The organism is Vibrio cyclitrophicus, from assembly GCF_024347435.1.
GTDB classification, from domain to species: domain Bacteria; phylum Pseudomonadota; class Gammaproteobacteria; order Enterobacterales; family Vibrionaceae; genus Vibrio; species Vibrio cyclitrophicus.
Genome location: NZ_AP025480.1, coordinates 2,359,695 through 2,590,380, shown reverse-complemented (window position 1 = coordinate 2,590,380; position 230,686 = coordinate 2,359,695). Strand labels below are relative to the sequence as shown.

The 230,686-nt window shown below is 44.0% G+C and carries 205 protein-coding genes, 20 tRNA genes, 2 pseudogenes and 1 riboswitch (1 of these 228 running past the window's edge); of the genes and pseudogenes, 126 read left to right on the top strand and 101 right to left on the bottom strand.

Translation table 11 applies throughout. From position 1 onward, the window contains the following. The 4 genes from OCW38_RS11455 to OCW38_RS11440 all read left to right on the top strand — a co-directional run. On the top strand, positions 1-703 hold the 3' portion of the coding sequence (locus OCW38_RS11455; protein WP_010438927.1) for a polysaccharide lyase family 7 protein. The gene continues 335 nt to the left of window position 1, outside the view; 703 of the gene's 1,038 nt are visible here — the last part of the coding sequence; its start codon lies beyond the left edge, outside the window; the stop codon is at positions 701-703. 371 nt (positions 704-1,074) lie between these two features. Then, on the top strand, positions 1,075-2,988 hold the full coding sequence (dnaK, locus tag OCW38_RS11450) for a molecular chaperone DnaK (protein WP_010438931.1): 1,914 nt from the start codon (positions 1,075-1,077) through the stop codon (positions 2,986-2,988). A 306-nt stretch (positions 2,989-3,294) separates the two neighbouring features. Beyond that, positions 3,295-4,443, top strand: a complete 1,149-nt coding sequence (dnaJ, locus tag OCW38_RS11445; protein ID WP_010438932.1) for a molecular chaperone DnaJ — start codon at positions 3,295-3,297, stop codon at positions 4,441-4,443. Between the two features lie 143 nt (positions 4,444-4,586). Next, the gene (locus OCW38_RS11440; RefSeq protein WP_261894103.1) at positions 4,587-5,963 is read left to right on the top strand and encodes an IS4 family transposase; all 1,377 of its coding nucleotides are present in this window, start codon (positions 4,587-4,589) and stop codon (positions 5,961-5,963) included. A 122-nt stretch (positions 5,964-6,085) separates the two neighbouring features. Here OCW38_RS11440 and OCW38_RS11435 read toward each other — a convergent pair whose 3' ends face one another. Next, complete coding sequence (locus OCW38_RS11435; protein WP_016792167.1) at positions 6,086-6,517, bottom strand: type IV pilin protein; 432 nt, start codon at positions 6,515-6,517, stop codon at positions 6,086-6,088. Between the two features lie 102 nt (positions 6,518-6,619). On the opposite strand from OCW38_RS11435, the gene OCW38_RS11430 reads away from it, so the two are divergent. The 7 genes from OCW38_RS11430 (at position 6,620) to tadA (ending at position 13,384) form a co-directional block, all read left to right on the top strand. Then, on the top strand, positions 6,620-7,120 hold the full coding sequence (locus OCW38_RS11430; RefSeq protein ID WP_010438937.1) for a GspH/FimT family pseudopilin: 501 nt from the start codon (positions 6,620-6,622) through the stop codon (positions 7,118-7,120). Then, entirely contained in the window at positions 7,098-7,700 is a 603-nt protein-coding gene (locus tag OCW38_RS11425; RefSeq protein WP_016790348.1) for a PilW family protein, read from the top strand. The genes OCW38_RS11430 and OCW38_RS11425 overlap by 23 nt, the downstream gene beginning before the upstream one ends. Further along, a complete protein-coding gene (locus OCW38_RS11420; protein ID WP_010438941.1) occupies positions 7,697-8,992 on the top strand; it encodes a hypothetical protein in 1,296 nt (431 codons plus the stop codon). The genes OCW38_RS11425 and OCW38_RS11420 overlap by 4 nt, the downstream gene beginning before the upstream one ends. Beyond that, positions 8,982-9,392 carry a type IV pilus modification PilV family protein gene (locus OCW38_RS11415; protein WP_016768353.1) on the top strand — a complete coding sequence of 137 codons (411 nt, stop codon included), beginning with the start codon at positions 8,982-8,984 and terminating at the stop codon, positions 9,390-9,392. Before OCW38_RS11420 ends, OCW38_RS11415 begins: the two co-directional genes overlap by 11 nt. Before the next feature lie 270 nt (positions 9,393-9,662). Beyond that, positions 9,663-11,225, top strand: a complete 1,563-nt coding sequence (locus tag OCW38_RS11410) for an AbgT family transporter (RefSeq protein WP_010438945.1) — start codon at positions 9,663-9,665, stop codon at positions 11,223-11,225. Between the two features lie 209 nt (positions 11,226-11,434). Continuing rightward, entirely contained in the window at positions 11,435-12,724 is a 1,290-nt protein-coding gene (locus OCW38_RS11405) for a hemolysin family protein (RefSeq protein WP_016784803.1), read from the top strand. 87 nt (positions 12,725-12,811) lie between these two features. Next, positions 12,812-13,384 (top strand): tRNA adenosine(34) deaminase TadA, encoded by a 573-nt coding sequence (gene tadA, locus OCW38_RS11400; RefSeq protein ID WP_080659637.1) that lies wholly within the window; start codon positions 12,812-12,814, stop codon positions 13,382-13,384. A 67-nt stretch (positions 13,385-13,451) separates the two neighbouring features. Here tadA and OCW38_RS11395 read toward each other — a convergent pair whose 3' ends face one another. Together OCW38_RS11395 and mltF are read right to left on the bottom strand one after the other, a co-directional pair. Next, positions 13,452-13,586 (bottom strand): hypothetical protein, encoded by a 135-nt coding sequence (locus OCW38_RS11395; protein ID WP_010438952.1) that lies wholly within the window; start codon positions 13,584-13,586, stop codon positions 13,452-13,454. Positions 13,587-13,962: 376 nt separating this feature from the next. Continuing rightward, positions 13,963-15,531 carry a membrane-bound lytic murein transglycosylase MltF gene (gene mltF, locus OCW38_RS11390; protein ID WP_261894098.1) on the bottom strand — a complete coding sequence of 523 codons (1,569 nt, stop codon included), beginning with the start codon at positions 15,529-15,531 and terminating at the stop codon, positions 13,963-13,965. A gap of 329 nt (positions 15,532-15,860) precedes the next feature. On the opposite strand from mltF, the gene purL reads away from it, so the two are divergent. Both purL and OCW38_RS11380 read left to right on the top strand, forming a co-directional pair. Continuing rightward, a complete protein-coding gene (gene purL, locus OCW38_RS11385) occupies positions 15,861-19,772 on the top strand; it encodes a phosphoribosylformylglycinamidine synthase (RefSeq protein WP_102424104.1) in 3,912 nt (1,303 codons plus the stop codon). 264 nt (positions 19,773-20,036) lie between these two features. After that, positions 20,037-20,570 (top strand): DUF3332 domain-containing protein, encoded by a 534-nt coding sequence (locus OCW38_RS11380; RefSeq protein WP_016791404.1) that lies wholly within the window; start codon positions 20,037-20,039, stop codon positions 20,568-20,570. Between the two features lie 98 nt (positions 20,571-20,668). Here the strand turns inward: OCW38_RS11380 and dapD are convergent, their stop codons facing one another. Beyond that, entirely contained in the window at positions 20,669-21,700 is a 1,032-nt protein-coding gene (dapD, locus tag OCW38_RS11375; RefSeq protein WP_016785980.1) for a 2,3,4,5-tetrahydropyridine-2,6-dicarboxylate N-succinyltransferase, read from the bottom strand. A gap of 505 nt (positions 21,701-22,205) precedes the next feature. Between dapD and OCW38_RS11370 the strand changes: the two genes are divergently transcribed. Beyond that, the gene (locus OCW38_RS11370; protein WP_261894093.1) at positions 22,206-24,200 is read left to right on the top strand and encodes a bifunctional metallophosphatase/5'-nucleotidase; all 1,995 of its coding nucleotides are present in this window, start codon (positions 22,206-22,208) and stop codon (positions 24,198-24,200) included. A 133-nt stretch (positions 24,201-24,333) separates the two neighbouring features. Here OCW38_RS11370 and OCW38_RS11365 read toward each other — a convergent pair whose 3' ends face one another. From OCW38_RS11365 to OCW38_RS11345, 5 genes are all read right to left on the bottom strand, one after another. Next, a complete protein-coding gene (locus tag OCW38_RS11365) occupies positions 24,334-24,975 on the bottom strand; it encodes a MarC family protein (RefSeq protein WP_010438967.1) in 642 nt (213 codons plus the stop codon). 232 nt (positions 24,976-25,207) lie between these two features. Further along, a complete protein-coding gene (locus OCW38_RS11360; RefSeq protein ID WP_016790314.1) occupies positions 25,208-26,197 on the bottom strand; it encodes a GGGtGRT protein in 990 nt (329 codons plus the stop codon). 24 nt (positions 26,198-26,221) lie between these two features. After that, positions 26,222-26,914 carry an iron-sulfur cluster assembly scaffold protein gene (locus OCW38_RS11355; RefSeq protein WP_016768344.1) on the bottom strand — a complete coding sequence of 231 codons (693 nt, stop codon included), beginning with the start codon at positions 26,912-26,914 and terminating at the stop codon, positions 26,222-26,224. 194 nt (positions 26,915-27,108) lie between these two features. Next, positions 27,109-27,192: riboswitch (Fluoride riboswitch) on the bottom strand. A gap of 156 nt (positions 27,193-27,348) precedes the next feature. Next, the gene (locus tag OCW38_RS11350; RefSeq protein WP_010438976.1) at positions 27,349-27,642 is read right to left on the bottom strand and encodes a YebG family protein; all 294 of its coding nucleotides are present in this window, start codon (positions 27,640-27,642) and stop codon (positions 27,349-27,351) included. 88 nt (positions 27,643-27,730) lie between these two features. Further along, on the bottom strand, positions 27,731-28,627 hold the full coding sequence (locus tag OCW38_RS11345; protein ID WP_261894089.1) for a LysR family transcriptional regulator: 897 nt from the start codon (positions 28,625-28,627) through the stop codon (positions 27,731-27,733). A gap of 162 nt (positions 28,628-28,789) precedes the next feature. On the opposite strand from OCW38_RS11345, the gene OCW38_RS11340 reads away from it, so the two are divergent. The 4 genes from OCW38_RS11340 to recD all read left to right on the top strand — a co-directional run bounded on the left by OCW38_RS11340 (position 28,790) and on the right by recD (position 39,728). After that, a complete protein-coding gene (locus OCW38_RS11340; protein WP_032544873.1) occupies positions 28,790-29,785 on the top strand; it encodes a TDT family transporter in 996 nt (331 codons plus the stop codon). A 127-nt stretch (positions 29,786-29,912) separates the two neighbouring features. After that, entirely contained in the window at positions 29,913-33,389 is a 3,477-nt protein-coding gene (recC, locus tag OCW38_RS11335) for an exodeoxyribonuclease V subunit gamma (RefSeq protein ID WP_261894087.1), read from the top strand. Positions 33,390-33,816: 427 nt separating this feature from the next. Continuing rightward, positions 33,817-37,491, top strand: coding sequence for an exodeoxyribonuclease V subunit beta (recB, locus tag OCW38_RS11330; protein ID WP_261894085.1), 3,675 nt, complete (start codon positions 33,817-33,819; stop codon positions 37,489-37,491). Next, positions 37,488-39,728: an exodeoxyribonuclease V subunit alpha gene (recD, locus tag OCW38_RS11325; RefSeq protein ID WP_029189321.1), complete on the top strand. Its 2,241-nt coding sequence runs from the start codon at positions 37,488-37,490 to the stop codon at positions 39,726-39,728. Before recB ends, recD begins: the two co-directional genes overlap by 4 nt. Positions 39,729-39,845: 117 nt before the next feature. Here the strand turns inward: recD and OCW38_RS11320 are convergent, their stop codons facing one another. Then, positions 39,846-40,037: a hypothetical protein gene (locus OCW38_RS11320; protein ID WP_008223046.1), complete on the bottom strand. Its 192-nt coding sequence runs from the start codon at positions 40,035-40,037 to the stop codon at positions 39,846-39,848. A 279-nt stretch (positions 40,038-40,316) separates the two neighbouring features. After that, entirely contained in the window at positions 40,317-41,654 is a 1,338-nt protein-coding gene (argA, locus tag OCW38_RS11315; RefSeq protein ID WP_016787620.1) for an amino-acid N-acetyltransferase, read from the bottom strand. Positions 41,655-41,815: 161 nt separating this feature from the next. On the opposite strand from argA, the gene OCW38_RS11310 reads away from it, so the two are divergent. From OCW38_RS11310 to csdE, 4 genes are all read left to right on the top strand, one after another. Continuing rightward, positions 41,816-42,289, top strand: a complete 474-nt coding sequence (locus OCW38_RS11310) for a DUF2850 domain-containing protein (RefSeq protein ID WP_010438996.1) — start codon at positions 41,816-41,818, stop codon at positions 42,287-42,289. 81 nt (positions 42,290-42,370) lie between these two features. Then, entirely contained in the window at positions 42,371-43,483 is a 1,113-nt protein-coding gene (gene mltA, locus OCW38_RS11305; protein WP_261894082.1) for a murein transglycosylase A, read from the top strand. A gap of 113 nt (positions 43,484-43,596) precedes the next feature. Next, positions 43,597-44,406, top strand: coding sequence for a tRNA cyclic N6-threonylcarbamoyladenosine(37) synthase TcdA (tcdA, locus tag OCW38_RS11300; protein ID WP_016768337.1), 810 nt, complete (start codon positions 43,597-43,599; stop codon positions 44,404-44,406). Positions 44,407-44,447: 41 nt separating this feature from the next. Next, on the top strand, positions 44,448-44,876 hold the full coding sequence (gene csdE, locus OCW38_RS11295; protein ID WP_261894080.1) for a cysteine desulfurase sulfur acceptor subunit CsdE: 429 nt from the start codon (positions 44,448-44,450) through the stop codon (positions 44,874-44,876). An 83-nt stretch (positions 44,877-44,959) separates the two neighbouring features. Here the strand turns inward: csdE and csdA are convergent, their stop codons facing one another. From csdA to OCW38_RS11280, 3 genes are all read right to left on the bottom strand, one after another. After that, positions 44,960-46,171: a cysteine desulfurase CsdA gene (gene csdA / locus OCW38_RS11290; protein ID WP_016790317.1), complete on the bottom strand. Its 1,212-nt coding sequence runs from the start codon at positions 46,169-46,171 to the stop codon at positions 44,960-44,962. An 87-nt stretch (positions 46,172-46,258) separates the two neighbouring features. Beyond that, entirely contained in the window at positions 46,259-47,152 is an 894-nt protein-coding gene (panE, locus tag OCW38_RS11285; protein ID WP_016768334.1) for a 2-dehydropantoate 2-reductase, read from the bottom strand. A 110-nt stretch (positions 47,153-47,262) separates the two neighbouring features. Continuing rightward, positions 47,263-48,054, bottom strand: coding sequence for a nucleoside-specific channel-forming Tsx family protein (locus OCW38_RS11280; RefSeq protein WP_010439030.1), 792 nt, complete (start codon positions 48,052-48,054; stop codon positions 47,263-47,265). Positions 48,055-48,426: 372 nt separating this feature from the next. On the opposite strand from OCW38_RS11280, the pseudogene OCW38_RS11275 reads away from it, so the two are divergent. Continuing rightward, positions 48,427-48,687, top strand: a pseudogene (locus tag OCW38_RS11275) (DUF4397 domain-containing protein); the annotation flags it as partial. A gap of 68 nt (positions 48,688-48,755) precedes the next feature. On the opposite strand, the gene OCW38_RS11270 reads toward OCW38_RS11275, so the two are convergent. From OCW38_RS11270 to OCW38_RS11255, 4 genes are read right to left on the bottom strand one after another with little or no spacing between them, the layout of a single operon-like run. Continuing rightward, the gene (locus tag OCW38_RS11270; protein ID WP_016790319.1) at positions 48,756-50,114 is read right to left on the bottom strand and encodes an AmpG family muropeptide MFS transporter; all 1,359 of its coding nucleotides are present in this window, start codon (positions 50,112-50,114) and stop codon (positions 48,756-48,758) included. Positions 50,115-50,167: 53 nt separating this feature from the next. Further along, complete coding sequence (locus tag OCW38_RS11265; protein WP_261894076.1) at positions 50,168-50,716, bottom strand: peptidylprolyl isomerase; 549 nt, start codon at positions 50,714-50,716, stop codon at positions 50,168-50,170. Continuing rightward, on the bottom strand, positions 50,716-51,285 hold the full coding sequence (locus tag OCW38_RS11260; protein WP_010439040.1) for a YajG family lipoprotein: 570 nt from the start codon (positions 51,283-51,285) through the stop codon (positions 50,716-50,718). The genes OCW38_RS11265 and OCW38_RS11260 overlap by 1 nt, the downstream gene beginning before the upstream one ends. A 57-nt stretch (positions 51,286-51,342) precedes the next feature. Then, the gene (locus tag OCW38_RS11255; RefSeq protein WP_010439042.1) at positions 51,343-52,494 is read right to left on the bottom strand and encodes a methyltransferase; all 1,152 of its coding nucleotides are present in this window, start codon (positions 52,492-52,494) and stop codon (positions 51,343-51,345) included. A gap of 173 nt (positions 52,495-52,667) precedes the next feature. Between OCW38_RS11255 and bolA the strand changes: the two genes are divergently transcribed. From bolA to nqrM, 9 genes are all read left to right on the top strand, one after another. Further along, entirely contained in the window at positions 52,668-52,976 is a 309-nt protein-coding gene (gene bolA / locus OCW38_RS11250) for a transcriptional regulator BolA (protein WP_010439043.1), read from the top strand. Positions 52,977-53,495: 519 nt separating this feature from the next. Beyond that, a complete protein-coding gene (locus OCW38_RS11245) occupies positions 53,496-54,836 on the top strand; it encodes a Na(+)-translocating NADH-quinone reductase subunit A (protein WP_010439044.1) in 1,341 nt (446 codons plus the stop codon). Between the two features lie 5 nt (positions 54,837-54,841). Further along, positions 54,842-56,086 (top strand): NADH:ubiquinone reductase (Na(+)-transporting) subunit B, encoded by a 1,245-nt coding sequence (locus OCW38_RS11240; RefSeq protein WP_010439046.1) that lies wholly within the window; start codon positions 54,842-54,844, stop codon positions 56,084-56,086. Next, positions 56,076-56,843 carry a Na(+)-translocating NADH-quinone reductase subunit C gene (locus tag OCW38_RS11235; protein WP_010439050.1) on the top strand — a complete coding sequence of 256 codons (768 nt, stop codon included), beginning with the start codon at positions 56,076-56,078 and terminating at the stop codon, positions 56,841-56,843. The genes OCW38_RS11240 and OCW38_RS11235 overlap by 11 nt, the downstream gene beginning before the upstream one ends. After that, positions 56,843-57,475, top strand: a complete 633-nt coding sequence (locus tag OCW38_RS11230; protein WP_010439052.1) for an NADH:ubiquinone reductase (Na(+)-transporting) subunit D — start codon at positions 56,843-56,845, stop codon at positions 57,473-57,475. Before OCW38_RS11235 ends, OCW38_RS11230 begins: the two co-directional genes overlap by 1 nt. 7 nt (positions 57,476-57,482) lie before the next feature. Then, on the top strand, positions 57,483-58,079 hold the full coding sequence (gene nqrE, locus OCW38_RS11225; protein ID WP_009848375.1) for an NADH:ubiquinone reductase (Na(+)-transporting) subunit E: 597 nt from the start codon (positions 57,483-57,485) through the stop codon (positions 58,077-58,079). 29 nt (positions 58,080-58,108) lie between these two features. After that, positions 58,109-59,335, top strand: a complete 1,227-nt coding sequence (gene nqrF, locus OCW38_RS11220) for an NADH:ubiquinone reductase (Na(+)-transporting) subunit F (protein WP_010439056.1) — start codon at positions 58,109-58,111, stop codon at positions 59,333-59,335. A gap of 173 nt (positions 59,336-59,508) precedes the next feature. Next, positions 59,509-60,513 carry an FAD:protein FMN transferase gene (locus OCW38_RS11215; protein WP_010439058.1) on the top strand — a complete coding sequence of 335 codons (1,005 nt, stop codon included), beginning with the start codon at positions 59,509-59,511 and terminating at the stop codon, positions 60,511-60,513. A 16-nt stretch (positions 60,514-60,529) separates the two neighbouring features. Next, complete coding sequence (gene nqrM, locus OCW38_RS11210; RefSeq protein ID WP_010439061.1) at positions 60,530-60,784, top strand: (Na+)-NQR maturation NqrM; 255 nt, start codon at positions 60,530-60,532, stop codon at positions 60,782-60,784. A gap of 94 nt (positions 60,785-60,878) precedes the next feature. On the opposite strand, the gene OCW38_RS11205 is transcribed toward nqrM, so the two are convergent. Further along, positions 60,879-62,129 (bottom strand): GGDEF domain-containing response regulator, encoded by a 1,251-nt coding sequence (locus OCW38_RS11205; RefSeq protein WP_010439062.1) that lies wholly within the window; start codon positions 62,127-62,129, stop codon positions 60,879-60,881. 163 nt (positions 62,130-62,292) lie between these two features. On the opposite strand from OCW38_RS11205, the gene dinB reads away from it, so the two are divergent. Beyond that, a complete protein-coding gene (dinB, locus tag OCW38_RS11200; protein ID WP_010439064.1) occupies positions 62,293-63,369 on the top strand; it encodes a DNA polymerase IV in 1,077 nt (358 codons plus the stop codon). Positions 63,370-63,464: 95 nt separating this feature from the next. Here the strand turns inward: dinB and OCW38_RS11195 are convergent, their stop codons facing one another. Next, on the bottom strand, positions 63,465-65,399 hold the full coding sequence (locus OCW38_RS11195; RefSeq protein ID WP_010439066.1) for a RecQ family ATP-dependent DNA helicase: 1,935 nt from the start codon (positions 65,397-65,399) through the stop codon (positions 63,465-63,467). Between the two features lie 145 nt (positions 65,400-65,544). On the opposite strand from OCW38_RS11195, the gene OCW38_RS11190 reads away from it, so the two are divergent. The 3 genes from OCW38_RS11190 to OCW38_RS11180 all read left to right on the top strand — a co-directional run bounded on the left by OCW38_RS11190 (position 65,545) and on the right by OCW38_RS11180 (position 68,575). Beyond that, positions 65,545-66,018, top strand: coding sequence for a GreA/GreB family elongation factor (locus OCW38_RS11190; RefSeq protein WP_016784781.1), 474 nt, complete (start codon positions 65,545-65,547; stop codon positions 66,016-66,018). 87 nt (positions 66,019-66,105) lie between these two features. Further along, positions 66,106-66,900: a YggN family protein gene (locus OCW38_RS11185; RefSeq protein WP_016787615.1), complete on the top strand. Its 795-nt coding sequence runs from the start codon at positions 66,106-66,108 to the stop codon at positions 66,898-66,900. Between the two features lie 313 nt (positions 66,901-67,213). Continuing rightward, complete coding sequence (locus OCW38_RS11180) at positions 67,214-68,575, top strand: sodium-dependent transporter (protein WP_016768331.1); 1,362 nt, start codon at positions 67,214-67,216, stop codon at positions 68,573-68,575. Positions 68,576-68,747: 172 nt separating this feature from the next. On the opposite strand, the gene lipA is transcribed toward OCW38_RS11180, so the two are convergent. The 12 genes from lipA to leuS all read right to left on the bottom strand — a co-directional run bounded on the left by lipA (position 68,748) and on the right by leuS (position 81,531). After that, entirely contained in the window at positions 68,748-69,713 is a 966-nt protein-coding gene (gene lipA / locus OCW38_RS11175) for a lipoyl synthase (RefSeq protein ID WP_010439078.1), read from the bottom strand. 4 nt (positions 69,714-69,717) lie between these two features. Then, a complete protein-coding gene (gene lipB / locus OCW38_RS11170; protein WP_010439081.1) occupies positions 69,718-70,377 on the bottom strand; it encodes a lipoyl(octanoyl) transferase LipB in 660 nt (219 codons plus the stop codon). A gap of 194 nt (positions 70,378-70,571) precedes the next feature. Continuing rightward, positions 70,572-70,850 (bottom strand): DUF493 family protein YbeD, encoded by a 279-nt coding sequence (gene ybeD, locus OCW38_RS11165; protein WP_026084358.1) that lies wholly within the window; start codon positions 70,848-70,850, stop codon positions 70,572-70,574. A gap of 231 nt (positions 70,851-71,081) precedes the next feature. Then, on the bottom strand, positions 71,082-72,263 hold the full coding sequence (locus tag OCW38_RS11160) for a serine hydrolase (RefSeq protein WP_010439089.1): 1,182 nt from the start codon (positions 72,261-72,263) through the stop codon (positions 71,082-71,084). A gap of 93 nt (positions 72,264-72,356) precedes the next feature. Next, complete coding sequence (locus OCW38_RS11155; RefSeq protein WP_016785976.1) at positions 72,357-73,199, bottom strand: septal ring lytic transglycosylase RlpA family protein; 843 nt, start codon at positions 73,197-73,199, stop codon at positions 72,357-72,359. A gap of 3 nt (positions 73,200-73,202) precedes the next feature. Continuing rightward, positions 73,203-74,324: a rod shape-determining protein RodA gene (gene rodA / locus OCW38_RS11150; RefSeq protein WP_010439095.1), complete on the bottom strand. Its 1,122-nt coding sequence runs from the start codon at positions 74,322-74,324 to the stop codon at positions 73,203-73,205. Beyond that, positions 74,324-76,216, bottom strand: coding sequence for a penicillin-binding protein 2 (gene mrdA / locus OCW38_RS11145; RefSeq protein WP_016785975.1), 1,893 nt, complete (start codon positions 76,214-76,216; stop codon positions 74,324-74,326). The genes rodA and mrdA overlap by 1 nt, the downstream gene beginning before the upstream one ends. A 6-nt stretch (positions 76,217-76,222) precedes the next feature. Beyond that, on the bottom strand, positions 76,223-76,693 hold the full coding sequence (gene rlmH, locus OCW38_RS11140; RefSeq protein ID WP_004735246.1) for a 23S rRNA (pseudouridine(1915)-N(3))-methyltransferase RlmH: 471 nt from the start codon (positions 76,691-76,693) through the stop codon (positions 76,223-76,225). 3 nt (positions 76,694-76,696) lie between these two features. After that, entirely contained in the window at positions 76,697-77,014 is a 318-nt protein-coding gene (gene rsfS / locus OCW38_RS11135; RefSeq protein ID WP_004735247.1) for a ribosome silencing factor, read from the bottom strand. Between the two features lie 66 nt (positions 77,015-77,080). Further along, positions 77,081-78,106, bottom strand: coding sequence for a DNA polymerase III subunit delta (gene holA / locus OCW38_RS11130; RefSeq protein WP_016768326.1), 1,026 nt, complete (start codon positions 78,104-78,106; stop codon positions 77,081-77,083). Positions 78,107-78,115: 9 nt separating this feature from the next. Next, positions 78,116-78,772: an LPS-assembly lipoprotein LptE gene (locus OCW38_RS11125; protein WP_010439119.1), complete on the bottom strand. Its 657-nt coding sequence runs from the start codon at positions 78,770-78,772 to the stop codon at positions 78,116-78,118. Positions 78,773-78,954: 182 nt separating this feature from the next. Further along, a complete protein-coding gene (gene leuS / locus OCW38_RS11120) occupies positions 78,955-81,531 on the bottom strand; it encodes a leucine--tRNA ligase (RefSeq protein ID WP_010439121.1) in 2,577 nt (858 codons plus the stop codon). A 266-nt stretch (positions 81,532-81,797) separates the two neighbouring features. Between leuS and OCW38_RS11115 the strand changes: the two genes are divergently transcribed. Then, on the top strand, positions 81,798-82,268 hold the full coding sequence (locus tag OCW38_RS11115) for a zinc ribbon-containing protein (protein ID WP_010439124.1): 471 nt from the start codon (positions 81,798-81,800) through the stop codon (positions 82,266-82,268). Positions 82,269-82,386: 118 nt separating this feature from the next. Here OCW38_RS11115 and lnt read toward each other — a convergent pair whose 3' ends face one another. The 5 genes from lnt to miaB all read right to left on the bottom strand — a co-directional run bounded on the left by lnt (position 82,387) and on the right by miaB (position 88,118). Beyond that, positions 82,387-83,901, bottom strand: coding sequence for an apolipoprotein N-acyltransferase (gene lnt, locus OCW38_RS11110; protein ID WP_016784770.1), 1,515 nt, complete (start codon positions 83,899-83,901; stop codon positions 82,387-82,389). 32 nt (positions 83,902-83,933) lie between these two features. Continuing rightward, the gene (gene corC / locus OCW38_RS11105) at positions 83,934-84,824 is read right to left on the bottom strand and encodes a CNNM family magnesium/cobalt transport protein CorC (RefSeq protein ID WP_010439130.1); all 891 of its coding nucleotides are present in this window, start codon (positions 84,822-84,824) and stop codon (positions 83,934-83,936) included. 120 nt (positions 84,825-84,944) lie between these two features. Further along, on the bottom strand, positions 84,945-85,406 hold the full coding sequence (ybeY, locus tag OCW38_RS11100; RefSeq protein WP_016768321.1) for an rRNA maturation RNase YbeY: 462 nt from the start codon (positions 85,404-85,406) through the stop codon (positions 84,945-84,947). Beyond that, the gene (locus OCW38_RS11095; protein WP_010439135.1) at positions 85,407-86,528 is read right to left on the bottom strand and encodes a PhoH family protein; all 1,122 of its coding nucleotides are present in this window, start codon (positions 86,526-86,528) and stop codon (positions 85,407-85,409) included. It abuts the gene before it with no gap. A 165-nt stretch (positions 86,529-86,693) separates the two neighbouring features. Next, positions 86,694-88,118, bottom strand: a complete 1,425-nt coding sequence (gene miaB / locus OCW38_RS11090; protein WP_102269969.1) for a tRNA (N6-isopentenyl adenosine(37)-C2)-methylthiotransferase MiaB — start codon at positions 88,116-88,118, stop codon at positions 86,694-86,696. Positions 88,119-88,426: 308 nt separating this feature from the next. Here miaB and OCW38_RS11085 point away from each other — a divergent pair, with 308 nt between their 5' ends. After that, the gene (locus OCW38_RS11085) at positions 88,427-89,602 is read left to right on the top strand and encodes a 2-octaprenyl-3-methyl-6-methoxy-1,4-benzoquinol hydroxylase (protein WP_010439139.1); all 1,176 of its coding nucleotides are present in this window, start codon (positions 88,427-88,429) and stop codon (positions 89,600-89,602) included. A 68-nt stretch (positions 89,603-89,670) separates the two neighbouring features. Here the strand turns inward: OCW38_RS11085 and OCW38_RS11080 are convergent, their stop codons facing one another. The 25 genes from OCW38_RS11080 to lolB form a co-directional block, all read right to left on the bottom strand. Continuing rightward, on the bottom strand, positions 89,671-90,717 hold the full coding sequence (locus tag OCW38_RS11080; protein ID WP_016784763.1) for a lactonase family protein: 1,047 nt from the start codon (positions 90,715-90,717) through the stop codon (positions 89,671-89,673). A gap of 158 nt (positions 90,718-90,875) precedes the next feature. After that, positions 90,876-90,960: transfer RNA gene (locus OCW38_RS11075), tRNA-Leu, on the bottom strand. Between the two features lie 55 nt (positions 90,961-91,015). Continuing rightward, positions 91,016-91,092 (bottom strand) — tRNA-Met (locus OCW38_RS11070). A gap of 32 nt (positions 91,093-91,124) precedes the next feature. Then, positions 91,125-91,209, bottom strand: a tRNA-Leu gene (locus OCW38_RS11065). 55 nt (positions 91,210-91,264) lie between these two features. Then, positions 91,265-91,341: transfer RNA gene (locus OCW38_RS11060), tRNA-Met, on the bottom strand. 32 nt (positions 91,342-91,373) lie between these two features. Beyond that, a tRNA-Leu gene (locus OCW38_RS11055) sits at positions 91,374-91,458 on the bottom strand. A gap of 68 nt (positions 91,459-91,526) precedes the next feature. Continuing rightward, positions 91,527-91,601, bottom strand: a tRNA-Gln gene (locus OCW38_RS11050). 29 nt (positions 91,602-91,630) lie between these two features. Further along, positions 91,631-91,715: transfer RNA gene (locus OCW38_RS11045), tRNA-Leu, on the bottom strand. Positions 91,716-91,839: 124 nt separating this feature from the next. After that, a tRNA-Gln gene (locus OCW38_RS11040) sits at positions 91,840-91,914 on the bottom strand. Positions 91,915-91,943: 29 nt separating this feature from the next. Continuing rightward, a tRNA-Leu gene (locus OCW38_RS11035) sits at positions 91,944-92,028 on the bottom strand. 124 nt (positions 92,029-92,152) lie between these two features. Further along, positions 92,153-92,227 (bottom strand) — tRNA-Gln (locus tag OCW38_RS11030). Between the two features lie 30 nt (positions 92,228-92,257). Then, positions 92,258-92,342, bottom strand: a tRNA-Leu gene (locus OCW38_RS11025). Positions 92,343-92,410: 68 nt separating this feature from the next. After that, positions 92,411-92,485: transfer RNA gene (locus OCW38_RS11020), tRNA-Gln, on the bottom strand. Positions 92,486-92,514: 29 nt separating this feature from the next. Next, a tRNA-Leu gene (locus OCW38_RS11015) sits at positions 92,515-92,599 on the bottom strand. A 108-nt stretch (positions 92,600-92,707) separates the two neighbouring features. Continuing rightward, positions 92,708-92,782 (bottom strand) — tRNA-Gln (locus OCW38_RS11010). A gap of 29 nt (positions 92,783-92,811) precedes the next feature. After that, positions 92,812-92,896: transfer RNA gene (locus OCW38_RS11005), tRNA-Leu, on the bottom strand. A gap of 90 nt (positions 92,897-92,986) precedes the next feature. Continuing rightward, positions 92,987-93,063, bottom strand: a tRNA-Met gene (locus tag OCW38_RS11000). 77 nt (positions 93,064-93,140) lie between these two features. Next, positions 93,141-93,215 (bottom strand) — tRNA-Gln (locus OCW38_RS10995). Positions 93,216-93,244: 29 nt separating this feature from the next. Then, positions 93,245-93,329: transfer RNA gene (locus tag OCW38_RS10990), tRNA-Leu, on the bottom strand. A 66-nt stretch (positions 93,330-93,395) separates the two neighbouring features. Continuing rightward, positions 93,396-93,472, bottom strand: a tRNA-Met gene (locus OCW38_RS10985). Positions 93,473-93,751: 279 nt separating this feature from the next. Next, complete coding sequence (ychF, locus tag OCW38_RS10980) at positions 93,752-94,843, bottom strand: redox-regulated ATPase YchF (RefSeq protein WP_010439159.1); 1,092 nt, start codon at positions 94,841-94,843, stop codon at positions 93,752-93,754. A gap of 10 nt (positions 94,844-94,853) precedes the next feature. Continuing rightward, positions 94,854-95,444, bottom strand: a complete 591-nt coding sequence (pth, locus tag OCW38_RS10975) for an aminoacyl-tRNA hydrolase (RefSeq protein WP_010439162.1) — start codon at positions 95,442-95,444, stop codon at positions 94,854-94,856. A gap of 212 nt (positions 95,445-95,656) precedes the next feature. After that, on the bottom strand, positions 95,657-96,601 hold the full coding sequence (locus OCW38_RS10970; RefSeq protein WP_004739814.1) for a ribose-phosphate pyrophosphokinase: 945 nt from the start codon (positions 96,599-96,601) through the stop codon (positions 95,657-95,659). A 27-nt stretch (positions 96,602-96,628) separates the two neighbouring features. Beyond that, positions 96,629-97,504 carry a 4-(cytidine 5'-diphospho)-2-C-methyl-D-erythritol kinase gene (gene ispE, locus OCW38_RS10965; RefSeq protein ID WP_016767029.1) on the bottom strand — a complete coding sequence of 292 codons (876 nt, stop codon included), beginning with the start codon at positions 97,502-97,504 and terminating at the stop codon, positions 96,629-96,631. Next, a complete protein-coding gene (gene lolB / locus OCW38_RS10960; RefSeq protein WP_016767030.1) occupies positions 97,501-98,148 on the bottom strand; it encodes a lipoprotein insertase outer membrane protein LolB in 648 nt (215 codons plus the stop codon). The genes ispE and lolB overlap by 4 nt, the downstream gene beginning before the upstream one ends. Before the next feature lie 160 nt (positions 98,149-98,308). On the opposite strand from lolB, the gene hemA reads away from it, so the two are divergent. The 8 genes from hemA (at position 98,309) to ybaK (ending at position 106,590) form a co-directional block, all read left to right on the top strand. After that, on the top strand, positions 98,309-99,568 hold the full coding sequence (hemA, locus tag OCW38_RS10955; RefSeq protein WP_010439173.1) for a glutamyl-tRNA reductase: 1,260 nt from the start codon (positions 98,309-98,311) through the stop codon (positions 99,566-99,568). A 28-nt stretch (positions 99,569-99,596) separates the two neighbouring features. Continuing rightward, complete coding sequence (prfA, locus tag OCW38_RS10950) at positions 99,597-100,685, top strand: peptide chain release factor 1 (protein WP_010439174.1); 1,089 nt, start codon at positions 99,597-99,599, stop codon at positions 100,683-100,685. 5 nt (positions 100,686-100,690) lie between these two features. Further along, entirely contained in the window at positions 100,691-101,563 is an 873-nt protein-coding gene (prmC, locus tag OCW38_RS10945) for a peptide chain release factor N(5)-glutamine methyltransferase (protein ID WP_010439175.1), read from the top strand. Between the two features lie 206 nt (positions 101,564-101,769). Then, on the top strand, positions 101,770-102,153 hold the full coding sequence (locus OCW38_RS10940) for a SirB2 family protein (RefSeq protein WP_009848726.1): 384 nt from the start codon (positions 101,770-101,772) through the stop codon (positions 102,151-102,153). Between the two features lie 6 nt (positions 102,154-102,159). After that, entirely contained in the window at positions 102,160-102,969 is an 810-nt protein-coding gene (locus tag OCW38_RS10935) for a SirB1 family protein (protein ID WP_016791949.1), read from the top strand. 22 nt (positions 102,970-102,991) lie between these two features. Further along, positions 102,992-103,846: a 3-deoxy-8-phosphooctulonate synthase gene (gene kdsA, locus OCW38_RS10930; RefSeq protein ID WP_022570845.1), complete on the top strand. Its 855-nt coding sequence runs from the start codon at positions 102,992-102,994 to the stop codon at positions 103,844-103,846. A 490-nt stretch (positions 103,847-104,336) separates the two neighbouring features. Further along, on the top strand, positions 104,337-105,998 hold the full coding sequence (ushA, locus tag OCW38_RS10925) for a bifunctional UDP-sugar hydrolase/5'-nucleotidase UshA (protein ID WP_016790386.1): 1,662 nt from the start codon (positions 104,337-104,339) through the stop codon (positions 105,996-105,998). A gap of 118 nt (positions 105,999-106,116) precedes the next feature. After that, the gene (ybaK, locus tag OCW38_RS10920; RefSeq protein WP_010439186.1) at positions 106,117-106,590 is read left to right on the top strand and encodes a Cys-tRNA(Pro) deacylase; all 474 of its coding nucleotides are present in this window, start codon (positions 106,117-106,119) and stop codon (positions 106,588-106,590) included. Between the two features lie 106 nt (positions 106,591-106,696). Here ybaK and rluF read toward each other — a convergent pair whose 3' ends face one another. From rluF to OCW38_RS10905, 3 genes are all read right to left on the bottom strand, one after another. Beyond that, positions 106,697-107,836, bottom strand: a complete 1,140-nt coding sequence (gene rluF / locus OCW38_RS10915) for a 23S rRNA pseudouridine(2604) synthase RluF (RefSeq protein ID WP_261894035.1) — start codon at positions 107,834-107,836, stop codon at positions 106,697-106,699. A 176-nt stretch (positions 107,837-108,012) separates the two neighbouring features. Then, positions 108,013-108,594, bottom strand: coding sequence for a DNA endonuclease SmrA (gene smrA / locus OCW38_RS10910; protein ID WP_010439191.1), 582 nt, complete (start codon positions 108,592-108,594; stop codon positions 108,013-108,015). A gap of 171 nt (positions 108,595-108,765) precedes the next feature. Beyond that, positions 108,766-108,906: a DUF3149 domain-containing protein gene (locus OCW38_RS10905; protein WP_004736246.1), complete on the bottom strand. Its 141-nt coding sequence runs from the start codon at positions 108,904-108,906 to the stop codon at positions 108,766-108,768. 255 nt (positions 108,907-109,161) lie between these two features. Here OCW38_RS10905 and OCW38_RS10900 point away from each other — a divergent pair. Continuing rightward, a tRNA-Pro gene (locus tag OCW38_RS10900) sits at positions 109,162-109,238 on the top strand. Positions 109,239-109,811: 573 nt separating this feature from the next. On the opposite strand, the gene OCW38_RS10895 is transcribed toward OCW38_RS10900, so the two are convergent. The 3 genes from OCW38_RS10895 to OCW38_RS10885 all read right to left on the bottom strand — a co-directional run bounded on the left by OCW38_RS10895 (position 109,812) and on the right by OCW38_RS10885 (position 112,550). Continuing rightward, entirely contained in the window at positions 109,812-110,480 is a 669-nt protein-coding gene (locus OCW38_RS10895) for a LuxR C-terminal-related transcriptional regulator (protein ID WP_261894031.1), read from the bottom strand. A 503-nt stretch (positions 110,481-110,983) separates the two neighbouring features. After that, positions 110,984-111,856 carry a curlin gene (locus OCW38_RS10890; protein WP_261894027.1) on the bottom strand — a complete coding sequence of 291 codons (873 nt, stop codon included), beginning with the start codon at positions 111,854-111,856 and terminating at the stop codon, positions 110,984-110,986. Between the two features lie 82 nt (positions 111,857-111,938). Continuing rightward, a complete protein-coding gene (locus tag OCW38_RS10885) occupies positions 111,939-112,550 on the bottom strand; it encodes a curlin subunit CsgB (RefSeq protein ID WP_261894025.1) in 612 nt (203 codons plus the stop codon). Between the two features lie 314 nt (positions 112,551-112,864). On the opposite strand from OCW38_RS10885, the gene OCW38_RS10880 reads away from it, so the two are divergent. The 3 genes from OCW38_RS10880 to OCW38_RS10870 are packed head-to-tail and all read left to right on the top strand — an operon-like array spanning position 112,865 to position 114,615. Continuing rightward, positions 112,865-113,341 (top strand): curli production assembly/transport protein CsgE, encoded by a 477-nt coding sequence (locus OCW38_RS10880; protein WP_261894023.1) that lies wholly within the window; start codon positions 112,865-112,867, stop codon positions 113,339-113,341. A gap of 10 nt (positions 113,342-113,351) precedes the next feature. Continuing rightward, entirely contained in the window at positions 113,352-113,762 is a 411-nt protein-coding gene (locus tag OCW38_RS10875) for a curli assembly protein CsgF (protein WP_261894021.1), read from the top strand. Between the two features lie 16 nt (positions 113,763-113,778). Further along, complete coding sequence (locus OCW38_RS10870; RefSeq protein ID WP_261894019.1) at positions 113,779-114,615, top strand: CsgG/HfaB family protein; 837 nt, start codon at positions 113,779-113,781, stop codon at positions 114,613-114,615. Between the two features lie 82 nt (positions 114,616-114,697). Here OCW38_RS10870 and OCW38_RS10865 read toward each other — a convergent pair. Both OCW38_RS10865 and OCW38_RS10860 read right to left on the bottom strand, forming a co-directional pair. After that, positions 114,698-115,118, bottom strand: a pseudogene (locus OCW38_RS10865) (hypothetical protein). 117 nt (positions 115,119-115,235) lie between these two features. After that, entirely contained in the window at positions 115,236-116,123 is an 888-nt protein-coding gene (locus OCW38_RS10860) for a TraB/GumN family protein (protein ID WP_261894017.1), read from the bottom strand. Positions 116,124-116,528: 405 nt separating this feature from the next. Here OCW38_RS10860 and OCW38_RS10855 point away from each other — a divergent pair, with 405 nt between their 5' ends. Further along, positions 116,529-119,180 (top strand): beta-N-acetylhexosaminidase, encoded by a 2,652-nt coding sequence (locus OCW38_RS10855; protein ID WP_261894014.1) that lies wholly within the window; start codon positions 116,529-116,531, stop codon positions 119,178-119,180. A gap of 535 nt (positions 119,181-119,715) precedes the next feature. Continuing rightward, the gene (locus OCW38_RS10850) at positions 119,716-120,408 is read left to right on the top strand and encodes an oligogalacturonate-specific porin KdgM family protein (protein WP_010439198.1); all 693 of its coding nucleotides are present in this window, start codon (positions 119,716-119,718) and stop codon (positions 120,406-120,408) included. Positions 120,409-120,669: 261 nt separating this feature from the next. Here OCW38_RS10850 and OCW38_RS10845 read toward each other — a convergent pair whose 3' ends face one another. Both OCW38_RS10845 and OCW38_RS10840 read right to left on the bottom strand, forming a co-directional pair. After that, positions 120,670-121,110, bottom strand: coding sequence for a DUF411 domain-containing protein (locus OCW38_RS10845; protein WP_102282693.1), 441 nt, complete (start codon positions 121,108-121,110; stop codon positions 120,670-120,672). Then, positions 121,100-123,883: a copper-translocating P-type ATPase gene (locus tag OCW38_RS10840; RefSeq protein WP_261894011.1), complete on the bottom strand. Its 2,784-nt coding sequence runs from the start codon at positions 123,881-123,883 to the stop codon at positions 121,100-121,102. The genes OCW38_RS10845 and OCW38_RS10840 overlap by 11 nt, the downstream gene beginning before the upstream one ends. 331 nt (positions 123,884-124,214) lie before the next feature. Between OCW38_RS10840 and gltX the strand changes: the two genes are divergently transcribed. After that, positions 124,215-125,642 carry a glutamate--tRNA ligase gene (gltX, locus tag OCW38_RS10835; RefSeq protein ID WP_016767036.1) on the top strand — a complete coding sequence of 476 codons (1,428 nt, stop codon included), beginning with the start codon at positions 124,215-124,217 and terminating at the stop codon, positions 125,640-125,642. 120 nt (positions 125,643-125,762) lie between these two features. Here the strand turns inward: gltX and OCW38_RS10830 are convergent, their stop codons facing one another. The 18 genes from OCW38_RS10830 to OCW38_RS10745 form a co-directional block, all read right to left on the bottom strand. After that, a complete protein-coding gene (locus OCW38_RS10830) occupies positions 125,763-126,227 on the bottom strand; it encodes an Sbal_3080 family lipoprotein (RefSeq protein WP_010439209.1) in 465 nt (154 codons plus the stop codon). Between the two features lie 8 nt (positions 126,228-126,235). Beyond that, the gene (locus OCW38_RS10825) at positions 126,236-127,459 is read right to left on the bottom strand and encodes a beta-ketoacyl-ACP synthase (protein ID WP_010439211.1); all 1,224 of its coding nucleotides are present in this window, start codon (positions 127,457-127,459) and stop codon (positions 126,236-126,238) included. Beyond that, positions 127,456-128,181: a 3-ketoacyl-ACP reductase FabG2 gene (locus tag OCW38_RS10820; protein ID WP_261894008.1), complete on the bottom strand. Its 726-nt coding sequence runs from the start codon at positions 128,179-128,181 to the stop codon at positions 127,456-127,458. Before OCW38_RS10820 ends, OCW38_RS10825 begins: the two co-directional genes overlap by 4 nt. Then, positions 128,178-128,642 (bottom strand): hotdog family protein, encoded by a 465-nt coding sequence (locus OCW38_RS10815; protein ID WP_010439216.1) that lies wholly within the window; start codon positions 128,640-128,642, stop codon positions 128,178-128,180. The genes OCW38_RS10820 and OCW38_RS10815 overlap by 4 nt, the downstream gene beginning before the upstream one ends. After that, a complete protein-coding gene (locus OCW38_RS10810; RefSeq protein WP_010439219.1) occupies positions 128,635-129,834 on the bottom strand; it encodes a beta-ketoacyl-[acyl-carrier-protein] synthase family protein in 1,200 nt (399 codons plus the stop codon). Before OCW38_RS10810 ends, OCW38_RS10815 begins: the two co-directional genes overlap by 8 nt. Positions 129,835-129,839: 5 nt before the next feature. Beyond that, positions 129,840-130,463, bottom strand: coding sequence for a DUF3261 domain-containing protein (locus OCW38_RS10805; RefSeq protein ID WP_010439222.1), 624 nt, complete (start codon positions 130,461-130,463; stop codon positions 129,840-129,842). Beyond that, positions 130,460-132,832 carry an MMPL family transporter gene (locus OCW38_RS10800; protein ID WP_261894005.1) on the bottom strand — a complete coding sequence of 791 codons (2,373 nt, stop codon included), beginning with the start codon at positions 132,830-132,832 and terminating at the stop codon, positions 130,460-130,462. The genes OCW38_RS10805 and OCW38_RS10800 overlap by 4 nt, the downstream gene beginning before the upstream one ends. Beyond that, complete coding sequence (locus OCW38_RS10795) at positions 132,804-133,502, bottom strand: LolA family protein (RefSeq protein ID WP_010439226.1); 699 nt, start codon at positions 133,500-133,502, stop codon at positions 132,804-132,806. The genes OCW38_RS10800 and OCW38_RS10795 overlap by 29 nt, the downstream gene beginning before the upstream one ends. Then, positions 133,489-133,992, bottom strand: a complete 504-nt coding sequence (locus tag OCW38_RS10790; protein WP_010439228.1) for an acyl-CoA thioesterase — start codon at positions 133,990-133,992, stop codon at positions 133,489-133,491. The genes OCW38_RS10795 and OCW38_RS10790 overlap by 14 nt, the downstream gene beginning before the upstream one ends. Before the next feature lie 73 nt (positions 133,993-134,065). Further along, positions 134,066-135,613, bottom strand: coding sequence for an HAL/PAL/TAL family ammonia-lyase (locus OCW38_RS10785; RefSeq protein WP_016791306.1), 1,548 nt, complete (start codon positions 135,611-135,613; stop codon positions 134,066-134,068). Then, positions 135,591-137,423 (bottom strand): glycosyltransferase family 2 protein, encoded by a 1,833-nt coding sequence (locus OCW38_RS10780; RefSeq protein ID WP_261894001.1) that lies wholly within the window; start codon positions 137,421-137,423, stop codon positions 135,591-135,593. Before OCW38_RS10780 ends, OCW38_RS10785 begins: the two co-directional genes overlap by 23 nt. Next, complete coding sequence (locus OCW38_RS10775; protein WP_102308813.1) at positions 137,416-137,778, bottom strand: ApeI family dehydratase; 363 nt, start codon at positions 137,776-137,778, stop codon at positions 137,416-137,418. The genes OCW38_RS10780 and OCW38_RS10775 overlap by 8 nt, the downstream gene beginning before the upstream one ends. 89 nt (positions 137,779-137,867) lie before the next feature. Further along, positions 137,868-139,250 (bottom strand): AMP-binding protein, encoded by a 1,383-nt coding sequence (locus tag OCW38_RS10770; RefSeq protein ID WP_261893999.1) that lies wholly within the window; start codon positions 139,248-139,250, stop codon positions 137,868-137,870. A gap of 6 nt (positions 139,251-139,256) precedes the next feature. Then, positions 139,257-139,814: a COG4648 family protein gene (locus OCW38_RS10765; RefSeq protein ID WP_016767044.1), complete on the bottom strand. Its 558-nt coding sequence runs from the start codon at positions 139,812-139,814 to the stop codon at positions 139,257-139,259. Next, positions 139,814-140,071, bottom strand: a complete 258-nt coding sequence (locus OCW38_RS10760; protein ID WP_004739745.1) for an acyl carrier protein — start codon at positions 140,069-140,071, stop codon at positions 139,814-139,816. The genes OCW38_RS10765 and OCW38_RS10760 overlap by 1 nt, the downstream gene beginning before the upstream one ends. A 10-nt stretch (positions 140,072-140,081) precedes the next feature. Beyond that, positions 140,082-140,342: a phosphopantetheine-binding protein gene (locus OCW38_RS10755; RefSeq protein ID WP_004736154.1), complete on the bottom strand. Its 261-nt coding sequence runs from the start codon at positions 140,340-140,342 to the stop codon at positions 140,082-140,084. A 105-nt stretch (positions 140,343-140,447) separates the two neighbouring features. Beyond that, positions 140,448-141,218, bottom strand: a complete 771-nt coding sequence (locus OCW38_RS10750; RefSeq protein WP_016767045.1) for a lysophospholipid acyltransferase family protein — start codon at positions 141,216-141,218, stop codon at positions 140,448-140,450. Then, a complete protein-coding gene (locus OCW38_RS10745; protein ID WP_016784739.1) occupies positions 141,215-141,943 on the bottom strand; it encodes a beta-ketoacyl synthase chain length factor in 729 nt (242 codons plus the stop codon). Before OCW38_RS10745 ends, OCW38_RS10750 begins: the two co-directional genes overlap by 4 nt. Positions 141,944-142,036: 93 nt before the next feature. Here OCW38_RS10745 and OCW38_RS10740 point away from each other — a divergent pair, with 93 nt between their 5' ends. Genes OCW38_RS10740 through OCW38_RS10730 form a run of 3 tightly spaced genes read left to right on the top strand, consistent with a single transcriptional unit; the run spans position 142,037 to position 144,794 of the window. Continuing rightward, positions 142,037-142,426 carry a hypothetical protein gene (locus tag OCW38_RS10740; RefSeq protein WP_010439254.1) on the top strand — a complete coding sequence of 130 codons (390 nt, stop codon included), beginning with the start codon at positions 142,037-142,039 and terminating at the stop codon, positions 142,424-142,426. A gap of 28 nt (positions 142,427-142,454) precedes the next feature. Further along, positions 142,455-143,528, top strand: coding sequence for a methyltransferase (locus OCW38_RS10735; protein WP_016767047.1), 1,074 nt, complete (start codon positions 142,455-142,457; stop codon positions 143,526-143,528). A gap of 24 nt (positions 143,529-143,552) precedes the next feature. Then, positions 143,553-144,794, top strand: a complete 1,242-nt coding sequence (locus OCW38_RS10730; RefSeq protein ID WP_010439260.1) for an NAD(P)/FAD-dependent oxidoreductase — start codon at positions 143,553-143,555, stop codon at positions 144,792-144,794. A 125-nt stretch (positions 144,795-144,919) separates the two neighbouring features. Here OCW38_RS10730 and OCW38_RS10725 read toward each other — a convergent pair whose 3' ends face one another. Continuing rightward, on the bottom strand, positions 144,920-145,426 hold the full coding sequence (locus tag OCW38_RS10725; RefSeq protein WP_102308814.1) for a Fe3+-citrate ABC transporter substrate-binding protein: 507 nt from the start codon (positions 145,424-145,426) through the stop codon (positions 144,920-144,922). Positions 145,427-145,565: 139 nt separating this feature from the next. After that, on the bottom strand, positions 145,566-146,699 hold the full coding sequence (locus OCW38_RS10720; RefSeq protein ID WP_016767048.1) for a flagellar assembly protein FlgT: 1,134 nt from the start codon (positions 146,697-146,699) through the stop codon (positions 145,566-145,568). A 192-nt stretch (positions 146,700-146,891) separates the two neighbouring features. On the opposite strand from OCW38_RS10720, the gene OCW38_RS10715 reads away from it, so the two are divergent. Together OCW38_RS10715 and flgP are read left to right on the top strand one after the other, a co-directional pair. Further along, positions 146,892-147,527: a FlgO family outer membrane protein gene (locus OCW38_RS10715; RefSeq protein ID WP_010439267.1), complete on the top strand. Its 636-nt coding sequence runs from the start codon at positions 146,892-146,894 to the stop codon at positions 147,525-147,527. A 9-nt stretch (positions 147,528-147,536) separates the two neighbouring features. Then, complete coding sequence (gene flgP / locus OCW38_RS10710) at positions 147,537-147,968, top strand: flagellar assembly lipoprotein FlgP (RefSeq protein ID WP_010439270.1); 432 nt, start codon at positions 147,537-147,539, stop codon at positions 147,966-147,968. Between the two features lie 296 nt (positions 147,969-148,264). On the opposite strand, the gene OCW38_RS10705 is transcribed toward flgP, so the two are convergent. From OCW38_RS10705 to flgA, 3 genes are all read right to left on the bottom strand, one after another. Beyond that, entirely contained in the window at positions 148,265-148,690 is a 426-nt protein-coding gene (locus OCW38_RS10705) for a flagella synthesis protein FlgN (protein ID WP_016784737.1), read from the bottom strand. 66 nt (positions 148,691-148,756) lie between these two features. Next, positions 148,757-149,074 (bottom strand): flagellar biosynthesis anti-sigma factor FlgM, encoded by a 318-nt coding sequence (flgM, locus tag OCW38_RS10700; RefSeq protein WP_010439274.1) that lies wholly within the window; start codon positions 149,072-149,074, stop codon positions 148,757-148,759. A gap of 179 nt (positions 149,075-149,253) precedes the next feature. Next, positions 149,254-150,000: a flagellar basal body P-ring formation chaperone FlgA gene (gene flgA / locus OCW38_RS10695; protein ID WP_029189138.1), complete on the bottom strand. Its 747-nt coding sequence runs from the start codon at positions 149,998-150,000 to the stop codon at positions 149,254-149,256. Between the two features lie 77 nt (positions 150,001-150,077). On the opposite strand from flgA, the gene OCW38_RS10690 reads away from it, so the two are divergent. The 60 genes from OCW38_RS10690 to OCW38_RS10395 all read left to right on the top strand — a co-directional run bounded on the left by OCW38_RS10690 (position 150,078) and on the right by OCW38_RS10395 (position 211,353). Further along, positions 150,078-151,004: a chemotaxis protein CheV gene (locus tag OCW38_RS10690; protein WP_010439280.1), complete on the top strand. Its 927-nt coding sequence runs from the start codon at positions 150,078-150,080 to the stop codon at positions 151,002-151,004. Between the two features lie 11 nt (positions 151,005-151,015). Continuing rightward, complete coding sequence (locus OCW38_RS10685; protein ID WP_004736174.1) at positions 151,016-151,843, top strand: protein-glutamate O-methyltransferase; 828 nt, start codon at positions 151,016-151,018, stop codon at positions 151,841-151,843. 254 nt (positions 151,844-152,097) lie between these two features. Beyond that, the gene (gene flgB, locus OCW38_RS10680) at positions 152,098-152,493 is read left to right on the top strand and encodes a flagellar basal body rod protein FlgB (protein ID WP_004736175.1); all 396 of its coding nucleotides are present in this window, start codon (positions 152,098-152,100) and stop codon (positions 152,491-152,493) included. A 4-nt stretch (positions 152,494-152,497) separates the two neighbouring features. Then, positions 152,498-152,911 (top strand): flagellar basal body rod protein FlgC, encoded by a 414-nt coding sequence (gene flgC, locus OCW38_RS10675; RefSeq protein WP_004736176.1) that lies wholly within the window; start codon positions 152,498-152,500, stop codon positions 152,909-152,911. A 17-nt stretch (positions 152,912-152,928) separates the two neighbouring features. Continuing rightward, a complete protein-coding gene (flgD, locus tag OCW38_RS10670; RefSeq protein WP_010439286.1) occupies positions 152,929-153,642 on the top strand; it encodes a flagellar hook assembly protein FlgD in 714 nt (237 codons plus the stop codon). 50 nt (positions 153,643-153,692) lie between these two features. Continuing rightward, positions 153,693-154,997, top strand: a complete 1,305-nt coding sequence (gene flgE, locus OCW38_RS10665) for a flagellar hook protein FlgE (RefSeq protein ID WP_010439292.1) — start codon at positions 153,693-153,695, stop codon at positions 154,995-154,997. A 272-nt stretch (positions 154,998-155,269) separates the two neighbouring features. Continuing rightward, complete coding sequence (locus OCW38_RS10660; protein ID WP_004736179.1) at positions 155,270-156,019, top strand: flagellar basal body rod protein FlgF; 750 nt, start codon at positions 155,270-155,272, stop codon at positions 156,017-156,019. Positions 156,020-156,040: 21 nt separating this feature from the next. Continuing rightward, positions 156,041-156,829, top strand: coding sequence for a flagellar basal-body rod protein FlgG (flgG, locus tag OCW38_RS10655; protein WP_010439295.1), 789 nt, complete (start codon positions 156,041-156,043; stop codon positions 156,827-156,829). A 94-nt stretch (positions 156,830-156,923) separates the two neighbouring features. Then, the gene (flgH, locus tag OCW38_RS10650; RefSeq protein ID WP_010439297.1) at positions 156,924-157,700 is read left to right on the top strand and encodes a flagellar basal body L-ring protein FlgH; all 777 of its coding nucleotides are present in this window, start codon (positions 156,924-156,926) and stop codon (positions 157,698-157,700) included. A gap of 127 nt (positions 157,701-157,827) precedes the next feature. Continuing rightward, the gene (locus OCW38_RS10645) at positions 157,828-158,919 is read left to right on the top strand and encodes a flagellar basal body P-ring protein FlgI (RefSeq protein ID WP_010439299.1); all 1,092 of its coding nucleotides are present in this window, start codon (positions 157,828-157,830) and stop codon (positions 158,917-158,919) included. A gap of 10 nt (positions 158,920-158,929) precedes the next feature. After that, on the top strand, positions 158,930-159,847 hold the full coding sequence (gene flgJ, locus OCW38_RS10640) for a flagellar assembly peptidoglycan hydrolase FlgJ (RefSeq protein WP_010439301.1): 918 nt from the start codon (positions 158,930-158,932) through the stop codon (positions 159,845-159,847). Between the two features lie 221 nt (positions 159,848-160,068). Next, on the top strand, positions 160,069-161,949 hold the full coding sequence (flgK, locus tag OCW38_RS10635) for a flagellar hook-associated protein FlgK (RefSeq protein WP_010439302.1): 1,881 nt from the start codon (positions 160,069-160,071) through the stop codon (positions 161,947-161,949). 9 nt (positions 161,950-161,958) lie between these two features. Then, the gene (gene flgL, locus OCW38_RS10630) at positions 161,959-163,149 is read left to right on the top strand and encodes a flagellar hook-associated protein FlgL (protein WP_010439304.1); all 1,191 of its coding nucleotides are present in this window, start codon (positions 161,959-161,961) and stop codon (positions 163,147-163,149) included. 438 nt (positions 163,150-163,587) lie between these two features. Beyond that, positions 163,588-164,724, top strand: coding sequence for a flagellin (locus OCW38_RS10625; protein WP_010439307.1), 1,137 nt, complete (start codon positions 163,588-163,590; stop codon positions 164,722-164,724). A 633-nt stretch (positions 164,725-165,357) separates the two neighbouring features. Next, the gene (locus tag OCW38_RS10620) at positions 165,358-166,491 is read left to right on the top strand and encodes a flagellin (RefSeq protein ID WP_010436625.1); all 1,134 of its coding nucleotides are present in this window, start codon (positions 165,358-165,360) and stop codon (positions 166,489-166,491) included. 751 nt (positions 166,492-167,242) lie between these two features. Further along, complete coding sequence (locus tag OCW38_RS10615) at positions 167,243-168,373, top strand: flagellin (RefSeq protein ID WP_010439310.1); 1,131 nt, start codon at positions 167,243-167,245, stop codon at positions 168,371-168,373. A gap of 80 nt (positions 168,374-168,453) precedes the next feature. Next, on the top strand, positions 168,454-168,879 hold the full coding sequence (flaG, locus tag OCW38_RS10610) for a flagellar protein FlaG (RefSeq protein WP_010439312.1): 426 nt from the start codon (positions 168,454-168,456) through the stop codon (positions 168,877-168,879). A gap of 22 nt (positions 168,880-168,901) precedes the next feature. After that, the gene (gene fliD / locus OCW38_RS10605) at positions 168,902-170,929 is read left to right on the top strand and encodes a flagellar filament capping protein FliD (protein WP_016767053.1); all 2,028 of its coding nucleotides are present in this window, start codon (positions 168,902-168,904) and stop codon (positions 170,927-170,929) included. 3 nt (positions 170,930-170,932) lie between these two features. Beyond that, entirely contained in the window at positions 170,933-171,238 is a 306-nt protein-coding gene (locus tag OCW38_RS10600) for a flagellar protein FliT (protein ID WP_010439316.1), read from the top strand. Positions 171,239-171,250: 12 nt separating this feature from the next. After that, complete coding sequence (gene fliS / locus OCW38_RS10595; RefSeq protein ID WP_004736194.1) at positions 171,251-171,661, top strand: flagellar export chaperone FliS; 411 nt, start codon at positions 171,251-171,253, stop codon at positions 171,659-171,661. A gap of 227 nt (positions 171,662-171,888) precedes the next feature. Continuing rightward, a complete protein-coding gene (locus OCW38_RS10590; protein WP_010439319.1) occupies positions 171,889-173,355 on the top strand; it encodes a sigma-54 dependent transcriptional regulator in 1,467 nt (488 codons plus the stop codon). 184 nt (positions 173,356-173,539) lie between these two features. Then, positions 173,540-174,580 (top strand): sensor histidine kinase, encoded by a 1,041-nt coding sequence (locus OCW38_RS10585; protein ID WP_010439321.1) that lies wholly within the window; start codon positions 173,540-173,542, stop codon positions 174,578-174,580. A gap of 33 nt (positions 174,581-174,613) precedes the next feature. After that, entirely contained in the window at positions 174,614-176,023 is a 1,410-nt protein-coding gene (locus tag OCW38_RS10580) for a sigma-54-dependent transcriptional regulator (RefSeq protein WP_010439324.1), read from the top strand. Positions 176,024-176,155: 132 nt separating this feature from the next. Next, a complete protein-coding gene (gene fliE / locus OCW38_RS10575) occupies positions 176,156-176,467 on the top strand; it encodes a flagellar hook-basal body complex protein FliE (protein WP_010439327.1) in 312 nt (103 codons plus the stop codon). A gap of 16 nt (positions 176,468-176,483) precedes the next feature. Beyond that, on the top strand, positions 176,484-178,226 hold the full coding sequence (gene fliF, locus OCW38_RS10570; RefSeq protein ID WP_016784728.1) for a flagellar basal-body MS-ring/collar protein FliF: 1,743 nt from the start codon (positions 176,484-176,486) through the stop codon (positions 178,224-178,226). Further along, positions 178,219-179,280, top strand: a complete 1,062-nt coding sequence (gene fliG / locus OCW38_RS10565; RefSeq protein ID WP_016767055.1) for a flagellar motor switch protein FliG — start codon at positions 178,219-178,221, stop codon at positions 179,278-179,280. Before fliF ends, fliG begins: the two co-directional genes overlap by 8 nt. 124 nt (positions 179,281-179,404) lie before the next feature. Beyond that, positions 179,405-180,205: a flagellar assembly protein FliH gene (gene fliH / locus OCW38_RS10560; RefSeq protein ID WP_016767056.1), complete on the top strand. Its 801-nt coding sequence runs from the start codon at positions 179,405-179,407 to the stop codon at positions 180,203-180,205. Continuing rightward, entirely contained in the window at positions 180,205-181,524 is a 1,320-nt protein-coding gene (gene fliI / locus OCW38_RS10555) for a flagellar protein export ATPase FliI (RefSeq protein ID WP_010439337.1), read from the top strand. Before fliH ends, fliI begins: the two co-directional genes overlap by 1 nt. A 19-nt stretch (positions 181,525-181,543) precedes the next feature. Next, positions 181,544-181,981, top strand: a complete 438-nt coding sequence (gene fliJ / locus OCW38_RS10550) for a flagellar export protein FliJ (RefSeq protein WP_010439339.1) — start codon at positions 181,544-181,546, stop codon at positions 181,979-181,981. Positions 181,982-182,163: 182 nt separating this feature from the next. After that, the gene (locus OCW38_RS10545; protein ID WP_065100454.1) at positions 182,164-184,368 is read left to right on the top strand and encodes a flagellar hook-length control protein FliK; all 2,205 of its coding nucleotides are present in this window, start codon (positions 182,164-182,166) and stop codon (positions 184,366-184,368) included. 70 nt (positions 184,369-184,438) lie between these two features. After that, positions 184,439-184,927: a flagellar basal body-associated protein FliL gene (gene fliL / locus OCW38_RS10540; RefSeq protein ID WP_010439358.1), complete on the top strand. Its 489-nt coding sequence runs from the start codon at positions 184,439-184,441 to the stop codon at positions 184,925-184,927. 7 nt (positions 184,928-184,934) lie between these two features. Further along, positions 184,935-185,978 carry a flagellar motor switch protein FliM gene (gene fliM / locus OCW38_RS10535; protein WP_010439360.1) on the top strand — a complete coding sequence of 348 codons (1,044 nt, stop codon included), beginning with the start codon at positions 184,935-184,937 and terminating at the stop codon, positions 185,976-185,978. Between the two features lie 29 nt (positions 185,979-186,007). Then, positions 186,008-186,418 (top strand): flagellar motor switch protein FliN, encoded by a 411-nt coding sequence (gene fliN / locus OCW38_RS10530; RefSeq protein WP_004739851.1) that lies wholly within the window; start codon positions 186,008-186,010, stop codon positions 186,416-186,418. Continuing rightward, positions 186,418-186,876, top strand: a complete 459-nt coding sequence (fliO, locus tag OCW38_RS10525; protein WP_010439365.1) for a flagellar biosynthetic protein FliO — start codon at positions 186,418-186,420, stop codon at positions 186,874-186,876. The genes fliN and fliO overlap by 1 nt, the downstream gene beginning before the upstream one ends. Then, positions 186,863-187,792, top strand: a complete 930-nt coding sequence (gene fliP, locus OCW38_RS10520) for a flagellar type III secretion system pore protein FliP (protein WP_010439367.1) — start codon at positions 186,863-186,865, stop codon at positions 187,790-187,792. The genes fliO and fliP overlap by 14 nt, the downstream gene beginning before the upstream one ends. Positions 187,793-187,803: 11 nt before the next feature. Then, complete coding sequence (fliQ, locus tag OCW38_RS10515) at positions 187,804-188,073, top strand: flagellar biosynthesis protein FliQ (protein ID WP_004736211.1); 270 nt, start codon at positions 187,804-187,806, stop codon at positions 188,071-188,073. Positions 188,074-188,079: 6 nt separating this feature from the next. Then, a complete protein-coding gene (gene fliR, locus OCW38_RS10510) occupies positions 188,080-188,862 on the top strand; it encodes a flagellar biosynthetic protein FliR (protein ID WP_010439369.1) in 783 nt (260 codons plus the stop codon). A 9-nt stretch (positions 188,863-188,871) separates the two neighbouring features. Further along, positions 188,872-190,002: a flagellar biosynthesis protein FlhB gene (gene flhB, locus OCW38_RS10505; protein WP_261893980.1), complete on the top strand. Its 1,131-nt coding sequence runs from the start codon at positions 188,872-188,874 to the stop codon at positions 190,000-190,002. Between the two features lie 241 nt (positions 190,003-190,243). Further along, positions 190,244-192,343 carry a flagellar biosynthesis protein FlhA gene (flhA, locus tag OCW38_RS10500; protein WP_261893978.1) on the top strand — a complete coding sequence of 700 codons (2,100 nt, stop codon included), beginning with the start codon at positions 190,244-190,246 and terminating at the stop codon, positions 192,341-192,343. A 27-nt stretch (positions 192,344-192,370) separates the two neighbouring features. Further along, entirely contained in the window at positions 192,371-193,891 is a 1,521-nt protein-coding gene (flhF, locus tag OCW38_RS10495; RefSeq protein ID WP_010439374.1) for a flagellar biosynthesis protein FlhF, read from the top strand. 13 nt (positions 193,892-193,904) lie between these two features. Beyond that, positions 193,905-194,792, top strand: a complete 888-nt coding sequence (locus OCW38_RS10490) for a MinD/ParA family protein (protein ID WP_016767061.1) — start codon at positions 193,905-193,907, stop codon at positions 194,790-194,792. Further along, positions 194,785-195,519, top strand: coding sequence for an RNA polymerase sigma factor FliA (locus OCW38_RS10485; RefSeq protein ID WP_010439379.1), 735 nt, complete (start codon positions 194,785-194,787; stop codon positions 195,517-195,519). The genes OCW38_RS10490 and OCW38_RS10485 overlap by 8 nt, the downstream gene beginning before the upstream one ends. A gap of 42 nt (positions 195,520-195,561) precedes the next feature. Further along, positions 195,562-195,930, top strand: coding sequence for a chemotaxis response regulator CheY (cheY, locus tag OCW38_RS10480; protein ID WP_016767062.1), 369 nt, complete (start codon positions 195,562-195,564; stop codon positions 195,928-195,930). 106 nt (positions 195,931-196,036) lie between these two features. Beyond that, the gene (locus OCW38_RS10475; RefSeq protein ID WP_010439383.1) at positions 196,037-196,768 is read left to right on the top strand and encodes a protein phosphatase CheZ; all 732 of its coding nucleotides are present in this window, start codon (positions 196,037-196,039) and stop codon (positions 196,766-196,768) included. 9 nt (positions 196,769-196,777) lie between these two features. Continuing rightward, positions 196,778-198,955, top strand: coding sequence for a chemotaxis protein CheA (locus OCW38_RS10470; RefSeq protein ID WP_016784725.1), 2,178 nt, complete (start codon positions 196,778-196,780; stop codon positions 198,953-198,955). Positions 198,956-198,968: 13 nt separating this feature from the next. Beyond that, positions 198,969-200,090, top strand: coding sequence for a protein-glutamate methylesterase/protein-glutamine glutaminase (locus tag OCW38_RS10465; RefSeq protein ID WP_010439388.1), 1,122 nt, complete (start codon positions 198,969-198,971; stop codon positions 200,088-200,090). Between the two features lie 10 nt (positions 200,091-200,100). After that, positions 200,101-200,883, top strand: a complete 783-nt coding sequence (locus OCW38_RS10460; RefSeq protein ID WP_010439391.1) for a ParA family protein — start codon at positions 200,101-200,103, stop codon at positions 200,881-200,883. Next, entirely contained in the window at positions 200,870-202,006 is a 1,137-nt protein-coding gene (locus OCW38_RS10455) for a chemotaxis protein CheW (RefSeq protein ID WP_065101235.1), read from the top strand. Before OCW38_RS10460 ends, OCW38_RS10455 begins: the two co-directional genes overlap by 14 nt. A gap of 54 nt (positions 202,007-202,060) precedes the next feature. Continuing rightward, positions 202,061-202,555, top strand: a complete 495-nt coding sequence (locus OCW38_RS10450; RefSeq protein WP_009848530.1) for a chemotaxis protein CheW — start codon at positions 202,061-202,063, stop codon at positions 202,553-202,555. After that, positions 202,555-203,067 carry a DUF2802 domain-containing protein gene (locus tag OCW38_RS10445; protein ID WP_010439397.1) on the top strand — a complete coding sequence of 171 codons (513 nt, stop codon included), beginning with the start codon at positions 202,555-202,557 and terminating at the stop codon, positions 203,065-203,067. Before OCW38_RS10450 ends, OCW38_RS10445 begins: the two co-directional genes overlap by 1 nt. A 278-nt stretch (positions 203,068-203,345) precedes the next feature. After that, complete coding sequence (gene ccmA / locus OCW38_RS10440) at positions 203,346-203,963, top strand: cytochrome c biogenesis heme-transporting ATPase CcmA (protein WP_010439401.1); 618 nt, start codon at positions 203,346-203,348, stop codon at positions 203,961-203,963. Between the two features lies 1 nt (position 203,964). Further along, a complete protein-coding gene (ccmB, locus tag OCW38_RS10435; protein ID WP_261893973.1) occupies positions 203,965-204,633 on the top strand; it encodes a heme exporter protein CcmB in 669 nt (222 codons plus the stop codon). A 146-nt stretch (positions 204,634-204,779) separates the two neighbouring features. After that, a complete protein-coding gene (locus tag OCW38_RS10430) occupies positions 204,780-205,520 on the top strand; it encodes a heme ABC transporter permease (RefSeq protein WP_010439410.1) in 741 nt (246 codons plus the stop codon). A 14-nt stretch (positions 205,521-205,534) separates the two neighbouring features. Next, positions 205,535-205,741, top strand: a complete 207-nt coding sequence (ccmD, locus tag OCW38_RS10425) for a heme exporter protein CcmD (RefSeq protein ID WP_065100451.1) — start codon at positions 205,535-205,537, stop codon at positions 205,739-205,741. Beyond that, positions 205,738-206,220, top strand: a complete 483-nt coding sequence (ccmE, locus tag OCW38_RS10420; protein WP_009848524.1) for a cytochrome c maturation protein CcmE — start codon at positions 205,738-205,740, stop codon at positions 206,218-206,220. Before ccmD ends, ccmE begins: the two co-directional genes overlap by 4 nt. Then, positions 206,217-208,187 (top strand): heme lyase CcmF/NrfE family subunit, encoded by a 1,971-nt coding sequence (locus tag OCW38_RS10415; protein WP_010439414.1) that lies wholly within the window; start codon positions 206,217-206,219, stop codon positions 208,185-208,187. Before ccmE ends, OCW38_RS10415 begins: the two co-directional genes overlap by 4 nt. Positions 208,188-208,192: 5 nt before the next feature. Then, a complete protein-coding gene (locus OCW38_RS10410) occupies positions 208,193-208,744 on the top strand; it encodes a DsbE family thiol:disulfide interchange protein (protein WP_010439416.1) in 552 nt (183 codons plus the stop codon). Next, a complete protein-coding gene (locus OCW38_RS10405; RefSeq protein WP_010439418.1) occupies positions 208,741-209,229 on the top strand; it encodes a cytochrome c-type biogenesis protein in 489 nt (162 codons plus the stop codon). The genes OCW38_RS10410 and OCW38_RS10405 overlap by 4 nt, the downstream gene beginning before the upstream one ends. Further along, entirely contained in the window at positions 209,229-210,449 is a 1,221-nt protein-coding gene (ccmI, locus tag OCW38_RS10400; RefSeq protein ID WP_065100450.1) for a c-type cytochrome biogenesis protein CcmI, read from the top strand. Before OCW38_RS10405 ends, ccmI begins: the two co-directional genes overlap by 1 nt. A 118-nt stretch (positions 210,450-210,567) precedes the next feature. Continuing rightward, positions 210,568-211,353, top strand: a complete 786-nt coding sequence (locus tag OCW38_RS10395) for an MlaA family lipoprotein (protein ID WP_010439421.1) — start codon at positions 210,568-210,570, stop codon at positions 211,351-211,353. A gap of 94 nt (positions 211,354-211,447) precedes the next feature. Here the strand turns inward: OCW38_RS10395 and OCW38_RS10390 are convergent, their stop codons facing one another. The 4 genes from OCW38_RS10390 to OCW38_RS10375 form a co-directional block, all read right to left on the bottom strand. Continuing rightward, positions 211,448-212,770 (bottom strand): outer membrane protein transport protein, encoded by a 1,323-nt coding sequence (locus tag OCW38_RS10390; protein WP_065100449.1) that lies wholly within the window; start codon positions 212,768-212,770, stop codon positions 211,448-211,450. 296 nt (positions 212,771-213,066) lie between these two features. Continuing rightward, on the bottom strand, positions 213,067-214,290 hold the full coding sequence (locus OCW38_RS10385; RefSeq protein ID WP_016796969.1) for an outer membrane protein transport protein: 1,224 nt from the start codon (positions 214,288-214,290) through the stop codon (positions 213,067-213,069). A gap of 298 nt (positions 214,291-214,588) precedes the next feature. After that, positions 214,589-215,317, bottom strand: a complete 729-nt coding sequence (locus OCW38_RS10380; protein WP_065100448.1) for a DUF3379 domain-containing protein — start codon at positions 215,315-215,317, stop codon at positions 214,589-214,591. After that, entirely contained in the window at positions 215,310-215,858 is a 549-nt protein-coding gene (locus OCW38_RS10375) for a sigma-70 family RNA polymerase sigma factor (protein WP_010439430.1), read from the bottom strand. Before OCW38_RS10375 ends, OCW38_RS10380 begins: the two co-directional genes overlap by 8 nt. Before the next feature lie 564 nt (positions 215,859-216,422). On the opposite strand from OCW38_RS10375, the gene fadI reads away from it, so the two are divergent. Together fadI and fadJ are read left to right on the top strand one after the other, a co-directional pair. Further along, the gene (fadI, locus tag OCW38_RS10370) at positions 216,423-217,730 is read left to right on the top strand and encodes an acetyl-CoA C-acyltransferase FadI (protein ID WP_010439432.1); all 1,308 of its coding nucleotides are present in this window, start codon (positions 216,423-216,425) and stop codon (positions 217,728-217,730) included. Next, positions 217,730-219,958 (top strand): fatty acid oxidation complex subunit alpha FadJ, encoded by a 2,229-nt coding sequence (gene fadJ, locus OCW38_RS10365; RefSeq protein WP_065100447.1) that lies wholly within the window; start codon positions 217,730-217,732, stop codon positions 219,956-219,958. The genes fadI and fadJ overlap by 1 nt, the downstream gene beginning before the upstream one ends. 295 nt (positions 219,959-220,253) lie before the next feature. Here the strand turns inward: fadJ and OCW38_RS10360 are convergent, their stop codons facing one another. Beyond that, positions 220,254-223,031, bottom strand: coding sequence for an insulinase family protein (locus tag OCW38_RS10360; protein WP_261893964.1), 2,778 nt, complete (start codon positions 223,029-223,031; stop codon positions 220,254-220,256). A gap of 304 nt (positions 223,032-223,335) precedes the next feature. On the opposite strand from OCW38_RS10360, the gene sixA reads away from it, so the two are divergent. Beyond that, the gene (gene sixA, locus OCW38_RS10355) at positions 223,336-223,800 is read left to right on the top strand and encodes a phosphohistidine phosphatase SixA (protein ID WP_065100446.1); all 465 of its coding nucleotides are present in this window, start codon (positions 223,336-223,338) and stop codon (positions 223,798-223,800) included. A gap of 148 nt (positions 223,801-223,948) precedes the next feature. Here the strand turns inward: sixA and smrB are convergent, their stop codons facing one another. Next, complete coding sequence (gene smrB, locus OCW38_RS10350) at positions 223,949-224,479, bottom strand: endonuclease SmrB (RefSeq protein WP_010439442.1); 531 nt, start codon at positions 224,477-224,479, stop codon at positions 223,949-223,951. A gap of 62 nt (positions 224,480-224,541) precedes the next feature. On the opposite strand from smrB, the gene prmB reads away from it, so the two are divergent. From prmB to OCW38_RS10325, 5 genes are all read left to right on the top strand, one after another. Next, positions 224,542-225,474, top strand: coding sequence for a 50S ribosomal protein L3 N(5)-glutamine methyltransferase (gene prmB / locus OCW38_RS10345; protein WP_065100445.1), 933 nt, complete (start codon positions 224,542-224,544; stop codon positions 225,472-225,474). A gap of 223 nt (positions 225,475-225,697) precedes the next feature. After that, positions 225,698-226,339 carry a LysE family translocator gene (locus OCW38_RS10340; RefSeq protein ID WP_010439447.1) on the top strand — a complete coding sequence of 214 codons (642 nt, stop codon included), beginning with the start codon at positions 225,698-225,700 and terminating at the stop codon, positions 226,337-226,339. A gap of 479 nt (positions 226,340-226,818) precedes the next feature. Continuing rightward, complete coding sequence (locus OCW38_RS10335) at positions 226,819-228,276, top strand: protein adenylyltransferase SelO (RefSeq protein WP_065099479.1); 1,458 nt, start codon at positions 226,819-226,821, stop codon at positions 228,274-228,276. 159 nt (positions 228,277-228,435) lie between these two features. Next, positions 228,436-229,164 carry a response regulator gene (locus OCW38_RS10330; RefSeq protein ID WP_010439451.1) on the top strand — a complete coding sequence of 243 codons (729 nt, stop codon included), beginning with the start codon at positions 228,436-228,438 and terminating at the stop codon, positions 229,162-229,164. 73 nt (positions 229,165-229,237) lie between these two features. Then, entirely contained in the window at positions 229,238-230,683 is a 1,446-nt protein-coding gene (locus tag OCW38_RS10325) for an ATP-binding protein (RefSeq protein ID WP_046209530.1), read from the top strand. The last annotated feature ends 3 nt before the right edge of the window (positions 230,684-230,686 follow it).

The following is a 230,686-nucleotide window of genomic DNA, read 5'->3' as shown; positions in this document are numbered from 1 at the left end:
TGAGCTAAGAGCAATGCTGGCGGATAGTTACTCAGCTCCGAGTAACAACTTTGCTATTTCGAGCCATAAGAATGCAGAAGAGTTTGGCTCTATTGGCGGCCAAATGACGGCGACGCTTTCTGTCGATCAGGTGAGTACCAGTGGTAACTACAATAAAACAGGCGCATTTTCAGTCGTCATCGGGCAAATTCACGGCTCGGACAATGAACCTCTTAAAATTGTTTACCGTAAACTACCAGAGCATGAGCATGGTTCATTAACATGGAACTACGAGCTCAACCCGCCGAAAGAATTGAAAAACGCGAAAGATGAAAATGGAAAGAAACTTCGTAAAGACATTCGCCATGATGTATTTGGTCAATACAATTTGAAAAAGGGCAGTTCTGACCCTAGCGATGGCATTAAGTTAGGTGAAGTTTTTTCATATGATGTAAATATTAAAGATAACATCATGCACTTGACGTTTACTAAGAATCCAAACTCGTCGGATCCAATTGTGAAGACATATGATGTTGATCTGGCGAAAGGTAAATATCAAGGACACGACGTTGATCTTGGCTATGGTCAAGATTGGATGTACTTCAAAGCGGGTGCATACAATCAATGTAACACTAAGAAGTCGAGTTCGGCATGTGAGTGGCGTGGTATGGAAGCGGGTGACTACACACAAGCGAGCTTCTACCAGTTAATTCTCAATCAATAATATTGCGAATCCTTAACTAACTGAACAAGCGTTATTTGAAAAAGACCTTCCTAGTGAAGGTCTTTTTTTATGTGAAATAGAATAGGGCGACTATTTTATTGCTGAAGGTGAACGCATGAATGTGTCAACTTTGGCGCCTTAAACCGTAAGGGATGAGCTACTTTTTCTTCTTAAGCAGAAAGATAGGGAAAAAATCAGATTTTTTTTACTTTTTCCCTTGAAAACCAGTTTGCAGCCCTTATCTATGGTGCATACGAAAGCAAATTACATTTGCACTTTAATTTTGTGTATTAGGGTTGATTCCCTGATTACCACCCCCACATATGTGGGTATAGCAAAAAACTAAATAATATATATTCGGAGATGGCCTGATGGGTAAAATCATTGGTATTGATTTAGGTACTACTAACTCTTGTGTTGCTGTTCTTGACGGCGACAAACCACGCGTACTAGAGAATGCTGAAGGCGAACGCACAACAGCATCGGTAATCGCATACACTGAAGGCGAGACGCTAGTTGGTCAACCTGCAAAACGTCAAGCTGTTACTAACCCTCAAAACACACTGTTCGCTATTAAGCGTCTAATCGGTCGTCGTTTTGAAGATGAAGAAGTTCAACGCGATATCGAAATCATGCCTTTCAACATTGTTAAGGCTGACAACGGTGATGCATGGGTTGAAGCGCAAGGCCAAAAAATGGCTGCTCCTCAAGTATCTGCTGAAGTTCTTAAGAAAATGAAGAAAACAGCTGAAGACTTCCTAGGTGAAGAAGTAACTGGTGCAGTTGTAACTGTTCCTGCTTACTTCAACGATGCTCAACGTCAAGCAACGAAAGATGCTGGTCGTATCGCTGGTCTAGATGTTAAACGTATTATCAACGAACCTACTGCTGCTGCTCTGGCTTACGGCCTAGACAAGCAAGGTGGTGATCGCACTATCGCTGTATACGACCTTGGTGGTGGTACATTCGATATCTCTATCATCGAAATCGATGAAGTAGAAGGCGAGAAGACTTTCGAAGTTCTTTCAACTAACGGTGATACTCACCTTGGTGGTGAAGATTTCGATAACCGCATGATCAACTACCTAGTAGATGAGTTCAAGAAAGAGCAAGGTATCGACCTTAAAGCTGATCCACTAGCAATGCAGCGTGTTAAAGAAGCAGCAGAAAAAGCGAAAATCGAGCTTTCTTCTACTACTCAAACTGACGTAAACCTACCTTACGTTACTGCTGATGCGACTGGTCCTAAGCACATGAACATCAAAGTGACTCGTGCGAAGCTTGAGTCTCTAGTTGAAGACCTAGTTCAACGTTCTCTAGAGCCACTAAAAGTAGCTCTAGCAGATGCTGACCTATCTGTAGGCGAAATCACTGACGTTATCCTAGTTGGTGGTCAGACTCGTATGCCTATGGTTCAAGCTAAAGTAACTGAATTCTTCGGTAAAGAGCCACGTAAAGACGTGAACCCTGACGAAGCTGTTGCAATGGGTGCTGCTGTTCAAGGTGGTGTACTAGCTGGTGACGTTAAAGACGTTCTACTACTAGACGTTACTCCTCTATCTTTCGGTATCGAAACGATGGGTGGCGTAATGACTAAGCTTATCGAGAAAAACACAACTATCCCTACTAAAGCGGATCAAGTGTTCTCTACAGCTGAAGACAACCAAAACGCAGTAACTATTCACGTTCTTCAAGGTGAGCGTAAACAAGCGACTTACAACAAGTCTCTTGGTCAGTTCAACCTAGAAGGTATCCAACCAGCACCACGTGGCATGCCACAAATCGAAGTAACATTCGACCTAGATGCTGATGGTATCCTGAACGTATCTGCTAAAGATAAAGCAACAGGTAAAGAGCAAAAGATCACTATCCAAGCATCAGGCGGTTTGTCTGAGGAAGAGATCGAAGCGATGGTACAAGAAGCAGAAGCTAACAAAGAAGCGGACAAAAAGTTCGAAGAGTTAGTTACTACACGTAACCAAGCTGACCAAATGATCCACGGCACTAAGAAGCAAGTAGAAGAAGCTGGTGAAGCTCTACCTGCTGACGAGAAAGAGAAGATCGAAGCGGCTATCACGGCACTAGAAGAAGTTAAGTCTGGTAACGACAAAGAAGCTATCGACGCTAAAGTTCAAGAACTTATGCAAGCTGCTCAAAAGCTAATGGAAATTGCTCAACAGAAAGCTCAAGCTGAACAAGCAGGTGCTGACGCTGGTGAACAATCTAAGCAAGACGACGATGTTGTTGACGCGGAGTTTGAAGAAGTTAAAGACGACAAAAAATAATTTTTCGTCGCTATAACACGTGATTTCTGCGTCGAAGGTACTCACTTACACTTACCTTTTGGTTGGTTAAGAAAGTCCGTGCCTTCTCCTTGAACTAACGTGTTTTAGCTTAGAAAAAGTCGTTTTTCGATTTCTAAATATACGGGCGTCAGAGGTAACTCTAACGCCCGTAAATTTGTATTTAGACTTGTCTATCTAGATAATAGCTTTATTCGGTATTTCAGCCGACAGAACTTTTATCTAGATTGATACACAGACTACTGAAGTGATCATTCGGTAGTAGCAATTATTTTGGTGACCTAGAACATGTCAAAACGTGATTTTTACGAAGTATTAGGCGTAAGCCGCGATGCATCAGAGCGCGATATTAAAAAAGCGTACAAACGCTTAGCGATGAAGTTTCACCCGGATCGTAACCAAGGTGACGATACTGCGCCAGAGAAGTTTAAAGAAGTAAAAGTAGCGTACGAGATCCTGACCGATCCACAAAAGAAAGCAGCTTATGACCAATACGGTCATGCCGCTTTTGAACAAGGCGGTATGGGCGGCGGCGGCGGTTTCGGCGGCGGTGGTCAAGGTGATTTCGGCGATATTTTCGGTGACGTATTTGGCGATATCTTCGGCGGTGGTCGTCGTGGTGGTGGTCAAGCGCGAGCACAACGTGGTTCAGATTTACGTTACAACATGGAGCTTTCTCTAGAAGAAGCGGTTCGTGGTGTTTCTAAAGAAATCGAAGTACCAACACTTGTTGAGTGTGATATTTGTGATGGTAGTGGCGCTAAAGCGGGCTCTTCAGCACAAACATGTGGCACTTGTCATGGCCATGGCCAAGTACAAATGCGTCAAGGCTTCTTTGCGGTTCAACAGACTTGTCCTACTTGTAATGGTAAAGGCAAGATCATCAAGGATCCATGTAACTCATGTCATGGCCAAGGTCGCAAACAGAAGACTAAAACGCTTAACGTTAAGATCCCTGCTGGTGTTGATACTGGCGACCGTATTCGTCTATCTGGCGAAGGTGAAGCGGGAGAGCAGGGCGCTCCAGCTGGCGACCTGTACGTACAAGTTCACGTAAAAGAGCACAACATCTTTGAGCGTGACGGCAACAACCTTTACTGCGAAGTACCAGTTAGTTTCACCATGGCAGCATTAGGTGGTGAAGTTGAAGTTCCGACATTGGATGGCCGTGTAAACCTTAAGGTGCCAGAAGAGACACAAACGGGCCGTATGTTCCGTATGCGTGGCAAAGGCGTTAAAGGCGTTCGTGGCGGCGGTGTGGGTGATCTAATCGTTAAGCTAGTGGTTGAAACACCGGTTAAGCTAAGCTCTCGTCAAAAAGAACTACTGCGTGAGTTCGAAGAAACATGCTGTGGCGAAGCAGCAAGCAAACATAAGCCAAAGTCTGAAGGTTTCTTCAGCGGTGTTAAAAACTTCTTCGATGACCTTACTAAGTAATTAGATCGTGGTTTGAAAATTTTAAAGCCTGCCTATGTGCCTGTCTCTTATACACAAATCCCTAAGCTATGCTTAGGGATTTTTTTTGAACTATTTTGAGGTTCTATGATCTGATCATCTAAGCAATGACAAGGATGATTATCATGACCTATATAGAGCCAACCCTTTGGGCACAAAAACAGTTCGGTCAAGCCCACCTTAATGACCCAAGACGTACTCAAAGACTCGTTGCTCTCGCAGCTTCACTGGCCGAGCAACCTGGCGTACCTGTCTCGAAACTCATTATCTCACCGGCTGAAATGGAAGGGGCTTATCGCTTCATCCGTAATGAGAAAATCAAAGCAGAAGATATCGCAGAGGCAGGGTTTTATGTCACTGCGCAAGAAGCGTTAAAGCAACAAACACTTCTTGCCTTAGAAGACACGACTTCTCTGAGTTACGCCCATCGCAGTATTCGAGATGAACTCGGACACTCCAATCAAGGCAATCGACATCGAGCGATGTTCGTACACTCTACCTTACTTTTTGCGCCCGACACTCAATCTGTGATTGGTTTAATTGAACAACAGCGCTGGACTCGTGATATAGAAAAGCGAGGTCAAAGACACCAGCATGCGACTCGACCATACAAAGAGAAAGAAAGTTATAAGTGGGAACAAGCCTCTCGCTATGTCGCTGAGCGACTTGGCGATAAAATGTCGGATGTCATTTCGGTGTGCGATAGAGAAGCCGACCTCTTTGAATACCTCACTTACAAGCGAGAGCAACAACAAAGATTCCTCGTTCGTTCCATGCAAAGCCGCTGTATTGAAGAGCATGATAATCGTCTTTATAGCTATGCATCTACTCTGTCATCAGCCGGGGAGAAAGTGCTCGAAATACCGCAAAAAGGCGGTCGCAAAGCTCGCAAGGCTCATTTAGATATTAAATATGCCCCCGTGACACTCAAGTCTCCTGCAAACAAGAAAGAGTTCGATAACATTCCGCTTTACTACGTGGGATGTATAGAACAAGGAGAGAATAACGATAAGCTAGCCTGGCACTTACTGACTTCGGAGCCGATAACGAGCAAAGAAGAGGCCCTCAAAATGGTCAGTTATTATGAGCGGCGCTGGCTAATAGAAGATTTTCATAAAGTCTGGAAAAGTGAAGGGACTGAAGTTGAGCAACTGAGAATGCAGAGTAAAGATAACTTAGAAAGGCTCAGCGTCATTTTAGCTTTTATCGCGACTCGCTTACTCCAGTTGAGGTTCATGAATGAGTCCGATGAGTTATCTAAGACCAGTTGTGAGCAGGTATTAAAAGGCAAAGCATGGAAGTTAATGTGGCTAAAGTTGGAGAAAAAGCAGCTGCCGAAGGAAGCGCCCAATATATCATGGGCTTACAATGGTATTGCTCGGTTAGGTGGCTGGAAGAATACCAAGCGAACGGGTCGCGCTTCCATAAAGACGTTATGGCAAGGATGGTTCAGGTTACAAACCATCCTTGAAGGGTATGAACTCGCTAAGTCTCTTGATTAACCAGACTTGTGATCAAGAGACAGGCCTATGTGCAGGCTTTTTTGATCTTCTCGTTTAGTTAAAAAATGCAGCTATGTATATGCTTAGTCATTCATTACTCATACCAAGGATATTAACTTCTATTAGTTCCAGCAATTTACAGGGGATTCTTCACCTGAAGATTTGAGTGTCATTGTTTTGGGAGTGCTTAGGCAAGAGTCACCACTTTGCCCCTTAGTTGACTGTGCCGTGGCGGTTATTGTATATGCCATGCTGCTTGAACTTGCGACAGAAAATACATAGCGATCACTTGGTGATTCACATATAGCACAAGCCCCTCCTGAAATAATACTGCCCCAGTTATAGACACCGTTGTATGACTGCTCAAGTGTGAGTTGTATTTTTGCCATATCAGCTAATGCTGCTGTTCTATGCGATTTAATGACATGTTCGGTATAGCTTGGGTAGGCGATAGCGGTTAGCACTCCAATAATAGCCACTGCGACCAATAGTTCGATCAATGTCATCCCTTTGCAACTTAAGTTGTTGTTGTTGCATTTATTTTTTCGAATCATCACGAGTAGTTCCTTCTCTATATTCAGCCTATTTTTCTTCGGTGGTAGCATCCTTGCAAGATTAAATACGGTTACGTATCGGTTTACATAGGAATTTGGGAAATGTCTCGCGGGTTTACCTTCTTAGAGCTACTCATAACCATATCAGTGCTCTCTATATTATTGGCTGTTGCCGCTCCAAGTTTTAGTTCTGTCTCGGAAACAGTGAAGATGCAACGGTTAGCTACTGAGTTGAATGGTTTTATGATGCAGGCAAAATCTGAGGCAGTTATGAGAAATACTGATCTTTGGGCTCATTTTTTAATGAATGGTAATTCAAATGACACCGGTGATTGGAAAATTGAATTGACCGAATTCGATATTCCGAATACTGGTACGACAATTCTTACACTGGAAGGTGCTTCATTTCGAAACGTAGATTTCACCGTTAACTACAGTTCTGAACAAATTAAATTTAGTGGAGTAAACGGTAAAGCTAAAGATGGCCATCTCTTATTTGATATGAACTCTAAGCCTTTAAAGCTTATAACATATCGTACTTCAGGAAGAATGAGAATTTGTGGTGTAGAAGGAGACTTTTATGGTTATCAGATCTGCACTTAGGAGGCAGCAGTTCGGTGCAACATTAGTCGAATTTATGATCTCTTCCATTTTGGGAATTGTCGTTATTGGAAGTGTGGGGTCGGTATTTATATCCGGACAAAACATCGCATCCGAGAGAAGTAAAGAATTATTACTATTACAACAAGTTTCAGGAGCTCTTCAATACTTTAAAGAAGATATCCAGCGTGCGGGCTACGATGGAGGGACAGGTGTATCTCTAAAATTATCAGGCTCCACCGATACTTTATATATTTCTCCTGATTCAAAAACGGTTGCATATGCTTACACTCATCAATCAGAGATTCGAAATGTCGCTTTTGTATTTGATTCAGGTTTGGTCAAGGTGTGTGATAGCCCCTCCAGTATCGTAAAAACAGTATCAGCGGCGATTAGTGGGTGCTCTTCTATCTTTGAGCCGAATCAAATTAGAGTCGTTGATTTTCATGCGAATCAGTCAAGTATTGAATCTCAAGGGGTTAGTTCAGGTATTACAGCCATTATGATTTCTGCTGAATTAGTAGGAGATACGTCCGTTAATTATTCATCAAGTGTGATTGTAAAAAATAGGAATTGGCGATGAATAAAAATCAACAAGGTGCGGTTGTTTTACTTACAACAAGTGTATTACTAGTTACTGCGTTAATGTTGACTTTTGGTAGTTATCGCTCTGTTTTTTATCAAATAAAAAGATCTCAGAATGAAGTAGAAGCGCGCAAGCAACATTGGGAAGCAGAGGGAGGTCTAGAGTGTGGTTTTACATATATTGTTAATCAAAAATTGCAATCAATACCCAATAATTTAGCGACAGTTTGTAACTCGTATAGTTTTTCTTCCTTAAATGCTGACTTTACAAACCCTGAAATTTTGCTTTCTCAAGTTGGTCATAGCAGTGTTAATAAAAAAATAATCTTTTCATCTTCAGTTGGTTATGGAGCTATGAAGTCGACTTCTGATGTTATTTCTTTTGGCTCAGCACTTTTTTCACCACCAGACCCTGGTGAATTTGACTCGGCTGCTGAAGCTTATGAGTGTATCGGGGCAGTGGTTAAATATAGGTTTATTGCGACTGGTATTACCAATCATGGCGTAAGTAGTTCTATTGAATCTCCAGGAGCCGGGCATGATCCCACTAAGGATTGTAAGCCTTCTCATAAGACATCGACAGCTGTTAAATCAGGGATATGGGAGAACTCCTTTGGAGTGATAAGTTCTCATAATGTTGGGTTAGATATTCAGCGAGATGACACTATCGACCCTTTTAAAGATTTTTTCGGAGTCGATAAAAGTAAGTGGCAAGAGGTTCGTGATGATGTAGATAACGAATTTATTAAAGTTTCAATGCCTTCTAGTAGTGTTGATTGCTATAGCCAATTTTCTGATTCAATAGTGAATGGACAGCCCAATAAAGTTTGGATTGATGGCTCTTGCCAACTAGCGCCAGTTGATGTGACGAATATTGTAAATTTACAGGCTGCACACCCGGGAACCGATTTGTTTTTACTTGTTCATGACGGTGTTTTTGGGGTCACTGGTTCTGGCGATATTAGCGGTGTATTTTTTCATTTTAATAATACTTACTCTCCCACTCCTTCTCAATGGGACTCGATGACGGAAGTGAAACCTTTTGTAAATTCAGTATTTAGTGACCTAATTAATACTATGTATGGTTCTTCAAGTACTCTTACGCCATATCATGCAACTTATGCGCAAGCTGGCGCATTCAGTTTCACGGGGGGACAATTTTTTGATACAGAAGGGCAAATGGCGCTATTTAATAACTCTCTGAATTTTTCATTCAATTCAGATGTTATTGATGAGTTCGAATTTTCACCTAAGCCAAGATGGCAAAAAGGTTCATGGAATGATTTATAAGCAAAAAGGTTTTAGCCTAATTGAAGTACTCATTTCATTTTTATTGATAGGAGTCGGTTCGCTAGGGCTAATTAAGTTACAAACATATGTTGAGCAAAAGTCTGACTTTGCTATTCATAGTGTAGAAGCTTTGAATTTGGCTGAAAATAAGCTGGAATGGTTTAGAACTCGAGGCGCATCTGCCGCTTTATCGAGTATAACGCCTGCGGATTTTGCTACGGATATTGTTGATGGCATGGATCACTCGCATTTTAAATATCAACTTGATTGGACAGTGACGAACAGTTTATCCGGAGCGCTGAAGACCGTTCAGATAACAAGCTCATGGGAAGACCGGTTTGGTAATAATCAAGAGATCGAATTACATACCATGATTTCTAAATACAGCGAGTTCGATTGATTGGGTTTATAACTTCAATGTCGTGATAGTTTGCTCTTCTCGGACATTCTTTATGTGCCAGTTAAAACTCTGTATATGGAATGGTATGTTTTGTGTTTTTATATTGTTGCTGTTGTATGGTATTTTTGCAAAATATGTCTCCATTTATGGAAAATAAGATGGAATCTTGTGCTTTTTAATGACGACTTTAATAGAATATGTGCTGCACCAATAGGCCATGGTCCAAACTTATATTAGGCCTAAACAAACAACATCACATATGGAGTTACCATGAGTAACCAAGCCGTAAAAAAAGCACCATCGACTGAGAAGATCAGTGGAATGGACCGCTTTCTAAACTTCATTGAACGCGCCGGCAACAAAATTCCAGATCCAGCAATTCTGTTCTTCTGGGCTCTAGTTATTGTATGGGTAGCATCTGCACTTTTGTCGAATCTTTCATTCGATCTAATCAACCCTCAAACGGGTGCTGCTCTAGAAGTTAACAACCTACTCACTGGTGAAGCGCTTGCTAGCTTCCTCGCGAATATGGTTACCACGTTCACAGGTTTCGCACCTCTAGGCATCGTACTTGTTGCTATGCTAGGTGTTGGCGTTGCTGACTCTTCAGGCTTCATTACGACTGGCCTTAAGAAGATGCTTAATTTCACGCCAGCTAAGCTATTAACGCCAATGCTAATCTTGGTTGCTATCGTGTCTCACACAGCAGCAGATGCAGGTTACGTTCTAGTCATTCCTCTTGGCGGTATCATCTTCCACGCAGCGGGTCGTCACCCTCTAGCGGGTATTGCAGCAGCGTTTGCTGGTGTATCAGGTGGTTTCTCAGCGAATTTCATTCCTTCAGGTATTGATCCGCTACTAGCAGGTTTCACTCAAACCGCGGCAAACGTTCTTGACCCTGCATACGTGGTTAACCCTCTAGCGAACATCTTCTTTACTGGCCTATCTTCAGTTCTAATCGTTGGTATCGGTTGGTACGTAACAGAGAAGGTTATTGAGCCTCGTCTTGCTAACACACCTGTTGATGAAGATGCAGAACAGGCACCTGACCTAGGTACATTCACAGCGATTGAATCTAAAGCATTCAAATTTGCTGGTTGGGCAATGGTTGCGGGTATTGGTCTACTTATCGCAGCTTTGGTTCCTGAAAACTCAGCACTTCGTTCGCCTGAAGGTGAACTAACAGCGTTCTCAGCGCCAGTAATGAAGTCTATTGTTCCTCTGATCTTCATCCTGTTTATTATTCCAGGTATCGTCTACGGCCGTGTAGCGGGTACTTTCAAGAATAGTAATGATGTTATCAAAGCAATGTCTGAGACAATGGCAACGATGGGCGCGTACATTGTAATGTCGTTCTTCTGTGCTCAGTTCCTATCTGCATTCGCTCAATCAAACATCGGTACTATGCTGGCACTTTATGGTGCAGAAGGCTTGAAAGCGATGGACCTTCCAGGTGAAGCAACGGTTGTTGGTATGATTCTACTAACGGCTGCAGTTAACCTTCTTGTGGGTTCAGCTTCAGCTAAGTGGGCTCTTATTGGTCCTATCTTAGTTCCTATGCTAATGGTTGTGGGTATCTCTCCAGAGCTATCTCAAGCGGCTTACCGTGTTGGTGATTCAGTGTCTAACATCATCTCTCCATTGATGGTGTTCTTCCCACTGGTTGTTGTTTACTGTCAACGTTACGTTAAGTCGACAGGTATCGGTACTCTAGCTTCTCTAATGATGCCATTCTCGATTGCTATGCTAATCGGTTGGTCAATCTTCTTGCTAGCTTACTGGGCTCTTGGTATCCCACTAGGTATCCAAGCTCCTTACACTTACACAATGTAAGCTAAGTAAGAAAAGCAAAAAGTTAGTAAGATAAAATCATCGAAGCCTGCACCAAAATGTGCGGGCTTTTTTTTTCGCTATTTTTGTCTATTTTTTTATATCTAAGACTTTTTATATCCACAACTTTTTATATTCAAAATCAAGGCACTCAGCTTATACTCCGGATTACGGCTAATTGTTGGCCGGTAAAATTAGGAAATCCAAGCTACATGAAGATTCTGCTTTTAGTGGGGTTAATTGTTTTAAATGGTCTGTTTGCTATGTCAGAGATTGCACTGGTAGCAGCAAAGAATAGTCGGTTGAAACGCTTAGCCGAAAAACATCGCTCCGCTCAGGTTGCTCTCGAGCTCAAAGAAAATCCTACTCGTTTCCTTTCAACCATTCAGATTGGTATTACAGTGATAGGCCTACTCAGCGGTATTGTGGGTGAGGCGACCCTATCTGCGCCACTGGCCGTTCAACTTGAACTCTGGGAATTCGACCCTGCACAAGCAAATATCCTGTCTACTGCGATCGTCGTTGTTGGTATTACTTATTTCGCGATTGTTGTGGGTGAGTTGGTGCCAAAGCGTTTTGCTCAATCCCAAGCTGAAAACATCGCCGTGTTAGTCGCATTGCCTATCTTCTGGTTATCTAAAATCGCGACACCATTTGTGTTTGCGTTGTCTGCTTCAACCGAAGGTATTCTCAAATTAATGGGACGTGGTAGTGAAGAAGATAGTGTCACTGAAGATGACATTCATGCCCTAGTGAAAGAAGGCTCTGAATCTGGTGTGATAGAACGTGGCGAGCAAGAGATGATTCGTAATATCTTGCAGCTTGATGATCGTCTTGTGAGCTCGTTGATGACCCCACGGCGAGACGTCGATTTTCTGGATATTGACCAACCTGTTGAGCAGTTGCTGAAGAAGCTGCGTTTATCAAAGCACAGCGTATTTCCACTTTGCCAAGACCACCTTAATCAAGTCGTCGGTACGGTGTCAGCCAAAGCTTTGCTGAATCAGGCGGGCAATTTAAGTATTCAAGTTATTATGGGGCTCTCTAAATCCCCAATCTATGTTCCAGAGTCGATGAAGGCGTTGCGCTTACTGAGCTACTTTAAAGGTTCAGGTGCTGAGATGGTCTTTATTGTTGATGAATATGGCGATGTGCAAGGCCTTGTGACGCACTATGACATTCTTGAAGCGATTGCCGGTGAGCTGTCTAATAACCCTCAAGACCTGTGGACTGAGGAGGTCGAAGACGGTTTACTGGTGGATGGATTGATCCCGCTCAGTGAACTAAAGAATCGCTTAGAGCTATCAGAGCTAGAAGTTGAGAAAGAAGGTTTCCAGACGTTGAACGGCTTAATCTCTTGGTTAATTGGTCGCTTACCTGAGGTTGGCGAGGTTGTCGAATATCAGCAATGGCAGTTTGAAATTACCTCGGTTGAAAACAATCGAATTGTCAGCGTCAAAGCGACTCCGATAACCAACGACTTTAGCGACGCTAGTCGTTAGTGACTCAATGAACAGGCCTGCCGTTAATATCTTTAATCTCGCTATTGTTCGTTGTCTCGCTATTGTTCATTATTACTAAGATTAGGTATGCTTCACCGCATACCTATTTTTTGCTTTACCTTTTTGGAGTTCCCTTTGTCAGACCATCAATTTAGCCCTCAAGATGAAATCTTCATGCGACGCGCCATCGAGGTAGCGAAGCAAGCTGAGAAAGAGGGAGAGGTTCCCGTTGGTGCGATACTGGTTAAAGGTGGAGAGATTATCGCTGAAGGGTGGAACCGTTCGATTGGCAGCCACGATGCGACAGCACATGCTGAAATCGAAACCTTACGCAAAGCGGGCCAAGCTTTGGAAAATTATCGCTTACTTGATACTACGTTATACGTCACTTTAGAACCATGCCCTATGTGCGCAGGTGCTTTGTTACACAGCCGCGTAAAACGAATTGTCTTTGGAGCGCCAGACTTAAAGGCGGGAGCTGCAGGTACAGTACTTAATTTGTTTGAAAGCCAAGCCTCATACCACTATGCCGACGTTGAACATGGCTTGCTAGAAGCTGAGTGTCGTGAGCAATTGCAGGCGTTTTTCAAGCGTCGTAGAAAAGAGATCAAAGAGAAAAGAAAGCAAGAGCGCTCAGAGGAAGAATCGAGACAGAAATAAGGCCCATCTAAATAGGCACTCTATCTTTTAAGAGTGCCTAAGCAAACTTACTTGGTCATCATGGCATTTACTCAGCAATCATCTGCATGAAAGCACGGTTGCGCCAAATGATCTTTTTCTTATTATTTGAAAGCATACGCTTACGACGGTTTGCAGCAACAGTCTTATCAAGGCGTTTCGATTTCAGCTTGTTCTTCATCATTTCAATGACTTCCTATTTGTCGTCTGACTTTTTAATTTGGACTAACGATTTAATTATAGTGTTATTCGTTTATTTGGCCTGTCGTACGCTTGGCTTACTTAGAAGAGCAGTTCTAGTCTAAAGCCAGCATCGAAGTTCAACAGAGCATAATCTTGATTGTGGTGTGCCGTTATAAGGTTCGATTGTTACTGCAATATGACATTCCTAATTTCACAACACAGTTTTATGGTGAGAATCCCCAGTTGCTTAGTTGCTTAGTTGCTTAGTTGCTTAGTTGCTAGTTACTTAGTTACTCAGTCAGAGATTCTGCTATTTTGCTTCTTATCTTGCAGGCAATAAAAAAGAGCAATGCTAATTGGCATTGCTCTTTTGGATTTTACTGCAAGGATTCTGAACTGCTGACTGTCGGCTGAGCTGCGCTGATAGTCGATTCAGCACCTGAGATTTCTAGAGGTGGGATCACCACCAAATCTTCAAGGTTAGCCTCTTGTTCTTTATTTCGCTTATTTACATGGCCAATAATGCTTTGGTAATAACGGCGAATGTTCTCTACGTAGTTCCTAGCTTCATCACCACGTGCATACCCGTACCGAGTTTGGCTGTAATATTTCTTTTGTCTTAGCAGAGGTAACCTATCTTTTACATCACCCCAAGCGTCAGGATCGCCACCTTGCGCTTTGGTTAAGCGACGTGCATCCATCATATGTCCGTAACCGACGTTATATGAGGCTAGGGCAAACCAGATTTTTTCGTGTTGGGTGATTGAGTCTGGAACTCGGTTAACGATACGACGCAAGTATTCAACACCACCTTGTACCGACTGTTTAGGGTCAAGACGGTTAGTCACGCCAACGCTTTTCGCTGTGGGTAGCGTCAGCATCATCATGCCACGTACACCGGTTGGTGAGCGAGCAACAGGATTCCAGTGTGACTCTTGGTATGCCAAAGCGGCAATCAAGCGCCAGTCAAACTCTTGAGAGTATTCCTGAAAGAGTGGCGACCATTTTGGCAGTTTGCTATCCAGTGCACGGATAAAGGCGCGAGTATCAACGTAATCAAAGGTACCAATGTGACCTATGTACTTCTCTTCGAGTGATGCGAGCTCACCAGATTGTTTTAGGTTGCCGAAGAATTCAATCAGTAAAGCATACAGGCTTTCGTCTTCAGATTTCTGTAAGTACCAAGAGATAGGTTGGTCTTCTGTTAGCTCAAAAGCGAGAGCGACCTCTGGATACAAACGTTGCGCCAATGAAAGCTCAATTGAATCTGCAACGGTAAACAGTCGCTCTCCTGTCGAGACTTCTTTTAGTAGGTCGTTGACGTCCGCATTACCGACCGCATCGTAGGTAAAGTCATCATGTGTGTTCTGTAGCTGTTTTAGTGTTGGCTCGAAGTGTGAGTCTTTTACTACAACTAAAGAGGGGGTCAGTGTTTCGCTTGATGACGCCTCTTCTGATTCAGTTTGTGCTTTTTCAAACTCAGCCTGACGTTCATTTTCAAACTTGATCAGTTGCTCAAGGTTTCTTGGTCGCCACTGGCCTTTTTTGTACACGACTTGTTGGCTTACATAATAATAAGCTGGCGCAGCGCGATAAGCGCGTGTCAGGTTACTATTTTGCGTTAACCCAGTTGCGATAAGATCGATTTCGCCTTTCTGTAACGCTGGGAATAGGCCGGATAAACGGTAAGCGGGTTTAACCTCAAGCTTTACACCAAGCTCTTGCGCAAACTCACGAGCTAATTCGTAATCCAAGCCTGCTGGGCCATCTGGACCGATGTAATAAGAGAGTTGGTTATTCAAGGTGCCGACACGAAGAACGCCACGGTCTCGTATCTGCTCAAGAACACTTTTAGGTTCAGATTCAATCTGGCATCCCGCTAACCCAAACAGAGCGATAGCGACCAGAAGGAATTTAGACGAAAAGATGAGCGTAAATTTAGGCATCAAAATGAAATCTCAAAAAGTAGAAGCTCCTTTATACCAAACCCCGCAAGACTGGCAAAGCTGCTTTAATTAAACAGTTGTAAAAGTGCTGATAAATGCAGCAAAAGTTCCATTTGAGCAGAAAGATAAAAAAAATAACGCAAACGGTTGCTTTTGGTGTTACGTCACAAAAAGAAATGCTTTATAATGCGCTCGCATTGAAGAGGTGGGATCGGCATAGGTTTGGCAACCTTCGGGAATAGCTTCGAAGAAAACAGTTAGGTTGTTCCTATAACCCACTGAATTTATTCCAATACTACCTTAATCAACTGCATAAGAGACCTAAGCACATGAGAATTTTGCGTGGCTCCCCAGCTCTATCTGAGTTTCGTGTTAACAAGCTTTTAGAGCTTTGTCGTGAATTAAGCTTACCTGTAACAGGTATTTACGCTGAGTTTGCCCACTTTGCTGATCTAACGGCAGACCTAGACGAGTCTGAAGTTGAGAAGCTAGAAAAGCTACTGACTTACGGTCCAACGATTGAAGAGCATGAGCCTGAAGGTTTATTGCTGCTTGCAACGCCACGCCCAGGCACTATCTCGCCTTGGTCTTCAAAATCAACAGATATCGCACATAACTGCGGACTGGCTAAAGTGTCACGTCTAGAGCGCGGTACTGCTTTCTACATTGAAACCTCTTCTGAACTTTCTGAGCTTCAACTTGTTGAGCTGAAAGCAATCCTGCACGACCGTATGATGGAAGTGGTTTTCACTGACTTCGAATCAGCGGCTGCACTATTTACAGTTGCTGAGCCTGCTCCATATGCGGAAGTTGACCTATTAACTGGTGGGCGTAAAGCGCTTGAAGAAGCAAACGTTACCCTAGGTCTAGCACTTGCAGAAGATGAGATTGATTACCTTCTTGAAAGCTTTACTGAAAAGCTAGGTCGTAACCCGACTGACATCGAGCTAATGATGTTTGCACAAGCGAACTCAGAGCACTGTCGTCACAAGATCTTTAACGCTGATTGGACTATCGATGGCGTTAAGCAAGAAAAATCATTGTTCAAGATGATTAAGAACACCTTTGAAACGACACCAGAACACGTTCTGTCTGCTTATAAAGATAACGCAGCGGTAATGACCGGTTCTGAAGTAGGTCGTTTCTTCCCAGATCCAGAAACTCGCCAATACAACTACCACCAAGAAAAAACACACATCTTGATGAAAGTTGAAACGCATAACCACCCAACGGCAATCTCTCCATGGCCGGGCGCATCAACAGGTTCAGGCGGCGAAATCCGTGATGAAGGCGCAACCGGTATTGGTGGTAAGCCAAAAGCTGGCCTTGTTGCTTTCTCTGTATCTAACCTTAAGATCCCGAACTTCGTTCAACCTTGGGAAACTGACTTTGGTAAGCCGAGCCGTATCGTTACTGCTTTGGATATCATGCTTGAAGGTCCTCTTGGTGGCGCAGCATTCAACAACGAATTTGGTCGTCCAAACCTATTAGGTTACTTCCGTACATACGAAGAGAAAGTAAATTCTCACGCAGGCGAAGAAGTGCGTGGGTACCATAAACCAATCATGCTTGCTGGTGGTCTAGGCAACATTCGTGATGATCATGTTCAGAAGAAAGAGATCCCAGTAGGTGCAAGCCTAATCGTTCTTGGTGGGCCAGCAATGAACATCGGCCTTGGTGGCGGTGCTGCATCTTCAATGGATTCGGGTTCATCTTCTGAAGACCTAGATTTCGCTTCTGTACAACGTGAAAACCCAGAGATGGAACGTCGTTGTCAGGAAGTTATCGACCGTTGTTGGCAGCTTGGTGATGCGAACCCAATCGCATTCATCCACGATGTGGGCGCGGGCGGTATCTCGAATGCTCTTCCTGAGCTAGTCGACGACGGCGAGCGTGGCGGTATCTTTAATCTACGTGACGTACCAAACGATGAGCCGGGCATGAGCCCACTTGAGATCTGGTGTAACGAATCTCAAGAGCGTTACGTTATGGCGGTTGCTGATAAAGACATGGCAACGTTCGACGCGATTTGTAAACGTGAACGCGCACCATATGCAGTGGTTGGTAAGGCAACAGAAGAGCGTGATCTGAAACTAGAAGATTCACACTTCGACAACACGCCAATCGACATGCCTATGGACATCCTATTAGGTAAAACACCTAAGATGCACCGTGACGCGAAGACGCTAAAAGCAAACAATCCTGCGATTGACCGTTCTGGTATCGAACTAAACGAAGCGGTTGACCGTATTCTTCGCCTACCAACAGTGGCAGAGAAAACATTCCTAATCACTATCGGTGACCGCTCGGTAACGGGTCTTGTAGCTCGTGACCAAATGGTTGGCCCATGGCAGGTTCCAGTTGCTAACTGTGCGGTAACGGCAGCAAGTTACGACTCTTACCACGGTGAGGCGATGTCTCTTGGTGAGCGTACGCCAGTTGCACTACTTGATTTCGGCGCGTCAGCTCGTCTAGCGGTTGGTGAAGCAATCACTAACATTGCAGCGACCAACATCGGCGATATCAAACACATTAAACTGTCGGCTAACTGGATGTCTCCAGCAGGTCACCCTGGTGAAGATGCAGGCCTTTATGAAGCGGTTAAAGCCGTGGGTGAAGAGCTATGTCCGGCACTGGGTCTAACTATCCCTGTGGGTAAAGACTCAATGTCGATGAAGACTAAGTGGGAAGAGAACGGCGAGCAGAAAGAAGTCACGTCTCCGCTATCTCTTGTTATCACTGCGTTTGCACGTGTTGAAGATGTTCGTAAAACGATTACTCCTCAATTACGTACCCCTGATAACCTTGAAGGACTAGGTAATACAAGTCTAGTTCTTATCGATTTAGGTAACGGCAAAAACCGCATGGGTGCAACAGCACTTGCTCAGGTTTACAAGCAGCTTGGTGATAAGCCAGCAGACGTAGACAACGCGGCACAGCTAAAAGGCTTCTACGAAGGCGTTCAAGCACTTGTAGCGAACGACCAAGTTGTCGCTTACCACGATAAAGGCGATGGCGGTCTATTCGTAACGCTAGCTGAAATGGCGTTCGCAGGTCACTGTGGTGTTAATGCTGATATTGCAGCGCTAGGCGAAGATGCTCTAGCAGCACTATTCAACGAAGAACTGGGTGCGGTAATCCAAGTTCGTAACGACGACCTAGACACAGTACTTTCAACTCTTGCAACAAATGGCCTAGAAGCGTGTTCACACGTAATCGGCTCTGTTGAAGCCTCTGATGAGCTAGTGATTAAGTCTGGCGAGTCTGTAGTGATTGAACGTAACCGCACTGAATTACGTACTATCTGGGCTGAAACCACGCACAAGATGCAAGGTCTACGTGATAACCCAATCTGTGCAGACCAAGAGCACGAAGCGAAGAAAGACAACTCTGACCCAGGTCTGAACGTTAAACTAAGCTTCGACGTAAATGAAGACATTGCAGCACCATTCATCAACACGGGTGCTAAGCCTAAGATGGCGATTCTGCGTGAGCAGGGTGTTAACTCTCACGTTGAAATGGCAGCAGCATTTGACCGTGCAGGCTTCGAAGCAACGGATATTCACATGAGCGACATCCTAACGGGTCAAGCGGTATTAGAAGAGTACAACGGCCTTGTGGCTTGTGGTGGCTTTTCTTACGGTGACGTACTAGGCGCAGGTGAAGGTTGGGCTAAGTCGGTTCTATTTAACGACTCGACTCGTGATCAATTTGAAAACTTCTTCAAACGTGAAGATACCTTCTCTCTAGGTGTGTGTAACGGTTGTCAGATGTTGTCTAACCTACGTGAACTTATTCCGGGTGCAGAGTACTGGCCACGTTTCGTTCGTAACGAATCAGAGCGTTTTGAAGCTCGTTTCAGCCTAGTTGAAGTTCAGAAGTCTGATTCTGTATTCTTCAACGGTATGGAAGGTTCTCGTATGCCTATCGCTGTTTCTCACGGTGAAGGCCGCGTAGAAGTGCGTGACAACGACCACCTAAACGCGATTGAAAACTCAGGTACGGTTGCTCTACGCTACGTTGATAACAACGGTAACCAAACGCAGCAATACCCGAACAACCCGAATGGTTCACCAAACGCTATCACAGGTCTAACAACGACGGATGGCCGTGTGACTATCATGATGCCTCACCCAGAGCGTGTATTCCGTACGGTTGCTAACTCTTGGTCTCCAGAAGGTTGGGGCGAGAATGGTGCTTGGATGCGTATGTTCCAAAACGCACGTAAGAATGTGGGTTAATCACTTTCTTACAGGCCGCATTAATCTAGGCTAGGTTATGCAAAACTGAAAAGCGCAGATCGAAAGGTCTGCGCTTTTTTATTACACAAATTTTAAGAACCAACGCGAAATAAATTAGGTTTGCAGTTTGCTGTTCTAAAAAATTCCACTACGCTAAATGTTATGGAATCAATTTGTTAGGCGGATAATATCTGTAATAAAACAGGGAGAGTTCTGTTCGACCATGCAAAAACTGAATCGATCATTGTGGCATAAGAGGGAACTATGAAAACAACAATTACAAAAGCCGTTGCAGTAGCAGCGATTGTCATGTCGTTAGCTGGGTGTGTTGGTAGTAATGCGGTTACTGGGAAACTAATGAAGTTTAACGTTGAGGTTGTAGATAACCGTTACGCTCGTGCCGGGGTCAACTTTTTGCTTGCTCCAGTTTACGCTTTAACATTCGCAGCCGATTATATCGTATTCAACTCGATCGAATTCTGGGTAGGAAAAAACCCACTCACTGGAGCGCCTCACATCTTTGATAGCAAAGTCGACACCATGATTGATGTGAACGACAGCCTAGATGATTCGCTGAAAGAAGCCCCACTTGGTTTCAACAATCGTCATATCGAGCAAGGTGAAATGCAACAAATTGATGAAAATACCATACGTATGGACATCACTTACAATGATGGACAAAAAGCAGTCTTGTTGGGGGTTCGTGATGGTGACAAAGTCAGTTACTACATGGATGGTACATTGGTTTCAGAAACTTCTATTCAGGCTCTTGAGCAGCTGGCAGCCGAAAAAGCATAATCTAGTTTGTTTATTCTTATAAAAGAAAAGCCGCTGGATTAAACCCCCAGCGGCTTTGTAGTTTTTAGTATCTAGTAATTTAGCGTCTAACGTTTAGATTAGTTGTTGCTGTGTAGCTCGCTGTTTAGTTCAACAGCAGACTTGTTCGCTAGGCACTCAATTTGACCTGTGATCGAGTTGCGACGGAACAGCAGATCAGAAACGCCAGCAAGGTCACGAGCTTTAATGATTTCTACTTCGTTGCCTTCTTTATCTAGCATGCGAACTTTAGTTCCCGCAGTCACGTAAAGACCCGATTCAACCGTACAACGGTCGCCCATTGGGAAGCCAAGACCTGCATTTGCACCTAGTAGACAGTTTTCGCCGATAGAGATAACCATAGTACCGCCACCTGACAGAGTACCCATGATAGAAGCGCCGCCGCCGATATCAGAACCGTTACCCACAACAACACCAGCAGAGATACGACCTTCAACCATGCTCACACCAGTTGTACCTGCATTGAAGTTGATGAAACCTTCGTGCATTACTGTTGTGCCTTCACCTACGTGTGCGCCAAGACGAACACGAGAAGTATCAGCGATACGAATACCTGTTGGTACCACGTAATCCACCATTTTAGGAAATTTGTCTACGCAATCTACAGTCAGAGCACGACCAGCTAGACGAGCTTCAATTTGACGCTCCGCTAGTTCAGGAAGGTCGATAGGGCCTTCGTTTGTCCATGCGATGTTGTGCAGTAAACCGAAGATACCGTCTAGTACCGTACCGTGCGGTTGTACTAAGCGGTTAGAGATAAGTTGTAGCTTTAGGAAGCCTTCAGCAACAGATGCAGGCTTCTCGTCAGTAGCAAGAATAACAAGAACAAGTGGCTGTTCAGACGCTGCAGCTTTTTCTGCGAAAGATGCGTTTGCTGCCTCGTCGTTTGCTGCGAATGCTTTCGCTAGTTCTGCGCTTTGTGCAGCAGAGATTTCGATAGCTTGGTTGCCTTCAGAGTAACCTGATACTTCAGCCACTGCGGCCACAAGAGCGTCGCTTGGATTTAGAAGTGGATTAGGGAAGAACGCTTCAATAATTTTATTGTCGCGATTTGTGGTTGCCGTACCGAAGGCTAGTGAAAAGTAAGCCATGTTGAATCTCCATGTGTTGAGTCTTGATTTTGCTATTCAATAACAGAAGCTCGAATAACAAGCGCTGCCGTTAGCAAAGTTAATTTAATTGCGTTCATCATAAAGAGAGCGCCCTCGTTATGAAAGGGCGTATCGGGATAAAGTCTGTAAAATGATATTGCTTGTCTTTTTAGCGATAGTTTTCATTATCCGGATATTATACCTCGCTCTTAAACAGGGGCGTGCTTGCTTAAGTAGCGCTGTGCCATTTCATTTCCACACCTGACACTTATCTTTAGCCCATCCTCTTGTTAGCAGTATCAATAGAGTGAGTCACACTTTCTTTATAAATTCATGTTTATTATCAGAATTATTCGACTTCTGTTGATTAATCGCTTGTGCCTACAGTTAGGGTAAATACTCAATTTTCCAGAAGTGTAATTAAGAGAACGATCACTAAAACCCTGCAAGATGTCAGTATATTGCCTGCCATAACGACATTAAAACGATTAATAAAGGATCTTCTATGAATTTTACTAAGTCTTTACTGGTGCTCTCTATCGGCGTAGCGATGGTTGGTTGTGGCTCGGACAATGACGACAATATTATTGCCCCCAATATGACATTGCGCATAGCACATGTGAATGACACCCACTCAAATTTTGATCCTGTAAAATCCAGTTTTACTATGGGTGCTGATGGCAAGAAGGTTTATAACGAATTTGGCGGTTATCCTCGCCTATTGAAAGCCGCTGACGATATCAAAGCGGGGGCTAAAGCAGACAAAGAACCTTTGTTATTCTTGCATGGTGGTGATGCATGGCAAGGTACCGCTTACTTTAAGCTAAATGAAGGTGCTGCAAACGCAGACTTATTGTCCCAGATGGGGTTAGATGCAATGGTACTTGGGAACCATGAATTCGACTTAGATACCGACAAGCTCGCATCGTTCATCAATACAGTTAGTTTTCCTGTATTAGCAAATAATATGGATGCATCAAAAGATCAGTCTTTAAGTAATGTAGATAATTTATATCCGTATCAACTGTTTGCATTTGAAGGCTCAGAAAAAAGAGCAATTACCTCTGTTTCTGATGCAAGTGATGATGAGAAAGTTGTTGCGGTAATAGGTGTTGTCTTGGGTGATATGCCAACGATAGCTACCGGAACTGGTGATGTGACATTTAGTGACCAAATTACAGCAACTCAAGCCACTATAAATGATTTAAAAACCAAGGGTGTGAATAAAATCATTGTTCTATCACACATAGGAAATGCTGCCGATAAGGATCTGGCTGCCAATACAACGGGTATCGATATCATTGTTGGCGGTCACTCTCATACTTTACTTGGTGATTTTACCGATCTTGATCAAGGTAATAATGGTATTTACGCGGAAATGATCCCACAAAAAGACAAGGTACAAAATACTTGTGTGGTTCAAGCTGGCCAATATGCGGAAGCTATCGGGGACGTTGATGTATCATTTGACGTAGACGGCAATCTCATCTCATGTGTTGGGAACAATACTCTATTATCAAATGATGAGTTTTATCACGATTCTCATCGAGAACATCAAATGATTAGTACTGATAAAGATGATGTAACGTCGTTTATTGATAATAATGAAAAAATCACGATAAAAGATGAAGATATTGATTTAAGAACCCGTATCGACGCAACTTATAAGCCAGCTCTCGATGCTGCGTATGGTGATGTTGTTGCAGCTGCACCGACTGAAATCAGTCATGAGCGCCGTCCTGGTGATGCTGGAACTGATAAGCATGGTTCAGATGTTGCTCCTATGATTGCTCAAGGTATGATTTATTGGGCAAATCAACCGTCGGTAACAACGGTTACCGGTAAAAATGTTCAGATTGGTTTGGTGGGAGCTGGTGGTGTTCGAACGGATATTACGTCTGGTGATTTCAGGGAAGGCAATGCTACGTTAGAACTATTACCATTCTCGAACTACTTGTCGATTTTAACCGTTAAAGGCGAAGTGATTCGAAACCTTATTGACAGCACAATTGAGCCGACGCTTGCGGAAGGTGCTCATGCTGGCAAGTTCCCTTACGTATCAGGCATGCGTTACACGTTTACAGAAGATGTGAAAGGTGTATCAGGTACAGTGACAACTCTTGAGGTAAATACTGGAACAGAAGACAATCCAGTGTGGGCGACAATGAACGATGTTGATAACTACACTGTTATCGTTAATAACTATAATGCAAGTGGTAGTGATGGTTGGAATGTATTAGGCGATGCTCAATTAATATCTACAGATCGTCAAGACATTGTCATTTCAGGCAATGGTTTTAAAACTTATAAAGTTAATAACCTGACATACGATGGAAGTACCGAGAAATATAGCGTCAACTATGACGGTGGTATTAAACCATGCGCGGAAGGTTCAGGTGACGTATGTAATACTGATGCAGAATCATTTATTTCTTGGGTTGAGCATAAGAAAGTATTAGAACCACTAGGCTTTGAAACAACAACGATGGAATACAAATAATACTGATATCGCTCTTATCGGAGCGTTATGTATTGTTAATGAATGTCTTAAAATACAAGGCTATAGATTAACCTTGAAAGAAAATAGCCAGCAAATTGCTGGCTATTTTTGTATTGGAATTTTGAGGTATTAACTAGATAAACAGCGCCTTGTAAGCCTGTTCTATCCCTTCAATCAACATCTGCATACCAATAACTGCAAGTATCAAACCCATCATTCGAGTAATTACGTTCAACGCACTTGGTCCGACAGCTTTAACAAAGCGCTCCCCGAATACAAACAGTATGTAGGTTAGGGTGCATAGGAGGCCAAACGCCACAATGGTAATGATGGTCTCGTAAATCCCCTCTGTGCTGGCAAAGTTCATCGCAGTTGCAATGGTGCCGGGACCCGCTAGTATTGGCATGGCTAAAGGTGATACCGCGATACTCAATGCTGCATCTTGCTGCGCGTCTGAATTGACCTTCTCTTTTGCTTTGGCATGCGTCGAGTCACCTTGTAGCATGTGAAAACCAATCAGAAATACAAGAATACCGCCGGTTATGCGCAGTGCGTAAAGCGTGATACCAAACAGGTCAAAGATGAGCTTGCCGGAAATAGCAAAGGTACTCACGATGATAAAGGCGATGAACACTGAGCGGAAAGCGATCGACTTAACCATCTCTCTATTGCTATCAGCCGTTAAACCCAAAAATATTGGGGTATTGGCGATGGGATTCATGATGGCAAAAAAGCCCATGAATACGGTGATGGTATGAATGATCAACTCTTTCATATTATTCCTTTAAAAATATAAGGTTAAATACCTAGCGATAGGTGCATTTAATCTTATAGATAAATAACGATTAGGAATAGATAGTAGAGCAAATATGGATGAAAAACAGCCAGCTTCAAACTGGCTGTTTAGATTTAGTGATAGATGTCGAGGTTCATTTGCGCGTTATTGTCGGTTTATCAATTAACGGATTTCTTATGGAGCCTCTAATTAGATTTACTAAGTTCAGTCGTTAGGCGTTTTGAGCTTCACTAACAGCAACCGCGAGAGCGACTGTCGCGCCTACCATTGGGTTGTTACCCATACCGATGAAGCCCATCATTGCCACGTGAGCCGGAACAGAAGAGCTACCAGCGAACTGAGCGTCAGCGTGCATTCTGCCCATGGTATCTGTCATGCCGTAAGACGCAGGGCCTGCTGCCACGTTATCTGGGTGTAATGTTCGACCTGTACCGCCGCCTGAAGCAACTGAGAAGTAAGGTAAACCTTGGCGAGTACGCTCTGCTTTGTAGATACCTGCAACAGGGTGTTGGAAGCGCGTTGGGTTAGTTGAGTTACCTGTAATACTTACATCTACTTCTTCTCTGTGCATGATTGCCACGCCTTCACGTACATCATCAGCGCCGTAACACAAGATCTCTCCGCGAGGGCCTTGTGAGAAGCGGCGACGTTCTGTTTCAACAAGCTCACCCGTTTGGTAATCGTATTGAGTGCGCACGTAGGTAAAACCATTGATGCGAGAAATTAAGTAAGCCGCATCTTTACCTAGACCATTGAGTATTACCTTTAATGGGTTGTGACGTGATTTGTTGACGTTGAGTGCAATTTTAATCGCACCTTCTGCAGCAGCAAAAGATTCATGGCCCGCAAGGAAAGCAAAACAGTGGCTTTCTTCATTTAGAAGACGCGCAGCTAGCGCACCGTGGCCGATCCCCACTTGGCGTTGCTCAGCAACGCTGCCAGGTTTGGTGAATGCTTGAAGGCCTTCACCAATGATATTCGCAGCTTGTTCAGCGTTGCTTGCTTTGCGGAATAGAGCTAGTGCTGAACCAAGGATATAAGCATCGGCAGCGCTTTCAAAAGCAATAGGTTGGGTGTCCATCACCATGGCTTTTGGATCAACGTTGTGGGCTTTACAGTATTGGTTCGCTTGCTCTAAAGAGTCGAAGTTCATTTCTGCCAATACGCGAGTTACTGATTCATTAAATTGAGTGTTCATCATATCTTTCCTCTAAATTGGCAAAAATTATTGTTGGCGTGGATTAATGGTGGTTACAGCTTCATCGAAGCGACCGTAGGTTCCCATAGCAAGGTCTGCTGCTTCATTGGCTGACATACCTTGATTCATCGCCTTCATCATTTTGCCGAGGTTGAGATATTCGTAGCCAATTACTTCGCTATGGTCATCAAGTGCAAGCTTGGTCACGTAACCTTCGGCTAGCTCTAGGTAACGAACGCCTTTCGCTGAAGTTGAATAGCTAGTACCTACTTGACTACGTTGTGTTTGACCTAGGTCTTCTAATGCCGCGCCAATTTCTAGGCCGCCTTCAGAGAATGCAGATTGAGTTCGACCGTAAACAAATTGCAGAAAGATTTCGCGCATGGCTACGTTAATCGCGTCACACACTAAGTCAGTATTCAGGGCCTCAAGAATGGTTCTTCCTGTGAGGATTTCGGCTGCCATCGCGGCTGATTGAGTCATGCCTGAACAACCAATCGTTTCGATTAGTGCTTCTTCGATGATGCCGTTTTTTACGTTGAGCGTCAGTTTGGCTGCACCTTGTTGTGGTGCACAAGTGCCTACGCCATGGCTTAAGCCAGAAATAGCGATGACATCTTTTGGGCTAACCATGGCGCCTTCAACTGGAATTGGAGCTGAAGTGTGAAGATCACCCCTTTGAATAGGGCACATTGATTGAATTTCTGAAGAGTAGTGCATAATGTTTTCTCATTGATAGAGCCATTTAAGACCTAGGGCGTTGAGAAAACAGGACGTGTTGGAAGAGGTGCGGCTAATTCACTACAGATCTTGAGTATCGATAATCCAAAGGTGTCATGAAGCTTGGTCTTGATAGACTAAGTCCATTTCAAAATGGAGGAGTAGCGATACGTCCAACAGTATTACCTGTTTTCGATTCTGTAGGAGTCATTAGCACTGCTCGAAAGAACGGGCGGTTGAAGCAAAAGCTTAGGTGGAACCCCATCACCTGATGGCTATAGATTAGATCTTTATCACACTTTTGTGCAAGCGAATGTTTAGAGCGATTTCGACTATAAACAAGCTTTATTATATTTCAATAAGTATAAAAAAAACGCCAATAACGGACTCTTGTTAGAGGTGTTATTGACGTTTTTTAGAAAGGGAACAGCTAGTTATGCTGCATCTTCTTCTGCATCTTCAACAGCTTCAAGCTTCTTCGCTTTCTTTGGTACTGGTTTGCGCTTAGCGCCCAATGCGTAAAGAACTTCTTCTTTATTCTTCGCTAGGTACATTGCAAGTTCTTCTTGCTTGCCTTCATCTTCAACTAAATCGCTTTTGCCTAACAGTTCAAAAAGCTCATCAGCCATATCCAGCATTTTGTCGTATGCGTCAGCTTCGGCTTTAGAGGTAAAAGTCATTTTCTCTTCTCCGTTGCGTTCCACCACGTACTTGACGATAACAGCCATGGTTAATCCTCTAAGTTTGATAAATTTTACTGGCTTTTTATACAGTTTCTGGTGCAAAAAGTCCAGTTGAGGGCCTAACTATGCGGCCTCAATCTTGATGTGTAGCCCAGTCTTCACAATAACCCATGAAAGATTTCAGCAGTGGGCTTTGATATTTGTCTTTATGGACCAGTATCCAAAATCGGCGTTTCATGTCGAGTGGTACATCAAGTGCTTTCACTCGGCCTGAATCAATCGCGCGTTGTGCCGCTAAACGCGATAAACAGGCAAAGCCAAGACCTGCAGAAACAGAGTTGATGATCGCTTCCGTGGTATTTAGCTCAAATGACTCATACCAATGCTCTATACGAGGAGCAACGGTACGCAGGAAGAACTCACGAGTTCCTGAACCTGATTCCCTAAGTATCCAGTGGCTGCCTTCTAAATCTCTCAAATTAACTTTGTCTTTTGCCACTAAAGAGTGTTGATTACTAACAATAATACACATTTCATCGCTACTGAATTGGCTTGAGAGCAGTTCTGGATGAAGTGTTTTCCCTTCAATTAGCGCAATATCCAGTTCATAATCCACCAACTTTTGACAGATCAGGGCACTGTTTGAAATGAACAAGCTTTGATCTTGATGCTGAGTTCGCTCACGGAAGCCTGACAAAATAAAGGGTGCCACTTGATTACCAATCGTGTCACTCGCACCGACCTTTAGATTGCCACTTAATGGTTGGTCATCACGGAACAACACATCGATGCCTGCCGCTCGGTGAAGTATTTCATCAGCTAAGGGAAGCAACTTTTGTCCTTCCTGATTGAGAATTAATCGGTTGTTGACCCGGTCAAATAGAGAGTGACCCAGTTGTTTTTCCATTTCACCTAGCGCCATGCTCACAGCTGCCTTTGATAAAAACAGGGCTTCTGACGCTGAGGTAAGCGTTAAGTGTTGGGTAATGGTGACAAACACTTTGAGTTGTTTGATTGAAATATTAGCCATCAGATTCCTATTTCTACACTGTTGGTGAAATAAATTTCGTTCAGAATTAATGAACGCTTGTTATATATAATTGGATATTGTTAAACGAAGCGCAAGCGTATTATGGCTTCAACAAGCTGATGAGTTCACAAATTGAGTGAATTAAGTTTAAGAGAGGCTGACATGATTCAACGTATTAAATATAGATTAACAGGAGCTCCAACACCCATGGCAGGGTTGGCACTAGCAATTGCAAGCTTGGGCTGGTGTTGGGATGGTGTTTTAGTCGCGCAAGGTATCTTATCAACTCCGGGTTTGGTGCAGTGGATCAGTGCTGGTATTGCTGCGGTATTACTTCTTGTTTTAGCCGTGAAATTTTTAATTCATGGTCACCTTTTGCGTGAAGATCTTGCTCATCCTGTTGTCGGCAGTGTTGTTCCTACATTCGCGATGGGTTGTATGGTGGTTTCAGCTTCGTTGGCCCCACTCTCTCAGTTTCTGCAAGAAGCAATGTGGTTAGCTTCAGTGGCTTTGCATGTTGTTTTCTTAGTGAGCTTTTTGTACCACAGAGCTAAAAACTTTGAGATACACCACATGGTACCGAGTTGGTTTGTCCCACCGATCGGTATTATCGTGGCAGACGTTTCTTTCTCTGGGAACCCTATTTTAGAACCAGTGGCACACGCAACTTTAGTGTTTGGCTTGTTGGTTTATGCTGTAATGCTACCGCTCATGATCTACCGTTTGATCTTTTCTCATGAAGTGCCAGATGCAGCAAAACCAACCATTGCAATTATGGCGGCACCAGCGAGTTTATCTTTAGCGGGTTACTTAACGGTTACTGCAACACCTTCACCAGTGATCATTGGTCTGTTATTTGGTATAGCGGTGTTAATGACGTTCATTATTTACGTGGCGTTCTTCAAACTACTTCGCCTGCCATTTAGCCCAGGTTACGCAGCGTTTACCTTCCCAATTGTAATCGGTGCAACAGCTTTGTTTAAATTGGCGGCTTGGATGCAAGTACAAGGTGTTGAAGCACACTACATTAGCCAAGTGTTCAATCTAGCGTACCTAGAACTGATTGTGGCAACCTTAGTGGTCGGTTATGTCGCTGTTCGTTACTACATGAACTACAAACCTCATCGTGTTTTAGGTGCGGTAGCGGGTCGACTGTAAGAAGCAATAGTTCAAAAGGTAAACAGAGCTTAAGCTTTCGGTATTTCATCAGCTTATATTCCTAATCCAAACTCGGCACTTATGCTAATCTGGCTTTATATTGTGGCAAGATTAGCGTGAGTGCACTTTGTTTACTGTTTACCATTCCAATAAAGTCGATACTTTAAAAATCCTTCTCGTTCACTTAATCAAAAGTGACCCTTTAGCCAACCCTTTCGAAAAAGAGCAGATCTTGGTTCAGAGCCCAGGCATGTCTCAATGGCTTAAGATGGAACTCGCCAAAGAGTTTGGTGTAGCAGCAAATATAGACTTTCCACTTCCAGCAACCTTCACTTGGGATATGTTTACCCAAGTGCTTCCAGATGTGCCTAAACGCAGTGCTTTCAACAAAGAAGCGATGACTTGGAAGCTGATGAGTTTGCTGCCCGCTAAACTTGACCACCCTGATTTTTTACCCTTGCAACGCTATCTTGAAAACGACGAGGATGATTCGAAGCTGTATCAATTGGCAGAGAAAATTGCCGACATCTTCGATGGTTACTTGGTGTATCGACCTGAGTGGATGGCGATGTGGGAAGCGGGAGAGCCCGTTGCAGAATTAATTGATGAAGAAGGGCTGCAAGATCACCCCTGGCAGCCGATTTTGTGGCAAGCTCTTTATGAGCAAACTCTCTCTCAAGGGCAATCAAAATACCACCGTGGCAACTTGTATCACGACTTCATTGAAGCGTTAGCCAAGCAACAAGGTCAGCTGCAGCATCTGCCTAAGCGCCTGTTCGTGTTTGGCATATCATCTCTGCCTCCTCGCTACATGGATGCACTGAAAGCGTTAGGTGAGCAGATTGATGTGCATTTGATGTTTACTAACCCTTGCCAACATTACTGGGGCGATATTCGCGATCGTAAATACTTGGCAAGAGTCGAAGCTCAGCGCCGTAAGCAGTTTGCGTTAGTTGATGGTTTACCTCAGCTAGAAGGTGAAGTATCACCATTGAAAGATGGTATTGAAGCCAACGTTGAAGATGAACTGCACACCAGCCAAGCCGTGGGTAATAGCTTGTTGGCGTCTATGGGTAAATTGGGCAGAGATAACCTGTTTTTGCTATCTCAATCAGATAGCGAAGAGCACGAGTTCTTTATTGATGTTGATAGGGATAACCTGCTGCATCAACTGCAAGCCGATATTCTCCAGTTAGAAGAGCATCAAGACGACCACATCTTAGATTCCAGCAACCATAAACAGGTGGTTGAGCTTGGCGATCGCTCTCTAACCGTGCACGCTTGTCACAGCCCTATGCGCGAGGTTGAAGTCCTTCATGATCAGCTGTTGGCGATGTTTGATGCCAATCCGACACTGAAACCACGCGATATCATCGTGATGGTGTCTGACATTAATGCTTATAGTCCAGCGATTCAGGCGGTATTTGGTAATGCTCCGGGTGAGCGTTATATCCCTTACTCGATCTCTGATAGAACCGCCGATCAAGAAAGCCCAATACTAACTGCCTTCATGCAGTTGGTCGCGCTACCGAACACGCGTTGTTTAGCCTCTGAGTTGTTAGAGCTATTAGAAATCCCTGCAATGATGACACGCTTTGGTATTGACGAGTTTCAGTTCGAGCAAGCCAAGCAATGGGTTGAAGAAGCGGGTATCCGTTGGGGTGTTGATGCTTCAACGGCGACAGAATTTGATCTACCTGCGACCGAGCAAAATACTTGGCTATTCGGCATTCAGCGCATGTTATTAGGCTATGCGATGTCGGACTCTGCAGGTTTATTTGAAACTGAACACTCTCCGATTGCCGCTTATAACGAAGTTCAAGGCATTAACGCCGAACTTGCTGGTAAGTTAGCGCACTTTATCGATCGTATTGCCCATTACCGTCAACGCTTAACTGAAACACAATCTATCGATATGTGGCGTGAAACCTTGCTGCAAATGATTGATGATTTCTTTGCGGTTGAGCTAGAAGGCGAGGTGGTACTCAAATCGATTCGTGATGCACTTTCGCAACTGAATGAACAACTTGACGATGCCTTGTATGAACAAGAATTGTCGCCAAGCATTATCTACCAGTACCTCAATAATAAGCTATCTGGCGCTCGTATTAGCCAACGTTTCTTAGCGGGCCAAGTTAACTTTTGTACCTTGATGCCGATGCGTTCTATTCCGTTCAAAACCGTCTGTTTGTTAGGTATGAATGATGGTGTTTACCCTCGCTCAATGCCGCCAGAAGGTTTTGATCTAATGAACGGACGCACACGACCGGGCGATCGTTCTCGTCGTGATGATGACCGCTATCTATTCTTAGAGGCGATGTTGTCGGCGCAAGAGTGCTTATACATCAGCTATGTCGGCCGTTCAATTCAAGATAATACCGAGCGAGTGCCGTCGGTATTGGTTTCAGAGTTAATTGAGTACTGCCAACAGAACTACTGCTTAAGTGAAGACCAATCCCTACCAAGTGATGATTCAGGTATCAAGCTGACTCAAGCGATCAGCTTTGAACATACCATGACACCATTTAGCCCTGCAGCCTTTACTCAAGGTGACGCAAACCATGTGCTGAGTTACGCCAAAGAATGGCTTCCTGCGGCTAACCGTTCCGGTGAACGTAGTGGTGAATTCAATCGTGCCTTGGATGACTATTTGTTGGGTGCAACGTACCCGTTGGAACTCGACTTGGTTGAGTTACAGCGTTTTTGGCGTTTGCCAGTGCAGTACTTCTTTAATCGCCGTCTAAAAGTGGTGTTTGAACCGCCACTTCCTGTGATGGAAGACGATGAGCCGTTCGTACTCAATGGACTAGAGAGCTTCCAGCTTAAAGATGCGCTGCTGCAAGTGTTGCTGGACCATCCTGAAGGTGCAGATGAAGCGGTGCGCCTGTTTGTCTCTGAGCAAAAAGCACAGGGTCGATTACCGGTCGGCGCCTTTGGTGATATCGAATTTGAAACCAACCGTGTTCAAGCGGAAGACTTAGCCAAAGAAATTCGATTTGTGAGCGGATCACCGCAGCAAGATCTCGAAGTGAATATCGAATTTGATGTGTTAGGCGAAGGCAAACCTGTTCGTTTGATGGGTTGGTTAACTAAAAACTATCAATCGGGTCTAGTTCGTTTCCGTAGCGGTAAAATACGCTCTCAAGATTATTTGGCAGCGTGGATTGATCATCTATGTTGTGCAGTGATGGGACATGGAAAAACGACCCATATTATTGGCTACGACAGAAAAGAAGGCGTGGTTCACCAAACGCTACAACCTATTGGCGATGCGCTTCAGGCGAAGAGTTTGCTGGCTGAGTTAGTACGACTGTTTTATCAAGGCATGACAGCACCACTGCCTTACTTCCCGAAAACCGCGTTAGCTGGTGTTGAAGCGGGCTTTAGCCGCGGTAAATGGGTTGATGACGAAGAAAAGTCCCTAAAGAAAATGGCTGATACCTTTAATGACAGCTTCGCCTTTACTGGCGAGGGTCGAGATACTTACATCTCACGTATTTGGTCTAAGTGGGATGATGCTCTGGCTGCTGAGTCGCGAATGTATTCAACGCTTGTGCTGCAGGCCGCAAGACTCGCCGCTGCCGATCTTGAAGATCAGGAATAATCGGCAGTGATCAGCAAGATCACCAACAATATGCTTATCAAAGAGATGCGTTTGAATAAAAGCATGGGAAATAAAGAGTTAGATGTAAACTTGGTGTGCAGGGCTTATAAAATGACGAGAGGAAGTCGTTTATGAGGAATCAAGGTACAGGAAATAAAGTGGCCGCCAGTAAATCATTATTAGTGTAGGGCGTTCGCTGTACGGCCACAGGTCAGAGGGACCATTATTCAGTGGTTCAAAGTAACGCATGAGTATAAAACTCGTAGGCGGTCCTGAACTCGTGGGCGCATAGTAGCGAGGCGATCTGAATTGATCCGTGAGAGAGATCGCACTAACTATTAACAAATTGGCGTAGGACGTAAATTGAATGACATTTTCTACGCTAGGTCACATTTGTAACAACACATTTATCAGAAGGCAGTAAGGCATGACGACTACAAGCAGTGCTCAGGTAATCGTTCCACAAACACTTGATACCATGACGTTTCCACTTCATGGCGCGCGTTTAATTGAAGCATCAGCGGGTACGGGTAAAACATTTACTATTGCTGGCTTGTATTTACGTTTACTGCTCGGGCACGGTACTGCTGCGCCGCAAGGTGATCTGACGGAAGCTACTCGACACCATGAGCCGCTGACCGTAGACCAAATTCTGGTTGTGACTTTTACTGAAGCGGCAACCGCAGAGCTACGCGATCGTATTCGTGCGCGAATCCATGATGCACGTATTGCGTTTGCTCGTGGTCAAAGTGACGACCCAGTGATTGCTCCTCTCTTACAAGCCATCGATGATCATGCTGGTGCGGCGAAAACTCTGCTCAATGCTGAAAGGCAAATGGATGAAGCGGCGGTATACACCATTCACGGTTTCTGTCAGAGAATGTTGACTCAGAATGCCTTCGAGTCTGGAAGCCGCTTTGATAATGAATTTGTGACCGATGAAAGCCATCTGAAAGCACAAGTGGTTGCCGACTATTGGCGTAAACAGTTTTATCCGTTACCCATTCAACTTGCAGGTGAGGTGCGAAATATTTGGGGTTCTCCCGCTTCGTTACTTGCCGATGTAAATCGCTATCTGACGGGCTCTCCGCTGAAATTGACGGTAGATGCGATGTCGGGAGACCTGCAAACTCTGCACAATCAAAACTTAGATAAAGTGAAGCAACTTAAGGCGTTGTGGTGTGAATCCGAAGCGGACTTTTTGGCTTTGATTTCTGGATCGGATGTGAATAAGCGCAGCTACACTAAGAAGTCTTTGCCGACTTGGTTAGAAGCCGTCACAGCATGGGCGCAAAGCGACACTCATGATTACCAGTTTCCAGATAAACTAGAGAAGTTCTCACAAGCAACGTTAATTGAAAAAACACCAAAAGGCACTGCACCTCAACACGCAGTTTTCGAAGCGATTGAAGACTTCTTAAATTCTCCAGCAGATCTAAAAGCTCCTTTGCTGGCACATGCGATTACTCATTGTCGAACTATGTTGGCTAAGGCTAAGCAGCAGAAGCAGTGGTTATCGTTTGATGATTTGCTGACTCAGTTATCCGCGTCAATCGATGTGGATGAGCAATCACTGCTGGTGGAGAGAATTCGCACCTTATACCCAGTAGCGATGATTGATGAATTCCAAGATACCGATCCGTTGCAATACAGTATTTTTAGCCGAATCTATTTAGATAATCCGCAATGCGGTTTGTTTATGATCGGTGATCCGAAGCAGGCAATTTACGGCTTCCGTGGCGCGGATATCTTTACCTACATTAAGGCGAGAAACCAAGTTAGTGCTCACTACACGCTGGGGACTAACTGGCGTTCGAGTGCTGACATGGTCAGTGCGGTAAACCAAGTGTTTATGAATTCGGATAGCCCGTTTATCTATGATCAAGATATTCCATTCTTACCTGTCGCAGCCAGCCCATCGGCTGACAAACGCCAGTGGGTGATGAATGGTGAAACTCAGCATGCATTGACCTTTTGGCTACAAGAAGCGGAAGATAAGCCATTACCGAAAGGCGAATATCACAAAGCCATGGCTGAGGCGACGGCGAGTCAAATTCAAACCATTCTGACCACTTCTCAAAATCAACAAGCCTATTTTGATAACGGCAAAAAACAACATGCTGTGAATGCGGGTGATATTGCAGTCTTGGTTCGTACTGGTAGTGAAGGTCGCCTGATTAAGAACGCGTTGTCTGAACAAGGCATTGCAAGCGTGTATTTGTCTAACCGAGATAGCGTTTTCACCAGCTTGGTCGCACAAGATATTCAGCGTTTACTACAGGCGGTGCTGACACCTGAAAATGACCGTGCATTACGCGCCAGTTTAGCGTCGGAGTTGTTTGCTCTGGATGCCGCCTCATTGGATGAACTCAACAACGATGAAGTGGTTTGGGAAAACGTCGTTAACGAATTTCGAGAATATCGTAAGTTGTGGCTGCAACGTGGTGTGTTACCAATGCTTCGCAGTGTGATCAGTAAACGACATCTCGCGGAACGTTTACTGGAAGAAGAAAATGGTGAGCGCTCACTCACTGATTTAATGCACATTGGCGAATTGTTGCAACAAGCAAGGCAGGAACTCGACAGTGATTATGGCTTGCTGCGCTGGTTAGCAGAAGCGATTTCCGATGCTCAAAATGGTTTAGGTGGCAGTGAAGACGACATTCAACGCCTTGAATCAGAAAGAAACTTAGTTCAAATTGTTACTATTCATAAGTCGAAAGGCTTGGAATATGACCTCGTATTTTTGCCGTTCGTGGCGAGCTACCGAGAAGCGAGTGAAGGTAAATTCTACGACCATGACTCAGATACCACGGTACTTGATATTACGGGCAGTGATAGTGCTCTAGCACAAGCGGATAAAGAGCGATTGGCAGAAGATCTACGTTTGATTTACGTGGCGCTTACTCGTGCGGTTTATGGCTGTTTTATTGGTATGGCTCCTTTACGTAAAGGGCGCTCAACCAAAGAGCCGACCGGTGTTCACTTAAGTGCTATGGGCTATTTGGTTCAAAATGGACAGGAGCAAGGTATTGCCGAGTTGCATCAAGCTTTGTTAGTGATTGAGAGTAAGAATTCAAGCGTACTATTGTCTGAAACGCCTACCGCTCACGAACAAGTTTTTGTGCAAACAGAGCAAGTGAGTGACGACTTACAGGCCAGTGAACTCAAGGCTTCAATTGACCGATCTTGGCGTATTACCAGTTACTCAGGCTTAGTCAAACAGGGCAGTCACGGCGCGAGCCATGATGCGACCATTGAGGTGTCTGGTTTCGATATCGACTCAGCGGATGAACAAGACGAGTCGGAATTGATTGAACCGGAACGTTCTATATTCTCGTTCCCTCGCGGTGCTCGCCCAGGTACCTTCTTACATACCTTGTTTGAGGATGTTGAATTTACCGAGCCAGCAACCAGCGAACATAACACGCAAGTAATCACTCACTTATTAGAATCAGAGCAATACGAAATAGAGTGGTTACCTGTACTTCAACAACTGGTCGATACGGTGCTGAACACCGCGTTAGATGGTAAGGACTTAAAGCTAAGCAAGAAAGACTCAACGCAACGATTGGTCGAGATGGAGTTCTTGTTGCCGATAGAAGTGTTGGCCGCATCTGAGCTCAATCAAACCATTCAGTATCATGATCCCTTGTCGGCCAAGGCGGGCGACCTAGGTTTCCAAACCGTGCAAGGCATGCTGAAAGGCTTCATCGATTTGGTGTTTGAGCATCAAGGTAAATACTACGTGCTCGATTGGAAATCGAACCATTTAGGTGATGATGTTGCCGTCTACCATGGTGAAGCATTGAAATCGGCGATGGCCGCCCACCGCTATGACCTGCAATATCAAATCTATGCATTGGCGCTGCATCGTTTCTTACGTAGTCGTGTTGCCAATTACAGTTACGAACAGCATTTTGGTGGGGTTTATTACTTGTTCTTAAGAGGAATGGACGGACAATCTCAACAAGGTATTTTCTCGGCTAAACCAACCTTGGGTTTGCTCGATGAAATGGATCAATTGATTGACGGTAAAGTGATAGACAGACGTTCAGCACAATTGAATGACGATGAAACTGGACAGATGGGGCTTTTATAATGACAACGACCACTAATACCAGCATAGAGACAGCGAACTCAGTTAAGCCAGTTTCACTTATCCCTGAGCAACTCATGGATGTATTAAAGTTCCTCGCTGATAAGGGCTCAATTCGTCAGTTGGATTATCAATTTGCCCGTTTTATTGCTCAGCAAGCAGCGGCTCACTCTCAAGAAGTCGGTTTTCTCGCAGGGGTGGTGAGCCATGAATTAGGCAAGGGGCATATCTGTACTCAGCTTATACAGCAGTATACGGTAGGCCCTGAACAAACGGCGGATCTTGCTCAGTTACTTGGGTTGTACGGTGAAACGGCACTGCAACTGAATCAAAAGTTATTAGGTATTGATTGGGTGGCGGTACTTCAATCGTCAAACCTAGTTGGTACAACTAATGATTGCGTTAAGCCGCTGATGTTTGATGGACAGCGAGTTTATTTACAGCGCTATTGGAACTACGAAGTTGTGTTGGCTGAAACGTTAAACCGTCTAAGTAATCCAGTCGAGTTCAATATTGAACAGAAGAAGGCGCTCACTGAAACGCTGAATCAGTTATTCGCACGCAGTTATCACTTTTTGTTTAACGCATTAGCCAAGGCTGGTTCGAGTCAACAAACCTCTCAGGTGTTACGCCAACAGTTGCTGTGTGACCATCTCGATATCGTTGATGAACAGGCTCTAGATTGGGGCGCGATCGACCAAGTGATTGTTCAAGCCAAGCAAGTAATGGATCTAGAGGTGTTGGATAGCCTAGTGCCGTTATCCGTCTGTTTGAACTGGCAAAAGGTCGCAGCAGCAGTGGCGTTAAGTCGTCGTTTTGCTGTGATTTCTGGTGGGCCGGGTACTGGTAAAACGACCACGGTAACCAAATTACTGTCGGCTATGGTCGAGCAATCGTTAAGCCAAGGTAAAACACCGACGATCAAGCTGGTGGCACCGACAGGTAAGGCGGCGGCACGTTTAACAGAGTCGATTGGCAAAGCGATTGAGCAGCTGCCTTTAGCGCCTGAAGTAAAAGCCAACATACCAACGGAATCGAGTACTTTACACAGATTACTCGGCGCGATCCCTAATCGAGCGGAGTTTAGACACAACCGACGTAATCCACTTCACCTTGATATCTTGGTGGTGGATGAAGCTTCGATGGTCGACTTATCCATGATGTATAAGCTGGTGGATGCACTCCCTGAACACGCAAGGCTTATCTTGTTGGGGGATAAAGACCAACTCGCTTCCGTTGAAGCGGGCGCGGTGTTAGGTGATATCTGCTCGTTTAATTCAACAGGCTACAGCACAGCGCAAGGTAATTTGATTGCAGAGATGACCGGTTTTGACGCGATAGCTAATACAGGGCAGGTCAAAGCTGGATCGGTTAACCCTCCTGCGATTGCAGATAGCTTGTGTATGCTGCAGAAGAGTTATCGTTTCGATGCTCGTTCAGGTATCGGGCAGTTGGCAAAAGCAATCAATAACGGCTCTGCTAATCAGGTCGATCAAGTGTTTGCTAAAGGATTTGGAGACATTGAAAATCACCCGCTGTCGAGTGATAGCTATAACTTGATGCTGCGTACCTTAGTTAATGAGTATGGTGAGTATCTCAATAGAATGAATGTTCCTTTAAACGAGCTAGAGACTCAAGAAGCGCGAGCTAAATCGGTTCTCGATTTGTTCAGCAAATGTCGATTGCTGTGCTCTGTTCGTGAAGGCGATTTTGGTGTTAAAGGTTTGAATAACAGGATCGAAAGGGCGCTAGCAGCAAGACGTTTGGTGAATCCGCACAATGACGAATTGTGGTATCACGGGCGACCAGTAATGGTAACGCGTAATGACCATGGTTTAGGTTTATATAATGGTGATATTGGTATCTGCATGCTTGAGGCCGATTCCAGTAGTGCTTCTTATGATATTTCCCATTCAATAGCTGCGAGTTCTGCGCCTAGATTGAAGGTGTATTTTGAATTGCCGGATGGCAGCGTGAAAGCGGTGCTTCCAAGCCGAGTTCCCGATCATGAAACGGCTTATGCGATGACGATTCACAAATCTCAGGGTAGCGAATTTGATTTGACCTTAATGATCCTGCCGCCAGATTTTAGCCCCATTCTAACGCGAGAGCTTATCTATACCGGTATTACGCGTGCAAAGAAACGATTGATGATGTTCAGTGATACCAATGTACTAAAACGTGGTATTAAAGTGAAAACAGAGCGAGTTAGCGGTTTAGGAAGTCGTTTAACCGGCTAATGAGTTGTTCACTTCAACTGTTAGTGGGTTCTAGTGAGGGGCATCGCGAGGGGTAACGCAGCTAAATGGCTAAAAGGTAGTACATAAAGCAACCATCCCTGGTCGCTTTGAGCGTTATTAAGAATCTGTTCCTAAAAACGCTCGAGTAAATGATATATGGTTTATCTTGTATTTGGCTTGGCAGTTCAAGATAAACTCTTTTAGATTCTCGCTCACAGGGAAAACGCAGTGTACGTCTAAACCTTCTAAGAATTGGTTATCAGCCATATCCCAAAAACTTTGCAGCGAATTACAAACAATGGTTCTCATATCAATGTTGCTCTTTTTGCTGTTTATATTAACGCTCAACATATTGATGTCGTGTTAAACGTTAACGGGGATAGCAATCCGTGCAGTGACCTCCTCAATGTTACAGGTTCAAACATTGGGGGTATTCCAATAAAAACGTTTGTTCATATCCATAAAACGTGCAAATTCTATACAATTATTGGTGTGAGTTAAAGTGCATACTTGATAAAACTCATATAGTAAACGATTACATTTGCAATTATTTTTGGATCAAAGTGAGATTTCGATCTGAATTTTTAATTATACGTTCAATGCTAAGATTTTTGAATTTCGTTGATAGTTATAAAGCCCCTGCTTTTCCATCGGTAATTCATCAACCCCAATCTCGTAAAACCCTTGTTCGCGGAACCAATGAAGGCTGTGCGTGGTAAGAACAAATATCTGGTCGATATCTCGAGACTTGGATTGGTGACGCATGTAATCCAGTAGCAATTGACCACGGTTCCCATCTCGATAATCAGGGTGGATAGCGACGCACGCCATCTCTGCCATGTGATCTTCTGGATACGCATAAAGCGCAGCGCACCCAATAATAAGCCCGTCTTTTTCAATAATGGTAAAGCGATGGATCTCCTGTTCTAACTGCTCTCTTGAGCGACGAACTAAGATACCCTGTTCTTCCAGGGGCCGAATGAGATCAAATATGCCACCAATATCATCAATCTGAGCTTGTCTTACTTGCTCAGCACTTGCCATCACGACTTGGGTACCAATACCGTCAAAAGAGAACAGCTCTTGGATTAACGCGCCATCGACCTTGTAACTGATTAAGTGGCAACGTGGAACACCGGCTCGACAAGCGGAGATAGCACCTTTTAGGAAGCGTAGTGTTCCCGTGCTCATATCTTCGGTCGGATTCTGAGACTCCGTTAAGCGTTCTAGGATTTGTTTAGCGTCTTTAGGGAACAGTTCGGCGAGTACATTACCGCTTTCGTCGGTTACCCCTTGTTCGGAGCAAAATCCAATCAGCTTGTCTGCCTTTAAGCGAATCGCGACTTGTGTTGCGACTTCTTCAGAAAGCAGGTTAAAACTTTCTCCTGTCACGGAGCTAGCAATTGGACCTAACAGGACAATAGAGCCTTGATCAAGTGTGCGATTAATCCCTTCGATATCGATTCGACGAATACGTCCGCTGTGGCAATAATCCGTACCGTCATCTACGCCTAGCGGCTGAGCCGTAATGAAGTTACCACTCATCACATTCAGTTGAGTGCCTGCCATTGGGGTGTTATTAAGGCTCATCGAAAGACGAGCTGTAATAGCCAGCTGTAATTGACCTGCGGCTTGCATCGCTACCCCTAAAGAATATTCGTCAGTGACTCTAATGTTCTTATGGTAAGGCGTATGGCAATCTTGCTTTGCTAGCAGCTGATTTATCTGTGGTCTTGCCCCGTGAACGAGAACAATCTTGACTCCTAGGCTGTGGAGTAGGGCTATATCACTAATAATGTTGCCGAAATTTTTGTCAGCAACAGCTTCGCCTCCTAGCATAATGACCATGGTTTTGCCACGGTGAGCATTTACGTAAGGTGTTGATTGTCTGAAGCCTTTTACTAGCGCTGTACTTCTTAATTTCACAGAACAAGTCCATTTTGTTTATTTATTCGCTAATTTAGCATTTAAATTCAAATTTAAACAACATGTTTTTGGAATAAAGCGCAAACTATTCTCATCGAGACTTCATTATACAAACGGTCTCAGTGTAGAATATATACAGCATCTTTATGAGTAGTAACCGAATGCAGCAAGCGCCAGCAAGAAAGAACAAGATCGATGAGATAACGGAAAACCTTTACAGCGAAGCAGAACAACGCAATCAGTCTAAATTGAAGCGTAAGATCATCGAACGTTGCTTGATGGTATTGGCCCTAGTGGGTTCATTTGCTGTGGTTTCTTTATTCAGCGACGTGCTTTCACGAGTACAAGATGCAGCAACGCCTGACCACTTGTTGTATGGCACTTGGGTAGAGCAGGACGTTGCACATTATGTAACGGACGAATTTGTGCTCAATGCCAATGGTGTGTCAGTACGAGGATCTGTTGTGTCGACTAGTTTTGATTTCGATGGGAACTACTTCGAATATAAGACGGGAGATAGAGCCTATCGTTTTCGTATCACTAACTCTGACAACACAGAGATGGTGCTCGATTCAGACGCTCACTATAATCCTGTCTTCCGTCTTAAGGGACATATGGTTAATTCAGTTCGATAGGTTATCTTACTGTAAACTCTTACAATCTAAGATTGTGTTATCTGACCGTTTTTGTCATCCTCGATGCATAGAATTTTTAGGATGACTCTTGTGATTAAAAAATGGCTTCCCCTTGTTGCTGCCTCTTTACTATTTGGCTGTGCTCAACCCACCGATCGTGCTCAACAACACTTTGATGATGACTTTCCTCGTACCTTAAATAAGGTCGATCAGGTTGAATCCAACAAACCAAGAGACTACACCGCATTTGCAGAACAAGCTGAGATGGTGGTTTCTAAATCTCCTTCAATGGCTAAGATCTATGAACCGTTGTATCAGCAACTCAATGAGTGGGCGATGCTGAGTGGCGATCCTAGCGAATTAGCTAATTTCGGTGTTCAAACCGCTCAACTTGGTGGTGGCGATAAGCAAGGTAATGTTTTGTTTACTGGTTACTTTTCTCCAGTCATAGAATTACGCCATGAAGCGAACGAAGAATATCAATTTCCTGTCTATGGGCTCCCTGATTGCGGTAAAGAGTGTCCCACTCGCGAAGAAATCTACAATGGTGCGTTGGATGGGCAAGGCCTTGAACTTGGCTATGCAGCAAACCGTATCGACCCGTTTATGATGGAGGTGCAAGGTAGTGGCTTTGTGCATTTTGGTGACGACGACACGCTCAAGTACTTTGCTTATGCAGGAAAGAACAACAAAGCTTATGTGAGTATTGGTCGTGTATTGATCGATAGAGGCTTGGTTCCTCGTGAAAAAATGTCACTGAAAGCAATCAAAGAGTGGGTATTGGCGAATGAGCCTGAAGTGGTAAAAGAGCTACTTGAACAAAACCCTTCTTTTGTATTCTTTAGTTCTAGAGCAGATTTGTCGGTAATGGGAAGTGCTGGTATTCCATTGTTACCAATGGCTGCCGTTGCTGGAGATCGTTCGATATTACCTATGGGTACACCTATTTTGGCTGAGGTTCCATTGTTGAATGCCGATGGCACGTGGAGCGGCGCGCACCAACTAAGATTGTTACTGGTTTTGGATACGGGCGGCGCAGTTAAGCAGAACCATTTAGATCTCTACCATGGTATGGGGCCAAGAGCGGGTACTGAAGCGGGTCACTATAAGCACTTTGGTCGTGTATGGAAACTTGGCCTAGATGGCTCTGCAACCGAAGCGCCTTGGGCTTTGCCTCCTGAGAAGGTTGAGTAAACGACGATAAAATAGGGCATTGAAAGCGAATCGCTAATCCCCTAGACTTTTAATTCAAGAGTGCGTATAAAACGCACTCTTTTCTTTTTCTCAGAAATAAATTGGCGGCAATAATGCGTGAATTGACCACACCAGCCTCAGAAAACTATGACCAACGATTTGGTGGCACTCGCCGTCTGTATGGCAATAGTGAAGTCGACATACTTAGAGCGGCACATGTGTGTGTGATCGGTATTGGTGGCGTCGGTTCATGGGCGGTTGAAGCGCTTGCACGTACTGGTTTAGGTGAGCTAACGTTGATCGATATGGATGACGTGTGCGTGACTAACATTAACCGTCAGATCCACGCTATGTCGGGTACGGTTGGCAAGAGCAAAATCGAAGTGATGGCTGAGCGCGTTAAGTTGATTAACCCTGAGTGTAAAGTGAACCTGATTGATGACTTTATTGGTCCTGACAATCAGGCTGAGTATTTGTCGAAAGAGTTCGATTTTGTTCTCGATGCGATTGATAGCATGAAAGCTAAAGCTTCGCTGTTGGCGTATTGTCGTAGTAACAAAATCAAAGTGATCACCACGGGTGGTGCGGGTGGCCAAGTCGACCCAACTCAAATCAAAGTGGCTGATCTGACTAAGACGATTCAAGACCCGTTAGCGAAGAAATTGAAAGACACATTACGTCGTCATCACAATTTCCCTAAGAACCCAGCACGTAAGTTTGGCATCGATTGTGTGTTCTCGACTGAGCAACTTAAATACCCTCAAGCTGACGGCAGTGTATGTGCTGCGAAAGCGACCGCAGAAGGGCCAAAACGAATGGATTGTGCGACAGGTTTTGGCGCAGCAACGGTGGTAACGGCTACGTTTGGTTTTGTGGCGGTTTCACGTATCGTAGAAAAGATCGTTCAAAAGCATACTAAGTAACTCGTTACTTTGAGCTTACTAAGAATTTACTGGATATAAAAATGACGTCATTTCCAAGTTCTCCATTCGGCCAAGAAATTACCAGTGATGATATTGTCGCAAAGATGCAGACTTTCAGCGGTTGGGAAGAACGTTATCGTCAAGTGATTCAATGGGGCAAGAAACTGCCAACCATGCCTGACGAGCTGAAAAATGAGCAGGTTGTTGTTTCTGGTTGTGAAAGCCAAGTCTGGCTAGTTTCTCAGAACATCGACGGTGTTTGGTACTTTTGTGCTGATTCTGATGCTCGTATCGTTCGCGGTCTTATCGCATTAGTGATGTCTGCTTTTGATGGAAAAACATCAGCACAGATACAATCGTTCGATATTGATAGTTATTTTGAAAACATCGGTCTAATTACTCATCTAAGCCCATCTCGCGGTAATGGATTAAAAGCGATTGTTGCTCAAATCCAAGAGCTAAGTGCTTAGCATCTCTTAGATACACAGAAACAAAAAGGGTTGGCGCTAAACGCCAACCCTAAATAATTTAGCTACTCGTTATTCTTTACTATCTATAGCATATCAACGGCTTTTTCTATCGCCGCAACGAGCTTTTCAACATCATCCATGTTGTTGTAAATACCAAATGAAACTCGAACCGTTCCTTTTACATTAAGCGCATCCATCAATGGGTGAGCACAATGATGTCCTGCTCGAACCGCAATACCTTGTTGATCCAACAGTGTCGCAATATCTTGATGGTGAACACCGTCCATCACAAAAGTAATCACACTTGAATTGGGTTTGTAGCCAAGAACCTGGATATCATCCAATTGGTTGAGTGCTTGGTAGGTTTTCTGTTGTAGCTGGTGGATGTGAGTTTCCACATCGTGCTGCTCAAACTTATGTAACCATTCTATCGCTGTACTTAATGCGATGGCTCCCGCCACGTTTGGCGTGCCAGCTTCAAATTTACCAGGCAGTTCAGAAAATGTGGTGCCAGAGAAAGAGACGCGCTCGACCATTTTGCCACCACCATGCCAAGGTGGCATTACTTCGAGCAATTCAAGTTTGCCATAAAGGACACCGATACCTGCAGGGGCATAGAGCTTGTGCCCTGAGAAAACATAGAAATCCGCATCTAAAGAAGAAACATCAACTGGCTCATGAACGATGCCTTGTGCGCCATCGACCACAACAATCGCATTCTTCATGTGGGCTTTTTCTATGACAGCTTTAATCGGCTGACGAGAACCGGTAACGTTGGTTATCTGAGCTAATGCAACAATTTTGGTCTTATCATTAAGCAGATGATCAAAAGCTTGTAGATCAAATTCACAATCTGATGTCATCGGTACTTTAACGACTCTAGCGCCGGTTTGTTCTGCCACAATTTGCCAAGGTACAATGTTGGCGTGATGCTCCATTTCGCTAACCAAGATCTCATCGCCGGGCTGAAGCGTGCTTCTTGCGTAGGTTTGAGCAATTAGGTTGAGCGCTTCGGTGGCACCGCGAGTCCAGATGATCTCTTTTGACGATGTCGCGCCAATAAACTGAGCGACCTTATCTCTTGCTGCTTCAAACTGACTGGTCGCGTTCGCTGTTAAGCTGTGGCTACCACGATGAACATTGGCATTTTGCTTGGAGTAATACTGGCTAATGGCATCAATAACCACCTGAGGTTTTTGTGTCGTTGCCGCGCTGTCTAAGTAAATCAACGGTTGTTGGTTGATGGTTTGTGATAGCGCAGGAAACTGCTCTCGGATGTGATTGATATCAAGCATCTATTTTTACCTAAAATCTTGGAAATTGGTGCTAGCGTTATGCTGAGCGGTATCGTTATTTTATCGCGACTTGTGAACGGTTGCTGACTAATCTTGCTGATTCCAACTATTTTCTCGTTCTTTAACCTGATCGAAGAGCTTTTGGTTAACAGGAACATCTATCTGATGCTTAAGTGCCGTCTTTATTAGGTGTCCGGTAATGAAGTCGATCTCTGTCTTTCGTTGGTAAAACATATCTTGCTTCATTGAAGAGTTGTTCTTTGCTGTCGCTTGAATAACCTTGTTGACGCTTGTCTCTAATTCGTCGAATGAACAAGTAATGCCTTCTGCCAGCATCACTTGTGTGATTTCTCTAATTATAGAACTCAAAACTTCGCTAAATCTTTGGTCAACAAGCTCTCCGTTTGTGATTTGTTCCAGCCCAGTCAATGGGTTGATGGCACAATTGATGGCGAGCTTAGTCCATAGCGCTGTTTTTATCTCTGGGTTCCAACTTACAGTAGGTAAGGCATGTTCCAACACATCGACTAAAAAAGTGCACTGTTGACCCTTGAGGTTAAAAGTCCCCAATTGTGTTTGGCCGATTCCTGTGTGAGATACATTATTGCGGTCGGGTTTGAATGCAGCTTGGGTGGTAGTCGCCAATACTACTGGGTGAGCATCAATTTGAGTTGCTATCTGATCGACCGCACCCATTCCGTTGTGCAGGAACATGAGAATGGTGTCGGGATCGAGGTGTTGAAGTAGCGGAGTGGTTGCTTCTTCTACTTGCCAAGCTTTGACCGTGAAGATGACTAAATCACTTTCAGATAGCTTTTCGATATTGTGATTACTGAAGGAAAGAGAAGCTTGCTCATCCAATGATAGTTCCATTGAGTTGTTAGCAGAGCGGCCCCACAAAGAGACATTATGACCCGCTTGAAGTAGTTTTATCGCCCACAAAGAGCCAATAGCCCCAGGCCCAACAATAGTAATGTTCACAGCAATACCGAGATAAGAAAGTGGTGCTGCAAGGATAGCGAGGCATTAAATGAAAGCAATAAAAAATGGCACCCGAGGGTGCCATTGAGGAAACTTTCTTAGAAGTTCGATTAGAACTTGTAAGTTACCGCTACGTAGTGACCGAAGCCTGTCGTTTTACCTGCTAGGCCGTCATCTTTAAGACCGTAAACGTCTTTGTAGCCTTTAAGGCCGTAACCAACAGCAAAGCGATCTGAGTGCCAGTAAAGGCCGTTGAACATAACGCCACCATTTGATGTATTCAACGCTTTGTTATCATCATCCATGCCGAATTGGTAATCGATGTAACCTTGGTAAGAGATGAATGAACCATTCTCGAAGAAGTAGAATGGTTTGAACCAGTTAGTCGAGATTTGGTAGCCGTTCCAATCTTTGTTGTTTGAATCGTATGTACCGTATAGGTTTAGGCCAATTTTGCCCAACCAAGGAACCATCACGTCAGAGCCAAGACCAACTTTTTGAGTGTTAACGCCAGAGTTTCCGCCCCATTCCATAAGTGTAGAAACATAAAGCTCTTGGACTGGACCGAAAGATAGATCTTTGCCAGTTAGGCCGTCAAGAGACATACGTGGCGCAAACTTCATAAAGATTTTTTCTTGGCCATCTTTATCACTGCCTGGATCAGAAGTTAGGTTGAATACATCAACGTAACCGTATAGGTCGAAGATTCCAGAGCGACCACCAAATTCCATCTCTAGGTAATCATGAGTTGATTCGCCTGGAAGTTCATCAATAGCACCCATAAGGTTGAACTGCATCCATTTGTAATCGTTCTTATGGATGTCGCCGTCAGAATAATCAGCCGCCATTACTGGAGCAGATGCTGCTGCAAGTAGGCCAAGAGTTAAAAGTGATTTACGCATAATGGAACTCTCTATGTTTGAAATAAGTAACCCGCTAATCCGTGCGTGTTTATATGTCCGAATGCCGAGCATAATAGCGATTTTGTTCTCAAATAAAAGTGAGACGGAGTGTAAACTACAATTATTATGGTGAGATCGATCACATTAATGATCTAAATGACGGAACTTTAAGATGGCAATGCATCTTGATGCACCACTAATTCTATTGGTTTTGCGAGAGTTGACTGTTTTTTGGATAAATTGGCGAAATACCATCCTAAGCAAACGATTCTACTGAATAGAGTGACATCCATATCAAAATCAACAGTATTCCTTTCTCAGTATATTCTCACTCAAAATTACGCATTCAGCCCGCGGAACAACTCAGTCTTTGAACTATTTCTGACCGAAAATATGGGAACCTCTGCTATCGCTCTAACACTAAGAGATATTAAACTCAAAGATTACGCGAATGGTATTTATGTGGCAGCGGGATCTTACTACGTGACGATTACTGTAGCAGGAGACCCAACTACTGTTGCCATTGACTCTGCGCCTGCAACCTTAGCTGATGGTGTCGTTTATCAAGTTGTGGCGATTGATGATGTGGCGGGAATGGGCTTCAACTTATTAGTGAGTGATACAACAGACTAGATCTGTGATGTCAGTAATCAGAAAACAAAAGAGGGCAGCTCAATGCTATCCTCTTTTTTCTTTTGCTCTTATTCTTGGTTGGTTTTAGCTTTTTCTAATAAATCAGTGAAAAAGTGGCGTAACGAATAAAGCATGATCAAGCTTGGAATGACCATTAATGAGGTCAGTATAAAGAAGGTTGACCAATCATTGAGGAAATCAACCAACTCACCACTGAAGGAAGCCAGCGTGGTGCGACCGAAGTTACCCAAGGATGCGAGTAATGCATACTGGGTTGCAGAGAAGGCTTGCCCAGTTAATAGTGTTAAGAAAGACACGAATGCTACTGTCGAGAATGCCGTTGTAAAGTTATCGACAATAATTGTTGCCAAGAACAGAGTTTCACTTGGGCCCGCTTTAGCTATCCATGCAAACATCAGGTTACTGGCTGCCATTGCTATACCGCCAATCATCAACCCGCGCACAATACCGAACCTGACATTGAAGATACTGCCTAACAAGGTGAAGAATATTGTTGCGCCCCAGCCAATTAGCTTGGAGTAGTGACCAATTTGTTCGTTGCTAAAGCCTATCTCTTTGTAGAAGGGGATCGACATTCGCCCTAAGAAAGCTTCGCCTATCTTAAATAGGAATACAAACAGCAGAAGAGTAATCGCTACCTGAACACCATTCCGCCTAAAGAAATCATAAAACGGTTCTAATACTGTGACACTGAACCACGCCACAACTTTTGAACCCACCACTTTATTATGACGTTGCAGAGCTTCTTTTTGTAGTGCTTCACGTTTGGTAATCGGCTCACCAACAAACAGCGTGAACAACATCAAAACGACGACGACACCAGCCATACCGTAATATACACCGTTCCAACCTATAGAATCGGCATTGATAAATGCCAGATAACCCGGAAGTGAGTAACCTGTCCACCATCCGACAACGGCCATAGCAGAAGCTTGTGGCAATTTTGATGATTCTGATTTTGGAAATGAATCAATACGGAAAGCATCAATCGCGATATCTTGAGTAGCAGAAGCAATTGCAATTCCAAGCGCAAGCATGGAAGTGAACATCAGATCATTGGCTGGGTTCACTCCTGCAATTAATAATGTGCAGATCAATACAAAGCTTTGACATAAAAATATCCAGCTGCGTCGTTGACCTAGAATGGCGTGCAGGATTGGCAACTTGACTCGGTCAACCAAGGGAGCCCATAAAAAATTAATGGCGTAGACTGCAAATACGCTACCAAAATAGCCGATTGCAGCGCGAGTTAAGCCCGCATCTTTAAGCCATCCAGACATGTTGGAGCCAATAAGAACCCATGGGAAGCCACTCGAACAACCTAACATAAACACCCAAAGTAAGCGTTTATCTAGGTAGCTGCGGAAAGTCTGCATCCAAGTAAGAGAGGGAGTGCCTGATGACATAGGGCGTCCTTGTATAGAAAAACGCCCTTAAGAAATAAGGGCGTTTGATGAGGTTACTTAAGAAGGGTTACGTTGGTGATGACGATTGGGTCGGTTGGGATGTCTGACATACGTCCCATTCGTTTAGTTGGAATGGTGGCCATCTTTTGAATGACATCAAACCCCTCAGTCACTTTGCCAAATACAGCGTAACCAGGATTACTGCCTTTCGCGTTTAAGAAATCATTGTCAGCAAAGTTAATGAAGAATTGACGAGTCGCAGAATCAGGCGCATTAGTGCGAGCCATAGCGATCGTTGCTGTATCATTCTTTAGACCGTTACTGCCTTCGTTCTTGATTGGAGCATAAGTCGCTTGTTGATTCATGTCCTGATCGAAGCCACCACCTTGTGCCATAAAGCCCGGAATAACTCGGTGGAAGATAGTGCCTTCGTAGCTGCCGTCTTCAACGTATTTTAGGAAGTTCTCAGCACTAATCGGTGCTTGTTCTTGGTTTAGTTCAATAGTGAAGTCACCTAATGTTGTTTCAACGTTCACTTTAGGACCAGCCCAAACGCTCACGCTCACCAGCATTAATGCGATAGAAGTAAGAATGCGGCTCATTAGAAACGTTCCTTCATGTAGTTTTGTAGTTCAGGGTCATTCGCGATTTCAGTAAGAACCAAGTTGATCACATCGTTAAGCACCATTGAGATGTCGTCGTTTGATGCGCTTAGTGCTCCGGTACGAGTCGCTGTACCGTTGAATGTTTTAACTAGCTTACCTTCAGGTGTTTCAGCAGTTACTTCAAGCGTCACTTTACCGTCCATTTGGTTTTCCATAATGGTGTGCTTGACGGTAACAAGTGCTTCTTGAATTTCTAAAACCACAGAGTTTTCACTGTTTACGCTTGCACGAAAACCTTGTGACTCTAGCTGTTGTGCTAAAGCGTTTTCCAGAGAAATACGCATATTTTGCTTTGCGTGAATTGGTTGGATATTTGAACGTCCACTATCAACCAATGCAACATACTGAGCAGCACGTACATCTTTACTGGTTAACGTGTATGTTTTGCCTTGCACAAGGTTGCTTGAGCTTAATGAAGCTTCTGGCATTACGTTGATCTGTTCTTGCTGAGGGGCTGAACATGCTGTTAAAGCCATAATAGAGGCAGCCAAAATCAGTTTTTTCATTCCTTTATCCTTTCTAAATTCACACAAGAAGCTCGGTATTTTAAAGCGGTCTACTGCCTATTTGTTAAAGTTAGCAGGTTCTCTTGTTGCTTGTAATATCTCAAATTTTTGGTTCAATTCAAGCGTTTCAACGTTCGCTTCACCAAATAATCTCGCTAGTTTTACATCGTATCCGAGGTGACGGTTACCAATAACAATTAATTTGCCCCCATTGCTTAGAACATGCTTTGCATCACAGAACATTTGCCATGCAATGTGATCAGTAATCGCTTGTTGCTGGTGGAATGGAGGATTACACATAACCAAGTAAGTGCTGTTTTTCTTAAAGCCATCTAAACAGTTGTTAGCAATGAACTGAAAGTTGCCTTCTTCACCTAGGTTATCTATTACATTTTGTCGTGCTGATTCCACAGCCATAAAGCTCTCATCCACACAAGTGATACGAGCTTGTGGGTTTAATTGGCCTGCTTTTACACTCAATACGCCATTACCACAGCCTAAGTCGATGATATGACGTAGTTCAGGATCTTGAGGGATGTGCTCTAGCATATAACGAGCGCCTTGATCGAGTGCTTCCCCTGAGTAAACATTTGGTAAATTTTTCAGACGGATATCTTCACCGTCTACATCCCACTCAACGTAAGGTTCGACTTTTTGAATCGGCTGGCAATTTGGAGAAGATAAGACTAAGCGATGTTTTTTCTTTGCTAGCGATGTTTTTGTTTCGCCTAGATATTTTTCAAAAATGTTAAGCGTTGAAGTGTGTATCTCTTTCACTTTATTTACCCCAATGACTTGGCAGCCTTCAGGTAACGCTTGACGTAATTGGCTTAACTGCCAAATCAGGTGACGGTTTGTTTTCGGCAACTGCATAATCACAAGATCAATCCCGTGTGGGATCGCATCCATTGTGTTTAAGAAACTCACACGATTACTTTGATTACGTTGTAAGTTTTTCAGTGCGCCACGATGGGAGATAAAAGAATCACTCATCATCGTGACATCATGATCTTTGGAGAACCAAGTAGATAGAGCACCAAAGCTATCGTTCATGATTAAAATGTGTTTACCAGGTTCAAGATTCATCTCTTCAACATGGTTGATAATGTATTCGTCGCCCGCATCCCAAGCTTGAAGAGTTTCATTTGAACGTTTAGGGAAACGATGTAAGGTCAAAGTTCTATCGAGAAGGGTAAGATCGGTTTTCATACTTGAGGTGCTTATAATAAGAAATAACAGAGATATTGTCTCAAATGCAGGCTAAACAAGATAGAAAAAACTCAACCAAACCGATGCCGTCTGCAATGAAATACTCAGACAGTCGACCTGTTAGGGTTTATAATCACCTCACAGTAATGCCAATACGTTATTAAGGAATCACAATGATCCAAGAAGTTATCGAAACAAAATTGCACAATGAGTTTTCACCAAGTCATTTAAGCGTGGTGAATGAGAGCTATATGCACAATGTTCCGGCTGGTTCTGAGAGTCATTTTAAAGTGATTGTTGTCAGTGATGTGTTTGAAGGTTTGCGCCTTATTGCTCGTCATCGAGCGGTAAATAAGGCACTTTCAGAAGAGTTAGCCAATAATATCCACGCACTGTCTATTCACACTTATACAAAAGATGAATGGATGAAGCAGCTAGATAGCGTGCCAGACAGTCCAATGTGTATGGGTGGCGGAAAGTAAGAAGGCCTATATACAGAGAAAAGCGCCATGGCGCTTTTTTTGTCGTCAAACTTATGTATTTTTCGTTCTTATATCACCCAAACTGATGTCAAATTGAACGGGCTCAAATACCTACAATGAGTAATGTTTTTATTAACAGTGTTTCAACATAACTAGTAAAATATTAGTTTGTGACAGAGTATTAATCTCTTGTTTAAAACACGATTCAAAAGCCATTTTATCTGTGCGGCTCGTCAAATTTATACATATTTGAGAGGCCATATGCTTCAAATCTCACCAAATAAAGGCTGTATTCAAGTTATTGGTCATGGCATCGAGTTGTCAAAAAATGCTAGAATATCGCACCTGATAAATCTCACATGATTCGTGTGGTGATTTTATTATGAAAATGTTGCGATTTTGGTATCTCAAATTTACCAAAACCGGACACTGTAATGTCGTGTCTAAGGGCGAGTTTAAAACGTCCTGAATTTACGCAATTAAAAGAATCTTTTTCCCGATAAAGTAGTGCAAGTGCGTATGATTACAATAAATAAGGGTTTGGATCTTCCTATCGCAGGAACTCCATCCCAGGTGATTAATGATGGTAAGTCCATCACTAAAGTCGCCTTGCTTGGCGAAGAGTACGTTGGTATGCGTCCTACGATGCATGCTCGCGTTGGTGATGAAGTGAAGAAAGGCCAAGTTCTTTTTGCAGATAAAAAGAACCCAGGTGTTGTATTTACTTCTCCAGCAAGCGGTAAAGTTATTGAAGTGAACCGTGGTGCTAAGCGTGTTCTTCAATCAGTAGTGATTGAAGTAGCAGGCAATGAGCAAATCACGTTCAATAGCTATGAAGCTAGCCAACTAGCAGGTCTTGACCGTGAAACGGTTAAATCTCAGTTAGTTGAGTCTGGCGCATGGACCGCTTTGCGAACTCGTCCGTTCAGCAAGGTTCCAGCCATTGATTCTGAAACTCAGGCTATTTTCGTAACTGCTATGGATACTAATCCGTTGGCAGCTGAGCCAGAATTAATCATTAACGAGCAGTCTGATGCTTTCGTTGCTGGTTTGGATCTTCTTTCAACTCTGACTAACGGTAAAGTGTACGTTTGTAAAAAAGGTACTAGCTTACCTCGTTCAGCTCAGTCTAACGTTGAAGAACATGTTTTTGATGGCCCACACCCTGCAGGTCTTGCAGGCACGCATATGCATTACCTATACCCGGTAAATGCACAAAACGTAGCGTGGAGCATTAACTACCAAGACGTTATCGCATTCGGTAAGCTTTTCCTTACTGGTGAGATTTACTCTGAGCGTGTTGTTTCTCTGGCTGGTCCAGTAGTTAACAACCCACGTCTAGTTCGTACTCAAATTGGTGCTAGCCTTGAAGAGTTAACGGACAGCGAGTTGATGCCAGGTGAAGTTCGCCTGATCTCAGGTTCAGTGTTATCTGGTGTTCACGCTTCAGGTCCACATGCTTACCTTGGCCGTTACCATCAACAGGTTTCGGTTCTTCGTGAAGGTCGTGATAAAGAGCTGTTTGGTTGGGCAATGCCTGGTAAGAACAAGTTCTCTGTTACTCGTTCATTCCTTGGTCACGTGTTTAAAGGTCAGTTGTTCAACATGACAACGACAACAAACGGTAGTGATCGCTCTATGGTTCCAATTGGTAACTACGAGAAAGTAATGCCATTAGATATGGAGCCTACTTTGCTGCTTCGCGATCTATGCGCTGGCGACGTTGATAGTGCACAAGCACTTGGTGCGCTAGAGCTAGATGAAGAAGATTTAGCACTGTGTACCTTTGTATGTCCTGGTAAGTACGAGTACGGTCAGTTACTTCGTGAATGCCTAGATATAATTGTGAAGGAAGGGTAATTTTCATGGGCCTTAAAAAGTTTATTGAAGACATCGAGCATCATTTTGAACCAGGTGGTAAACACGAAACGTGGTTTGCGCTTTACGAAGCTGCAGCAACACTGTTCTACACACCAGGTACAGTTACAAAGAAAAGCTCACATGTCCGTGACAGCGTTGACTTAAAACGTATCATGATCATGGTTTGGCTTGCGGTATTCCCAGCAATGTTCTGGGGTATGTATAACGCAGGTGGTCAAGCTATCGCAGCACTAAACCACATGTATTCAGGTGCAGAGCTGGTTTCTATCATTGATGGTAACTGGCACTACTGGCTAACCGAAATGTTAGGCGCCTCCTTAGGGGCCGATGCAGGTTGGGGCAGTAAGATGCTCTTGGGTGCGACTTACTTCTTACCTATCTACGCAACGGTATTTATCGTTGGTGGTTTCTGGGAAGTACTGTTCTGTATGGTACGTAAACACGAAGTCAACGAAGGTTTCTTTGTTACTTCTATCTTATTTGCGCTTATCGTTCCGCCAACACTTCCTCTATGGCAAGCAGCATTAGGTATTACCTTCGGTGTTGTTGTTGCTAAAGAGATCTTTGGTGGTACGGGTCGTAACTTCCTGAACCCTGCGCTTGCTGGTCGTGCGTTCCTGTTCTTTGCATATCCTGCACAGATTTCAGGTGACGTAGTTTGGACTGCAGCTGACGGTTTCTCTGGTGCAACTGCGCTTAGCCAATGGGCTCAAGGCGGTGGTAGTGCACTAATGAATACAGTATCTGGTGAGACGATCACTTGGATGGATGCGTTCATTGGTAACATCCCAGGTTCTATCGGTGAAGTATCAACGCTTGCACTTATGATCGGTGCTGCAATGATTGTATACATGGGCATTGCTTCATGGCGCATCATTGCTGGTGTAATGATCGGTATGATTGCTGTATCAACATTGTTTAACGTGATCGGTTCTGACACTAATGCAATGTTCAGCATGCCTTGGCACTGGCATCTAGTTTTAGGTGGCTTCGCATTTGGTATGTTCTTCATGGCAACAGACCCTGTATCAGCGTCATTTACCAACGGTGGTAAATGGTGGTACGGCATCCTAATCGGCGCAATGTGTGTAATGATTCGTGTAGTTAACCCTGCATACCCAGAAGGCATGATGCTTGCGATTCTATTCGCAAACTTATTTGCTCCTCTGTTTGACCACGTTGTAATCGAGAAGAACATTAAGCGGAGACTAGCGCGCTATGGCAAGTAATAACGATAGCATTAAAAAGACGCTGTTTGTTGTTATCGCATTGAGCCTAGTGTGCTCAATCATCGTTTCAACAGCTGCAGTTGTTCTTAAACCTAAGCAACAAGCTAACGCAGTTCTGGATCAGCAAACTAAGATCCTTGAAGTTGCGGGCATTGAACTTGCAGGTGATATTCCAGCACTGTACGCAGAGAACATCGAACCTCGTTTAGTTGATTTCGCTACTGGCGATTTCGTTGACGGCGATGCTGCTGCATACGACCAACGTAAAGCGGCAAAAGATCCAGCTCAGTCAATCAAGCTTTCAGCTGAAGATGACATCGCTAAGATCATTCGTCGTGCTAACATTGGTACGGTTTACCTAGTGAAAGATGGCGCTGAAACTTCTAAAGTTATCATCCCTGTTCACGGTAACGGTCTATGGTCAATGATGTACGCATTCGTTGCGGTAGAAACTGATGGCAACACAGTTTCTGGTATCACTTACTACGAGCAAGGTGAAACTCCTGGACTTGGTGGTGAAGTTGAGAACCCAACTTGGCGTGCTCAATTCGTTGGTAAGAAGTTATTCGACGACAACCACAAGCCAGCTATCAAGGTAGTTAAAGGTGGTGCTCCTCAAGGTTCTGAGCACGGTGTTGATGGCCTTTCAGGTGCAACACTGACCAGCGTTGGCGTTCAACATACATTTGACTTCTGGTTAGGTGAAATGGGCTTTGGTCCGTTCCTAGCAAAAGTTCGTGATGGAGGTCTGAACTAATGTCTAGTGCAAAAGAAATTAAAAAGAGCATCTTAGCGCCAGTGTTGGATAACAACCCTATCGCGCTACAGGTTCTTGGTGTGTGTTCTGCTCTTGCGGTAACCACTAAGCTAGAAACAGCATTTGTTATGACTATCGCGGTAATGTTTGTTACTGCTCTGTCTAACTTCTTCGTTTCTTTGATCCGTAACCACATTCCTAACAGTGTGCGTATCATCGTTCAGATGGCAATTATCGCATCATTAGTAATCGTGGTAGACCAAGTGCTTAAAGCATACCTATACGATATCTCTAAGCAGCTATCTGTATTTGTAGGCCTAATCATTACTAACTGTATTGTAATGGGTCGTGCTGAAGCATTCGCAATGAAGTCTGCACCAATCCCATCTCTAATCGATGGTATTGGTAACGGTCTTGGTTACGGTTTCGTTCTTATCACTGTTGGTTTCTTCCGTGAGCTTCTAGGCTCTGGCAAACTATTTGGTATGGAAGTACTACCTCTAGTGAGCAACGGTGGTTGGTATCAGCCAAATGGCTTGATGCTTCTAGCACCTTCTGCGTTCTTCCTAATTGGTTTCTTGATTTGGGCAATTCGTGTGTTCAAACCAGAACAAGTAGAAGCGAAGGGGTAAGGTAGTCATGGAACATTATATTAGTCTGCTAGTTAAATCGATTTTCATCGAAAACATGGCGCTTTCTTTCTTCCTAGGTATGTGTACATTCCTAGCGGTATCTAAGAAAGTTAAAACTTCTTTTGGTCTTGGTGTTGCGGTAGTTGTAGTACTTACAATCGCTGTTCCTGTAAACAACCTTGTTTACACACACATCCTAAAAGAAAACGCGCTTGTTGAAGGTGTCGATTTAAGTTTCCTTAACTTCATCGCATTCATCGGTGTTATCGCGGCACTTGTACAAATCCTAGAGATGGTTTTAGACCGTTTCTTCCCACCTTTGTACAACGCACTAGGTATCTTCCTTCCACTGATCACAGTTAACTGTGCAATCTTTGGTGGTGTATCTTTCATGGTAACTCGTGACTACAACTTTGCTGAGTCTGTTGTTTACGGCTTCGGTTCTGGTGTGGGTTGGATGTTAGCTATCGTTGCTCTTGCGGGTATCCGTGAGAAGATGAAGTACTCTGACGTACCTCCAGGTCTACGTGGCCTTGGTATCACGTTCATTACTGTTGGTTTGATGGCGTTAGGCTTTATGTCTTTCTCTGGTGTTCAACTGTAGGGTAAGCACCCAGTAATAAGGAATAACAAATGCAAAGCATTATTCTTGGCGTAGCGATGTTTACCATTATTGTACTGGCTCTAGTTCTAGTGATTCTTTTCGCTAAGTCTAAGTTAGTACCATCAGGTGACATCACTATTTCAGTAAACGGCGACCCTGAAAAGGCGATCGTTACTCAACCTGGTAGCAAGCTACTTGGTGCCCTAGCTGGCGCTGGTATCTTCGTATCTTCTGCTTGTGGTGGCGGTGGCTCTTGTGGTCAGTGTCGTGTAAAAGTTAAGTCTGGTGGTGGCGACATCTTACCTACTGAACTTGATCACATCACAAAAGGTGAAGCTCGCGAAGGCGAACGTCTTGCATGTCAAGTTGCTATGAAAACTGACATGGAGATTGAACTAGACGAAGATATCTTTGGTGTTAAAAAGTGGGAATGTACTGTTATCTCGAATAACAATGAAGCTACTTTCATCAAAGAATTGGCTCTAGCAATCCCTGAAGGTGAAGAGGTTCCGTTCCGAGCGGGTGGTTATATTCAGATTGAAGCTGAACCACATCACGTGAAATACGCAGATTACGATATTCCTGAGGAATACCGTGGTGACTGGGATAAGTTCAACTTGTTCCGTTACGAGTCTATCGTTAAAGAGCATTCGATCCGTGCTTACTCTATGGCTTCATACCCAGAAGAGAAAGGCATCATCAAGCTTAACGTGCGTATCGCAACTCCGCCGCCAAATAACCCTGATGTAGCTCCTGGTGTGATGTCTTCATACATCTGGTCTCTTAAAGAAGGCGACAAATGTACTATTTCTGGTCCATTTGGTGAGTTCTTTGCTAAAGACACAGACAATGAAATGGTATTCATCGGTGGTGGTGCAGGTATGGCGCCAATGCGTTCACACATCTTCGACCAACTTAAGCGTCTTAACTCTACTCGTAAGATGTCTTACTGGTATGGTGCACGTTCTAAGCGTGAGATGTTCTACATTGAAGATTTCGACGGCCTAGCGGCTGCAAACGAAAACTTCGTGTGGCACTGTGCACTGTCTGATCCTCAACCAGAGGACAACTGGGACGGTTACACAGGTTTCATCCATAACGTATTGTACGAAAACTACCTGAAGGATCATGAAGCTCCTGAAGATTGTGAGTACTACATGTGTGGTCCACCAATGATGAATGCTGCTGTTATCGGCATGCTTAAAGATCTTGGTGTAGAAGATGAAAACATCCTACTAGATGACTTTGGTGGTTAATCCATTTAAGTGATTGTTATTATGGCTGACTCCTACGAGTCAGCCATTTGTTTTTCTAAGATAGCTTTTGACAATACAACGGCTTATATAAGAAAGAGTAAGGTGTTAAAAATACCTATTTATTCTCTTATTTTTCCTTATATAAATCCTCAACATTAAATAGGAGTAAGCAAGTGAGAATTTGGCTTGTTGCATTAACTTCTTTGATTTTTCTTGCTGGCTGTGAGCAGCCAAGAGAGCAAGTGCATTTAAGTGGCCCAACAATGGGCACCAGTTATAACATTAAGTATATCAATGGTGATGAGTTTCCTGAGTCAAATGAAGTTCATACCGAGATCGATCGTCTGCTTGAAGAAGTGAACGATCAAATGTCGACTTACCGTGAGGACTCTGAGCTGAGCCGTTTTAATCAACATCGTGGTGCTGACGCTTTCGAAGTTTCTGAACAAACTGCTCTTGTAGTGAAAGAAGCAATTCGTTTGAACGGTCTTACTGAAGGCGCGTTGGATGTTACTGTAGGTCCTCTGGTTAATCTGTGGGGTTTTGGCCCTGAAGCTCGCCCTGAAGTAGTTCCAACAGATGAAGAATTAGCGGCTCGCAAGGCAAAGGTTGGTATTCATCATCTTAGCGTTGAAGGCAATAAACTGAAAAAAGACTTACCAAACTTGTATGTTGATCTTTCAACTATTGCAAAAGGTTGGGGCGTTGATGTTGTTGCAGATTATCTGGATTCAATTGGCATTCACAACTATATGGTAGAAGTGGGCGGGGAAATCCGCTTGAAGGGTTTAAATCGCGAAAGTGTAGGCTGGCGTATCGCTATCGAAAAACCAAGCGTTGAAGAGCGTAACATCCAAGAGATTATTGAACCAGGTGATATGGCGATCGCGACATCTGGTGATTACCGTAACTATTTTGAGCGTGATGGTGTGCGTTACTCTCACATCATTAACCCAGAAACAGGAAAGCCTCTTCACCATAAAGTGGTTTCTGTGACAGTTTTAAACCCGTCTTCAATGACTGCAGACGGCTTATCTACTGGCTTAATGGTCTTAGGTGAGGTTAAAGGAATGGAAGTCGCAAACCAACATGACATCCCAGCATTCATGGTGGTAAAAACAGCAGATGGCTTTAAAGAAATTGCTTCTGAAGCATTTAAGCCATACTTAGGTAAATAAGGTAAGCGAGAGAATTATGAATACATTTCTGATTACATTTGGTGTTTTTCTTGCCGTAATCACAGCAATGTCTATTGGCTATATAGTCCAAAAGAAAGTTGTGAAAGGCAGCTGTGGTGGCTTAGGTGCTGTTGGTATCGATAAAGTATGTAACTGCCCAGAACCTTGTGATGCGCGTAAGAAACGTGAAGCGCGCGAAGCATACCGTGAAGAAAAACTGGCTGAACGCCAACAAAAAGAAGCGTCTTGGAATAAAGACCGTATTGCTTAATTTGCGATATTGATTCTGGAGCTGGTGTCACCGAGCTCCTTAAAATGCAAAGAGCTCAAGGCCAATGGTCTTGAGCTCTTTTGTTTTGGTTGAGTCAGTTTAGTTGCGATTTTTCAATTTGTTGGTTGTTGCGAGCGAATATGAGCTGGTTTCTACCTTGCTCTTTTGCGGTATACAACAATTCATCTGCGGCTTTGATTTGTTCATCCAAACTGCCAACCAAGTCAGTAACACCGATACTCATGGTTACTTTAATCGATTGTGAATCATGCATTACGTTTTGGCTTTGTATCGCAACCCTCATTAATTCTAACTTCTCGACAAAGGCCTCAAATGGGCCACATGATTGAATACAAAACTCTTCACCACCGAAACGAACCGCTACGTCATCTTTAAAGTGGTCTTTGATGATCTTTCCTACTTCAATCAGCACTGCATCGCCACCGTCATGGCCGTAGGTATCGTTCACTTTCTTGAAGAAGTCGATATCCATCATCGCGATGCTTCGTTGCTCGCAACCTTTACATGTTTGATTGAATAGGTAACGACGATTCCAAAGGCCAGTTAAGGCATCTTCGTTGGCATGTCGAAATAGCTCGTTGGTCGCTTCTTTCATATCTAGCAACTGATGGATACGACAGAAAAACTCTTCTTGGTTAAAGGGCTTATAAAGGAAGTCGTTCGCGCCAGCTTTGAGGAAGCGTGCTGTCATGGTGCGGTCATCACTGCCAGATAGACCTAGAATCGCGAGTTGATTACGGTCGTGGTGAACTCGAATATCGCGGGTCATCGAAATACCATCTTTGTTTGGCATATCGTGATCAGTAACGACAAAAGTAATATCAGGATCGTTTCGGAGAAGCTTTAGTGCTTGTTCTCCGTCTTCGGCCTGGACCGTTTGAATGTATTGATGTTCTAAAAGTTGCACGATATACCGACGAACCACAGTTGAGTCATCTACGACCAGAGCTTTGTGATGTCGATTATTCGAGATTCTTTTGACGAGAGGAAGTAAATAACTTACCGATGACATGCTGTCTTTGAGGATGTAATCAAGCACACCTTTAGCGAGCACCTGCTCTCGAAGTGTGTTGTTGAACATGCCAGTGAGCACTATGATCTTTTGTTGGTAGCCAAGTACTAAATCAATGATCTCGCCATCTTGACCGTCGGGTAAGCAGTAATCTAATACCGCACACAAGAAGTCTGTCTCTTGCTCTAAGATAGCTTTCGCTTGTGCCACTGATTCGGCTAACTTTACGTCATAGCCATCGTTCTTAAGTTGTTGGTAAAGGTAGTTTCTGAATGCACGGCTATCTTCTACCACTAGTATTTTTTCACTCAAAAGCGATCCCTACTTATAGACTAAATACTCGTTAACAATACTATCAGAATTGTAGGTGGCTATTGAAGTGAAACCTGTTGAGCTGGACTCTATATCATTTTAAATTTGAGAATAATTGATTATACTGTTCATAGATACAGTTGTAAGGTTGAGTTATTTCTAGATGCGTAGTGCGGACCAAGAGAAAGTGAGAAAAATAATCCATGTTGATATGGATTGTTTTTACGCAGCTGTAGAAATGCGAGATAACCCGTCTTATCGGAATCGACCGCTCGCAGTGGGTGGTCATGAAAAACAGCGCGGTGTTTTGAGTACGTGTAATTACGAAGCGCGAAAGTTTGGTGTTCGTTCTGCAATGCCGACAGCTAAAGCTCTACAACTGTGCCCTGGTTTGCTAGTTGTTCCAGGAAGGATGCCGGTCTATGTAGAGACCTCTAAAAAGATTCGTGAGATATTTTCTCGATATACATCCATCATTGAACCTCTGTCTTTGGATGAAGCCTTTCTTGATGTTACGGATTCGAAGCAGTGTCTTGGTTCAGCAACATTGATTGCGGAGTCGATTCGTCGTGATATTTGGAATGAACTCAACCTGACGGCTTCTGCTGGCATTGCCCCAATAAAGTTCTTGGCGAAAGTGGCTTCAGATCTGAACAAGCCCAATGGTCAGTTTGTTATTCCGCCTCAAGACGTACAAGCTGTTATTGACGAATTACCACTCGAAAAGATTCCCGGTGTTGGTAAGGTGAGTATTGAGAAGCTGCATCAATCGGGTTTCTTTACTTGTAAGGACATTAAAGAATCTGACTATCGAGACTTACTACTGAGGTTTGGCCGCCAAGGTGCATCACTTTGGAAGCGTAGCCACGGCATTGATGACCGAGAAGTTATCATTGAGCGAGAGAGAAAGTCGGTAGGCGTAGAACGTACCTTCACTCAGAACATATCAACATATGCTGAGTGTTGGCAGGTGATAGAAGATAAGCTATTTCCTGAACTTGAAACTCGTTTAGAAAAAGCCAGCCCAAGTAAAGCGATTATCAAGCAAGGAATTAAGCTCAAGTTTGCTGATTTTCAACAAACCACTATTGAACACATCCACGCCTCTTTAGATCGCGAACACTTCAAAGAACTGTTAAGTGAAATACTGAAAAGACAACAGGGGCGAGAAATACGCCTTCTTGGTTTAAGCGTAATGCTGCAACCCAAAGACCAAATGCGTCAGTTGAGTTTCTTTTAGGGGAAGGCGTTGAGAGCTTGAGTTTAGAAGTGCTGGTGTTTGAATGCCGACTAGACTTCACAGCCTAATCGGTTTATCTAAATATGGAAGTTGGCTTACCTAGGAAGCTGTTTAACTCGCGCTAAGGTATCACTGAATGGCTGTTGTTCTAATTTTCCGTAACCCACCATTTTATTGGCTTTAAGCTTGGTTGAAAGCGGGGTGGCGATTCCGCATAGAAAACGAGTAATGGCTTCGTCGGTAATCAATTGTTGACTCTTAGATACGAACTCATGAATCCATGTCATCACAGTCTCATCGTCAACCGATTCAACATCGACAGTTGGTAGTATTGCAATTTCTCCTCGACATACAGAGCAGTGACCACAGTTTGTTGGCGCTTTGTCATCGGCAAAATAGCTCGCAAGACGAGAGCTTAGGCAAGTATCGCCTTCAAAGAAACTCAGCATTTGGTTAAGACGGTTGATTTCACTGTTTTCTTTCGCCTTAAATAGCTCAGTTAGACGTTCCGACAGTTGCATCATATCTTCAGAGGTATTGTGGATTGTATACACATCCGTGATCTGCTTACTTTCTAGCTCAATCCAGCCTTGTTCATTAAAGTAATCGATAGCCGCAACAACACGCTGACGATCAGCCTGGAAGTGTGTCCACAACGCATCGAAATCAACTTGGCACCAAACTCTCGCTTGAGGAGAACATTGGAAAATTGCTTCTACGAAGTGTCGACGTTCTCCTTGAAACTGCTCCGTGATCTGCTGCTTAGGGCGAATGAACTTAAATTTATAATCAGCAAAGTAGCTGTATTTAGGCTCAATCACACCTTCAATTTCGAGATACACCAGTAGTGTTTTTAGCGGTAACTGACGAATGTTGGACTCTCGCGATAGTTGGTTGAGCATGATTTCCCATTGGTTCGTGCCAGAAGCACCAATGTTCTGGTTTTCATATATCTCTTTTAAGACCGCTTGAATGGATATGTTGTCTGGCGTGTCGCCAAAGACAAAGTTCTCTAGAGTACTTAGGCCATACTTGTTGGCGAGTAAAATACATTCAGATGGCTGACCATCTCGTCCTGCTCGTCCAATCTCTTGCGAGTAATTTTCTATCGATTTTGGTAGGTCGAAGTGAATGACTCGTCGAATATTTGATTTGTCGACACCCATTCCAAAAGCAATCGTAGCCACAATACAGTTCACTTCGTTATTCATGAATTGTTGTTGAATCGTATCTCTATTTTCTGGCTTAAGACCCGCATGATAAGCTACGGCGTTAATGCCAGCATTACGAAGCTGTTGAGCTACCATTTCTGCCGTTTGCTGAAGAGTGACATAAACAATGGTTGGCGCTTGAGATACCTGGTTAACGACATTACACAAGGTTTCTAGCTTATTAGTTTGCTCACAAGGTTGAATCGATAAGTCGAGGTTTTGACGATAGAAACCCGTGACCACAACACGCTCTTCAGCGATCTCAAACTTAGATTTCATATCTTGGATAACAGATGTTGTTGCGGTTGCTGTGAGCAGCAATACTTGAGGAATATTGAGCTGTTTTTGGTATTGAGGCAGCTTCAAGTAGTCTGGTCTGAAGTTGTGCCCCCATTCTGAAATACAGTGCGCTTCGTCGACCACGAGTAACGAGATCGGTACTTGGGAAATAAACTGACGAAAGCGTTCATTCTTCAGGCGTTCGACCGAGATCATCAGGATCTTGGTGTCTCCGTTACGTACCGACTGCATCACTTGTTGGGCGGTTTGCCTGTCTTGGCTTGATTCGATGGCGGCCGCGCTTATGCCTTTGCTGTGCAAGAAGTTGAGCTGGTCTTTCATTAAGGCTAACAGTGGAGATATCACTAAGGTTAAGTGTGGTAGCTCTAGTGCTGGTAATTGATAGCAAAGCGACTTGCCTGAGCCTGTAGGGAATATCGCAGCAGTAGAGTGTCCAGATAGAACATTATCAATGACTTGCTTTTGCCCATTACGCAGTGAGTCGAATCCGAATACTTGTTTTAACTTCTGCTCAATCATTTATGCTCTACCTGAGTTATTAAGTGTCGTATTGATGCTAAAGCGGTCACCTCTCGATGATAGCGCTGCTTTATGAATCAAATGTCTTGCACCTGATTGTACCTAATTCTATTCTGTAGCTCCTATAGAAAAGCACTTCAAAAGTATGAATAAGTCTGAGCTTCTACAAATAATCATAGAGCAACTTGAATCCCGATTACGTATCGCACAATCTGCGACTCAACGCGCCATTGACGCTGCGACAGATGAAGAGACAGTACCTGAGCATAAGTACGATACATTGGCACTAGAAGCTTCATATCTTGCCCATGGTCAAGCGATGCGAGTGCAGGAGTGTGAAGATGATATCCAGTGCTACCGAAATCTCGTCTTACGAGACAGTGAAAAGATTGCAGTAAGCAGCTATGTTGTGGTTATTGACGAAAATGATGAATGTAAACACTTTTTCATTGGGCCAAGAGTCGGAGGACTTTCTGTCGCGTGGAATGATAATGAGGTTGCTATCGTAACGGTGAACGCACCTTTTGGTCAGGCTCTAATGGGTAAAGAAATCGGTGATGAGGTTGAGTTCATGGTTGCTGATAAGCGATTTTTCTATGAAGTGGTATCGATTGACTGAATATTAGACCAATAAATATAAACGTTTCTCTGACAAAGAAGCATAAACCAAGGGTATAGTCATTAGTCAGATTAATGAGAGGATGTTATGAAAAGCAATGTATTTACGAAAAACCGTGTATTTACGAAAAACAATGTATTAATCGCATCGTTAACAGCGGTAATCTCTTTTGTGAGCCTGCCAACTTTTGCTTCCCAGTGTCGAGTTGATTTGAAGAATGAATTACGAATTGATGATCAAAAAGTCGAAATCCATCAAGTAAACGGTGATACAGCGATTCTCGATGGCAACAACGATCTTTATATTCATGGTGAAAAGGTAGCACTTGATGCCGTTCAACAAGCGGCGATTGAAAAATACCGCGACAGCATGAATGAGTATTTGCCTCGTGCAAAACAAATGGCGAATGACAGCTTAGCCTTGGCGAATGATGTTATTGATGACATCGCTGCCAGCCTAGATTCTCCAGAGTCGTTTGATAATGTAAAAGAATCAATGAAAACGTACTTTGCTGAATTAGAGTCTCGTTACTATAAAGATGGCGAGTTAGTCCTGCCGGCTGACAGTTTCGATTCTATGGCCAATGGCTGGTCTGAAGATTTCGAAAAGGCTAAGGAGATCTTTAACCAAGAGTTTATCTCAAGTGCCTTTAATGCGATGTCTGAAAAGATGAAGCAAGACGGTGGTTTAAACCTTACCGAATTGGCTGATAGTATGGCTGAATTAAAGCTTAAAGTTGAAGAGCGGATGAAAGAGCATGCTCAACAAATGGAAGAGGAAGGCACTGAGTTCTGTGATTCTCTTGATGAGATGGCAGAACAAGAGAAAGAATTGCATGAAATCATCCCTAACCTAAAAGACTATCAAGTATTCACTATTTAATCTGAATTTAACGATGAAGAATAAGAGCACCGGTTGGTGCTCTTTTTGTATGTGTGTCTTTATGGATGTAGGTGTTTATGGATCTATGGGTTCAGCCGCACGAGCAACTAACTCGAGATACTCTATTTTTCTTAGCCCGCATCTCGTTTTGTCGTTATCCAGTAAACGATAAGACCAGTTATTTGTTAACTATGTGGTTATAAATAGCGTATTGATTGTAAAAATTAGAGAATTGTTCATTTATTAGTTGTGCCTATCATTGCTTTTTATTACTGTACTCCTCAACTAGTTCACTGATTTTTGTGCGGGCAATATGGATCAACAATCTTCCTCTTCAAGAGAGCATTTCAGCTCTCGTTTAGGTTTTATTTTGGCAGCGGCGGGGGCAGCTGTTGGTTTGGGTAATATTTGGGGGTTCCCAACTCAAGTTGCCAGTAACGGTGGTGGTGCCTTTCTTCTTGTTTATTTGATCATGATCTTCGTAGTTGCCTTCCCTATGCTGGTGGTTGAGATGGCGATTGGCCGTCATGGTCAAGCAAATCCTGTCGATAGTATGCGCTCGTTGACCACTAGCCCTTTGGGTAAGAAAGTCGGTGAGTTTGTCGGTTGGGTCGGGTTGAGTGTGCCAAGCGCCGTGTTGGCATTTTATAGTATTGTTGGTGGCTGGTTGATCTGCTTCCTAATTGGTGCTGTCGCTGATCTGATTGGTCTGGAGGCTGCTGCGGATTGGTTTAAAGGCTTCAGTGTTGAGCGAAATGTATTTGGCACTGTCGCATTCTATGTGCTGACTATTTTGATTGTTCAGGGCGGTGTTAAGCAAGGTATCGAGAAATGGTCGACTCGTTTGATGCCAGCGCTGTTTGTTTTGTTTGGTTTATTGTTTATTTACATCATGACGCAATCTGGCGCGATGGAAGGTCTAAAACATTATCTAGTTCCAGACTTCGAGAAAGTGTGGGATAGAAAACTGATTCTGGCGGCAATGGGACAGGGGTTCTTCTCGCTCACCATTGGTGGTTGTTCAATGTTGGTTTATGGCTCTTACTTAAGCAAGAAAGAGAATTTACCAAAAATGGCAATGAACGTTACTTTAGTTGATACAGCTGTTGCTTTTATTGCGGGTTTAGTTGTGATGCCAGCAATGTTTGTTGCGATGCAAAAAGGTGTTCAAATCTACGCTGAAGATGGCTCATTATTAAGCTCTGATACGCTAGTATTCACGGTTCTGCCTTTGATGTTTGACAGTTTAGGCGTACTTGGTCAGATCTTCGCGATTGTCTTCTTTTTGTTGCTAACGATTGCCGCGCTGACTTCATCGATTTCGATGCTGGAAGGGCCTGTAGCGCTAGTGAGTGAGCGTTTCAATACCAGACGAACACCAACGAGTTGGGTGATTGGTGGTGTTATTGCACTGTTCAGTGTGGTGATTGTTTACAACTTTGCCGCGATGTTTGGAATGGTTGCGATGATAGCGACTCAGTACCTTCAACCGGTTGCTGCACTGATGTTTTGCCTATTTGGTGGTTGGGTATGGAGCCGAGCTTCAAAAGTGAAAGAGCTTGAGCAAGGTTGCCCTGACTTCCAATTGGGTTGGTTTGGTAAGGTTTGGCCAATGTATGTGAAGTTCGTGTGCCCAATCTTAGTGGCGACGGTTATCTGGGCTTCATTTGGTTAACGCAGAGCTCATCTGAACCTAAACACTCAGAACTTGAAATGTTAAGCACAAAGCCACTCATAGGGAGTGGCTTTGTTGTTTCGATATGAAGGTATAGCTGAATTTGCAAGATAGAAAAAAGGCGCTGAACATAATAGTCAGCGCCTTTGTATTTTTAGTTAAGTAATCGTGACTACTTAATTTCCATACCTTGTGCTTGTAAGTCTGCATGGTAAGAAGAACGTACAAACGGGCCACAAGCTGCGTGAGTGAAGCCTAGTTCTAGAGCAATTTCTTTCAGCTCATCAAACTCTGAAGGTGGCACGTAACGTTCAACGGGTAAGTGGTGACGGCTTGGCGCAAGATATTGGCCAAGTGTTAGCATCGTTACACCATGTTCACGAAGGTCTTTCAGCACTTGAACGATCTCTTCTTTCGTCTCACCAAGCCCCATCATCACACCTGACTTCGTTGGAATGTCTGGGTGCTGCTCTTTGAATTTTCTCAACAGATCGAGAGACCACTTGTAGTTCGCGCCTGGACGAGCTTTACGGTATAAGCGCGGCGCTGTCTCTAGATTGTGGTTAAAAACATCTGGCGGGTTGTCTTTCATTAGATCAAGTGCAACGTCCATACGACCACGGAAATCTGGAACCAGTGTTTCAATGCGAATGTTTGGATTCTGTTCGCGAATTTCACGGTTACAGTCAGCAAAGTGCTGAGCACCACCATCACGCAGGTCATCACGGTCAACCGAGGTGATTACTACATACTTCAGTTTCATATCTTTAATCGTCTTAGCCAGTTTCTTCGGCTCTTCTGTTTCAGGAGCAACAGGACGACCATGGGCAACATCACAGAAAGGGCAGCGACGAGTACAGATAGCGCCAAGAATCATAAACGTTGCCGTACCGTGGTTAAAACACTCGGCTAGGTTAGGGCAAGACGCTTCTTCACAAACTGAGTGCAGGTTGTTTTTACGCATTGCTGATTTGATTTCTTGGATACGATGGCTGTCTGAAGGAAGTTTAATCTTCATCCATTCTGGCTTACGTAAAACTTCTTTCTGTTCAGCAGGCATATTCTTTACGGGAATTAATGCCATTTTGTCAGCGTCACGATATTTAACGCCTTTTTCCATTTGGATTGGTTTGCTCATGATTTTATGCTTCTGCTGTAATGTTACTGGTGGCCTGAATGTCTACTTGGTCATAGCCGAGTAGCTCTACGAGCTCTTGTATTAACTGTTGCTCAACGTTTTCTAGTTCACTTGGCCCGCCGAGTTGGCTTACCTGCGCCATTTCCATCCCTTGGTAACCACACGGGTTAATACGAAGAAATGGAGACAGGTCCATATCGACGTTGAGTGCTAGCCCATGGAACGAACAGCCACGTCGAATACGCAATCCAAGTGAACAGATTTTCTTGCCATCGACATAAACACCAGGAGCGTCAGGTCGGGCAGATGAATCTATATTGTAAGCTTTCAGAGTATTGATTACGAGGTTCTCGATATGAGTCACCAAATCGCGAACTCCAAATTTCTTGCGGCGGATGTTAATCAGAAAGTAAGCGACTAACTGACCTGGACCATGATAAGTCACTTGGCCACCGCGATCGCTTTGTATCACAGGGATATCACCAGCATTTAATACATGCTCAGCTTTACCTGCTTGTCCTTGAGTGAAGACAGGGTTGTGTTCAACCAACCAAATTTGGTCTACGTCTTCTTCCGTGCGTTCGTCTGTGAACTTATGCATGGCTTTCCACACAGGTTCGTAATCCTGACGGCCTAATTTTTTTACGATTAGCTTATTTTGCAAAGCAGCACTCCCTCAAGGATTAATAAAGTGAACGCATTATAAACGCGAAACATGATTCTAACTACAGACGGACTGCAAGGTTTTTCAACTTTCTTTGTATTTATTGAAAATTAAGTTGAATGTTTTGGGTGCTGATAGGTCGCTTTAAACAAAAACAGCGGCAATAAGCCGCTGTTTTCATGTGTAATCGAAGATTACAGAACCATACGAACGATTTCGATCTCGCCCAGTTCTTTATATAGCGTTTCTACTTGCTCAATTGATGTCGCTGTAATGTTGATAGAAACAGAGTGGTAGTTACCTTTTGCACTCGGTTTTAGCGTTGGGCTGTAGTCACCAGGAGCATGACGCTGAATCACTTCTAGCACTAGCTCAGTCAGTTCTGGCTTCGCGTGGCCCATAACTTTATAAGTGAATGAACAAGGGAACTCTAAGAGATCTTTTAGTTTTGCATCAGAATTGATGTTCATGATTAGCTCCAAAAGGCTAGAATCTCGCAAATAGGCGAAATGTCGATAAAAAACGTTTTCGGTCAACAGACACGAATAATAAGGCGGAATATTACGTGTAAATATCACCGAACTCAAGATCAACAAAAGCCGCACAGAGCGGCTTTTAGTTCACTAATGAGTAAATCATGAACTTACTCATTAGGTTAGCTATACAACAAATTCGGTTTTACTTAGAACAAACCTTTAGCTTGTTTAGAATAAACCCTTGAACAGAAGAACTAGGTAGTCCCATAGACGGCTGAATAGGCTGCCTTGGTCGACATCTTCAAGTGCTAGTAGTGGGTATTCAGCTACGTCTTCACCGTCGACTTGGTAGAATAGTTTACCAACTACATCGCCTTTGCTGATTGGTGCTTCAAGTTCTTTTTCAAGAACGAAACTTGCTTTCAGGTTCTTAGCTTGGCCTCGAGGTAGAGTAACGAATGTATCTTCGTCTACACCCAGTGCCACAGTATCTTGGCTACCCATCCAGATCTTTTCTTCTACGAAGGTTTCTCCAGCTGTGTGCGGTGCCACTGTTTCGAAGAAACGGAAGCCGTAGCTTAGTAGCTTTTTGCTTTCTGTTTTACGAGCGTTAGCATTTTTAGTGCCCATAACAACAGCAACTAGGCGCATTTTGCCTTCTGTCGCTGAGCTTACTAGGCTGTAACCTGCGTTACTTGTGTGGCCCGTTTTGATGCCATCAACGTTCATACTTTTATCCCATAACAGACCATTACGGTTGTATTGGGTGATGCCGTTGTATGTAAATTTTTTCTCTGAGTAGATACGGTACTCATCAGGAACGTCACGAATGAGTGCCTGACCAAGTAGAGCCATATCGTAAGGGGTAGAGTACAGATTCGGGTTATCTAGACCGTGCACATTAGCAAAGTGCGTGTCTTTCATGCCGATAGAGCTTGCCCATGCGTTCATTAGGTCAACAAATGCATCTTCAGAACCTGCAATGTGCTCAGCCATCGCAACACAAGCATCATTACCTGATTGAATGATGATGCCACGGTTCAGCTCTTCAACCTTCACGGTTGTGCCCACTTCCACGAACATCTTGGAAGAATCAGGGAAGTTTTTAGCCCAAGCATTTTCACTGATAACAACGTCATCGGTTAGATTGATGTTGCCACGATCCAGCTCTTGGCCGATCACGTAGCTCGTCATCATCTTGGTTAAACTTGCTGGAGAAAGCTGAGTGTTCATCTCTTTCTCTGCTAGTACTTTGCCTGAATGGTAATCCATCAGAACAAAACCCTTAGCGGCGATTTGAGGTGCATCAGGAACAACAATAGGAGCGGCGAATGACGATGTAGCTATCGTTGCAGAAAGAGCAACAGAAGTAGCAAAAATCGATTTAACAAGTTTATTAGATTTAATCATTTTGAATGCAATTATTTGGTGAACTATTCATATATTAACAGAATCACTCTGTCACACCAGAGCGCTGATTACCAGAAGTAACTGTTAGATTAATTAGCGGGTTAGCGTGTGTTTCTTTATATAAGCTGACGGGTAACCCATTAGCTTAACTTGTTCCAATTTCTCTTGAGTCAGAGCATAGTCATGAAATGGCCCAAGCATCAATCGGTAGTTGTCATCATTTGGCTGCAAAAACGTTGCTACTGCTAGCTTTTCGCCTAAATTTTTGGCTAACTTCTCAGTTCTATCTTTATGAGGTGATGTGGCCACTTGAATAATAAATTGCGGTAAAGCCGCCTTTTTATTTGCGTCAGTTGGCATAGCCACAGTGATGACTTCAATCTCAACATTAGCTGTGCCCGTTCTCAAAACATCGAGCTTGTAAGCCGCCGCATAACTAAGGTCAATAATTCGGCCTTCATGGAATGGACCTCGGTCATTGATACGAACAATCGTCGTTTTATTATTGTCGGTATTCGTCACTTTTACATAGCTTGGAATTGGCAAGGTTTTGTGAGCAGCAGACATCGAATACATGTCATAGATCTCACCATTTGATGTTAAATGACCATGAAATTTCTTACCGTACCAAGAGGCTTTTCCTTTCTCGGTAAACCCTTCTGTTTTCCTGACGATTTTGTAATCTTCACCACGCAGAGTGTAGTTATTATTACCGCCTAAACTGTAAGGTTCATACTGAGGGTGAGCATCTTCTAAGTGCTCGACTGATATTGGCGTATCTGGCGCAATATCCGAATCAATGTCATAGCGGCCTGTTGGTTTCTGAGAAGAACAACCGTTGATTACCATCGCTAAGCCTACTATCGAGACTATCTTTTTGATTGACAGCCTATCAACAAAGGGGGCTTTTTTGATTAACGTTGTATTGATAGACATCGATTAAGTCGCCTTTGAAAATGCTTTTCTGTGTGTATGGATTGACATTAAAATACCAAAACCAGCCATTAGGGTAACCATTGAAGTACCACCATAGCTAACCAAAGGAAGAGGAACCCCAACCACTGGAAGAATGCCACTTACCATGCCTATGTTTACAAATATATAGACAAAGAAGCTCAGTACAATGCTGCCGCCCATCATTCTACCGAATGCTGTTTGAGCCTGGCTAGCAAGTACTAAGCCACGTCCAATAATGAATAGGTAGATAGCAAGTAAGAACAAAATTCCGATCATGCCCCACTCTTCTGCAATGACAGCAAAGATGAAGTCGGTGTGTCTTTCTGGAATGAATTCCAGTTGGGACTGAGTACCTTGCAACCAACCTTTTCCTGATATCCCACCAGAACCTATCGCAATCTTACTTTGGATAATGTGGTAACCCGCACCTAATGGATCTGATTCAGGATCAAAAAGGGTTCTTACACGTACTTTTTGATATTCGCGCATCAAGAAGAACCACAAAATCGGAATAAATGCGCCCAGGGCAATCGCAGCACTCGCTATAATTTTCCAGCTGATACCAGCAAGGAATATCACAAAGATACCAGATGCTGCAATGAGTATTGAAGTGCCTAAGTCGGGCTGCTTAGCGATAAGAATCGTGGGTACAAACACCATTACCAACGAGATAGCCAAAGTTTGGAAAGTCGGTGGAAGTGAGCGCTTACCGATAAATCGAGCCAGCATTAAAGGTACTGCAAGCTTCAGCAGTTCTGAGGGCTGGAATCTGATAAAGCCAAAGTTCAACCAGCGCTGAGCACCTTTAGAGGCTTCACCAAAGAACAACACGCCTAACAACAAGATGACACCGCCTGCAAACAGTAGCGGTGCCAAGGTTTCATAGGTTCGGGGTGAAAGTTGCGCTAAGAAGATCATCACACCTAAAGACAGCACCATACGCATCGCTTGGCGGTCCATCATCGCGAGGCTTTGTCCACTGGCGCTATACATGATCAATAAGGCAAAACCCATTAAGACAAGAATGCCGAGTAATAGTGGTAGGTCGATATGCAGCCTTTCAAACAAGGCTCTATTTCGTCCGGTAGAAGGATCAAGTTTCATTATTTCGTTGCCTTACTTTCATCTTCTTTAGCGAGGATTATGTGGTCCAATATTTTTCTGACGACAGGGCCGCCATTTGATGAACCACCACCTGCGTTTTCTAATACGATAGTCACAACCGCTTCCGGATCTTCAAAAGGCGCATAACCAGTAAAGAGTGCGTGATCGCGTAAATGCTCTGCGATTTCGTCAGCGTTGTACTCTTCATCTTCTTTTAGGCCAAAGACTTGTGCGGTACCTGATTTACCAGCGGTTTGGTAAGACATATTCTGGAACGAACGCCTTGCCGTTCCTTTGCGTCCGTGGTTTACCAACCTCATGCCTTCTTGTGCGATATCCCAATATTTTTGTTTAACCCCAGTGACCGGTGGATAGGTTTCGATTTCCGATACTGTTTGTTCATCGAATGGCTGACCATTATCAATTGTTGAGCGCAACAAGTGAGGGGCGATTACTTCCCCTTCATTAACTAATACTGAGGTTGCCTTCGCGATTTGCATCGGTGTCGCTGTCCAGTAGCCTTGGCCAATACCAACAGGGATCGTATCACCTTGATACCAAGGCACACGGTGTCTTGCCATTTTCCATTCACGCGTTGGCATATTGGCTTTACTTTCTTCGTGAATATCGATGCCAGTGTAATCACCGAAGCCAAACATCATCATCCATTTAGATAGGCGATCGATGCCTAGATCAAAGGCTATTTGGTAAAAGAAGGTATCTACCGACTCTTCAATTGCTTTCTCTATATCGACGACTCCGTGACCCCAGCGAAGCCAGTCACGGAAAGGTTTTGTCTTAGAGTTTGGTATTTTCCAATAACCAGGGTCATTACGTGTTGTATTTGGCGTGATCACGCCTTCTTGTAAAGCAGCTACCGCGATGAACGGTTTGATCGTAGACGCTGGCGGATAAATCCCCAACGTGGCACGGTTAACCAAAGGTCGATCTTTGTTTTGCAATAGCGCGTTATAACCTTTAGAGGAAATACCATGCACAAATGCATTGGGATCATAGCTTGGGCTAGAGACCATCGCTAGTACGCCATTGTCTTTGGGATCGAGAACGACCGCCGAACCACGTCGACCATCGAGTAGTTTGTGTACGTATAACTGCAGCTTGATATCTAAGTTCAGCACGATATCTTTGCCTGGAACGGAAGGAACAAACTTGAGCGTGCGGATCACTCGCCCGCGACTGTTTACTTCGACTTCTTGATAACCAGCCGTGCCGTGTAACATATCTTCATAATAGCGCTCTATACCAAGCTTACCGATATCGCGTGTAGCTTGGTAATTAGCGTCTTTCTCTTCTCGAACTAAGCGTTGCATATCGCGATCATTGATACGTGATACATAGCCTATGACGTGAGTCAGCACATCACCATAAGGATAGAAACGCTTCAACGTTCCTGTCACTTCAACTCCCGGGAATTTATGTTGGTTTACAGAGAAGATCGCAACCTGTTCTTCGGTAAGCTGATTTAGAATGGGTACTGATTTGAAACGTCGTGAGTTGCGACGCTCACGGTTAAATCGTTCGATTCGTTCTGGCGGAATCTCGATTAATGTTTGCAAACGGATGATCGTATCATCCATATCTTTAATTTTTTCAGGTATGATCTCTAGGTTGAAAACAGGACGGTTTTCAGCCAGGAGTACACCGTTTCGGTCGTAAATTAGACCACGGTTAGGTGCAATTGGCACGACCTTGATGCGGTTGTCGTTAGAGCGAGTTTTATAGTCCTGATATTGGTTGACCTGAATGTTATACAGGTTAACGACCAACATCGACATCATCACTATGATCCCCATAAACGCAACAAAAGCACGGCTAGTAAATAGTCGTGCTTCTGCTTTGTAATCACGGATTTGGCTACGTTTACGTAACATTAACGCTTATTCTCGATGATAAGGATGGTTAGCAGTGATGCTCCAAGCTCGATACAAGCTTTCAGCCATGATAACGCGTACTAATGGGTGAGGGAGAGTAAGCGCAGACAGAGACCAGCTTTGATCTGCTGCCGCTTTACATGCAGGAGCTAATCCTTCAGGCCCGCCAATCAGGATAGAAACGTCACGTCCATCCAGTTTCCAACTTTCCAATTGCTCAGCCAGTTGTGGTGTATCCCATTTTTTACCTGGGATATCGAGCGTGACAATGCGATTTCCTTTTGGAACCGCTGCTAACATTGCTTCGCCTTCTTTTTGAAGAATTCGTGCAATATCAGCATTTTTACCGCGTTTCCCCGCAGTGATCTCAATGAGTTCTAATGGCATATCATGAGGGAAGCGGCGTTTATATTCTTTAAACCCTTCTTCAACCCACTTTGGCATTTTTGTACCAACTGCGATTAACTGGATCTTCAACGCTTAGCCCCAAAGTTTTTCTAGTTGGTAAAGTTCACGATGTTCTTCTTGCATAACGTGAAGCATGCTGGTGCCCATATCTAGAACAACCCATTCACCTTCTTGCTGACCATCCATACCTAGTGGCTGCATACCTGCTTTACGGACTTCATCAGCAACATGTTGTGCAATAGAGGCAACATGGCGCTTAGAAGTACCAGTGCAAACGATCATGTAATCAGTAACACTTGATTTGCCTTCTACATCGATGGTAACAATCGATTCTGCTTTCATGTCGTCGGCTTTGTCTGCAAGAAAATCTTTTAGTTCTTCACGTAACACAGGGTGTTCCTTTAATCTGAAATTAGCTTTGTTTAGGATCTATTGACCCTAGAATATAACACGCTTTTATGCGTGAAATGGTATTGAAGCTGTAGGGAGACAAAACTCTACACTTAACTGATGAATTAGTGGCCAAGGCGACTGTTCATATTGAGTTTTTGTCATCAATTCTGCTTGTGTGAGCAGCGCAAACAAAGAGTGTAATTGAGAAATTGAAACTCTTGTTAGCGCGGCGTTATAAAGAGGCTTTTTAGATTGCCAGATACGGTGCTTTTCAAAGACTTGGCTGATCGGCATCTGTTTCATTTGTTGCTGCATTTGCAATAGCAGAGCAAGTTCACGCTGTATGCTACGCAGCAAGATAACTGGCTCGACACCTTCCGCTTCCAATTGTCTCAGAATTCGTTGTGCTCGATTGCCTTTACCTGCCAGTAATGCATCACTCCAATGGAAGGGAGTAAAGTGATTGTGGCGGCTTAGAGACTCTTCTAAGCGTACTAACGTAAGCTTTCCGTCTGGATATTGAAGCGCCAATTTTTCTAAGCTTTGTGTTAGAGCAAATAGATTACCCTCATGCCATTGTGCCAGCATTTGAATAGCTTCAGGATCTGGCAGTAAACCGATTTTACGACAGCGCGCTTGAACAAACTGAGGTAGTCGGCCAACATCCGGAGTTAGGCAGCTGACCCAATGTCCTTGATTCGAGAGCGCCTTAAACCATTTTGCATTCTCTTGAGCTTTAGTGAGTTTAGTGCCCACCAAGATCAACAATATATCACTGTGGATATGCTCGGAGATCGCGAGAAGCTCTTTTGCTATCGCGGCATTGACTCCTGATTCTGGTAGCTCAAGTTCGATGATCTGACGGCTAGAGAATAGGCTTAGCGCTTGAGTGCAGTCGTAGACTTGATTCCAGTCGAGGCTATTATCAATCGCAAAGCGATGGCGTTCATCGAAGCCTTGCTCTTTAGCTGCCTTTTGAATCGATTCTCTACTTTCTTGTAGCAACAAAGGCTCGTTGCCAAAAATCAGATAAACGTTACTTAGCTGCTTTGCAAGTTGCTCAGGTAAACGATCGGCAAAAATACGCATCAAATAAACCTATTGTTCAGCCGATTCGCTTAGTGTTGACTGCTCTTCGGAAGTCGGTACTGTTTCTGCGTCTTCAATTTCGATGTTTTTGATGTTGTATTGCTTCTCAAGTTCTTTTACTTGAACGTGCTCTAACGCTTCTAGGTCCATGTTATCTGCCGCTATGTTGGCTTTTAATCGAGCCATCTGACGAAGGATTTGGCTTGTTGCCAACTTACGCATTTCATCTTCGATCATGTCTCGTTCAACCGACTTCGCAAGTGCAGTTAACGGGTTATCTAGATAGCTACGGGTTACGCTAGTCGAGAATGTTTTATCACCAAGCTCTGGTATCGTTACGCGATACCTAGCTCTGAACGTCAGCTCTTTCTCTGCCGCACGAGTATTTTGATAAAGAGATAGAGTTCGCTCACTCACGCTTTCGCTAATAATATGCAAATTCGGTGTGTTTCCAGCTGGTGGGATAATTTCTACATCATTCATACGCAGCTGACCTTTCATCATACGTGTAAACGTGCTGTATTGGTCGTAACTGGTCACAGAGATCTTGTTAAGTTCTTCTGGCACTGAGTAATCACCGCGTAGGTGGAAACCACAGGCACTCAATAGGCTAACGGTTAGAATAACAATAGTAACTTTCAATGAAGATAGTGAAATCAGGCGCATTATTTTATGGCTCTCATGAAGGTAGAATACTTATTTAAAGGCTTTAGCTTTTTGGCGTGGGGTTAGTCACTGAAAGTAAAGCGCTTAAATAAGTAGACAGGGTAATTAGCTACCCTGTCTACAGACTGCTTTTGATGAATTAAGTTCGTTAATTCTTTAGCAATTGCATTGTGCTAACGAAATTAGTTAGCAACGATGTTTAGAAGCTTACCAGGTACGAAGATGACCTTACGGATCGTTAGGTCATCTAGGAACTTTTTAGCGTTCTCATCGTTTAGACCAAGTTCACGAACTTGCTCTTCGGTTGCGTCAGCAGCAACAGTCAGTTTCGCACGCAGCTTACCGTTGATCATTACAACGATAGTCTTCTCGTCTTCAACTAGCGCTTTCTCATCGAAAGTTGGCCATGTTGCTGAATCTACGTTTGATTCACCCAGTGCAATCCACATTTCGTAAGAGATGTGTGGCGTCATTGGGTAAAGCATGCGAACGACAGCTTTTAGTGCTTCATCAAGGATTGCACGATCTTGTACAGATTCTTGAGGTGCTTTCGCTAGCTTATTCATCAGTTCCATGATTGCAGCGATGGCTGTGTTGAACGTTTGGCGACGGCCGATATCGTCCGTTACTTTCGCGATAGTCTTGTGGATATCACGACGAAGTGCTTTCTGGTCGCCAGATAGCGCAGAAGCATCAACAGATTCAGCAGCACCTTTAGAAGAGTGAGCATGAACCAGTTTCCAAACACGTTTAAGGAAACGGTTTGCACCTTCAACGCCAGACTCTTGCCACTCAAGAGTCATATCTGCAGGTGATGCAAACATCATGAATAGACGTACAGTATCAGCGCCGTACTTGTCTACCATCTCTTGTGGGTCTATACCGTTGTTTTTAGACTTAGACATTTTGATCATGCCTGAGTGTTCAACTTCGCGGCCTTGAGCGTCGACTGCTTTTTCGATGCGACCTTTACCGTCACGTTCAACCGTTACGTCAGTCGGAGCAATCCACTCTTTGGTGCCTTTTTCGTTTTCGTGATAGAACGCGTCAGCCAGAACCATGCCTTGACATAGAAGTTGCTTGAACGGTTCATCAGATGTCACGTAACCAGCATCACGTAGAAGCTTGTGGAAGAAACGAGAGTAAAGCAGGTGCATACAAGCATGCTCGATACCACCAACGTATTGGTCAACCGGTAGCCAGTAGTTTGCTTTTTCTGGATCTAGAATGTCGTCAGCTTGTGGTGAACAGTAACGTGCGTAGTACCATGAAGATTCCATGAAAGTATCAAACGTATCAGTTTCACGCAGCGCAGGTTCGCCATTGAATGTTGTTTCAGCCCAAGACTTGTCTGCTTTGATTGGGCTAGTAACGCCATCCATTACCACGTCTTCAGGAAGAATAACGGGCAGTTGGTCTGCTGGTACTGGGTGAACTTCACCGTCTTCTGTCGTTACCATTGGGATTGGAGCGCCCCAGTAACGCTGACGAGAAACACCCCAGTCACGTAGACGGAAGTTTACTGTTTTCTTACCTTTGCCTTCAGCTTCAAGTTTCGCAGCTATTGCATCGAATGCTTCTTGGAACGCAAGACCATCGAATTCGCCAGAATCGAACAGTACACCTTTCTCTGTGTAAGCCGCTTCAGATACATCCAGTTCAGAACCATCTTCAGGTTTGATTACCGGAATGATATCGATACCGTACTTAGTTGCGAATTCGTAATCACGTTGATCGTGAGCTGGAACCGCCATTACCGCACCTGTGCCGTAATCCATAAGAACGAAGTTTGCTACGTAAACTGGCACAACACGACCGTTAAGAGGGTGGATAGCTGTTAGGCCAGTATCCATACCTTTCTTTTCCATTGTTGCTAATTCGGCTTCAGCCACTTTCGTGTTGCGACATTCATCAACGAATGCTGCAAGTTCAGGGTTGTTCTTCGATGCTTTCTCTGCAAGTGGGTGACCAGCAGCGATACCAACGTAAGAAACACCCATTAGCGTGTCTGGACGTGTTGTGTAAACTTCTAGCGGTGCTTCTTCGCCGTTAACAGCGAAAGATAGCTCAACACCTTCAGAGCGACCGATCCAGTTACGCTGCATGGTTTTAACCATTTCAGGCCAACCTTCAAGGTTATCTAGATCGTCTAGTAGCTCTTGAGCGTATTCAGTGATTTTAATGAACCACTGTGGAATCTTCTTTTGTTCTACTGGGGTGTCACAACGCCAGCAGCAACCGTCTTCCACTTGCTCGTTTGCAAGTACAGTTTGGTCGTTTGGACACCAGTTCACAGAAGAGGTCTTCTTGTAAACTAGGCCTTTTTCATAAAGCTTGGTGAAGAACTCTTGCTCCCAACGGTAGTACTCAGGTGTACACGTTGCGAATTCACGGTTCCAGTCGTAACCAAAGCCTAAAAGCTTTAGCTGGTTTTTCATGTACTCAATGTTTTCGTAAGTCCATGGTGCAGGCGCCGTGTTGTTTTTTACAGCTGCATTTTCTGCAGGCAGGCCGAATGCATCCCAACCGATAGGTTGCATTACGTTTTTACCTTGTAGACGTTGGAAACGAGATACCACATCACCGATGGTGTAGTTACGCACGTGGCCCATGTGCAGTCGACCACTTGGGTATGGGAACATAGAAAGACAGTAGAATTTTTCTTTGTTTGGGTCTTCACTTACAACGAAAGTTTCGCTGTTATCCCAGTGTTGTTGAACCTTTTGTTCAATCTCTTGCGGGTTATATTGTTCTTGCATCGATGGTATCCGGTTATCTTGGAATTTGTGAGTTCGGTTAGAACAGAATCTTACAGATCGTCATAGAATACCTAAAGCAGCTGAGTACAACAATAGTTATACCCGTCATACTTGCAGTTGCTGCATGGTTGATTACGTAAATTCCACCTAATTACTCACGACAGCTATGCTTAAAGGTACGAATTGCATTTGTTTGTTAAGGATTCGTCGCTTAACTTTGCACACGTTAACTAAGATAAAAGTATGTAATCTTGAGGAGGTTTTTTATGCCGAAGAAAAAAGCACTTTATGAAGAAGTTGTCGAAGAGGTGATTGAAACGCTGAAGCATAGTCCTGAAGAACTCAACAACAAAATTGAAACATCAGGTAAGTTAGCAAAAGCGGCCAACGACATGACCAAAGATGAGCTGTCGCTGATCTCAGCTTATGTGAAGTCGGACTTGAAAGAGTTCTCAGAAAGCTATGAAGAGAGCAAAAATGGCCCATTCTATTTGATGATTACAGACTCTATTTGGCAAGGGTTACTGGACATAACTGATCGTACTAAGGTGGAGTGGGTTGAGCTGTTCCAAGATCTAGAGCATCAAGGATTATATCAAGCAGATGAAGTGATAGGGTTAGGCACATTGGTATGTGATGAATGTGGGCATCAAACCGAATATAATCACCCTACAACGATTATTCCTTGTATTAAATGCGGTTCGAAAGGGTTTAGCCGCAAGGCACTTAAGCCGTAAAAAACTGAACGATAGCGTCTTCAATTTTAAGCTGTAACAATAAGAAAGGGTTGACTGAATCAGCCAACCCTTAACAACTTTTCGTCGAATCTCGAATCTCGAATCTCGAATCTCGAATCTAGTCTTTTCTTCTCATAAACCAGCCCGCTACTAAACTCAGTAACGCCCAGATATACAGCGGCCAAGTACCGACCACGTGATAAGGGGTTTGACCATCCGTTGAGATTAGCTCAGCTTTCAATACTGCGGTTTCAAACTGCGGTATTTGTTTGATGATCTTGCCTTTGTGATCCGTTACTGCCGTTACGCCATTGTTGGTTGAGCGAATCAGCGGCTTCCCCAACTCCAGAGCACGCATTTGTGCGATTTCCATATGTTGCAACGGGCCAATAGAACGACCAAACCACGCATCGTTAGAGAGTGTTAAGATAAAGTCAGTTTCATCCGTTACGTTTTGTCTCACTTGATCATTGAAGATGATCTCATAACAAAGCGCTGGTGCTAGATGACGACCATTTGCCACGATGTTTGGCTGAACGAAATCGCCACGGCTAAATGATGACATTGGCAAGTTAAAGAACGGTGCTAACGGGCGTAGGATATCCTCAAACGGCACAAATTCACCAAATGGTAGAAGATGATGTTTATGATAGCGTTCGTCTGGATCATAGCTGTACTCACCGTATGGATTGACTCCCAGAGAAAGAACACTGTTGTAGTACTTCTTATCTTCAGATTGATTTAACACACCTGTGATAATTGCACTGTTGTTCATTTTCGCTGCGCTATCTAAGTTACGTAGGAAAGATGGAATCTCAACTTCGAATGCTGGAATAGCGGCTTCAGGCCAGATGATGATATCAGCGTCCCAGTTTTCTCTACTCAAATCGGTGTACTTCATCATCGTTGGCCAGCGATGGCTAGGTAGCCATTTGCTGTCTTGGTCGACGTTACCTTGAATCAATACCACTGAGGTGGTTTTTTCAGGGTTCGGTGTCACCCAATCGATATTTCGAAGACCGAAACCTGCACTTAAGACAACTGCAGGTATGATGCCGACACTCCACGCTTTATTTATGATCGTATAAGCGAGTGCAGAAGCTGACACAATAATCGCTAGCGTCACAAGCTCGACACCACCAATCGGTGCGAATGAACTTAGTGGAGAGTCGATTTGGCTGTAGCCTAACCAAAGCCAAGGGAATCCTGTCATTACCCAACCGCGTAACCAGTCAGAGATTAACCACAATGCTGGGGCCGCGAGGAAAAAGCGACTTAGGTTATTAGCAGGGAAGAATTTGTTTAGACTCCAGGTAAAGAGGCCTGAATATACGGCTAGATAGCCTACAAGCAATGCCATCAAAAACAGGTTGGCCGCAAGTGGCATGCCGCCAAAACCATCAATGCTGACGTATACCCAGCTAATACCTGTTGTGAACTGACCTAAACCCCATGCGTAGCCAATCCAAAGCGCACTTTTAGGAGAGCGGTTGTGGATCAATAGCAGCAACAAAGCAGGGCTGATAATAGCAAGAGGCCATATGGAATATGGAGCGAATGAAAGGGTGGTTATAGCGCCAACAAAAACGGCCGCAAGCGGCCGTAATAGGCGATGAATAAAGGTCTTAGTCATCTAATTTCTGTCATCTCTTTAGAGAGAAGTTGTTATTCTTCGATAGTCGGAAGAGGTTGCTCATCAGGTATAGTTACCTGTAGCTGAATCACACGACGATTATCTGCGGACGTTATTTTGAAATGGTAGCTTCCAATTTCTACAATTTCTCCACGAACCGGTAGATGACCGAGTGCTGTCATCACCATACCGCCAACTGTATCCACTTCATCATCACTAAAGGTGGTTCCAAATGTATCGTTGAAATCTTCAATAGTGGTTAAAGCTTTAACAGAGAAGGTATGCTTGCTCAGCTTACGAATGTCTAACTCTTCTTCATCGTCGAACTCGTCTTCAATTTCACCAACGATTTCTTCGAGGATATCTTCAATGGTTACTAGGCCAGATACACCGCCAAATTCATCCACAACGATAGACATGTGGTAACGCTCTTCTTGGAATTCCTTGAGCAGGCGATCAACGCGTTTGCTTTCAGGTACAACTACAACAGGGCGGATCACTTGTTCGATGTCAAATGGGGCGCTTTCTGAACCCAAATACTTAAGTAGGTCCTTCGCTAATAGAATGCCTTCTACATGGTCTTTATCTTCACTGATCACCGGATAGCGAGAGTGTTGAGCATCAGTAATAAGCGCAATCAATGTATCTAAATCATCGGTGCGTTCAACTGTAACCATTTGAGAGCGAGGTAGCATGATATCGCGTACTCGCATCTCTGAAATTTCCATAACACCTTCGAGCATGTCGCGCGTGTCGTGGTCAATTAGGTCATTAATTTCTGAGTCGCGGATTACATCTACGAGCTCTTGGCGATCTTTTACTTCACCTTGAAATAGTTGGCCTAGGCGTTCAAAGAAGGACTTTCTACTCGGACCTTCAGATTTTTTGCTTCCCTCAGAAGTGGGGGGGTTACCTTCGTTCATGATTTCTCAAAAAATAACGCTATCAGAAGTGTGATAGCACACGTTACAACTCAGATTCCTGCGAAAACCACAGGTTCGATGAGTTATTGTTTCTCTGCAACCTACTTTACTAGAATCAATTTACTTTTCTAGAATATACGGGTCTTCAAACCCCATAGTTTGCATGATTTCTGTCTCGAGTGACTCCATCTCTTCAGCTTCATCATCTTCGATATGATCATAACCTAGCAGATGCAGACTGCCATGTACAACCATATGAGCCCAGTGTGCTAACAGAGGCTTATTTTGCTCTTCTGCTTCTTTTTCGACGACTTGGCGACAGATAATGAGGTCACCCAGTAGATCTAACTCTATCCCTGGAGGAGCCTCGAATGGAAAAGACAGCACGTTAGTTGGCTTATCTTTTCCACGGTATTCATGATTAAGCTGGTGGCTTTCTTGTGTATCTACGATACGAACCGTCAACTCGGCGTTCTCTTGAAACTGAGGAATAGTCTTATTTAACCAAAGCTGAATATCTTGTTCGGTTGGAAGACCTTGCTCATTTTCGACCGCTAATTGCAGGTCTAGTTCAATAGACATCTATTTATCACCTTGCTCTGCAATGACAGAACTATTTTGTGTTGCTAATTGTGTCGTAACAGCTTGCTGAGCCTCAAGAAGTTTGGCTTCTCGTTCTTCACGTTTACGGGCCTCAAACTCTTTACGCTCTTTTTGGTCTTTGGCTTCCCACTTCTCGTAGGCATTAACGATACGAGCAACGACAGGATGACGAACGACGTCTTCAGACATGAAGAAGTTAAAGCTAATGTCATCAACTTCACTAAGCACTTCAGTTGCATGGCGTAGGCCTGATTTTGCCCCTCGAGGTAAATCGATTTGAGTGATATCACCTGTGATGACAGCGCGTGAGTTAAAGCCGATACGCGTTAAGAACATTTTCATCTGTTCTACCGTAGTGTTTTGGCTCTCATCAAGAATGATGAACGCATCATTCAATGTACGACCACGCATGTAAGCCAGTGGTGCAACTTCAATTACGTTACGTTCAATCAATTTCTCAACTCGTTCAAAGCCGAGCATCTCAAACAGCGCATCGTAAAGTGGACGCAAATATGGATCGACTTTCTGGCTTAGATCTCCAGGAAGGAAACCAAGCTTCTCACCTGCTTCGACGGCTGGGCGAGTTAGTAGGATTCGGCGAACTTCTTGACGTTCAAGTGCATCAACCGCAGCCGCAACAGCTAAGTACGTTTTACCCGTACCAGCAGGTCCAATACCAAAAGTGATGTCATGAGTGACCATATTCATTAGGTATTGTGCTTGGTTCGGCGTACGAGGTTTAATGACGCCTTTTTTAGTCTTAATGGTCACTTCTTTGCCGTAGTCAATCTCAGACTCGACGTGTTGCTCCAAAATACCAGACTCCGCGATCGCTAGATGCACTTGCTCTGGTTCGATATCAATTATGTTGCCTTTAACAGGAGCCGTTTCAACATAGAGGTGCTTGATGATGTCTAAAGCTGCGGCTGTAGTGTGAGGTTTACCGACGATAGTGAAGAAGTTGCTACGGTAGTTAATCTCAACGCCAAGACGACGCTCAAGGTGCTTTATGTTGTCGTCGAATGGTCCGCATAAACTTGCCAAGCGCTTGTTATCTGCTGGTTCTAGATTTATCTCTAAGGTAACGATTTTATTGCTCAAATTAGCCTCTCATTTTGTACCATTCTCTCTTAAATAAAAAAAAAAAGAGCAAGAAGCCCGATTTAGACCGGGCTTCTGATGGTGATTCCCTATTTCTAAGATGGTCACTTAGTTAGGTAATTTCAAGCTTTGTGTTTGAGCTTTGTGCTCAAACAGTTGTATTACCTATGGCGTAAACGTGGCTACACCTAGCTCATCTTCGCGTTTTGTTTTTTCCATCATTTCTGCTGGAGTCATTACAACGCGTAAGCCCATATCTTTTTCTGTGCGAACTAACTCACCACGTAGTGAGTTGGTGTACACCTCGGTGATCTTCACATCTACGAACTGGCCGATTAGGTCAGCAGAACCTTCGAAGTTCACAACACGACTGTTTTCAGTACGGCCACGCAGTTCCATTAGGTTCTTTCTTGATGGACCTTCAACAAGGATGCGCTGCTCTGTGCCTAGCATTAGGCGGGAAAAGCGCATAGCTTGTGTGTTTATTGTCTGTTGCAGTTCCCACAGGCGATCTTTTTTCTCTTGTGTTGGTACATCACATGGGTAATCTGCTGCTGGTGTGCCTGGGCGCGGAGAGAAAATAAAGCTGAAGCTCATATCGAAATCAACTTCTTTAATCAGTTTCATCGTATCTTGGAAGTCTTGTTTAGACTCTCCTGGGAAACCAACAATAAAGTCTGAACTAATTTGAATATCAGGACGAGCTTTACGCAGTTTACGGATAATAGACTTGTACTCGATAGCCGTATGTGGACGCTTCATCATTGTAAGAATACGATCACTACCACTTTGTACTGGTAAGTGTAAGAAGCTCACAAGTTCAGGTGTATCTTTGTAAACTTCGATAATGTCGTCACCAAACTCAAGTGGGTGGCTTGTCGTGAAGCGAATACGGTCGATACCATCAATTGAAGCAACAAGACGAAGAAGCTCTGCGAATGAACAGATATCGCCTTCGTGTGTTGGGCCTCGATACGCGTTTACGTTCTGACCAAGTAGGTTAACTTCACGTACGCCTTGCTCTGCAAGTTGAGCAACTTCGAATAGTACATCATCCATTGGGCGGCTAACTTCTTCACCACGTGTGTACGGCACAACACAGTAAGTACAGTACTTCGAACAGCCTTCCATAATTGAAACAAATGCAGTTGCACCGTCTGCTTTTGGCTCTGGCAGGTTATCAAATTTTTCGATCTCAGGGAACGAGATGTCCATTACAGGCTTTTCGTTAGACAGTGATGACTTAATCATTTCTGGCAGGCGGTGTAATGTTTGTGGGCCAAAGATAACGTCTACGTACGGAGCGCGTTGACGGATATGGTCACCTTCTTGAGTGGCTACACAGCCACCCACACCGATCACTACACCTTCTTTTTTATCTTTAAGCGTTTTCCAACGACCAAGCTGGTGGAATACTTTTTCTTGCGCTTTTTCGCGGATAGAACAAGTATTCAGTAGTAGTACGTCTGCTTCCTCAGGTACTTCAGTTAGCTCATAGCCATTTGCAGCGTTAAGCAGGTCGGCCATTTTTGATGAATCGTATTCATTCATCTGACAGCCCCAAGTTTTAATTAGCAGTTTCTTACTCATTATATGTTCGCTCGATCGTTAGTTTAATTTAAGGGAGCAAATCGCCCATTATTCATCCGCTAGTCTGGTTCGTCATAAATCGGTATTCAATCTTATGACGGTCTATAGCGGCAAGCGGCGTATTGTACTGGTTTCAAAACCGACTGACTAGTAGTCTGAACAAATCTCTTTTGTAGTGGTTTTTATTATCGTTAACGCCATATACCATAAGGGATAACCCTTTTTTCAAATAAGGTTTTTGGTTACAAGTTAGTTATGAAAAAGTACAATCAAAAATAGTCAAAGAATCAAACTGATAAGTACAAAATATGAACAGTTACGATATTGTGGTAGTTGGTGGTGGCATGGTTGGTGCGGCAACAGCGATCGGCTTTGCGAAACAAGGGCTGAGTGTTGCTGTGATTGAAGGTTTTGCCCCACAAGCTTTTGATGAGTCGCAAGCGATGGACATTCGTGTGTCGGCGATTTCTCAAGCATCGGTCGATTTACTTGAAGCTCTTGGTGCATGGCAAAGTATTGCAGCGATGCGCGTTTGTTCTTACAAGCGATTGGAAACTTGGGAACATCCAGAGTGTCGTACTCGTTTTGATGCTGCATCACTGGATCTGCCCCGTCTAGGCTATATTGTCGAGAACAGACTGATTCAGTTAGGCTTATGGTCTCAATTTGATGCCCATGACAATCTCGAACTGTTATGTCCAGAAAAGTTGGATGAGATTGAGTATGGCGAAACCAATATCGTTAAGCTTCAATCAGGAACTGAGTTATCAGCGAAGTGGGTGGTTGGTGCTGATGGTGCTAACTCAGTCGTTCGTCAACATGCTGGAATTGGCATTACGGCTTGGGATTATCGACAACACTGTATGCTTATCAATGTCGAAACAGAACAACCTCAGCAAGATATTACTTGGCAACAATTTCTACCAAGTGGCCCTCGTTCATTTCTGCCTTTGTGTTCTTTAATCTCTGACGGTCAAGAAGTCGGGCAGGGATCGTTGGTTTGGTATGACTCCCCATCTCGCATTAAGCAATTATCATCGATGACCCCTGAAAAGTTACGTAATGAAGTACTTGTTAATTTCCCTACGGAATTGGGAGACATCAAAGTCCTCAACTCTGGTTCGTTCCCCCTTACTCGGCGTCATGCTCAATCATACTCGAAGAATAACTGTATTTTAGTCGGAGACTCTGCGCATACGATCAACCCTTTGGCTGGGCAGGGTGTTAACTTAGGCTTCAAAGATGTATCAGTATTGTTGGATGTCACCAAAGAAAAGGGGGAATTGAATCAGTCTGTAGCAAGACGCTACGAAGTGATAAGAAGAGGCGACAACCTTATGATGCAGAGTGGCATGGATTTTTTCTACAAGACATTCAGCAACGACATTGGTCCGCTTAAGTTTGTACGTAATGCCGCACTTAAACTAGCAGAGAACTCTGGGCCGATTAAAACTCAAGTATTGAAATACGCCTTGGGTCTTTAAGTCGCTAGTTTAATTGGTTACAAAAGAAGAGGAGAGCTGATACTCTCCTTTTTTGTATCTGGTGATTACTATCGCTGTTGCGTCACACAAACAGGCGCATCTAGCTCTAACGAGTAGCCTGTATAAACCAAAGAACCGTCCTCATTATCTCGCTTGAATGAGGTGATGTTGTTGGAGTGTTGGTTGGCGGCGATAAGCCATTTCCCATCGTCAGTTATATGGAAGTCTCTTGGGAATTTACCTTCAGTGTCGTAGCTTTCAATGAAAGTCAGTTTTTGAGTCTCAGAGTCGATTTTGAAGTTGCTGATTCTTGATTGGTGTCGACATGAAACATAAAGGAATTGTTCATCAGGGGATAGCTTAATCGCAGCTGTGGCTTCTCCCTTCTCCATATTAGGCAATGCATCAATCTCTTCCACTACATTCCAAATGCCTAAAACCTTTTCCAAAATCAGTAACGTTTCAGAGAGTTCACAGACCACATAGGCTCTGTCTTCAGCTTTGTTAAAGATTAAATGACGAGGTCCATTGCCGGCGGGCACCTTAATAGACTGCATTGGCTCATCAAGGAACTCTTCTTGTTCTTCATCAAAGCAATAGAAGTTGATGCGATCGGTGCCGAGATCGACGGTCACAAACTGTGGTGAGTTTTGTAGGAACAGACATTGATGGGCGTGTGGGCTGGTTTGTCGCTCTTTGTTTGGCCCGGAACCAACCATCTTGATTGTTTTGAGTCGCTTATCGATGCTGCCATTGATACTCAAGCTAAAGATATCGAATGTGCCTGATGAGTATTGCGACGTGATAGCAAACTTATTGTGTGGATCTATCGCGATGTGACAGGGGTGATTTCCTGAGATGGGACTTGCATTGGACGTTATCTGCGAATCAACATTAGGTATATGAATGAGCTGGGGCTGTTTTTGCTGATTAACTTCAGATGCAGTATAGATCCCTGTCTTTGTTGCAGTAACAAAAGAGGGGTTAGTGCATTTTCTGATCAGCTCTAGAGATAATAGTTTTCCAGTTTCTAGATCTAACTGAGTTTGATAAACACCTTGGCTTTTACTTGGCGTATCCGTGTAGCAACCGATCGTTAAAGGGAGGGTTTTCATAGGCTAGTCATACTCAATTAGAAAATGGAGCTGACATTGTCTTATAAAATTGTATTAAAAGTGAGGTTATAGAAGAGAATACTTGGTGACTTGGCTAGCAGATTTGCATATTCCAGATAAAACAAAACCCAGCTAAAAAGCTGGGTTCTATTTAATGATGGTGCGGTCGGAGAGACTTGAACTCTCACACCTCTCGGCGCCAGAACCTAAATCTGGTGCGTCTACCAATTCCGCCACGACCGCAGCAAATCTTTATAGTCATATCGAATATTGGTGCTTCAATAAGACGTTGTATAAATGGTGGCTACTGCGGGATTTGAACCTGCGACCCCATCATTATGAGTGATGTGCTCTAACCAACTGAGCTAAGTAGCCATAATAAATCTAATAGATTCATTATTAAATAATGGTGCGGTCGGAGAGACTTGAACTCTCACACCTCTCGGCGCCAGAACCTAAATCTGGTGCGTCTACCAATTCCGCCACGACCGCAGCAAATCTTTATAGTCATATCGAATATTGGTGCTTCAATAAGACGTTGTATAAATGGTGGCTACTGCGGGATTTGAACCTGCGACCCCATCATTATGAGTGATGTGCTCTAACCAACTGAGCTAAGTAGCCATAATAAATCTAATAGATTCATTATTAAATAATGGTGCGGTCGGAGAGACTTGAACTCTCACACCTCTCGGCGCCAGAACCTAAATCTGGTGCGTCTACCAATTCCGCCACGACCGCAGCAAAGCTTTTACTCTAGCGAAGAGTATAGTTAAGAAGACTTATGGTTTGTCTAAGTAACGTTGTAATGGCTGGGCTACCTGGATTCGAACCAGGGAATGCTGGCATCAAAAGCCAGTGCCTTACCGCTTGGCGATAGCCCAACAGGATATCAATTAAGATATCTAAATAATGGTGCGGTCGGAGAGACTTGAACTCTCACACCTCTCGGCGCCAGAACCTAAATCTGGTGCGTCTACCAATTCCGCCACGACCGCAGCAAAGCTTTTACTCTAGCGAAGAGTATAGTTATATCGACATTGGTGATTCGATGTAACGTTGTGCTCTTGGCTACTTACTTCAGTAAATGCTTACTGAAGTAAAAACAAAGAGTTTAAATAGTGGCTGGGCTACCTGGATTCGAACCAGGGAATGCTGGCATCAAAAGCCAGTGCCTTACCGCTTGGCGATAGCCCAACAGGATATCAATTAAGATATCTAAATAATGGTGCGGTCGGAGAGACTTGAACTCTCACACCTCTCGGCGCCAGAACCTAAATCTGGTGCGTCTACCAATTCCGCCACGACCGCAGCAAAGCTTTTACTCTAGCGAAGAGTATAGTTATATCGACATTGGTGGTTCGATGTAACGTTGTGCTCTTGGTTACTTAATTCAGTAAATGCTTACCGAAGTAAAAACAAAGAGTTTAAATAGTGGCTGGGCTACCTGGATTCGAACCAGGGAATGCTGGCATCAAAAGCCAGTGCCTTACCGCTTGGCGATAGCCCAACAATGATATCATTTAAGATATCTAAATAATGGTGCGGTCGGAGAGACTTGAACTCTCACACCTCTCGGCGCCAGAACCTAAATCTGGTGCGTCTACCAATTCCGCCACGACCGCAGCAAAGCTTTTACTCTAGCGAAGAGTATAGTTAAGAAGACTTATGGTTTGTCTAAGTAACGTTGTAATGGCTGGGCTACCTGGATTCGAACCAGGGAATGCTGGCATCAAAAGCCAGTGCCTTACCGCTTGGCGATAGCCCAACAGGATATCAATTAAGATATCTAAATAATGGTGCGGTCGGAGAGACTTGAACTCTCACACCTCTCGGCGCCAGAACCTAAATCTGGTGCGTCTACCAATTCCGCCACGACCGCAGCAAATCTTTATAGTTATATCGACATTGGTAATTCGATGTAACGTTGTGCTCTTGGTTGCTTAATCCAGTAAATGCTTACTGAGGTAAAAACAAAGAGTTTAAATAGTGGCTGGGCTACCTGGATTCGAACCAGGGAATGCTGGCATCAAAAGCCAGTGCCTTACCGCTTGGCGATAGCCCAACAGGATATCAATTAAGATATCTAAATAATGGTGCGGTCGGAGAGACTTGAACTCTCACACCTCTCGGCGCCAGAACCTAAATCTGGTGCGTCTACCAATTCCGCCACGACCGCAGCAAAGCTTTTACTCTAGCGAAGAGTATAGTTATATCGACATTGGTGATTCAATATAACGTTGTTTAGTCTTCTTTCATAAAGAAAGAATGGTGGCTACTGCGGGATTTGAACCTGCGACCCCATCATTATGAGTGATGTGCTCTAACCAACTGAGCTAAGTAGCCATCTGAGAGCGAAGTAATATAATATAATCTCGCTTTCAATGCCATTATCTTTTTAAAGATAATTACACTTTAAATTGTGGCTGGGCTACCTGGATTCGAACCAGGGAATGCTGGCATCAAAAGCCAGTGCCTTACCGCTTGGCGATAGCCCAACAATGATATCAATTAAGACATCTCAATATGGTGCGGTCGGAGAGACTTGAACTCTCACACCTCTCGGCGCCAGAACCTAAATCTGGTGCGTCTACCAATTCCGCCACGACCGCTTTACTTTCCTAAAGACTCTTGTCGTTAATAAACAGACATTTAATAAAAATAGAGTGCTTAGGAAATGGTGGCTACTGCGGGATTTGAACCTGCGACCCCATCATTATGAGTGATGTGCTCTAACCAACTGAGCTAAGTAGCCATTTCCATATTGTCGTTCATTTCGATACGTTGCCGCTTCGTTGTGAACGGGGCGCATTATGCGTAGTTGAGCGAAACCCGTCAACTTTTTTTTTGAATAAATCGCGAATAAACATCTGTTCGGTTTCTTTTTAGACAAAGAGGCGTATTTGTCGACAAAAAACAGGTCTAAAAGGCGATATATATAGGAAGTTAAGTTTCTGGTGCAGGACTATTTCTAAAGGGGAAAAACAAAAAGGCCAGTGAATTCACTGGCCTTTTTCTAGATGTTTAATCTGAATTATACGTTGAAGCGGAAGTGAACCACGTCACCATCTTTAACGATGTATTCTTTACCTTCAAGACGCCATTTACCTGCATCTTTAGCGCCGCTCTCACCGTTAAATTCGATGAAGTGATCAAACCCAACTACTTCAGCACGGATGAAACCTTTCTCGAAGTCTGTGTGGATCTTACCTGCGGCTTGTGGCGCAGTTGCACCAACAGGGATAGTCCAAGCGCGAACTTCTTTAACGCCAGCTGTAAAGTAAGTTTGAAGAGTCAGTAGTTCGTAACCAGAGCGGATCACTCGGTTAAGACCTGGTTCTTCGATACCCATATCCGCTAGAAACTCTTCGCGATCTTCATCGTCAAGCTCAGAAAGCTCTGATTCGATTGCCGCACAAACAGCAACAACTACATTATTTTCGTTTTCAGCGTATTCACGAACAGCGTCTAGGTATGGGTTATTTTCAAAACCATCTTCCGCAACGTTTGCGATGTACATTGTTGGCTTAAGTGTCAGGAAGTTAAGGTAGCCGATTGCTGCCGCTTCTTCTTTGCCTAGTTCAACAGTACGCGCCATGCCACCTTCAGTTAGGACAGGAAGTAGCTTTTCTAGTACAGTGATTTCGAATTTAGCGTCTTTGTCGCCGCCTTTTGCTTTCTTCGCGTTACGTTGAATTGCACGTTCACAGCTGTCTAAGTCAGCCAGTGCAAGTTCAAGGTTGATCACTTCTATATCTTCAATTGGAGATACTTTGCCAGCAACGTGAACAATGTTTTCATTCTCAAAGCAGCGTACAACGTGACCGATAGCGTCAGTTTCACGGATGTTAGCTAGGAATTTGTTACCAAGACCTTCACCTTTAGAAGCGCCAGCAACTAGGCCTGCGATATCTACGAACTCCATTGTCGTTGGAAGGATCTTCTGTGGATTAACAATTTTTGCTAATGCATCTAAGCGTAGATCTGGAACCGGAACGATACCTGTGTTTGGTTCGATTGTACAAAATGGAAAGTTTGCTGCTTCGATGCCTGCTTTAGTCAGTGCGTTAAACAGAGTTGACTTACCAACGTTTGGTAGACCAACGATGCCACATTTAAAACCCATGATATAAACCTTATTCTGCTTTGAACGTATGTAAGCGATTTTGTGCTTTTGGTAGGCCATCTTTTAATAAGATGTCTAGGCTGCGAACCGATTCGTCAACGACAGCCTCGATACACTCTTGCTCTTTCGCTGGAGCTTTACCTAATACATAACCTGCAACTTTATCTTTGTGTCCTGGATGGCCAATGCCTAATCTAAGACGATAGAATTCTTTATTGTTCCCCTGTTTGCTGATGATGTCTTTCAGACCATTATGTCCGCCATGACCACCGCCTTTTTTAAACTTTCCAATACCAGGAGGTAGGTCTAACTCGTCGTGAGCGACCATGATCTCTTCTGGTTTAATTTGGTAGAATTTTGCCAGGGCTGCAACAGCTTTGCCTGACAAATTCATGAAAGTCGTTGGGATCAGCAAACGAAGATCTTCACCGTGAACCATTATACGACCCGTTAGGCCAAAGAACTTTGGTTCGTTCTTTAGTGTCACGTTATGTACACGTGCTAATTCTTCAACTACCCAAGCACCCGCGTTGTGGCGAGTTTTGGCGTATTCTGGACCTGGATTAGCCAGTCCAACGAGAAGTTTTATTTGTTGGCTCAAGGTATGGATCTCTCTTGGGATTTCAAAAAGCGCCGTATGATATCACAATTTATGAAAAAGGTGCGAGCTAGCTGATAGCAACATGATTATTCCCAGTTGTGATAAATAACAGACACCAGATATAAAAAAAGCACTTCATTTAATGAAGTGCTTAATGTCTTTCTCTAACGAGTGACTAAAACAAAGCTTTTGTAAAAACTATAGAGCTTTGATTAGTTGAACATCGCTGAGATTGATTCTTCGTTGCTGATACGACGAATCGCTTCAGCTAGCATGCGAGAAAGGCTAAGTGTTGTCACTTTACCAGTCGCAGCCATCTCTGGAGATAGAGAGATCGAATCGGTTACGATAACTTGGTCTAGAACAGAGTTCTTGATGTTGTTCGCAGCAGTACCAGAGAAAACAGCGTGAGTTGCGTAAGCGAATACACGCTTTGCACCGCGCTCTTTTAGCGCTTCAGCTGCTTTACACAGTGTGCCACCAGTATCGATCATGTCATCAACGATCACACAGTCACGGCCTTCAACGTCACCGATAAGGTTCATTACTTCTGAAACGTTAGCACGTGGACGACGCTTATCAACGATAGCGATATCAACATCACCTAGCGCTTTAGCTGTAGCACGAGCACGTACAACACCACCAAGGTCTGGAGAAACCACAACTGGGTTTTCTAGGCCACGGTTCGCCATGTCTTCTAGAAGAACTGGAGTGCCGAAGATGTTATCAACAGGCACATCGAAGAAGCCTTGGATTTGCTCTGCGTGTAGGTCGATAGTAAGAACGCGGTCAACACCAACGTTAGAAAGGAAGTCTGCAACAACTTTTGCAGTAATAGGCACACGAGCAGAACGTACACGACGATCTTGACGGGCATAACCGAAGTAAGGGATTACAGCAGTAATACGGCCAGCAGAAGCACGGCGCATTGCGTCAATCATTACCACCAACTCCATAAGGTTGTCATTGGTTGGTGCACAAGTTGATTGAATCAGGAATACATCGCTACCACGAACGTTTTCATTGATTTGAACAGCGACTTCGCCATCAGAAAAACGGTCTACGGTAGCATCGCCAAGAGAGATGTATAGACGATCAGCAATACGTTGGGCTAGTTCAGGTGTTGCGTTACCAGCAAATAGCTTCATATCAGGCACGGTGGAAACCTCGGGTTGCGTCCAGTTTTAAATAGATTGTGGGTGGGCTGATTGGTATTCAGCCAAAGTTTCTTTTAAAGGTGAAATGTTTCGACCTTTCGCGATAAACGCGGAAACTGTGTCAGGCAGTTGTTCTCGTACCGATTCGGCCTCTTTTTTGCTGCTAAATTCAGCAAAAACGCACGAACCTGTACCAGTCAATCTCGACGGCGCGTATTGTAGCAGCCATGAAAGTTGCTTATCAACCTCTGGGTACAGCATTCGCACAATTTTTTCGCAATCGTTTACGTATTCTTGCTCTAGAAGCGTTGCTAGCGCTCGCTTTGGCGTATTTCGAGTTAATTCTGAATGTTTGAATATGTCTGCAGTTGCTATGCTCACTTGAGGTTTGACAACTAGATACCATTTTTCATCCGGATTAGCTGGTGACAATTGTTCTCCAACCCCTTCAGCAAAGGCGGCGTGGCCTCTAACGAATACAGGGACGTCAGCACCAAGCTTCAAACCGATCTCTGCGAGTTGATCATCAGACAGGTTGAGTTGCCATAAATGGTTAAGCGCGACTAACACGGTTGCAGCATTAGAAGAGCCACCACCAATGCCTCCTCCCATCGGAAGCACTTTCTTTAGTTCGATATCAGCACCAAAAAACGTTGAGGTATATTGTTGAAGTGCCGTTGCGGCTTTCCAAATTAGGTTGTCCTCAAGCGCAACACCCGGAATATCAGGTGTTATTGTGATTGCACTCGTTTCTTCATTTGCAGTAACCGTCAGTTCATCGCCAAAATCGACAAATTGGAATAGGGTTTGAAGTTCGTGGTAGCCATTGTCACGTTGACCAGTGATATAAAGAAATAAATTTAGTTTAGCTGGGGAAGGCCAGATCGTTGGCGTAGTAATCATTTTTTCAGAGTCCACTTCGAAACTACAATGTTGATTTTGCTATCGTCTTGCTTGAATGACAATCGAGTTGGCAGAGGAATTAACTCTGCAATGGCATCTGTGTCTTCGGGCACTTGCTCATTTGGAAGCTCTGTATTGCGATAGTTGTCAAAACTGAGAGTCCATAATTGATTGCTTACTCGTTTGGATAGAGATTCAAGTGTGTTAGTGCTGTTTAGTTGATACGAGTCGGCTTGGTCAGGAATACCAAGGAACCACTGTGGTAGATGATCTATAGGGATTTGTAAGCCAGTCAGCTGCTCAACTAAAACTGAAGCGCTCGCATGAGTAAAGACTTGGTCATCATAGGTGACCACTTTTGCGCCAGCTGAGTCAATGGTGAGATTCAATGCGGTTTGACCGAGAAATGTCGTGAGTCTTAATTGACTTTGAGTTGGTGAATGCTTCCAGATGAAATTCAGGCTTTGGCGCTGCTCTGGAGAAATGTAAGCGAGCTTGCCTGAGGCTTGATAGTTTTCTATCTGTAAAAGGCGATTTTGGTGGCTTTGCCACTCGACACTGGTTGGTTGTTCTGGGATAGACGAGCAACCCACCATAATTATGGTCATAAAAATAAGAGACGTGATTTTACGAAGCTTGCTCATATTTGCTCACAACTTGTTCAAATTTATCTAAAAAACGTCTCAACTATAGCATTGAATTCACGAAGTCAGGAAAACAAATCCCGCTTGCTCTTTAAATAGCGCCATGCATCAAGTAAAATTCGCCCCTTGTTTCCATTCCCTGATCGAGAACTTCTGATACATGTCTTTGCTTGCCGTAGGTATCAATCACAATACAGCGTCGGTTGAATTGCGAGAAAAAGTCGCTTTTGGTCCAGATAAATTATCTGAGGCACTCAAGCAACTTAACGCAAATGCACACGTGAATGGAAGTGTCATACTTTCAACCTGTAATCGAACCGAAGTGTATTGTGACGTCAAAGGCGTGGCAAAAAACAAGTTGATCGATTGGTTGTCTGTATTTCATCAAGTTAGCCCTGAAGAATTAAAACCAAGTATCTACATTCATGAAGAGCAAGCAGCGATTAAGCATTTAATGCGCGTCGCCTGTGGTTTGGATTCTCTGGTATTAGGCGAGCCACAAATTTTAGGCCAGGTTAAACAGGCTTATATGGATTCGCGAGAGAACAGATCTGTTGATGCTTCAATGGAGAAACTGTTCCAGAAATCATTCTCTGTCGCGAAACGTGTCCGAACTGAAACTGAAATTGGCGGCAGTGCGGTTTCTGTTGCTTACGCAGCTTGTACGTTAGCCAAGCACATTTTTGAATCGATTGCTGATTCAACTGTGTTATTGGTGGGGGCTGGTGAAACCATTGAGTTGGTGGCTAAGCACCTTTCTGCTAATGGTTGTACTAAGATGATTGTGGCTAACCGAACTCGTGAGCGTGCCTTAGGGTTAGCAGAAGAGTTTGGGGCTGAAGTAATCAGCTTGAATGAGATTCCAGATCATCTATACAGAGCGGATATCGTGATTAGCTCAACTGCAAGTCCACTGCCTATTATTGGTAAGGGTATGGTTGAAACTGCACTCAAAAGAAGAAAGCATCAGCCTATGTTGTTGGTTGATATCGCAGTTCCTCGTGATGTTGAATCTCAGGTCGGTGAATTGAATGACGCCTACCTATATTCAGTTGATGATCTGCAGTCGATTGTTGATGGCAATATTGAGCAACGTAAAGTTGAAGCAATTCAAGCTGAAGCAATAGTCAGTGAAGAAAGCGCCGCGTTCATGAGTTGGATGCGTTCATTGCAAGCGGTAGACAGTATTCGTGACTACCGTAAATCGGCCAACGAAATCCGAGAAGAATTATTAAGTAAGAGTTTACAATCACTTGCCGCTGGCGGTGACCCTGAGAAAGTTTTACTTGAGCTAAGTAATAAGCTCACAAACAAATTGATCCATGCTCCAACGCGTGCACTTCAAAGTGCTGCTGAGCAAGGAGAACCTGCAAAATTAATGGTCATTAGACAGAGTTTGGGCTTAGAAAACCCTCAATAATATTAGACCTCCAACAGAATAAGACATTATGAAAGCCTCGATTCTAGTAAAGCTTGAAACACTTGTTGAACGCTATGAAGAAGTTCAACATCTACTTGGTGATCCAGATGTAATCGGGAATCAAGACAAATTCCGTGCACTTTCTAAAGAGTACTCTCAACTAGAAGAAGTGACGGCTTGCTTCCAGTCATACCAGCAAGCTCAAGAAGATCTAGAAGCTGCTGAAGAGATGGCAAACGAAGATGACGCTGAAATGCGCGAGATGGCTCAAGACGAAATCAAAGACGCAAAAGCGGCGATTGAACGTTTGACCGATGAGTTACAAATTCTTCTGATTCCAAAAGATCCAAACGATGAGCGCAACTGTTTCCTTGAAATCCGTGCCGGCGCGGGTGGTGATGAAGCGGGTATCTTCGCGGGCAACTTGTTCCGTATGTACTCTAAGTTTGCAGAGAAAAAAGGTTGGCGCGTTGAAATCATGAGCAGCAACGCTTCTGAACAAGGCGGTTACAAAGAGATGATCGCTAAGGTTAGTGGCGACGCTGTTTACGGTACAATGAAGTTTGAGTCAGGTGGTCACCGTGTACAACGTGTTCCTGAAACTGAATCTCAAGGTCGCGTTCATACATCGGCGTGTACAGTTGCTGTTATGCCGGAGATCCCAGAGGCCGATCTTCCAGAAATCAAAGCTGGCGATCTTAAGATAGATACTTTCCGTGCATCGGGCGCGGGTGGTCAGCACGTTAACACCACGGATTCAGCAATCCGTATTACTCACTTACCAACAGGTACAGTAGTAGAGTGTCAAGACGAGCGTTCTCAGCATAAAAACAAAGCGAAAGCGATGGCTGTTCTTGCTGCTCGTATTGTTCAAGCAGAAGAAGAGCGCCGTGCGGCAGCTGTTTCTGACACACGTCGTAACCTACTAGGTTCTGGTGACCGTAGTGACCGTATTCGTACGTACAACTACCCACAAGGTCGTGTTTCGGATCACCGTATCAACCTGACTATCTACCGTCTTAACGAAGTACTTGAAGGTGATATGCAAAGCTTGCTTGATCCTGTACTTCAAGAGCATCAAGCCGATCAGCTTGCTGCACTTGCAGAGCACAATTAACCTGTATGCAGTCAGTATATACGGTTGAAAATGCTTTAAAAGCGGCAATCGTAAGGCTTCAAGAGGGTGATAGCACATCACCCTCTATTGATGCCGCGGTACTGCTTTGTCACGCCTTAGATAAACCAAGATCTTACCTCCTTACTTGGCCTGAGAAGCACCTCACCTCAGAGCAAGAATCTGAATTCAATGCTCTTATTAAACGACGCTTAATCGGTGAGCCTGTGGCTTATATTGTCGGTGAACGTGAGTTTTGGTCATTGCCATTAAAAGTTTCTCCTTCTACATTAATCCCGCGCCCAGATACTGAGCGTTTGGTTGAGGTGGCTTTAGATAAAACGTATGGCAAGCAAGGTGCGATTCTAGATTTAGGAACGGGTACAGGTGCTATTGCATTAGCATTGGCGTCTGAAATGCCAAATCGACCAGTGACTGGCATTGATCTTCGCCCTGAAGCGCAGCTGCTTGCGACAGAGAATGCACAACGTCTCAACATTACCAACGCTACTTTTTTGCATGGCAGTTGGTTTGAGCCTTTGAATTCAGTTAGCTCTGAAGAAGAAGTGGTTAAGTTTTCTTTGATTGTCTCGAACCCGCCATACATTGAGAAGAACGATCCTCATTTATCTCAAGGTGATGTACGTTTTGAACCGATCTCTGCGTTAGTTGCTGAAGAGAAAGGGCTCGCGGATATTCGATACATTTCTGAAAATGCACGTGGCTTTTTGGAAAATGAAGGCTGGTTGGCGTTTGAACACGGTTACGACCAAGGCTTGGCGGTACGTGAGATAATGCAACAACTGGGCTACTTGGATGTTGTTACAGAAAAAGATTACGGTGGTAATGACCGAGTGACCTTGGGTCGTTACTGTTCATAGATAGTGGTTGCTCATAGGCTGCTGTTAATCATTTGTGAGCAATAGATGATTAACTCGCTAAATTGATACCTTTAACTCGAAAATACGCTTAACTCGATAATGCATTTAACGCAGAAATACAGAGAATTAACGCAGAAATACAGAGCATTAACGGGTATTGTGTAGCTCTTGTTAATGAAGCACATATAAAAATATAAAGGAATACCATGTACGAAGGTTTAAAACATTTTCACTTACTTACGATTGCTATAAGCGCACTGCTGCTTTCGATTCGTTTCGCTCTTATGATGGCTAACTCTCCGAAGCTTAAGCACCCTTTCTTGCAGCGTTTTCCTCATATCAATGACTCGTTGCTACTGCTATCAGGTATTGGTTTGATTTTTATCACTGGCTTTATTCCATTTACACCTGCAGCACCATGGTTAACCGAAAAACTAACCTGTGTAATGGCTTACATCGCATTAGGTTTCTTTGCGCTTAAGTTAGGTAAGAATAAGCTATTGAGAGTTTTCTCATTCTTTGGAGCTCTAGGCTGGCTAGCAATGGCAGGCAAAATCGCAATGACAAAGACTCCAACATTTTTCGGTTAATGACGTATGTACGAATTTTTTGATGAAGACTTTGACCAGCTAGAACTTGCTGAAGGTGCATTGATCTTAAATAAGGCCATTGACCCTGAAACTCAAGATAGTTGGGCAGAGCAAGAGCTCGCAAGATTATTAAAAGACGCTGAGTTTGCATTAGTTAATGAAACCGACGAGCAACAGAAGTTTGAATCTTTTATTCGATTATTCTTTTACGAGTGGGGCTTCGCTGGCGATAAAGACGCTTACTTCTCATCGGAAAACGCGTTTATCGATAAAGTACTTGAGAGAAAGAAAGGGATCCCAGTCAGTCTTGGGGCAATCTTCCTTTTTCTTGGTCGCAAGCTAGGCTTTCCTGTAGAGGGTGTCTCTTTTCCGACTCAGTTTCTGCTTAAAGTCAGTTGGTATGGCCAAACTCCGGTCTATATTAATCCTTACAATGGCGAGTATGTTGGTCAGCAAACGTTACGAGCATGGTTAATTGGCCATGATGGCCCATTGGCTAAGCTTAAAAGTGAGCATTTGAAAGTCGCAGACCACCCAACCATTATTGGTAAGTGGTTGGCTTTATTGAAAAGTGCATTGCTGAGAGAAGAACGTTATACGCTTGCATTGAAGTGTACCGATCTTGCTTTGACGTTTGTGCCAGATGATCCATATGAAATCCGTGACCGTGGTTTCATCTATCAGCAACTGGATTGTCACCAGATTGCCGCCACCGATTATCAGTACTTTATTGATCAATGCCCAGATGACCCTGCATCTGAGTTACTTAAATCTCAAGTGAATGTCATGACGGAAAAAACCGTCGTCGTTCACTAATTAATTATTATTTAGAGAGAATATGATGGAACAGAAAATAGTTCACATTGGCGATATGCCAATTGCTAACGATAAGCCATTTACGCTATTTGCGGGCATGAACGTTCTTGAATCTCGCGATCTTGCTATGCAGATCTGTGAGCACTACGTGAAAGTAACAGAGAAGCTGGGCATCCCTTATGTATTTAAGGCGTCTTTTGATAAAGCGAACCGCAGCTCTGTTCACTCATACCGTGGTCCTGGTATGGAAGAAGGTCTCAAAATCTTCCAAGAGCTGAAAGATACCTTTGGCGTGAAGATCATCACTGATATTCACACTGAAGCACAAGCTCAGCCAGTTGCAGATGTGGTTGATGTAATCCAGCTTCCTGCGTTCCTTGCTCGTCAAACTGACCTTGTTGAAGCAATGGCTAAGACTGGCGCGGTTATCAATGTGAAGAAGCCTCAGTTCATGAGCCCAGATCAAGTGGGCAACATTGTCGACAAGTTTGCCGAATGCGGTAACGATAATATCATTCTTTGTGAACGTGGTTCTTGCATGGGCTATGACAACCTAGTCGTTGATATGCTAGGTTTTGGCGTGATGAAAAAATCGTCGAACGGCAGCCCAATCATATTCGATGTGACTCACGCGCTTCAAATGCGTGACCCATCAGGTGCTGCATCTGGTGGTCGTCGTGAGCAAACTGTAGAGCTTGCTAAAGCAGGTCTGGCTACAGGAGTTGCTGGTCTGTTTCTTGAGGCGCATCCTAACCCAGATCAAGCTCGTTGTGATGGTCCTTCAGCGCTACCTCTAGATAAGCTAGAGCCGTTCTTGAAGCAGATGAAAGCACTTGATGACCTTATCAAAGGCTTCGATCATATTGATATCAAGTAGTTGATTAAAATTAAGTCGTTCGTTGATATGCTAAATAGCTGAGGCAGTTATTTAACACCAGTCGAAACAAAAAAACGCCCACTTTTCGAAGTGGGCGTTTTTTTATCTAGAATCTGCGTTGAGGTCATGTTCTAGTTTAAAGAGTTGTTAATGAAGCGTGTAATATCTCCAAAAATGAGTGCATGAGTGCATGAGTGCATGAGTGTGAGGTCTGTCCTGTAAGTTGTAAATTGCTGACATGCATCACACTTTGTAAGTAAACGATTGCCTGTGATGCAGGGGAAGTTTGAGTGTAATCTCATAAATTTGTTACACTTAACTATTGATCTATGCGTGACCAATTCGACATAAATATGAAATCGTCGTGTTACATCCAGAATGTTAATTTAATATAAGTCATGTTGAAGTCTTATTGTTCGAACTCTAGGAAAGGGTCGCAATAGGTCATAAAAAAGCAGTGGATTCCCCTAAAAAGTTCAAAGGTATGACAATGAAGCAACGCCTTATTCTAAAGACAGCACTCAGTGCTGCAATCCTAGCGACATTAGCTGGGTGTGCGTCTCAATCAACCCATGATTGGAACCAAGACGAAACTTACAAGCTAACGATTCTTCACACAAACGACAACCATGGTCGTTTCTGGCAGAACAAATACGGCGAATACGGCATGTCTGCACGTAAAACGCTAGTTGATCAACTTCGCGCAGAAGTTGAAGCTGAAGGCGGTAGCGTGTTGCTTCTATCTGGCGGTGACATCAACACTGGTGTACCAGAGTCAGATTTGCAGGATGCGGAACCTGATTTCAAAGGTATGAATAAAATTGGTTACGATGCAATGGCATTGGGTAATCACGAGTTTGATAACTCATTAGACGTACTACAAAAGCAGATCGACTGGGCTAATTTCCCAATGCTATCTGCAAATATCTACGATAAAGCAACAGGCGAACGCAAGTTCCAAGCTTACGAGATGTTTGAAAAGCAAGGTATTAAGATTGCGGTTATCGGCTTGACCACTGAAGACACGGCAAAAATCGGTAACCCTGAGTTTATCGCGAGCATTGACTTCCGTGACCCTAAAGAAGAAGCGAAGAAGCTGATCGCGGAACTTAAAGAAACAGAAAAGCCAGATTTAATCTTCGCTGTGACTCACATGGGTCACTACGAAAACGGCCAGCGTGGAGTTAACGCTCCGGGTGATGTAGCACTTGCTCGTTACCTAAACGAAGGTGACCTAGACATGATCGTTGGTGGTCACTCTCAAGAGCCTGTATGTATGGAAGGCCCTAACGTTGCGAAGAAAAACTTCAAGCCGGGTGATGAGTGTAAGCCAGACGTTCAAAACGGTACTTACATCGTTCAAGCTCATGAGTGGGGCAAGTACGTAGGCCGTGCTGATTACGAGTTCCGTAACGGCGAACTAGAGATGGTGAGCTACGATCTGGTTCCAGTTAACCTTAAGAAGAAAGTTAAGATTGACGGTAAGAAGCAACGTGTTCTTATTCAAGATGAAATCGCACAAGATCCAGAGTTGCTTGAATTCCTACGTCCTTTCCAAGAGCAAGGTCAAGCACAGCTAGAAGTTCAAATTGCAGAGACAAATGGCAAGCTTGAAGGTGATCGTAACGTGGTGCGTTTCCAACAAACTAACCTAGGTCGTTTGATTGCGACTTCTCACATGGAGCGTGCAAAAGCAGACTTTGCTGTGATGAACTCTGGTGGCGTACGTGACTCAATTGAAGCAGGTAATGTCACTTACAAAGATGTGCTGAAGGTACAACCTTTTGCTAATATCCTGACTTACACGGACATGACGGGTAAAGAAGTTCTAGATTACCTAAATGTCGTGGCAACTAAACCAATCGATTCTGGTGCTTACGCTCAGTTTGCTGGTATCTCAATGACAGTAGCAAACGGTGAAGTATCGAATGTGTTTATCGGTGGTAAGCAGCTTCGTTTAGACGAAACTTACCGCTTCACAGTGCCAAGCTTTAACGCTGCTGGCGGTGATGGTTACCCTAAATTATCTGATCACCCTGGCTTTGTGAACACAGGTTTTGTTGATGCTGAAGTACTAAAAGAGTACCTAGAAGCGAACAGCCCGGTTGACGTGAACAAGTACGCACCTTCTGGTCAAATGGTTTATAAGTAATTGACCCCAGTTGATGAGTCAATAGGTGCTAAATTAGATTGACTCTAGCACCATGATAAATTTAACTAAAGCGACGCCTCGGCGTCGCTTTGTGTTTATCTATCGTTTGGATTTTGTTATGACCCCTGCAATCAACCTTGCCAAGAAAAAGAAAATTGTTCATACCGTGCATCAGTATCATCATGATGCGAATAACACGAACTATGGATTAGAAGCCGTTGAAGCGCTTGGTCAAGATCCCAAACGTGTATTCAAAACGCTCTTGTTCTGTTTGAATGGCGTGGCGAAAAATTTGGCGGTTGCCGTTATTCCCGTCGACCAGAAGCTAAATCTAAAGTTGGCAGCAAAAGTGGCGAAAGGTAAAAAAGCAGAGATGGCTGATCCTGATATTGCTCAGAAAACGACAGGTTATGTGGTGGGAGGAATCAGTCCTCTTGGTCAGAAAAAAGCATTGCCTACCTTTGTGCATTCCAGCGCTACCGATTTTGAAACGATATGTGTGAGTGCAGGGAAGAGAGGATTAGAGATAGAGTTAGATCCGAAAGACTTAGTACTACTTACGCGTGGCCATTTTGCGGAACTGTGCCTGTAGCTTGTACTTTCCATAACGATAAACGTACATACTCACAAATAAAAACGCCCGCTAGACTAATCTAGCGAGCGTTTCTTTATCGACAGTCCACCGGAAAGGGTTGTGACTACTTTTTCAGGCCTAAAGTACCACCAACACGTTTAGCCGTTGGTTTGTTCGGTCTGTTTGAATCTTGGCTGCGGTTTGTCGGCTTACCGCTTCTACGTTCGTTATTGTCGCGATCTGTGCGATTGCGATCCGAACGGCTTTTATCTGAATTAGAACGCTCTGAACGAGAGTTTGATTTCCAGTTCTCGGTATTGCCACCGCCACTGCTTTCACCATTCGATGAATTACGGCCTCGTTTCGAGTTAGGTGCATGACGGAATTCGTCCGCATTGTTACCACGATAGGTGCGAGTACGATTTTCGTTTTGATTGCGGCGCGCTGTGGAAGTTTGGTTTTCTTCACGGCTATCGAAAAGTTTTGCGTCTGTCGCTTTACGAATGCGTTGGCCCTTAGCGTTCATTTTTGACGCGTCTTCAGTACTTACAGAGCCTTCACACATCGCTAAAATTTCAGTGATCTCTTCGTCGCTCAGGTAGCGCCATTTTCCGTTAGGAATACCGTCTAGTGAGATGTTCATAATACGAACACGGCGCAGCTTAAATACTTCATAACCCAGAGCTTCACACATACGGCGAATTTGGCGGTTAAGGCCTTGCGTTAGTGTGATTCGGAACGAGAACTTAGTCTCTTTCTCTACCTTACATGGCAAGGTAACAGTATCGAGAATATGAACGCCAGCGCCCATTTGCTTCAAAAACTCAGTCGTAATTGGTTTGTCTACACGGACCACGTATTCTTTCTCGTGGTTGTTACCTGCACGTAGGATTTTGTTTACGATATCGCCATCGTTAGTTAAGAAGATAAGACCATCAGAAGGTTTATCTAGACGACCAATAGGGAAAATACGTTTGTGGTGGCCGATAAAGTCGACGATGTTGCCAGGAATATCACGTTCAGTGGTGCAGGTGATGCCTGTTGGTTTATTAAGAGCAATGTAGATCGGCTTCTCTTTTGAGCGAACAGGTTTATTGTCGATCTCAACATCATCACCGGGCAAGACTTTAGTACCCATTTCAGGGATCTTACCGTTAATAGTAACTCGGCCTGCATCAATGAGTTTGTCGGCTTCGCGGCGTGAGCAAAAGCCAGTTTCACTGATGTATTTATTAAGGCGTTTAGCTTGGGATTCTTGTGACATGATATTCTCTTAGCGTTTCACAACGGAAATATAGATAAACAAAAAGCAACCTTTGGATAGTTGCTTTGAGTTGGGGTTCGTTAACTAAAGACAATTTTAGCACTTGGTGTGAGTCTAGGCACTAAATATCGATCTTGATGCAAAATCGCTATCAGGTACTTATCTGTTTCAACGAGTTAACTGGTGCGTTTTTGATGGCGCTCTCTGTTCTCTAGCTTTTTGTCATTGCTCTTTCTGAGCATTACGTACACTGCGCCAGTACCACCATGAAATTGCTGAGCAGAATGAACACATTGAACATCGTTAATTTGCATGAGCCAATTCGCCACGTAGCTTTTCATCATAGCTGGTGGATTTGAGCGCTCACCTTTACCGTGAACAATGATGACGGTGCGAACATCCATTCTTAAACACTGGCGTAAAAATGAGAGCACTTCGTTACGAGCGTCTTTCAGTGTTTTTCTATGAAGGTCGAGTTTGGCTTGAATAGGATATTTTCCTAAGCGCAGCTTTTTGTATACGCCTTCTTGTACGCCATCTTTCTTATAAGCAATGACGTCGTCTGGTTTGACCATTGGAGAATAGTCGAGTGAAAGGTAATCTTTTTCATCCTCAGACAGCCACATCGCGGCTTCACGCTTGGCAAGGTGAGATTCGGTAACTCTATGTACCTTTTGATGTTCAGCGGTGTCATGGTCGATACGCTTAACATCGCCCATCATTTGTTGGAATAACTCTAAGTCGTCATCATGAGACATAGTGTTCATCTCAAGTTGGAGAAGGATAGGGTAAGTATACCTAAGTTGAGACAGGGTTTGAAAATGAAAAAACCGGAGCAGGCAAGAGATATCTACTCCGGTGCAAAGCGTTTTAACATTTATTTATCAAGAAAATGATACTTAAAAGTAAATGATCCAGGCTGAGCGATTCTAGTGAGGAGATTTTTCGGTCATAACTTTGTAGATGAAGAAGCCTCCATAGAACATCATGAGACCTAGAGCCCCGAATATTACTATCATTGAAGATAGTCCCACTGCATTACCAAATAGGAGTTCTAGCCAAAAGTCCATGTGTATACCTCAAAGTTATATGACACGGCTTAGTGTATTAACTGGTGTTATCAATTTACTGATCTGGATCAATCCTGTTTCATAAGTTAAATACTTGTTGGCAACTGTGTGTTTTTCGTCACATTGGCATTGGAGTTGTACGTCTTTTGTTCGAACGATTCGATATTGTAAAAAAGAGTGAAAAAAGCTCTTGCGCATAAATTCAGAATCCGTATTATACGCTTCATCGACAGGCAAACAGCCCGTTAGATATCTCGGTGAATAGCGCAGCTTGGTAGCGCATCTGGTTTGGGACCAGAGGGTCGGGGGTTCGAATCCCTCTTCACCGACCACATTTAGAAAGCCTGCTCATTGAGCAGGCTTTCGTCGTTTCAGAGCATTGGAAATGGGTTTGAACCTAAGTGGGGTTCGTCTGATGTTCAAAATAAGCTCTTCACCGTCACATTAAAGAAAGCCTTAACAGAAATATTACGGCTTCTTTGCATTTAACCCTTTTGTTTCGATTCGACTTGGGATCTGAGGGTGGGGGCTGGTGCGCCAGTCCGATGGAAGCCCAGCCGCGTCGAATCCCTGCTTCACCGACCACATTTAGAAAGCTTACTCATTGAGCTAGCTTTCGTCGTTTCAGGGTGTTGAAAATAGGATTTGAACCTAAGCAGGGTTAGCCTGATGTTCAGAATAATCTCTTTATCGCCCACATAAAAGAAAGTCGTTGCACTCTCTGTAATAGAAGGTGCTACGGCTTTTTTGTATTTTAGGTCTTAAGGTGCGGAGTTGATAATGTAGGGTCTTGGATGTCAGCCTAATCGTATCTATGCTTTGGTGAAAGAGAACATATCAAGGGATTGATAAGATCGGTTCAAATTGTCAAGTGACAAGTCAAAAGGTGATATTAAAAAAACGGATTATTGAACGAACTCGCTAGTTGCAATATTGTTTTTGACCCAAAGCAAAGCTTGTAAACGGTTCTTCACTTTTATTTTTTTAAACGTATTGTGGAGGTGTGCTTTAACCGTATTCTCACTAACGTAGAGTGTGTCTGCAATTTGAGTATTTGAAGCTCCGTCTCCCAATAATTTTATTATTTGCTGTTCACGTTTAGTCAGTTTCAAGTAACGAGGGCTTGTCTTCGCACATTGTCTTTCTCTATAAAAGCTAATGTATTGGTAGATTAACTTCCTACTCATCCACATCTCACCTTGTAAAATACAGTTAAATCCAGTCACCAGTTTTTCAAGGGTGTCAGACGCATAAAAAATACCAACCAAATATTGCCATTTCAGCATTTCAGAATGAGGGAAATCATGTGGGGTGTTGAGCAACACTTCATGGACGTCACTTTCTACGCTATCTCTAAGCTCTTGGTATCTTTCTATACATTGTTTACTCATTATAGGGAAATCAATAATAATCAACTCTAAATTTTGGTTTTGTAGTGAGTTAACACTAAGTCTTTCTGGTGATATGAGTTTAATGTTTAGATTCACTTTTTGCTCTATAGACTCTTTAAGCAGGATTGATTGTAAATTGTTCTCCGCAAGTAAAATGGCGTTATGAACCTCCGGCTTAGCCATGCGTGACTCCTTTTAGTAACTCATTATTTTTGTTAGATTACATAGTTTATAGCACACATTGATTTTTTCGCGAATTATCGCGTTAAATTATTCATAAAATATATGGTCTATTTTATGGTATCGGTAGGGGTAAATGTTACTTGGCTAAAAATCTGGTTAAAATAGGTGGCGATTAATTCATTTTTTGTCTTAATGGTTTTATCGTACAGGTGGAGGTAATTACCAAAGCTTTGTTGGCGGGGCTAATATTTATCACTGCAGGGAATTGATTTATATTAAGAGTTAACTTCGTTGTGCCGCTGTTTGTATTCTGACTAAATTTAGAGTCAGTTTTTGTACTCAATTGGAATGATGACATCATATCGTTATCAAAGGTCAGTATAATGTTTTGGTTTTCTATCAGGCACTGTACCGACTTTAAATCTGAAGCGAAGCTATTTAAAGAAGTTATAATAAATAAAACGGCGACTAGCGCCGTTTTTGTATGTGCATCTATAATCATATTAATTTTGGTAAATGCTACCAATGTTACCGTAAGCACCATTACCTAATACGACAGCGCTATCATGTGATGTTTGTTCTATTGAAAATTGGTTCATGTTACTGTTTTGCAGTTGAACGACGGCGTCAGAATAAGAACCTGTTTGTAGAATGAATACTCTATTTCTATCACTGTTCACTAAGTCAATATCTGTATCATTCCAATCACCACCGCCGACACTATTGTTAACGATAGTTTGGACATAGTTGTCATCGCCACTGATGTCAATTTCAACGTTATTATAGTCAACGTCATAGTTACTGAACTCTGTATAAGTCTTGTTCGAGTCGCCGTAAATAGTAGTTTCTGCTCTGTTGCTATCTGCTCCACCAAGAGCTGCTGTTACCGAGATATTGTTATCGCCCATTTGTGTAACACGTAAATCGTTGAAATGGCCATATTGTTCGACTTGAACTCTCGCTTGGTTGGATACACCATTTTGGTCAATAAGTGCATTGTTGTGGATGCCTCTAAGTTGTACATGAGCTTCGTTGAGGTTACCACTCTGCTCAACCACAACATCAGATCTGTAGCTCGCGTCAGTATCTACCAATGCTGTATGGCCGTCTATAGTGCCCGCTGTATTTTGATTAATAGTTACATTAGCTCTGTCACCATTACCCATTTGCCAAAGTGCTGTGTTATCACTCGCTGTTGGTATCGTTACCCCACCAGCTGCGGCCGTAAGAGCTGCATCAACACCCAGATCTGTTGTGCCTTCAATCACACCTGTTCCTGGAGCCATCGCTGGGTACGGTGCAGGTAGTGGATCTGCGTGAGCTACATTTAAACCAATAATGGCACCGACTATAATTCCAATTTGTGTAAGTTTCATAAGTTGTATCCTTATAGATTTCCATGTCGACTATGTACCACTTCAAGAGAAGTGATTTTGAATCAAGCTTCCATACTGCGCGCTAATTTGCTTGATTGATGTAGATTCTCATTGAGCTAGACGCTTTCACTAAAGCAAAGTCATTGCCGTCTTGAGAAATCCCTAAATTACTTCTTCCAGAACCAGCCAAATATGCTGTATTGCCATTGCCTTTTTGATCAATGCTTAGCTGGCTGCTCTGTCGAGAGAAATTTGCTTGCCCAATAACAGCCAAATTGTTATTTCCTTCTTGAGAAATAAGTGCTTCAGAATTTACTCCAAGCTGTCCAATAGCTGCTGTGTTGTTTGCCCCGTACTGATTTACAAATGCGATATTATTGCTTCCAGTTTGTTTAATATAAGCCGAGTTAGAATTACCACTCTGTTTTATTTTTGCTTTATTATTTGCGGATACTCCCGCACTATTCTGTCTAATAATCGCAATTGAATCAGAAGCATTGGATATATCTATTTCTGAGTAGTTATCCAAATCCCATGATGAAATTAAATCTAAATCATTAAATTCATCAACGACATCCTGATTTACATTGTGTAAAAAGCTTCCCTCCAAGTCAGAAGCGATAGCACTGTTAAAACTACCTATTGATAAATATAAACAAGTAAAGCCAATAAGTGATGCTTTCCCAATGACCATTATCTTTGCCTTAAAGTGTTTGTGATTATGATCTCTACGATAATAAAAAGCGTAGAGAAGTGAGTAACCCTTTGCTTTATCGAAATCCTAGGCTCTCGATTTAGTGGCCGCTATAAACTTAAAGTTGAAAATATTTTATTGCATATAAAAAATTGAATTAGTATTTAACTGACGCCTGCCAACCTTAGTTTGTTTAATATTCCCTCTAATTAATTCGAAAGTTTATATATGCCACTGTAAGCATGAATTACGCTTTATCCAGATTCAGCGAATCGCATTCTCATTTTGTAAATGGACTTCGAATGGGAGCCAATATGAAAATCAAGCTGCTTACAGTTTCTTTGTTCACCTTTGCTATTCATGCGGGCGAAAAGAGTCATGGTCTTGAAAATAGCGCTCCTTTGGAAAACGGAACCAAACTTGAGGATTCAACGAATAACCTTAAGGAAAAATTTAATGACTTCAGTGAAGTCGATGGGATCATAGTGGATAGAACGATTACGCGTTTGGGGGAGGATTTTTATTTCTTCTTTTCACAGTCGCTCAATGAAAACTACCCAAACCTTAAGGAAAATTTGACGGTAAAAGAAAGGCCAACGGCGTTATCCGGGAGCATCATAGAGGTTCAACACTCTAGAAAACCGATATTCCGCACGGCGTTGTCCCCAGGTCGTAGACAAGCGAAAGAGCGTGCTGCTGATGCAACAAGAGTGGTCGGTAATTACATCATCAGATGGCAAGCAGAGAGACTTTTTCAGGACACTTATGACCTAGACCATGATGAATTTTAAGGAGCCAAGGATGTCGAAATCATTTGTAAGGACAACATTAATAGCGCTACTTGTTGTACCTACGGCTAATGCCAGCGAGTTAGTTTATACACCCGTAAACCCAAGCTTTGGTGGAAATGCACTAAACAGTTCTCACCTTTTTAATCATGCTAATGCTATCAATGATTATGAAGACCCAAGTGCAAGGGATATCTTTGATGAGCAAGAATCAGCCTTAGATCGTTTAGCGTCTAGTTTAGAGTCTCGTTTGATAAGCCAGTTGCTTGCTGATGTAGGTAACGGAAATACAGGGCAGTTAGAGACGGATGATTTTTATCTCAATATTGTTGATGATTCGGGAACGTTATTAGTTCAAATTGTCGATAAAGCGACTGGAGAATCGACCGAAATCAGCGTTTCGGGATTAAATCCAGACCTCTAATCACAAGGATTGTGTTATGAAAGCGATTATTATCGTCTTCCTGACCTTTGTGTTAGGAGGATGCACCTACTCGATGCAAATACCAGAGACGTCTGAAACTCCTAAGTTGATGCCGAGAGGCTCTACCTATACGGATCTCGTTTCTTTGCCTCTACCTCGCGGTAAAATACTTGTTTCGGTTTATGATTTTAGAGACCAAACGGGACAGTATAAACCTCAGCCAAACAGTAACTTTTCGACAGCGGTACCACAGGGTGGAACGTCTTTGCTGACCACGGCATTGATAGATTCCCAGTGGTTTGTTCCTCTAGAGCGTGAAGGGCTCCAGAACTTGTTGACGGAACGAAAGATCATTCGTGCTGCTCAGAAAAAAGATAAGGTAGTGAACAATCATGGAGCCGACTTAACATCGTTGAGCTCTGCGAATATCGTTATTGAAGGCGGAATTGTTGCTTATGACTCTAATATTGTTACAGGTGGAGCGGGTGCGAAGTATTTGGGGATTGGTGGTTCAGGGCAGTATAGAACCGACCAAGTCACCGTTAACTTGAGAGCTGTCGATGTAAGAACAGGGCAAGTTTTATTGAGTGTTACCACATCCAAAACCATTTCCTCACATGAAATCGGCTTCGGTGCTTTTCGATTCGTTGATTACAAAGAGTTACTCGAAGTTGAAATGGGTTATAGCCAAAATGAACCAGTTAACATAGCAGTCATGTCGGCTATAGATGCGGCTGTGATCCACTTGATCGTTAAAGGGATGAAGCGTGGAATGTGGTCGCCGGGCGATCCTAATGCACTACAAAATCCAATTATTGCTCGTTATTCCGAAGAGAGCGCCGACATATTATAAGAAACCGAGTAAGCAGCAAAATAGGGCTATGCGGAAAACGGATTTTTCCCTTAGCCCTGTTTTTTTCAACCACTTAAATGTTCTATTTCACATCACAAGTGATGCTCTTGATTGGTGTCTCTGAAGTAACAAAGCAAACATACGCTTCAACAGGGTTATTTGGACCAATTCGAATGTAACCTGCCTGTACTTCATCTTCGTTAAAAGTCACCGAGTGAGAGTTACCCGTTTGGCCATCGTAGAAACTTGCTTCAAAATTACTATTCATTTGGCTTGCGATACGGTTTCGTGTCGTAGACGTCGTGAACGTCACGGTGCCGCATCGCATTGGTGGTTTCTCTAATCAAAAACTGTCCACTTTCTTTATCTAGCATACCGTCTTTTGTATCTGGCTGAATGTCTATCGGTTGAAATTGTTCGATAGTACAAGTTTCTTTGGCAGCCGCAGCTGTAGGCATCAGGATCGCGAGGGCTAAAGGTAAAGCGAAGAGCACTCGTTTCATGAGAACAACACCGAATATAAAGAGCGAAAGATAATAGCACCGTTATGGTGCTACTAAATGTAATGATTCTGTTATTAAGGACATGCTTTTATAAGGAAAAGGTCACGCCCTTAATAACTAGCAGCCTTCGTTAACCTCGAACTGACACTGAGCCTGTTGGCTTTGTGATTGTTGAGTGACAATGAAACCTTTCTCTTCTAATAACTGTAAAAGGTTGCCTTCTCCGATGAGGTGTAAAGTACCAACGACGAGCAAGTAGTGTCCCTTTGAATCCAGTTTCCAATCATTAGCGAAGAGCTTGTTTGCCCAGTCGATATTTCGATCGGTTAGGAATGCTTTTTCTAGGTCATGTGGCATTTCCGACAGTTTCGCAAACTGCTCTAGTTTCGCTATATCTCCTGCTTTCCAACTCTCGATTAAGCAGTGAGTGTCGTCATCAATATGATCGAATTGTTCGAGGCTAGTCGTTAACCATTCTTTACCAGAATCTTTTTGTCCTGAAATTAGATCTATTTGAAATTGTAGAGGCTCTAAGCTGATAACAGGCACATCTTGAATCGTCGCCTTGTAAGCCAAAGTAGCATCAACACCGCCGGCCGATGCGTAGCCAAGATTCTTCAACTGTTGCATTTGTATCGATATCGCTGTCGCCCAAGGTGGGGCATTAAGTAGTTGCTGAGTTGGCATGTCTAATGACTTTGTTATGTCGACCAGCATTTGTTCTTGCTCTTCGTTTAATACATCACTCGTAGTCACTTTAGGCGTGGGATATACAACGCCCTCTGACTTTCTGACATCCGTTTCGACAATTAGCCCGTCACTCTTTTTCAACGTGTTAGTGATCTGTGTGGGAAGCGGGTACATGCTCTCGTTACCTACATGTATCGATCCTAGGATAGTGAGCGTCAAATCATCCTTTTTTGCTTGCCAATAAAGAGGTTCGGCGACAGCTTGCTTTGCGGAAAAGGCGAGAGTGAGTAACGTAAAGTACAAGAATGTGCGCAAAGAGAGCTCCTTTAGAAAGAAATAAACTCGTTAAAAAGGGTTTTGACGGAGTTTTTTAACGGTTTTTTTTGAGAACGATGTCACGTTGTTTGTACGAAAAGTATAACAACACCAACAAACTGTTAAACCTTTCTCTCTACCAACGACATGATTTTATGAAATCCTTTGAAAAGATTGTGATTTAATTCTCAGTTATTACGTCAAAATAAAAGTGACGGAAGTGTCGTTAATCGTAACTTGATGATTTTATTAAAATTAAATTTATCAATATTTTTTAGATTTGAAGCTGATCACTGAATTGGCCTGATTTAATTCACGGCAAAAAATAAGCCCATATAGTTTATCTAACTTTCGAAGCGCTCCACTTTGCTTCTGACTCAATTTTTAAATTAATGGGTGAATACGATGTTGAAGAGAAACTTACTATCTGTAGCAGTATTGGCTGGCTTGACGGGTTGTGCAGTAACGCAAGCACCTGAGCAACGGGTTGTTAATGCACTGGCTGATAACCTTGATGTGCGATATGAAATCCTAACCAATCACGGTGCGAATGAGGGTATGGCTTGTCAGGACTTAGGTGCTGAGTGGGCGTCATGTAATAAAGTGAACATGACCTTGACCAATGACGGTGAAGCGATTGATTCGAAAGATTGGACTATCTACTTCCACAGTATTCGCCTTATTTTAGATGTTGATAACGAACAGTTTAAAATCACTCGTGTAACGGGTGACCTACACAAACTAGAGCCTACAGATAAGTTCGATGGTTTTGCGGCTGGTGATGAAGTGATTCTTCCACTGACGAGTGAATACTGGCAACTGTTTGAAACCGACTTTATGCCAGGTGCATTCGTAACCGCGCCAAACGCAGAACCTAAGATGATTGCTTCATTGAATACGGAAGATGTCGCGTCATTCGTAACGGGCCTAGAGGGTAACAACCTTAAACGTACACCTGATGACAATAACGTAATGGCTACAGCGGTGACGCGTTTCGAAAAGAATGCGGATCTAGCAACGCAAGACGTATCAACAACGCTATTACCAACGCCAATGTCGGTGGAAGCGGGTGAAGGTTCAGTCAGCATTGCTGGTGGTATTGCCCTACCAAAAGACGTATTCGATGCTGATCAGTTCGCTGCAATTGAAGAACGTGCAGATGTGGTAAACGTAGATGTGAGTGGTGACCTTCCAGTAAGTGTTACCGTTGTTCCTACTCAGTTTACGGGTGATTTAGCAAAATCTGGCGCTTATGAACTAAGCATCTCGGAAGAGGGGGTTGCGATTAAAGCGTTTGATAAAACAGGTGCTTTCTACGCAGTTCAGTCTATTTTTGGCCTAATAGACAGTCAGAACGCTGAATCATTACCACAACTGTCGATCAAAGATGCGCCACGTTTCGATTACCGTGGTGTGATGGTGGATGTTGCTCGAAACTTCCACTCAAAAGATGCCATCTTAGCAACGCTAGATCAAATGGCAGCATACAAGATGAACAAACTGCACCTTCACCTAACAGATGATGAAGGCTGGCGTTTAGAAATCCCAGGTTTACCAGAGCTAACGGATGTAGGGTCTAATCGTTGTTTTGATTTGGAAGAGCAAAGCTGTTTACTGCCTCAGCTAGGTTCAGGTCCAACAACAGACAACTTTGGCTCTGGTTTCTTTAGTAAAGCGGATTACGTCGAGATTTTAAGCTACGCAAAAGCGCGCAGCATCGAAGTCATTCCGGAAATTGATATGCCAGCACACGCTCGTTCTGCTGTGGTATCGATGGAAGCGCGTTACACTCGCCTAATGGCGGATGGTAAAGAAGCGGAAGCAAATGAATACCGCTTGATGGATCCACAAGATACATCGAACGTGACGACTGTTCAGTTCTACGATAAGCAAAGCTTCATTAATCCATGTATGGAATCTTCAACTCACTTTGTTGATAAAGTGATCTCTGAAGTGGCAGCAATGCACCAAGAAGCGGGCGTTCCACTAACGACTTGGCACTTCGGCGGCGATGAAGCGAAAAACATCAAGTTAGGCGCTGGCTTACAAGATATTAATGCAGAAGATAAAGTGGCTTGGAAAGGCAACATCGATTTGTCTAAGCAAGATAAGCCATTCCAACAGTCTCCACAGTGTCAGTCTTTGATCACTGATGGAACGGTAAGCGACTTCGGTCATTTGCCAAGTCACTTTGCAGAGCAGGTATCTAAGATTGTTGCTGACAAAGGCATCCCTCACTTCCAAGCATGGCAAGATGGCCTTAAATACAGCGAAGGCGAGAAAGCATTTGCAACCGAAAGTACTCGCGTAAACTTCTGGGACGTTCTTTACTGGGGCGGAACTTCATCAGTATACGACTGGTCAGCGAAAGGGTATGACGTGATTGTCTCTAACCCGGACTACGTATACATGGATATGCCATACGAAGTTGATGCTGCAGAGCGCGGTTACTACTGGGCAACGCGTGCAACAGATACACGTAAGATGTTTGGCTTCGCACCAGAAAACATGCCACAAAACGCAGAAACATCATTAGACCGTGACGGCAATGGCTTCTCTGGTAAAGGCGAAATTGAAGCGAAACCTTTCTATGGTTTGTCTGCACAGCTTTGGTCTGAAACAGTACGTACCGACGAGCAGTATGAATACATGGTATTCCCTCGCGTACTTGCAGCAGCAGAGCGCGCATGGCACCGAGCTGATTGGGAAAATGACTACAAAGTGGGCGTTGAGTACTCTCAAGAAACCAACTTAGTGAATAAGCAGGCTCTAAACAGCGACTTTAATCGCTTTGCGAATATTGTTGGTCAACGTGAACTAGCTAAGCTTGAGAAAGCAGGCATTGATTATCGACTACCAGTACCGGGCGCTCAGGTTGTGGATGGCAAGCTAGCGATGAACGTTCAATTCCCAGGCGTAGAGCTTCAGTACTCTGCTGATGGCGAAAACTGGTTAACGTACGATGAGCAACAACGTCCATCGGTTTCTGGCGAAACTTACATCCGCTCTATCTCTGAAAGTGGCGAGAAAGTAAGTCGAGTAACCTCAGTTAAATAATCGATAAGCAACATTAATAGAAGAGCTCCCTCGTTATTATCTTACTCAAGGTAAAAAGTGGGAGCTCTTTTTGTTTGTTGCGAATTAGGCTCTCATCCAAAACGGAAACATATAGAAACCGTCTTGGTTTATAACGTCAACAGTGCACATAAGATGAGGTTTATCACAAAAGTGACGCACTTCTCATTATTCTCTTCAAAAAATAAGTCCTTCATAAAAAACTCTAAATCAAATGTGATTCAACTTACTGAATCTAATTTCGCACCGTAAAATAATGTGATCCCGATCTGTACATTTTTCCATCTTGAGTTTTTTATCAATTTTTATGTTTTTAAGTAACTGATTTTAATCTGTTAAATAAGTTGTTGTTTTTTGATAGTGAGAGAGATCACTCTGCCTACTCTTTTATTTTGAAACGCAAATTAATTCGAGCAACATAGATTTCATGCCAGGGAGGCGACCAACTACTCAAGCGGTGAAGGTGAATGATGTACCGAAGATATGCCGCTGAAAAATCAAACTAAGGCAGTTTACTATGAAAAAAATTATCGCTCTAAGTGCTCTTTCTCTTGCTTTCGCTTCTAGTGCTTTTGCTGGTTCTTCTTACGTAACAGGTAACATCCAAATTCATGACGATGGCCGTATTCACGGTTCTGACATGACCTCTACGCTAGAAGCTGGTCACACGTTTGACAACTCTCTAGGCGGCTTCACGGTTTACTCTGAGTTTGATGGCATCCAACTGGGTAAACTTGAATCTGAAAATGGCGGTGCAGGTAATACTACTCCTGGCATCACTGTCGGTGGTGAGCAATCTTTCAACATTACTGACAACCTATGGGTTGCTGCTGGTTACCAACACCTATTCTCTGCGGGTGAGAGCATTCAGTTCCGTCCACTAGTTAAGATTGGTTACAACTTCGATAACGGTATCTCTATTAGTAACCGTACTCGTGCACACATTGACGATACTTCTGCTGATGCTGACACAGACTACCGCATGGATAACCGCATTGCTTACACAGTGAATGCTGACCTAGCGCTTAGCTACAACAACGTATACATGATTGATGCTGAAGCGATGGACCACGAGTTACGTGCAACATGGACTCGTCAAGGCGTTCAACCTTACTTTGAGTTCCGTAGCCAAGCTAACGGTGTAGATTTCGCAAACGGCGACTCTAAGCAGAACAACGCCTTCGTATTCGGTGCTTCTTACGGCTTCTAGCTGATTCACTTGGCTGTTTAGTCGATTAGATTATTGGCCAAGTGAGCTTCTTCGTTAATTAGCTTTTTGTTAAATAGCGTATTCGCAAACTAGCGACGAAAATACAGCGGCACTAACAGCCCGGTTAGTGCTGCGATAAGATTTGCTTTACTGTCCAAAAGCAAAGAGCCTAGCAAGTAAACCACAGTCTTGGGTTTGCTTAATGCTAGGCTCTATTTTTATAACTTCTTAAATATTGCTGTGTGTCGGTTTATTTACGCTCTAATTACCATTGTAATGACGGTATTCAAACACCTGACCTTTCTCGTTAAACGCATACACAGAATACTCGTCTTTCTTATCGTCATGCTCCATTCCCGGAGAGCCCATAGGCATACCAGGAACAGCCAAGCCAATCGCATTACGTGGTGGGTTTTCTAAAAAGGCCTTCACGTCTTCTGCTGGAATGTGCCCTTCAAATACGTAACCGTCGATCTCTGCCGTGTGGCAAGAGGAAAGCTCTGGCGTTACACCTAGCTTTTGTTTGATTGGATTCATGTCATCGTGGAGCTTCTCTGTAACATCGAACCCGGCATCTTGCATATGTTCTGTCCATTCTGTGCAGCAACCGCAGTATGGTGATTTGTGGTTTAGAACATCAGTAGCTAAAGCTTGTCCTGAAATTGCAGCGAGTGCTGTAAGAGTCATAACTTTACGAATCATGGTTGACCTCATGAATATGGTTTTTATTGATATTAGAATGAGTGGGCTTGAACAATCTCAGCCTGTTGGCATTGCTCACTACTGTAATTGACGACATCGCCATCGCTGCGCCTGCAACGACTGGGCTTAGTAGAAATCCGAAAAATGGGTAGAGCACACCGGCCGCGATAGGAATACCAAGTGAGTTATAGATGAAGGCACCAAAGAGGTTTTGCTTCATGTTTCTCACGGTCGCTTGGGACAGCTCTATCGCGTTACTGACAGATAAGGGCGACGAGTTGAGTAGCGTCATTTGAGCACTTTCAATCGCGACATCGCTGCCGCTGCCCATTGCTATACCTATATCCGCCTGAGCAAGTGCGGGCGCGTCGTTAATCCCGTCTCCGACCATGGCTACGCTCTTATACTGTTGTTGAAGCTGAACAATATGCTGAGCTTTCTGCTCTGGAAGCACCTCCGAGATAACCTCGTCGATACCGACACTTTTACCTATCGCTTGAGCAACAGAATCGTTGTCGCCTGTTAATAGCACGGTGTGAATTCCGGCGGATTTTAGTTGAGCAATGGCTTGTTTGCTATCTATTTTTAATGCGTCTGAAATGCCAAATATACCTTCCAGTTTTTGATCGATTACAACGAAGATGGGTGTCCATGCTTGTGTACGACAAAGCTCGATAAAGTCCGCGCCAATTTTAGTGTCAATGCCGAGTTGGGTGAGGTACTTTAGAGAGCCGACTTGAACGTTTTTGCCGTTAATTATTGCTTGTACGCCAAGCCCTCGTTGATTTTCGAAATCACTATGGGGTAGTGCTGAAACTTGTAAGCTCTCTGCATATTGGCAAACGGCTTTGGCTAATGGATGCTCTGACCCTACCTCTACCGAATAGGCGTACGCTAGCAGTTCTTGCTTTGATAAATCGCCATAAAAGGCTTGCTGAACGGTTGGCTTACCTTGGGTTAGGGTGCCTGTTTTATCAAACACGACAGCATCAATTTTGCTTGCAGATTGCAACACATCGGCATCTTTGATCAGAACGCCAAACTCAGCGGCTTTGCCAACGCCTACAGTAATTGAGAGCGGCGTTGCTAGGCCTAAGGCACATGGACAAGCGATGATCAGCACGGTAGTCGATACCACAAGCATGTAGCTTGCACTGGGTTGCGGGCCGACCAAAAACCAAACTAAGGCAGCAGTTGCTGCGATCGCGACCACAACAGGTACGAAAACAGCAGAAATAGAGTCAGCAAGCTTCGCAATCGCAGGCTTGCTGCTTTGTGCTTGGCGAACCATCTGAATGATTCGAGCCAACATGGTGCTTGAGCCAATCCCGGTCGCTTCAATGATCAGGCTGCCATCACCATTAATGGTGCCCGCCGAAACGCCATCATTAATCGATTTAACGTTGGGAAGCGGCTCGCCAGTCAGCATCGACTCATCGATATAAGATTCGCCAGATACCACGACACCATCGACAGGGACTTTTTCTCCCGGTTTCACTCGTACTTGCATACCGACTTGGATGACCTCTACGGCGATAGTTTGCTCTTTACCATCGACGATAACCACGGCTTTTTGAGGCTGTAAGTTTATCAGCGCCTGTAAAGACTTAGTGGTACGTGCTTTGGCTTTGGCTTCAATGTAGTGACCCAAAGAAATAAGGCCAACAATCATGGCGCTGGCTTCAAAATAGACATGACGAGAAGCTTCAGGGAACCACGATGGGATCAGAACAACCAACATTGAATAGAACCATGCTGCGCCTGTACCCAGAGCGACCAAGGTATCCATGGTCGCACGTTTATGCATCAGAGATTGCCAAGCATTGGTGAAGAAGCTGCGACCTGAGGTTGCAAGCAGTATCAAACAAACGACACCAACCAAGCCCCAAGTCAGTTGGTCGTTAAACGTGGCAATGGTCATGCTGCCACCGAACACGCCCCAAGCCATTAGCGGAGCACCGATAAGCAGCGCACTTACTGAGTTTCTAAGAAAGGCTTGTTGAGTACAAAGTTGTTGTTCTTGCTGTTTTTTTTGTTGAGTTGCCGCGTCATCAACGAACTCGGCACCATAACCTGCGTTTTTCACCGATTCTATGAGAGCGTTCTCGATGACGTTACGTTTTTTAGACGTGAAGACCAAGGCTGTCTGCTCTGCGAGGTTGATCTGAGCTTGGTCGACGAACTCATTCTTTTTCAGCGCTTTCTCTACCGAAGAAACACAACTCGCACACGTCATTCCCTCAAGAACCAGGTGATAGGTATATTGGCTAGCAGCAGGTTTATCTTGTGTCGGCTCCACTGGCGCTGTTTTTTTATCGTCTTCTGAATCTGAATTAGATAAAGGCTCATTAACTTCAGTGTAGGGAGCCGCGTGATAACCCACGCTTTCGATCAGCTCAATAAGATCGGGTTCTGAAAGCAGAGTAACCAAGGACAATTCATGTTTGCTGATTTCTAGGTCTGAGATTTGCTCGGTGTGTTCAAGTGCTTGAGTCAGCTTGCTCACGCACTTACCGCAGCTAAGACCGGATAACGAAAGGTGTAGTTTATTGCCCATGCTATAACCAAGCGTCGCTAACTTTTCGTTGAGTTGAACGTAACTAAAAGGAGTCGAAATATCGATGTATGTCGGCGATATATCATTGATCGTCGTATTGTCGACTTCGCCAAACAGTGTGCGAACTTTCTTCGCACAACCCATGCAATTTAGGCCGTTGAGCGCAGTTGTGTAATGGTTCATATCGATACTCCAATTCTCATCTACGCCTAACATAAACCTTCCCGTAAGGGTAAGGTCAAACATAAATTCAAGAATTTGATATTAGTGGCATATTAATGGGTGGGGTACGCTGGTGAAATAAGCGGGAGTTAAAGAAAAGCGTGGCTATAATTTATTGGCTCAGACTATAGATTTGCTACATCGAAGCTGAATTTGGCCTTTCTACAGTGGCTTTCGCACAAGATCCGCGCATTAATCATTCACTACTGATTGTAGATTTAAGCGGTGGTGATAAAATAGCGCCCAAAATTTAGTGATATTTGGCTATTACAGACTTTGTATTAGACCCCACTAAAAGAATCACCTACATAATCAAGGTATTTAAATGACGGTTAAAACTCGTTTTGCTCCTAGCCCAACTGGCTATCTTCACGTTGGTGGTGCACGTACTGCACTTTACTCTTGGCTATTCGCTAAGAACCAAGGTGGTGAATTCGTTCTACGTATCGAAGACACGGACCTTGAGCGTAACTCTCAAGAAGCGGTTGATGCAATTCTAGAAGGCATGCAATGGATGGGTATGGAATGGGATGAAGGTCCTTACTACCAATCTAAGCGTTTTGACCGTTACAACGAAATGGTTGATAAGCTACTTGCTGAAGACAAAGCATTCAAATGTTACGCGTCTAAAGAACTGCTTGACGAAATTCGTACAGAGCAAGAAGAAAACAAGGAAATGGCTCGTTACGATGCGAACCACCCTAAAATTGTTGCAGCAAACAAAGCAGCAAAAGAAGGTGATGCGTGCGTTATCCGTTTCCGTAACCCTAAAGAAGGCAGCGTAGTATTTGATGACCAAATTCGTGGTCGCATTGAAATTTCTAACAGCCAACTTGATGACCTAATCATTCGTCGTACAGACGGCGCTCCAACTTACAACTTCGTAGTTGTAGTGGATGACTGGGATATGGGTATTACACACGTTGTTCGTGGTGAAGATCACATCAACAACACACCTCGTCAAATCAACATCTACGAAGCACTAGGCGCGCCAGTTCCAACTTTCGCTCACTGTGCAATGATTCTTGGTGATGACGGTGCGAAACTTTCTAAGCGTCACGGTGCTGTTTCTGTAATGCAATACCGCGATGAAGGTTACCTACCAAATGCACTGAACAACTACCTAGTTCGTTTAGGTTGGTCTCACGGTGACCAAGAGATCTTCTCTCAAGAAGAGATGATTGAGTTCTTCAGCCTTAAAGCAATCAGCAAGTCTGCATCTGCATTCAACACTGAAAAGCTACTTTGGTTGAACAACCACTACATCAAGACTTCTGAGCCTGAGTACGTTGCAAAATACCTGCAATGGCACCTAGACGCACAGAAGATCGATACAACAAACGGCCCAGCGATCACTGAAGTGATCAAGCTAGTTGGCGAGCGTTGTAACACGCTTATCGAACTTGCTGAGCAGTCTCGTTACTTCTACGAAGATTTCTCTGAGTTTGAAGCTGGCGCAGCTAAGAAGCACCTACGTGGTGTTGCTAAAGGCCCACTAGAACTTGCTCTTGCTAAGGTTGAAGCACTTGAAGATTTCACTACTGTAAACATCAAAGATGGTGTAATTGCAGCGGTATGTGAAGAGCTAGAGATCGGCATGGGTAAAATCGGTATGCCACTTCGTGTAGCAGTAACAGGCGGTGGCCAGTCTCCTTCTGTTGATGCTGTGATGGAGCTTGTTGGTAAAGAGCGCGTAATCGCTCGTATCAAGATGGCTCTTGAGTTCATCGCTGAGCGTGAAGCTAACGCTTAATTGAGCGATTGCTAGATTTAAAAAAGGGTCAGTAACTTGGTTACTGACCCTTTTTATTTGTCTTGAGCTTCGTCGCTTAGAGCTTTGTCGATTAGAACAGTGTCGATTAGAGTTGAATCGTTATAGCTTGTCGTCAGTAATCAGTTGGGTCGCTTGAGCCGCTGTTTTTTTATCGAACAAGATATCCATCATCGCTTTGATGCGTTCGATATCGTCGCCAAACTTTGATAAATTGCCGCTATTGGGCGCCTTAAATTCTACGTTGCCTACGCGCTGTTGATCTTGATAAGCTGAGATCTTGGCGTCTGCCACAAAGGTTCTGAAATCCCAACTCCAGCGAGATACGTAATCAAGCGTAATATCCTCTGGGTTATGTTCTGAACCGTCTGCAACGACTTTACATTTCACCTGATTGTTCAGGCACCAGTCGAGCATGGAATCGAGGAAAATGCTGCGTGTTTTTACATCTTCTACGATAGTGATATTTTCGACGTTATTTGCTTCAGGAAGTGCATTTCCTGAATACTTCGGGGCACTACAACCTGCGAGCAAAACGACAACAGCAACAACTAACCAGTTTTTCATTATCTATCCTAGATTTTTTTGAAGATGATTGAAGTGTTGATACCGCCAAAGGCAAAGTTATTGCTCATTAGGTATTCAACATTTAATTCACGGCCAGATCCTGTGATGTAATCAAGCTTGCCGCAGCGTTCGTCGATGTTCTCAAGGTTCAATGTTGGGCTGAACCAACCTGAATGCATCATTTCGAGGCTTAACCAAGCTTCAATCGCACCACATGCACCAAGTGTATGACCAAAGTAGCTTTTCAATGAACTGATTGGCACTTCGCCAAAAATGTTCGCCGTAGCATTACTTTCTGCAATATCGCCTTTTTCAGTGGCGGTACCGTGCGCAGAAACATAACCAATTTTTTCTGCCGGAAGTTGCGCATCTTTCAGAGCTTTTTCCATACAGATTTGCATGGTTTCCATCTGAGGTTGGGTCACATGAGCAGCATCGCAGTTGCTGGCAAAGCCGATGATCTCCGCGTAGATCTTTGCACCACGAGCCACGGCATGTTCATACTCTTCAAGAACAAGCGTGCCGGCACCTTCACCAATAACTAAGCCATCGCGCTCGCTGTCGTAAGGACTAGGGGACTTTTCTGGCGTGTCGTTTTTTAAACTGGTAGCAAAAAGGGTATCGAAAACAGCAGACTCAGTTGGGCATAGCTCTTCACCACCACCGGCAACCATTACGGTTTGGTAGCCGTGTTTGATCGCTTCATAGGCGTAACCAATCGCTTGGCTTCCTGAAGTACAGGCACTGCTGGTGGGAATCACGCGGCCGCGCAGGCCAAAGAACAATCCTACGTTGACCGCTGCGGTGTGTGGCATCATTTGCACGTAAGTTGTTGCGGTGATCGCTCGTGTCGACTTCTCGTTGAGCATTACGCCAAACGCGCCTACAGCATCAGTACTGCCGGTTGAAGAGCCGTAAGCAATGCCTGTTTCGCCATTGGTCAAAATGTCGTGGCCAATCAGCCCTGCTTGCTCTAGTGCATTTTCTGTCGCAACGGTGGCTAGACGCGATACACGGCCCATGCCACGTACTTGCTTACGTTTATAGTGTTTAGGCAGTTGGAAGTCATCAATGGGCGCAGCTAGCTTAGTGTTGAGGCCATCATACTGCTCAAAGCTTGGCATATACTGAGTGGCATTTTCACAGGCTTTTAGTTTTGGTTCGATGTGCTGCCAATCATTACCAAACGCGGTAACACCAGACATGCCAGTTACAACAACGCGGCGGGTCATACTAAGCCTCCATTGACTGAAATCACTTGGCGAGTGACGTAGCCTGCAATATCAGACATTAGGTAGCTGACTAGGCCTGCCACTTCTTCCGGCTCACCCATTCGGCGCAGTGGTACTTGAGGAAGCGCATGATCTTTCACATGCTCATCCACCATACCTGTATCGATCAAACCCGGAGCGACACAGTTTACTGTGATTTTACGTTTCGCTAGCTCTAAAGCCAGAGACTTAGTTGCGCCAATCACGCCCGCTTTTGCTGCTGCATAGTTGGTTTGACCGCGGTTACCCATGATGCCGGATACAGAAGCCAGAGTAACAATTCTACCGCCTTTGCGTTTTTGAACCATAGGCATCACGCACGGGTGAAGAATGTTGTAGAAGCTGTCGAGGTTGGTATGGATAACGCCGTCCCACTCTTCTTCCGTCATGGCTGGAAATGCGGTGTCACGAGTAATACCCGCGTTGTTTACTACACCATAGTAAGCGCCATGCTCGGCAATATCTGACTCAAGAGTTTCGCGACATTCGCTGCGATTGCTGATATCAAATTGGATTAGACGTCCAGCACCACCGAGCTCAGTGATCGACTTTAATGTGTCTTCGGCACCTTGCTTGTCACCCATGTAATGAACGGCGATTTCAAATCCGTCTTTTGCGAGTTGAATAGCGATCGCTTTACCAATGCCTTTGCTGGCACCAGTGACTAAAACCTGACGGGTCATGATGGGCTCCTAGTTTTCATTTCTTGTAATTTTTGTTCAGTTGGCACATAGACATTAAGTTGGCATTGAGCCACCAATTCGCCTTGGTCTTCGACTCGGGCGGTAAACACAGCCATGCCACTGTCTTCCATCAGTTGCTCGGCGTAGATATCAAGGGTCTGACCTTGAGTGAACTCATCACACAGTGACTTGTAACGGCGAGAACCCAGCAAGAAGCCGATCGGGGGAGTAGTGCTGTTTTTTAATGCGTGGTATCCAGACCACGCGGCAACCGACTGCGCCATAAACTCGATACCAACATAAGCGGGTACGGTTTGAGTGTCTGCGTTAAAGAACAGGTTATGTGCTCCAATATCCACTTGGCAGTGAATCGATAACGCCTCTACGCTGATGGCACGATCGATTAATATCATCGGGTCATCATGTGGGAGAAGTTGGTCTACAGAGGGGATATCAGTCATTTACTACACCAAAAATCAGGCTAATGTTGTTGCCACCAAAAGCAAATGAGTTACTTAAGATGTTCTTTACTTTAAGTTTCTGGGCACAGTTTACCAAATCAATCTCAATATCCTCAGCTTTATCCTGACATTTTTGTAAGGGAAGCGGTAAGTCATATTTTAAAATATGCCATGCTATTGCAGCCTCTATCGCACTTGCAGCGCCAAGAGTATGCCCGGTGAGCGGCTTGGTTGAGCTAACGGGAACCTTGTTTGCAAAAATACGATGAATGGCTTTGCTTTCCATCGAGTCATTGAGCGGTGTTGCGGTGCCATGAGCATTGATGTAACCAATGTCATCCGCTTGTAACTGTGCAGAATATAAAGCTTTTCTCATAGCTTGTTCTGCGCCATTTCCTTCAGGGTGGGGCGCTGAAATGTGGTGTGCATCAGAGCTATCACCACAGCCTAATAAAGCAATGCTAGGTATATTCTGGTTTGTATCAGCGACATTCACTTTTGTTTTACTGAGCAACATAAATGCCGCTGCTTCACCGATGTTGATGCCATTTCGAGAGGCACTAAATGGCTGACAATGTGTGGTCGAAAGTGCTTCCAGACCATGAAAGCCATTGAGCGTCAGCTTACACAAGGTGTCTACACCTCCAACCAACACAGCATCAGCCATGCCTGAATCCAACAAGCGTTGAGCGGCCAGAAATACACGGCCACTGGACGAGCAAGCGGTCGAGATTGCGTAGCTTGGCCCTGTTAATGAGCAATATTGACTAACAAACTCAGAGGTATTCCCTAGCTCTTGTTTTGAGTAGTGATAGTGCTCAGGAAACTCACCGTTTACCAATTTATGTTTGAAAGCGGCTTCACCATCAGAAATCCCCGAGGTGCTTGTGCCGATAATCACAGCAATTCTATCTGCGTCAAATTGTGACTTTGCTTGCTCGATAGAATCTTTGATTTGCTCAAGAGCCGATAAAGCTAACTGATTGTTGCGAGTGGCGTATTCGGCAAGGTGCTGAGGGATTTCAGGCAGTTCACCAGTCACCTTACCGATGACAGTCGACTTGCCATCATTCAGCATATCACTGACTTCAACCATATTGGATTTACGTATGTCTTTGAGGCAGCCGTGAATGTCAGCAACGCTCGAGCCTAGCGCCGAGTGGAAACCACAATCTTGGATGTAAATAGGCATAGTGTTCAGCTCTTACTTGGGTTATCAGTAATCGTTGAGTTCAACGTTTGTATGGTGATGGTGTAGCCTTGGACCAAATGCTTGAAAACAATGTTTCCAGAGAGCTTCGGTTCATTAGTTTTTGCTTGATACTCGATACGAATAATGGCTCGTTGGCTGCTATCAAACACGGTTCTTGTACTGTTAGAATCGACTATGTGCCAACCTATATTTTGCATAGGCTGAGTCCACGCTTCAACTGGCCATAGAGTCAGCATTAAATTGAATAGCACCTGCTCCGGTTGTGGCAAAGTTGCACCAAGCCCAGACAAAATTTGCGTATCAATCACTTGGTCTTGGTACTGCAGTGACAAAATTCGAGTGCCCCAAGATGAAAAACCAGCTAGCACCACTTTATCTGGTGTCACTTCAACTTGGACAGGAAGTTGTTGAGTTTCGTCTTGCCAGGTTGCGCTAATCAACTGACTTGCCGTAAATGAAAATTCAAGCTCAGAAGGCAAGGGTAAGGTTAATTCGGTATCATTGTCGACAGACACACTTGCGCCAGCCGGCTGCTGAGAAACCATTGAACAGGCAGTGAGTAGAATACCCACTAGTGTGGCGAAGGTTATCTTATATATCTTGCTCATCGAAAAGCCTCTCGAGAGGTTGGTCGTTCTACGTTTTTACTACTGTTGATCGCGAGCGGCGAAAGTAGCCACGCGACAAAGATCCCTGTCAGAACAGTAACACCGAAGCTATGAATGGCATGAGTCTGACTTAGCGACAATAAGCCAAATGAAAGCAACGTTGTGAGACCCGATAGGGTAATCGCTAATAAGGTGCTTAGTGATTTTTTCTGCTCAGCAAAGAACAGGGTATAGTCGATACCAATCCCTAAAATTAGAATGAGTCCAAGCAGGTTAAACAGATTCAGTGTCGAGCCTAAAATGCCCGTGACCGCTAGCCCTGCGACTCCGGCAATCAATGAAGGCAACAGCATTAATAGGCTTTGCTTCACACCGTAGCGCCAACCTAAAACCATTCCAATTGCTACCAATGCTATCAATAGTAGTTCGGTGATCTTGACTCTATATTCAGCAAAAAGCGACGAGATTTCATCGGCTTTATTAAGGTATTTAACACCTTGTTGCTGAGCAAAGCTTGAATCGAGCCATTGAGAGAACAGTGCTGAGTTTGTAACGTCTTTGATCAAAATGACTGACGCCGCTTGTCCATCGATAGGTTTTAACCAAAGTGGTCGAACAGGTTCTGACACCGGTGATTCTAAAAATCTAGATACTGTGATTGCTTCGAACTTAGGTAATTCTGGAAAGCTAGGCCAACCAAGCGTGTTCTGTAAGATATGGCTTTGCTGGCGATAGAGTTGTTCAACCAATTGATAGTTATCATGCTGGTCTTGTTTACTTAACAACTGCTGATTGATGCTGCGATATCCTGAGATACCTTGGCTATCGATTAAAGATTCTAAGCTCGCGGTGATTTCCGACAGTTTTTTGAGTAGCTTTTGGTCGCTCTTGGCAGTCACCAAAAGCATACTTTGACCACTGCCTAATCCTGATATCTCAGTAATGGCTTGTTCTTGCTGTTTGAGTTGATTAGGCATCGCTTGAAGTTGACGAATATCGTCGTCGTAGCGAATTTGGCTGAGTGACATCAAGCTAACGACAGTCACTATTAATGGTAAGCCAATTCTAAATTTTTGGTTGCTCCACAGGCTTAACCAAGTATGCCAAAGCTTCGACAAGGGAAGAGGGCGTTCTTGGCTTGGTTTTGCCGCTAAAACCGGATACCAACACACCACACTGGCGTAAGCGGCGAACAGTCCAATCGACGAAAAAAGAGCAAGTTGCTGTAAACCCGGGAAAGGTGCCACCAACAGACCTAGGTAACCAATCAAGCTGGTGATCAGACCCAAGGTGATCGCAACAATAATATGTTTCAAGCCTTTGTCGCTTTGCCACTTGCTTCCTGCTGCCAAGCGATCAGTCAGGTAGTGAAAGGAGTAGTCGATGGATACGCCAATCAAGCTGGCACCGAACACCAAACTAAACAGGTGAACCTTGCCGAAGATAGCGACGGTACTTGCCAGCGCGACCAATAAGCCGCTACTGATTGAAAGTAAGGATAAGGCAAGTGGGAGGGCGCTACGAAATGTTAGCCACACCAATAAAATTACACCTACCAATGAGCCCAAACCAATGGTGCTGATTTCTGATTTCGCACTTTCGGTACCGTAATTGGCGTAGAACACCACACCGGTATGCTGCACTTTGACACCAAACTGCTTTTCGATCTGGCGCTCAATTGAATCAAGATCTGGAAGCTGCTCTTGAATCGCTAAACTATAAGGCGAACCTGCCAGAGTCGCAGTCACCAAAATATGAGTTTGCTCATTAGACTGGACTGTGAGGTAGCCTTCTTTCAGAACAAAGTTGCTTGATTGAACGCCAACTGCACTGATGTAGTCGCGAAATAGCAGAAATGGGTCGAGAGATAGCTCTGCTGCAGTGACGCCTGAGAACGGATTGTACAGAGATTGAATGACATATTGAGCTCGCGAATCCGGCGAGTAGGTCAGCGTCTCTTTTTGTTGTTGGGTTAGAAGTTGAGCTCGGTGACGAAAATAGAAATCGCTCCACTGGCTTTGAGTGCTGGCGTTGATTTTGCCTTGAACTTGCTTAAACAGAGTTGGCTGATTTGAGAAAGCTCTTTGGTTAAGTTTTTTTTCAAAAGCGTCAGTCGCTGTCATAGCCTGTTCGACGTCGGAGGCACTTATGATAAACACCACTTGCTCACTCATCGAGCTAGATATTTGCTGAAAGGCTTGCTCTACCATGGGGTCTTGCTGGTTTTCTGGCAGCAATTTCATGATGTTGCTTTCAATGGGTACTGACGAAGAAAAAGCGAATTGTTTGATCAACAATCCGCTAAATAGCATTACGACAACAAGCCAAGCAAGGGCTAGGCTAGAATTGGAATTGTTGCGCTTCAGCATCTGATAATACTTCCGGTAGATGGCTTAACTGGCTAAATTCGATCACTGTGCTATCTCCACGAATTTCCTTTAGCTCAATGCGCTCAATATCATTGTGTCCTTGCAGCGTGATGGCTTCAAACACCGCATTCATTGGAGAACTTTTTGGTATTAGAGTGAGTGTCCATGACGCACTCTCTGTGCTTTTATTTGCACTTTCATCTGAGCTTGGCTCGTTCGCTGGTTCAAATGACAGAGAGAATTGTTCTTGAAGTTTTTGCGTATCGCCGTGGAATACTGACAAGAAGATATGGCTGAAATAAAATGCCATTGGGTTTTCTTTGTCAGTAATTATCTTAGCAGGTTGATCAGCAAACCTTTGACTCAGTTTGTTATCTGTGAGCACTAGGCTCACAGGAAACGGGGTTGCTTGCGTCCAAAGTAAACCACTCGACTTATCTAATAAAAACGTTCCTTGTGACGTCAGAGGTTGGGCAAACATTTCCATATTGCGTGTTTGAGTAAACTCGCCACGGACAATACTATTTGCGCTCAACACCGTTTTCAGTTCTGAAATAGAAGTTACGCTAGTTGTGTTCTCATTAGCGGTAGTAAGGCCACTTACCATCACAGAAGCAAGCCCTAGCAGCGCGATGCTAATGTGTTTGCGACTGCGTTTAAACAGACTCATGTTTCACCTGTTGGTTGTTAGAGGCTTGAGATTTATGTTCAGCAGCTAGAGGTAAGCAACCGAATTGGTGCCAATGCTTAACTTTATCGGTAAATATTTTCGGCGAAGCAAAACACATCTCTTGCTCTTCAATGGTTACCGCAACTTGCATGGTGTGAGCGCGTGTCATACGAGCACCTGTGTTGGCATCGTGAATTTCGTAGTCAACACGCAAGCGGTTTTCCCATTCAGTTAACTTAGCGGATACCTTGATCTGATGATTAAACGGTATCGCTTTGATGTACTTTACACGCGTGTCGATGATCGGCCACATGTAGCCTGAATCCTTCATCTCATGATAGTTGTACTCAATCTTATCCATCATGATGCGCCTTACTTCTTCAAAAAATCGGAAGTAATTACCGTGATAGATCACGCCCATTGGATCGGCATCTTGGAATGAGGTTACTAAAGTAACCTCAGATTGTAATGGATGAAGGATTTCAGACATAAATCGCTCTCAACAATATTGCGTAAAGGGGTAGCTACTTTATGAGGTTAACTACTTTATGAAGTTAACCACTCTATGAGTAAAGTGACCAATACTGACTTTGAATACGAGAAATAAAGTGGCGTAGATCGCCTTCAAGCGGACGATCCTCGACAATAAACTCAAACTCTTTGAGTACTTCGTCGCGAATGTGCTTCAGATTTTCACTCATGTGGTGCTCATCAAGCTCATTGTGGCGCTTACGAAGTTCAAGCGCTTGTGTACCCGCGAGAAGTGATGCTGCCGCTACTTGTTCAGTCAGTTCTAGAACACGTAGGCAATCACGAGCCGCTATGGTGCCCATGCTGACTTTGTCTTGGTTATGGCACTCGGTTGAACGAGAGAACACGCTTGCTGGCATGGTGTGTTTCAATGCCTCTGCTGTCCAAGCTGAAACGCCAATCTGTACTGCTTTGAAGCCGTGGTTAATCGGCTTACGTTCGCCTTCTGCACCGGTTAGGTTAAATGGTAAGCCGTTGTTGAACTTGTAATCCATCAACTGCGCCATTTGGCGATCAAGCAGGTCAGCAAGGTTGGCTACTGCTGTTTTTAGCGTATCCATTGCCATTGCGATATGACCACCGTAGAAGTGTCCACCATGCAGTACGCGATCATTATCACCATCGATAATTGGGTTGTCGTTGGCGCTGTTTAGCTCGTTCTCGATCATTTGGCGAAGCCAAGGTAGGGAGTCTTGAACGACACCGATAACGTGTGGAGCACAACGCAATGAGTAACGATCTTGCAGACGGTCACTGTTGCGAGGTGGGCGTTCTGCTTGAAGGTCGTCGCGTAACCACGCTGCAATTTGTTGTTGACCAGGGTGAGGTTTCACTGCGAATAGTGCTTCGTCGAAGTGGAAGTCATTTCCTTGCATACCCACAGATACCATCGCCGTTATCTTAGTCGATAGTTGTGCTAGGTATTCCGCGCGTTTGTAGGCGATACAAGCCAAAGCTGTCATTACTGACGTGCCATTCATCAAAGCTAAGCCTTCTTTTGGCTTAAGCTTGATAGGGTTAATGCCTAATTCTTTGTAGACGTCACTGGTCGGGCGAACTTCGCCTTTATAGATAACATCGCGCTCACCAATCAGTGCTGCCGCTAAGTAAGACAACGGCGTTAAATCACCACTGGCCCCAACCGATCCTTCTTGAGGAATACGTGGTGAGATATCTTGGTTAATCAGAGTAACGATCTGGTTGAGCAGATCGTGAGTCACACCAGATACACCTTGTGACAATGAACACAGGCGCGTTGCTAATACTGCACGAGATTGTTCGTGAGACAATATTTCGCCTAAACCACAGCCATGAAAGCGCGTTAGATGCAGTGGGAGTTCGTCGACTAGGTTTGGCGGAATCGCAACGGTACATGAATCTCCGTAACCGGTTGTCACGCCATAAATCACGCCTTCTTCTTTCAACAGACGTTCTAAGAAAGCGACACCACGGTCGATCTTAGATGTGAAGGCTTCACTTGAGTTCATCGAAGCTTTTGCGCCTTGTGAGATAGCTACAACATCCTCAATTGTGAGGCGTTCGGCACCAAAAGTGATGCTATTTGGATTCTTTTTCGTCATGGTGCTGGTTGCTCAATGTCCAAAAATTAAAAAAGTTATACCACTGAAGCGGTGCTTTCAGTGTGTAGTGCTGAAGTCGATCTGCGTATTTTTGCACGACTTGCTGTAAAGATTGTTCGCGTGTCTTTCTTGGCAGCTCGATCTTGTCGCTGAAATGCTCGAAATAAACATTAAAGTGCGGCTTAGGTTGTGAGTCGTCACGCAGCCCAAATAATAAAAATACCGGCGCTTTGAGAACAGAGGCTAACATAAATGGTCCTTGAGGGAAGGGAGCTTCCTTACCCAAGAACTCCGCCCATACTGAACGGCTCTCTTTGCTGGTGGAGGTTCTATCGCCAACAATCACAATCCATTCGCCTTGTTCTAGTTTCTGCTGCAACAAGATAGCGGTATCTGGCCCCATTGAGGTCACTTGGATTAGGTTTAAATCAGACTGCGGATTGACTGCTTTCATTACCGAATTAAAACGCTCAGCGTGTTCGGTGAAAACCAGCGCATTGATTTTGATGTTCGAGTGTCTGCGACCCAAAGCTCGGCACAGTTCGATATTACCAAGGTGAGAACCCAGAATCACGACACCTTGTTGGTTGGCTACCATGCTCTCGAATTGCTCTTGACCATGTATGGTGAGGTTATCTACCGAGAAATCGCCTTTCCATGCCGCTAACTTGTCTAGCATCGTATGACCAAAAGAAAGCAGATGGTTATAGCTGGTTAATTCAGTGGGTAACTCAATATTCTGTTGTTCAGCGTAGGTTTTCAGTTGAAATAGATACTGTTCTGAGGCGTTTCGTGCACGTTTTCCCGTTAGATGGTAGTAACCCATCACACCGCGTAAAATCAGATTGAATACGCCTCTGCCTAACAAGGTATAAACGGCCAATAACAGTTTGATTCCCAGCACAGTGCCGCGCTCTTGAGTTCGCGACCAATGGGGTTGTTCTGAACCCATTTGTTCGGAACTTACCTGTCTTGAATCTGCCGAGGAACCTTGGCTATTTTCAGCCGATAAATTGTTCGCTGAGTCCGACTTGAAATGACGAGTAATCAGTTTTGGCGCTCTTGGCAGCATGCCGAAGAACAGTCTTGTGTGCATCCAGCTGATTTTTACGTTATCCCACAGAGCGTCGAAATGAGAAACACCATTTTCAGGATAAATAACTCGTGTCTCAATAAAGTCGATGTCGCAACCTTCCCAGTAAAGGCGAACCAGAATCTCAATATCGAAGTCCATTCGAGACCCAACGTCGTATTTGCTGAGCACTGCCCGTGTTTGGTTGATAGGGTACGCTCGAAAGCCGCACATGCTGTCTTTAATTGATAACGAAAGGGTTTCTATCCATACCCAGATATGTGTCGCGTAGCGTCCGTATAGCCTTGCCTTAGGAACGCTCTCGTCATAAACAGGCTGACCTGATATCAAGCACTGAGGTTTGTCTTGCGAAGCCTGGATTAATGCGGGTAGCGCTTCAAGGTCGTGTTGCCCATCAGCATCAATTTGAATAGCGTGGCTAAAACCGAGATCTTGCGCTCGCTTGATACCCGCTTTTACTGCGCCACCTTTGCCTTGGTTCTGCTCAAGTGTCACCAGAGTTACGTTTGGATTATCAGCAAGGGGAGTCAAAAACTGTTTGGTCGCGAGTTCACTGCCATCATCAACAATAATGATCGGAAGTTTGAAATTAAGAAGTGATGAGACCACCGAGGGCATGGTTGCGCCGTGGTTAAAGCACGGAATTAGGAAGCAAGCCTTGTAGTTGCTTTCTTCAAGTGCGTGTTGAGAAACAGCCTCGATGGGAGCGCTATTCACTTTTCTCTCCCAGCTTCATTTTGCCTGAAGAGTGGGTCTGTTCACCGTTGTTTGAGGTGTAGCTAAAGCTCAGTTTGTCTTTGTCTGCATCCCATTTGAGTGATAACTGGATTGTAGCATCAGGCAGGATAGGCTCTTGGAACTTGATCACTTCCATGCCTTTAAAGAAACCAGGGACGTTTAGCTCTTGGACTGCGTAGTGAAGTGCCCAATCAATCTGTGTAACACCAGGAAGAATAGGAAAGCTCTTGAAGTGCCCCTTAAAATCGGTGATGTCACCAGCAATATGGAGTGTCAGGGTCGATTCTTTCTCTGCAGTGTCAACAGCAATGACGTTTGGTTTTCTCTTATCCATAGCGTGTGCTTAGAATCCTTGGGCTGAAAATGGGTGTTCTGACAAAAATATAAAAAGATAATCTCAGTGTAAAATACGAACAGCGGTTTCTATGATTTTATTAGCTGTTCGATATGAGAGGTTAGTCGCTTACCTTGGCTGTTGAGGGGAATTTCATCAACAATGCGATATTTTCTTGGGATAGCGATCGGTTCTAACCATTTTCTAAGTTCTGAACGCAGCATCAACCAGAACTTACCTTTACTCATGGTGGTGAGAGTCGCTTGGCCATCCTCTGATAATACCAAAACCGACGCCAAGATTAAGCGTTCAGGTTCTTCGAATGGAATGACGACACATTCGCTTATCCAAGGCAGCTGCTCTAGTCGCTTTTCGACTTCAACCAGTGATACTCGTTTTTCTTCTATCTTGATCACTCGGTCGGTTCGGCCTTTCAATATAAATTGATTCTCCGAGACCATTTCGCACTCATCGGCGGTTTGATACCAGTTATTGTTATCGATGTACGGCGACAATAACTTAATGCAATTCTCACTGTTGAGACTTGCCTCAATACAGTCAAAAAGTTGCCAAGGCGTTTGAGCGCTCTCTTGCTGGCGAAATGCGATGCCACCAGTTTCTGTGCTGCCAAAAACCTCGATAGGTAAATGACCAAGCAGATTCCGAGATTGGTGAGCCGATTCGGTGGGCAAAGGTCCACCTGAAGAGAACACACCAGCAAGCTGCGCGGTATTGATTTCGTTCTTTAATCGTTTGAGTAGAGCAGGGCTGCTGATCAGCACACAGTTTTTATTGGCGTGAGACAGAATCTGCTCAGGGTACTCAAGGTTGCTTCGAGCAAATGGAACACCAGAGCATAGTGGCCATAAGATTCTAAACAGCAAACCATAGATATGCTGGTGCGAGACCGTACTGTGGACTCGGTTTCCCTTAAGTAAGTCGCCCCAGTTTTTATCTAGCTGAGCCGTTTCAATATCTAGGTGTTCTAATGTTTTATTGATTGCCTTGGGTGTACCGCTTGAACCTGAAGTAAACAGGGTCAAATGGATTTCTGCCAAATCAACGGGCGGAAGATTATCGGTTCGAGGCTCGCGTGTTTCGGTGTCTAATAAGGTTTGAATATTGCGAACGTCACTCACCTCAACTTCGCCAATCGAGTCATCAACTAGCAGGCAATCAAACTGTTCGCTTAACTCAGCAAGTGCACAAGGTTGGTAGTTACCCGGTAAGATGATGTGTTTGTTAGCTGCTGCACACGCCAAAAATGCTATCGAAAATAGGTAGCTGTCTTGGGTACAAATCGCGACTCGTTGAAAAGGGGATGAAGATAAAAGGTGTACGAGTCGAGATAAGTCGTCGTTAAATGTTTGCCACGTAATCTCGCTCTTGTCGTCAAAGCAGACAATAGAATCAGGCGATCTGTTCTGACTGAGAAGTTCAGACAAGGAAGTGTAAGAGATGGTTTGGGTCATAACAATTTAACTCTGACGAATGCGCTGTCTTACTACCCACTCTCCTGCAAAAAGTAACCCGGCGAATACATAGCTGAGTAAGCCATTGTATAGGGTCCATATTTCAAGCGGTTGGAAGCAAGTGTAAAGTGCGATTGAGCCATTAATAACGAAGAACAGACACCAAACTTTGGTGACTTTTCGTGTGTAATCAACGCCACTTTGCGGAAGTTCAGGCTCTTGGATGCGAGCAAGGCGTTCGATAATTGTTTGAGGTTGCCATAGGCTTGTAGCAAATACAGCCAACATACAAACGTTAACGATAACGGGATAGTAGGTTAACCAACCATGTTGCTTGAACGTTAACCCTAATACCAACAGAACAATTCCGGCACTTCCACTGATCCAAGCTAAGTGTTTTAGCTCTTTGATTTTAGCCTGACCACCAGTGAAAATGCGTACAGTAAAGATAACGGCCAGAACAATGCCAACGGTTTGTAGACCAAACTTGTTGAGCCCAAAGTAAACCGCTATTGGATAAGTGAAAAGTATGATTGCCGACAATAAAGTCAGCAGAGGACGCATTATGCGTCCTTCAATAGTTCAACCACAGACTCTACAACGTCATTAACGGTGCGCACTGCTTTGAACTCTTCAGGTTTGATCTTTTTACCCGTTACGTTTTGTAGATGTACGACTAGATCAACGGCATCAATGCTGTCTAGGTCAAGATCGAGATAAAGGTGAGCTTCAGGAGTGATATCTTCAGCATCAAGCTCAAACAGCTCAATCAGCGCATCTTTAACCTGGTTGTATACTTCTTGTTGGTTAGCTTGTGTCATAAAGATCTGTCTAGTTGTTCGTTTGAGATGAGATGTAATTAGCTAGGTTTTCAACCGAAGCAAAGTGCTGGCGAGTGTTTGAATCGTCGGCATCGATAACAATGTTATATTTTTTCTTGATAGCAAGACCAAGCTCAAGGGCGTCGATAGAATCCAGTCCAAGTCCATCGCCAAATAGTGGAGCCTCTGTTTCAATTTCATCAATGCTCATATCTTCAAGGTTCAGTGCGTCGATGATCAGTTGTTTTAATTCGTTGTGTAATGTTTCCACTTTGGCCTACTTAGTGCTTTATCTGAAATACTGCTTCAAGGGGGCGATTCTACATTATGCGTTGTATTTTCGAAATGCTGATATCGCCGTCGTTTTATTGAAGAGCTAAATACTTTCTTCGGAAGGGAAAATACTTTGTGCAAGATGATGGTTAAGGCGTCTTGCTGCCGAAGTTAAGTTGTTCGAATTCTCAATAAATGGTGCGACTTCTATTTTACCTTTCACCGCGACATGAAAAAAGGGTTTCGTAGCAGGAACTTGATACCATTTTTTCTCTTTCGTTAAGAATGTCGGAGAAACCGTAATGTGAATCACGCGTAAATCGGTTTGCGTTCGAGTGGCTATTTGTGCTGCACCACGTTGTAATGATGGTTCAATTCCTGGCGTTGTGCGAGTTCCTTCAGGAAAAACAAGCAACACGTTGCCACGTGAAAAACGTTCTTCACAGCGCTCTAAAAGGTCGTCAGGTGCTTGGTTAGGTATGTATCCCGCCGCTTTGACGATCCTTTTCATAAAAGGGTTTTCCCATATTGCAGCCTTAACGAGGCAATCGCATTGCGGCAGTTGAGAGGCGATCAGCACGTAGTCAATCAAACTTGGGTGATTGGCGATGATGATGCAGTTGCGATCTTCACGGAGCAGTTCGGCGCCATCAATTCGATAGTCAATAGCGCCAGTGAACTTCATTATTTGGCAAAAAGCATTGAATGAAAAGCGAATCAGTCGTTGAGCTTTAAGCTCTTTTTTAATGGTGTTAGATGTGGTGAGTGCGATCGACGGCAAGATCAAGAAGCTGAGAACTAAGCCTCCTAGACCAAAGATGGAGAAGCAAAGCCCTGTCGCGAATACTCGCCAATATTGATCGACCTTACTCATTCTTGAGTTCCAGTTTTTACGTTGTTGACCCACGACCAAGCTTGGTGCTTGCCTGCAATCGTCCAACGTTGGGTATCCAAAAGGATATGTTGTAGCGCTTGAAGGCCTTGTGGCAACTCGGATACTGATTGACTTGTTTCTACTGCTCTATAAATAGAGTAGTCATCGCCCGCAGTGAGAATTAAGCCTAACGCGTAATCTGCGTAGTTTTGCGTCTCATATTCCTGGTAGAGCTCTGGCAGAGGTTGGTCGAAATCAATGACTAAAACACGGTGCGATGGATGTTGGTAGAGGTAAAGGTACGCCTCAATCAATGCATTATGGAAGGTGTCTTGTCCGGCCGCTATTGAGGTCAGTGGAATTGGTGCTTTCGCGGCAATCGTTGTGAGGCCAGCAGCCGTGTTGTGTACTGATTGCGAGAATGCCATTGGCGAGGCATCATCACCTTCTAATATAGATTGAATTAAGATGGCGGTTCGGTGCAGTTCACCATGCCGACTGGCAAACACTAGGTAATCAATCGAGGTGTCTTTTAACAGAACCAATGCGGTTTGGACAGCAAGCTTGCTTTGTACGCTCATTCGGCGGCGCATCATTGGCGGGATGGCTTTAAATTCAGCTGTACCATTGTCTGGCCAAGCTAAATTAGCGCTCCATGTTTGCCATTCGGCATCAGAATTAAGACCGGCCGCATTTGCAGACCATTTCTCAATATTAAACGACATTAATTTGGATTGATTTGACATAGAGTATTGATTTGCTTTGGGTCTAACTAAATACTATGCGCGCTTATAAATAAACACAGGTAAGGGATTTAAATGAAATTACTAAAAATAGCCGTTTCAATATTGTTCATATTCGTTCTTGCAGGCTGCGGACGTGTACAGCCAGTAATGAATGTTGAGGATACTCCAGTTGCACTGAATCTTCAAAGTAAACAGGTGAAATCAGCTATTTATGAATCAGCTGAGAACCGAGGTTGGTTGGTTTCAGAGATAAAGCCTGGCTTGATCCGTGCAGAGCTGTATGTTCGCTCACACCATGCTGTGGTTGAAATTCCTTATAGTGACAAATTTTACTCTATTCTTTACGTTGAATCAGAGAATTTGAAGTATGACGATGGTGAAATACACCGTAATTACAACCGTTGGGTTAATAACTTAAACGTTGATATTAAACGTAAGCTTGCACAAATGGCAGCTGAGTAATCCTCTATTATTTAAAGTTAGGTTTTTCGTGTCGGAATATAAATTAGATCCATTCAACGCTTTAGAAGCAAAAACAGAAGCGCAGAAATTGTCTTTCGCTCCCATTGTTTTTCATACTGCCCGTACACTTCGTGATTTAGGTATCTTGCAATCGTTAGATGACGCGGGTATTAGTGGTTTACCTGCGGAGACTCTTTCGGAAATAACGGGCGTATCTGAGTACGGCGTAAAAGTTCTGCTCGATATGGCGTTAAGTGCTCATATTGTTATTTGGGACAAACCTAACTATAAAATGGCTAACCTTGGTTTCTACCTTCTGCACGATGGGATGACCAACGCGAACATGGACTTCACGGCTGATGTTTGTTACGCCGCGATGATGCATTTAACGGAAGCGATTGAAGAAGGCACACCTGCGGGCTTAAAAGAGCTAGGTGACTGGGAAACCATTTACCAAGGTTTGTCTCAATTGCCAGAAAAAGCAAAAGAGAGCTGGTTTAAGTTTGATCATTTCTATTCAGACCGTTCGTTCCCTGTTTTGCTTGAGAAGGTCTTCAGCAAGAAACCTAAGTCGCTGGTGGATATCGGCGGTAATACGGGTAAATGGGCGATGCAGTGCTGCAACCACGACTCAGATGTTGATATAACGATTGTAGATTTGCCACAGCAACTAGAAATGGCAATGGCAAACGCGACACTACATGGCCATCAAGACCGAGTAACGCCATTCCCAGCCAACATGCTCGACAAACAACAAGTGTTGCCGACGGGTGCGGATGTGTGGTGGATGAGCCAGTTCCTTGACTGCTTCTCGCCAATGGAAATTCTAAGCATATTAAAACGAGTTCGCTCTCATATGTCAGAAGAGGCGACTGTCTATATCCTGGAACTGTTTTGGGATGCACAGAAATACGATGCGGCGTCTTATAGTTTAAATGCGACTTCTCTTTACTTTACTTGTTTGGCCAACGGTAACAGCCGTTTTTACCGCAGTGAAGATTTCTTAGAAATCGTTGAGGAAGCTGGCTTTGAAGTGGTGACTCGTACCGACGATATCGGCCTCGGTCACACACTGCTTGAATTGAAAGCTAGCGCGCAATAAAAATAACAAATATGGCTTAAATAAATGAAGAAAATATCAACTCAAGTGGTGATCATCGGAGCTGGACCATCAGGGTCTGTTGCCGCGTCTTTGCTTCACAAGAAAGGCATCGATGTTCGAGTGATTGAAAAGAGTCTTTTTCCTCGCTTTTCTATTGGCGAAAGCCTGTTACCTGCTTGTATGGAAGTGATTGAACAAGCCGGTATGAGCAAAGCAGTAGCTGAAGCTAACTTCCAATTTAAAGATGGCGCGGCTTTCCGTAAAAATGACGTTTATACGGCGTTCAATTTTGAAGATAAGTTCTCTTCTGGACCGGGAACCACGTTTCAAGTTCAACGAGGCGCCTTTGATAAGGTGTTAGCCGATGCTGCTGAAGCACAAGGTATTACCATTGATTATCAACATGAGTTGATGGGCATTGATTTCACCGAAGGCAGCACGACTTTAGATGTCCAAGTTCTTGATGGAGAGCGTTATCAGCTCGAAGCTCAGTACGTTTTGGATGGCAGTGGCTTTGGCCGAGTACTGCCTAAAATGCTTAACTTGGAAGAGCCGTCATCGCTTCCTCCACGCAAAGCTATTTTCACGCACATTAACGATCATGTTTTAGACGTTGATACTGAACTAGAATATGACCGCAATAAAATTCTCATATCAGTGCATCCATCTAATCCTGATGTTTGGTACTGGTTAATTCCGTTTAGCAACGGCGTCTCATCATTTGGTGTCGTCGGTGAGCCTAAGTTCTTCGAGTCATACCCGGAAGATAAGATTGCCGCTCTTAAGCAATTAGCAACCGAAGAGCCTGGATTAGCTGAAATTTTAGCAAATGCCGAATACCCAAACCCTGCAGGTGAAATAGGTGGCTATTCTGCCAACGTAAAGCACCTTGCAACGGATAAGTATGCGCTGCTGGGTAATGCCGGTGAGTTTCTTGACCCTGTATTTTCATCAGGCGTTACGATTGCGATGAAGTCGGCCCAGTTTGCCGTTGAGTGTGTGGAAAAGCAGCTTAATGGTGAGAACGTCGATTGGGAGCGCGATTATGCGGCTCCGTTGATGGTGGGCGTAAACACTTTTAGAACGTATGTTGAGGGGTGGTACTCAGGTACTTTGCAGGATGTGATTTTCTATCAAGATCCAAACCTGAAGATTAAGCAAATGGTATGCTCGATTTTAGCTGGTTACGCATGGGATCAAACTAATCCGTACGTGAAAGAATCGCAGCGTCGATTGGCGACACTGGCAGAGATATGCCGAAGCTAGGTAGTCTATTCAGTGTGTGAGAGTATCTTCAAGCGCTAAGGTGACTAACCTACAAACAAAAACAGCCGCAAATGCGGCTGTTTTTGTTTCTGAAAATATGGGATTTCAATTCAATCGAGTGAAGACTACTTCAAGTCGATGCTGTTCAGTCGTCCCATAAATATCAACAGATCAATCACATCTTTATGGGCATTAAGCAGGGCGCGTTTGGTTTGGCTATAAGCGGCAAGTCGTCCATGCTTTCTGATTGAGCACACTTTGGTTTTGTATTTGTAGTCGCCGTTATCTGAGAATACACGCCACTTAGCGATGTAGCATTCGTCGCGGTGTTCAGGATCAGTCTGGGTAGGATTAGGCTTGAATACAATTTTTGGCTCTAAACTATGAGGTAGGCGCGTCATCAGATAGGGCTCTTTGAGGACTTTGGGCCAAAACTTGCCCCAAAGCTGTCTGCCCAGTTCGTCTCGTAACTTGATGGTTTTCTTTAGTGCTTTGTCTTCACCCATGCGAACAAAGCCGACAGAACGATGCAGTACCGTATCATCGGGTGTATGGATGTGAATTTTAAAAGCGGTTTTACCTTTCGATATGAAGCGGTAACCGGTAGCACCAATTAGATTATTCAGGCTCATAGTTTGCTAAATGATGATTATATTATTAATAAGATTACGACAAATACGTAAAAACCGAAACTAATCATCATGAAAAAAATAAAGCCTTAGTACTTTTGCTAAGGCCTTATTAGAAACTATGAGCTGGGAGTGACACTAACTACATGATTTTCTGCATCACATCACCAATTTGAATGCTTCCTGCAAGGCTAGGCTGATCAATCGTGAGTTCGGCTTCATTTTCATAAACACGAGAAACCGTCAGAGTGATATCACTTTGAGATACTTTGTTACGTGGTAAGCCTCTTTGGTCGATAAACGAACCCGTGTGCCACAATTGCAGTTTGTCACCTTGTTGCACGCCATGCATTCGACCAAGATCAATGGTTACGGTATTGCCGTAGACCGCCGCAACTTCCGGAAGGGTAATCTTACACGATACTTCTGATTCCAAGTCCAGCATGATATTACGGCTGACGCGAAGCATCATGCTGCCATAAGTGGATGCCCAGAAGCGCGCGCTGCGTGTATCGACTTCACTGGTCTTAGCAAATGGCCATTTTGCTACTTCACGATAGCTACGATTGTAAACTTGGTGACCTGTTTTACCGTCGAACACTTGCATCTCTAGTGCAAACTGTCGGTTGATAACGTCATCTTTCAACAACTTAGATTCGACGGTTGCCGTTAAGTCGGTAATGTCGCCACCAATGATGTACTGCGCGCCTGTGTCTTGAGCGATCATCTTGATTATGTCAGGTCGACGCTTATCGATGTCATAATTTGTTGTACCAACCGAGACAAAGCTACGAGACTCTTTTGCCAACTGTCGATCAACGACATGGCCGAAATCATCACCGATGTTATAAATTCTTCCCATTACGGCTTGTTGAGGGGAGGTCACATCAATGTTGCCGACCAAAAATGTCTTCTTGTACTGACTTTCATGGCAAGCATTTGCCGAAGGATAGATGTCGATCCTTGCGGTGATCATTAGGTTGCCACCACGAGTCTTTACTTTATCAACCAATATGTAGCGTACTTCGTGATTAGTAAACTGGAACTCTTTTTTACTCGCATCCAGATAAGGCGTGAGGTTGGAGATACTACCGATATCAGCACCAGAGAACTGAACCGCTTTATATACCGCGTCTTCCAGAGCGTGGACTCTTGCGGATTCTTCCGACGATACGATGGCTGCTGTACCGGTAACCTCATACCAAGAGGCATGAGCACTGAAGCTTATGGTTATCAGTGAACTTATTGAAAATAAGTAAGAAATTATTTTTTTCATCTATTCGTTACCAGTTGGGTATAAATATTGCTTAACAAATAACTATAAGCTTGAAGCTGACTTAAGTGCGTTTTTCTTAATCTGAACTATTAACGAAAAGCAAAGACTGTTCCAACATTGTAATCCATTGAAAAGAATAATGGTGAGAACATATTGGAACAGGCAGCACTAAAACTATCTGGAGATTAGATAATGAAAAAATGGCTCGTAGTTATGAGTGTCGTGTTACTGACATCATGCGCTTATTCGCCGATCTATAACGGCAAGTCTGAATATTCAGGCAGTCAGTTTATGTTGATGGACAGCCCTCGTCACACCATGGATTTTTTCGTGGAAAGTATGACCGAAGATTTAATCGTGTCGAATACGAGTATCTCAGCAAGAACACCGATTGCGATTACCTCGTTTGTTGATCTACAACACATGGATACAACCAACTGGCTAGGAAATTCGGTATCGGAAGGTTTCATTCATCAGTTTCAGCGTCGTGGCTTCAAGGTTGTCGATTTTAAAACGACGGGTTCTATCCAAGTGACTCACCAAGGTGACTTTGCGTTAAGCCGTGATTGGAAAGATTTAGCTCAAGAGCAAGACGTCCAATACGTGCTGACGGGGACTATGCTTCGCCAAGAGGGTGGTGTTCTAGTTAACGCTCGTGTGGTTGGAATGCAAACTCGTATTGTGGTTGCTTCTGCACAAGGCTTCTTGCCGGCAGACCGTATTGGTCGTGACCTTGATACTCTGAACAGTATTCGAACTCAAGATGGCGTTATTATTCGTTCTGACCCAACGATCAGCCAGCCTTACACTGTTATTCTTCGCCCTTAGGAGTTCGAGATGAAGAAGTTAATATTTGTTGTTGCCGCTTTATTGCTTGTTGGTTGTCAGCCACTGCAAAGTATGAGGCCTGATGATTTCTTGGTTGCGGTTGGTTACGCGAGTATCAGTGAGCAAAAAGGTCGTAACGACGAAGAAAGGCGCATCCGTGCGATGAGAGCCTCTAAGATTGACGCTTATCGTGAGCTTGCTGAACAGGTTTACGGTATGCGAGTAAGCGGCCGAGCTGAACTTGAAGATCAGCGCCTTGGTACTGAACGAACTTCAGGTGCGGTTGATGGTGTTATTCGTGGCGCAGAAGTAGTACGTAGTTACCCTGTGGGTGATAGTTATGTAACGGAACTTCAATTAGATATTCGTAAGATGGACCAACTACGTAATTACGGTGAAGTGCAGGCTGTGCCAGAAAAGAGACAACAAACGCTATTCTAGTTGTATGATCTCTTAGGCTGTAGGTTAATGATCATCGAGTTCTGTTTATCTAGTTAAAAGATTACCCAGTTATATGAGTTGCCACTCGTTTTCCAGATGGCGTAGCGGCAATTGATAACTGACGTAAATAAAAAAGCGGCAAGTATGAAGATACTTGCCGCTTTTTTATTTATCGATTTTGTCAGGGCGCTCAAAGGCTGATTAGACGTTTTGATAAAGAATAACGACAGGAATAGTCTGGGATACAGATACAGGCAGAAGGTTAATAAGGGGTATTACTGAAGAGGGAGGCTTAACTAGGCTTTTACGTTGGTTCCCAGCGTAGAAATCGTATGCGTTTGACCACCGGCATTGTAGGTCATGCCAATTTTACCGTGGCTTTGTTGCATCATATTACTGAGTTTTTTGAAGCTAAGGTGTGCTCGATTCAAGGCTTCGCCATTAACCAGGTTCGCTTGATGGCAATCGTGCACTATGGACTTGATGGTTGCGACTAACTGAGCTAGTTCAGGGTTCTCGGTCAGTTCTGAGATATTGGTATGGGCTGCGATTCGTTGATCGGTTGACCTTAGTTGCTCAACTAGGACCACTTTTTCTTTGGCGATTCTCTCAATATCGTTTGATTGTCGGCTCGTGATCGCGGTTTTCTCTGAACTTAATAATTCAGATAAGGCTTTGGCATTTTGAAGTTGAAAATTAACTAAATCTGCTAGTGCCGCCATAACGTAAACCTATTCATAACCTCGTGTGCTTTAAGGCAATCACTTTAATCAAAAGTGATAGTTGGCTTAAAGACCTTTTAATTCATCTTCGAACTTGATCATATTGTCTGCCAGTTTTTCTGGATCGACAGTGTATGAACCGTTCGCAATCGCTTCTTTGATCGCCGCAACTTTTACAGAGTCAAAACTCGGTTGTGCCGCCATATCTTGGTGGAGTTGACCAATGGCTTTGCCTTGTTGGCTAAGCGAAACCGCATCTTTGCTTGCTGGTGATTTAGTTGATACATCAGAGCGTGATGCCTCAGAGCTAGAATCAGAGCGTACTGCTGATCGGTTGGGGGTCGTTAGGGTTTGCCCTGAACGAATATTATCAATGCCTGCCATAGTTAAGCCTTTTTCTTCAAAAATGGGAACCTGTACAGTCATTATCGACCATGGGTTCGAATACTTTAGCAATTTTTAGCTCAATAGTCGAAAAGGGACAAAACACTGTAGCCGTTATATTTGGCGTTAAGAGTGGAGAGCAAAATGGCTAACGATACCGTCAATTTAGAAGTAGAGAGTTAAAAGTAAACCGTGACTTCAGACATGCTGGTAACAATACCTTCAATTATACGTTGTGATTTATCATTTTTCACTCTTACTTGATCGCCCATTGAGCCATCCGTAAGTGCAGTACCTTTAGTGGTAATGGTCATGCCACCTTTAACTGCCTGTATGATAACCTTCTCATTTCGGCAAACGACACAAATATCGCCTCTTTCAACGACATCACCCGGTCTTAGGTTCTTTTTTACTTTGGCACCGATAACCTGTTGTGGGTTGGTGAAACCTTGGCGGCGAAATTTGTTAAGAGAAATCATGTCGGTAGTCACATCGTATTGACCGACAATCTCGCCTCTTGCAATTGAGCGCGTGGTGGTGACGAGTGGGACTGACATTGATAAGCGTACGGGCACATAAACTCGCCACTCGTCAGGAATGCATTGCACTAAAACCGTAATGCTACTGCGGGTATTGGTGGTGGTTGATGCGCTAGTTTCAAGCGGCACTGGACAGTCTGTTGCTTTAATTCTTGAGTCAACATTTGCTGAATTAACAAAGAGTTCGCCGCCTTGTGGCTGCTCAACCGTATCATGGATGTGTTGCTCGGCCGCAGACTGAATCATTTCAATTTGCTCTGGAGTCGCAGCTTGCACAAAAAAACTAAACAATATTGATAAAATGCCGATAAACTTAGCGACAGTTTTAAAAGTAGCTCTACACATTGCTATGGAAAGAGGTGGCAAATTTATTTTATAATATGTCATTCCGTTTCTCTGGTGGTTCGTAGCCTGCAGTAGACTAACACTTTTTATACAAAAAAGTTTGATATGGAGATGAGCTCATGACGGGTATTCTTGATTCGGTGAATCAGCGTACGCAACTCGTCGGTCAAAACCGATTAGAATTACTAACCTTTCGCCTAATGGGGCGTCAGCGCTACGGCATTAATGTCTTTAAAGTAAAAGAAGTGCTTCAATGCCCTAAGTTGACAAAGATGCCAAACTTGAACCCACTGGTTAAAGGTGTAGCACACATTCGTGGCCAAACGATCTCTGTTATCGATTTGAGCTTAGCGATTGGTGGCCGTCCTACAACGGATGTTGAAAAGTGTTTTGTGGTTATTTCTGAGTTTAACCGAACTATTCAAGGTTTCTTGGTCAGTTCAGTAGAGCGCATTATTAACATGCACTGGGAGTCAATTCTTCCGCCGCCGGATGGCGCTGGTCGAGCGAACTACCTGACAGCGGTAACTAATATCGATAATGAATTAGTTGAAATTCTTGATGTTGAAAAAATTCTTGCTGAAATTTCGCCTGTTGATGAAACAATGGACAGCAGAATTGCTGAAGAAATCGCAGAAGTAGAACAAGAGAAAGAATTGGTTCGCCGTATCTTGATTGCTGATGATTCAACTGTTGCTCGTAAGCAAGTTCAACGCGCCATTGAATCGATCGGATTTGAGGTTATCGCGGTGAAAGATGGTAAAGAAGCCTATGAAAAGCTGGTGCAAATGTCATCAGAGGGTAGTATTTACGATCAAATTTCATTAGTGATCTCGGATATCGAAATGCCAGAGATGGATGGATACACGCTGACTGCTGAGATTCGTCGTCACGCCGAACTTAAAGATTTATACGTAATTTTACACTCATCCTTGAGTGGTGTATTTAACCAGGCCATGGTTGAGCGTGTTGGGGCGAACTCCTTCATTGCAAAATTCAACCCTGATGAGCTTGGGGCAGCGGTTAAAGCTGCGTTAACTAACTAAAAGAGACATTAATGACTGCTATAACAATAAGTGATCAAGAGTATCGCGATTTCAGCCGTTTTTTAGAATCTCAATGTGGCATTGTATTAGGTGACAGCAAGCAATATTTAGTGCGCAGTCGTTTAAGCCCATTAGTAACGAAGTTTAAGTTAGCTTCGTTATCTGATTTGTTGAGAGATGTAGTAACTGGTCGAAACCGTGAGTTGAGAGTGGCAGCTGTCGATGCCATGACGACGAACGAGACACTTTGGTTCCGAGATACTTACCCGTTTGCTGTACTTGCGGATAAGCTACTACCGGAAATAGCGGCAAATAAACGACCTATTAAGATTTGGTCTGCAGCAAGCTCTTCAGGCCAAGAAGCATACTCAATGGCAATGACGATTCTTGAGACTCAAGCTCGCAAGCCGGGTATGTTGCCAAATGTATCGATTACCGCAACCGACATCTCTGCAAGTATGTTGGATATGTGCCGCACAGGCGCATACGACAACCTTGCATTGGGACGTGGACTTTCTCCTGAGCGCCGTCGTACTTTCTTTGAAGATGCGGGCGATGGTCGTATGAAAGTCAAAGACAACGTTAAGCGCATGGTGAACTTCCGTCCACAAAACTTGATGGACAGTTATGCGTTATTAGGTAAGTTCGACATCATTTTCTGTCGTAATGTATTGATTTATTTTTCGCCAGACATGAAGTCAAAGGTACTTAACCAGATGGCAAACAGCCTCAATCCTGGTGGTTACTTGTTGTTGGGTGCATCTGAATCGTTAACAGGCTTAACGGATCGTTTTGAAATGGTTCGCTGTAATCCAGGCATCATCTACAAATTAAAGTAATGAGTGGCACCAGTATTAGGTGTAACGTTACTGTCTAACTTCAAAACCCAGCCAAGTGCTGGGTTTTCTTTTTCCGGCTTAACCTATATCTTTAAGTCAGAGTGACATTCCAACCCACTCTATTTTTGGCTTGTATATTGCAAGTTTACCTACGAGTAACCTGTAAAAGTAATGGTCGGCCACTTTGTTTTAAAAGTTGGTATATATATTGCTTTGGTTATCTCATAACAGTCAGTTCTTGAGTTGAGGTTTACATGGCTATTTCTTTTGATAATGCTTTAGGCATTCACCAGCACACAGTTGGTGTACGTGAGCGTAACGCTGAGGTGCTTTCCACCAATATCGCGCAAGCGAACACGCCTGGGTATAAAGCAAAGGGACTAGATTTTAAGAAATCACTGCAAGCGGCAAGTTCTGGGGCAAGCATTGGTCTTAGCCGTACAGATGGTCGGCACATTTCTGCCTCAACAACGGTGAACGGGGAAACGAAGTATCGAATTCCTACCCAACCTGATACAGGAGATGGCAATACGGTTGATTTGGATTTGGAAAGAAACCTTTTCATGCAAAACCAAATTAGGCATCAAGCCTCTCTCGACTTCTTAGGAAGTAAGTTCAAGAATTTAACTAAAGCGATTAAAGGGGAATAATTAGATGAGCTTATTTAATGTATTCAATGTGACCGGTTCTGCGATGAGTGCTGAATCTGTTCGTCTAAATACGACCTCGAGCAACCTTGCGAACGCAGACAGTGTAAGTAGTTCTGCTGAAGAAACTTACAAAGCTCGTCACGCAGTGTTTGGCGCTGAGTTAAATAAAGCACGCAATAGTGGTCACACTGTGCCGGTGAAAGTATTAGGTATTGTGGAAAGCGATAAGCCGCTTAGTGCGGAGTACAACCCAGATCACCCACTAGCGAACAACGAAGGCTATATCTACAAGCCTAACGTGAACGTTATGGAAGAAATGGCAAACATGATTTCGGCATCACGTGCGTACCAAACGAACGTACAGGTTGCTGACTCGAGTAAACAAATGCTGCTGCGTACGCTGCAGATGGGTCAATAAGGATAAGGAGGTAGCATATGGCTGGAATCAACAACAATGTTGGTCAAAGCGGCTTGTCCTATGTTGACCAGCTGAAGAGTCTTCAAGATGGCGCTAAGAAGCCCGACGAAACAACAGGTAAGCAGGATCTTAAACAAGAAGATTTCTTATCTCTGTTGACTAAGCAACTTGCACAACAAGACCCTTTTAAGCCGGTTAGCAATGACCAGATGATTGCGCAAATGGCTTCATTTGCGACCGTAGATGGCATTGGTAAAATGAATACACAGTTTGAAAGCTTGAATTCATCAATGACTTCTAACCAAGCGCTTCAGGCCTCTTCTTTAGTAGGTCGTGATGTATTGGTTCCTGGTGCGGCAGGTGTGAAACCCGGTGATGGCGGTATGGCGGCAATGGTTAAGCTCCCTCAAGCCATGGACAATGTAATGGTCCGTGTTGAGAACGAAGTTGGTCAGTTGGTTCGTACATTTGATATCGGTTCTAAACCATCAGGTGACACGCGTGTTGAATGGGACGGAAAAGACGAAGACGGTAACCCATTGCCGGCTGGTAAATACAACGTTAAAGCGTCGGGTTTACTGGATGGCGAGAACACAGAGTTCCAAGTTTCCAGTTATGCGAACGTGAACAGTGTGCTTCTTGGTAAGGGTGATGGCAACGTACTACTCAATCTGGCTGGTTTTACATCGCCAGTACGACTTGCTGAAGTACTAGAAGTTGGTAAAGCGTAACTCTTTAAAAGAGTGATTATGCTAGCTAGAGAGATTAGGAGAATATTGGAATGTCATATGTAGCTTTGAGCGGCCTATCCGCTGCACAATTAGATCTGAATACAACCAGTAACAATATTGCGAATGCAAACACGTTTGGCTTTAAAGAGTCTCGAGCAGAGTTCGGCGATGTGTATTCAAGCTCGTTGTTTACTAACGGAAAGACTACCCCTGGTGGTGGTGCTCAAGCAAATAAAGTTGCGCAACAGTTTCACGAAGGTTCAAGTATTTATACAAATAACCCAATGGACTTACGTGTCAGTGGTACAGGTTTTTTTGCAGTATCGAAAGACCGCATGGTGCCAGAGATCAACGAACTAACGCGTAACGGAGCTTTTCACTTAAATAAAGACAACTTCATGGTAACCTCGAATGATGAATTTCTTTTAGGTTACGATGTTGACCCAAACTCGGGTGAAGTTCTTTCTTACGCGCCAAAGCCTCTCGACATTCCTGCTGAGTTTGGTAAGCCAAAACAGACAGAAAACATTGAAGTAGGAGTTAACCTTCCTGCAAATGGTGATCTTAAAGACCCGGCTGCATTTAACTACCAAGATTCTGACACTTATAATCGAGCAACGTCTTCGACGGTATACGATTCTATGGGTCAGTCTTACAAGTTAACGACTTACTACCTCAAAGATCAGACTCAACCAAACACTTGGCAGACGTACTACACCATGTCAGATGAGAACGGTGAAAAGCCGGTCAACATTACTGGTGGTGATGCGACGAATGCACAAGGTCATGTTGGTCACACAATGAAGTTCAACAACGACGGTACGTTAGCAAGCCTGAACAATGGTCAGCCGATTAACTCGGAACCACTTGGTGCTGGCGCGAACCCAATTGACTTGAACGGTGCTGATCCAACTCAAGTGCTTAAGTTTGGTCTGGATTCTTCAACTCAGTTTGCTGCTCCGTTTGAATTGACTAAGTTTGATGAAGATGGTGCAACAACAGGTTTCTTAACAAAAATCGATTTCGATGAGTACGGCAGTGTTCTGGGTACTTACTCAAATGGTGAAAACGTGATGCTTGGCCGTGTAGGCTTGGTTCGCGTACCCAATGAGCAAGGTCTAGATAAGAAAGGCGGCACTCAGTGGGATTCTACTAATGACTCAGGTTCTAAAATCTGGGGTGAATCGAACAAAGGTTCATTTGGTAGCATCAACAACGGTTCGCTAGAGCAGTCGAACATCGATATGACTCAAGAATTGGTTGATTTGATTTCTGCTCAACGTAACTTCCAAGCGAACTCACGTTCTCTAGAAGTACACAACCAACTGCAACAGAATATTCTTCAGATTCGTTAATCGTTTCGAGCGTTTGAATCATCTGTGAATACCCAATTCAATGTTATTGAATTGGGTATTGTTGGTGAATTTAAATATGGCTGTTTGTCTTCTTATTTGCCGCCCCTATTGCCGCACGGTAATGCCACTGGCAATAACTCCTCCTCAATGATCCTTTAATGATCACCCCTCTTTGTTTGTTTCCTATTTAAATTATTGATAAATAACAGTTAAAAATATTGGCACAGTGTTTGCTTTATAAGCTTTAGAAGATGATTTTTTGGAGCAAAATTATGGATCGCGCACTGTTTCTTGCCATGAGTGGCGCAAAGCAAAATATGCAGGCTTTGCAGCTACGTGCAAACAACCTTGCCAACGTTAGTACAACGGGTTTCCGTGCCGATTTAGCACAAGCACGTTCAATGCAAGCGTATGGTGAAGGCATGCCTACTCGTGTTTTCAGCATGACAGAACGTCCGGGTCATAATTTCGCACAAGGTAGTGTGGTCACTACTGGTCGCGATCTCGATGTCACGATACAAGGTGATGGCTGGATTTCGGTAATGGACAACACTGGCCGTGAAGGTTTAACACGTAACGGTAACCTAAAGGTTGACCAAAACGGTTTGCTAACTAACGCAAGCGGCCATTTGGTGTTAGGCGAGAATGACGCACCCATCACGTTACCTATTCCTATTAGTAAAGTAGAAATCGGCACAGACGGTACTATTTCGGTGATTCCTCAAGGCGCTCCAGCTGAAGAATTAGCGATTGTCGACCGAATCAAACTTGTGCGTCCAGATAATCAAAGCTTATTTAAAGATACGAATGGTCTATTCCGTTCGAAAAACCCAGATCAGGCATACGAAGCAGATGCAGCGGTAACGTTGCTAAAAGGTGCCATTGAAGGCAGTAACGTAAATGCTGTCGGTGAGATGACCAGCCTAATTGACTTACAACGTCAATTCGAAATGCAGGTCAAGATGATGAGCACTGCAGAGGAAATGGACAAGTCGTCTGATTCACTGCTTCGTATGAGCTAATAGAATTTAAAGGAATTTGCTATGCATCCAGCATTATGGGTAAGTAAAACAGGCTTAGACGCCCAACAAACCAATATCTCAACCATTTCAAACAACCTTGCCAACGCCTCAACCATTGGCTTTAAAAAGAGTCGTGCGGTATTTGAAGATTTGTTCTATCAGAACATCAATCAGCCGGGTGGCCAATCGTCGCAGAATACCGAGCTGCCAAGTGGTTTGATGTTGGGTGCCGGTTCTAAAGTCGTGGCAACTCAAAAAGTTCACACCCACGGTAACGCACAAACGACATCGAACAGCCTAGATATGATGATCGAAGGTGACGGCTTCTTCCAAGTTGAAATGCCAGACGGTGAGACAGGCTATAGCCGAAATGGTCAGTTCACGCTGAACGGTGAAGGCGCAATCGTAACCTCAGGTCAAGGTTATGCTCTACAGCCAGAAATCGTGATTCCAGAAGATGCGATCTCGGTGACGGTTGGTAACGATGGTGAAGTATCAGTTCGCCTACGTGGTGAGCAAAACAACGTCGTGGTTGGCCAAATCACCATTACTGACTTCGTAAACCCAGGTGGTTTAGAGCCTGTAGGTCAAAACCTTTATTTACCAACGGGAGCAAGTGGCGATCCGCAAGAGGGCGTTCCGGGCTTTGATGGTTTGGGTAACATCCGTCAGTCGATGTTAGAAACATCGAACGTAAACGTAACCGAAGAGCTGGTTAATATGATTGAAGCTCAACGTGTTTACGAAATGAACTCGAAAGTTATCTCGTCGGTAGACAAGATGATGAGCTTTGTTAACCAACAGCTGTAATTGGTTTATTTGCCGTTTACGTACTTATTCATAATTAATAGATCTGCTTCTAGTCATTGATCTATTTACCATTGCCTGCTGAGAGTATATCGCCATGAAACGTATTTTTTGTTTAGTTTTGTTAGCTTCTATGACCGGGTGTACTGTGTTGGATCCGATCGAGACTCCGGCACAAGAAAACGCAACCACAGTGGTTGATGCGGTAGAAGGCGATAAGTCGGCTGATGAAAGCTCAGGCATTATCGATACACTTCGTGGTAGAACAGACCCAATTGCAGGCGATCCTGCATGGGCGCCGATCAATCCAAAAGAAAAACCAGAGCATTACGCAGCGGCAACAGGTTCACTGTTCAATATCAACCATATTGGCAGTATGTACGATGATTCAAAGCCTCGCGGCATTGGTGATATTATTACCGTTGCGTTAGATGAAAATACTCGAGCGACCAAAAAAGCTAATGCTGACATGTCTAAGTCTAACGATGCATCGATGGAGCCTTTGGCTGTTGGCGGCCAAGAGTTGACTATTGACAAGTACAACTTCTCTTATGATCTGAGCAATACCAACACCTTTGCTGGTGATGCATCAGCCAACCAAAGTAACAGCATTAGTGGCTACATTACCGTTGAAGTCATCGAAGTATTAGCCAATGGAAATCTAGTGGTTCGTGGTGAAAAGTGGATGACACTGAATACAGGTGATGAGTATATCCGCCTAAGTGGTACTATCCGCCCTGACGATATAGATTTCGAAAATACCATCGCTTCAAACCGTGTTTCTAACGCACGAATTCAGTACTCAGGGACTGGAGTGCAAAAAGATATGCAAGAGCCTGGATTCTTGGCACGATTCTTTAATGTATCACTGTAGAGCTTGAGAGGATGTCGGCTTACTGACAGCCTTTACCACTCGGCCATATTTAGCTAAGTTCTTGTAAATTAAATTATTATAATTACATAGCTACTATAAATTGAAAGCAATACAGACAGGTTACTCAATGAAAAAACTAACACTCGTACTACTTGGCATGCTATTTCTTGCCACCAGTGCCCATGCTGCACGTATTAAAGATGTGGCAAAAGTGGCGGGTGTTCGTAGTAACCAACTTGTCGGTTATGGTTTGGTCACGGGCTTGCCGGGTACAGGTGAGACAACTCCCTTTACTGATCAAACGTTTAACGCAATGCTGCAAAATTTTGGCATCCAATTGCCGCCCGGCACTAAGCCAAAAACCAAAAACGTAGCGGCAGTAATTGTTACCGCTGAATTGCCAGCCTTCTCTAAGCAAGGTCAGGAAGTTGATGTAACGGTGTCTTCTATAGGTTCAGCAAAAAGCCTTCGTGGTGGTACCTTACTGCAGACTTTCCTGAAAGGTCTAGACGGTCAAGTGTACGCGGTAGCACAAGGTAACTTGGTGGTGAGTGGCTTTAGTGCTCAAGGTAATGATGGTTCTAAGATTGTCGGTAACAATCCTAATGTCGGCATCATCTCTAGCGGCGCGACGGTCGAACAAGAAATCCCAACGCCATTCGGTCGTGGTGACTACATCACGTTCAACCTAATCCAATCAGATTTCACAACGGCGCAGCGCTTAGCTGATGCAGTTAATAATTTTCTAGGCCCACAAATGGCTTCAGCGGTTGATGCGACTTCAGTAAAGGTTCGCGCACCACGTGAAATCAGCCAGCGTGTGGCTTTCTTATCGGCAATCGAAAACATCGAGTTCGATCCTGCAGAGGGTTCAGCAAAAATCATTGTTAACTCTCGTACTGGTACGATTGTGGTTGGTAAACATGTTCGCTTAAAAGCGGCAGCGGTAACACACGGTGGTATGACGGTAGCAATCAAAGAAAACCTCAACGTGAGCCAACCGAATGCATTTTCTGGTGGTCAAACCGTAGTGGTTCCTGATTCTGATATCGAAGTCACAGAAGCCGATGGCAAGATGTTCAAGTTTGAACCGGGTCTAACGCTGGATGATTTGGTTCGTGCAGTCAATGAAGTGGGCGCAGCGCCTTCTGATTTAATGGCAATCCTTCAAGCACTGAAACAAGCTGGTGCAATTGAAGGTCAATTGATCATTATCTAAGGAATAAAGCATGATTAAGAATAACAATGACATCGGCTTTATTCACGATATCGGTAGCTTAGATCGTCTTCGTCAACAAGCAGTAAATGGTGAAGAAGGCAGCGAAAAAGAGGCACTAACTGCTGCGGCAAAACAGTTTGAATCGATTTTCACTTCGATGCTGTTTAAGTCGATGCGTGATGCGAACTCTAGCTTTAAGTCGGATATGCTGAACAGCCAGAACGAGCAGTTTTATCGTCAGATGCAAGATGACCAAATGGCGAGTGAGTTGAGTGCTTCAGGTTCATTAGGCCTTGCGGACATGATCGTTGCTCAGTTAAGCGCCGGTCAAGCAAGCGATGCGACAGAAGATAAGGTTCGTAGTGAAGGTTTTGATACTTCACTGCAAAGACCTCAGTATTCAGGCCGTTCAGAAGACAGAGTATCTGAAGTTCAACCTGCTTCCGCTGTTAAACAACCAGTATCCTTCGATTCTCCAGAGTCGTTTGTTACCTCAATGAAGCCTTACGCTGAAAAAGCGGCGAGTGCACTTGGTGTGGATTCATCTCTGCTATTGGCACAAGCGGCACTTGAAACAGGTTGGGGTTCTAAAATGGTTAAGAACTCTTTGGGGAACAGCAATAACTTATTCAACATCAAAGCAGATAGAAGTTGGAAGGGCGATAAGGTTGCTACGCAAACTTTAGAGTTCCATGGCAAAACTGCCGTTAAAGAATTGGCATCTTTCCGTTCTTACTCAAACTTTGAAGACAGCTTTAATGATTACGTGAAGTTCTTGAACGAAAATCCAAGATACGAAACGGCATTACAGCATCAAGGCAATTCAGAGAACTTTATCAAAGGCATCCATCAAGCTGGTTACGCAACTGACCCTAACTATGCAGACAAGGTGTTGCGCGTTAAAGCTAAAATCGATGAGATGAATTAGCCCCATCAATTAACAATGAGAGCTTGCCATGGCAGGCTCTTCTCTTATCCGCTCCTTCATATCTGGCCCTATTGTTTTTAGTTATTTCCTTACACTTCAATAAATTATGGTCTTTTAATCTTTCATTGTCTCTATTGGCACATATATTGCTTATTATCTTGGTAATATGCTGTTGTAGTTAATCAGTTCAACCTGATTTTATTAAGTTTTTTGGGGGCATTATGGCGTCGGATCTTCTGAATGTAGGGGCACAAAGTGTTCTTACGGCTCAGAGACAGCTAAACACCACAGGTCATAACATTTCTAACGCCAACACAGAGGGCTATAGCCGTCAGTCTGTGATTCAAGGTGTGAATGACCCGCGCCAGTACGGTGGGCAATCCTACGGTATGGGTGTTCATGTGGAAAATGTTCGCCGCTCTTGGGATCAGTTTGCCGTTAAAGAACTTAACTTATCGACAACCAATGCCGCTAACAAAGGCGATACCGAAGCCAACCTCGATATGTTGTCGAGCATGTTGTCATCGGTTGCTTCAAAGAAGATCCCAGAAAACCTCAATGAATGGTTTGATTCTGTTAAAACTCTCGCCGATACCCCGAATGATGTGGGTGCGCGTAAAGTCGTTTTAGAGAAAGCAGGGCTTGTCACTAAAACCTTGAATGAATTTCATGAAACGGTACGTCAACAGTCTGATTCAACGAACAAAAAATTAGAAGTCGGCATTGAACGAGTAAACCAAATTGCGGTTGAGATTCGTGATGTTCAGCGTCTGATGATGCGAACGCCAGGGCCTCATAATGATTTACGAGACCAACACGAAAAGCTGATCAATGAGCTATCTGGTTACACCAAAGTGACGGTAACGCCGCGCTCGAATGCGGAAGGTTTTAACGTCCATATTGGTAATGGTCATACCTTGGTTTCTGGTAGTGAAGCAAGTCAACTGAAGTTGGTTGATGGCCTACCTGATACGCATCAGCGCCGACTAGCGATAGTTGAAGGTAAGTCTTTGAAGCCGATTACCAGCAATGATATCGATGGAAAAATCGGTGCCATGCTCGATATGCGAGACGAACATATCCCTGACATCATGGATGAATTAGGACGTTTGGCGACGGCTTTCTCTGAGAAAGTAAACTCACTTCAATCACAAGGTTTGGATCTCAATGGCAACGTTGGCCAAGATATCTTCACCGATGTGAACTCTGAGCGGGTGGCTAAATCACGCGTGACGGCTGGTAGCCAATCAAAGGCAGACGTAGCGGTATATATTGATGACACCTCTGCCTTAAAAGGCGGCGAGTATGGCCTTAAGTATGACGGCAGTGACTATGTCGTGACCAAGCCTGACGGCGAAACGGTCAAAGTCAGCACCAATTCAACAGGTAATGCTTTTTATCTAGATGGTATGCGAGTCGAAGTTCGAAACCCGCCGGAATTGGGTGAGAAACTGTTACTGCGCCCAACTCGTAACTTTGCTGCTCAGATTCAGATGGAAACCAAAGACCCTAGAGATATTGCCGCACAAAGTTATGAGGCATCGACCACGTTCGCGAAAGGCTCGGCGGGGTTCAAGATCCTAGCGGCCGGTCAATTGCGTGAGTTTGAAGTGATTGTTTCACCAAAAGGTGAGCAGTTTGCCGTGACTGATCCGAAAGGCAATATTTTAATGCAACCGCAGCCGTACCCACCTGAAGGGCCGGTTACGATTAATGGCACGACTTTCGAGTTGACCTCTGGCGCGGTGGCAAACGATAAATTTACGGCAAACCTTGTCCCATCAGAGGGTGACAACGGTAACTTGCGTAAGCTGCAAGATCTCCAAACCGGTAAGATCTTGAATGATGGTGAGTCTACGATTTTAGACCTTTACCACAACTTGAATACCAACACGGGCCTGAAAGCGTCGACGGCAAATCGCTTAAGCGATATTGCCACCTTAGAAAAGGAATCCGCTCAGGAACGTATTGCTTCAGTGTCGGGGGTTAACCTCGATGAAGAAGCGGCAAATATGATGAAATTTCAGCAAGCGTACATGGCTTCTTCACGCATCATGCAAGCAGCTAATGATACGTTCAATACTATTTTGGCTCTGAGGTAGGAAGTATAAATGTTGAATCGTATTTCTAGCTTCCACAACTACCAATCTGTTCAGAACGACTTGCGCCGTCAAGAAAACAAAATACATCACAACCAAGCACAACTTGCTTCTGGCAAGAAGTTACAGTCGCCAAGTGATGATCCTTTGGCGACCCACTATTTACAAAATATTGGTCAGCAATCAGAGCAGCTTAAGCAATATAGTGATGCAATCGTATTAGTTCGTAATCGATTGGAGCATCATGAGGTATTGATCTCCAACACCGAAGGCTTTGCTGATGAAGCAAAACGAACCGTGATGGAAATGATTAACGGTGCGCTTTCTCCAGAGGACCGTTTAGCGAAAAAGCGCGAGCTCCAAGAGTTATCGAATAACTTTTTGCATTTAGCTAACTCTCAAGATGAGTCGGGTAACTACACGTTTGCGGGTACTAAACCGAAGAATCAACCCTTCTTTAGAGATAACCAAGGCAACGTCAGTTATCAGGGCGATGACTATCAGCGAAAAATGCGTGTAGCGAGTAGTTTCGAGATGGCGATGAATGATCCAGGCAGCAAGTTATTTATGGAAATAGATAACCCGTTTGGTGATTACGAACCTCAGTACGAGCTTGAACCCGCGTCTGAATTGCTTTTGGAACGTGCGACGAACTCAGCTGACGATGGGTCAACGTATAAAGTCACTTTTGTTGATATGCAGACAGGAAATTATGCTTACCAACTTGAAAAGGATGGTGCAGTGGTTGCCGCTGAAGACTTTGATCCCTCTACTGGCATTGTCTACGAAGGGTTGAATATTCAAATAAAAGGTCAGATCACCAAAGGCGATTCGATCACGTTAGAGCCAAGAGAGACATTCTCTATCTTTGATACGTTCAAAGAGGCGTCTGAACAGGCTGAAAACCCGGTATCAGATGCTTCAGCCACTGCGAAATTACATCAAGTGACTGAAGAATTTCATGCTGCGTTTATTCATCTAACGAAGGCTAGAACCGATGTCGGTGCACGCTTGAGCACATTGGATATTCAAGAGCAGCAACATGAAGATTTTAAGTTGTCTTTAGCGAAAGCGAAAAGCAACTTTGAAGACTTGGATTATTCGAAAGCCATTATTGAATTTAATGAGAACTCTCGAGCACTCCAAGCTTCACAACAAGCGTTTGGTAAAACAAAAGACCTAACCTTGTTTAACTATATTTAACGACCAATCGGTATTGAATGACCAATAGGTATTTAGTGATGAATCAAGGTTCATCATTGAAGTCGATTCTTTGCCTTATGTGCTATGCCATAAGTGCGAATCACTTCAACGTTTGCCGTTTTTTTATACAGAATACAATGTGTTCGATATAAGCGGCAAAAAGCGGCAATGAGCGAAGGAGTTCAACTCACTATTTCGCTCTAGTAGTATAATATCGAGCCAGATTTATCTCTAACTTATTGATTTTAATGTTTTATAAAAATAATCAATAGAATATTAAACTTGGCATACAACTTGTATCTGTATTTGTCATAAATGATTTATACAGTTCTTAATCCTTGAATAAGGTTTAACGAGTAATACACGGTCAGTGCTTATCCATATGAGAGTAAAGCTGGCCGCTTCGCAGAAAGTTTGCGAACTCATAAGGAGAGCAAAATGGCTATCAATGTAAGCACTAACGTATCTGCTATGACAGCACAGCGTTACCTGAATAAAGCGTCTAATGACTTAGCGACTTCTATGGAGCGCTTGTCATCAGGTCATAAAATTAATAGCGCAAAAGACGATGCAGCGGGTTTGCAAATCTCTAACCGCTTAACAGCGCAGTCTCGTGGCCTTGATGTGGCAATGCGTAATGCCAATGATGGTATTTCGATTGCTCAGACCGCTGAAGGTGCGATGAACGAATCAACGAACATATTACAACGTATGCGTGATTTGGCGATTCAATCATCAAACGGCACTAACTCGCCGGCAGAACGTACCGCGCTAAACGAAGAGTCAATGGCACTTCAAGATGAGCTTAACCGTATTGCGGAGACAACGTCGTTTGGCGGACGTCGTTTGTTGAATGGATCATTTGGTGAAGCATCATTCCAGATAGGTTCTAGCTCCGGTGAAGCGATGATTATGGGATTAACCAGTGTTCGTGCTGATGATTTCCGTATGGGTGGTACTACGTTCGATTCAGAAAACGCGAAAGACAAAGATTGGCAGGTGCCACCGACAGCAAGCGATCTTAAGTTCGAATTCAGAACCAAAGATGGTGAAGACATCGTTCTAGATATTAACACCAAAGCGGGTGACGATATCGAAGAACTCGCCACTTACATTAATGGTCAATCTGATTTGCTGAACGCATCGGTTACTGACGAAGGCCGTCTACAGCTATTCGTTGCTGAACCTGATCTTGAAGGTGCAATGTCGATCTCTGGTGGTCTAGCATCTGAACTAGGCATTAAGAGTGAAGGCCGCCCTACATCAGTTCAAGACATTAGCTTAATGACTGTTGCTGGTTCACAGAACGCAATCAGCGTGATTGATTCAGCAATGAAGTATGTAGATTCACAACGTGCTGATTTGGGTGCGAAACAGAACCGTCTAAGCCACAGTATTAACAACTTGGCGAATGTTCAAGAGAATGTAGACGCTTCTAACAGTCGAATCAAAGATACGGACTTTGCGAAAGAGACGACGCAAATGACCAAATCACAAATTCTGCAACAAGCAGGTACTTCTATACTTGCTCAAGCAAAACAGTTGCCTAACTCTGCAATGACACTATTGCAATAGTTATTGGTTGAACTTGCTGCTCGTGTTCAGACGTGAGCCATGCAGCAAGGGAAACTGGCAAGCATACTTACTATTGAATGTTTAGCTCTCTCATCTCTCACCTGCTATCCATTTTTACAGTAAGAATGCAACGGCAAGTCGGAAATGTGTTCATTTCTCGATGATCTCCACACAGGCTCTGACGCGCCAACTAGCCCCGGTTCTCTCAAAGGAAAAGGGGCTTTTTCCTTTCTGTCTTCCCACTATTTTTCTAGACTTAGTTTTCTGATCAGTACTTCTTCGATTTAACCAACTCGTTTTACCTCAAATAACCCTCTTTGCGACACAAGATCGACGTTGGTCTGAGATCTTTGGTGATTGTTCATTTCTCTACGTTGAGTAGTTCAAATAGTAATTAGTGTGTTTTTTGAACGTTTTTAGATCTTTTCTCTGTTGAAGTCTTCCGCTGCTTTAGAAAATAATAAATATTAAGTTACTGATAAATAATGGTTTAATATTTTTTTTGTGGTTTTCTAAAAGTTTTTCTAAAGCTTCTGTATTTCGAGCCGTTATTAAAAGTAACTTTGAGAGAACTACTTGGTTTTCCGAGACGTCGGAAACCGCTATACCGGAAAATCAATTGGAGAAATCACCATGGCAGTGAATGTAAATACCAACGTTTCAGCGATGACAGCGCAACGTTACCTAAACAATGCTAACAGCGCACAACAAACATCAATGGAGCGCCTAGCTTCAGGCTCTAAAATCAACAGCGCAAAAGATGACGCTGCGGGCCTACAAATCTCTAACCGTTTGAACGTTCAGAGCCGCGGCCTTGATGTTGCTGTTCGTAACGCGAACGACGGTATCTCTATTGCACAAACTGCTGAAGGTGCAATGAATGAGACGACGAACATCCTGCAACGTATGCGTGATTTGTCTCTACAATCTTCAAATGGCTCAAACTCAAAATCTGAGCGTGTAGCGATTCAAGAAGAAGTAACAGCACTAAACGACGAACTAAACCGTATCGCAGAAACCACGTCTTTTGGTGGTAACAAACTGCTTAACGGTACTCACGGTACTAAATCATTCCAAATCGGTGCGGATAACGGTGAAGCGGTAATGCTTCAACTGAAAGACATGCGTTCTGATAACGCTCAGATGGGTGGTAAGAGCTACCAAACTGAGAACGCGAAAGATAAAGACTGGAACGTTCAAGCGGGTTCTAACGACCTGAAACTATCGTTCACCGACAACTTCGGCCAAGCGCAAGAAATCGACATCAACGCAAAAGCGGGTGACGATATCGAAGAGCTAGCAACGTACATCAACGGTCAACAAGATTCTGTGAAAGCGTCTGTAACTGAAGACGGTAAGCTACAAATGTTTACTGGTAACAACAAAGTTGAAGGCGAAGTGGCGTTCTCAGGTAGCCTAGCGGGTGAGCTTGGCATGCAACCTGGCAAAGACGTAACGGTTGATACTATCGACGTAACGTCAGTGGGCGGCGCACAAGAGTCTGTAGCAGTAATTGATGCGGCACTTAAGTACGTAGATAGCCACCGTGCTGAACTGGGTGCTTTCCAAAATCGTTTCGACCACGCGATCAGCAACTTAGACAACATTAACGAGAACGTTAACGCATCTAAGAGCCGTATTAAAGATACCGATTTCGCGAAAGAAACGACTCAGATGACTAAGTCTCAGATCCTTTCTCAAGCTTCAAGCTCGATTCTTGCTCAAGCGAAGCAAGCGCCGAACTCGGCACTTAGCCTACTCGGTTAATCGATTGAAAGGCCACGTTGACCCATGACCCAATGCGTTAACGTTTGGTTTCCACAAATTAGCTCGTGGTGAGAGATGAGCGCTAAACAGACCCAGCTTCGGCTGGGTTTTTTATTGCCTGTTATTTGGGAGAAGTGCGCTGTCGGTGAACAGGAGTAAAAGCGAGATTCCCTATCACGTTCGTTCCTCACTGTAGGGAATGACGGGGATAGAGTGATGATGATTTCACAGCATTGCGAGATGAGCACTGTTGGCCGAGTGCATAATGTTTCAGTTTGAACAAAGGTATTTGTCGTCATTCCAGAACCGAGTAGAACGAGGTATCAGGAATCTGTTTTTTAATTGAAGCGTTGTTCAATATCTCACTTACCACAGTGACCAATGACGAGTGGTTCATAAATTAATGGGACATCTGCCGTCATCCTAGAATCGAGTAGAACGAGATATCAGGGATCTGCTTTGGTTTTTATGTGCAAATCGACACTTATAAATGAGCGAAGATACGAAACTTTAGCGGATAATGCACTATTCATTGAATCCCGATCACACTTTTCTTTGTTGTTGAAAATAATGCGAAAAAAAATGCATTTTTTATTAAAGCTTCTAATTAAGGGGCCGTTAAAGGGATTGAGAGAAATGATATGTACCAATGTAAGGTGAGAGAGACACTGGTATATAAACAAATTGATATGTATTTGTGTGAGGTGAGAGTCACATAGGTGCATTAAAAAATGCCTAAAGGAGATCAACTATGGCGATTAATGTAAGCACAAATGTGTCTGCAATGACGGCTCAGCGCTACCTAAATAGCGCGGCTGAAGGTACTCAAAAATCAATGGAGCGTTTGTCTTCTGGCTATAAAATCAATAGCGCAAAAGATGATGCTGCAGGCCTACAAATCTCTAACCGCTTAACGTCGCAAAGTCGTGGTCTAGATATGGCTGTGAAAAACGCGAATGACGGTATCTCAATTGCACAGACTGCTGAAGGTGCAATGAATGAGTCAACTAACATTCTGCAACGTATGCGTGACCTTTCTCTTCAATCTTCAAATGGTTCAAACAGCAAATCTGAACGTGTTGCGATCCAAGAAGAAGTCTCGGCTCTAAACACAGAACTTAACCGTATTGCTGAAACGACCTCTTTTGGTGGTAACAAGCTTCTTAACGGTACTTACGGCAGCCAATCTTTCCAAATCGGTGCAGATTCTGGTGAAGCAGTAATGCTAACGATGAACAACATGCGTACCGACACTCAAGACATGGGTGGTAAGAGCTACGGTGTTACAGAAGGTAAAGATGCTTCTTGGCGTGTAGGTGCTGGTGCTGACTTAACGATCAAATACAATGATAAGTTTGGCGAAGCACAAGAGTTGTCTATTTCTGCGAAAGAAGGCAACGATATCGAAGAGCTAGCAACTTACATCAACGGTCAAAGCCAAGATGTCAAAGCGTCTGTTGGTGAAGGCGGCAAACTGCAACTTTTCGCTTCAAGCCAAAAAGTTGAAGGCGATGTAGAGTTCGGTGGCAGCCTTGCTGGTGAGCTAGGTATCGGTGCTGGTAAAGACGTTACTGTTAACGACATCGATGTAACATCGGTTGCTGGTGCAAATGAAGCAGTATCGATCATTGATGGCGCTCTGAAATCAGTGGACAGTAACCGAGCTTCTCTTGGTGCTTTCCAAAACCGTTTTGATCACGCGATCAGCAACTTAGATAACATCAACGAAAATGTTAATGCATCGAAGAGCCGTATCAAAGATACCGATTACGCGAAAGAAACAACGGCTATGACGAAGTCTCAAATCCTACAACAGGCGAGTACTTCCATCCTAGCTCAAGCGAAGCAATCACCATCAGCAGCTCTAAGCTTATTGGGCTAAACTTACTTAGGTAAGTAGCGGTAAACTCTACCCAAGTAGAGTTTTACTGTTTGGCTCATAAAGGAGGGAGGGAGAGTGTTATGGAAATTCCATCCAACGCATCGAACATCCAGCCTTATGGCTCACCTAATGGCATTAAATTTGCAAGCGATGAAGGTAGTAGTGCGTCGAGCATTTCACGACTAAAAGAAGCAACATCTTATGGCAAGGTAGATAAATCGAAAGAGGAGGCTACCGAAGCTGCGATTCAATTAGCTCAACATCGACAAGAGTTAAATGATGAAGAGCGAGTCAAAATGGTGGAGAAGGTAAACGAGTTTATCTCCTCTCTCAATAAAGGTGTGGCTTTTAAGGTCGATGAAGAATCTGGGAGAGATGTGGTTACGATTTATGAGACCACAACCGGTGATATTATTCGCCAGATACCTGATGAAGAAATGCTTGAAATTCTAAGACGCCTAGCAGCCCAAAACTCGAATAGTAGAATATTTGAGGTGAAGGTTTAAGTCGTATTATAGAGGTGGTTTAATGAGTTTTGGCCCAATGGGGATTTCGTCTGGCATGGATATCAATTCCATGGTCAGCAAAATTGTTGATTCTGAGCGTGTACCTAAACAGCAAAGAATCGATAATGAACGAACGCGAATCGATACCAGCATTAGTGCCTATGGAAGACTTAGAGAATCCCTTGATTCGATGAAAAACCTGATGACAAATTTTCGTCAGGAAAAAGCTTTTGCTGTGCGAACAGTCGAAAGTACCGATGAAGCTCTTGTTTCTGCAACAGCGACTACTGAAGCGATCGCTGGCAAATACGCCATCGATGTGTTGCAGCTTGCCCAGAGCCATAAAGTAGCTTCTGATGTGTTATCAGAAGACATGAAATTTGGCCCAGGTAAGCTGCAGGTTTCGCTCGGTGATGATAGCTTTGATGTGCAAGTCGGCGACAGATCGAAACTTATCGATGTCGTTCGCAGCATAAATGGCGCAGATAGCAATCCAGGCATTCGCGCATCTATTATCAATGATGTCGAAGGCCCACGACTTATTGTCGCCTCAAACCAGTCTGGTTCAGATCAGCAGATCAGCATTAATGTAGAGTCTGATGCTGCTAACCCTCTCAAAAAACTCGAATATAAAACTCTAGAAGAGCGCGTGAAAGCACTAGAGAAAGCGCGCCTTGCTGCACAAGATGTTCTTGCTCTAACCCCTGCAGGAAAAACGGTTGAAATCATCGATGAAGCGATCGCTAACGATGACCCAAATGCGAGTGAAAACCTCGATGAAGACGGAAACATAATTCCCGCAACTCAATCCGATTCTACCTCAGATGTTGACCGAGACTCTCAAAGTCTCAGTTACGGTGAGCAAGCCGCAGTTGACGGTCAGGCTGCTTTAGATGCAGCTCAAGCTGCTAAATCGGTGATGCCTGAAGACAATATTCCAGGCTGGACTGAAACCGCTTCTGGTACCCTTTTAGATTCTTATTACACACCAGAACTCGAGCTTGATGAAAAAGCGATTGAGAAAGCACCTGATGTGCCAGGGTGGTCAAATGCTGCCTCGGGTACTCTGACAGACTCATACGTGACACCAAAAGAAGCCCAGCAAAAGCTAGAAGCTGAGCAAGCGCGTATCGAAGAGAAAATTTCACAAGAAAAAGCCGATCTCGCTGAAAAAGTTCAAAAAGGCGAATTGACCGCTGAGCAAGCCAAAACAATTGAACGTGCGAAATTAGAACCTGAAGAGCGTGAGCTTTTAGAGCAAGTCGATAAAGTGCAAGCTGACCTTGCTCAAGCTCAAGAGTCTTTTGATACATACAGTGGCATGACTGAGGTCCAAGCGGGACAAGATTCAATGGTCGTCTTGGATGGCGTTGCTCAACTGTCTAGTAACAACAATGTGATTGAAGATGCCGTAGAAGGTATCGACATTACAGTGAAGGGAAAAACACCGAAAGATAAGCCACCGGCAGAAATTGGTGTTGAGTACGACCGTAATAGCGTTCGCCAAGACATAGAAGCTTTCGTAAATTCTTATAATCAGTTTTATCAAGTCTCTAAAAACTTGGCGGGTGTTGATCCAACAACCGGCCAAAAAGGGCCGCTTTCGGGCGACAGCACGGTACGTAACGCTGATTCGCGATTGAAAGGTGTGTTTTCGTCAAGTATTGAAGGCGCGCCTGATAACTTAAAATCTTTGACCGAATTTGGTATCACTACGACAAGACAAGGCTCGTTAGAGATAAACTACGACATGCTTGACCGTCAACTGAACAATAACTTTGACAAGCTAGGTGAGTTCTTTGGTGGTAACAACGGATTCGCCAAAAAAGTGGAAGATGCGATTCAAGGTATCACAGGTATCACCGGCTCTATCCGCACTCGTGAGAAGAGCCTAGTTGAGCAAAATTATCGCTTGGCTGATGATCAAGGTGCATTGGATCGCCGCATGGACAGCTTAGAGAGTCGCACGCACTCTAAGTTCACTGCAATGCAAGATGCAACCAGTAAGATGCAATCTCAGCTGGGTAGTATGATGAATGCATTAGGTTAGTAGATGAACAATCAGCTTCAAGAGCTTTGTGAACTGGATCAACTAATTATCTCTAAACTCGAGTTTAGCGAAATTAACGCTGAAGAAATAACGCAGCTTGTCGATAACAGAGAACAGTTATTGCAAAACGTGCTTCAATTCATCGACTCACACCCCGACGTTAAGCAAAGCTCTGAATGGTTTGAAGCCATTACCAGAACCAGAAAATTAGTCGAATTGATGCAGTCTGAGACGAGTAGAGTAGGCAAGACCCTGCACAAATATCGTCACGGTGCTAAATCAGTTCAGCAATACAAAAAGTTTTTATAGAAGAGGTTTACTATGCGCGGTTCTTTACAGGCATATAAAAAGGTATCAGTGGATAGTCAGCTAACGGCTGCTTCACCGCATAAAATTGTGCAAATGTTAATGGCGGGCGCTATCGAGCGCTTGATTCAAGGCAAAGCGGCAATGCAAGCGGGCAACATCCCGGTGAAAGGGGAGCGACTTGGTAAGGCTCTAGATATCATCATTAGCCTACGCAGTTGCCTATCTATGGACGACGGTGGCGACATTGCAAAAAATCTAGATCAACTTTATGAGTTCATGATCACGCAAATTTCTGCGGCAAATCACAAAAATGACCCACAGCCTATTGATGATGTTATCGATATTATCCGCGAAATTAAGAGCGCTTGGGACCAAATTCCGAACGAATATCACAACTTGACCTCTGCTGACGTAGGTATTTAAAGAAAAACTGCAGTTCTAACCAATTTCATATCCTTCAATTGGTTGGTTGCCTTATTTTTTTAATCAAATAAAATAGAAGCCATTAGATAGCCTAATGGCTTTTTTCGTTGCTGATTTCCTAAATTTGTCCACGTAAACATAATCATTGATGTGTTTCTCTGTTTTATTGATTACGTCGCTCACCGTTTTTCCGCATCGCACCAAAATAAAGGCAATAATTCCTACTTATGCAAGGTTTGGCAAAACTGCTTGTCGTCGACGATAACGCTCAAGATCGTCACAATTTAAGCACAATATTAGAGTTTGTAGGAGAGAGCTGCGAAGTTATCAGCTCTGAACAAGCACGCAAAGTAGACTGGTCACTTCAGTGGGCAGGCTGCATTATCGGCTCAATTAAAGGTAAAGGCTTCAACGCATTACTGAATGAAAAGCTTGTTCATGCGAATCACATCCCACTGCTTGTGATTGGCAAAAACAATCACCCAGTAGACGAGCTTACTAACTTTGTCGGTGAACTTGAACTTCCTCTTAATTATCCTCAATTGAGTGATGCATTAAGACACTGCAAAGACTTCTTAGGCCGTAAAGGCGTTCAAGTTGTGTCTTCTGCGCGGAAGAACACACTGTTTCGCAGCCTAGTTGGGCAAAGCGCTAGCATTCAAGAAGTTCGTCACTTAATTGAGCAAGTCTCTGCTACGGAAGCTAACGTGCTGATTCTTGGTGAATCGGGTACGGGTAAAGAAGTCGTAGCACGTAATATTCACTATCATTCTAAGCGTCGTACTGGGCCATTTGTGCCAGTGAATTGTGGCGCGATTCCAGCAGAGTTGCTCGAAAGTGAACTGTTTGGTCACGAGAAAGGGGCGTTTACTGGTGCAATTACCGCACGTAAAGGCCGTTTCGAACTGGCTGAAGGTGGCACACTATTTCTTGATGAAATTGGCGATATGCCAATGGCGATGCAAGTTAAGCTACTACGCGTGTTACAAGAGCGATGCTTTGAGCGTGTAGGCGGTAACAATACCATTCAAGCGGATGTTCGAGTGATTGCGGCAACGCACCGTAATCTTGAGGATATGATCGATGCCGACTCTTTCCGTGAAGATCTTTATTATCGTTTGAACGTATTCCCAATTGAAATGCCGGCTCTTCAAGATCGCAAAGAAGATATCCCTCTGTTACTTCAAGAGCTGATGACCAGAATGGAAGCAGAAGGTAGTATGCCTATCTGTTTTACGCCTCGCGCCATCAATTCTTTAATGGAACACTATTGGCCAGGTAACGTTCGTGAGCTAGCGAACTTAGTTGAACGAATGCTAATTCTTTATCCAAATAGCTTGGTTGATGTGAATCACCTGCCAACCAAATATCGATACAGCGATATTCCTGAATTCCAACCAGAGTTTAATAGCTTTGTGTCTGAAGAAGAGCAGGAGCGTGATGCATTAGCCGACTTGTTCTCAGAAGACTTCAGCTTTGATCAGCAAGATGAACTTGCCGACAATGCAAATGCACCTCAAGAGTTACCGCCAGAAGGGGTTAACTTGAAAGAGCTGCTCGCTGATATGGAAGTGAACATGATTAATCAAGCGTTGGAGGCGCAGGGCGGTATCGTTGCTCGTGCGGCTGATATGCTTGGAATGCGTAGAACGACTTTGGTTGAAAAAATGCGTAAGTATAATCTACAGCGCTAGAGCACAGATTAATGTTCAGCAACACAAAACTAAGACTCTTTTTACTAAAAGAACAGTTTTGATTGTGCGAATAGAAAGGGCATAGTCGAGTTGTTGCTTGCTTAACTATGTGATAAATATAGCAAATAGCCTGACTCGTGTTGTGCGTGTCAGGCTGTTTTAGTATTTGAGGCAAATTTTTGACATGCAACTATCTAACGAACCAGAAAATCAATCACACCTCGATTCTGTAGAGCAACAAGTAGAGCGCTATAAACAAGTGCTCGATGTGATGCCTGCTGGTGTTATCTTGTTAGATACGCATGGTGAAGTGAGAGAGGCCAACCCAGAAGCGCACCGTATCCTTGGTGTTGAACTGGTTGGTGAGAAGTGGTTTTCGGTGATTCAAAGTGCTTTCGAGCCAAAGGACGATGACGGTCACGAGATCTCATTGAAGAATGGTCGAAAAGTTCGACTGGCAATTTCGGCTTCTACGACAGGTCAACTGATATTGATTACCGACCTGACCGAGACTCGTCTATTACAATCTCGCGTTAGTGACCTTCAGCGCTTGTCATCATTAGGAAGAATGGTCGCTTCACTTGCTCATCAGGTTCGGACACCACTTTCGAGTGCAATGTTATACGCATCAAACCTTGCCGCACCAAACTTACCACCAGCAACAAAGACACGTTTTCAATCTAAGCTTATGGATAGATTGCACGACTTAGAAAAACAAGTGAATGACATGTTGTTGTTTGCTAAAGGCGGTGATAATAAAGTGGTTAAGCCATTTACTGTGGCTGAATTGATCACAGAGTTTCACCCGATGGTGGAGGCGGCACTCAAAACCAACCAGATTGATTACTGCCAAGAAGTAGAAGGCGAAGAGACTAAAATGTTTGGTAATGCCAACGCTATTGCTTCAGCGCTAAGTAACCTGGTTCTGAACGCGGTTCAAATTGCGGGTAAAGAATCGCAGATCGATGTTTTTTTTAGGCCGGTAAACGGTGAACTTAAGATATCAGTACAAGACAGTGGCCCCGGTGTACCGAAAGAGCTTCAAGGTAAAATTATGGAACCATTCTTTACCACTCGTTCACAAGGTACAGGTTTAGGCTTAGCGGTTGTACAAATGGTATGTCGTGCACATGAAGGCCGATTGGAATTGATATCAGAAGAAGGTGATGGCGCATGCTTTACTATGTGCTTACCGCTCGAAAGAAGCGCTTCAACCGAAGGCTAATACGTTTTAATTGAATTTACACTGGAGAATCCTATGGCTCAAAGCAAAGTGTTAATCGTCGAAGATGATGAAGGTCTACGTGAAGCCCTTGTTGATACACTCGCGCTTGCTGGCTATGAATGGCTGGAAGCGGATTGTGCGGAAGATGCTCTGGTCAAATTGAAATCTAACTCCGTTGATATTGTCGTGTCTGACGTTCAAATGGCAGGCATGGGTGGTTTGGCACTGCTAAGAAACATCAAGCAGCATTGGCCAAATTTACCCGTACTGTTAATGACAGCCTATGCCAACATCGAAGATGCTGTGGCGGCAATGAAAGAAGGTGCTATTGATTACATGGCAAAGCCCTTTGCCCCTGAAGTATTGTTGAACATGGTGAGCCGTTACGCGCCCGTTAAGTCGGATGATAATGGCGACGCTATTGTGGCCGATGAAAAAAGTATCAAATTAATGATGTTGGCTGATAAAGTCGCAAAAACCGATGCCAATGTCATGATCTTAGGGCCAAGCGGATCGGGTAAAGAAGTTATGTCTCGCTACATTCACAACGCTTCTAGTCGTAAAGATGGCCCATTTGTTGCGATTAACTGTGCCGCGATTCCAGATAACATGTTGGAAGCGACACTGTTCGGTTATGAAAAAGGTGCATTTACTGGCGCTATTCAGGCCTGTCCAGGTAAATTTGAGCAAGCACAAGGCGGGACGATTCTATTGGATGAGATCAGTGAAATGGATCTTAGCCTACAAGCCAAGCTTTTACGTGTATTGCAAGAGCGCGAAGTGGAACGTTTAGGCAGCCGTAAAAGCGTCAAGTTAGATGTGCGTGTTCTGGCTACCAGTAACCGAGATCTGAAACAGTATGTTTCTGAAGGGAATTTCCGTGAAGATTTATACTACCGACTGAACGTGTTCCCAATTTCTTGGCCGCCACTTTGTGAGCGTAAAGGTGATATTGAGCCATTAGCTAAGCACTTGGTTGAGCGTCATTGCACCAAACTTGGTATGCCTGTACCTGCGGTTTCGGATCTAGCCATCAACAAACTCGTCAATTATCCGTGGCCGGGTAATGTTCGTGAGTTAGATAATGTCATCCAGCGAGCCTTAATCTTGAGCGAGCAAGACAATATTTCTGGTGAGCATATCTTGCTTGAAGGTGTTGATTGGCAAGATGCAAGTGGACTGCAGCAAATTGTGGAAGGTAATGATGTTGCAGCGCCAGAAATTAAGCCGATAGCTGAAGCGAGTCCAATCAATAAACTGGCTGCCAGCAGCGAAGGGTTAGGTAATGAGCTTAGAGATCAAGAGTATGCGATTATTCTTGAAACATTGATTGCATGTAATGGCCGCCGTAAAGACATGGCTGAAAAGTTGGGCATTAGTCCACGCACATTGCGTTATAAGTTAGCAAAAATGCGCGATGCTGGAATAGATATCCCAAACTGAGCATAGATTAGTAGTGCCAGCTTTCTGACTGTTGTAGTACGATGTCTAGTCAAAATAATGTGTGGCACGCTAATTGCTCAGTCAATAATACAGCGAAATAGATAGTCATAATTTTGACTCCTGAGGTAGTAGATGAGAATAGATGGTTTACAAGGCGAAATGCAGGCAATGATGGTTGAAGCTGCTAGCGCGCGTCCTGCAGCAACAGGGCAAGCGGTTGGTGCAGATTTTGGCAACATGTTGACGCAAGCCATCAATAATGTGAACTCATTACAAAAGACCTCAGGTGATCTTCAAGCTCGTTTTGATAGTGGAGACCAAAGCGTGTCTCTATCTGACGTGATGATTGCTCGTAATAAATCTAGTGTGGCTTTTGAGGCGACGATCCAAATTAGAAATAAGTTGGTCGAATCGTACAAAGAGCTGATGAATATGCCGGTATAAGTTGGGTAGTTAAATAGTGGCAGATAATAGTCAAACAACAGATTTAACAGTAAGCGATAGCAACGACCACGCCCTCATGGCGAGTTCTGATCTTGATGGAGAAGGGCAGAATCCTGATCTAGGTGAACGCAGTTCATCAAAGTTCGATATGGCTGTGGGTGACCTCGATTTACTTCGTCAAGTGGTCTTGGTTCTTTCTATCTCGATTTGTGTAGCGCTCATTGTAATGCTGTTTTTCTGGGTAAAAGAGCCAGAAATGCGTCCTTTAGGCGCTTACGAAACTGAAGAATTGATCCCCGTTCTGGATTACTTAGATCTGCAAAAGATCGAGTATTCTCTTGAAGGTAATACTATCTCAGTACCAGCGAGTGAGTACAACTCACTGAAGCTTAATATGGTACGAGCTGGGTTGAACCAAGAGCGAAACGCAGGTGATGACATCCTCATGCAAGACATGGGTTTTGGTGTATCACAACGTTTAGAACAAGAACGCCTTAAGTTAAGCCGTGAGAGACAGCTAGCGAAAGCCATTGAACAGATGAAACAGGTGCGTAAAGCTCAGGTTTTATTAGCACTACCAAAGCAAAGTGTTTTTGTGCGTCACAATCAAGAAGCCTCTGCGTCAGTATTCCTTACACTTAAAACTGGAAATAACCTTAAGCAGCAAGAAGTGGATTCTGTTGTGGATATGGTGGCGAGTGCTGTTCCTGGAATGAAAACCTCACGTATCACGGTGACTGATCAGCACGGTCGATTGTTGAGCTCAGGCTCTCAAGACCCAATGTCTGCAGCACGTCGTAAGGAACATGAGTTAGAGCGTAACCAAGAGCAAGCGCTGCGCGAAAAAATTGACTCTATCCTGATACCTATTCTTGGGTTTGGTAACTATACCGCTCAGGTTGATATTCAGCTCGACTTTAGCGCTGTGGAACAAACCAGAAAACGTTTTGACCCGAATACACCAGCAACTCGAAGTGAATATACATTAGAAGACTACAACAACGGTAATACTGTCGCTGGTATTCCTGGTGCTTTGAGTAATCAGCCACCAGCAGATGCTTCTATCCCTCAAGATGTTGCCCAGATGAAAGACGGTTCAATGACGGGCCAAGGTTCAGTTCACAAAGAAGCGACCCGAAATTTTGAGTTAGATACAACCATCAGCCATGAACGTAAACAGAGTGGCACGGTTAATCGTCAGACAGTTTCGGTTGCGATTAAAGACCGTCAATCACTGAATCCAGATACAGGTGAAGTGGTTCACACACCCATCCCAGCAAGTGAAATCAATGCGATTCGTCAGGTGCTGATTGGTACTGTTGGTTTTGATGAAACCCGTGGCGATTTGTTAAACGTACTGAGCATGCAGTTTGCGCCTCAAGTCACTGATGTGGTGGCTGACGTACCTATTTGGGAGCATCCAAACTTTAATGATTGGGTCCGTTGGTTTGCGAGTGCGTTAGTTATTATTGTGGTTGTTCTAGTACTTGTTCGCCCTGCTATGAAGAAACTGCTTAACCCTGCGGCTGATAACGATGATCAAATGTACGGCCCTGACGGTATGCCAATTGGCGCCGATGGCGAAACCAGCTTAATTGGTGGTGATATCGAAGGTGGAGAGCTGTTTGAATTTGGTTCAAGCATTGACTTACCTAACCTTCACAAAGACGAGGACGTGCTGAAAGCAGTACGTGCACTTGTAGCGAATGAACCAGAGCTAGCAGCTCAAGTAGTTAAGAATTGGATGGCAGATGGCTAACGAAATTGTTCCACAACAAGCAGAAGGCGGTGAAGTGCTTGATGTCGCGAGTGTGGATATCGCCTCAATCTCGGGTGATGAACGCGCTGCGATCTTGTTGTTGAGTTTAAACGAAGAAGATGCAGCAGGCATTATTCGTCACTTAGAGCCGAAACAGGTTCAACGTGTGGGTAGTGCGATGGCTCGTGCTGCCGATTTGTCGCAAGAAAAAGTAGGTGCTGTGCACCGTGCTTTCTTGGATGATATTCAAAAGTACACCAATATTGGTATGGGTAGCGAAGACTTCATGCGTAATGCGTTGGTTGCCGCTCTGGGTGAAGATAAGGCAAATAACCTTGTTGACCAGATTCTTCTGGGTACTGGTTCTAAAGGCTTGGATTCTCTTAAGTGGATGGATCCTCGTCAGGTGGCAAGTATCATCATTAACGAGCACCCACAGATTCAAACGATCGTATTGTCCTACTTGGAAGCTGACCAGTCAGCCGAGATTTTGTCGCAGTTCCCTGAACGTGTGCGCTTGGATTTGATGATGCGTATTGCGAACCTTGAAGAAGTCCAACCTTCGGCACTTGCTGAACTGAACGAAATCATGGAGAAACAGTTTGCGGGTCAAGCAGGTGCTCAAGCAGCCAAAATTGGTGGCCTGAAAGCGGCGGCAGAGATCATGAACTACATGGACAACAACGTAGAAGGTGTCTTGATGGATCAAATCCGCGATCAAGACGAAGACATGGCAACACAGATTCAAGATCTTATGTTTGTCTTTGAAAACCTTATTGAAGTCGATGACCAAGGTGTTCAGCGATTGCTGCGTGATGTTCCACAAGACATTCTACAAAAAGCACTTAAAGGTGCCGATGATGGTCTGCGTGAGAAGATCTTCAAGAACATGTCGAAACGTGCTGCTGATATGATGAGAGACGATATTGAGGCGATGCCGCCGGTGAAAGTCTCTGAGGTGGAAGCGGCTCAGAAAGAGATATTGGGTATTGCGAGGAAAATGGCAGACAGTGGCGAAATTATGTTGTCTGGTGGCGCCGACGAGTTCCTTTAATACAGTAATCTCAAAGCCCCACACTGTTGGGGCTTTTCTTTATCCAATCTCACACTACAGATTAACTCAGTTTAACTGCTTGAATTTATGAAGTAGTTTGACTCACACATAGATAGGTACTGATATGTCAGGTGATAGAAAACGCGGCTTCCTTCGCCCCGAAGAAGATAATACGGTAGCCCAACCTCAAAAATGGGGATTGCCTGACTACACCTCTGATGTGAATAAACAAGCCAAAGAAACCGCCTTTAACTATGACCCTGGTTGGATGCCGACGGTCGAAGAAGCCATTGAAGATGAAGAACTGGTTCTGACTGAAGAGCAAATTGAATTGATCAAGCAAGGTGCTTATCAAGAAGGGCTTCATCAAGGACAAGAGGCTGGTTTTAAGCAAGGTTACGAAAAGGGTAAAGAAGAAGGATTTGCCGCAGGACACGAAGAAGGCAACGAAGCCGGTAAACTCGAAGGTGTCACTGCCGGTCAGGAATACATTCAGCAGCAAGTAGCCATCTTTATGGGACTCGCGAACCAATTTGCTCAACCATTAGAGTTAATGAACGCTCAAGTAGAGAAGCAACTGGTGGACATGGTGCTTATTATGGTTAAAGAAGTGGTTCATGTTGAAGTACAAACCAACCCACAAATCATATTAGATACCGTGAAAGAATCAGTAGAATCACTACCAATCTCGGGTCATGCGATCACCTTGAAGCTTAACCCTGAAGACGTCGCGATTATTCGCTCTGCTTATGGTGAGACAGAATTGGATTGCCGTAATTGGACGTTAGTAGCGGAGCCTGCACTTAACCGTGGTGATGTTCAAATCGAAGCAGGTGAGTCGAGTGTTAACTACCGCATGGAAGAACGTGTGAAGAACGTGATTCAAAGCTTCTGCGGTGTAAATCGTCATCAAGGGCATGAGTAATGCTAGAGTTAGCGAACCGTCTTAGCCAATACAAAGTTGAAGGCCTGAAGTCGCGACCGATTGCATCTGGAAAACTGGTACGTGTTGTGGGTCTAACGCTGGAAGCGACTGGCTGTAAAGCCCCAATCGGTAGTTTGTGCCTAGTCGAAACGATGTCTGGTCAGATGGAAGCTGAAGTGGTTGGCTTTTCTGGAGATAACTTATTTTTGATGCCGAGTGAACAAATCACTGGGATATTACCTGGCGCTCGTGTGACCCCCGTAACCACTGAAAGTGGCATTCCTGTCGGAATGGAATTACTTGGCCGAGTGATCGACGGGGTGGGTAACCCACTTGATGGGTTAGGTCCAATTTATACCGAACAACGCGCTTCATTTAACGCTGAGCCAATCAACCCTTTAGCTCGAAAACCTATCTCTGAACCGCTCGATGTCGGCTTGAAGGCCATAAACGGTTTGCTTACGGTAGGAAAAGGTCAGCGTATTGGTCTGTTTGCTGGTTCCGGTGTCGGTAAGTCGGTCACGCTCGGGATGATGACTCGAGGCACAACCGCGCAAGTGGTGGTGGTAGGTCTAATCGGTGAGCGTGGACGAGAAGTTAAAGAATTTATTGAAGAGATTCTTGGCGAAGATGGACGCAAACGATCTGTGGTGGTCGCTGCTCCTGCGGATTCATCGCCACTGATGCGATTGAAAGGTTGCCAAACTGCACTGGCTGTAGCGGAATATTTCCGTGACCAAGGCTTAGATGTACTGTTACTTATGGACTCATTGACTCGTTTTGCTCAAGCACAACGTGAAATTGCTTTGTCTGTGGGTGAACCGCCAGCAACCAAAGGTTATCCGCCATCTGTATTTGCCAAGCTTCCTGCGCTGGTGGAAAGGGCGGGTAATGGTAATGATGAGCAAGGCTCTATCACTGCTTTCTTTACCGTGTTAACCGAAGGCGATGATTTGCAAGATCCGATTGCTGATGCATCGCGAGCGATTTTGGATGGTCACATTGTGTTGTCCCGAGAGATGGCCGATGCGGGCCATTATCCTGCGATTGATGTAGAGAAATCGGTCAGTCGTGTTATGCCTCAAATCACTACTGAAGAACATGTTTTGATGTCGAAAGCAGTCAGACAAGTGTTGTCTATTTGTCGTAAAAACCAAGATTTGGTATCGATTGGCGCCTACAAGCCGGGTACCGATCCAGCTATTGATAGTGCCTTTACCTTGAAGCCAAGGTTGGATGAATACTTGCAGCAGAAGATGAAAGAAACCGTACCATACGACATGTGTGTCAATATGTTGAAACATGTATTAGGTGGTTAGCGGGTGAAAAGGGTTATTCATGGATAACGCATTAGAATTTCTACTCGATCAAGCCAAAGATCAAGAGAACCAAGCCGTATTAGCGCTCAACAAAGCGAACTCGGAGCTTCAAGGTTACTACGATCAGGTTGCACAGATCGAAAAGTACAGGCTTGATTACTGTCAGCAACTTGTCGATCGTGGTAAAGCTGGCTTAACTGCGAGCCAGTATGGCCACTTAAATCGCTTCTTGACTCAGCTTGACGAAACGCTTTCCAAGCAAAGAGAAGCGGAGCACCATTTTAAAAACCAAGTCGACAACTGCCAAAACTACTGGCTGGAGCTACGTAAAAAGCGTAAATCCTACGAGTGGTTGATGGAGAAAAAACAGAAAGAGAAGGTAAAGCTGCAAGATCAAAGAGAACAAAAGCAAATGGATGAGTTCTCGACGCTGATGTATGGCCGAAAGAAGATGTGATCCTAAGCCCTGAATGACGCAGGTGTTACCGTTCAGATTGTGAGAACAGAACTAATAGGCATGTTTCTTGCTCGGTTTTATATAAAATTGCGCGTTATGCCCAGCAAAGGCATTAAAAGCACCCGACTTTCTTTTTGTTGTCTAATTTATGACAGCAAAGCTAGTAGATAGAGCTCGTATATATGAACGTTAGTCTTTCCTCAAATTCAGCTACCAACAAAACATCATCGTTGTTGGACTCCGGCTCTGCCTCTTCAAAGGTAGATGAAACCGGCGACTCAAAAGGTTTTTTGAAGTCGTTTAAAGAAGCGCTTGGCTTTGAAGAAAGTGACAGTAAAGCGGCAGTGAAAGACGCGGAAAGCGCCTCAAAATCTACAGAAAAACAAACCTCTGCTGAAGGAGGGGTACCTGAGGACAAGGCTAACAGTGACTCGGTGGGGGAAGCTCAAGGTGATTCAGCTGAACCTAAGAGCGCAGATGCTTCTAGCGAAGCCCAAGCAAAACAAGCTTCAGTAACAACTGGCTCTGATAAGTCGTCAGTTGAAGAAATGGCGACAAAGAAAGTAGGCGCTGAACAAACATCTGAATTAGAGCCACAATCAAAAGACAAGAACTCGTTGAAACCGACAGGTGATACTCGTTCTACAGAGCAGGTTCCATCCAAAGGAAATCAACTTGAGGTTGATTCAACTGGCAATAAAGCCAAAGATAAAACTGCAGAGTTGCAGGCTCAAGGTGCTTCGCAAGCCAGTGATGCGATGAATGAAGGCAACAAATTGCTTGGTCAATTGGATAAGGCAAACAAAACATTGAATCAGCCTGCAAACGGCAAAGGCTTGCCTCAGCAAGTCAATCAACAAACTAATCTACAAGTGAATGCAGACCAAGATCAAGGCAATGTATCGAGTACTTTCGTTGCGGGCAGTTCTATTGCCGAAGTGACAGAATCATCGAAAAAACAATCCAACACAGTAAACTCAAATAACGGCTTAGAAGTCGATTCTGAGATCGCAGTACTTACTGGTGGTAAAGGTGTTTCTCAACTGACCGATGATGAAATTCGCCAGTTGATGGATAAAGGCGTTACCCCAGAACAAATTGAAGTAAGTATGAGCCGAGAGCTTAGCCAAAAGAATGTGGTCAGTGCGGTTAATGCAGGTCAGAGCCAAGAATTCTCAGCAGCGGATATGGAACTGGCAAAGCAGGTTGATGCCCATACCAAAGCGCTAAATCAATTGAATGGACAAATCGAATCAGAACAGTCTGTTGTCGATGGTTTGGAGAGAAAGCAACAAAACGGCGCTAAGTTGACGGTCGATGAGCAAGCTGCGCTGGCTCAAGCAACCTCTAACTTAGAAGTATTGAATCAACAACTAACCAATGTTCAACAGCAAGCTACGGCTTTACTAAGCCAAGCTCCGAACGTGAACAGCACTCCCGGTGAACCCGCCGCTATTGATTGGGACAAGACGGATTCGGCTGAAACTAAAGCTTTAGCTGCGGCAGCATCAACAGCAACAGCGGCAGTAGCGAATGCTTCACAACAAGTATCAGCGCAGGCGACTTCTCAATCTGCAACGAATGCCTTTGCGGATAAAGCGGCAATGCTAAATGCCAACAATGCGCATGCAGCTCAACAGGCTGCTGCTCAGCAATTGGCCTCTCAGCAAGGGAATGCAGCTTCAACACAACAAGCAGCCTTAGACCCTAGCTTAACGGCACAAAGCCTAGCGATGAATGCAACGCCAGCCACTACAAAAGCGGGTGTTACTGATGCGCTTCTTAAAGCAGGCGCAGGTGCCACTGCATTGTCTGGCTTGGGTAAAGCTGGGGCTAAAGAAGATTCTAAAGATTCGACCTTTGCTCAGCAAATTGCTTCTGCGGCGGGTACGCAAGGGGCAGCAACGGTTGGTTCAGCACCAACAAGAGCTGAAATTCAAGCCGCTCAACAGGCCCCGTTGCAGCTCACCAAAGAGTTAGCAAACGAGCAGGTTGCGGAAAAAGTACAAATGATGATGTCTAAGAATCTTAAGAACTTAGATATCCGTCTCGACCCACCAGAGTTGGGTCAGATGAAAATCCGAATGACGATGAATAATGATGTAGCTAACGTGCATTTTACGGTAAGCAATCAACAGGCGAGAGATGTGATTGAACAAACCTTACCTCGCTTGAGAGAGATGCTTGCTCAGCAAGGCATGCAGCTTGCTGAATCGTCCGTTCAGCAGCAGAGTTCGGGTCAGGGTCAGGATAATTACAACAGTGGTGAGCAACAATCCGGCTCTAACCGCACAAATGATGCCCAAGGTGATGAAAACCTTGATAGCAACAGCAATCTTGAATTGAATGTCGCATCAAAGCGTGATGGAATTAGTTATTATGCCTAATATCAGGCTAAGAAGACTTAGTTAATAAAAAACGTCAGTTAATCGAAAGAACAGGAAGTTAGAGCAAAATATGGCCGAAGAACAAGATGCACCCAAAGGGAAGAGTAAGCTCCTCATTATCATTATAGCGGTAGTCGTTTTACTGCTTGGAATAGGTGGTGCTCTGTTCTTTTTCTTAGGCTCCGATGATAGTGCCTCTGAGTCTCAGTCTCAGCCAGCCAGTGCAGTGGTCGCTGCAGAACCCGTTATGTATGTTAATATTCCTCAGCCTTTCTTATTCAATGTGACAGGTGATAAAAAAGATCGCCTAGTGCAGATAAAAGCACAGCTGATGGTGCGGGGCAGCAAGAATGAAGACTTGGCTCGTTACCACTCCCCCTTGGTAGAAAGTACACTACTAGCGACATTCGCTTCGGCAACGGTAGACCAATTACGCTCACCAACAGGCCGCGTGGAACTGCGTAATAAGGCTACGGAAGATATTAAAGCAAGTCTGGCTCAAGCTGTTGGCCAGCCTGTGATTGAAAAAGTGTTATTCACTGACTTCGTAATTCAATAGGTAATTTGTGACCGATTTATTAAGCCAAGACGAAATTGATGCGCTATTGCATGGCGTTGATGATGTTGAAGACGTTGAAGATGTCTTAGAAACCGAAAATGACAATGCGATCAATTTCGATTTCTCATCTCAAGATCGAATCGTTCGTGGTCGAATGCCGACCCTTGAACTTATTAACGAGCGATTTGCGCGTCATATGCGGATTAGCTTGTTTAATATGTTGCGTAAAACGGCTGAAGTGTCGATCAACGGCGTACAAATGATGAAGTTTGGTGAGTACCAGAACACATTGTATGTACCCACCAGTTTGAACATGGTTCGTTTCCGTCCGTTAAAAGGTACGGCGCTGATCACTATGGAAGCACGCCTTGTATTTATTCTTGTAGAAAACTTTTTTGGTGGCGATGGGCGATTTCACGCCAAGATTGAAGGTCGTGAATTCACGCCGACTGAAAGACGCATTATTCAGCTATTACTGAAAATTGTGTTTGAAGATTACAAAGAAGCATGGTCTCCGGTGATGGGGGTTGAGTTTGAGTACTTAGATTCTGAAGTGAACCCGAGTATGGCGAACATTGTGAGCCCAACAGAAGTGATTGTTGTGAGTTCATTCCACATTGAAGTTGATGGTGGTGGTGGTGACTTCCACGTCGTGATGCCTTACTCCATGGTTGAGCCGATTCGTGAACTGCTGGATGCGGGTGTTCAATCCGACAAAATGGAAACTGATGTTCGTTGGAGTTCTGCCCTTCGTGATGAAATCATGGATGTGCCAGTTAACTTTCGCGTGAACTTGCTAGAGCAAGATATTTCATTGCGTGATCTGATGGAATTGCGACCAGGTGACGTTATTCCCATGAACATGCCTGAGCACGCGACGATGTTTGTCGAAGAATTGCCGACTTACCGTGTGAAGATGGGTCGTTCGGGCGAGAAGCTTGCCGTACAGATTTCTGAAAAAATTCAAAGACCGCATGTGGTCAAAACTGATCTCGCATTCCTAGGTAAAGACTTAATGTCTGAACTAGAAAATAGCGATGATAACGAATAGTAAAATAGATAAAAGTATAGGAATTGGTAATGGAACCTAGTGAAGATCAAAAGTTAGCGGACGAATGGGCTGCTGCACTTGGTGAAGACCCTTCTGCACCGTCAATTGATGTCGATGACGTGCTTGCGGCACCACTCGATGAGCTGACCGATTCATCGTCTCCTATTTCTGAAGATGAGCGTCGTAAACTGGATACCATCATGGATATCCCAGTGACGATTTCTATGGAAGTTGGCCGCTCTCAGATCAGCATTCGTAATCTACTGCAACTAAACCAAGGCTCGGTTGTTGAGCTCGACCGAATTGCTGGTGAATCACTAGATGTGATGGTCAACGGTACTCTGATTGCTCACGGTGAAGTGGTTGTAGTAAACGACAAATTTGGTATTCGCTTGACTGACGTCATTAGCCAAACAGAACGAATTAAGAAGCTGCGTTAATGAGCTTTTTGTCTCAAATACTGGCGGGCTTTTCTCACGGAATGACAGTTTTGTTTTGCGAAATAAAACGTTTGTCTCGTGGAATATTGGGAATAGGGCTGTTGTCTACGCCTTCAATTGCTTTTGCCGCACCTCCTTCTCTTGATTTAGCGACCACTTTTGGGTCGCTAATTTTCGTTATTGCCTTCATCTTATTTATTGCTTGGTTATTGAAACGAATGCAAGTGCCTGCGATGTCGAACCAACAAGGTTTGGCCATTGTTAGGCAAATCCCTGTTGGGACTAAAGAACGGATTGCGATCGTACAAGCGGGAGATGAACAGTTTTTGGTTGGCATTACCACTCAGTCGATTCAGCTGATCTCTAAGCTCGATAAACCTCTTACTCAGGAGATGCTGGAAAAAAGTACATTTTCAAGTCAGCTTTCCCAGCTAATTAAAAAAGATGCAAACAAATAACGGACTTTTGAACTCATCTTACTTTTATCCAGCCGGAGCTTTCGGATCGGTAAAAGTGCTGCTGGTTCAGATCATTCTCTTCTGCTCTCTCGTTTTCAGTGTATCGGTATTTGCGCAAGCTGAAGATGGCGCCGTGATTCCTGCGAATACGGCTGGTTCAGAATCGGTCACCATCAGTACGATGGAGCAAGACCAAGCCACATCACAAACAATGACGACTGGTAGTTTAACTGGCAACGGTGGCGGTATTCCAGCCTTTACCATGACTACCAATGCTAATGGCGGCGAAGACTACTCGGTCAATTTGCAAATTCTAGCCTTAATGACCATGCTTGGCTTCTTGCCTGCGATGGTGATTTTGATGACGTCGTTCACTCGTATTGTGGTGGTGATGTCTATTTTGCGTCAGGCAATGGGTCTACAACAAACACCGTCTAACCAAGTCATTATTGGTATCGCGATATTCTTGACCTTCTTCATCATGTCGCCAGTGATTAATCAAGTTAACGAACAAGCAGTTCAGCCTTATCTTAATGAACAGATATCGGCACGACAGGCATTTGATATTGCTCAAGAACCGATTAAGTCCTTCATGCTCAAACAGACTCGAATCAAAGATCTTGAAACCTTTGTTGAGATTTCCGGCGCGGAAGTAACCAATCCTGAAGATGTTTCGATGGCGGTTCTGATTCCAGCATTTATCACATCGGAATTAAAAACGGCGTTCCAAATCGGCTTCATGTTGTTCCTACCGTTTTTGATTATCGACTTGGTGGTGGCTTCGGTATTGATGGCTATGGGTATGATGATGTTGTCACCGATGATTGTATCGTTGCCGTTTAAGTTGATGTTGTTTGTCCTTGTTGATGGCTGGAACTTGATACTCTCCACACTCGCCGGCAGTTTTGCCTTGTAGCTGGGGGAATAATGAATCCTGAAATATTCGTAGAATTGTTCCGAGACGCGCTTTGGATGGTACTGATCATGGTATGCGCCATTATTATTCCGAGCCTTCTGATCGGTTTAGTCGTTGCTGTTTTTCAAGCCGCGACGTCTATCAACGAACAAACATTGAGTTTCCTTCCGCGTTTAATCGTGACGCTATTAGCGTTGATGATGTTTGCTCACTGGATGACTCAAATGATGATGGAGTTCTTTTTTGAACTCATAGAACGCTTGCCGCAAGTTCTGTATTAGACCAACATGGAATACCCAACGAGCCTTGTACTAGAGTGGTTAGCCAATTATTTTTGGCCATACACTCGTATCTCAGCCATGCTGATGGTGATGACGGTGACAGGGGCACGTTTTGTGTCGCCGCGTATACGCCTGTATTTAGGTTTGGCGATTACCTTCGCTGTTATGCCTGCGATTCCTGCTGTCCCTAAAGAAATTGAACTACTGTCTTTCCAAGGGTTCTTGACGGTTTTTGAGCAAATCGTGATTGGTGTTGCCATGGGGTTTGTCACTCAATTCATGATTCAAACTTTCGTAATGCTCGGTCAGATTTTGGGTATGCAATCAAGTTTGGGTTTCGCCTCTATGGTGGACCCTGCAAACGGTCAAAACACGCCAGTACTTGGTCAGCTTTTCATGTTGTTGGCGACCATGTTTTTCTTGGTGACCGATGGCCATTTAAAAATGCTGCAGTTAGTGGTGTTCAGCTTCAAGACCTTGCCGATTGGCAGTGGTTCTTTGACGGCTGTTGATTTTAGAGAACTGGCGTTGTGGCTTGGCATCATGTTCAAAACAGCATTGGCGATGTCCTTATCGGGGATTATTGCGTTGCTAACAATTAACCTCTCTTTTGGTGTAATGACGCGTGCAGCACCTCAGTTAAACATATTTTCTTTGGGTTTTGCATTTGCGCTACTTGTAGGTTTGTTACTTTGTTGGTACATCCTTGGCGGCTTGTATAGTCATTATGAGTTATTCTGGATGCAAGGCGAGCAACAGATATGTCGTCTAATCCGACTAGATTGTTAGGAGACTGATATGGCAGAGTCAGACGGTCAAGAACGCACAGAAGACGCCACGCCCAAACGCTTGCAACAGGCCAAAGAAAAAGGGCAGGTTGCAAGGTCAAAAGAGCTAGCGTCAGCGTCGGTACTGATAGTCGGTGCAATTTCCTTAATGTGGTTTGGCGAATCGATGGCGAAGGCATTGTTCGAGGCGATGCAACGCCTGTTTTCTCTGAGCTGCGACGAGATATTTGATACCAATAAACTCTTCGAAATAGCGGGTGGTGCATTAGTAAACCTATTGTTTCCGCTGTTCCTGATCTTAATAACTTTGTTCGTTGCTGCTGTTATTGGTGCTGCGGGTGTCGGTGGTGTTAACTTTTCGATGCAAGCAGCAATGCCTAAGGCGTCTAAGCTCAACCCTTTAAGCGGTATTAAGCGTATGTTTGGCCTACAAAGTTGGGTTGAGCTGCTGAAATCTATTTTGAAGGTCGCTCTGGTATCAGGCATGGCTATCTACCTTATCCAAGCTTCCCAACATGACTTAATGCAATTGAGTATGGATGTGTATCCGCAGAATATCTTCCACGCCTTGGATATCTTGCTTAATTTTATTCTGCTTATCAGTTGTTCTCTGTTGATTGTGGTGGCGATAGATATCCCATTCCAGATTTGGCAACATGCCGATCAACTTAAGATGACCAAGCAAGAAGTGAAAGATGAGTTTAAAGACACAGAAGGTAAGCCTGAAGTGAAAGGGCGTATTCGTATGTTGCAGAGGGAAGCGGCTCAGCGACGTATGATGGCTGATGTTCCTCAGGCAGATGTGATTGTGACCAACCCGGAACACTTTTCAGTGGCTCTGCGTTATAAGCAGAATCAAGACAAAGCGCCAATTGTGGTCGCCAAAGGGGTCGATCACATGGCGATGAAGATCCGTGAAATCGCTCGAGAAAATGACATCTATATTATTCCAGCACCGCCGTTAGCTAGGGCGCTGTATCACACCACCGAGCTAGAACAACAAATTCCTGACGGTCTGTTTACTGCGGTTGCACAAGTGCTTGCATATGTATTTCAACTTAAACAGTACCGGAAAAAAGGTGGCGAGAGGCCAAAGCTGCAAGATTCCAATATGCCGATCCCACCTGATTTACGTCATTAGATCAATTGCTTGAGCTCAGCTTGATGAACCGTGATAATGGTTACTTAGCTACACCTCTCTTTTTTGATGTGATGGCGATAATTTGACGTGAGATGTTGGTACAGTGTTTGCTATATCAATCCGAACATACTAAGTCCGATCATTATAAACCTGATCATAATAAACTTTAGCAACATAGCTTAGACCTAGGCCTCAGTCCGCTTAGTGAGATAGCTACAACATAGCGAAACAGCCTAGATTTATGAAATTTTCCCTGCCTTTTGCGGACAAGCTATCTAAAATTCCTAACCGTGCCATGCCTGCGATTGGTGCACCTGTTATGGTACTTGCAACGCTTGCTATGGTGGTGTTGCCCATTCCAGCCTTTTTGTTGGATATGTTTTTCACCTTTAACATCGCTCTGTCTATGGTGGTGCTATTGGTTTCGGTTTATACCCGCAGGCCTTTAGACTTCGCTGCATTTCCGACTGTACTTCTGATTGCGACTCTACTCCGCTTAGCCTTGAACGTTGCTTCGACACGTGTGGTATTACTCCATGGTCATGAAGGCGGTGATGCTGCCGGTAACGTTATTGAAGCCTTCGGTAACGTGGTTATCGGTGGTAACTATGCGGTTGGTTTAGTGGTGTTCTTGATTTTGATGATTATCAACTTCATGGTTGTCACCAAAGGTGCAGGCCGTATCTCGGAAGTAAGTGCGCGTTTCACCTTGGATGCCTTACCGGGTAAGCAGATGGCAATCGATGCCGATTTAAATGCGGGTTTGATCGACCAAGATCAGGCTCGGACCCGTCGTTTTGAAGTCACCAAAGAAGCCGATTTCTATGGCTCGATGGATGGTGCGTCTAAGTTTGTTAAAGGCGATGCGATCGCTGGTATTTTGATCTTATTCATCAACATCATTGGCGGCTTGAGCATTGGTATGGCTCAGTTTGATTTAGGTTTTGGTGAAGCGATCGAGATCTACACGCTGCTGACTATCGGTGATGGTTTGGTTGCACAAATTCCGTCTCTACTATTGTCGATCGCAGCCGCGATGATGGTGACGCGCCAAAACACCGATGAAGACATGGGGCAACAGCTTGTCTTCCAAATGTTCGACAATCCAAAAGCCTTGATGATCACAGCAGGTATCCTTGGCATCATGGGTATCGTTCCTGGTATGCCGCATTTCTCATTCTTGAGTCTTGCTGTCATTGCAGGTGCAGCTGCCTATTACATCGATAAAAAGAACAAAAAGAAGGCTGAACAACCGAATCTTCCTACGACCGTTGAAGCAAGCGGAGAAACGGGGTTCAAGAAAGAGCTCTCTTGGGATGACGTTCAACCTGTCGATATTATTGGCTTAGAAGTAGGCTACCGTTTGATTCCTCTAGTAGACAGAGATCAAGGCGGCGAACTGCTTGAACGTGTCAAAGGGGTACGTAAAAAACTGTCTCAAGATTTTGGTTTCTTGATCCCGGCCGTTCATATTCGCGATAACTTAGAACTGACACCAAACAGCTACCGAATCACCTTGATGGGAGTTGCCGTTGGTGAAGCCGAGATTAAGCCTGACATGGAACTCGCGATTAACCCGGGTCAAGTTTACGGCATGATCGATGGCGAGCCGACGATTGATCCTGCTTTTGGCCTTGAAGCGGTTTGGATTCGTGAAGAGCAGCGTGAACATGCGCAAGCCTTAGGTTACACGGTGGTTGATTCATCAACCGTGTTGGCTACCCATCTCAGTCAACAGTTAACGAATAATGCGTCGCAGCTGATTGGTCACGAAGAAGTTCAGAACCTACTTGAAATGCTTAGCCGCACAACGCCTAAATTGGTGGAAGGTTTTGTGCCGGATCAATTACCGCTTGGTGTGGTGGTGAAAGTGCTACAGAACCTATTGAATGAAGCTATTCCAATACGTGACATTCGCACCATCGTCCAAACTTTGTCGGAGTATTCAAGTAAGAGTCAAGAACCTGACATCTTGACAGCGGCTGTTCGTATATCATTGAAACGACTAATTGTTCAAGAAATCAATGGTATAGAACCAGAGTTGCCAGTTATAACCTTAATTCCCGAGCTGGAACAAATCTTGCATCAAACTATGCAGGCATCCGGTGGAGAATCTGCTGGTATTGAACCTGGTTTAGCCGAACGTTTACAGACTTCTCTTAGTAATGCCACACAAGAGCAAGAACTGAAAGGGGAGCCAGCGGTATTGCTGACCTCTGGTGTATTGCGTTCAACTTTGGCTAAGTTCGTGAAAAACACGATCCCAAGCTTGAGAGTTTTGTCTTACCAAGAGATACCAGACGAAAAGCAGATACGCATAGTACAAGCTGTTGGTAATTAAGCCGCCTAATTAGAACGGACGATCGAATTGAAAATTAAACGATTTTTTGCAAAAGATATGCGAACAGCTTTGCTCCAAGTTAAAGAAGAACTTGGCTCAGAAGCGGTGATCATGTCTAACAAAAAGGTCGCAGGTGGCGTGGAAATTGTTGCTGCTATTGATGGCGAATCCAGCCCGTCGACAGCGAGCCAAAGATTAAACAAACCTCAGCAGCCTGCGCAAAGTCAATATACGCAGATGGCAGCGCCCGCTGTACCTGCGAGTCGTCGTCAATTAGATGATGACAAGGTTAGCCTACAGTCGAATTCTGAAGGCGGACGTTCAATGACTAAGCGTTTCGCGAACATGCTGAAGCAATACAGCCATGGCGCAGACGAAGAACCGCAACACCGTGCAGAAAACGAAGATTCGTTGTCTGCATTACTCAATCGTCAATCGGGCGGTCATCAAGGTTCTCAAAGCAACCAACAGTCACAGCCTCGTAACAGCAATATAGATTCTGCATTTGCTCGTGAAACGGGTTTGTCTAAATTGATTGCCGAAGACCGAAGAGTAGAGCGCCCTGCACCTCGTTTAGATCCTACTCGTTACGATCGTGGTCGTGATCCGGTCCAATCGAAAGGTTCAGATACTGAAATGGAAACAATGCGCGAAGAGATGACCTCAATTCGTCGTTTGTTAGAGCACCAAGTATCTGGGCTAATGTGGCAAGAAGTTGAGCGCCGTGAACCACTTAGAGCCATGCTTATCAAGCGCCTTGAACGTATGGGTGTTTCGGCTGAACTTGCTGATCAGATGGCTTGCTACATTCCTGAAGACACCAAACCAGCACGAGCTTGGAAAGCCTTGTTAGCGTTGGTTGCTGATCAAATCTCGGTAACACAAAAAGATATTTTAAAACGCGGTGGTATTGTGGCCTTGCTAGGCCCGACTGGCGTGGGGAAAACAACGACTGTTGCAAAACTAGCTGCACGTGCCGCCATGGAGTATGGCGCAGACAACGTCGCACTAGTGACAACCGACACGTATCGTATAGGTGCACATGAGCAGTTATCGATTTATGGTCGAATTATGGGTTGTCCTGTAAGAGTTGCTAAAGATTCTAGTGAGTTGGCCGATGTAATATATCAGTTACGTAATCGTCGCCTAATTCTGGTCGATACTGCAGGCATGGGACAACGAGATGTTCGCCTATCTGAGCAGTTAGACACATTGATGCAAGAGAGTGGTTCCGTTATCAATAGTTACCTTGTGTTACCCGCAACTGCGCAGCGCAAAGTGCTACAAGAAACCATTGAACACTTTAGAAGAATCCCGTTGTCGGGGTGCATCATGACTAAGCTGGATGAATCCCTAAGTCTAGGTGAATTCATCAGTGTAGTAATACAAAATGCATTACCAGTTGCTTACATAGCAAATGGTCAACGAGTTCCTGAAGATATCGTTATAGCTCAGCCAAAGTACATGATTGCTAAGGCGAATGAGTTATTAGAAAAATCTACAGAGAATGAACCTCATTACTGGAATAGCGATTCAGAAGGGCTCTAGGCGGCGGATAAATATGAATGAAAATATGATACATGATCAAGCTAGCGGCCTCCGTCGCTTAACCAAGCCTTCATTAACAAAAGTTATTGCGGTAACGGGTGGTAAAGGTGGTGTAGGTAAATCTAATGTGACGCTAGGTATGGCTATTTGTATGGCTCGCCAAGGCAAAAAAGTCATGGTTTTAGATGCCGACTTAGGGCTTGCCAACGTAGACATCATGCTAGGAATTCGTTCTAAACGAAACCTAGGGCATGTGCTGGCCGGTGAGTGTGAACTTAAAGATGCGATTGTTGAAGGACCGCATGGAATTAAAATCATTCCAGCGACATCTGGTACACAGAGCATGACTGAACTTTCACACGCTCAACATGCGGGGTTGATTCGAGCTTTTGGTTCGCTTGAAGACGAGATGGATATCTTGTTGGTTGATACAGCTGCTGGCATTTCGGATATGGTCATTAGCTTCTCAAGAGCGGCACAAGACGTGGTTGTAGTCGTTTGTGATGAACCGACCTCGATTACTGATGCATATGCCTTAATCAAGTTGTTGAGTAGAGAGCACCAAGTTCAACGATTCAAAGTTGTTGCAAATATGGTCAGAAGCTACCGCGAAGGTCGAGAATTATTTGCAAAGTTGACTTTGGTCACAGAGCGCTTCTTGAATGTGAGCCTCGAACTCGTAGCATGTATTCCTTTAGATGATAAAGTACGTCAATCAGTCAAGAGACAGAAAATCGTAGTGGATGCGTATCCTCGCTCTCCTGCTGCGTTAGCAATCAGCTCACTGGCAAATAAAGCATTGACCTGGCCAATACCAAAAACCCCAAGTGGGCATTTGGAATTTTTTGTTGAAAGACTGCTGAATCGTACTGAATTTGTAGAGGAACCATTTGGTGAATAAAGCGCTTACTTACGACCAGCATGCTAATCACAATAGCCAACAGGCTTTTTTTGAGAAGTACTCTGTGTTGGTTAAACGTATCGCTCATCACTTGTTGGGGCGATTACCGCCTAATGTATTGGTTGATGACTTGATTCAAGCTGGCATGATTGGCTTGATTGAGGCGCAACAAAACTATGATGGTACTAAAGGCGCAAGCTTTGAAACGTACGCAGGTATCCGAATTCGCGGGGCGATGTTAGATGACATTCGACGTGGAGATTGGGTGCCAAGATCGGTTCATAAAAACAATCGTGAAATCAGTAGTGCAATAGCCGAGTTAGAGGGAACGCTAAACCGTGATCCAAGTGATGCCGAAGTGGCAAAGCACATGGGACTCAGTTTAGACCAATATCATAGTGCTTTAACTGACATAAATTGCTCAAGACTGGTTGGGATCGAAGATTTAGGCGTCTCAGATGATGTAATATCTCCGAATGAAGATTCTCAAGACAATACGCCTTTTCAAGGGGTTGCTGATGAATCCTTCCGCCAAGCTTTGATCGATTCGATAAAACAACTTCCGGAAAGAGAAGGCCTAGTGCTTTCACTTTATTACGACGAAGAACTCAATTTAAAAGAGATTGGGGAAGTGTTAGGTGTCAGCGAATCTCGCGTCAGCCAAATACTAAGCCAATCTATGCAGCGTTTACGCACTAAGTTAAGTGCTTGGACACAGAACGACTAACAACACTGGTTTTATTCAGTGGAGGCTAATTTGAACAAAAACATGAAAATTCTCATTGTTGATGATTTTTCAACGATGCGCCGAATTGTTAAAAACCTACTTCGTGACCTAGGTTTCAACAACACTCAAGAAGCAGATGATGGCTTGACCGCGTTACCTATGCTGAAAAAAGGCGAATTTGATTTCGTGGTAACTGACTGGAACATGCCTGGCATGCAAGGTATTGACCTGCTTAAGCACATTCGCGCAGACGCAGAACTTAAGCACCTTCCAGTGCTTATGATCACCGCAGAAGCGAAACGCGAGCAGATCATTGAAGCAGCGCAAGCGGGTGTTAATGGTTACATTGTGAAGCCTTTCACTGCTGCAACGCTGAAAGAGAAACTAGATAAGATTTTTGATCGCTTATAAGCATCAATAAGTTTTAGGCACTTTTAGGTAAACACTGACTGAAAAGTCCTCTGTTTATCTCGATAGCCTAAGCGCACAAAGTATGCGGAGTAAGGCCGAACTCAGGATGATTTCATTAGAACAAGCAAAAAAATTAGTAGAGCTGCTTGAGAACAATGAGCAGCAAGGTGCTGATTCTCTTGTTAGAAGCATTTATGAAGATAATTTTAATCTTCAAGACAATCCAATGCTTCAAGAAATAGGCAGTCTGACTCGCGACCTCCATGATTCTTTGACTCAATTTAATTTCGATGAACGCATTAGCGTCATCGCAAATGATGAAATCCCTGACGCTAGGGATCGCCTTCAGTATGTCATTGATAAAACGGAAGTTGCGGCAAATAAGACGATGGACGCTGTCGATCGCTGTATGCCAATAGCAGACAACCTACACGAGTGTTTACTTCAAGTAAGGCCTCAATGGAATGAACTGATGCATGGCCGCATTGAGCTGGCACAATTTAAAGCTTTATGTCACCGCATTGATGGATTGCTTGTCCAGGTAGAAGGCGATAGTACTGAACTACGTGGACAATTGACTGAAATCTTGATGGCTCAGGATTTCCAAGATTTAACTGGGCAGATAATTAGCAAAGTTATTACCTTGGTGAATGAGGTTGAGGGACGTTTGGTCGAGATTCTCACAGTATTTGGTGCGAATCAGATAGAGCCAACTCCAGAGTCAGAGAAGAAAGCGTCCATTGCTCCCGAGGGTCCAATTATGAACCCAGAAGAGCGCGAAGACGCTGTTGCATCTCAAGATGAAGTCGACGATTTGTTATCCAGTCTTGGATTTTAAAGGTAACGTATGAGCTACGATTTAGACGAAGATATTCTTCAGGACTTTTTAGTCGAAGCAGGAGAGATCCTTGAACTTTTATCAGAACAACTGGTAGAGCTTGAGAATAACCCTGACGACAAAGACCTATTAAATGCTATTTTCCGTGGTTTCCATACAGTAAAAGGTGGTGCTGGTTTCCTAGCATTGACTGAGCTGGTGGATACTTGTCATGGTGCTGAGAATGTGTTCGACATTCTAAGAAACGGCCAACGCAGTGTAACCTCAGGTTTGATGGATACAATGCTACAGGCTTTAGATACAGTAAATGTACAGTTTCAAGCCGTGCAAGATCAGGAGCCTTTAGTGCCAGCTGATCAAGCGTTATTGGATGAGCTTCATCGTCTCTGTAAACCACAGTCCGCCGATGAAGTTACACCAGTAGAAGCTCCAGCTCCAGTTATCCCTGAACCTATAGCAGCGGCTCCAGAGCCTGTTGTTGAAAGCTCAAGCATCAGCGCATCTTCGGTCGATGATATCTCTGAAGATGAGTTTGAGCGCTTGCTTGATGAACTTCATGGGAAAGGTGGTTCGCCGACAGCAACTTCAGCACCAACACCGCCGCCAGCACCAGTCGCACCTCAGCCAGTTTCTGATAGTGGTGATATCACTGATGACGAATTTGAAAAGTTATTAGATGAATTGCATGGTGCGGGTAAGAGCCCGACAGCAGCAGGTTCAACACCGCCGCCACCGCCAGCACCTTCTCCAGAACCAGTATCGGCGATGTCTGAGGGCGATGATCTGATGACTGACGAAGAGTTCGAGAAGTTACTTGATCAGTTACATGGTTCAGGTAATGGTCCGACTCTTGAAGAACTGGACGCAGCAACGAAGCCAGCAGCAGTCAAGCCCGAGCCTATCGCACCAGCACCACAAGCGGCTCCTAAGCATCAGCCATCTGCACCCGTTGCTGTGAAAGCAGCACCTGCGAAAACTGAAGTTAAAGCGCCAGCGAAGAAACAACAAGCTGATGCTACAGTACGTGTAGACACATCAACACTTGATACCATCATGAACATGGTGGGTGAGCTGGTGTTGGTTCGTAACCGACTTGTTAGCCTTGGCTTAAATAGTAACGATGAAGAAATGGCGAAAGCTGTCTCTAACTTAGACGTTGTTACCGCAGACCTACAAGGTGCGGTAATGAAGACTCGTATGCAGCCGATCAAGAAAGTATTTGGTCGCTTCCCACGAGTTGTCCGTGACCTTGCTCGTAGCTTGAAGAAAGACATTGTTCTTGAAATGCGTGGCGAAGAAACGGATCTTGATAAGAACTTAGTGGAAGCACTTGCTGATCCCCTGATTCACTTAGTGAGAAACTCTGTCGACCACGGTATTGAGATGCCGGAAGATCGTGTTGCTGCAGGTAAATCACAAACGGGTAAAGTGATACTGTCTGCCTCTCAAGAAGGTGATCACATTGAACTGGCTATCGTTGATGACGGTGGCGGCATGGACCCAGATAAGCTTCGCGCTATCGCGGTTAAACGTGGTCTGATGGATGAAGATGCTGCATCTCGTTTATCAAACAAAGAGTGTTTCAACCTCATCTTTGCTCCAGGCTTCTCAAGCAAAGAGCAGATCTCTGATATCTCTGGTCGTGGTGTAGGTATGGACGTTGTGAAAACAGCGATCAACACACTGAACGGCTCCATTGATATCGACTCAGAGATGGGACAAGGCACTAAGATCACGATCAAAGTTCCACTGACGCTTGCGATTCTACCAACTTTGATGGTCGGTGTTGCGGGTCACCCATTTGCATTGCCGCTGGCTTCTGTAAATGAGATCTTCCACCTAGATTTAAGCCGTACAAACGTGGTTGATGGTCAACTGACTATCATCGTTCGTGATAAGTCTATTCCGTTGTTCTACTTGCAAAATTGGCTCGCACCTAAAGCAGGTATTGTTGAACTGCGTAAAGGACATGGCCATGTTGTTATTGTACAACTTGGTAGCCAACGTGTTGGTTTCGTTGTCGATACGCTTATCGGTCAAGAAGAAGTAGTGATCAAGCCACTTGATAAACTACTGCAAGGCACGCCAGGAATGGCAGGCGCGACAATTACAAGTGACGGACACATTGCATTGATTCTAGATGTGCCGGACTTGCTAAAGCAGTACGCAGCTGCGTCAAGAATTTAATTTAAGGATAAATATGGCGATTAAAGTATTAGTCGTTGATGATTCGAGTTTCTTTCGTCGTCGCGTTAGCGAGATCATCAACTCAGAGGCTCGCCTAGAAGTCATTGATGTAGCAGTAAACGGTAAAGAAGCGGTTGAGAAAGCGAAACAGCTAAGACCTGACGTAATCACGATGGACATCGAAATGCCTGTCATGGACGGCATAACTGCCGTTCGTGAAATCATGGCAGCGTCTCCAACGCCTATTTTGATGTTCTCTTCGTTGACGCATGATGGAGCGAGAGCAACGTTAGATGCGTTAGACGCAGGTGCTCTAGACTTCCTACCTAAGAAGTTTGAAGACATCGCACGTAACCGTGATGATGCTGTTGCATTACTTCAACAACGTGTGATTCAGATTGCAGCAAAACGTGCGTTTATGCGCCGTGCTCCTATTGCGCCACGAGCTACAACTACACCAGCAACAACTTCGACACCATTGCGCCAACCGATTTCAGCCGCAGCTTCGACAGTGAAACCAGTGGCTGCATCGACAGCGAAATTCAGAGCTTCTGGTAAAAAGTATCAATTGACGGCAATTGGTACGTCTACTGGTGGCCCTGTTGCACTACAGAAAATTTTGACGCGTATTCCAGCACACTATCCACACCCAATTGTGTTAGTTCAGCATATGCCAGCAACTTTTACCGCTGCATTTGCCAGCCGATTGAATACCTTGTGTAAGATTGAAGTTCGCGAAGCGCAAGACGGAGATGTGTTGAAACCTGGAGTGGCTTATCTTGCTCCTGGCGGCAAGCAGATGATGGTTGATGGCCGCGCTGGGTCTGCACGCTTAAGAATTATTGATGGCGGCGACCGTATGAACTACAAACCATGTGTGGATGTTACTTTCGGTTCTGCTGCGAAGATCTACGGCGACAAAGTCTTGTCTATGATCCTGACCGGTATGGGCGCAGATGGTCGAGAAGGTTCGCGTATGTTGAAAACTGCGGGCTCGACAATTTGGGCACAAGACGAAGATAGCTGTGTTGTATATGGTATGCCTCAAGCTGTAGCAAAAGCTGGCATTTCTACTGAAGACCTCCCTCTAGACCGCATTGCGGAAAGGATCTTGGTTGAAGTTGGGTTAGCTTAGGTAAATCGAAATGATTGTTTGGAGTGTTGCAAACCAAAAAGGTGGTGTTGGCAAAACAACCACAACAGTGACCTTAGCAGGCTTACTTGCTTTAAAAGGGCACCGAGTATTGTTGGTTGATACTGACCCGCATGCATCACTAACCACGTATCTGGGTTACGACTCAGATAACGTGGAGTCGAGCTTGTTTGATCTATTTCAATTGCGAGAGTTTACGGCGCAGACAGTAAGACCTTTGATTTTGCAAACGGAAGTCGAAGGTATCGATATTATTCCTGCACATATGTCATTGGCGACACTCGATCGTGTTATGGGTAATCGCAGTGGTATGGGGCTTATCTTGAAGCGTGCTTTAGCTGCGCTAAAAGATGACTATGATTATGTGCTAATCGATTGTCCGCCAATTCTAGGTGTGATGATGGTTAACGCATTGGCTGGCAGCGATCGTATCTTAATCCCGGTACAGACTGAGTTCTTAGCAATGAAGGGCTTGGAGCGTATGATTCGAACTTTAGCTATCATGCAGAAGTCACGTAAAACACCGTTTAAGGTGACAATAGTCCCAACGATGTACGACAAGCGAACCAAAGCATCATTGCAAACATTAACTCAGCTTAAAGACGATTATCCAAATCAAGTTTGGACATCTGCTGTTCCTATTGATACTAAGTTTCGAGATGCGAGCTTAAAACGCTTGCCTGCATCTCATTTTGCATCGGGTAGCCGTGGTGTATTTGCTTATAAACAGCTGCTTATTTATCTCGAAAGGCTGGCGATAAATGAGCGCGAATAAAGAACTAACAGTAGAGCGTCCAAGCTTATCGAGTGAACAAGCATTGGATGATTACTTTACTGCGCTACTAGGCGATGAAAACTTTGAATCTGACGAGCTTTTTGTTGACGAGTGTGATGATGAGTCACAATCTGAAGAGCCAGAGCCAGAGCCAGAGCCAGAGCCAGAGCCAGAGCCAGAGCCAGAGCCAGAGCCAGAGCGTCAATTAGCGACTCATTACTCAAGCTATGCCGAAATACGTGCAGCTGAATTTGAGGTTCCTAATCTTGAGGATGTTCAGAAACTACTGAGCCGTCTAGAGGCGACTAACATTGTCGATGACCTCAATCTTGATGAGTTGATGGATCAGAATACACAGAAAATCGCTCAGCAAGCCGACATGCCAATGTTCGATGCCGCTGTAGAATCTGTTCAAGTATTTACTGAACCTGAAATTCAAGACTGGAACTTGCCAGAACCAGAGTTATCCATTGTTGCAGAACCTCAAATCGAATTGCAGCAAGCTGAAGATGAATTGCTAGAAACTGAACAAACAGAAGCGAAAATAGAATATTCCGAGATAGAGGTTGAAGCTCCTGAAGTCGAAGTTCAAGAACCTGATATTGAGACAGTTATTGAACCTGAAACTCAAGTTGGAGGAGCTGACCAGTTTACTTCTTGGGAAAGCACAGTTCGAACTGAAGATTTCCAAGTCTTGTATTTTGATGTAAACGGCGTGACCTTTGCGGTACCACTTGATGAGTTAGGTGGCATTCACCGCCTTGAAGAGTTAAGTCATATCATTGGTAAGCCAGCTTGGTATTTAGGTTTACAAACTAACCGCGATAGCCAACTAGATGTGGTCGATACCGCAAAATGGGTGATGTCCGAGAAACTATCGGGTGACGAATACAAAGAAAACTATCAATATATAGTCATGCTTGGAGAAAGCTTGTGGGGCCTCGCGGGCACCGAGCTAAAGGGCACAGAGTTACTTAATACAGATAAAGTACGTTGGCGAGAAATGGCAGGGAAACGTCCATGGCTCGCCGGTATGGTAAAAGAAAAAATGTGTGCTTTGATCCATGTTGAAGCATTAATCGCCATGCTAAACGCAGGGCTAGATGTAAAAGCATTAAGCTAATAAAACATATCAAGTTAATAATAGTGGTCGGTAACGACGGCAAGAGGATTATCTATGTCTCATATGAGTGAAGTTGAAGTAAGAAAAGATCAAACGAATGATGAAGTACTTCAATGGGTGACATTTCAGCTAGAAGAAGAAACTTACGGCATCAATGTAATGCAAGTACGTGAAGTACTGCGTTACAGCGAAATTGCTCCAGTACCGGGTGCTCCAGACTACGTTCTAGGTATTATCAACCTGCGTGGTAATGTTGTTACTGTTATCGACACTCGTTCTCGCTTTGGTTTGATGCAAGGTGAAATCACAGATAACACTCGTATCATCGTTATTGAGTCTGAACGCCAAGTTATCGGTATTCTCGTTGATAGCGTTGCTGAAGTGGTTTACTTACGTTCTTCTGAGATCGATACGACACCAAGTGTTGGTACTGATGAAAGCGCTAAGTTCATCCAAGGTGTTAGTAACCGTGATGGCAAGCTGCTTATCTTAGTAGATCTAAACAAACTACTAAGCGAAGACGAATGGGATGAGATGGCTCATCTGTAATGTTTGAAGCGCTTCCTATAAGCCCTGTTGCTCTGATAGCGGGAGTTGGGGTTTTTACGTTATTCATCGTAATTTTGATTAGCAAAGTAAAACGTGCGATTCAAAAACAGCTCGATCAATCACGTCTGCAAATTCGAAATTTGGATAAAGAGCTTCAAAAATCGAGTAAGCAATTACTTGAGGTTCGCTCTGTCGTGGTTGGGCTTGGTCAAAAAGTGACTGAGCAGCAAGATCTGATTAAGCACTTGAATGAACGTATTGTTGAGCTGGAACATGCTGATACCGATGGACGCTTGTACACTCGTGCAACGAAAATGGTTCAACTGGGCGCTGGAATTAACGAACTAATTGAAGAGTGTGAACTGCCGAAAGCGGAAGCTGAGCTCATGATGTCTTTGCAGAATAAGCTCGCAGGTAAAGAGAAAATTCCTTCGTTAAGAAGTAATCCTTCATCGCTAGATGGACAACCGGCCGCTTCTCGTGAACGAAGAGACCCACCTCGACGTCGTTAAATTGAGTGTTTATAGTGGCTCGAATGCCCGATATTTGTCACGCATTCCTCTTAAAAGAAGCTTCGGCTTCTTTTTTTGTATCTGCTTTTCTTATATAGAACGATGTTTATAAGTGCTTGTATATACGACAATATCTCGTTTGTTGATAAAAATGTGTAAATTGTGATGCGATGGTAACAGTTTCTTACGGAGTTTGTTCTCACGAAAACGCCTAGTCCTGTTTTGTCACCATGTTGGTGTGCTACTATAGCGCTCTCATTACTCGACTAAATTTACCTATGCTAGAAGTCTCAAATTTAACTGCTATTCGTGACGACAGGGTTCTGTTTGAATCGTTGTCTTTTCAATTGAAACCAGGTGAACTGGTTCAAGTTGAAGGTCGAAACGGTACCGGGAAAACGACACTCCTTAGGATTATTACTGGCTTAGGCGACCGAGATGAAGGCACTATTTCTTGGGATGGTGAATCCATTGAATCGAGTCGAGACACGTATCATCAAAATTTACTCTTTCTTGGGCATCAAACTGGCGTTAAACGCGAGTTAAGCGCTTATGAAAATCTAAGCTTTTATCAATCGATTCACAGCGGTGGAACGACGAAGGAAGAGCTTTACCACGCGTTAGCTCAAGTCGGCCTTGCTGGTCGAGAGGATGTGCCCGCAGGTCAACTTTCTGCGGGTCAACAGCGCCGTGTGGCACTGGCACGCCTTTGGTTGAGTAAGCAAATGTTGTGGATTTTAGACGAACCGCTGACTGCGATCGATAAGCAGGGCGTAAAAGTTCTGGAATCTCTATTTTCTCAGCATGCAGATAACGGTGGTATTGTGTTGTTAACTACCCACCAAGATATGTTTGCTGATAGCCCGAAACTAAGAAAAATAAAGTTGGGTGATTAATATGATCTCTTCAATGACCACTATTATTCGACGTGAACTGCTGATTGCGTTTCGACGTCAAGCGGATATTTTTAACCCTCTGTGGTTCTTCATTATTGTTATTACCCTTTTTCCTTTAAGTATTGGCCCTGAGCCAAACTTACTTGCGCGTATTGCCGCAGGTATTGTTTGGGTGGCTGCGCTGCTTTCTGCGTTGCTCTCTTTAGAACGCCTATTTCGCGACGATTTTCAAGATGGTGCCCTTGAGCAGATGATGCTGATGTCCATCCCGTTGCAGTTGGTAGTCTTGTCCAAGGTCATAGCGCACTGGTTATTGACCGGGTTACCATTAATTTTGATCAGCCCCTTGTTGGCTGTATTGCTGTCTTTAGATTTCGATACTTGGTTATCGGTTGTGTTAACGTTATTGGTTGGTGCACCAGCATTGAGCTTTATCGGTGCGATTGGTGTGGCTTTAACGGTAGGACTACAAAAAGGCGGTGTGCTTTTAAGTCTGCTTATTTTGCCGTTGTATATCCCAATTCTTATATTTGCAACATCAGCGATTGATGCGGCAGCACTGGGCGTTGCGTATAACGGTCAATTAGCGGTGCTTGGGGCGATGTTGATGGGTGCGATGACTTTGACTCCTTTTGCGATCAGTGCCGCACTTAGAGTGAGTGTGAACTGATAACGATGCCGTTATCGTATAGCTAATGTGAACCAAAAGTTACTATTGGACTCATAGAGTCAGCAAAACTGAAAGCAAGATAATAAATTATTATAATTATAGCTTTAATAGCTGTAAGCAATATGAAGTAAGAGTGAGATTACAACATGTGGAAATGGCTCCATCCCTACGCCAAAGCAGAAACCTCATATCAGCTTGCTGGTAAACTTCTGCCGTGGTTTTCGATCCTAGCGCTATTGTGTCTATCCGCTGGTACTGTATGGGGGCTAGCATTTGCGCCTTCAGATTACCAACAAGGCGATAGTTTCCGAATTATCTACATCCATGTTCCGTCTGCAATTTGGTCAATGGGCGTGTACATGTCTATGGCGATAGCTGCCTTCATCGGCTTGGTATGGCAGGTAAGGCTATCTGACATGGCCGCATTGGCGATGGCGCCGATTGGTGCTGTATTTACCTTCATTGCATTGTTAACGGGTGCGGTTTGGGGTAAACCAATGTGGGGCGCTTGGTGGGTTTGGGATGCTCGTTTGACCTCTGAGCTGATTCTTCTATTCCTATACTTGGGTGTGATTGCTCTACACCATGCTTTTGATGACCAAAAAACGGCGGCAAAAGCGGCAGGCATTTTGGCTATCGTGGGTGTCATCAACCTACCTATTATTCATTTTTCAGTAGAGTGGTGGAACACGCTTCACCAAGGTGCGACGATCACCAAGTTCGACAAACCTTCTATTTCTAGTGACATGCTATGGCCGCTTCTTCTCAACATCTTCGGCTTCGCTTTTTTCTTTGGTGCTGTGACGATGGTTCGTTTCAGAAACGAAATCCTAAGCAAAGAAAGTCACCGTCCATGGGTTCGCAAACTTGCGGCTGAAAAAGCGTAGTAGGGTAGGTAATTATGTATTTTGAATCTTTGAGTGATTTCTTTGCCATGGGTGGCTACGCCTCATATGTATGGAGTGCATTTGGAATCACTTTCCTCGCGATGATCGTCTTACTGGTGGTAAGCGTTCGTAGTGGTAAGCAATTACTTAGTGAAGTACAAGCTAAGATTGATCGTCAAGCTCGTATCGATGCAGCAAAAAATATGGAGAACACTCTATGAACCCAAGACGTAAAAAGAGGCTAGGCATTATCTTAGCGATCTTTTTTGGTATCAGTGCGACTGTTGGATTGATGGTTTACGCACTTAACCAGAACATGGATCTGTTCTATACACCAACTGAGCTGGTTAACGGAAAAGATGGTAAAAAACCAGAAGTGGGTCAACGTCTACGCATTGGTGGAATGGTCGTAGTTGGCTCTGTAAGCCGTGACAATGAATCATTGCGTGTAAGCTTCGATTTGGCTGATGTCGGCCCTAAAGTAACAATATTATACGATGGCATCCTTCCTGACCTTTTCCGTGAAGGCCAAGGTATTGTTGCTCAAGGTGTCCTTAAAGACGCGACGACAATTGAAGCGTTCGAGGTATTGGCAAAGCATGATGAAGAGTACATGCCTTCTGAAGTTGCAGAAGCAATGAAGAAAACCCATGAGCCTTTGCAATACACGACTGAACAAAAAGAAGGAAATGCTCAATGATAGCCGAGATCGGCCATTTTGCGATGATCCTGTCCTTGGGACTTGCATTGCTGCTCAGCGTGCTCCCATTGTATGGAGCCGCTCGAAATAACACATTATTAATGAATAGCGCACGACCGTTGTCGTGGGGCATGTTCGGATTCTTAGCGATTTCGTTCTTTATCCTGTGTTACGCGTTTTACACCAATGATTTTACAATCCAATACGTAGCAAGTAACTCGAATAGCCAACTGCCTTGGTACTATCGTATTACTGCCGTTTGGGGCGCTCACGAAGGTTCGTTACTGCTTTGGGTTCTTATTCAAGCAGGTTGGACGGTAGCAGTAGCGACGTTTAGCCGTGGTATGCCTCAAGAGTCTGTGGCTCGCGTACTGGCTATCATGGGCTTGATAACGGTCGGCTTCTTGCTGTTCATTATCGTAACGTCTAACCCGTTCCTACGTACATTGCCTTTCTTCCCTGTCGACGGTCGTGATTTGAACCCGTTATTGCAAGATCCGGGTTTGATTATTCACCCGCCAATGCTTTATATGGGTTATGTAGGTTTCTCTGTAGCGTTCTCTTTTGCAATTGCTTCTCTAATGAGCGGTCGTTTAGATACGGCATGGGCTCGTTGGTCGCGCCCTTGGACAATTGCCGCATGGTTGTTCCTAACGGTAGGTATCGCACTAGGTTCATGGTGGGCTTACTACGAACTTGGCTGGGGTGGCTGGTGGTTCTGGGATCCAGTAGAAAACGCTTCATTTATGCCTTGGTTGGCTGGTACTGCATTGATGCATTCGCTAGCGGTAACAGAAAAGCGTGGCACATTTAAAGCTTGGACAGTGTTACTGGCTATCTCTGCATTCTCACTAAGCTTACTAGGTACATTCTTAGTTCGTTCGGGCATTTTGGTTTCTGTTCACGCATTCGCGTCAGATCCTGCTCGTGGTATGTTTATTTTAGGTTTCCTAGTCTTTGTTATCGGCGGTTCACTGCTGTTGTTTGCTGTTAAAGGCGCATCCGTTCGCGTTCGCGGTAACTTCGATCTGGTTTCTCGTGAAAACGCGCTACTTGGCAACAACATCTTATTGATTGCAGCGCTTGTCGTTGTGTTAGTCGGTACGCTACTACCATTAGTTCACAAACAGCTAGGCTTAGGCTCAGTATCTATCGGTGCTCCGTTCTTTGACATGTTGTTCTTCTGGTTAATGATTCCGTTCTCTTTCCTTTTAGGCATCGGCCCACTGATCCGCTGGAAACGAGACAACCTGTCAAAGCTCGTTAAACCTATGCTGGTTTCTGGTGCATTTTCACTTGGCTTGAGCGCACTAATAGTTGCTTTATTGGCTGACCGCTTCAGTGGTACTGCCTTTGCTGGTTGGGTAATGGCATTCTGGATTATCTTCATGCACGGTTTTGAGCTGTATGAACGTGCGACTCACCGTCACACATTCCTGAAAGGTCTAACTAAGCTACCTCGTAGCCACTGGGCAATGATGTGTGGTCACATTGGTTTAGCCGTGACAGTGATTGGTATCGCGATGGTGCAAAACTACAGCATCGAACGAGATGTACGTCTGGCGCCAGGTGAAAGCTACCAACTTGAAGAATACGACTTCCTATTCACAGGCGTTCGTGACAAAGATGGTCCTAACTACGATGGCTATATTGCTGATTTTGAAATTACCAAAGAAGGCAAGTACATCAACACGCTTCACGCTGAAAAACGTTTCTACACCACAGCTAAGTCTATGATGACAGAAGCAGCGATTGACCGTGGCGTAACACGTGACCTTTATATCGCAATGGGTGAGCGTTTAGACGATAACAAGTCGTGGGCTGTTCGTATTTACTACAAACCATTTGTACGTTGGATTTGGGCAGGTTCGCTGATCATGGCGATTGGTGGTGTGATCGCTATCAGTGACCGTCGTTACCGTTTCCGTAAGCCAACGAAAAAGTCGGCTCAAGAGCAGGAGGCTTAATTCGAATGAGCAAGAAGATTTTATTCATTCCCTTGATCGCGTTTATGGTTCTCGCTGGAATCTTTGCAACGCAATTAATGCGCAACCAGTCAGGCGATGACCCGACTAAGCTTGAATCAGTATTGATCGGTAAGCCTGTTCCTGAGTTTGGTTTAGAAGATTTGGAACAACCTGGTAAGTTTCATGATCAAGCGATTTTCAAAGGTGAGCCACTGCTTCTTAATGTGTGGGCCACTTGGTGCCCTACTTGTTATGCAGAGCACTCTTATCTGAACAAGCTGTCTGACCAAGGCGTTAAGATCATTGGTCTTAACTACAAGGATGATCGCAACAAAGCGGTAGGTTGGTTAAAAGAGTTAGGTAACCCTTACCTGATCAGTTTATTTGATGGCAATGGCATGCTAGGCCTCGATCTTGGTGTTTATGGCGCTCCTGAGACCTTCCTAATTGACGCTAACGGTGTTGTTCGTTACCGCCACGTTGGTGATGTTAATCCAACAAACTGGGCAGCGACACTTCAACCGATGTACCAAGAGTTATTGGAGGAGGCGAAATGATTAAACAGACACTTGTAGCGTTGTTCGCCACTTTTGCTATATCTGCGTCGGTAACAGCAGCTCCTATCGAATTTCATGAATTTGATACGGTTGACCAAGAACAACAGTTCAAAGAGTTGAGTAACACGCTTCGTTGTCCGAAATGTCAAAACAACACGATTGGTGATTCGAACGCAGAACTTGCGGTCGATTTGCGTCAAAAAGTGTATGAGATGACGAAAGACGGCAAATCGAAGCAAGACATCATTGATTACATGATTGCGCGCTATGGTAATTTTGTGACTTACAACCCGCCATTGACGCTAGCAACATCGATTCTTTGGGTCGGCCCATTTTCGGTTGTTGTGTTTGGATTCGGTTTGATCATTTTACGAAGCAGAAAGTCAAAGTCGAAAGCAGTAGAGTCAGATAAAGACTGGGATGCAGACAAAGAAGCTCGCTTAAAAGCGTTACTCGACGAAGAGAACGACGGAGATAAGAAGTAATGACTCTATTTTGGATTTCTACAGTTGTCCTTTCATTAGCGGCGATTTTGCTTATTGTTCTGCCGTTCATTAATAAGAAGGCCAACAATGATGAAATGCTTCGCGATGAGTTGAATAAAGCGTTCTATAAAGATCGCTTAGTTGAACTAGAAGTAGAAGCGGAAGAAGGCCTTGTTGACAACCAGCAAGAGTTGATCGCAGATCTAAAGCAGTCTCTACTTGATGATGTTCCAACACAGAAAGATACGGCAAAAACACAAATCTCTACGGTTGGTGTGGTAGTACCCTCTGTGATTCTGGTTCTGGTTGTGACTTATGGCATGTACTTTCAGTTCGGTGCATTAGATAAGGTTCAACACTGGCAAGAAGTGAGCTCGAATCTTCCCGAGTTGTCTAAAAAGTTGATGTCATCGGAAGGTGGTGCGTTAACGGATGATGAGCTTGAAGATTTGACTTTAGCACTTCGTACTCGACTTCACTATCAACCAAAAGATTCAACGGGTTGGTTGTTGCTTGGTCGTATTGCGCTCGCAAACCGTGATGCTGAAACGGCAAAAGATTCTATGGAAAGAGCTTACAAACTTGAACCTAAGAATGAAGATGTTCAACTAGGTTTCGCACAGGCATTGATGCTTTCACCAGATGAAGCCGATCAAAACCAAGCTCGTCTGATTTTGAGCCGTTTGATTCAAAACGATTATGTAGACCTTCGAGTATTCTCTTTGCTAGCGTTCGATTCGTTTGAACGTCAAGATTATCCTGGTGCTGTTAAGTACTGGAGCATCATGCAGCAGATGATTGGTCCACAAGATAGCCGTTACGAAATGTTGTCACGCAGTATTGAAAGTGCTCAGAAGAAAATGGGCGACACCATGGGTGTTGACCAAGGTAAAAGTGTTGCAGTAACGCTTGAATTGGCCGCTGATGTGAACGCTGACCCTAGGTCTGTGTTGGTTGTTTCAGTACACAGAGCTGATGGCTCACCAATGCCTATCGCTGCGGCTCGTTACCCATTGGGTACTTTCCCTCGTACTGTTGTGCTCGATGACGGCAATAGCATGATGGAAGGTCTGAAGCTGTCTAGCCTTGAAACTCTGATGGTTCGAGCTAGGCTTGATACAGATGGCAACGTTTCAACTCGCGATGGTGATTGGTACGGTGAAAGTGAAGTGGTTGAACTGGGTGCTCCAGTGACTATCAACATCAATAAGCAATATTAATCATCAGTTTGCATAGGTGTTAGCTATTCCGATTTTGCGATAAACGGTATAGACTTACGCAAACAATTGAGGCCAGCGATTGCTGGCCTTTTTTATTATTCCTTATGGAAAAGGTGATATGTCTATCAGTGTTTTAAGACTCTCGAGTTTATTATTTATCGCAAGCTTAACGGTGGGTTGCTCTAGCGCGCCGGACGAAAGCGTTAACGATGATAACTTCGAAACCTCTGAATACGTCGAAGAGTCCCACCCGAACGATCCTTTTGAAGGCTTCAACAGAGCGATGTGGGATATCAACTACGAATATCTAGATCCTTATTTGGTTCGCCCTGTTTCTCTCGCTTATGTTGACTATACTCCTGTGCCAATACGTTCTGGCATTTCCAATTTTCTAGCCAACTTAGACGAGCCATCAAGTATGGTGAACAACCTCATTATGGGCAATGGTGAAAAAGCACTCGACCATTTTAATCGTTTTTGGATTAACTCAACGATTGGTTTGTTAGGCTTAATCGATATTGCCAGCGAAGCAGGGATCACCAAGTACGACGACAAATCATTTTCTGATGCGATTGGTCATTACGGGGTAGGTAATGGTCCGTATTTTATGGTGCCGGGTTATGGTCCACTAACGACGCGTGAAGTCACTGAAACCGTCGATGGTTTGTATGTCCCTCTATCGTTTTTGAACTTTTGGGCTAGCTTAGGTAAGTGGGCATTTGAAGGTATGGAGACTCGCGCTCAGTTAGTGTCACAAGAATCACTATTGGACGACTCGCCAGATCCATATGCTTTGACTCGTGAGGTCTACATTCAACGTCGTGACTTTAAAGCCGAAATTGAACCTGAAGAGTTTGATCTCGAAGAAGAAGACTTCATTGATGGTTATCTAGAAGATTACTAGAAATACGTTTTAGAAAATCGACAAAAGAAAGGCTCGATGTTGATACAACATCGAGCCTTTTTAATGCTTGTTACTTTAGATTAAGTAAAACAGATTAGAAGTGGTAGTCAGCTTGTACACCAACTAGCCAAACATTACCCGTTGTTGTACCAATAAATTGGCCGCCAACAGCTTCGGCTGCATCGTCAGATGCGTAACCGCGAGATTCTGTGATGGGAGCATCTTTAGCAATGATGTAAGTAAAGCCAGCATCCAATGAAAGCTGTTCAGACCATTGGTAACCAGCACCAACACTTAACCATGTGCGGTCAGTTTCTGGAATAGTGATAGTACGGTTTTTATCGCTAACTGCAGAAGTATCGTAAGCCACACCTGTACGTAGTGCCAGTTTAGGGTCAATTTGGTAAGTTGCGCCTACAGCAAAGCGATAGTTATCTTCCCAATTCTCAACCTTAACTGTATGGCTACCATATGTATCTAGCTCAGCTTGCAATTTTTCGAAAGAACTCCAGTCAGTCCAATTAAAACTAGCATGGATTGCAAGTGCTTTAGTGAGTTGATGGAAACTTGCAAGCTCTGCTGTTGCAGGAAGTGCTAACATCATATGTCCATTGTCACGTTGACCAGGTGTCATGCCAAAGCCGATGCCTTCTGCGTGACCTTCTAACTTCAGCTCAACCTCAGACTTGTAGGCAAAACCGATACGGTGGTCTTCGTTGATCTGCCACGCTGTACCTACTTGCCAACCCCAAGCGGTGTCTTCACCTTCCATATATTTCAGTGTAGTGCCTTCTGGAGCTGAGATCGGCATTTGGTTTGAATCTAGACCAATTGCATTTTTCGCTGGTGCTGTTGCACCGAAGCTGCCTTCACCCATAACGTAACGGATACCGCCACCAATGCTTACTTGCTCAACAACTTGATAAGCGAAGTTTAAGTTAGCTTCTTTAGTGATTACGCTTGCTTCGTTACCGAAATGAGATGCGTTGAAGTCGTCACCTAAATTCGTTTCCATTCCGTAATTCGTGCCAAATGCAAAACCGATAGCAAACTTTTCGTTGTAACGGTGAGAAATGTAAAGATTCGGGATAATAGCGTCATCTGCGAAATCGTTTGAAGATGCTTGGCTTGTACCTAACGCTGGGTGAGCGTGGTTTACTTCACCTTTAACATCAATGTTAGGGTTAACGTAAATACCACCAACAGAAACTTGTGTACCTTCTAGGTAAGTTAGCATTGCAGGGTTACGCCATTGAGCATCTGCACCGTCCGCCATTGCAGCCTCACCAGCGTATGCACGGCCTAGGCCTGTTGCTGAGTATTCTGCTAGTTGAAAGCCTGCCGCGTGAGTAACGGTAGAAGTCGAAAGTAGTCCAACTGCCACTGCAGTAGATTGAAGGGTCTTATTCATTTTCATTATTATGTTCGCTGAATCATAAGTATTTAGTGGCGTGATTCTACTTTTAGAGTCATTACTTTAAAAATGAAATTCGAATAAAACAGTGTTTTAGGGATTAAATGAGTAAATGTGTTTAATTATTAGAGAAATAATCTAAATGTTTCGGCCGTGTTGCGAAATTTGAGCGTACACTTGTAGGCATACTTTGCCTTTGCAGCCTACAACTGTAAGCTTAAATCGAAGTTAGTCAGTAGTTTAGACAACAAAAAAGGGTCGCGTAATGCGACCCTTTGAGATTATTAACTTCGATTATATTAGAAGCTACGGCTGTACTGCAGGCCCAGTAGGATTGCATCAGCGTGTGTAGTGCCGTTTAGTTGTCCGCCAATACCAGTTTCTTTAACATCAACATCATCACCTAGTAGGTATGTAAAGCCAAAGTCTACATTAGATGCTGTATTGATGTGGTAAGTGAAACCAGCTGAGAACCATTGACGGTCAGAATCTGGTACTGAGATAGATGTTACTGAGTCTTGTGCGCTCGTGTCATACATATAACCCGTACGTAGTGTCCAAGTGTCATTTAGGTAGTAAGTACCGCCGATAGCGTAGTGCCAACCGTCTTGCCATTGATAATTCTTGTCATATGAGCCTGGAATTGCACCTTGTGAAAGGTTCTTAAATTCGATTTGGTCGAAGTCACCCCAGCCGATCCATTGTACTGAGTAATGCACAGCAAATTTAGTGTCTTCAAGTTTATGAAAACCTGAGAATTCAACCATATCTGGTAATGGTAGTGTAATCTCTTGACCTTTATCATCTTTAGCCGTCAACTCTGGACTGTAACGGTAAGCTAGACCAAAACGGTTATTTTCATCAAGTTCATAGACAGTGCCTAGGTTAAATCCAACAGCCCAACCATCAGCTTCATCTACGTCAATTAGAGGTGTGGCAACCTGTGAACCACTGAATGCCTCTCGCTTCATTGTACCCTGACCGTAAATAAGGTCTAAACCAGCACCAAAGCTCCACTGCTCGTTTAGGCGATATGAACCAGCAAGACCAAAGTTGATACTCATTACATCAGTCAAACCACCAAATTCAGATGCTTCATAGTTATCTGAGAATTCAGTTTTAGTACCGAAGTTTGAGTATGCATTCACACCCCAAGCAAATTTATCGTTTACAGGCACGATAAGGTGGATATTGGGTGCGATAGAGGTGTCACCTACATCATCTACGTCGGAAACACCACCAGGTGCTGAAGTGTAAGTTGTATCTTTAACTTCAATCATTGAAGTGATGCTTTCAAAACCAAGAGATAGCTCAGTTTTGTCAAACAGTGCCATTGCTGCAGGGTTACGTGCCATTACTGACGCGTTATCTGCGATTACTGCATCACCAGCGAATGCACGGCCGATGCCAGTTGCTGATTGTGCGTTAAGTTGGAAACCTGCTGCCATCGCTTGCGAAGACGCCAGTGTAATTGTTACTGCTAAAAGAGACTTTTTAAACAGACGCGTGTTGTTGGTAGTCATTCATTTATTCCTTTATATATCCGCCTCTACAGGGCGATTAATTTGAGCAATTGCTCAATGGTGGCTGATCCTATTCGCAAGTATACGATATACAAATCCGACCATTGAGAATTTTGAGTGGAAAATTATGGAAATGACGCCTATCTGGCACGAAAATGGTGAGAAATACTGTTTTTTAGAGTTTTAACTCTAGAGGTATTGGTGTGGTGAATGGTTTTGTGATTTGTTTATAAATAAAGCCCAGCAATATCAAGAGTATAATTGCTGGGCCTTTTGGGAACGGGGCTTTAGAGGTGTGTTAGCCCATAGGTTTGATGATTTTTGTCAGCTTTTCGGCGATTTTAGAAACGTTCTCACCATCTTCACCTACGAGGATCAGGCTGCTGTTATCGATCGGTGTTACCGAACCAGACATGCCTTCTTCGTCAAAGTCGACAGATTTGTCTGTTGGAATACCTGTTAAAAATAGCGTTACTTTGCCTTTTTCACCTTGGAAAACCATGTGCATTGCATTGGACTTCCCGAAACCACAGTGGTTCAGGTAGTAGACATGATAAGGGAATGCCTCATCAAACTGGTAAGCAAATGGATTCATTTTTGCGTTGATTTGTTGTGATGTCACTTGTTCGTCGATTGAACTCACAAAGCTTTTTTCATCAACAACATGTTTCATCGCAGTATCGACCAAACTTGCTTGAGCTGGAGCAACCAGTGCGTTTCCCCAATTAACCTGTCCAACCAATAAGCCCGCAACAAACGCCACTGAAGCGGCCATCGCCATTGCTCGACGAGCAAAATTAGGTCTTACGACTTTACTCTCTTCGCTTGAGGTCTGATTGAATAGAATGCGATCGGCAAGATCATCTGGCACATCCACATTCATTGCTGAATGGATCTGCTTATCAAGCGATAGTACATCGTCTAAGAAATGACTATTGGCTTCGCTGTTTGCTACTGCATTGATAATATCTGGTGTTCGTTGTTTAGGTTCCGACAAAACACGACGACGAAATTCTAAATCATCCATTATGTTGCCCCCTCTCTGCCTCTTCTGTATCCAGCATCTCTTTCAACTGATTTCGAGCTCTGAATAAACGTGTCATTACTGTGTTTTTGTTGAGATTGAGAATATCGGCAATCTCTTCACCACTAAATCCACCAATGACTTGTAGAAAGAGTGGTTCACGGTAATCAACTTCAAGTTTCATGATCTGAGCTTGCAACCATTGGTGTTGGTGATGCGGGTCGTCACTGACACTAGCATCATTACCATGATCGTCGATATCAACCAGATCAAACTGTTTGCGTTCAAAGCGTCTCGCGTTTTCGCGTCTTAAGATGGTAATTAGCCAAGATTTAGCGGCTTTTTCATCTTGAAGGCTATCGAGTGACTTCCATGCACGAAGGCAAGTCTCTTGCACTAAGTCTTCGGCAACGGTTTTGTCTTTGCATAACCAATAGGCGTAGCGAAACAGGTCACGATGATAGGCACGCACGAGTGCTTCGTATTTTCTTTGTTTGTCCATATCAGAGTTGACCGGACGCTTGGCAGTTTTCTTTCCAAACATTTTTATTATCGACACACGAGCCTCCATAATTGCTCTGTGTATAGCTGTCTTCTATACGTTGTGCTTTGTTTTTATATTGTGTTTCGTTTTTAGAGTTACCGATTTACTGGAAATCGTAAAATCACAATGAAAATTGATCTACTTCAAAATCTAAGGCTTCGAACAAGCTATAGTACACCTTGTCGTCTAGTTAGTCATTCGTGGCTAGCATGTTGAGCAAGACGACACTTCCTTTTGAAGGCTGACTTTACTTTCTCCTAATCAGGAAACTGATTATTTCAATTGGCGTTAAGTTAATTGCTTTATATACATTCCGACCACACATCTTTGTGTGGTTTTTTTTTGCCTCAAGAAAACAATCCCCAAACACTGTAGTAACAGTGCCCTTTAACAATAGTTTAGTCTCTTAGGACAACCTTTCACCCCAAAAGGTTCGCCTGAAGGTACAGTTAAATTTTCAAACAGTGAGATACTCGTATCACGTTTATTTAAACGCTTGTTTGATTTAATTAACAACTTCTTTACAATGCTTCAGGTCAGACCTCTTAACTTTAAGGAGAAACCATGGGCAAACAGGAAGTCAAAACCCGTTCTGGAGAACGTGTTGCCGTTGTCGCTGGATTACGAACCCCATTCGCTCGTCAGAGCACTGAATTTAGTCAAGTGCCTGCGGTCGACTTAGGCAAAATGGTCGTGAGTGAAATGCTTGCGAGAACAGATGTCGATCCTGCGCTAATTGAACAAGTTGTGTTTGGTCAAGTGGTACAGATGCCAGAAGCGCCAAATATTGCACGTGAAATTGTGCTTGGCACCGGCATGGATATTAATACCGATGCGTACAGTGTGACACGAGCTTGTGCAACTAGCTTTCAAGCGGCGGTTAACGTGACTGAGAGCATTATGGCGGGCACGATTGATGTCGGTATTGCCGGTGGTGCGGATTCCTCTTCTGTATTGCCTATCGGTGTTTCTAAGAAGTTGGCGGCAAATTTATTGGCGTTAAGCAAAACGAAAACTATGGGTCAAAAGCTGAAGATTCTTAAAACGCTTTCAGTGAAAGATCTAATGCCAGTCCCACCAGCTGTCGCTGAGTACTCAACAGGCCTTTCAATGGGTCAAACAGCAGAGCAGATGGCTAAAACCCATAGCATTACTCGTCAAGAGCAAGATGCACTCGCTCATCGATCTCATTCTTTGGCTTCTAAAGCCTGGAAAGAGGGGAAAATCAAAGATGAAGTGATGACTGCATTCCCAGCACCTTATAAAAAATACCTAGCTGAAGATAACAATATTCGCCACGACTCAACCGTTGAGGGTTACGCTAAATTACGCCCAGCATTTGATAGAAAGTACGGTAGTGTTACTGCAGCCAATGCGACACCGCTTACTGATGGTGGTGCAGCAGTGATGTTGATGCGAGAAGGCAAAGCAAAAGAACTAGGCTTAGAAGTGCTTGGTTATATCCGTGGTTATGCGTTTTCAGCGATTGGTGTTGAAACAGATATGTTGATGGGTCCAACTTACGCGACTTCTCAAGTGTTGAAGAACACAGGCCTCGAGCTTTCAGATTTGACGTTGATCGAGATGCACGAAGCATTTGCAGCCCAAGTTCTGGCTAACGTCAAAATGTTTGCAAGCGATGAATTTGCTCAGAAGAATTTAGATCGTGACAAAGCGATCGGTGAGATTGATATGGAGAAGTTCAACGTCCTGGGTAGCTCAATTGCTTATGGTCACCCGTTTGCAGCAACTGGTGCACGTATGATGACTCAAACATTACGTGAATTGAAACGTCGCGGTGGCGGCTTGGCACTGAATACAGCTTGTGCGGCTGGTGGTTTAGGTGCAGCAATGATCTTGGAGGTAGAATAATGTCTACGACTCTTGATGCAAAAAAAGAAAAAGAAGTAGTCACTCAACCAGACTCAGCGACTGCCATTGAATCGAAAAATAGTGAACCAACCAATAAGAAAGCAGCGTTTTCTCTGAGTATCGATGATCAAGATATTGCATGGCTTGCGATCGATGTGCCAAACGAGAAAATGAACACACTGCAAGCCGCTTTTGCTGAAGAAATGAAAGCTATTTTTGAGCAGCTAAAAGAAAAGCAAAGTCGAGTTAAAGGCTTGATCGTACATTCATTGAAGCCAGATAATTTTATCGCTGGTGCTGATGTGCGAATGCTTGATGCGTGTAAAACCGCTGATGAAGCACAGTCCCTCGCCCGTCAAGGGCAAGAGATGTTCCAAACATTATCTGATTTGCCTTATCCAGTGGTTGCAGCGATACATGGCCCTTGTTTAGGCGGTGGTTTAGAGCTAGCTCTTTCCTGTGACTATCGCGTATGTACCGATTCAGACAAGACTCGTCTTGGTTTGCCAGAAGTCCAACTAGGTTTGTTGCCCGGCTCGGGCGGCACACAACGTCTTCCTCGCCTTATTGGTTTATTGCCATCTCTGGACTTAATCCTTACGGGTAAGCAGTTGCGTGCTAAGAAAGCAAAATCTTTAGGTGTAGTCGATGCTTGTGTTCCGGAAACTATCTTGCTCGAAGTGGCTAAAAGCTTTGTTGAAAAGAATGCTGGTAGCAAAAAAGGCAAACGCCTAGCGTCTCAAAATCAGGCTTCAACTAAAGAAAAGCTAATTTCACGTAATGGCCTTGGTCGTAAAGTGATTTTCGAACAAGCTTCTAAGAAAACTAATCAGAAAACACGCGGCAATTACCCAGCAGCAGATGCGATTCTTGATGTAATTCGTTATGGCCTCGAGAACGGCTTCGACAAAGGCCTTCAGTATGAAGCAAAGCGTTTCTCTGAGCTGGTGATGACTTCGGAATCCAAAGCCCTGCGTTCGATTTTCTTCGCAACCACTGAAATGAAAAAAGAGCACGGTGCAGACGCAGAGCCTAAAGCCGTTAAGCGTGTTGGGGTGTTGGGTGGTGGCCTAATGGGGGCTGGTATTAGCCATGTTAGTGTTGCTAAAGCTAAAGTGCCGGTTCGCATTAAAGACGTTTCCAACGAAGGCGTTCTGAACGCACTTAACTACAACTTTAAGTTGTTCGACAAGCAGCGTAAACGTCGCATTTTGAGTAAAGCTGAACTTGAAAGCAAAATGCTGCAGCTTTCTGGTGGCATCGATTTTACGAGCTTTAATCACACCGATGTCGTGATTGAAGCCGTATTTGAAGACCTTGATCTCAAGCAATCGATGATTGCCGACATTGAGGCGAATGCGAAACCTGAGACTATTTTTGCGACCAACACTTCTTCATTGCCAATCCACAAGATTGCAGAGAAGGCACAGCGACCAGAAAACGTTGTGGGCCTTCACTACTTCAGCCCAGCAAATAAAATGCCATTGGTTGAAGTTATTCCTCATGAAACAACGTCAGAAGAGACGATTTCGACAGTTGTGGCATTAGCGAAGAAGCAAGGCAAGACCCCGATTGTTGTTAAAGACACGGCTGGTTTTTATGTGAACCGTATTCTTGCTCCGTACATGAATGAAGCTGCGCACTTGTTACTGGCGAATGAGCCGATTGAAAAACTTGACAGCGTGTTACTGGATTTCGGTTTCCCGGTTGGCCCAATTACCTTGTTAGATGAGGTAGGTGTTGATATCGGAGCGAAGATTATTCCGATTTTAGTGAATGAACTCGGCGATCGTTTCCAAGGCCCTGATGTGTTCGATATTCTTTTAAATGACAACCGTAAAGGTCGTAAGAGTGGTAAAGGTTTCTACACTTACAAAGGTAAGAAGAAAGAAGTCGATAAGTCAGTTTACAAGCTGCTTAAGCTACAACCAGATCCTAAGTTGAGCGATAACGATATCGCAATGCGCTGTGTGCTTCCTATGCTAAACGAAGCGGTTCGCTGCCTGGATGATGGTATTATACGTAGTCCAAGAGACGGTGATATCGGTGCTATTTTCGGCATTGGTTTCCCGCCATTCTTAGGTGGGCCTTTCCGTTATATGGACCAAGTGGGCATTAAGTCACTGGTTGAGATGATGAACGATTTCGCTAAGAAGTACGGTGATCGTTTCGCACCATGTGATGGCCTACTGACACGTGCTGGTTTGGATGAGTCTTTTTATAAGTAACTCTCTAGTACGCTAATTATTGAGCCCGCATCAAGTTGATGCGGGCTTTTCTGTTTTATGGGTGAGCGAGAGGAATGAGATTCTCGATTCAATTGTTCCTCTTTCTCGGGAATAACGAGCGAGAGACAAAAAGTAAGTTATTGCGTTGATAAATGAGAGGGCAAACACATCTCAATCAAAACTATCGTCATCTCCTAAAGCGACGAAGGAGCGTAATAGGAGATCTGCTTTTATATTGCCCCAATAAAAAAGGTTGATGCATCCGCATCAACCTTCGGTTTTTTATCTAGAATTACTAGCCAAGTTCAGTATCTTTCGGACGTAACTGAAACTCATCAATAGAGCCTATTTCCACACCTGCGGACAGCTTTTCTTCTTCATGGTGTGCATTACCTTGCGCGTGCATAATCAGACGATTTGCCGTACGAGGTTTAAGTTGACTGACCACAAAACGCATCATGTCCGAGCGAGTCAGCTCTTTGAGCTCTTCTAGTACGCGATCCCTTTGGTTGAATTCCAAATCTTTATTGCCAATCGCAACCCATAAGCGCTGAGCTCTACCTCGTAAAGTCGTATCTGGCGTTGAAATCTGATTCCAAAGCCCGCGCTTGCTGCTGTGCCATTGATAGTCATTAAGTTCCAACAACACCATATAAAAGGCATTGAGGAATTCATCTATAGAAGCTAACAAGCCTGCTGGAGCTGCATTAGGCGACTGCACGTAAAGTACAATACCTGGGTGCCGGTTCAGCGGCATGTTGCCAGTGCCGACCATATAGCCTAGTTGCTGCTTGGTGCGAATCTCATGGAAGAACGTAGCTGACATCAAGTGGTTTGCCAACGAATACAGTGCAATGTTTTTAGGTGAGATATCCGGACATTGGTAGTAAACCACAATTGCCGAATCATCTTGATTACACACAACTTCACGTTGGAAACTGCCGTTTTCACCAAGCATGATTAATGGACGCAATGACTCTTCGTAAGCCTGATCTTGAACACGCAGTGCATCTTTAAGTGTTTCAGCCATCTTATGAGCATCAGCTTGTCGCCAATCGCCATACACAAACATTTCTACGTGCAGTTCTGCCAAGATAGCTTGAACAAAGGAAGAAAGCTCATCGACCTCTATCGTTTCCAAGGCTTCTATCAAAACGGAATAGGGTGGGTTGTTTGGCTGAAGTATTCCAGTCATCGCATTAAATAGCTGAGAAATAGGACGATCTTGCGATGCGTTGTTCCAGTTTCTGAGCAATTGATGCTTGATCGTTTCGAAGCGTGTTGGACTAAAGTTACGAGCTTGGAAATGTTCAAGGATCATATTGAGCAACTGTGGCTGCTTCTCGCTGAACCCAGAAAGAGTTAGAGTCACGCCGCCTTGATGGGTATACATGTTGTAACCCATACCAGCAATTTCAGCCTGATAGGTATCTTTTTCAAGTGAGTCCAAAAACATTTCTACACATAGGCGAGTTTTTACGATGTTTCTCGGGCTAGCTACCGAATGAGGGCTGTCGATAGCAATATATACGACACCTTTAGGCACTCGAAACTGATGGTCTTGCAGGTGCCATAGTTTAAAGCCGTCAAGCTCTTCCAATAGTTGTGGGTGTTCAGCGTTGCCTTCGATCTCAGCCGGATCGAGGTCATAGCAAATAAATGGGTTTTTGCTGGGTAGCTCAAACTGCCAACCGGGATTTATGCACATAAAACACTGAGTTTGCTCTGTGCTGAAAGGCGTGACCGAGTAGGGCGTAAAGTACCACTTTGCTTCTCTATCGTATTCCAAACCTTGAGCAACGATGGTCGCACGCATGTTTTCGACAGATAGGTAAGAAAGCAAAGAACGTTGTAACTCTTCGTCAAAATGCGACATTTTATAATCGCCATACACCACGTCTTGCTCTTGGTAGTGCTGCATGTTGATCACGAGGTGACTGACAACATCGAGTGGCCGTGCTGGTTCTTGAAAGCGGAATGCAGATTCTAAAACCGCGCGCTTTTCTAAATAGCGCCACTCTTCAATGCCTTGTTGTTCGATCAGTTTGATGTATTGAAACACCGCTTGGATAATATGGTCTGTTTTAGTCAAACCTTCGATGGTCAATGAACAACTCACAGTGAAATCACGATAGTTACTGCCGCTTGCGCCGCCACCAGCTGAGAGTGAGGTTATCCAACCTTTCTCTTTTAACTGCATCATCAAGCTACCTTCCCCTTCATAACCTAAAAGGTGTGCAAAGAATGACAATGGCTTAATACCATAGTGCTCATCCATGCTTGGCATCGGGAAGGTTAAAATCAGTTTGCGAACTTCTTTTATCGGCTCAACGTGGACCTGTACGCCCGTGCTTAACTCGCCAATAATAGGCACTTCAACCTTTTTACCTTGTAGATTGTGATTGGTGATTGAGTTAAAACGATTCTCCACCCAACTTTGCATCTCATCTAATGATTGGTTGCCAGACAATGTCAGTGTCATTAAATCTGCAGAGTACTGTTGCTGGTGGAAAGCTAAGATCTCTTGTCGAATTGTTTCACCGTTTCTGTCGCCTAACGTATCGATATTACCGACAGAAAACTTCGAGAATGGGTGATTGTGGTTCACTAATTCTTTGGTAACTTGGTACAAGCGTCGTGAGTCATCATTGAGTTTCATCTTGTACTCAGAATCCACCGCTTGGCGTTCTTTATCTAGTGCTTCTTCGTTAAAAAGTGGTGCTGTAAAAAATTGGCTGAATCGATCGAGTGCTGTTTCAAATGCATTCAATTCGACATCAAAAAAGAAGCAGGTATGTTCTGTTCCGGTCCAAGCGTTGTTACTACCGCCATGTTGGCTGATAAAACTTTGGAACTCTCCGACCTTTGGATACTTTTCAGTTCCCAAAAATAGCATATGCTCTAAGTAGTGAGCTAACCCCTCTCGGTCTGCAGGGTCATCAAAGTGCCCAACATTAACGGCGAGTGCGGCTGCAGCTTTTTGAGCGTTTTGATCTTGAACTAACATTACTCGCAATCCGTTATTTAGCGTTAGGTAACGGTATTGATGTTCATCATTAGGGCTTAAATGCACAGAAGCATCTCCAGAGAAGGTGGTTTTTAAATTATGTACGTGATGATTTGAGGTGCAAACCTTGCGTTCATATTTTGGGATATCAAGAGCTTTTTGGCGACTTCTAAATCACTTTTATCGATTTTTATCAGTGATTTATTTTCTTTTAATAAGATTGTTAAGAAAGTCGGACTCTTTAGCAAGTGACTTGATATAATTATTTATATAGACTGCGGATTCTCTGGATTGAGAGCCAAACGCTAAGTAGCGTATCGCTGATATGGGATATATCGACTTTCGAAATGTTACGTAGACAGGACTGAACATGAAAATATTCATAATGCGCCACGGTGAAGCAGAACATTTTGCTAACTCGGATGCAGAACGAGCGTTAACGAAGCGCGGCAAAATGGCGTCTCTTGCGGTGGCACAAGCTGCAAATGAGCAAGGGTTCAGCCAGTTCGATAAAGTGCTTGTGAGCCCATATCTAAGGGCACAAGAAACATGGTTAGAGATCTCTCAGGCGTTTTCTGGAAAAAAAGTAGAAACCTGTGATGATATTACCCCTTATGGTATGTCCGACGATGTGTTTGATTTGGCTTTAGCTATGGCTGAAGTAGAAAAACTAGAGAACATTTTATTTGTTTCTCATTTACCTCTAGTTGGCTACTTAACCGCAGAGTTTGCGACAGGCATGGCACCGCCCATGTTTCCGACTTCTGGTTTAGCTTGTATTGAATTTGACCTTCAGACACAAAAGGGCGAGTTGCTTTGGAACATTAATCCATAGGCTGACAAAGCTTGGTGAAATCCTAAAGACAACAATAAGCAAAGATAAATAGAAAGGGCACCTCAATCATATTGAGGTGCCCTTTGTTGTTTTGGCTTTGGGGGAAGGAGTTAATCGGTAACAAGTAAACCCGTCGAGTAAATGAGAGTTACTTCTCAGGAATTGAAAGCAAAACCAGTAGTGCGCCATTACCACCAAATTCTAAAGGTGCTTGGTGAAAAGCCATTACATCTGGGTGTTGTGCTAACCACAAAGGCACTTTTTGTTTAAGAATGTGCTTACCGATACCATGTTGCACGCAAGCACAAGCTACGCTCTCTTTAATACAGTGAGCAATCATAGCTCCTAGTTCGCGCTTTGCTTCTTGTTGTGTCATACCATGCATATCTAGGTACACGTCAGGCACGTAAACACCGCGACGCAGTCGCTTGACTTCGTATTTAGAGACATCATCACGCGCATAGCGTGTTGGCCCTTCCTCACTAAGGTGCGGAATGAACTCGTCAGAGAAATAAAACTCGCTATCGCTGGCTTGTCTTGCCGTTCGAGTAATTTCTTTTTGTTTGGCATTTCTTTTTGGCTGCTGGACTATGGTATCCTGTTGCAACTTTTTAACGCCCTTTACTGCATCGTTGAACAGGGCGAAATCGTCATCAAAGTCGGTGTCTTTTTTGCTCATCAGGTTATGAATTCTAATTAGAAACGTAATTAGCAGTATTGTAGCGCTTTTCGGAGACAATTTTGGATAAGATTTTTGTAGAAGAAGCGGTATCAGAACTACACACGCTTCAAGATGTGATTCGTTGGACTGTTAGCCGCTTTAACGCAGCGGGCCTATTTTATGGTCACGGCACTGATAACGCGTGGGATGAGGCGGTACAACTTATTTTACCTACTCTTTATCTACCGATTGATGTTCCCTCGCACGTTATGAACTCTCGTCTAACGAGCAGCGAGCGTTTACGCATCGTTGAACGTGTGATCAAGCGTATCAATGATCGTACACCAACGGCTTACCTAACCAATAAAGCTTGGTTCTGTGGCCTTGAGTTTTTTGTTGATGAGCGTGTTCTTGTGCCTCGCTCTCCAATTGGTGAATTGATCGAAGCTCAGTTCCAACCATGGTTAACTGAAGAACCAGTTCGTATCATGGATATGTGTACGGGTAGTGGTTGTATTGCTATCGCATGTGCTCACGCTTTCCCAGATGCTGAAGTTGACGCGATTGATATCTCGACGGATGCACTACAAGTTGCAGAGCAGAACGTTCAAGATCACGGCATGGAGCAACAAGTATTCCCAATCCGTTCAGATCTTTTCCGTGATTTGCCTAAAGAGAAATACAACCTGATCGTATCGAACCCACCTTACGTGGACGAAGAAGATATGAACAGCCTACCGGAAGAGTTTACTCATGAGCCGGAACTTGGCCTAGCAGCGGGTACTGATGGCCTTAAACTGGTTCGCCGTATTCTGTCTAACGCACCAGATTACCTAACTGATGATGGTATCTTGATCTGTGAAGTGGGTAACTCAATGGTTCACATGATGGACCAATACCCTGAGATTCCATTCACTTGGATTGAGTTCTCAAATGGTGGCCATGGCGTATTCATGATCACTCGCGAGCAGTTAGTGGCTTGTGCAGGTGAGTTTTCAATCTACAAAGACTAAACCGTTTTAGTTAGATAGGGATATCAGTTAACAACTGAATAAACCCTCTCGGTATTAATTCAAACGCCATACAGCAATGTATGGCGTTTTTTATTGTCCACATTGAGGCTGTTTGCGCTTAGAGCGAAGATGTTACGCTCAGTATTTAGTTGCTTAATATGAATAATTATTACATATTGATGCTTAATATTTAGACGTTCTAGTGAGTTAAGGAGAATTCGCGATGAGTTTTGATACATGGATTTATTATTTACTAGCAGTGCTGATACTGACAGCTTCACCTGGGCCAAGTTCTTTATTGTGCATGACCAAGGGTGTGCAGTCTGGTTTTAAGTTATCAATATTTACTGCCTTGGGTAGCTTGACCGCGATTACCGGAATTCTTACGTTATCGTTTACCGGTTTGGGTGTGATTATCGCTTCGTCGGAACTGGTTTTTAACATTATCAAATGGACTGGTGCTGCCTATCTTATCTACCTTGGTTGGAAATCATTACGTTCTAGCCAGCAAGATTATGACAAATTATCGAATCAAAAAGCAGATTCTCAATCTGTTAAAGAGAGCGCTGCAAAGCATTATGTCAGTGGTTTTATTGTTGGTGCGAGTAACCCTAAAGCGATTTTGTTTTTTACCGCACTTTTCCCACAGTTTATTGATCCTTCAATAGCACTTCTTCCTCAGTTTGCTGTGTTCGCTTTGACCTTCGCTGTGATGGAGTTATCTTGGTTATTGGTTTACGCCTATCTAGGAGCTAAATCATCTAATTGGTTGTTCGCTAAAGGTAGAGCCAAGGTTTTTAATCGTGTGACTGGTGGTGTCTTTATTGGTGCTGGTGCACTGCTTTCGACGACAAGCCGAGCATAACTTTCTGTTTTATAATAGAGGTGAATGATTACGGAATATTCTTGATGCTGTAATAAAAGGTTAATATTAATGTGCTTGCTGATATCGGCATAAAGTCGATATATTGGTGTTACACCATCACGTTCTCAAGGAGAGACATATGCAGCATCAAGAAATGATTCAACACAGTAACTTTGGCGTAATCAGTCGTACTTGGATTTTCTCTACTCTTTCTCTTCTGGGTATTCTCGCTCTAATGTAGCCTGCTTTTCGGCTCTATATTTTCAGTTTTTATTATGAATACACTTTTCAAAAAGTCTTCAAAGTCAGAACTCTTATTCTCGTAAATGTGGCTCTTCTCATCAGTCTAGCCACCTAATTTTTCTCTTCGCAAAGCAGTCAAGTCCTTTTCGCTCAACAAACTAGACACGTAAGCCAATCTGAAGTTGTTACTAAACTGTGATAATCTTAAGTTATCTTTTATCTACAGTGTGCCTCTCATGTCTGTCTGGGATTCTATTTCATTTAACAATCGATTTACTGCATTACCTCGACTGTTCTATACCCCAATTCAACCTACACCGCTCAGTAATGTTCAATGGCTCTCATGGAACCATAACCTTGCGAATGAACTCGGCTTTCCGTCATTTGAAGATGCTTCTGAGGAATTGCTTGAGACGTTATCGGGCAATGTTGAACCTGATCAATTCTCACCAGTAGCAATGAAATACGCTGGCCATCAGTTTGGCTCTTATAACCCTGATTTAGGTGATGGAAGAGGGTTGTTATTAGCTCAAGTTGTTGCTAAATGTGGTGAAACGTTCGACTTACACCTTAAAGGTGCAGGTAAAACGCCTTATTCTCGTATGGGTGACGGGCGCGCTGTTATTCGTTCAACTGTACGTGAGTACCTGTGTAGTGAAGCAATGGCAGGGCTTAATATCCCAACCACACGTGCATTAGCCATGATGACCAGTGACACGCCAGTTTACCGCGAGAAGCAAGAGTGGGGCGCATTGTTGGTGCGTGCTACTGAATCACACATCCGTTTCGGTCATTTTGAACACCTTTTTTATACCAATCAATTGGCTGAGCATAAGTTGTTGGCCGATAAAGTGATTGAATGGCACTTCCCTGAGTGTTTGGATGCTGAGAAACCTTACGCTGCTATGTTTAACCTGATTGTTGACCGCACCGCAGAAATGGTGGCCTTGTGGCAAGCGAATGGTTTTGCTCATGGGGTGATGAACACCGATAACATGTCGATCATCGGGCAAACCTTCGATTACGGCCCGTTTGCATTTCTTGATGAATATGATCCTCGCTTGATCTGCAACCATTCCGATTATCAAGGTCGTTATGCTTTCAATCAGCAACCTCGAATTGGATTGTGGAACCTATCGGCACTGGCTCACTCACTTTCTCCGTTGGTGGATAAGGCCGATTTAGAGGCGGCGTTAGAGCAGTACGAACCACAAATGAACGGTTATTTCAGTCAGATGATGCGTCGTAAGTTAGGGCTGCTTTCGAAACAAGAGGGCGACAGTCGTTTGTTTGAATCTATGTTCGAGCTGATGTCGCAAAACAAAGTCGATTACCCAAGGTTCTTTAGAACGCTGTCGAACCTAGATACATTGAAGCCTCAAGACGTGATTGATTTGGTTATCGATCGCGAGGCCGCGAAGCTATGGGTAGATAACTATTTACAGCGCTGCGAATTAGAAGAGAGTTCAGTGGTAAAGCGCTGCGAAAACATGCGACAGGTAAACCCGAAATACATTCTCAGAAACTATCTAGCTCAACTAGCTATCGATAAAGCTGAGCGCGGTGATAGTAGCGACATTGACGCTTTGATGGTGGTGCTTGCAAACCCTTATGCGGAACATCCGGACTATGAACATCTAGCGGCTCTACCTCCTGAGTGGGGCAAAGCCATGGAGATCAGCTGCTCGTCATAATTAACCAATAGCGGATTGAGCCGTTAAGATTCAGATAGAGGTCACTAAGTTGTGATCTTTATCTGTTTGTTCTTCTAACTTTACAAACATGTCAATAATCAAACAATCGGCCAGCCTATACACTATGTGAATAAGTTGTAAATTTAATAGGTTTGGGCGATGCCAACAAATACTCGAATTCTCGTGGTGGATGATGATCAAGAAATCCGCGAACTGCTGGAAGAGTACCTCACAAAATCTGGTTTCGATGTTTCTTCTGTGGGAGATGGTGTTGAACTAGAAGCTCACTTGCAAAAGCAAGGTTATCCAGATCTGATTCTGCTTGATGTGATGCTACCCGGTGATGATGGTTTTACCTTGTGCCAACGAGTCCGCAAACGATCCAATGTGCCAATCATCATGCTAACGGCGGTATCGGATGAAACCGACCAGATTATCGGTTTAGAAATTGGTGCCGATGACTACATCGCCAAACCGTTTAGCCCTCGTCAGTTAATGGCTCGTATTAAAGCGTTATTACGACGTGTTCAAGTGGTGGATGACAAGCCAAGCGATGCACTACCAAAGCAGATCATTTTTGGTGACTGGACTCTCGATACGCTCGCGCATCGAATCTCTCACAATGAAAACTCAGAAGAGATGGACTTGTCGGGCAGCGACTTTTCATTGTTAATGTTGTTTTTAACTCGTCCAAACGAAGTTCTAGATCGTGACACCATATCTTTTGCTACTAGAGGTCGTGAAGCGCTGCCTTTTGAACGTGGCATTGATGTACAGCTTAGTCGCCTGAGAAGTCGATTGGGCGATAGCGGAAAATATCCTCACTACATCAAAACCATGCGCGGTAACGGCTATATTCTCGCTGTGCCTGTTCAGTATGAACACTAAGCATGACTTACTGTTAATGAACTAATGCTAATAGAGTCATTTCCAATGAAGTATTCCGGATAAAGTATCTCGCATGAAGTGGTTGAGTAGATTAAAACCAAACTCCTTGGTCGCAAGAACATTGTTGCTGACCTTGTTAGCCGTTGTGATTGCTCAAGGTATCGCTACATCTATTTGGTATAGCGAATCCAAACACAAAGAACTGGAGGGGATTCGTTCTGCCTCGTCGAGCATGGCAAACATGTTTGCCTCAACGGTGACTTTCTTCCAATCTTTGCCCGTCAAGTATCGTCATATCGTATTAGATCAGATCCGCAATATGGGCGGTACGCGCTTCTTCGTTTCTTTCAATAAAGAGGCTTTGATTGTTGAGCCTATCCCTGACACCCGCTTAAAAACCGCATCGATAGAAGCGATAGAAAGTGTTTTAAGTAGCAAGCTCAATAAAGTCGAATCGGTAAGGGTCGACTTTTCGCGACCTGAGCATCTTCGTTTGCTTAAAAATGATATCTATTTAAGCGACCTCCCGCGATCGTGGGCACATCATACTCTAACGTTAGAACCTCTCAATCCTCCTATTCTGGTTGTCCAAATAGAATTAAAGAGCCATGAATGGGTCTATATTGCGGCGTTGTTGCCTGCGCCTTATGTAAAGCTCGACGATACAATTCTCGGTCGGGAACAGGTGATTTTCTTAGTATCTTCAACGCTCATTCTGCTTGTACTTACCTATTTTATGATTCGTCGCCAAGTGCGTCCTCTCAAAAAGTTAGCAAGAGCGGCTAATGAAATGAGTATGGATATTCAGCAGCCTCCGCTTAACGAAGAAGGGGCAACAGAACTGGTCACCGCGACCCGAGCTTTTAATCGCATGCAGCAACGGATTCGTCGCTATGTTGCCGACCGTGAACATCTTTTCTCTGCTATTTCTCATGACTTAAAGACACCTATCACCCGACTCAGGTTACGGGCAGAATTGTTGGAAAGTGAAGTAAAGAAAGACAAATTCAATAAAGATCTTGATGAGCTTGAGATGATGGTTAAAGGTGCTCTTCAGGCTGTGAGAGACACAGACCTTCATGAAAACAATGCCATTATCGATCTCAACGAGATGATGCTCTCTGTAATTGAACTGCACAACCAACATCAAACCTTAGTTGAGTTTGAGCCGTCCGTGGTTGAACCGTTAGTCGCCAAACCATTAGCCATAAAACGTGTGCTGACCAACCTCATAGATAATGCGGTGAAATATGGGAAATCAGCTGAGGTAGATATCGGTAGTGATTCTGTATGGGTGGTTGTGACGATTCAAGATCACGGTAAGGGTATCCCTGAAGACAAGTTAGAGTTGGTTTTCGAACCCTACTTTAGGCTCGCAACCGATGACCAAGGACACGGACTTGGCCTCGGGATCTGTCGAAACATTCTGCATGGACACGGCGGAGATCTCATTATTCGCAACTCCTCTCATGGTGGCCTAGAAGCCAAAGTCTATATACCAAGAGGCTTAGAAGTATAATGT

What these genes read in the sequence shown, in the direction of transcription:
- dnaK (WP_010438931.1), top strand. Translation starts at nt 1,075, where the DNA reads ATGGGTAAAATCATTGGTATTGATTTAGGTACTACTAACTCTTGTGTT.
- dnaJ (WP_010438932.1), top strand. Translation starts at nt 3,295, where the DNA reads ATGTCAAAACGTGATTTTTACGAAGTATTAGGCGTAAGCCGCGATGCA.
- OCW38_RS11440 (WP_261894103.1), top strand. Translation starts at nt 4,587, where the DNA reads ATGACCTATATAGAGCCAACCCTTTGGGCACAAAAACAGTTCGGTCAA.
- OCW38_RS11435 (WP_016792167.1), bottom strand. Translation starts at nt 6,517, where the DNA reads ATGATTCGAAAAAATAAATGCAACAACAACAACTTAAGTTGCAAAGGG.
- OCW38_RS11430 (WP_010438937.1), top strand. Translation starts at nt 6,620, where the DNA reads ATGTCTCGCGGGTTTACCTTCTTAGAGCTACTCATAACCATATCAGTG.
- OCW38_RS11425 (WP_016790348.1), top strand. Translation starts at nt 7,098, where the DNA reads ATGGTTATCAGATCTGCACTTAGGAGGCAGCAGTTCGGTGCAACATTA.
- OCW38_RS11420 (WP_010438941.1), top strand. Translation starts at nt 7,697, where the DNA reads ATGAATAAAAATCAACAAGGTGCGGTTGTTTTACTTACAACAAGTGTA.
- OCW38_RS11415 (WP_016768353.1), top strand. Translation starts at nt 8,982, where the DNA reads ATGATTTATAAGCAAAAAGGTTTTAGCCTAATTGAAGTACTCATTTCA.
- OCW38_RS11410 (WP_010438945.1), top strand. Translation starts at nt 9,663, where the DNA reads ATGAGTAACCAAGCCGTAAAAAAAGCACCATCGACTGAGAAGATCAGT.
- OCW38_RS11405 (WP_016784803.1), top strand. Translation starts at nt 11,435, where the DNA reads ATGAAGATTCTGCTTTTAGTGGGGTTAATTGTTTTAAATGGTCTGTTT.
- tadA (WP_080659637.1), top strand. Translation starts at nt 12,812, where the DNA reads ATGCTTCACCGCATACCTATTTTTTGCTTTACCTTTTTGGAGTTCCCT.
- OCW38_RS11395 (WP_010438952.1), bottom strand. Translation starts at nt 13,586, where the DNA reads ATGATGAAGAACAAGCTGAAATCGAAACGCCTTGATAAGACTGTTGCT.
- mltF (WP_261894098.1), bottom strand. Translation starts at nt 15,531, where the DNA reads ATGCCTAAATTTACGCTCATCTTTTCGTCTAAATTCCTTCTGGTCGCT.
- purL (WP_102424104.1), top strand. Translation starts at nt 15,861, where the DNA reads ATGAGAATTTTGCGTGGCTCCCCAGCTCTATCTGAGTTTCGTGTTAAC.
- OCW38_RS11380 (WP_016791404.1), top strand. Translation starts at nt 20,037, where the DNA reads ATGAAAACAACAATTACAAAAGCCGTTGCAGTAGCAGCGATTGTCATG.
- dapD (WP_016785980.1), bottom strand. Translation starts at nt 21,700, where the DNA reads ATGGCTTACTTTTCACTAGCCTTCGGTACGGCAACCACAAATCGCGAC.
- OCW38_RS11370 (WP_261894093.1), top strand. Translation starts at nt 22,206, where the DNA reads ATGAATTTTACTAAGTCTTTACTGGTGCTCTCTATCGGCGTAGCGATG.
- OCW38_RS11365 (WP_010438967.1), bottom strand. Translation starts at nt 24,975, where the DNA reads ATGAAAGAGTTGATCATTCATACCATCACCGTATTCATGGGCTTTTTT.
- OCW38_RS11360 (WP_016790314.1), bottom strand. Translation starts at nt 26,197, where the DNA reads ATGATGAACACTCAATTTAATGAATCAGTAACTCGCGTATTGGCAGAA.
- OCW38_RS11355 (WP_016768344.1), bottom strand. Translation starts at nt 26,914, where the DNA reads ATGCACTACTCTTCAGAAATTCAATCAATGTGCCCTATTCAAAGGGGT.
- OCW38_RS11350 (WP_010438976.1), bottom strand. Translation starts at nt 27,642, where the DNA reads ATGGCTGTTATCGTCAAGTACGTGGTGGAACGCAACGGAGAAGAGAAA.
- OCW38_RS11345 (WP_261894089.1), bottom strand. Translation starts at nt 28,627, where the DNA reads ATGGCTAATATTTCAATCAAACAACTCAAAGTGTTTGTCACCATTACC.
- OCW38_RS11340 (WP_032544873.1), top strand. Translation starts at nt 28,790, where the DNA reads ATGATTCAACGTATTAAATATAGATTAACAGGAGCTCCAACACCCATG.
- recB (WP_261894085.1), top strand. Translation starts at nt 33,817, where the DNA reads ATGACGACTACAAGCAGTGCTCAGGTAATCGTTCCACAAACACTTGAT.
- OCW38_RS11320 (WP_008223046.1), bottom strand. Translation starts at nt 40,037, where the DNA reads ATGAGAACCATTGTTTGTAATTCGCTGCAAAGTTTTTGGGATATGGCT.
- OCW38_RS11310 (WP_010438996.1), top strand. Translation starts at nt 41,816, where the DNA reads ATGCAGCAAGCGCCAGCAAGAAAGAACAAGATCGATGAGATAACGGAA.
- mltA (WP_261894082.1), top strand. Translation starts at nt 42,371, where the DNA reads ATGACTCTTGTGATTAAAAAATGGCTTCCCCTTGTTGCTGCCTCTTTA.
- tcdA (WP_016768337.1), top strand. Translation starts at nt 43,597, where the DNA reads ATGCGTGAATTGACCACACCAGCCTCAGAAAACTATGACCAACGATTT.
- csdE (WP_261894080.1), top strand. Translation starts at nt 44,448, where the DNA reads ATGACGTCATTTCCAAGTTCTCCATTCGGCCAAGAAATTACCAGTGAT.
- csdA (WP_016790317.1), bottom strand. Translation starts at nt 46,171, where the DNA reads ATGCTTGATATCAATCACATCCGAGAGCAGTTTCCTGCGCTATCACAA.
- OCW38_RS11280 (WP_010439030.1), bottom strand. Translation starts at nt 48,054, where the DNA reads ATGCGTAAATCACTTTTAACTCTTGGCCTACTTGCAGCAGCATCTGCT.
- OCW38_RS11270 (WP_016790319.1), bottom strand. Translation starts at nt 50,114, where the DNA reads ATGTCATCAGGCACTCCCTCTCTTACTTGGATGCAGACTTTCCGCAGC.
- OCW38_RS11265 (WP_261894076.1), bottom strand. Translation starts at nt 50,716, where the DNA reads ATGAGCCGCATTCTTACTTCTATCGCATTAATGCTGGTGAGCGTGAGC.
- OCW38_RS11260 (WP_010439040.1), bottom strand. Translation starts at nt 51,285, where the DNA reads ATGAAAAAACTGATTTTGGCTGCCTCTATTATGGCTTTAACAGCATGT.
- OCW38_RS11255 (WP_010439042.1), bottom strand. Translation starts at nt 52,494, where the DNA reads ATGAAAACCGATCTTACCCTTCTCGATAGAACTTTGACCTTACATCGT.
- bolA (WP_010439043.1), top strand. Translation starts at nt 52,668, where the DNA reads ATGATCCAAGAAGTTATCGAAACAAAATTGCACAATGAGTTTTCACCA.
- OCW38_RS11245 (WP_010439044.1), top strand. Translation starts at nt 53,496, where the DNA reads ATGATTACAATAAATAAGGGTTTGGATCTTCCTATCGCAGGAACTCCA.
- OCW38_RS11240 (WP_010439046.1), top strand. Translation starts at nt 54,842, where the DNA reads ATGGGCCTTAAAAAGTTTATTGAAGACATCGAGCATCATTTTGAACCA.
- OCW38_RS11235 (WP_010439050.1), top strand. Translation starts at nt 56,076, where the DNA reads ATGGCAAGTAATAACGATAGCATTAAAAAGACGCTGTTTGTTGTTATC.
- OCW38_RS11230 (WP_010439052.1), top strand. Translation starts at nt 56,843, where the DNA reads ATGTCTAGTGCAAAAGAAATTAAAAAGAGCATCTTAGCGCCAGTGTTG.
- nqrE (WP_009848375.1), top strand. Translation starts at nt 57,483, where the DNA reads ATGGAACATTATATTAGTCTGCTAGTTAAATCGATTTTCATCGAAAAC.
- nqrF (WP_010439056.1), top strand. Translation starts at nt 58,109, where the DNA reads ATGCAAAGCATTATTCTTGGCGTAGCGATGTTTACCATTATTGTACTG.
- nqrM (WP_010439061.1), top strand. Translation starts at nt 60,530, where the DNA reads ATGAATACATTTCTGATTACATTTGGTGTTTTTCTTGCCGTAATCACA.
- dinB (WP_010439064.1), top strand. Translation starts at nt 62,293, where the DNA reads ATGCGTAGTGCGGACCAAGAGAAAGTGAGAAAAATAATCCATGTTGAT.
- OCW38_RS11195 (WP_010439066.1), bottom strand. Translation starts at nt 65,399, where the DNA reads ATGATTGAGCAGAAGTTAAAACAAGTATTCGGATTCGACTCACTGCGT.
- OCW38_RS11190 (WP_016784781.1), top strand. Translation starts at nt 65,545, where the DNA reads ATGAATAAGTCTGAGCTTCTACAAATAATCATAGAGCAACTTGAATCC.
- OCW38_RS11185 (WP_016787615.1), top strand. Translation starts at nt 66,106, where the DNA reads ATGAAAAGCAATGTATTTACGAAAAACCGTGTATTTACGAAAAACAAT.
- OCW38_RS11180 (WP_016768331.1), top strand. Translation starts at nt 67,214, where the DNA reads ATGGATCAACAATCTTCCTCTTCAAGAGAGCATTTCAGCTCTCGTTTA.
- lipA (WP_010439078.1), bottom strand. Translation starts at nt 69,713, where the DNA reads ATGAGCAAACCAATCCAAATGGAAAAAGGCGTTAAATATCGTGACGCT.
- OCW38_RS11160 (WP_010439089.1), bottom strand. Translation starts at nt 72,263, where the DNA reads ATGATTAAATCTAATAAACTTGTTAAATCGATTTTTGCTACTTCTGTT.
- OCW38_RS11155 (WP_016785976.1), bottom strand. Translation starts at nt 73,199, where the DNA reads ATGTCTATCAATACAACGTTAATCAAAAAAGCCCCCTTTGTTGATAGG.
- rodA (WP_010439095.1), bottom strand. Translation starts at nt 74,324, where the DNA reads ATGAAACTTGATCCTTCTACCGGACGAAATAGAGCCTTGTTTGAAAGG.
- mrdA (WP_016785975.1), bottom strand. Translation starts at nt 76,216, where the DNA reads ATGTTACGTAAACGTAGCCAAATCCGTGATTACAAAGCAGAAGCACGA.
- holA (WP_016768326.1), bottom strand. Translation starts at nt 78,106, where the DNA reads ATGCGTATTTTTGCCGATCGTTTACCTGAGCAACTTGCAAAGCAGCTA.
- OCW38_RS11125 (WP_010439119.1), bottom strand. Translation starts at nt 78,772, where the DNA reads ATGCGCCTGATTTCACTATCTTCATTGAAAGTTACTATTGTTATTCTA.
- leuS (WP_010439121.1), bottom strand. Translation starts at nt 81,531, where the DNA reads ATGCAAGAACAATATAACCCGCAAGAGATTGAACAAAAGGTTCAACAA.
- OCW38_RS11115 (WP_010439124.1), top strand. Translation starts at nt 81,798, where the DNA reads ATGCCGAAGAAAAAAGCACTTTATGAAGAAGTTGTCGAAGAGGTGATT.
- lnt (WP_016784770.1), bottom strand. Translation starts at nt 83,901, where the DNA reads ATGACTAAGACCTTTATTCATCGCCTATTACGGCCGCTTGCGGCCGTT.
- corC (WP_010439130.1), bottom strand. Translation starts at nt 84,824, where the DNA reads ATGAACGAAGGTAACCCCCCCACTTCTGAGGGAAGCAAAAAATCTGAA.
- ybeY (WP_016768321.1), bottom strand. Translation starts at nt 85,406, where the DNA reads ATGTCTATTGAACTAGACCTGCAATTAGCGGTCGAAAATGAGCAAGGT.
- miaB (WP_102269969.1), bottom strand. Translation starts at nt 88,118, where the DNA reads ATGAGTAAGAAACTGCTAATTAAAACTTGGGGCTGTCAGATGAATGAA.
- OCW38_RS11085 (WP_010439139.1), top strand. Translation starts at nt 88,427, where the DNA reads ATGAACAGTTACGATATTGTGGTAGTTGGTGGTGGCATGGTTGGTGCG.
- OCW38_RS11080 (WP_016784763.1), bottom strand. Translation starts at nt 90,717, where the DNA reads ATGAAAACCCTCCCTTTAACGATCGGTTGCTACACGGATACGCCAAGT.
- ychF (WP_010439159.1), bottom strand. Translation starts at nt 94,843, where the DNA reads ATGGGTTTTAAATGTGGCATCGTTGGTCTACCAAACGTTGGTAAGTCA.
- ispE (WP_016767029.1), bottom strand. Translation starts at nt 97,504, where the DNA reads ATGATTACTACGCCAACGATCTGGCCTTCCCCAGCTAAACTAAATTTA.
- lolB (WP_016767030.1), bottom strand. Translation starts at nt 98,148, where the DNA reads ATGAGCAAGCTTCGTAAAATCACGTCTCTTATTTTTATGACCATAATT.
- hemA (WP_010439173.1), top strand. Translation starts at nt 98,309, where the DNA reads ATGTCTTTGCTTGCCGTAGGTATCAATCACAATACAGCGTCGGTTGAA.
- prfA (WP_010439174.1), top strand. Translation starts at nt 99,597, where the DNA reads ATGAAAGCCTCGATTCTAGTAAAGCTTGAAACACTTGTTGAACGCTAT.
- prmC (WP_010439175.1), top strand. Translation starts at nt 100,691, where the DNA reads ATGCAGTCAGTATATACGGTTGAAAATGCTTTAAAAGCGGCAATCGTA.
- OCW38_RS10940 (WP_009848726.1), top strand. Translation starts at nt 101,770, where the DNA reads ATGTACGAAGGTTTAAAACATTTTCACTTACTTACGATTGCTATAAGC.
- OCW38_RS10935 (WP_016791949.1), top strand. Translation starts at nt 102,160, where the DNA reads ATGTACGAATTTTTTGATGAAGACTTTGACCAGCTAGAACTTGCTGAA.
- kdsA (WP_022570845.1), top strand. Translation starts at nt 102,992, where the DNA reads ATGATGGAACAGAAAATAGTTCACATTGGCGATATGCCAATTGCTAAC.
- ushA (WP_016790386.1), top strand. Translation starts at nt 104,337, where the DNA reads ATGAAGCAACGCCTTATTCTAAAGACAGCACTCAGTGCTGCAATCCTA.
- ybaK (WP_010439186.1), top strand. Translation starts at nt 106,117, where the DNA reads ATGACCCCTGCAATCAACCTTGCCAAGAAAAAGAAAATTGTTCATACC.
- rluF (WP_261894035.1), bottom strand. Translation starts at nt 107,836, where the DNA reads ATGTCACAAGAATCCCAAGCTAAACGCCTTAATAAATACATCAGTGAA.
- smrA (WP_010439191.1), bottom strand. Translation starts at nt 108,594, where the DNA reads ATGTCTCATGATGACGACTTAGAGTTATTCCAACAAATGATGGGCGAT.
- OCW38_RS10905 (WP_004736246.1), bottom strand. Translation starts at nt 108,906, where the DNA reads ATGGACTTTTGGCTAGAACTCCTATTTGGTAATGCAGTGGGACTATCT.
- OCW38_RS10895 (WP_261894031.1), bottom strand. Translation starts at nt 110,480, where the DNA reads ATGGCTAAGCCGGAGGTTCATAACGCCATTTTACTTGCGGAGAACAAT.
- OCW38_RS10890 (WP_261894027.1), bottom strand. Translation starts at nt 111,856, where the DNA reads ATGAAACTTACACAAATTGGAATTATAGTCGGTGCCATTATTGGTTTA.
- OCW38_RS10885 (WP_261894025.1), bottom strand. Translation starts at nt 112,550, where the DNA reads ATGGTCATTGGGAAAGCATCACTTATTGGCTTTACTTGTTTATATTTA.
- OCW38_RS10880 (WP_261894023.1), top strand. Translation starts at nt 112,865, where the DNA reads ATGAAAATCAAGCTGCTTACAGTTTCTTTGTTCACCTTTGCTATTCAT.
- OCW38_RS10875 (WP_261894021.1), top strand. Translation starts at nt 113,352, where the DNA reads ATGTCGAAATCATTTGTAAGGACAACATTAATAGCGCTACTTGTTGTA.
- OCW38_RS10870 (WP_261894019.1), top strand. Translation starts at nt 113,779, where the DNA reads ATGAAAGCGATTATTATCGTCTTCCTGACCTTTGTGTTAGGAGGATGC.
- OCW38_RS10855 (WP_261894014.1), top strand. Translation starts at nt 116,529, where the DNA reads ATGTTGAAGAGAAACTTACTATCTGTAGCAGTATTGGCTGGCTTGACG.
- OCW38_RS10850 (WP_010439198.1), top strand. Translation starts at nt 119,716, where the DNA reads ATGAAAAAAATTATCGCTCTAAGTGCTCTTTCTCTTGCTTTCGCTTCT.
- OCW38_RS10845 (WP_102282693.1), bottom strand. Translation starts at nt 121,110, where the DNA reads ATGATTCGTAAAGTTATGACTCTTACAGCACTCGCTGCAATTTCAGGA.
- OCW38_RS10840 (WP_261894011.1), bottom strand. Translation starts at nt 123,883, where the DNA reads ATGTTAGGCGTAGATGAGAATTGGAGTATCGATATGAACCATTACACA.
- gltX (WP_016767036.1), top strand. Translation starts at nt 124,215, where the DNA reads ATGACGGTTAAAACTCGTTTTGCTCCTAGCCCAACTGGCTATCTTCAC.
- OCW38_RS10830 (WP_010439209.1), bottom strand. Translation starts at nt 126,227, where the DNA reads ATGAAAAACTGGTTAGTTGTTGCTGTTGTCGTTTTGCTCGCAGGTTGT.
- OCW38_RS10825 (WP_010439211.1), bottom strand. Translation starts at nt 127,459, where the DNA reads ATGACCCGCCGCGTTGTTGTAACTGGCATGTCTGGTGTTACCGCGTTT.
- OCW38_RS10820 (WP_261894008.1), bottom strand. Translation starts at nt 128,181, where the DNA reads ATGACCCGTCAGGTTTTAGTCACTGGTGCCAGCAAAGGCATTGGTAAA.
- OCW38_RS10815 (WP_010439216.1), bottom strand. Translation starts at nt 128,642, where the DNA reads ATGACTGATATCCCCTCTGTAGACCAACTTCTCCCACATGATGACCCG.
- OCW38_RS10810 (WP_010439219.1), bottom strand. Translation starts at nt 129,834, where the DNA reads ATGCCTATTTACATCCAAGATTGTGGTTTCCACTCGGCGCTAGGCTCG.
- OCW38_RS10805 (WP_010439222.1), bottom strand. Translation starts at nt 130,463, where the DNA reads ATGAGCAAGATATATAAGATAACCTTCGCCACACTAGTGGGTATTCTA.
- OCW38_RS10800 (WP_261894005.1), bottom strand. Translation starts at nt 132,832, where the DNA reads ATGCTGAAGCGCAACAATTCCAATTCTAGCCTAGCCCTTGCTTGGCTT.
- OCW38_RS10795 (WP_010439226.1), bottom strand. Translation starts at nt 133,502, where the DNA reads ATGAGTCTGTTTAAACGCAGTCGCAAACACATTAGCATCGCGCTGCTA.
- OCW38_RS10790 (WP_010439228.1), bottom strand. Translation starts at nt 133,992, where the DNA reads ATGTCTGAAATCCTTCATCCATTACAATCTGAGGTTACTTTAGTAACC.
- OCW38_RS10785 (WP_016791306.1), bottom strand. Translation starts at nt 135,613, where the DNA reads ATGACGAAAAAGAATCCAAATAGCATCACTTTTGGTGCCGAACGCCTC.
- OCW38_RS10775 (WP_102308813.1), bottom strand. Translation starts at nt 137,778, where the DNA reads ATGGATAAGAGAAAACCAAACGTCATTGCTGTTGACACTGCAGAGAAA.
- OCW38_RS10770 (WP_261893999.1), bottom strand. Translation starts at nt 139,250, where the DNA reads ATGACCCAAACCATCTCTTACACTTCCTTGTCTGAACTTCTCAGTCAG.
- OCW38_RS10765 (WP_016767044.1), bottom strand. Translation starts at nt 139,814, where the DNA reads ATGCGTCCTCTGCTGACTTTATTGTCGGCAATCATACTTTTCACTTAT.
- OCW38_RS10760 (WP_004739745.1), bottom strand. Translation starts at nt 140,071, where the DNA reads ATGACACAAGCTAACCAACAAGAAGTATACAACCAGGTTAAAGATGCG.
- OCW38_RS10750 (WP_016767045.1), bottom strand. Translation starts at nt 141,218, where the DNA reads ATGAGTAAGGTCGATCAATATTGGCGAGTATTCGCGACAGGGCTTTGC.
- OCW38_RS10745 (WP_016784739.1), bottom strand. Translation starts at nt 141,943, where the DNA reads ATGTCGTTTAATATTGAGAAATGGTCTGCAAATGCGGCCGGTCTTAAT.
- OCW38_RS10740 (WP_010439254.1), top strand. Translation starts at nt 142,037, where the DNA reads ATGAAATTACTAAAAATAGCCGTTTCAATATTGTTCATATTCGTTCTT.
- OCW38_RS10730 (WP_010439260.1), top strand. Translation starts at nt 143,553, where the DNA reads ATGAAGAAAATATCAACTCAAGTGGTGATCATCGGAGCTGGACCATCA.
- OCW38_RS10725 (WP_102308814.1), bottom strand. Translation starts at nt 145,426, where the DNA reads ATGAGCCTGAATAATCTAATTGGTGCTACCGGTTACCGCTTCATATCG.
- OCW38_RS10720 (WP_016767048.1), bottom strand. Translation starts at nt 146,699, where the DNA reads ATGAAAAAAATAATTTCTTACTTATTTTCAATAAGTTCACTGATAACC.
- OCW38_RS10715 (WP_010439267.1), top strand. Translation starts at nt 146,892, where the DNA reads ATGAAAAAATGGCTCGTAGTTATGAGTGTCGTGTTACTGACATCATGC.
- flgP (WP_010439270.1), top strand. Translation starts at nt 147,537, where the DNA reads ATGAAGAAGTTAATATTTGTTGTTGCCGCTTTATTGCTTGTTGGTTGT.
- OCW38_RS10705 (WP_016784737.1), bottom strand. Translation starts at nt 148,690, where the DNA reads ATGGCGGCACTAGCAGATTTAGTTAATTTTCAACTTCAAAATGCCAAA.
- flgM (WP_010439274.1), bottom strand. Translation starts at nt 149,074, where the DNA reads ATGGCAGGCATTGATAATATTCGTTCAGGGCAAACCCTAACGACCCCC.
- flgA (WP_029189138.1), bottom strand. Translation starts at nt 150,000, where the DNA reads ATGACATATTATAAAATAAATTTGCCACCTCTTTCCATAGCAATGTGT.
- OCW38_RS10690 (WP_010439280.1), top strand. Translation starts at nt 150,078, where the DNA reads ATGACGGGTATTCTTGATTCGGTGAATCAGCGTACGCAACTCGTCGGT.
- OCW38_RS10685 (WP_004736174.1), top strand. Translation starts at nt 151,016, where the DNA reads ATGACTGCTATAACAATAAGTGATCAAGAGTATCGCGATTTCAGCCGT.
- flgB (WP_004736175.1), top strand. Translation starts at nt 152,098, where the DNA reads ATGGCTATTTCTTTTGATAATGCTTTAGGCATTCACCAGCACACAGTT.
- flgC (WP_004736176.1), top strand. Translation starts at nt 152,498, where the DNA reads ATGAGCTTATTTAATGTATTCAATGTGACCGGTTCTGCGATGAGTGCT.
- flgD (WP_010439286.1), top strand. Translation starts at nt 152,929, where the DNA reads ATGGCTGGAATCAACAACAATGTTGGTCAAAGCGGCTTGTCCTATGTT.
- flgE (WP_010439292.1), top strand. Translation starts at nt 153,693, where the DNA reads ATGTCATATGTAGCTTTGAGCGGCCTATCCGCTGCACAATTAGATCTG.
- OCW38_RS10660 (WP_004736179.1), top strand. Translation starts at nt 155,270, where the DNA reads ATGGATCGCGCACTGTTTCTTGCCATGAGTGGCGCAAAGCAAAATATG.
- flgG (WP_010439295.1), top strand. Translation starts at nt 156,041, where the DNA reads ATGCATCCAGCATTATGGGTAAGTAAAACAGGCTTAGACGCCCAACAA.
- flgH (WP_010439297.1), top strand. Translation starts at nt 156,924, where the DNA reads ATGAAACGTATTTTTTGTTTAGTTTTGTTAGCTTCTATGACCGGGTGT.
- OCW38_RS10645 (WP_010439299.1), top strand. Translation starts at nt 157,828, where the DNA reads ATGAAAAAACTAACACTCGTACTACTTGGCATGCTATTTCTTGCCACC.
- flgJ (WP_010439301.1), top strand. Translation starts at nt 158,930, where the DNA reads ATGATTAAGAATAACAATGACATCGGCTTTATTCACGATATCGGTAGC.
- flgK (WP_010439302.1), top strand. Translation starts at nt 160,069, where the DNA reads ATGGCGTCGGATCTTCTGAATGTAGGGGCACAAAGTGTTCTTACGGCT.
- flgL (WP_010439304.1), top strand. Translation starts at nt 161,959, where the DNA reads ATGTTGAATCGTATTTCTAGCTTCCACAACTACCAATCTGTTCAGAAC.
- OCW38_RS10625 (WP_010439307.1), top strand. Translation starts at nt 163,588, where the DNA reads ATGGCTATCAATGTAAGCACTAACGTATCTGCTATGACAGCACAGCGT.
- OCW38_RS10620 (WP_010436625.1), top strand. Translation starts at nt 165,358, where the DNA reads ATGGCAGTGAATGTAAATACCAACGTTTCAGCGATGACAGCGCAACGT.
- OCW38_RS10615 (WP_010439310.1), top strand. Translation starts at nt 167,243, where the DNA reads ATGGCGATTAATGTAAGCACAAATGTGTCTGCAATGACGGCTCAGCGC.
- flaG (WP_010439312.1), top strand. Translation starts at nt 168,454, where the DNA reads ATGGAAATTCCATCCAACGCATCGAACATCCAGCCTTATGGCTCACCT.
- fliD (WP_016767053.1), top strand. Translation starts at nt 168,902, where the DNA reads ATGAGTTTTGGCCCAATGGGGATTTCGTCTGGCATGGATATCAATTCC.
- OCW38_RS10600 (WP_010439316.1), top strand. Translation starts at nt 170,933, where the DNA reads ATGAACAATCAGCTTCAAGAGCTTTGTGAACTGGATCAACTAATTATC.
- fliS (WP_004736194.1), top strand. Translation starts at nt 171,251, where the DNA reads ATGCGCGGTTCTTTACAGGCATATAAAAAGGTATCAGTGGATAGTCAG.
- OCW38_RS10590 (WP_010439319.1), top strand. Translation starts at nt 171,889, where the DNA reads ATGCAAGGTTTGGCAAAACTGCTTGTCGTCGACGATAACGCTCAAGAT.
- OCW38_RS10585 (WP_010439321.1), top strand. Translation starts at nt 173,540, where the DNA reads ATGCAACTATCTAACGAACCAGAAAATCAATCACACCTCGATTCTGTA.
- OCW38_RS10580 (WP_010439324.1), top strand. Translation starts at nt 174,614, where the DNA reads ATGGCTCAAAGCAAAGTGTTAATCGTCGAAGATGATGAAGGTCTACGT.
- fliE (WP_010439327.1), top strand. Translation starts at nt 176,156, where the DNA reads ATGAGAATAGATGGTTTACAAGGCGAAATGCAGGCAATGATGGTTGAA.
- fliG (WP_016767055.1), top strand. Translation starts at nt 178,219, where the DNA reads ATGGCTAACGAAATTGTTCCACAACAAGCAGAAGGCGGTGAAGTGCTT.
- fliH (WP_016767056.1), top strand. Translation starts at nt 179,405, where the DNA reads ATGTCAGGTGATAGAAAACGCGGCTTCCTTCGCCCCGAAGAAGATAAT.
- fliI (WP_010439337.1), top strand. Translation starts at nt 180,205, where the DNA reads ATGCTAGAGTTAGCGAACCGTCTTAGCCAATACAAAGTTGAAGGCCTG.
- fliJ (WP_010439339.1), top strand. Translation starts at nt 181,544, where the DNA reads ATGGATAACGCATTAGAATTTCTACTCGATCAAGCCAAAGATCAAGAG.
- OCW38_RS10545 (WP_065100454.1), top strand. Translation starts at nt 182,164, where the DNA reads ATGAACGTTAGTCTTTCCTCAAATTCAGCTACCAACAAAACATCATCG.
- fliL (WP_010439358.1), top strand. Translation starts at nt 184,439, where the DNA reads ATGGCCGAAGAACAAGATGCACCCAAAGGGAAGAGTAAGCTCCTCATT.
- fliN (WP_004739851.1), top strand. Translation starts at nt 186,008, where the DNA reads ATGGAACCTAGTGAAGATCAAAAGTTAGCGGACGAATGGGCTGCTGCA.
- fliO (WP_010439365.1), top strand. Translation starts at nt 186,418, where the DNA reads ATGAGCTTTTTGTCTCAAATACTGGCGGGCTTTTCTCACGGAATGACA.
- fliP (WP_010439367.1), top strand. Translation starts at nt 186,863, where the DNA reads ATGCAAACAAATAACGGACTTTTGAACTCATCTTACTTTTATCCAGCC.
- fliQ (WP_004736211.1), top strand. Translation starts at nt 187,804, where the DNA reads ATGAATCCTGAAATATTCGTAGAATTGTTCCGAGACGCGCTTTGGATG.
- fliR (WP_010439369.1), top strand. Translation starts at nt 188,080, where the DNA reads ATGGAATACCCAACGAGCCTTGTACTAGAGTGGTTAGCCAATTATTTT.
- flhB (WP_261893980.1), top strand. Translation starts at nt 188,872, where the DNA reads ATGGCAGAGTCAGACGGTCAAGAACGCACAGAAGACGCCACGCCCAAA.
- flhA (WP_261893978.1), top strand. Translation starts at nt 190,244, where the DNA reads ATGAAATTTTCCCTGCCTTTTGCGGACAAGCTATCTAAAATTCCTAAC.
- OCW38_RS10490 (WP_016767061.1), top strand. Translation starts at nt 193,905, where the DNA reads ATGAATGAAAATATGATACATGATCAAGCTAGCGGCCTCCGTCGCTTA.
- cheY (WP_016767062.1), top strand. Translation starts at nt 195,562, where the DNA reads ATGAAAATTCTCATTGTTGATGATTTTTCAACGATGCGCCGAATTGTT.
- OCW38_RS10475 (WP_010439383.1), top strand. Translation starts at nt 196,037, where the DNA reads ATGATTTCATTAGAACAAGCAAAAAAATTAGTAGAGCTGCTTGAGAAC.
- OCW38_RS10470 (WP_016784725.1), top strand. Translation starts at nt 196,778, where the DNA reads ATGAGCTACGATTTAGACGAAGATATTCTTCAGGACTTTTTAGTCGAA.
- OCW38_RS10465 (WP_010439388.1), top strand. Translation starts at nt 198,969, where the DNA reads ATGGCGATTAAAGTATTAGTCGTTGATGATTCGAGTTTCTTTCGTCGT.
- OCW38_RS10460 (WP_010439391.1), top strand. Translation starts at nt 200,101, where the DNA reads ATGATTGTTTGGAGTGTTGCAAACCAAAAAGGTGGTGTTGGCAAAACA.
- OCW38_RS10455 (WP_065101235.1), top strand. Translation starts at nt 200,870, where the DNA reads ATGAGCGCGAATAAAGAACTAACAGTAGAGCGTCCAAGCTTATCGAGT.
- OCW38_RS10450 (WP_009848530.1), top strand. Translation starts at nt 202,061, where the DNA reads ATGTCTCATATGAGTGAAGTTGAAGTAAGAAAAGATCAAACGAATGAT.
- OCW38_RS10445 (WP_010439397.1), top strand. Translation starts at nt 202,555, where the DNA reads ATGTTTGAAGCGCTTCCTATAAGCCCTGTTGCTCTGATAGCGGGAGTT.
- ccmA (WP_010439401.1), top strand. Translation starts at nt 203,346, where the DNA reads ATGCTAGAAGTCTCAAATTTAACTGCTATTCGTGACGACAGGGTTCTG.
- ccmB (WP_261893973.1), top strand. Translation starts at nt 203,965, where the DNA reads ATGATCTCTTCAATGACCACTATTATTCGACGTGAACTGCTGATTGCG.
- OCW38_RS10430 (WP_010439410.1), top strand. Translation starts at nt 204,780, where the DNA reads ATGTGGAAATGGCTCCATCCCTACGCCAAAGCAGAAACCTCATATCAG.
- ccmD (WP_065100451.1), top strand. Translation starts at nt 205,535, where the DNA reads ATGTATTTTGAATCTTTGAGTGATTTCTTTGCCATGGGTGGCTACGCC.
- ccmE (WP_009848524.1), top strand. Translation starts at nt 205,738, where the DNA reads ATGAACCCAAGACGTAAAAAGAGGCTAGGCATTATCTTAGCGATCTTT.
- OCW38_RS10415 (WP_010439414.1), top strand. Translation starts at nt 206,217, where the DNA reads ATGATAGCCGAGATCGGCCATTTTGCGATGATCCTGTCCTTGGGACTT.
- OCW38_RS10410 (WP_010439416.1), top strand. Translation starts at nt 208,193, where the DNA reads ATGAGCAAGAAGATTTTATTCATTCCCTTGATCGCGTTTATGGTTCTC.
- OCW38_RS10405 (WP_010439418.1), top strand. Translation starts at nt 208,741, where the DNA reads ATGATTAAACAGACACTTGTAGCGTTGTTCGCCACTTTTGCTATATCT.
- ccmI (WP_065100450.1), top strand. Translation starts at nt 209,229, where the DNA reads ATGACTCTATTTTGGATTTCTACAGTTGTCCTTTCATTAGCGGCGATT.
- OCW38_RS10395 (WP_010439421.1), top strand. Translation starts at nt 210,568, where the DNA reads ATGTCTATCAGTGTTTTAAGACTCTCGAGTTTATTATTTATCGCAAGC.
- OCW38_RS10390 (WP_065100449.1), bottom strand. Translation starts at nt 212,770, where the DNA reads ATGAAAATGAATAAGACCCTTCAATCTACTGCAGTGGCAGTTGGACTA.
- OCW38_RS10385 (WP_016796969.1), bottom strand. Translation starts at nt 214,290, where the DNA reads ATGACTACCAACAACACGCGTCTGTTTAAAAAGTCTCTTTTAGCAGTA.
- OCW38_RS10380 (WP_065100448.1), bottom strand. Translation starts at nt 215,317, where the DNA reads ATGGATGATTTAGAATTTCGTCGTCGTGTTTTGTCGGAACCTAAACAA.
- OCW38_RS10375 (WP_010439430.1), bottom strand. Translation starts at nt 215,858, where the DNA reads ATGTTTGGAAAGAAAACTGCCAAGCGTCCGGTCAACTCTGATATGGAC.
- fadI (WP_010439432.1), top strand. Translation starts at nt 216,423, where the DNA reads ATGGGCAAACAGGAAGTCAAAACCCGTTCTGGAGAACGTGTTGCCGTT.
- fadJ (WP_065100447.1), top strand. Translation starts at nt 217,730, where the DNA reads ATGTCTACGACTCTTGATGCAAAAAAAGAAAAAGAAGTAGTCACTCAA.
- sixA (WP_065100446.1), top strand. Translation starts at nt 223,336, where the DNA reads ATGAAAATATTCATAATGCGCCACGGTGAAGCAGAACATTTTGCTAAC.
- smrB (WP_010439442.1), bottom strand. Translation starts at nt 224,479, where the DNA reads ATGAGCAAAAAAGACACCGACTTTGATGACGATTTCGCCCTGTTCAAC.
- OCW38_RS10340 (WP_010439447.1), top strand. Translation starts at nt 225,698, where the DNA reads ATGAGTTTTGATACATGGATTTATTATTTACTAGCAGTGCTGATACTG.
- OCW38_RS10335 (WP_065099479.1), top strand. Translation starts at nt 226,819, where the DNA reads ATGTCTGTCTGGGATTCTATTTCATTTAACAATCGATTTACTGCATTA.
- OCW38_RS10330 (WP_010439451.1), top strand. Translation starts at nt 228,436, where the DNA reads ATGCCAACAAATACTCGAATTCTCGTGGTGGATGATGATCAAGAAATC.
- OCW38_RS10325 (WP_046209530.1), top strand. Translation starts at nt 229,238, where the DNA reads ATGAAGTGGTTGAGTAGATTAAAACCAAACTCCTTGGTCGCAAGAACA.